Origin of the sequence: Microbacterium flavescens, assembly GCF_018588945.1 — a bacterium.
GTDB classification, from domain to species: Bacteria; Actinomycetota; Actinomycetes; order Actinomycetales; family Microbacteriaceae; genus Microbacterium; species Microbacterium flavescens.
Window position 1 is genome coordinate 1 of record NZ_JAFIWA010000005.1, and the last position, 229,869, is coordinate 229,869.

General features: G+C 69.9%; 200 protein-coding genes, 2 tRNA genes and 1 pseudogene (1 of these 203 only partly in view). 86 read left to right on the top strand and 117 right to left on the bottom strand.

Annotated features, from left to right (window positions below):
- Positions 1-148 precede the first annotated feature (148 nt).
- From JX005_RS10640 to JX005_RS10650, 3 genes and pseudogenes are all read right to left on the bottom strand, one after another.
- The gene (locus JX005_RS10640; RefSeq protein WP_214467475.1) at positions 149-367 is read right to left on the bottom strand and encodes a hypothetical protein; all 219 of its coding nucleotides are present in this window, start codon (positions 365-367) and stop codon (positions 149-151) included.
- Between the two features lie 48 nt (positions 368-415).
- On the bottom strand, positions 416-922 hold the full coding sequence (locus JX005_RS10645) for a gluconokinase (protein ID WP_214467476.1): 507 nt from the start codon (positions 920-922) through the stop codon (positions 416-418).
- Positions 923-1,052: 130 nt separating this feature from the next.
- Positions 1,053-1,580 (bottom strand): annotated as a pseudogene (locus tag JX005_RS10650) (substrate-binding domain-containing protein); the annotation flags it as partial.
- A gap of 182 nt (positions 1,581-1,762) precedes the next feature.
- On the opposite strand from JX005_RS10650, the gene JX005_RS10655 reads away from it, so the two are divergent.
- From JX005_RS10655 to helR, 8 genes are all read left to right on the top strand, one after another.
- Positions 1,763-2,134, top strand: coding sequence for a PadR family transcriptional regulator (locus JX005_RS10655; RefSeq protein WP_214467477.1), 372 nt, complete (start codon positions 1,763-1,765; stop codon positions 2,132-2,134).
- Complete coding sequence (locus JX005_RS10660) at positions 2,131-3,510, top strand: permease prefix domain 1-containing protein (protein ID WP_214467478.1); 1,380 nt, start codon at positions 2,131-2,133, stop codon at positions 3,508-3,510. Before JX005_RS10655 ends, JX005_RS10660 begins: the two co-directional genes overlap by 4 nt.
- A 29-nt stretch (positions 3,511-3,539) precedes the next feature.
- Positions 3,540-5,132, top strand: coding sequence for a radical SAM protein (locus JX005_RS10665; protein WP_246533865.1), 1,593 nt, complete (start codon positions 3,540-3,542; stop codon positions 5,130-5,132).
- Complete coding sequence (locus JX005_RS10670; protein WP_214467479.1) at positions 5,129-5,446, top strand: hypothetical protein; 318 nt, start codon at positions 5,129-5,131, stop codon at positions 5,444-5,446. The genes JX005_RS10665 and JX005_RS10670 overlap by 4 nt, the downstream gene beginning before the upstream one ends.
- Before the next feature lie 4 nt (positions 5,447-5,450).
- On the top strand, positions 5,451-6,257 hold the full coding sequence (locus JX005_RS10675) for a prolipoprotein diacylglyceryl transferase (RefSeq protein ID WP_214467480.1): 807 nt from the start codon (positions 5,451-5,453) through the stop codon (positions 6,255-6,257).
- Entirely contained in the window at positions 6,241-6,798 is a 558-nt protein-coding gene (locus JX005_RS10680; RefSeq protein WP_214467481.1) for a hypothetical protein, read from the top strand. The genes JX005_RS10675 and JX005_RS10680 overlap by 17 nt, the downstream gene beginning before the upstream one ends.
- Before the next feature lie 176 nt (positions 6,799-6,974).
- Positions 6,975-8,369 (top strand): glutamate decarboxylase, encoded by a 1,395-nt coding sequence (gad, locus tag JX005_RS10685; protein WP_214467482.1) that lies wholly within the window; start codon positions 6,975-6,977, stop codon positions 8,367-8,369.
- A 122-nt stretch (positions 8,370-8,491) separates the two neighbouring features.
- Positions 8,492-10,639 carry an RNA polymerase recycling motor ATPase HelR gene (gene helR, locus JX005_RS10690; protein ID WP_214467483.1) on the top strand — a complete coding sequence of 716 codons (2,148 nt, stop codon included), beginning with the start codon at positions 8,492-8,494 and terminating at the stop codon, positions 10,637-10,639.
- Between the two features lie 19 nt (positions 10,640-10,658).
- Here the strand turns inward: helR and JX005_RS10695 are convergent, their stop codons facing one another.
- Both JX005_RS10695 and JX005_RS16385 read right to left on the bottom strand, forming a co-directional pair.
- On the bottom strand, positions 10,659-11,459 hold the full coding sequence (locus JX005_RS10695; protein ID WP_214467484.1) for a DUF1206 domain-containing protein: 801 nt from the start codon (positions 11,457-11,459) through the stop codon (positions 10,659-10,661).
- On the bottom strand, positions 11,456-13,048 hold the full coding sequence (locus JX005_RS16385; RefSeq protein WP_214467485.1) for a glycosyltransferase: 1,593 nt from the start codon (positions 13,046-13,048) through the stop codon (positions 11,456-11,458). Before JX005_RS16385 ends, JX005_RS10695 begins: the two co-directional genes overlap by 4 nt.
- A 324-nt stretch (positions 13,049-13,372) precedes the next feature.
- Between JX005_RS16385 and JX005_RS10705 the strand changes: the two genes are divergently transcribed.
- The gene (locus tag JX005_RS10705; RefSeq protein WP_214467486.1) at positions 13,373-14,080 is read left to right on the top strand and encodes a hypothetical protein; all 708 of its coding nucleotides are present in this window, start codon (positions 13,373-13,375) and stop codon (positions 14,078-14,080) included.
- A gap of 4 nt (positions 14,081-14,084) precedes the next feature.
- The gene (locus JX005_RS10710) at positions 14,085-14,897 is read left to right on the top strand and encodes an alpha/beta fold hydrolase (RefSeq protein WP_307858562.1); all 813 of its coding nucleotides are present in this window, start codon (positions 14,085-14,087) and stop codon (positions 14,895-14,897) included.
- Here the strand turns inward: JX005_RS10710 and JX005_RS10715 are convergent.
- Positions 14,872-15,441, bottom strand: a complete 570-nt coding sequence (locus JX005_RS10715; protein WP_214467487.1) for an NADPH-dependent FMN reductase — start codon at positions 15,439-15,441, stop codon at positions 14,872-14,874. The two genes, JX005_RS10710 and JX005_RS10715, sit on opposite strands and share 26 nt — an antisense overlap.
- Positions 15,442-15,603: 162 nt before the next feature.
- On the opposite strand from JX005_RS10715, the gene dinB reads away from it, so the two are divergent.
- On the top strand, positions 15,604-16,800 hold the full coding sequence (dinB, locus tag JX005_RS10720; protein WP_214467488.1) for a DNA polymerase IV: 1,197 nt from the start codon (positions 15,604-15,606) through the stop codon (positions 16,798-16,800).
- Positions 16,801-16,868: 68 nt separating this feature from the next.
- Here dinB and JX005_RS10725 read toward each other — a convergent pair whose 3' ends face one another.
- The 5 genes from JX005_RS10725 to JX005_RS10745 all read right to left on the bottom strand — a co-directional run bounded on the left by JX005_RS10725 (position 16,869) and on the right by JX005_RS10745 (position 25,298).
- The gene (locus JX005_RS10725; protein WP_214467489.1) at positions 16,869-17,597 is read right to left on the bottom strand and encodes an alpha/beta fold hydrolase; all 729 of its coding nucleotides are present in this window, start codon (positions 17,595-17,597) and stop codon (positions 16,869-16,871) included.
- Positions 17,598-17,715: 118 nt separating this feature from the next.
- Positions 17,716-18,381 (bottom strand): GntR family transcriptional regulator, encoded by a 666-nt coding sequence (locus tag JX005_RS10730; RefSeq protein ID WP_214467490.1) that lies wholly within the window; start codon positions 18,379-18,381, stop codon positions 17,716-17,718.
- A 109-nt stretch (positions 18,382-18,490) separates the two neighbouring features.
- Entirely contained in the window at positions 18,491-21,388 is a 2,898-nt protein-coding gene (locus JX005_RS10735; protein ID WP_214467491.1) for a family 43 glycosylhydrolase, read from the bottom strand.
- A 237-nt stretch (positions 21,389-21,625) separates the two neighbouring features.
- Positions 21,626-24,055, bottom strand: a complete 2,430-nt coding sequence (locus JX005_RS10740) for a family 43 glycosylhydrolase (protein WP_214467492.1) — start codon at positions 24,053-24,055, stop codon at positions 21,626-21,628.
- A 229-nt stretch (positions 24,056-24,284) separates the two neighbouring features.
- Positions 24,285-25,298 carry a LacI family DNA-binding transcriptional regulator gene (locus JX005_RS10745; RefSeq protein WP_214467493.1) on the bottom strand — a complete coding sequence of 338 codons (1,014 nt, stop codon included), beginning with the start codon at positions 25,296-25,298 and terminating at the stop codon, positions 24,285-24,287.
- A gap of 123 nt (positions 25,299-25,421) precedes the next feature.
- Between JX005_RS10745 and JX005_RS10750 the strand changes: the two genes are divergently transcribed.
- Positions 25,422-26,459 carry a LacI family DNA-binding transcriptional regulator gene (locus JX005_RS10750; RefSeq protein WP_214467494.1) on the top strand — a complete coding sequence of 346 codons (1,038 nt, stop codon included), beginning with the start codon at positions 25,422-25,424 and terminating at the stop codon, positions 26,457-26,459.
- Between the two features lie 50 nt (positions 26,460-26,509).
- Here JX005_RS10750 and JX005_RS10755 read toward each other — a convergent pair whose 3' ends face one another.
- Complete coding sequence (locus JX005_RS10755; protein ID WP_214467495.1) at positions 26,510-29,437, bottom strand: immunoglobulin-like domain-containing protein; 2,928 nt, start codon at positions 29,435-29,437, stop codon at positions 26,510-26,512.
- Positions 29,438-29,575: 138 nt separating this feature from the next.
- On the bottom strand, positions 29,576-29,959 hold the full coding sequence (locus JX005_RS10760) for a hypothetical protein (protein ID WP_214467496.1): 384 nt from the start codon (positions 29,957-29,959) through the stop codon (positions 29,576-29,578).
- 193 nt (positions 29,960-30,152) lie between these two features.
- On the opposite strand from JX005_RS10760, the gene JX005_RS10765 reads away from it, so the two are divergent.
- A complete protein-coding gene (locus JX005_RS10765) occupies positions 30,153-30,647 on the top strand; it encodes a hypothetical protein (protein ID WP_214467497.1) in 495 nt (164 codons plus the stop codon).
- A 46-nt stretch (positions 30,648-30,693) separates the two neighbouring features.
- On the opposite strand, the gene JX005_RS10770 is transcribed toward JX005_RS10765, so the two are convergent.
- Together JX005_RS10770 and JX005_RS10775 are read right to left on the bottom strand one after the other, a co-directional pair.
- On the bottom strand, positions 30,694-31,884 hold the full coding sequence (locus JX005_RS10770; RefSeq protein ID WP_214467498.1) for a glycosyltransferase: 1,191 nt from the start codon (positions 31,882-31,884) through the stop codon (positions 30,694-30,696).
- Complete coding sequence (locus tag JX005_RS10775; RefSeq protein WP_214467499.1) at positions 31,881-32,456, bottom strand: TetR/AcrR family transcriptional regulator; 576 nt, start codon at positions 32,454-32,456, stop codon at positions 31,881-31,883. The genes JX005_RS10770 and JX005_RS10775 overlap by 4 nt, the downstream gene beginning before the upstream one ends.
- A 153-nt stretch (positions 32,457-32,609) precedes the next feature.
- Here JX005_RS10775 and JX005_RS10780 point away from each other — a divergent pair, with 153 nt between their 5' ends.
- From JX005_RS10780 to JX005_RS10790, 3 genes are all read left to right on the top strand, one after another.
- Entirely contained in the window at positions 32,610-33,485 is an 876-nt protein-coding gene (locus JX005_RS10780; protein WP_214467500.1) for an SMP-30/gluconolactonase/LRE family protein, read from the top strand.
- Between the two features lie 89 nt (positions 33,486-33,574).
- Positions 33,575-34,678 carry an FUSC family protein gene (locus JX005_RS10785; protein WP_214467501.1) on the top strand — a complete coding sequence of 368 codons (1,104 nt, stop codon included), beginning with the start codon at positions 33,575-33,577 and terminating at the stop codon, positions 34,676-34,678.
- A gap of 9 nt (positions 34,679-34,687) precedes the next feature.
- Positions 34,688-36,577 carry a BCCT family transporter gene (locus tag JX005_RS10790; protein ID WP_214467502.1) on the top strand — a complete coding sequence of 630 codons (1,890 nt, stop codon included), beginning with the start codon at positions 34,688-34,690 and terminating at the stop codon, positions 36,575-36,577.
- A gap of 18 nt (positions 36,578-36,595) precedes the next feature.
- On the opposite strand, the gene JX005_RS10795 is transcribed toward JX005_RS10790, so the two are convergent.
- Positions 36,596-37,165, bottom strand: a complete 570-nt coding sequence (locus JX005_RS10795) for a TetR/AcrR family transcriptional regulator (RefSeq protein ID WP_214467503.1) — start codon at positions 37,163-37,165, stop codon at positions 36,596-36,598.
- Between the two features lie 31 nt (positions 37,166-37,196).
- Positions 37,197-38,066: an SDR family NAD(P)-dependent oxidoreductase gene (locus tag JX005_RS10800; protein WP_214467504.1), complete on the bottom strand. Its 870-nt coding sequence runs from the start codon at positions 38,064-38,066 to the stop codon at positions 37,197-37,199.
- Between the two features lie 73 nt (positions 38,067-38,139).
- On the opposite strand from JX005_RS10800, the gene JX005_RS10805 reads away from it, so the two are divergent.
- The 7 genes from JX005_RS10805 to JX005_RS10835 all read left to right on the top strand — a co-directional run bounded on the left by JX005_RS10805 (position 38,140) and on the right by JX005_RS10835 (position 44,553).
- The gene (locus JX005_RS10805; protein ID WP_214467505.1) at positions 38,140-38,499 is read left to right on the top strand and encodes a DoxX family protein; all 360 of its coding nucleotides are present in this window, start codon (positions 38,140-38,142) and stop codon (positions 38,497-38,499) included.
- Between the two features lie 68 nt (positions 38,500-38,567).
- On the top strand, positions 38,568-39,146 hold the full coding sequence (locus tag JX005_RS10810) for an isochorismatase family protein (protein WP_214467506.1): 579 nt from the start codon (positions 38,568-38,570) through the stop codon (positions 39,144-39,146).
- A gap of 33 nt (positions 39,147-39,179) precedes the next feature.
- Positions 39,180-39,698 carry a hypothetical protein gene (locus JX005_RS10815; RefSeq protein ID WP_214467507.1) on the top strand — a complete coding sequence of 173 codons (519 nt, stop codon included), beginning with the start codon at positions 39,180-39,182 and terminating at the stop codon, positions 39,696-39,698.
- Between the two features lie 35 nt (positions 39,699-39,733).
- Positions 39,734-39,991 (top strand): DUF8691 family protein, encoded by a 258-nt coding sequence (locus tag JX005_RS10820; protein ID WP_214467508.1) that lies wholly within the window; start codon positions 39,734-39,736, stop codon positions 39,989-39,991.
- 47 nt (positions 39,992-40,038) lie between these two features.
- On the top strand, positions 40,039-42,693 hold the full coding sequence (locus tag JX005_RS16390) for a winged helix-turn-helix domain-containing protein (RefSeq protein ID WP_214467509.1): 2,655 nt from the start codon (positions 40,039-40,041) through the stop codon (positions 42,691-42,693).
- 52 nt (positions 42,694-42,745) lie between these two features.
- The gene (locus JX005_RS10830) at positions 42,746-43,540 is read left to right on the top strand and encodes a DUF2306 domain-containing protein (RefSeq protein WP_214467510.1); all 795 of its coding nucleotides are present in this window, start codon (positions 42,746-42,748) and stop codon (positions 43,538-43,540) included.
- Positions 43,537-44,553, top strand: a complete 1,017-nt coding sequence (locus JX005_RS10835; RefSeq protein ID WP_214467511.1) for an NAD(P)-dependent alcohol dehydrogenase — start codon at positions 43,537-43,539, stop codon at positions 44,551-44,553. Before JX005_RS10830 ends, JX005_RS10835 begins: the two co-directional genes overlap by 4 nt.
- A 23-nt stretch (positions 44,554-44,576) precedes the next feature.
- Here the strand turns inward: JX005_RS10835 and JX005_RS10840 are convergent, their stop codons facing one another.
- Positions 44,577-45,545 carry an NAD(P)-dependent alcohol dehydrogenase gene (locus JX005_RS10840; RefSeq protein WP_214467512.1) on the bottom strand — a complete coding sequence of 323 codons (969 nt, stop codon included), beginning with the start codon at positions 45,543-45,545 and terminating at the stop codon, positions 44,577-44,579.
- The gene (locus JX005_RS10845; protein WP_214467513.1) at positions 45,542-46,471 is read right to left on the bottom strand and encodes an oxidoreductase; all 930 of its coding nucleotides are present in this window, start codon (positions 46,469-46,471) and stop codon (positions 45,542-45,544) included. The genes JX005_RS10840 and JX005_RS10845 overlap by 4 nt, the downstream gene beginning before the upstream one ends.
- A 97-nt stretch (positions 46,472-46,568) precedes the next feature.
- Between JX005_RS10845 and JX005_RS10850 the strand changes: the two genes are divergently transcribed.
- Positions 46,569-47,255: a TetR/AcrR family transcriptional regulator gene (locus JX005_RS10850; RefSeq protein WP_214467514.1), complete on the top strand. Its 687-nt coding sequence runs from the start codon at positions 46,569-46,571 to the stop codon at positions 47,253-47,255.
- On the opposite strand, the gene JX005_RS10855 is transcribed toward JX005_RS10850, so the two are convergent.
- Positions 47,252-47,923, bottom strand: a complete 672-nt coding sequence (locus JX005_RS10855; protein ID WP_214467515.1) for a TetR/AcrR family transcriptional regulator — start codon at positions 47,921-47,923, stop codon at positions 47,252-47,254. The genes JX005_RS10850 and JX005_RS10855 overlap by 4 nt on opposite strands.
- Positions 47,924-48,013: 90 nt before the next feature.
- Here JX005_RS10855 and JX005_RS10860 point away from each other — a divergent pair, with 90 nt between their 5' ends.
- From JX005_RS10860 to JX005_RS10870, 3 genes are all read left to right on the top strand, one after another.
- Positions 48,014-48,586: a hypothetical protein gene (locus JX005_RS10860; protein WP_214467516.1), complete on the top strand. Its 573-nt coding sequence runs from the start codon at positions 48,014-48,016 to the stop codon at positions 48,584-48,586.
- A complete protein-coding gene (locus JX005_RS10865; RefSeq protein ID WP_214467517.1) occupies positions 48,586-49,278 on the top strand; it encodes a DUF4386 domain-containing protein in 693 nt (230 codons plus the stop codon). The genes JX005_RS10860 and JX005_RS10865 overlap by 1 nt, the downstream gene beginning before the upstream one ends.
- A gap of 93 nt (positions 49,279-49,371) precedes the next feature.
- Positions 49,372-50,706, top strand: a complete 1,335-nt coding sequence (locus JX005_RS10870) for a DUF5979 domain-containing protein (RefSeq protein WP_214467518.1) — start codon at positions 49,372-49,374, stop codon at positions 50,704-50,706.
- A gap of 42 nt (positions 50,707-50,748) precedes the next feature.
- Here the strand turns inward: JX005_RS10870 and JX005_RS10875 are convergent, their stop codons facing one another.
- The 4 genes from JX005_RS10875 to JX005_RS10890 all read right to left on the bottom strand — a co-directional run bounded on the left by JX005_RS10875 (position 50,749) and on the right by JX005_RS10890 (position 56,608).
- Positions 50,749-51,585, bottom strand: coding sequence for an alpha/beta hydrolase family protein (locus JX005_RS10875; RefSeq protein WP_214467519.1), 837 nt, complete (start codon positions 51,583-51,585; stop codon positions 50,749-50,751).
- 466 nt (positions 51,586-52,051) lie between these two features.
- On the bottom strand, positions 52,052-52,834 hold the full coding sequence (locus tag JX005_RS10880; RefSeq protein WP_214467520.1) for a glucosamine-6-phosphate deaminase: 783 nt from the start codon (positions 52,832-52,834) through the stop codon (positions 52,052-52,054).
- 626 nt (positions 52,835-53,460) lie between these two features.
- Positions 53,461-55,992 carry a hypothetical protein gene (locus tag JX005_RS10885; protein ID WP_214467521.1) on the bottom strand — a complete coding sequence of 844 codons (2,532 nt, stop codon included), beginning with the start codon at positions 55,990-55,992 and terminating at the stop codon, positions 53,461-53,463.
- A gap of 25 nt (positions 55,993-56,017) precedes the next feature.
- Complete coding sequence (locus tag JX005_RS10890; protein ID WP_214467522.1) at positions 56,018-56,608, bottom strand: hypothetical protein; 591 nt, start codon at positions 56,606-56,608, stop codon at positions 56,018-56,020.
- A gap of 559 nt (positions 56,609-57,167) precedes the next feature.
- On the opposite strand from JX005_RS10890, the gene JX005_RS10895 reads away from it, so the two are divergent.
- From JX005_RS10895 to JX005_RS10920, 6 genes are read left to right on the top strand one after another with little or no spacing between them, the layout of a single operon-like run.
- Positions 57,168-58,286: an ROK family transcriptional regulator gene (locus JX005_RS10895; RefSeq protein ID WP_214467523.1), complete on the top strand. Its 1,119-nt coding sequence runs from the start codon at positions 57,168-57,170 to the stop codon at positions 58,284-58,286.
- Positions 58,283-59,581 carry a family 4 glycosyl hydrolase gene (locus JX005_RS10900; RefSeq protein ID WP_246533866.1) on the top strand — a complete coding sequence of 433 codons (1,299 nt, stop codon included), beginning with the start codon at positions 58,283-58,285 and terminating at the stop codon, positions 59,579-59,581. The genes JX005_RS10895 and JX005_RS10900 overlap by 4 nt, the downstream gene beginning before the upstream one ends.
- Positions 59,578-60,585, top strand: coding sequence for an N-acetylglucosamine kinase (locus tag JX005_RS10905; RefSeq protein WP_214467524.1), 1,008 nt, complete (start codon positions 59,578-59,580; stop codon positions 60,583-60,585). The genes JX005_RS10900 and JX005_RS10905 overlap by 4 nt, the downstream gene beginning before the upstream one ends.
- On the top strand, positions 60,582-61,478 hold the full coding sequence (locus tag JX005_RS10910; protein WP_214467525.1) for a Gfo/Idh/MocA family protein: 897 nt from the start codon (positions 60,582-60,584) through the stop codon (positions 61,476-61,478). The genes JX005_RS10905 and JX005_RS10910 overlap by 4 nt, the downstream gene beginning before the upstream one ends.
- Positions 61,478-62,476: a zinc-dependent alcohol dehydrogenase gene (locus tag JX005_RS10915; RefSeq protein WP_214467526.1), complete on the top strand. Its 999-nt coding sequence runs from the start codon at positions 61,478-61,480 to the stop codon at positions 62,474-62,476. The genes JX005_RS10910 and JX005_RS10915 overlap by 1 nt, the downstream gene beginning before the upstream one ends.
- Complete coding sequence (locus JX005_RS10920) at positions 62,473-63,474, top strand: Gfo/Idh/MocA family protein (protein ID WP_214467527.1); 1,002 nt, start codon at positions 62,473-62,475, stop codon at positions 63,472-63,474. Before JX005_RS10915 ends, JX005_RS10920 begins: the two co-directional genes overlap by 4 nt.
- Here JX005_RS10920 and JX005_RS10925 read toward each other — a convergent pair.
- The 3 genes from JX005_RS10925 to JX005_RS10935 are packed head-to-tail and all read right to left on the bottom strand — an operon-like array spanning position 63,461 to position 66,488.
- The gene (locus JX005_RS10925) at positions 63,461-64,798 is read right to left on the bottom strand and encodes a protein O-GlcNAcase (RefSeq protein WP_214467528.1); all 1,338 of its coding nucleotides are present in this window, start codon (positions 64,796-64,798) and stop codon (positions 63,461-63,463) included. The two genes, JX005_RS10920 and JX005_RS10925, sit on opposite strands and share 14 nt — an antisense overlap.
- Entirely contained in the window at positions 64,795-65,556 is a 762-nt protein-coding gene (locus JX005_RS10930; RefSeq protein ID WP_214467530.1) for a sugar isomerase domain-containing protein, read from the bottom strand. Before JX005_RS10930 ends, JX005_RS10925 begins: the two co-directional genes overlap by 4 nt.
- Positions 65,553-66,488 carry an N-acetylglucosamine kinase gene (locus tag JX005_RS10935; protein ID WP_214467532.1) on the bottom strand — a complete coding sequence of 312 codons (936 nt, stop codon included), beginning with the start codon at positions 66,486-66,488 and terminating at the stop codon, positions 65,553-65,555. Before JX005_RS10935 ends, JX005_RS10930 begins: the two co-directional genes overlap by 4 nt.
- A gap of 50 nt (positions 66,489-66,538) precedes the next feature.
- Between JX005_RS10935 and JX005_RS10940 the strand changes: the two genes are divergently transcribed.
- Entirely contained in the window at positions 66,539-67,141 is a 603-nt protein-coding gene (locus tag JX005_RS10940) for a GNAT family N-acetyltransferase (RefSeq protein WP_214467533.1), read from the top strand.
- A 26-nt stretch (positions 67,142-67,167) separates the two neighbouring features.
- On the opposite strand, the gene JX005_RS10945 is transcribed toward JX005_RS10940, so the two are convergent.
- The 7 genes from JX005_RS10945 to JX005_RS10975 all read right to left on the bottom strand — a co-directional run bounded on the left by JX005_RS10945 (position 67,168) and on the right by JX005_RS10975 (position 74,202).
- Complete coding sequence (locus JX005_RS10945; protein WP_127473285.1) at positions 67,168-68,067, bottom strand: carbohydrate ABC transporter permease; 900 nt, start codon at positions 68,065-68,067, stop codon at positions 67,168-67,170.
- A complete protein-coding gene (locus JX005_RS10950; RefSeq protein WP_205791360.1) occupies positions 68,051-68,935 on the bottom strand; it encodes a carbohydrate ABC transporter permease in 885 nt (294 codons plus the stop codon). Before JX005_RS10950 ends, JX005_RS10945 begins: the two co-directional genes overlap by 17 nt.
- Positions 68,936-69,000: 65 nt before the next feature.
- On the bottom strand, positions 69,001-70,281 hold the full coding sequence (locus JX005_RS10955; RefSeq protein ID WP_214467536.1) for an ABC transporter substrate-binding protein: 1,281 nt from the start codon (positions 70,279-70,281) through the stop codon (positions 69,001-69,003).
- A gap of 1,253 nt (positions 70,282-71,534) precedes the next feature.
- Positions 71,535-72,497 carry an NAD(P)/FAD-dependent oxidoreductase gene (locus JX005_RS10960; protein ID WP_214467539.1) on the bottom strand — a complete coding sequence of 321 codons (963 nt, stop codon included), beginning with the start codon at positions 72,495-72,497 and terminating at the stop codon, positions 71,535-71,537.
- Between the two features lie 22 nt (positions 72,498-72,519).
- Positions 72,520-72,990, bottom strand: coding sequence for an SRPBCC family protein (locus JX005_RS10965; RefSeq protein WP_214467540.1), 471 nt, complete (start codon positions 72,988-72,990; stop codon positions 72,520-72,522).
- Positions 72,983-73,324 carry an ArsR/SmtB family transcription factor gene (locus tag JX005_RS10970; RefSeq protein WP_307858564.1) on the bottom strand — a complete coding sequence of 114 codons (342 nt, stop codon included), beginning with the start codon at positions 73,322-73,324 and terminating at the stop codon, positions 72,983-72,985. The genes JX005_RS10965 and JX005_RS10970 overlap by 8 nt, the downstream gene beginning before the upstream one ends.
- Positions 73,325-73,518: 194 nt before the next feature.
- Positions 73,519-74,202, bottom strand: a complete 684-nt coding sequence (locus tag JX005_RS10975; RefSeq protein ID WP_214467541.1) for a hypothetical protein — start codon at positions 74,200-74,202, stop codon at positions 73,519-73,521.
- A gap of 313 nt (positions 74,203-74,515) precedes the next feature.
- Between JX005_RS10975 and JX005_RS10980 the strand changes: the two genes are divergently transcribed.
- The 4 genes from JX005_RS10980 to JX005_RS10995 all read left to right on the top strand — a co-directional run bounded on the left by JX005_RS10980 (position 74,516) and on the right by JX005_RS10995 (position 77,767).
- Positions 74,516-75,664 carry a sensor histidine kinase gene (locus JX005_RS10980; protein WP_214467542.1) on the top strand — a complete coding sequence of 383 codons (1,149 nt, stop codon included), beginning with the start codon at positions 74,516-74,518 and terminating at the stop codon, positions 75,662-75,664.
- Positions 75,661-76,266, top strand: a complete 606-nt coding sequence (locus tag JX005_RS10985; RefSeq protein WP_214467544.1) for a response regulator transcription factor — start codon at positions 75,661-75,663, stop codon at positions 76,264-76,266. Before JX005_RS10980 ends, JX005_RS10985 begins: the two co-directional genes overlap by 4 nt.
- Positions 76,266-77,213, top strand: coding sequence for a phosphotransferase enzyme family protein (locus JX005_RS10990; protein ID WP_214467547.1), 948 nt, complete (start codon positions 76,266-76,268; stop codon positions 77,211-77,213). The genes JX005_RS10985 and JX005_RS10990 overlap by 1 nt, the downstream gene beginning before the upstream one ends.
- Positions 77,214-77,344: 131 nt before the next feature.
- Positions 77,345-77,767, top strand: coding sequence for a serine hydrolase domain-containing protein (locus tag JX005_RS10995; protein ID WP_214467549.1), 423 nt, complete (start codon positions 77,345-77,347; stop codon positions 77,765-77,767).
- Positions 77,768-77,820: 53 nt separating this feature from the next.
- Here the strand turns inward: JX005_RS10995 and JX005_RS11000 are convergent, their stop codons facing one another.
- The 11 genes from JX005_RS11000 to serS all read right to left on the bottom strand — a co-directional run bounded on the left by JX005_RS11000 (position 77,821) and on the right by serS (position 92,694).
- On the bottom strand, positions 77,821-78,120 hold the full coding sequence (locus tag JX005_RS11000) for a SemiSWEET family sugar transporter (RefSeq protein WP_214467551.1): 300 nt from the start codon (positions 78,118-78,120) through the stop codon (positions 77,821-77,823).
- 274 nt (positions 78,121-78,394) lie between these two features.
- Positions 78,395-79,222: a 23S ribosomal RNA methyltransferase Erm gene (erm, locus tag JX005_RS11005; RefSeq protein WP_214467552.1), complete on the bottom strand. Its 828-nt coding sequence runs from the start codon at positions 79,220-79,222 to the stop codon at positions 78,395-78,397.
- A gap of 539 nt (positions 79,223-79,761) precedes the next feature.
- Positions 79,762-79,850 (bottom strand) — tRNA-Ser (locus JX005_RS11010).
- A gap of 170 nt (positions 79,851-80,020) precedes the next feature.
- Complete coding sequence (locus tag JX005_RS11015) at positions 80,021-82,117, bottom strand: ABC transporter ATP-binding protein (protein WP_214467553.1); 2,097 nt, start codon at positions 82,115-82,117, stop codon at positions 80,021-80,023.
- Positions 82,114-83,841 (bottom strand): ABC transporter ATP-binding protein, encoded by a 1,728-nt coding sequence (locus JX005_RS11020; RefSeq protein ID WP_214467798.1) that lies wholly within the window; start codon positions 83,839-83,841, stop codon positions 82,114-82,116. Before JX005_RS11020 ends, JX005_RS11015 begins: the two co-directional genes overlap by 4 nt.
- Positions 83,842-84,027: 186 nt before the next feature.
- Complete coding sequence (locus JX005_RS11025; RefSeq protein WP_214467555.1) at positions 84,028-87,495, bottom strand: family 43 glycosylhydrolase; 3,468 nt, start codon at positions 87,493-87,495, stop codon at positions 84,028-84,030.
- A 106-nt stretch (positions 87,496-87,601) separates the two neighbouring features.
- Positions 87,602-88,879: an LCP family protein gene (locus JX005_RS11030; RefSeq protein ID WP_214467556.1), complete on the bottom strand. Its 1,278-nt coding sequence runs from the start codon at positions 88,877-88,879 to the stop codon at positions 87,602-87,604.
- Positions 88,879-90,156 (bottom strand): LCP family protein, encoded by a 1,278-nt coding sequence (locus JX005_RS11035; RefSeq protein WP_307858565.1) that lies wholly within the window; start codon positions 90,154-90,156, stop codon positions 88,879-88,881. Before JX005_RS11035 ends, JX005_RS11030 begins: the two co-directional genes overlap by 1 nt.
- Before the next feature lie 51 nt (positions 90,157-90,207).
- Positions 90,208-90,292 (bottom strand) — tRNA-Ser (locus JX005_RS11040).
- A gap of 213 nt (positions 90,293-90,505) precedes the next feature.
- Positions 90,506-91,414 carry an HAD family hydrolase gene (locus JX005_RS11045; protein WP_214467557.1) on the bottom strand — a complete coding sequence of 303 codons (909 nt, stop codon included), beginning with the start codon at positions 91,412-91,414 and terminating at the stop codon, positions 90,506-90,508.
- Positions 91,411-92,694, bottom strand: coding sequence for a serine--tRNA ligase (gene serS / locus JX005_RS11050; protein WP_214467558.1), 1,284 nt, complete (start codon positions 92,692-92,694; stop codon positions 91,411-91,413). The genes JX005_RS11045 and serS overlap by 4 nt, the downstream gene beginning before the upstream one ends.
- Before the next feature lie 65 nt (positions 92,695-92,759).
- Here serS and JX005_RS11055 point away from each other — a divergent pair, with 65 nt between their 5' ends.
- Together JX005_RS11055 and JX005_RS11060 are read left to right on the top strand one after the other, a co-directional pair.
- On the top strand, positions 92,760-94,100 hold the full coding sequence (locus tag JX005_RS11055; protein WP_214467559.1) for a diacylglycerol/lipid kinase family protein: 1,341 nt from the start codon (positions 92,760-92,762) through the stop codon (positions 94,098-94,100).
- A 275-nt stretch (positions 94,101-94,375) separates the two neighbouring features.
- On the top strand, positions 94,376-95,731 hold the full coding sequence (locus JX005_RS11060; protein WP_214467560.1) for a cryptochrome/photolyase family protein: 1,356 nt from the start codon (positions 94,376-94,378) through the stop codon (positions 95,729-95,731).
- 106 nt (positions 95,732-95,837) lie between these two features.
- On the opposite strand, the gene JX005_RS11065 is transcribed toward JX005_RS11060, so the two are convergent.
- Positions 95,838-97,361: a collagen-binding domain-containing protein gene (locus JX005_RS11065; RefSeq protein ID WP_214467562.1), complete on the bottom strand. Its 1,524-nt coding sequence runs from the start codon at positions 97,359-97,361 to the stop codon at positions 95,838-95,840.
- A gap of 247 nt (positions 97,362-97,608) precedes the next feature.
- Here JX005_RS11065 and JX005_RS11070 point away from each other — a divergent pair, with 247 nt between their 5' ends.
- A complete protein-coding gene (locus JX005_RS11070; protein WP_214467564.1) occupies positions 97,609-98,670 on the top strand; it encodes an LLM class flavin-dependent oxidoreductase in 1,062 nt (353 codons plus the stop codon).
- A 277-nt stretch (positions 98,671-98,947) separates the two neighbouring features.
- On the opposite strand, the gene JX005_RS11075 is transcribed toward JX005_RS11070, so the two are convergent.
- From JX005_RS11075 to pheA, 4 genes are read right to left on the bottom strand one after another with little or no spacing between them, the layout of a single operon-like run.
- Positions 98,948-100,039: a class I SAM-dependent methyltransferase gene (locus JX005_RS11075; RefSeq protein WP_214467566.1), complete on the bottom strand. Its 1,092-nt coding sequence runs from the start codon at positions 100,037-100,039 to the stop codon at positions 98,948-98,950.
- Between the two features lie 53 nt (positions 100,040-100,092).
- Complete coding sequence (locus tag JX005_RS11080; RefSeq protein WP_214467568.1) at positions 100,093-101,781, bottom strand: helix-turn-helix transcriptional regulator; 1,689 nt, start codon at positions 101,779-101,781, stop codon at positions 100,093-100,095.
- 51 nt (positions 101,782-101,832) lie between these two features.
- Positions 101,833-102,279, bottom strand: coding sequence for a pyridoxamine 5'-phosphate oxidase family protein (locus JX005_RS11085; protein WP_214467569.1), 447 nt, complete (start codon positions 102,277-102,279; stop codon positions 101,833-101,835).
- Complete coding sequence (gene pheA, locus JX005_RS11090) at positions 102,276-103,253, bottom strand: prephenate dehydratase (RefSeq protein WP_214467571.1); 978 nt, start codon at positions 103,251-103,253, stop codon at positions 102,276-102,278. Before pheA ends, JX005_RS11085 begins: the two co-directional genes overlap by 4 nt.
- Before the next feature lie 173 nt (positions 103,254-103,426).
- Here pheA and pgm point away from each other — a divergent pair, with 173 nt between their 5' ends.
- Both pgm and JX005_RS11100 read left to right on the top strand, forming a co-directional pair.
- Complete coding sequence (gene pgm / locus JX005_RS11095) at positions 103,427-105,070, top strand: phosphoglucomutase (alpha-D-glucose-1,6-bisphosphate-dependent) (RefSeq protein WP_214467573.1); 1,644 nt, start codon at positions 103,427-103,429, stop codon at positions 105,068-105,070.
- A gap of 229 nt (positions 105,071-105,299) precedes the next feature.
- Positions 105,300-106,331 (top strand): LacI family DNA-binding transcriptional regulator, encoded by a 1,032-nt coding sequence (locus JX005_RS11100; protein ID WP_214467800.1) that lies wholly within the window; start codon positions 105,300-105,302, stop codon positions 106,329-106,331.
- 24 nt (positions 106,332-106,355) lie between these two features.
- On the opposite strand, the gene JX005_RS11105 is transcribed toward JX005_RS11100, so the two are convergent.
- Positions 106,356-107,474, bottom strand: coding sequence for a glycerate kinase (locus JX005_RS11105; RefSeq protein ID WP_214467575.1), 1,119 nt, complete (start codon positions 107,472-107,474; stop codon positions 106,356-106,358).
- Positions 107,475-107,539: 65 nt separating this feature from the next.
- On the opposite strand from JX005_RS11105, the gene JX005_RS11110 reads away from it, so the two are divergent.
- Positions 107,540-108,244 carry a ThuA domain-containing protein gene (locus JX005_RS11110; protein WP_214467577.1) on the top strand — a complete coding sequence of 235 codons (705 nt, stop codon included), beginning with the start codon at positions 107,540-107,542 and terminating at the stop codon, positions 108,242-108,244.
- Between the two features lie 23 nt (positions 108,245-108,267).
- Here the strand turns inward: JX005_RS11110 and JX005_RS11115 are convergent, their stop codons facing one another.
- Entirely contained in the window at positions 108,268-109,245 is a 978-nt protein-coding gene (locus JX005_RS11115; RefSeq protein WP_214467801.1) for a LacI family DNA-binding transcriptional regulator, read from the bottom strand.
- 96 nt (positions 109,246-109,341) lie between these two features.
- Here JX005_RS11115 and galT point away from each other — a divergent pair, with 96 nt between their 5' ends.
- The 5 genes from galT to JX005_RS11140 all read left to right on the top strand — a co-directional run bounded on the left by galT (position 109,342) and on the right by JX005_RS11140 (position 113,636).
- Positions 109,342-110,520, top strand: a complete 1,179-nt coding sequence (gene galT / locus JX005_RS11120) for a galactose-1-phosphate uridylyltransferase (RefSeq protein ID WP_307858566.1) — start codon at positions 109,342-109,344, stop codon at positions 110,518-110,520.
- A complete protein-coding gene (gene galK / locus JX005_RS11125; protein ID WP_214467581.1) occupies positions 110,517-111,695 on the top strand; it encodes a galactokinase in 1,179 nt (392 codons plus the stop codon). The genes galT and galK overlap by 4 nt, the downstream gene beginning before the upstream one ends.
- A gap of 115 nt (positions 111,696-111,810) precedes the next feature.
- Positions 111,811-112,647, top strand: a complete 837-nt coding sequence (locus JX005_RS11130) for an alpha/beta fold hydrolase (protein ID WP_214467583.1) — start codon at positions 111,811-111,813, stop codon at positions 112,645-112,647.
- An 18-nt stretch (positions 112,648-112,665) separates the two neighbouring features.
- Positions 112,666-113,172 (top strand): DUF1990 domain-containing protein, encoded by a 507-nt coding sequence (locus JX005_RS11135; RefSeq protein ID WP_214467585.1) that lies wholly within the window; start codon positions 112,666-112,668, stop codon positions 113,170-113,172.
- 83 nt (positions 113,173-113,255) lie between these two features.
- Positions 113,256-113,636, top strand: a complete 381-nt coding sequence (locus tag JX005_RS11140; protein ID WP_214467587.1) for a hypothetical protein — start codon at positions 113,256-113,258, stop codon at positions 113,634-113,636.
- A 43-nt stretch (positions 113,637-113,679) separates the two neighbouring features.
- Here JX005_RS11140 and JX005_RS11145 read toward each other — a convergent pair whose 3' ends face one another.
- The 4 genes from JX005_RS11145 to JX005_RS11160 form a co-directional block, all read right to left on the bottom strand.
- Positions 113,680-113,847 (bottom strand): hypothetical protein, encoded by a 168-nt coding sequence (locus tag JX005_RS11145; protein ID WP_214467589.1) that lies wholly within the window; start codon positions 113,845-113,847, stop codon positions 113,680-113,682.
- A 102-nt stretch (positions 113,848-113,949) separates the two neighbouring features.
- Entirely contained in the window at positions 113,950-114,267 is a 318-nt protein-coding gene (locus tag JX005_RS11150; RefSeq protein WP_246533868.1) for a hypothetical protein, read from the bottom strand.
- 81 nt (positions 114,268-114,348) lie between these two features.
- Positions 114,349-116,670: a glycoside hydrolase family 3 C-terminal domain-containing protein gene (locus tag JX005_RS11155; protein ID WP_214467590.1), complete on the bottom strand. Its 2,322-nt coding sequence runs from the start codon at positions 116,668-116,670 to the stop codon at positions 114,349-114,351.
- 58 nt (positions 116,671-116,728) lie between these two features.
- Complete coding sequence (locus tag JX005_RS11160) at positions 116,729-118,051, bottom strand: MFS transporter (protein WP_214467591.1); 1,323 nt, start codon at positions 118,049-118,051, stop codon at positions 116,729-116,731.
- 104 nt (positions 118,052-118,155) lie between these two features.
- Here JX005_RS11160 and JX005_RS11165 point away from each other — a divergent pair, with 104 nt between their 5' ends.
- Positions 118,156-118,824 (top strand): TetR/AcrR family transcriptional regulator, encoded by a 669-nt coding sequence (locus JX005_RS11165; RefSeq protein ID WP_214467592.1) that lies wholly within the window; start codon positions 118,156-118,158, stop codon positions 118,822-118,824.
- The gene (locus JX005_RS11170) at positions 118,808-120,322 is read left to right on the top strand and encodes a carboxylesterase/lipase family protein (RefSeq protein ID WP_214467593.1); all 1,515 of its coding nucleotides are present in this window, start codon (positions 118,808-118,810) and stop codon (positions 120,320-120,322) included. The genes JX005_RS11165 and JX005_RS11170 overlap by 17 nt, the downstream gene beginning before the upstream one ends.
- Before the next feature lie 7 nt (positions 120,323-120,329).
- Here the strand turns inward: JX005_RS11170 and JX005_RS11175 are convergent, their stop codons facing one another.
- From JX005_RS11175 to JX005_RS11195, 5 genes are all read right to left on the bottom strand, one after another.
- Positions 120,330-121,316, bottom strand: coding sequence for an LLM class F420-dependent oxidoreductase (locus JX005_RS11175; RefSeq protein ID WP_214467594.1), 987 nt, complete (start codon positions 121,314-121,316; stop codon positions 120,330-120,332).
- A 9-nt stretch (positions 121,317-121,325) separates the two neighbouring features.
- Positions 121,326-122,219, bottom strand: a complete 894-nt coding sequence (locus JX005_RS11180; RefSeq protein ID WP_214467595.1) for a DNA-methyltransferase — start codon at positions 122,217-122,219, stop codon at positions 121,326-121,328.
- Positions 122,220-122,244: 25 nt separating this feature from the next.
- Positions 122,245-123,294: a lipoate-protein ligase LplAB gene (gene lplAB / locus JX005_RS11185; protein WP_214467596.1), complete on the bottom strand. Its 1,050-nt coding sequence runs from the start codon at positions 123,292-123,294 to the stop codon at positions 122,245-122,247.
- Positions 123,295-123,532: 238 nt separating this feature from the next.
- Entirely contained in the window at positions 123,533-125,131 is a 1,599-nt protein-coding gene (locus JX005_RS11190) for a glycoside hydrolase family 6 protein (protein WP_214467597.1), read from the bottom strand.
- Between the two features lie 157 nt (positions 125,132-125,288).
- On the bottom strand, positions 125,289-126,140 hold the full coding sequence (locus JX005_RS11195; RefSeq protein ID WP_214467598.1) for an alpha/beta fold hydrolase: 852 nt from the start codon (positions 126,138-126,140) through the stop codon (positions 125,289-125,291).
- 92 nt (positions 126,141-126,232) lie between these two features.
- On the opposite strand from JX005_RS11195, the gene JX005_RS11200 reads away from it, so the two are divergent.
- Together JX005_RS11200 and JX005_RS11205 are read left to right on the top strand one after the other, a co-directional pair.
- A complete protein-coding gene (locus tag JX005_RS11200; RefSeq protein ID WP_246533869.1) occupies positions 126,233-126,697 on the top strand; it encodes a MarR family winged helix-turn-helix transcriptional regulator in 465 nt (154 codons plus the stop codon).
- A gap of 5 nt (positions 126,698-126,702) precedes the next feature.
- Positions 126,703-128,049, top strand: a complete 1,347-nt coding sequence (locus JX005_RS11205) for an MFS transporter (protein ID WP_214467803.1) — start codon at positions 126,703-126,705, stop codon at positions 128,047-128,049.
- 16 nt (positions 128,050-128,065) lie between these two features.
- On the opposite strand, the gene JX005_RS11210 is transcribed toward JX005_RS11205, so the two are convergent.
- Positions 128,066-129,310 carry a D-arabinono-1,4-lactone oxidase gene (locus JX005_RS11210; protein ID WP_214467600.1) on the bottom strand — a complete coding sequence of 415 codons (1,245 nt, stop codon included), beginning with the start codon at positions 129,308-129,310 and terminating at the stop codon, positions 128,066-128,068.
- Entirely contained in the window at positions 129,307-130,314 is a 1,008-nt protein-coding gene (locus JX005_RS11215) for a LacI family DNA-binding transcriptional regulator (RefSeq protein WP_214467601.1), read from the bottom strand. Before JX005_RS11215 ends, JX005_RS11210 begins: the two co-directional genes overlap by 4 nt.
- Before the next feature lie 95 nt (positions 130,315-130,409).
- On the opposite strand from JX005_RS11215, the gene JX005_RS11220 reads away from it, so the two are divergent.
- From JX005_RS11220 to JX005_RS11250, 7 genes are all read left to right on the top strand, one after another.
- Entirely contained in the window at positions 130,410-130,793 is a 384-nt protein-coding gene (locus JX005_RS11220; RefSeq protein WP_214467602.1) for an L-rhamnose mutarotase, read from the top strand.
- Positions 130,790-131,956 carry an L-rhamnose isomerase gene (rhaI, locus tag JX005_RS11225; protein ID WP_214467604.1) on the top strand — a complete coding sequence of 389 codons (1,167 nt, stop codon included), beginning with the start codon at positions 130,790-130,792 and terminating at the stop codon, positions 131,954-131,956. Before JX005_RS11220 ends, rhaI begins: the two co-directional genes overlap by 4 nt.
- Positions 131,957-131,995: 39 nt before the next feature.
- Positions 131,996-132,919, top strand: a complete 924-nt coding sequence (locus tag JX005_RS11230) for an alpha/beta hydrolase fold domain-containing protein (protein WP_214467605.1) — start codon at positions 131,996-131,998, stop codon at positions 132,917-132,919.
- A gap of 19 nt (positions 132,920-132,938) precedes the next feature.
- The gene (locus JX005_RS11235) at positions 132,939-134,975 is read left to right on the top strand and encodes a bifunctional aldolase/short-chain dehydrogenase (protein WP_214467607.1); all 2,037 of its coding nucleotides are present in this window, start codon (positions 132,939-132,941) and stop codon (positions 134,973-134,975) included.
- 64 nt (positions 134,976-135,039) lie between these two features.
- Complete coding sequence (locus JX005_RS11240) at positions 135,040-136,458, top strand: rhamnulokinase (protein WP_214467609.1); 1,419 nt, start codon at positions 135,040-135,042, stop codon at positions 136,456-136,458.
- Positions 136,459-136,483: 25 nt separating this feature from the next.
- Positions 136,484-137,470 carry a serine hydrolase domain-containing protein gene (locus tag JX005_RS11245; RefSeq protein ID WP_214467611.1) on the top strand — a complete coding sequence of 329 codons (987 nt, stop codon included), beginning with the start codon at positions 136,484-136,486 and terminating at the stop codon, positions 137,468-137,470.
- 65 nt (positions 137,471-137,535) lie between these two features.
- On the top strand, positions 137,536-137,685 hold the full coding sequence (locus tag JX005_RS11250; protein WP_214467613.1) for a hypothetical protein: 150 nt from the start codon (positions 137,536-137,538) through the stop codon (positions 137,683-137,685).
- A gap of 99 nt (positions 137,686-137,784) precedes the next feature.
- Here the strand turns inward: JX005_RS11250 and JX005_RS11255 are convergent, their stop codons facing one another.
- Genes JX005_RS11255 through JX005_RS11265 form a run of 3 tightly spaced genes read right to left on the bottom strand, consistent with a single transcriptional unit; the run spans position 137,785 to position 141,456 of the window.
- Positions 137,785-138,630 (bottom strand): transglutaminase family protein, encoded by an 846-nt coding sequence (locus JX005_RS11255; protein WP_214467615.1) that lies wholly within the window; start codon positions 138,628-138,630, stop codon positions 137,785-137,787.
- 52 nt (positions 138,631-138,682) lie between these two features.
- Positions 138,683-139,615, bottom strand: coding sequence for an alpha-E domain-containing protein (locus JX005_RS11260; RefSeq protein ID WP_214467616.1), 933 nt, complete (start codon positions 139,613-139,615; stop codon positions 138,683-138,685).
- Positions 139,609-141,456 carry a circularly permuted type 2 ATP-grasp protein gene (locus tag JX005_RS11265; protein ID WP_246533870.1) on the bottom strand — a complete coding sequence of 616 codons (1,848 nt, stop codon included), beginning with the start codon at positions 141,454-141,456 and terminating at the stop codon, positions 139,609-139,611. Before JX005_RS11265 ends, JX005_RS11260 begins: the two co-directional genes overlap by 7 nt.
- Positions 141,457-141,539: 83 nt before the next feature.
- Here JX005_RS11265 and JX005_RS11270 point away from each other — a divergent pair, with 83 nt between their 5' ends.
- Together JX005_RS11270 and JX005_RS11275 are read left to right on the top strand one after the other, a co-directional pair.
- Complete coding sequence (locus JX005_RS11270; protein ID WP_307858567.1) at positions 141,540-143,117, top strand: molybdopterin-dependent oxidoreductase; 1,578 nt, start codon at positions 141,540-141,542, stop codon at positions 143,115-143,117.
- 62 nt (positions 143,118-143,179) lie between these two features.
- Positions 143,180-143,878, top strand: coding sequence for a FadR/GntR family transcriptional regulator (locus JX005_RS11275; RefSeq protein WP_214467618.1), 699 nt, complete (start codon positions 143,180-143,182; stop codon positions 143,876-143,878).
- On the opposite strand, the gene rocD is transcribed toward JX005_RS11275, so the two are convergent.
- From rocD to JX005_RS11295, 4 genes are all read right to left on the bottom strand, one after another.
- A complete protein-coding gene (gene rocD, locus JX005_RS11280; protein ID WP_281422065.1) occupies positions 143,875-145,101 on the bottom strand; it encodes an ornithine--oxo-acid transaminase in 1,227 nt (408 codons plus the stop codon). The two genes, JX005_RS11275 and rocD, sit on opposite strands and share 4 nt — an antisense overlap.
- 13 nt (positions 145,102-145,114) lie before the next feature.
- Complete coding sequence (gene ddaH, locus JX005_RS11285) at positions 145,115-145,999, bottom strand: dimethylargininase (RefSeq protein ID WP_214467619.1); 885 nt, start codon at positions 145,997-145,999, stop codon at positions 145,115-145,117.
- Between the two features lie 124 nt (positions 146,000-146,123).
- Positions 146,124-146,339, bottom strand: coding sequence for a helix-turn-helix transcriptional regulator (locus JX005_RS11290; protein WP_214467620.1), 216 nt, complete (start codon positions 146,337-146,339; stop codon positions 146,124-146,126).
- A complete protein-coding gene (locus JX005_RS11295) occupies positions 146,339-146,773 on the bottom strand; it encodes a hypothetical protein (protein WP_214467621.1) in 435 nt (144 codons plus the stop codon). The genes JX005_RS11290 and JX005_RS11295 overlap by 1 nt, the downstream gene beginning before the upstream one ends.
- A gap of 173 nt (positions 146,774-146,946) precedes the next feature.
- Between JX005_RS11295 and JX005_RS11300 the strand changes: the two genes are divergently transcribed.
- Positions 146,947-147,789: a PIG-L deacetylase family protein gene (locus tag JX005_RS11300; protein WP_214467622.1), complete on the top strand. Its 843-nt coding sequence runs from the start codon at positions 146,947-146,949 to the stop codon at positions 147,787-147,789.
- Between the two features lie 64 nt (positions 147,790-147,853).
- On the opposite strand, the gene JX005_RS11305 is transcribed toward JX005_RS11300, so the two are convergent.
- Positions 147,854-149,716 carry an alpha/beta hydrolase-fold protein gene (locus tag JX005_RS11305; RefSeq protein ID WP_307858575.1) on the bottom strand — a complete coding sequence of 621 codons (1,863 nt, stop codon included), beginning with the start codon at positions 149,714-149,716 and terminating at the stop codon, positions 147,854-147,856.
- Positions 149,717-149,722: 6 nt separating this feature from the next.
- Positions 149,723-150,052 carry a hypothetical protein gene (locus tag JX005_RS11310; RefSeq protein WP_214467624.1) on the bottom strand — a complete coding sequence of 110 codons (330 nt, stop codon included), beginning with the start codon at positions 150,050-150,052 and terminating at the stop codon, positions 149,723-149,725.
- Between the two features lie 357 nt (positions 150,053-150,409).
- On the opposite strand from JX005_RS11310, the gene JX005_RS11315 reads away from it, so the two are divergent.
- On the top strand, positions 150,410-151,861 hold the full coding sequence (locus JX005_RS11315) for an alpha/beta hydrolase-fold protein (protein WP_214467627.1): 1,452 nt from the start codon (positions 150,410-150,412) through the stop codon (positions 151,859-151,861).
- Between the two features lie 61 nt (positions 151,862-151,922).
- On the opposite strand, the gene JX005_RS11320 is transcribed toward JX005_RS11315, so the two are convergent.
- The 10 genes from JX005_RS11320 to JX005_RS11365 all read right to left on the bottom strand — a co-directional run bounded on the left by JX005_RS11320 (position 151,923) and on the right by JX005_RS11365 (position 163,557).
- Positions 151,923-152,942, bottom strand: a complete 1,020-nt coding sequence (locus tag JX005_RS11320) for a LacI family DNA-binding transcriptional regulator (protein ID WP_214467628.1) — start codon at positions 152,940-152,942, stop codon at positions 151,923-151,925.
- 11 nt (positions 152,943-152,953) lie between these two features.
- Entirely contained in the window at positions 152,954-154,333 is a 1,380-nt protein-coding gene (locus tag JX005_RS11325; RefSeq protein WP_214467630.1) for a glycoside hydrolase family 5 protein, read from the bottom strand.
- Positions 154,334-154,386: 53 nt separating this feature from the next.
- The gene (gene arfA, locus JX005_RS11330; RefSeq protein ID WP_214467632.1) at positions 154,387-155,898 is read right to left on the bottom strand and encodes an arabinosylfuranosidase ArfA; all 1,512 of its coding nucleotides are present in this window, start codon (positions 155,896-155,898) and stop codon (positions 154,387-154,389) included.
- A gap of 49 nt (positions 155,899-155,947) precedes the next feature.
- On the bottom strand, positions 155,948-156,874 hold the full coding sequence (locus tag JX005_RS11335; RefSeq protein ID WP_214467634.1) for a carbohydrate ABC transporter permease: 927 nt from the start codon (positions 156,872-156,874) through the stop codon (positions 155,948-155,950).
- Positions 156,871-157,797 (bottom strand): carbohydrate ABC transporter permease, encoded by a 927-nt coding sequence (locus JX005_RS11340; protein WP_214467635.1) that lies wholly within the window; start codon positions 157,795-157,797, stop codon positions 156,871-156,873. Before JX005_RS11340 ends, JX005_RS11335 begins: the two co-directional genes overlap by 4 nt.
- 71 nt (positions 157,798-157,868) lie before the next feature.
- A complete protein-coding gene (locus tag JX005_RS11345) occupies positions 157,869-159,227 on the bottom strand; it encodes an ABC transporter substrate-binding protein (protein WP_214467637.1) in 1,359 nt (452 codons plus the stop codon).
- A gap of 201 nt (positions 159,228-159,428) precedes the next feature.
- Positions 159,429-160,382, bottom strand: a complete 954-nt coding sequence (locus tag JX005_RS11350) for a 3-hydroxyacyl-CoA dehydrogenase family protein (RefSeq protein WP_214467639.1) — start codon at positions 160,380-160,382, stop codon at positions 159,429-159,431.
- Positions 160,379-160,837 carry a ribose-5-phosphate isomerase gene (locus JX005_RS11355; protein ID WP_214467640.1) on the bottom strand — a complete coding sequence of 153 codons (459 nt, stop codon included), beginning with the start codon at positions 160,835-160,837 and terminating at the stop codon, positions 160,379-160,381. Before JX005_RS11355 ends, JX005_RS11350 begins: the two co-directional genes overlap by 4 nt.
- A gap of 3 nt (positions 160,838-160,840) precedes the next feature.
- Positions 160,841-162,586 carry a dihydroxyacetone kinase family protein gene (locus JX005_RS11360; RefSeq protein WP_214467642.1) on the bottom strand — a complete coding sequence of 582 codons (1,746 nt, stop codon included), beginning with the start codon at positions 162,584-162,586 and terminating at the stop codon, positions 160,841-160,843.
- Complete coding sequence (locus JX005_RS11365) at positions 162,583-163,557, bottom strand: sugar phosphate isomerase/epimerase family protein (RefSeq protein ID WP_214467644.1); 975 nt, start codon at positions 163,555-163,557, stop codon at positions 162,583-162,585. Before JX005_RS11365 ends, JX005_RS11360 begins: the two co-directional genes overlap by 4 nt.
- A gap of 170 nt (positions 163,558-163,727) precedes the next feature.
- Between JX005_RS11365 and JX005_RS11370 the strand changes: the two genes are divergently transcribed.
- Positions 163,728-164,756, top strand: coding sequence for a LacI family DNA-binding transcriptional regulator (locus JX005_RS11370; RefSeq protein ID WP_246533871.1), 1,029 nt, complete (start codon positions 163,728-163,730; stop codon positions 164,754-164,756).
- A 31-nt stretch (positions 164,757-164,787) separates the two neighbouring features.
- Here the strand turns inward: JX005_RS11370 and JX005_RS11375 are convergent, their stop codons facing one another.
- Entirely contained in the window at positions 164,788-168,552 is a 3,765-nt protein-coding gene (locus tag JX005_RS11375; RefSeq protein ID WP_214467650.1) for a bifunctional proline dehydrogenase/L-glutamate gamma-semialdehyde dehydrogenase, read from the bottom strand.
- An 81-nt stretch (positions 168,553-168,633) separates the two neighbouring features.
- Positions 168,634-169,332 (bottom strand): hypothetical protein, encoded by a 699-nt coding sequence (locus JX005_RS11380; protein WP_214467652.1) that lies wholly within the window; start codon positions 169,330-169,332, stop codon positions 168,634-168,636.
- 178 nt (positions 169,333-169,510) lie between these two features.
- Here JX005_RS11380 and JX005_RS11385 point away from each other — a divergent pair, with 178 nt between their 5' ends.
- Positions 169,511-171,463, top strand: coding sequence for a bifunctional diguanylate cyclase/phosphodiesterase (locus JX005_RS11385; protein WP_246533872.1), 1,953 nt, complete (start codon positions 169,511-169,513; stop codon positions 171,461-171,463).
- Here the strand turns inward: JX005_RS11385 and JX005_RS11390 are convergent.
- Entirely contained in the window at positions 171,455-171,760 is a 306-nt protein-coding gene (locus tag JX005_RS11390; protein WP_214467655.1) for a DUF7882 family protein, read from the bottom strand. The genes JX005_RS11385 and JX005_RS11390 overlap by 9 nt on opposite strands.
- A 48-nt stretch (positions 171,761-171,808) precedes the next feature.
- On the opposite strand from JX005_RS11390, the gene JX005_RS11395 reads away from it, so the two are divergent.
- On the top strand, positions 171,809-172,066 hold the full coding sequence (locus tag JX005_RS11395; protein ID WP_214467656.1) for a hypothetical protein: 258 nt from the start codon (positions 171,809-171,811) through the stop codon (positions 172,064-172,066).
- On the opposite strand, the gene JX005_RS11400 is transcribed toward JX005_RS11395, so the two are convergent.
- Positions 172,056-172,841, bottom strand: a complete 786-nt coding sequence (locus JX005_RS11400) for an EAL domain-containing protein (RefSeq protein WP_214467657.1) — start codon at positions 172,839-172,841, stop codon at positions 172,056-172,058. The genes JX005_RS11395 and JX005_RS11400 overlap by 11 nt on opposite strands.
- 126 nt (positions 172,842-172,967) lie before the next feature.
- Here JX005_RS11400 and JX005_RS11405 point away from each other — a divergent pair, with 126 nt between their 5' ends.
- Together JX005_RS11405 and JX005_RS11410 are read left to right on the top strand one after the other, a co-directional pair.
- Positions 172,968-173,282: a DUF7882 family protein gene (locus JX005_RS11405; RefSeq protein ID WP_214467658.1), complete on the top strand. Its 315-nt coding sequence runs from the start codon at positions 172,968-172,970 to the stop codon at positions 173,280-173,282.
- Between the two features lie 83 nt (positions 173,283-173,365).
- Positions 173,366-173,680 carry a hypothetical protein gene (locus JX005_RS11410; RefSeq protein WP_214467659.1) on the top strand — a complete coding sequence of 105 codons (315 nt, stop codon included), beginning with the start codon at positions 173,366-173,368 and terminating at the stop codon, positions 173,678-173,680.
- Positions 173,681-173,684: 4 nt separating this feature from the next.
- Here JX005_RS11410 and JX005_RS11415 read toward each other — a convergent pair whose 3' ends face one another.
- On the bottom strand, positions 173,685-174,245 hold the full coding sequence (locus tag JX005_RS11415) for an acyl-CoA thioesterase (protein WP_214467660.1): 561 nt from the start codon (positions 174,243-174,245) through the stop codon (positions 173,685-173,687).
- A gap of 153 nt (positions 174,246-174,398) precedes the next feature.
- On the opposite strand from JX005_RS11415, the gene JX005_RS11420 reads away from it, so the two are divergent.
- Positions 174,399-174,905: a GNAT family N-acetyltransferase gene (locus JX005_RS11420; protein WP_214467661.1), complete on the top strand. Its 507-nt coding sequence runs from the start codon at positions 174,399-174,401 to the stop codon at positions 174,903-174,905.
- Positions 174,906-174,913: 8 nt separating this feature from the next.
- Positions 174,914-175,684, top strand: a complete 771-nt coding sequence (cofE, locus tag JX005_RS11425; protein ID WP_214467662.1) for a coenzyme F420-0:L-glutamate ligase — start codon at positions 174,914-174,916, stop codon at positions 175,682-175,684.
- A gap of 16 nt (positions 175,685-175,700) precedes the next feature.
- Here cofE and JX005_RS11430 read toward each other — a convergent pair whose 3' ends face one another.
- From JX005_RS11430 to JX005_RS11445, 4 genes are read right to left on the bottom strand one after another with little or no spacing between them, the layout of a single operon-like run.
- Positions 175,701-176,513, bottom strand: a complete 813-nt coding sequence (locus JX005_RS11430; protein WP_307858568.1) for an MBL fold metallo-hydrolase — start codon at positions 176,511-176,513, stop codon at positions 175,701-175,703.
- A gap of 1 nt (position 176,514) precedes the next feature.
- Positions 176,515-178,206, bottom strand: a complete 1,692-nt coding sequence (locus JX005_RS11435) for a cytochrome b/b6 domain-containing protein (RefSeq protein WP_214467663.1) — start codon at positions 178,204-178,206, stop codon at positions 176,515-176,517.
- 7 nt (positions 178,207-178,213) lie between these two features.
- Positions 178,214-179,179, bottom strand: coding sequence for an electron transfer flavoprotein subunit alpha/FixB family protein (locus tag JX005_RS11440; protein WP_214467664.1), 966 nt, complete (start codon positions 179,177-179,179; stop codon positions 178,214-178,216).
- A 13-nt stretch (positions 179,180-179,192) separates the two neighbouring features.
- Positions 179,193-179,969 (bottom strand): electron transfer flavoprotein subunit beta/FixA family protein, encoded by a 777-nt coding sequence (locus JX005_RS11445; protein WP_214467665.1) that lies wholly within the window; start codon positions 179,967-179,969, stop codon positions 179,193-179,195.
- A gap of 242 nt (positions 179,970-180,211) precedes the next feature.
- On the opposite strand from JX005_RS11445, the gene JX005_RS11450 reads away from it, so the two are divergent.
- Positions 180,212-180,748, top strand: a complete 537-nt coding sequence (locus tag JX005_RS11450) for a MarR family winged helix-turn-helix transcriptional regulator (RefSeq protein WP_214467666.1) — start codon at positions 180,212-180,214, stop codon at positions 180,746-180,748.
- 85 nt (positions 180,749-180,833) lie between these two features.
- Here the strand turns inward: JX005_RS11450 and JX005_RS11455 are convergent, their stop codons facing one another.
- From JX005_RS11455 to JX005_RS11465, 3 genes are all read right to left on the bottom strand, one after another.
- Entirely contained in the window at positions 180,834-181,610 is a 777-nt protein-coding gene (locus JX005_RS11455; protein ID WP_214467667.1) for an enoyl-CoA hydratase, read from the bottom strand.
- A gap of 141 nt (positions 181,611-181,751) precedes the next feature.
- Positions 181,752-182,657, bottom strand: a complete 906-nt coding sequence (gene mmsB, locus JX005_RS11460; RefSeq protein ID WP_214467668.1) for a 3-hydroxyisobutyrate dehydrogenase — start codon at positions 182,655-182,657, stop codon at positions 181,752-181,754.
- A gap of 1 nt (position 182,658) precedes the next feature.
- The gene (locus tag JX005_RS11465; protein WP_214467669.1) at positions 182,659-183,819 is read right to left on the bottom strand and encodes an acyl-CoA dehydrogenase family protein; all 1,161 of its coding nucleotides are present in this window, start codon (positions 183,817-183,819) and stop codon (positions 182,659-182,661) included.
- Between the two features lie 216 nt (positions 183,820-184,035).
- On the opposite strand from JX005_RS11465, the gene JX005_RS11470 reads away from it, so the two are divergent.
- Positions 184,036-185,043: a CorA family divalent cation transporter gene (locus JX005_RS11470; RefSeq protein WP_214467670.1), complete on the top strand. Its 1,008-nt coding sequence runs from the start codon at positions 184,036-184,038 to the stop codon at positions 185,041-185,043.
- Positions 185,044-185,064: 21 nt separating this feature from the next.
- On the opposite strand, the gene JX005_RS11475 is transcribed toward JX005_RS11470, so the two are convergent.
- The 3 genes from JX005_RS11475 to pulA all read right to left on the bottom strand — a co-directional run bounded on the left by JX005_RS11475 (position 185,065) and on the right by pulA (position 191,956).
- Complete coding sequence (locus JX005_RS11475; RefSeq protein ID WP_214467671.1) at positions 185,065-185,397, bottom strand: YciI family protein; 333 nt, start codon at positions 185,395-185,397, stop codon at positions 185,065-185,067.
- Between the two features lie 117 nt (positions 185,398-185,514).
- On the bottom strand, positions 185,515-185,688 hold the full coding sequence (locus JX005_RS11480) for a hypothetical protein (protein WP_214467672.1): 174 nt from the start codon (positions 185,686-185,688) through the stop codon (positions 185,515-185,517).
- A gap of 202 nt (positions 185,689-185,890) precedes the next feature.
- Positions 185,891-191,956, bottom strand: a complete 6,066-nt coding sequence (gene pulA, locus JX005_RS11485) for a pullulanase-type alpha-1,6-glucosidase (protein ID WP_214467673.1) — start codon at positions 191,954-191,956, stop codon at positions 185,891-185,893.
- Between the two features lie 289 nt (positions 191,957-192,245).
- On the opposite strand from pulA, the gene JX005_RS11490 reads away from it, so the two are divergent.
- Positions 192,246-193,025 carry a hypothetical protein gene (locus JX005_RS11490; protein ID WP_214467674.1) on the top strand — a complete coding sequence of 260 codons (780 nt, stop codon included), beginning with the start codon at positions 192,246-192,248 and terminating at the stop codon, positions 193,023-193,025.
- A gap of 72 nt (positions 193,026-193,097) precedes the next feature.
- Here JX005_RS11490 and JX005_RS11495 read toward each other — a convergent pair whose 3' ends face one another.
- The 7 genes from JX005_RS11495 to JX005_RS11525 all read right to left on the bottom strand — a co-directional run bounded on the left by JX005_RS11495 (position 193,098) and on the right by JX005_RS11525 (position 199,706).
- Positions 193,098-194,531, bottom strand: coding sequence for an HNH endonuclease signature motif containing protein (locus JX005_RS11495; protein WP_214467675.1), 1,434 nt, complete (start codon positions 194,529-194,531; stop codon positions 193,098-193,100).
- A 101-nt stretch (positions 194,532-194,632) separates the two neighbouring features.
- Complete coding sequence (locus JX005_RS11500; protein ID WP_214467807.1) at positions 194,633-194,824, bottom strand: hypothetical protein; 192 nt, start codon at positions 194,822-194,824, stop codon at positions 194,633-194,635.
- 51 nt (positions 194,825-194,875) lie between these two features.
- Positions 194,876-195,331 (bottom strand): hotdog fold thioesterase, encoded by a 456-nt coding sequence (locus JX005_RS11505; protein WP_214467676.1) that lies wholly within the window; start codon positions 195,329-195,331, stop codon positions 194,876-194,878.
- A complete protein-coding gene (locus JX005_RS11510) occupies positions 195,328-196,518 on the bottom strand; it encodes a bifunctional 2-methylcitrate synthase/citrate synthase (protein WP_214467677.1) in 1,191 nt (396 codons plus the stop codon). The genes JX005_RS11505 and JX005_RS11510 overlap by 4 nt, the downstream gene beginning before the upstream one ends.
- Positions 196,519-196,541: 23 nt before the next feature.
- Entirely contained in the window at positions 196,542-197,441 is a 900-nt protein-coding gene (gene prpB / locus JX005_RS11515) for a methylisocitrate lyase (protein ID WP_214467678.1), read from the bottom strand.
- Between the two features lie 103 nt (positions 197,442-197,544).
- Complete coding sequence (locus JX005_RS11520; protein WP_214467679.1) at positions 197,545-199,071, bottom strand: MmgE/PrpD family protein; 1,527 nt, start codon at positions 199,069-199,071, stop codon at positions 197,545-197,547.
- Positions 199,068-199,706, bottom strand: coding sequence for a GntR family transcriptional regulator (locus JX005_RS11525; RefSeq protein WP_214467680.1), 639 nt, complete (start codon positions 199,704-199,706; stop codon positions 199,068-199,070). Before JX005_RS11525 ends, JX005_RS11520 begins: the two co-directional genes overlap by 4 nt.
- Positions 199,707-199,871: 165 nt before the next feature.
- Between JX005_RS11525 and JX005_RS11530 the strand changes: the two genes are divergently transcribed.
- Genes JX005_RS11530 through JX005_RS11545 form a run of 4 tightly spaced genes read left to right on the top strand, consistent with a single transcriptional unit; the run spans position 199,872 to position 203,488 of the window.
- Positions 199,872-200,837, top strand: coding sequence for an ABC transporter ATP-binding protein (locus JX005_RS11530; RefSeq protein ID WP_214467681.1), 966 nt, complete (start codon positions 199,872-199,874; stop codon positions 200,835-200,837).
- Positions 200,834-202,453, top strand: a complete 1,620-nt coding sequence (locus JX005_RS11535; protein WP_214467682.1) for an ABC transporter permease — start codon at positions 200,834-200,836, stop codon at positions 202,451-202,453. Before JX005_RS11530 ends, JX005_RS11535 begins: the two co-directional genes overlap by 4 nt.
- 20 nt (positions 202,454-202,473) lie before the next feature.
- On the top strand, positions 202,474-202,947 hold the full coding sequence (locus JX005_RS11540) for a GbsR/MarR family transcriptional regulator (protein ID WP_214467683.1): 474 nt from the start codon (positions 202,474-202,476) through the stop codon (positions 202,945-202,947).
- Positions 202,948-202,957: 10 nt separating this feature from the next.
- Entirely contained in the window at positions 202,958-203,488 is a 531-nt protein-coding gene (locus JX005_RS11545) for a ribonuclease H family protein (protein WP_214467684.1), read from the top strand.
- Between the two features lie 24 nt (positions 203,489-203,512).
- Here the strand turns inward: JX005_RS11545 and JX005_RS11550 are convergent, their stop codons facing one another.
- Both JX005_RS11550 and JX005_RS11555 read right to left on the bottom strand, forming a co-directional pair.
- On the bottom strand, positions 203,513-203,989 hold the full coding sequence (locus JX005_RS11550; RefSeq protein WP_214467685.1) for an NUDIX hydrolase: 477 nt from the start codon (positions 203,987-203,989) through the stop codon (positions 203,513-203,515).
- A 31-nt stretch (positions 203,990-204,020) separates the two neighbouring features.
- Positions 204,021-205,034: an aldo/keto reductase family protein gene (locus JX005_RS11555; RefSeq protein ID WP_214467686.1), complete on the bottom strand. Its 1,014-nt coding sequence runs from the start codon at positions 205,032-205,034 to the stop codon at positions 204,021-204,023.
- A gap of 158 nt (positions 205,035-205,192) precedes the next feature.
- On the opposite strand from JX005_RS11555, the gene JX005_RS11560 reads away from it, so the two are divergent.
- From JX005_RS11560 to JX005_RS11570, 3 genes are read left to right on the top strand one after another with little or no spacing between them, the layout of a single operon-like run.
- Positions 205,193-208,948, top strand: a complete 3,756-nt coding sequence (locus tag JX005_RS11560; protein WP_214467687.1) for an AAA and adenylate/guanylate cyclase domain-containing protein — start codon at positions 205,193-205,195, stop codon at positions 208,946-208,948.
- The gene (locus JX005_RS11565; protein ID WP_214467688.1) at positions 208,945-215,982 is read left to right on the top strand and encodes a PD40 domain-containing protein; all 7,038 of its coding nucleotides are present in this window, start codon (positions 208,945-208,947) and stop codon (positions 215,980-215,982) included. Before JX005_RS11560 ends, JX005_RS11565 begins: the two co-directional genes overlap by 4 nt.
- Positions 215,982-216,500 (top strand): Pycsar system effector family protein, encoded by a 519-nt coding sequence (locus JX005_RS11570; protein ID WP_214467689.1) that lies wholly within the window; start codon positions 215,982-215,984, stop codon positions 216,498-216,500. The genes JX005_RS11565 and JX005_RS11570 overlap by 1 nt, the downstream gene beginning before the upstream one ends.
- Positions 216,501-216,512: 12 nt before the next feature.
- On the opposite strand, the gene rlmN is transcribed toward JX005_RS11570, so the two are convergent.
- Positions 216,513-217,757, bottom strand: coding sequence for a dual-specificity RNA methyltransferase RlmN (gene rlmN / locus JX005_RS11575; RefSeq protein ID WP_214467690.1), 1,245 nt, complete (start codon positions 217,755-217,757; stop codon positions 216,513-216,515).
- Positions 217,758-217,816: 59 nt separating this feature from the next.
- On the opposite strand from rlmN, the gene JX005_RS16130 reads away from it, so the two are divergent.
- On the top strand, positions 217,817-218,725 hold the full coding sequence (locus JX005_RS16130) for a hypothetical protein (RefSeq protein ID WP_246533932.1): 909 nt from the start codon (positions 217,817-217,819) through the stop codon (positions 218,723-218,725).
- 18 nt (positions 218,726-218,743) lie between these two features.
- Positions 218,744-219,382 carry a LysE family translocator gene (locus tag JX005_RS11585; protein WP_214467691.1) on the top strand — a complete coding sequence of 213 codons (639 nt, stop codon included), beginning with the start codon at positions 218,744-218,746 and terminating at the stop codon, positions 219,380-219,382.
- Positions 219,383-219,391: 9 nt separating this feature from the next.
- Here JX005_RS11585 and JX005_RS11590 read toward each other — a convergent pair whose 3' ends face one another.
- The 4 genes from JX005_RS11590 to JX005_RS11605 are packed head-to-tail and all read right to left on the bottom strand — an operon-like array spanning position 219,392 to position 222,213.
- Entirely contained in the window at positions 219,392-219,775 is a 384-nt protein-coding gene (locus tag JX005_RS11590; RefSeq protein ID WP_214467692.1) for a VOC family protein, read from the bottom strand.
- 23 nt (positions 219,776-219,798) lie between these two features.
- Positions 219,799-220,653: an SDR family oxidoreductase gene (locus JX005_RS11595; RefSeq protein WP_214467693.1), complete on the bottom strand. Its 855-nt coding sequence runs from the start codon at positions 220,651-220,653 to the stop codon at positions 219,799-219,801.
- A complete protein-coding gene (locus JX005_RS11600) occupies positions 220,650-221,438 on the bottom strand; it encodes an enoyl-CoA hydratase/isomerase family protein (protein WP_214467694.1) in 789 nt (262 codons plus the stop codon). Before JX005_RS11600 ends, JX005_RS11595 begins: the two co-directional genes overlap by 4 nt.
- A 13-nt stretch (positions 221,439-221,451) precedes the next feature.
- Positions 221,452-222,213: an SDR family NAD(P)-dependent oxidoreductase gene (locus tag JX005_RS11605; RefSeq protein WP_214467695.1), complete on the bottom strand. Its 762-nt coding sequence runs from the start codon at positions 222,211-222,213 to the stop codon at positions 221,452-221,454.
- Positions 222,214-222,321: 108 nt separating this feature from the next.
- On the opposite strand from JX005_RS11605, the gene JX005_RS11610 reads away from it, so the two are divergent.
- Together JX005_RS11610 and JX005_RS11615 are read left to right on the top strand one after the other, a co-directional pair.
- On the top strand, positions 222,322-222,666 hold the full coding sequence (locus JX005_RS11610; RefSeq protein ID WP_214467696.1) for a DUF488 domain-containing protein: 345 nt from the start codon (positions 222,322-222,324) through the stop codon (positions 222,664-222,666).
- A 4-nt stretch (positions 222,667-222,670) separates the two neighbouring features.
- The gene (locus tag JX005_RS11615; RefSeq protein WP_214467697.1) at positions 222,671-223,396 is read left to right on the top strand and encodes an aminoglycoside 3'-phosphotransferase; all 726 of its coding nucleotides are present in this window, start codon (positions 222,671-222,673) and stop codon (positions 223,394-223,396) included.
- A gap of 15 nt (positions 223,397-223,411) precedes the next feature.
- On the opposite strand, the gene JX005_RS11620 is transcribed toward JX005_RS11615, so the two are convergent.
- Genes JX005_RS11620 through JX005_RS11630 form a run of 3 tightly spaced genes read right to left on the bottom strand, consistent with a single transcriptional unit; the run spans position 223,412 to position 226,941 of the window.
- Positions 223,412-224,518: a nucleotidyl cyclase domain-containing protein gene (locus tag JX005_RS11620; protein ID WP_214467698.1), complete on the bottom strand. Its 1,107-nt coding sequence runs from the start codon at positions 224,516-224,518 to the stop codon at positions 223,412-223,414.
- A complete protein-coding gene (locus tag JX005_RS11625) occupies positions 224,515-226,173 on the bottom strand; it encodes a sensor histidine kinase (RefSeq protein ID WP_214467699.1) in 1,659 nt (552 codons plus the stop codon). Before JX005_RS11625 ends, JX005_RS11620 begins: the two co-directional genes overlap by 4 nt.
- A 9-nt stretch (positions 226,174-226,182) precedes the next feature.
- The gene (locus JX005_RS11630; protein ID WP_214467700.1) at positions 226,183-226,941 is read right to left on the bottom strand and encodes a response regulator transcription factor; all 759 of its coding nucleotides are present in this window, start codon (positions 226,939-226,941) and stop codon (positions 226,183-226,185) included.
- Positions 226,942-227,071: 130 nt separating this feature from the next.
- On the opposite strand from JX005_RS11630, the gene JX005_RS11635 reads away from it, so the two are divergent.
- Positions 227,072-227,584, top strand: a complete 513-nt coding sequence (locus JX005_RS11635; protein WP_214467701.1) for an SRPBCC domain-containing protein — start codon at positions 227,072-227,074, stop codon at positions 227,582-227,584.
- A 15-nt stretch (positions 227,585-227,599) separates the two neighbouring features.
- On the opposite strand, the gene JX005_RS11640 is transcribed toward JX005_RS11635, so the two are convergent.
- The 3 genes in view from JX005_RS11640 to JX005_RS11650 are tightly spaced (at most 12 nt apart) and all read right to left on the bottom strand, a layout consistent with a single transcriptional unit that may run on beyond the window.
- Entirely contained in the window at positions 227,600-228,391 is a 792-nt protein-coding gene (locus JX005_RS11640; RefSeq protein ID WP_214467702.1) for an energy-coupling factor transporter transmembrane component T family protein, read from the bottom strand.
- Positions 228,388-229,836, bottom strand: coding sequence for an ABC transporter ATP-binding protein (locus tag JX005_RS11645; protein ID WP_372447339.1), 1,449 nt, complete (start codon positions 229,834-229,836; stop codon positions 228,388-228,390). The genes JX005_RS11640 and JX005_RS11645 overlap by 4 nt, the downstream gene beginning before the upstream one ends.
- A 12-nt stretch (positions 229,837-229,848) precedes the next feature.
- Positions 229,849-229,869, bottom strand: partial view of an ECF transporter S component gene (locus tag JX005_RS11650; RefSeq protein WP_214467703.1) — the 3' end only. It continues 627 nt past the right edge of the window; the window shows 21 of its 648 coding nt (coding positions 628-648); the start codon falls outside the window, past its right edge; its stop codon occupies positions 229,849-229,851.

The window sequence follows — 229,869 nt, forward strand, 5'->3', positions numbered from 1 at the left end:
GCCGCCCCACCCCACCGCCCCACCCCACCGCGAGACGGCATCGGTGCACCGAAACCGCCGCCACTAGTCCCAGTCTCGGTGCACGGATGCCGTCTCGGCGAGAGTTCCGTGCGAGGGGGGCGAACCGGCCGTGACCCGCAGCCGGAGGTCAGAGCGCGGCGATGCGCGTCTTCAGCTGGTCGAGCGTGTCTGCGGGCAGCTGGTTGCCCGCCATCTGCAGCACCGTGGCCGCGGGCATGTTCTTCGCGAAGCCGATCATCGGGTGATCCGGAAGCTCCGGAACGAGCTCGACGATGATGCCGCGGGCCTCGGGATCGTTCAGGAGCTGACCGAGCGTCGTCGTCTCGAGGTCGTACTTGCCGGGCATGTGATCTCCTCGCGCCGTCCGGCACCTCCACCGGGTCGCTTCAGGATGTCAGACTCCGGTTCTCGCCGCCCAGTGCTTGCGCACGGCCGCCACGATGTGCTCCACCGACTGGTCCACCGACACCACCACGCCCTGCTCGTCGGGTTCGAGGGGCTCGAGCGTCTCGAGCTGGGACCGCAGCAGCGCCGGCGGCATGAAGTGGTCGGGCCGGGCGCCGATGCGCGCGGAGAGCAGCTCCGGCGAGCCGTCGAGCTGGACGAAGAAGAGCTCGCCGGCCGTCGCGCGCAGGGCGTCGCGATACCGGCGTCGCAGCGCCGAGCACGCCACCACCGGGAGTCTGCCGCGCGCGGCCTGGGCGACGATGGCCTCGCCGACGACCCGGAGCCACGGCATCCGATCCTCGTCCGTCAGCGGGATCCCGGCGACCATCTTGGTGACGTTCGCCGGCGGGTGGAAATCGTCGGCATCGAGGTAGATGCCGTCGAGCGCACCGGCCACGGCCGCCGCGACGGTCGACTTCCCCGATCCTGAGACCCCCATCACGACCAGCGGCATGGGACTCCTTCAGACGGGTGGAGACGGATGCCTCGTCCCCGCGTCCAGGCTACCCAAACGCCGCTCGCGCGGACGGCCGAGCGCCCGGCCCGCGGGGTGCGGACCGGGCGCTCGGAGGCGACGCTCCGGATCAGAAGTCGAAGTCGCCGATGTTCTCTGCGTCGAAGACGAACGGGTCGCCGAGCAGGACGCCGGCGTCAGGGCCGACCTCGAACTCGCCGAGCTTGCCGGCTTCGAACGTGTCGCCTTCCTCGCCGGTGATCTCACCGGTGATCAGGGCCTGAGCGGCGAACGCGGCGAGGTAGCCCAGGTCGGCCGGGTTCCACAGCGCGAAGGCGGTGACGGTGCCGTCCTCGACGTACTCGCGCATCTGGTTCGGCGTGCCGAGGCCGGTCAGCGCGACCTTGCCCTTGTACTCCGAGGTCGACAGGTAGCGGGCAGCTGCGGCGACACCGACGGTGGTGGGCGAGATGATGCCCTTCAGCTCCGGGTACGTCTGCAGCAGGGCCGCGGTCTTGTCGAACGAGGTCTGGTCGTCGTCGTCGCCGTAGACGACCTCGACGAGCTCGATGTCGGGGTGGCTGGCGGCCAGCTCCTCCTCCATCATCTCGATCCACGCGTTCTGGTTCGTGGCGTTGGCGGATGCCGAGAGGATCGACCTGCAACTGCTCAACCGCGCCGAAGTGCGGCATCCGCTCAACCGCGCCGAAGTGCCGCATCCGCTCGCCCGGAGGCGCCCATCGGCGCGGTTGAACCGGCGCTTCGTGCCATCTCCGGTCGCATCGTGTTACCTTGTAGCTCTATGTACCTTGCACCTCTAGGTATCGAAGAGAAGAGCTCATGAAGATCGGCAAGGACCTCGTCGCCGCCGCAGCGACGCCCATGGTGCTCGGCATCCTCGCCGAGGGCGAGTCGTACGGCTACGCGATCCTCCAGCGCGTGAGCGAGCTGTCCGACGGCGAGCTGGAATGGAGCGACGGGATGCTGTATCCGCTGCTGCACCGTCTGGAGCGGCTCGGCCACATCGAGGCCAGCTGGAGCGCGTCGCCGACCGGCCGCCCGCGCAAGCACTACCGCCTCAGCGCCACCGGAGCGGCGGTCTTCGCCGAGCAGCGCCGCCAGTGGAGCGTCGTCAGCACCGCGCTGCAGAAGGTGTGGGCCGACCGCGACGGCGGCCGCAGCCCGTTCGCTCTCGGGGGTGCCCCCGCATGACCGCCGACCTCGATCCGCAGCTCGAGCAGCAGATCGCCGCCTGGCGCGAGTACGTGGGCCGCCGGCAGGCGATCGACGGCCGCGACGTCGACGAGCTCGAGGACCACCTCCGCGGCCAGATCGACCGGCTCGAGGCATCCGGTCTCGCGCCCGACGAGGCCTTCCTCGTCGCCGTAAAGCGCATGGGCGGCCTCGATGACCTCTCGCGCGAGTTCGCTCGTGAGCACTCCGACCGGCTGTGGAAGCAGCTGGTCATGGCCGAACCCGGCTCAGCACCGCGCTCGCGCGCCCTGCCCCTCGCGATCGCGCTGGCATTCGGAGCCGCGATCGCGGTGAAGATTCCCGCTCTCTTCGGCATCGACTTCGAGTCGGACGGCGACTTCTACGCCCGCAACATCGCGGTGCTCGTGCTGCCGTTCCTCGCCGCGTACTTCCTGATCCGGCACCGCTCCTCGGCGATGACCGTCGTCGCCGTCGCCGCGCCGTTCGCCGTCGCCGCCCTGGTGCTCAACATCTATCCCTTCGGGACGGATGCCGCGACCCTCACGCTCGCCGCGATCCATGCGGTGGTGGCGCTGTGGATCGTCACCGGCATCGCCTACGCGAACGGCGACGTTCGCTCGAGCCGTGCGCGCATGGACTTCGTGCGATTCACCGGCGAGTGGTTCGTCTACTTCGTGCTCATCGCGCTGGGCGGCGCTGTGCTCATCGGCCTCACGATGGGCGTGTTCGGCGCGATCGGCCTGGATGCCGCCGACGTCGTCGAGAACTGGCTGCTCCCCTGCGGGATCGCGGGCGCGGTGGTCGTCGCCGGCTGGCTCGTGGAGGCCAAGCAGAGCGTCATCGAGAACATCGCTCCCGTGCTCACCAAGCTGTTCACGCCCCTGTTCACGGTGCTGCTCCTCGCGTTCTTCGTCGCCGGCCTCGTGCAGGGCAGCCTGGTCGATCCCGACGACGGGCTGGTGATGTTCGGCCAGCGCGACATGCTGATCATCTTCGACGTCGTCCTCGTCGTCGTGCTCGCCCTGCTGCTGTACGCCCTCTCGGCCCGGGACCCGCTGGTCGAGGCATCCTGGTTCGATCGTCTTCAGCTCGTCATGGTGGTCGCCGCCATCCTGGTCGACCTGCTGGTGCTGATCGCCATGGTCAGCCGCATCGCGGAGTACGGCGCGAGCCCGAACAAGCTGGCCTCGCTGGGGCTCAACCTGATCCTGCTCGCGAACCTCGCGGGGGCAGCGTGGCTGCAGCTGCGGTTCGTCATCGGGCGGACTCGGTTCGCGCGCCTCGAGCGCTGGCAGACCGGGTTCATCCCGGTGTACCTGGCGTGGTCGGCAGTCATCCTGGTCGTGTTCCCGCCTGTCTTCGGCTACCGCTGACGCCGTGCTCCCGGCACTATGTTGGGCGCATGAGCCAGAGCCCCGGTGCCGGCATGCCGCTGCGCGACTATCGCATCCATCGGTACGTCAACGCGTTCTGCCCCGCATGCCACGAAGAGCATCCTGATCGCGAGCTGTCGCAGGTGGCCCGGCTGTCGGGGTGGCTGGCGGTACGCGACGGGCGGGTCTGGCTGGAGCGCGGATGCCCCGAGCACGGCCTCGTGCGCACGCTGTACGACGAGTCGGCCGAGATCCTCTCCTACCTCGAGCAGTGGACGGCGCCGACGAAGGTGCATGGCCCCGACACCCTCGGCAACTTCAAGCCGGTGCCCTCCGCGTATGAGGACGGGCTGCCGCAGATGCAGACCCAGCACACGTGCATCCTCCTCGAGGATCTGACGGACCACTGCAACCTGCGCTGCCCGACGTGCTTCGCCGAATCGAGCCCGGCGGCCTCGGCGATCGCCCCCCTGGCGGAGGTGCTCGCCTCAGTGGACGCGCGTCTCGCCCGTGAGAACGACCGCATCGACGTGCTGATGCTGTCGGGCGGCGAGCCGACCCTCTACCCCTGGCTCGAGCAGCTCCTCGACCACCTGGTGACGCGCCCGATCGTGCGGATCCTCATCAACTCGAACGGTCTGCGGATCGCGCAGGACGATGCGTTCGTCGAGGTGCTCAAGAAGCACCGCGAGCGCGTCGAGATCTACCTGCAGTACGACGGCGAGAGCGCCGAGGCATCCGCATTCCACCGCGGGGCCGACATCCGCCGCTTCAAGGAGCGCGCGATCGCCCGGCTCTCGGAGGCCGGTGTCTTCACGACACTCACCATGACCGCGACGCTCGGGGTGAACGACGGCGAGATCGGCGCCGTCATCCGCCGCGCGATGGCGACGCCGTACGTGGGCGGAGTGACGATCCAGCCCGTCTTCGGCTCGGGCCGCTCGTCGGGCATCGACCCGAACGATCGGCTGACGCACACGGGCGTCCTCACCCGGCTCGGGCCGCAGACCGACGGCGAGGTGACCTGGCGCGACCTCACCGCGCTGCCGTGCAGCCATCCGCACTGCTGCTCGGTGGGGTATCTCCTGCGCGACGACTCCGGCGACTGGAAGTCGCTGACCGCCCTGATCGGCCACGAGCGCCTCAAGGAGTTCCTCGACCTCGAGCCCGATCTCCTCGCCAACCGCATCGCCGACAGCTCGATCAACCAGGCGCTCAAGGACGCGGTCAAGGGATCGCTGCTCGACCTCCTGAGCGAGCAGTCCTCGCTCTCGCACCCGTCCATGACCACGATCTGGCGCGACATCTGCCAGAACTGCGATCTGGGCATCGGCACGCTCACGGCGCTCGCGACCTCGGCGCTGCCGGGTCAGCACAAGCGGCTGCGCGCGATGCTCGGCGACCGGGTGCTGCGCATCACCGTGAAGCCCTTCATGGACATCAACACCATGATCGAGGAGCGCCTCACGCAGTGCTGCGTGCACGTCGCGACGGTCAACGAGACGACCGACGCCCATCAGTGCGCGCCGTTCTGCGCCGTGCAGGCGTGGGCGCCCCTGTCCCGGCGCCGCCTGTCCACCGCCACCGGCGGCCGCCGCGAGATCCCGGTGACCGTCTCATGACCGCGTTCGACGCCGGTGGGCTCAATCAGTACGACGAGTCGGTCGGCGACCCGGCTCCCCCGTTCGACCCGCTGCGACTGTGCGTGTTCACGACGGTCGCCGTCATCGCGTGCCTGCTCGGGCCGATCGCCGTGCTCGCGTTCGCCCTGGTCGCGATCGCCGGCTACGCTGCCGCCCGGCGGGCGGGGCTGCTGCGATCGAGGTGCAAGCTCGGCGACACCCGTCTCGTGCTCATCTACCTCTCGGCGATCGCCGTGCTCTCGGCCGTCGCGGTGCCCTTCTGGGTGATGCTCTGGGCCGGGATCTGGACCTGAGGCGATGTTCCCGACGCTGAAGGATCTGTTCGGCTGGGGCCTGCCGATCGACACGCACTCCGCGTTCGTCGCACTGGCGCTCGGCCTGGCCGGCGTCGTGTTCCTCGTCGAGTCGCGCCGGCGCGGTGTGACGGATCCTCGCATCCCCTACCTGGTCCTCGGCGCGCTCGCCGGCGCCGCCGTGTTCTCGCGGCTCGGCACGTGGGCGCAGCACCTCGATCCGTCGAAGAACCTCTCCCTCTTCGAGCAGCTCGCGTTCGGCCACGCGTCGATGCTCAGCGCCCTAGTCGGCGCCTGGCTCGGGGTGCACGTCGCCAAGCGGATCGTGAAGTACGGGCCGCGCACGGGCGACCTGTTCGCCCCCGCCGTCGCGCTCGCCCTGGCGGTCGGTCGCTTCGGATGCCTCTTCACCGAGATCCCCGGAACGCCCACGGGCTCCGACTGGGGCATCGTGCTGGATGCGGATGCCGCGGCCTACACCGGCGCGCCCGCGGGGGTGCCCCTCCACCCGAGCTTCGTCTACGAGATCGTCTTCCACCTCGTCGCTTTCGCGGCGCTGTGGTTCTGGCTGCGCCACCGCCCCATCGCGGCCGGGGAGCTGCTCACCCTGTACGTCGCCGCCTACGGGGTGTTCCGCTTCTCGGTCGAGTTCGTCCGCGGCAACGAGGTGGCCTGGATGGGGCTGACGCGACCGCAGCTCTTCCTCATCGTCACGATCCCGCTTCTCCTGGCCCGCATCGCGTACCAGGCAGCACGCGGCCGACTGGTGGTACCTGCAGAGAGGATGGCAACGCATGGACAGACCGCCTGACCTCCCCGACGACGGCGCGACACCGGACGAGGGACCGACGCCAGCCGAGGAACCGACGCCAGCCGAGGAGCCGACGCCAGCCGAGGAGCCGACGCCAGCCGAGGAGCCGACGCCAGCCGAGGAGCCGACGGCCGGCGACCCGCTGCACGGCGACGTTCCCCCGCCGGACGCCGACCCGCCGGCCGTCTACGCGCCGCCGCCCGGCTACGCGCCGCCCCCCGGCTACGCTCCGCCCCCGGCGTTCACGCCGTCGGCCGAGCCCGCACCGCAGCCCGACAAGCGGCCGAGCGTCGGCGTCGGGATCGGAACCGGATGCGGTCTGCAGATCCTCGCCCTGGTGCTGTTCTTCCTGACCACGGGAATCGTCACCTCGATCTGGGGCCTGCTGTGGCCGTTCATCCTGGTGCCGGTCCTCGCCGGCCTGCTCATGTTCTCGCAGCGCTGGCGGCGCTTCGCGACGGGCGTGCTCATCGTCTCGGCGGCGACCTGGCTCATCGTCATCGGGCCCTGCCTCGGCCTCCTGGGCGGCCTCTGGGTCTGACCCGGCGCGCGGTCACCCGGTCCGGGTGACCTTTGCCGACGCCTTCTGCGCGCCGTTGACAGTGGCTGCGGCATCCGGAATTCTTGCCCCGTACTCGTCGACGACCCTCCTGGTCCACCGGTCCCGACGGCATCCGGAACCGCCCCACGGCGTGCGACGCACGGAGGAGCAGGCACATGCTGCACAGGAAAGACGACGTCAGAGACGAGCTGCTCGACGAGGTGTTCGCCTCGAACGACCTGTCGGTCTCACTGCCGAAGTACCGGATGCCGCAGAACGAGCACCTCGCGCGGCACGCTTATCAGGTCGTGATCGACGAGCTCATGCTCGACGGGAATTCGCGTCAGAATCTCGCGACCTTCTGCCAGACGTGGCTCGAGCCCGAGGTGCGCTCGATCATGGCCGAGACGCTCGACAAGAACATGATCGACAAGGACGAGTACCCGCAGACGGCCGAGCTCGAGGCGCGCTGCGTGCACATCCTCGCCGATCTGTGGAACTCCCCCGAGGCGCAGAACACCCTCGGCACGTCCACGACGGGCTCCAGCGAGGCGGCGATGCTCGGCGGTATGGCGCTGCTGTGGAAGTGGCGGGCGCGACAGAGGGAGGCCGGCAAGCCCACCGACAAGCCGAACCTCATCACGGGCCCGGTGCAGGTGTGCTGGCACAAGTTCGCCCGCTATTGGGACGTCGAGCTGCGCGAGATCCCGATGGAGGGTGAGCGCTTCATCATGAACGCCGATGAGGTGATCAAGCGGGTCGACGAGAACACGATCGGCGTGGTCCCCACCCTCGGCGTGACGTTCACGGGACAGTACGAGCCGGTCCACGCGGTGAGCAACGCACTGGACAAGCTGCAGGAGGACACCGGCCTCGACATCCCGATCCACGTCGACGGCGCGAGCGGCGGCTTCATCGCGCCGTTCACGGTTCCCGAGCTGGTGTGGGACTTCCGCCTTCCTCGCGTGAAGTCGATCAACACCTCAGGACACAAGTTCGGGCTGGCTCCGCTCGGGGTCGGCTGGGTGGTGTGGCGGGATGCCGCCGACCTGCCCGAGGACCTGGTCTTCAACGTGAACTACCTGGGCGGCAACATGCCCACGTTCGCGCTCAACTTCTCCCGGCCCGGCGGGCAGATCGTCGCGCAGTACTACAACTTCGTCCGGCTCGGGCACGAGGGATATCGCAAGGTCCACATGTCGTGCCACGACACGGCGATGTACCTCGCCGAGGAGATCTCGAAGTTCGGACACTTCGAGATCATCAACGACGGCAGCGCGTCGGCAGGCATCCCGGCGGTCTCGTGGAAGCTGACCGACGGGGTGGAGCATCCGTTCAACTTGTTCGACCTGGCCGACCGGCTGCGCACGCGGGGCTGGCAGGTGCCGGCCTACACGATGCCGAAGGACCGCCAGGACCTCCCGGTGCAGCGCATCCTCGTGCGGCAGGGATTCGACCGCGATGCCGCGTCACTGCTGATGAGCGACTACCGGGCGGCGATCGAGCACTTCGACAGGCATCCGATCGTCAGCTCGATGACGGAGGAGGAAGCGGGCACTTTCCACCACTGAACGCATTTCCAGGATACCGACCGAGGGGGGCCTTGCCGCAAGGCCCCCCTCGGGGCGCATACTGGTCGGCCGTGATCCTCCGAGCGGAGCGGAGATCGCGAGCGAGAGTTGGAGCGCCCCACGTGAATCCCCTGGCCACAAGTGTTTTCCACCTGCCCGGACGGCTGTCGGCCAAGGCCGGCCCCGAGCTGATCAGCGCGGACGAGCGGCACTTCGCCGCCATCGCCCGCACCCTCGCGGACTCGATCCGCGATCTGTCCGCACGCCGTGATGCGGTGCGACGCGAAGCGGGAGGCAGCGGACAGCACGCGCTCGACCGCGATCTCGAGATCCACCGGCTGACGGCGCGGCTGACCGCGCTCGGTCGCTTCGGTCTCGACATCTGCCTCGGACGGATGGTGGGGACGGATGCCTCGGCCCCCGTGTATATCGGACGCCTGGGGCTCACCGACGACGAAGGCCGCCAGCTGCTCGTCGATTGGCGCTCACCCGCGGCCGAGCCGTTCTTCGGCGCCACCCATGCGAATCCGATGGGACTCGCCAGCCGTAGGCGGTACCGGTGGAGCGGCGGTCGGATCACGGACTACTGGGATGAGGTCTTCACGGCGGAAGGGCTCGAGGGCCCCGTCGCCCTCGATGACCAGTCTGCGTTCATCGCCAGCCTCGGTGGCAGCCGAGAGGGCCGGATGCGCGACGTGCTCGCCACGATCCAGGCCGACCAGGACGCCGTCATCCGCGCCGACTCGCGCGGTGCGCTCGTCGTCGACGGCGGGCCCGGCACCGGCAAGACGGTCGTCGCCCTGCACCGCGCGGCGTACCTGCTCTACGCCGATCCCCGCGTGAGCCGCGCCCGCGGCGGAGTCCTCGTCGTGGGTCCGCACCAGCCCTACCTCGCGTACGTGGCCGACGTGCTTCCGGGGCTGGGCGAAGAGGGCGTTCTGACGTGCACGCTGCGTGATCTCGTGCCGGAGGGGGCCGAGGCATCCGTCGAATCCGACCCGCGCGTCGCGGCCCTCAAGGCGACCGGCAGACTCGTCTCGGCTGTCGAGCCCGCCGTGCGCCACTACGAGCAGCCGCCGTCGCGCGGCATGAACGTCGGCACGCCCTGGGCCGACGTGCGGCTCGAACCCGAGGACTGGGCGGACGCCTTCGCCGCCGCAGACCCCGCGACGCCGCACAACGAGGCGCGCGAGCAGGTGCTCGAAGAGCTGCTCACCATCGTCGTCGACCAGCACCCCGAGGACGCGCCTCCCCACCTGGTGCGCCGGGCGCTGGTGCAGGACGAAGGACTGATGACAGCCTTCAGCCGGGCGTGGCCGCTCCTCGACCCGGTGAACGTGGTCGCGGATCTGTGGTCGGCGCCCGCGTATCTGCGTCACTGCGCTCCCTGGCTCGCCCCGGACGACGTGGCGCTGCTTCAGCGCGACGACGGGCATGTGTGGACCGTCTCGGATCTTCCTCTCCTCGACGCGGCGCGCCAGCGGATCGGCGACCCGCACGCGGTCCGGCGCAGGCGTCGGCGCGACGCGGCCCTCGCTGCCGCGCGCGAGCTGCGCGATCGGGTGATCGACGATCTGATCGCGTCGGACGACTCCGAGATGGGCGTCATGTCGATGCTGCGCGGCCAGGACTTCCAGAACACCCTGGTGGACGAATCGGGCCTTCCCGACGCCGACCCCGATCAGCTGGCGGGGCCGTTCGCGCACATCGTGATCGACGAGGCGCAGGAGCTGACCGACGCGGAATGGCGGATGCTCCTGCTGCGCTGCCCCTCGCGGAGCTTCACGATCGTCGGCGACCGCGCTCAGGCGCGCCACGGCTTCACCGAGACGTGGGAGGAACGGCTGACGCGGATCGGGATGAGCAGGGTCGAGCTGGCCTCGCTCACCGTCAACTACCGCACGCCGGAGGAGATCATGGCCGAAGCCGAGCCGGTGATCCGCGCAGCCCTGCCCGACGCGAACGTGCCCACCTCGATCAGGCGCACCGGCGACGCGGTGCGGCGCGGCGCGCGCAGCGAGCGCGACGCCATCCTCGAGGAGTGGCTCGCGGCCCACGCGGAGGGGGTGGCGTGCGTGATCGGCGACCCGGCGTTCGCACCGACCGACCGTGTGCAGTCGCTGTCGCCCGAACTGGCGAAGGGCCTCGAGTTCGATCTCGTCGTGCTGGTGGACCCCGGATCGTTCGGGGGCGGCATCGAGGGAGCCGTCGACCGCTATGTCGCGATGACCCGCGCGACGCAGCAGCTGGTGATCCTCGAGGGTCGCTGAGCCGGCCCCGCGGGCTGATTCACATCCGGGCGTACCGGGCCCGGGCGAAGCAGAAGAGGCCGTAGACGATGAGCCCGATGCCGACCACCCAGAGGATGACAGCGCCGAACGGCAGCTGGGCGAGCGTGTGGATGGCCGCATCCATTCCCCCGGCCGCCTCCGCGTCGTGCGTGAGGGCGGCCACGACGAAGAGCAGACCGGTCACGCCGACGGCGACGCCCTTGGCGATGTAGCCGACCACACCGAAGGTCACGATGCCCTTGCGCGCCGCCCCGCTCGGCACGTCGAGGTTCTTCTCGAACGCGCGGGTGACGCCGCGCACGACGAAGGCGGCGCCGATGGCGAACACGACCAGCCCGACGAGCACGAGCAGCACCACTCCACCGGGTGTCGACAGCAGGCGTGCACTCAGCGATTGCGACGACTGGGAGGAGTCGGAACTGCCCCCGAAGGCGTAGACGACGGCGGTGAACGCGATCGCCAGGTACGCCACGGCGGTTCCCACGAACTTGAGGCGGTGTCCCCACTTCTTCTTGCCGTCGGGGTCGGACTCGACGACGGCCTCGGCGATCTGCCACACCGCGAGCGCGGTAAGCCCGAGGGCGATGGCCCAGAGGAGGGCCACGCCGGCCGGCGAGCTGCGGATCTGCTCCATCGCGCCGCCCTGGTCCGCCTCACCGCCGCCGCCGGTCGCCACCGAGATGGAGATCCCCCCGATGACGAGGTGGACGATGCCGAGGACGACGTAGCCGATGCGCGCGGCGACACGGAAGAAGGTCGAGTCCTGCGCGACATGGGCGGCGGATTTGGCGGTGCTCACCGGGGAAGCGTATCGGCGCCGGGAGTCGCGAAGGGGGGCTTGACGCCGAGGCGCCTCGCGTGGTCGGGCGACGCATCGCCTGCCCGGTGAAGCCGGGCCAGGACGCGGATGACGGGAGCTCCTGCCGAGCGCACCTGCGGCCAGCGCGCCAGCGCCGCCCGCACGGCGGGTCGACGGCGAAGGGTCCGCCGCACCAGTGCCAGCTCGAAGGCCTCCGCCCACTGCGCGCAGACGGCCTGGTCGGTGAACGCCCGCGCCGCGCGGACGGCCCTCGCCCGCATCCGCTGACGATCCCGCTCGGGAAGGTCGGCTACGCGGCAGACGGCGTCCGCGAGCGCGGTGACGTCGCCCGCCGTCACGAGGCAGCCGTTGCGGCCGTCGCGGATGATGTCGGCCGGGCCGTAGTCGATGTCGTAGGCGATGGGGATGCAGCCCGCCGCCATCGCCTCGACGAGGGCCAGCGGGAAGCCTTCGGAGTGCGCCGTGAACAGCGCGAACGACGCGGACGAGAGCGTGTCGCGGGCACCCGGCTCGTAGCCGTGGAATCGGATGCCGGCATCCCCCGCCGCCCGCCGCTCGAGCGCATCGCGACTCTCGCCGTCGCCGTAGACGTCGAGAGTGAGGGGCGATCGGCGCCCTTCGTTCGCGCGCTGGATTGCGTCGATCGCATGCGAGACGCGCTTGCGCCTGGTGAGCGACGCGACCACGACTCCCCGCGTCGGCGAGCGCGGATCGGTGGGCGGAGCGGTGCCGCACTGCGCTCGGGGGTTCGAGACCACGGCGACGCGCGGCATCCGGTCGACGTCGTGGCGGAGATCGCGGGCCTGCGAGCGACTCAGCACGGCGACCACGTCGAATCGGTGCGCCGAGGCGAGGGCGGCCCGGCGCGAAGCCCGCAGGTCACCGGCCGCATCACGGTGCGAGCCGTGGATCAGGTGCGCGGTGACCACGTGCGGCCGCCGATACGTCTGCATGAACGGAGCCATCGTCTTGCTGTCCACGATCATGTAGCTGCGGGCGCCGCCGGTCAGCGCGTCCAGCCACTCCGCGTACAGGGCCCACGCGCTGCGCCACGCCCGCACCGGGCGTCCGCTCCGGTCATGGAGCACCAGCCGGCGCGCACCGCGCGTCCCGCGCACGTCGCGGCGGTCGGTAAGCAGGAGCGTCCCGTCGGCGCGGAAGTGGTCGGTGTGCAGCATCCCGCCGTCCGTGTCGCGGACCACCCGCGAGAGGACGCGACCGTCCCGACGGCGCTCGGAGCCGGGCACCCCGGAGGGAAGGGGCGGGTCGTCCGTCAGTGGCGCGGCCGAGGCGTCCGACTCGGGCAGTTCATGGTCGCGCAGCCAGTCGTAGAGATTGAGGACACGGATGCCGTCGGCCAGCGAGCCGGCGGCGCGCAGACGCCGCTCGAGCTCCGGATAGTCGGGCCGCGCATCGAAGGTGAGGACGTCGACCGGGGTGCCCGCGACCTCGCGGAACGCACGCGATCGGCGGAGGATCGCCTCGGTCATGCCGCCGAAGTCGTCGGGGATCGACCACGTGACGGCGAAGTGCCGACCGTTCGGCAGGCGTGCAGTACGGGCTCTCACGCGGTCCAGTGTGACCTCGCCGCGCGGGGGCGGAGCCCGGGTTGACGAACCCGCGGTCTTCGGTTAACCGTCTGGATTTGAGACTTGAGACTCCGAGTCCCTAGAGTGGCGGAGGTGCCGGATCTGGGGTTCTGCACCACGCTTCGCCGAAGGCCTGCGCAGCCCTGCGGAGCGGGCCGGTGCCGGGTTGTGGGGACCCGGCACCGCTACCGGCGCGCCGATGATCGCACACCTCTCGAACCGGACGGGCACGCGGGCGATAATCAGACCGTGCCGCAATCAGAACCACGGTCGCGGAAGCCAGCCGGTGAGACTCGCACGCTCATGCTGCAGGTCGCCGTCGAACGAGTGAAGTCCGAGGGACTTCTGCTCGACTACGCCAACATCGAGCTCGAGAACCTCATCCGCGCCGCAGGGGTGCCCCGTTCCACGGTGTTCCGTATCTGGCCCGACCGGATGGCGTTCATCGCCGATCTCGTGCGCGCTCTGTTCGAGGCCGATCCGGGTTTCGAGGCGGGTTTCGACGGCGAGACGCTCGAGATGCTCCAGCACGCGACCTCGTCCCCTGCGGGCGCGGGGCACTCCGCCGAAGAGAAGCAGGTCGCCCTGCGCGCCGCCGTGCGGGTCGCGGTCGCGCACAACATCGTGGCCGTTGAGAACTCGATGGCGTGGCGCGCCTACAAGACGATGTCGGCGGCGCTCGCGAGCGGCGACGCCGTGCCGGGCGGCGATGAGATCCGGACGCTGCTCGGGGAGATCGAAGACCGCTATGTCGACCGCATGTCCGTGCTCTACGAGAAGCTGAACGCGGCAGTCGGCATCCGGATGCGCGCCGGCGTCACCGAGCGCGACCTCGCGCTCGCGATCATGTCCGTGATCGACGGCATGGCCGATCACCGTCGCATCAACCCGCCGCTGGTCGACCGGCCGCGGGTGGTCGCGATGGGTCCGGAGGGCGCGACCGAGTGGCACCTCGCGGGTCTGGCGGTGTACGGCGTGTACGCCGCCTTCACTGAGACGCGCGAGGGCTAGATCCGTGCGTGCACCCGGATGCAGACGTGTGGACGTCGGCCCGCTCGCCTTCAGCGTCGTCATGTCGTCCGACGCGCCCGCGGCAGCGGCGGCACCGGACCCCCCGGCCATCGTGCTCGTCCACGGGATCGGGGTGTCGCACCGCTACCTCAGGCGCCTCCACGAGGTGCTCGCCGAGACACGGGAGGTCGTGTCCGTTGACCTGCCCGGCTTCGGCGGGCTGCCGAAGCCGCCCGGCGACCTGGACGTCCCGGCGATGGCCACGGCCCTCGCGACCGTCATCGAGTCGCTGGGGCGCGGACCGGTCGCGCTGGTGGGCCACTCGATGGGCACCCAGTGGGTCGTCGAGGTCGGTCTGCAGCGCCCCGATCTGGTCACCGACGTGGTCATCATGGGCCCCGTGACCGACTCGGCGCACCGGTCGGTCGTGGCGCAGACGGCGGCGCTCGCCGTCGACACGCTCGGTGAGACGCCCCGGATCAACGCCATCGTCTTCTCCGACTACCTCCGGTGCGGTCCGCGCTGGTACCTGGCGCAGCTGCGCCACATGCTGACCTATCCGATCGAGGAGCGCGTCGCGCAGCTGAAGGTGCCCCTCGTCATCATCCGCGGCGCACGCGACCCGATCGCCGGTCTGGAGTGGTGCCGCCACCTCCGGGATCGGGCGGCACGGGCGACGGTCGTGCAGATCCCCGGCGGGCACCACGTCGTGCAGGAGTCGAGACCTCGGGCCGCGGCATCCGCGATTCTCAGTCTTGTCACGCCGACGTCGGACCTGACGCCCTCGTCCGTCACTGCTGGCGCGGAAGAACCGTGAGCACGCGCTGGATGTGGTCGCGGAACTCCACCATGTAGCCGCGGAGGAAGTCCTCGGTTTCGGCCTTGTGCACCGTGCCGTCGTCGCCGAACACGTCGGGTGAGAACTGGATGTACGCCTCCGGAGCGGTCATCTGGCGCGCGTTGCAGAAGCTGAGGACACCGCGCAGGCTCTGCTGGGCGACAGCGGTTCCGATCGATCCCACCGAGGCACCGATGACGGCGGCCGGGATGTGATCGAACGAGTTCTGCCCCCACGGCCGGGAGGCCCAGTCGATCGCGTTCTTCAGCGCTCCGGGAATCGAGCGGTTGTACTCGGGAGTGACGAAGAGGACGGCGTCCGATGCCTCGATCGCTCGCTTGAGCGCCAGCGCCTCGGGCGGATAGTCCTCGTCGTAGTCCTGGCTGTACAGGGGCAGGTCGCGGATGGGGATCTCGGTGAACTCCAGGTCCTCGGGCGCGAGGGCGATGAGAGCCTTCGCGAGAGTCCTGTTGATCGATGTCGAGGAGAGGCTCCCGACGAAGTATCCGACCTTGTACGACATATCCAGCCCTCGATTCGCTCTGTTGCCTGGTCTCGCCAGCCTCCGCCCCGCCCGCCGCGCAGGCCACCCCCTTGCGGTTATGCGCACGGGCAGTCCTGCTCACTGCGATGTCTCCGGTGCGTGGGACGATCCGCACGACGGGCGATCGGGCGGGAGGGCGAGATGCGGGGCGAAGCGACCGTGCTGCACGCCGATCTCGACGCCTTCTACGCCTCGGTCGAACAGCGGGATGCGCCCGCGCTCCGGGGCCGCCCGGTCATCGTCGGCGGCGGTGTCGTGCTGGCGGCGAGCTACGAGGCGAAGGCCCGGGGAGTGCGGACCGCGATGGGCGGCAGGCAGGCGCGGGAGCTGTGTCCGGATGCCGTGATCGTGCCGCCGCGGATGGAGGCGTACTCCACAGCCAGCCGTGACGTCTTCGCGATCTTCCGCGACACCACTCCGCTCGTCGAGGGTCTGTCCATCGACGAGGCGTTCCTCGAGGTCGGGGGCCTCCGACGCATCGCGGGCACGCCCGAGCAGATCGCCGTGCGATTGAGGCAGCGCGTCCGCTCCGAGGTCGGGCTCGCGATCTCGGTCGGGGTCGCCCGCACCAAGTTCCTCGCCAAGGTCGCCAGCGCGGTCAGCAAGCCCGACGGGCTGCTCGTGGTCGAGCCCGACCGCGAGCAGGAGTTCCTGCTCCCGCTCCCCGTCGAACGGCTCTGGGGTGTCGGCGCGGTGACGGCCGGCAAGCTTCATCGGCTCGGCATCCACACCGTCGGCGAGCTGGCCGAGCTCGAAGCCGCGACGGCGGAGAGGCTGCTGGGCAGGGCGACGGGAGCGCACCTTCACGCGCTGGCGCGCCTGCGCGATCCGCGCCCGGTCGACACCACGCGACGTCGCGGATCCATCGGGTCTCAGCGCGCGCTGGGCAGTCGCCCGCGCACGGCGGACGAGATCGACCTGATCCTCACCCAGATCGTCGATCGGCTCGCCGGCCGCCTGCGTGATCGCGACCGCGTGTGCCGGACCGTCGTGCTGCGACTGCGCTACGGCGACTTCACGAAGGCGACCCGCTCGCAGACCGTCCGCTTCGCGACCGACCGCACGGCGGTGCTGCTCACCGTCGCCCGGCGGCTGCTCGCCGCCGCCGAGCCGCAGATCACCGAGCGTGGCCTCACCCTGATCGGCGTGTCCCTCTCACAGCTCGGGCGTGCCGACAGCATCCAGCCGGAGCTTCCCATCGACTGGGACGACGGCGCGCGTCTCGACACCGTGCTCGACGCCGTGCGGGATCGCTTCGGCGCGACGTCGGTTGCGCGTGCCGCGCAGCTGGGGCGCGACCCGGGCTGGTCGACGCCGCTGCTGCCGGAGCACGAGTGAGGGCGGGAGCGCCTGGCGACCGCGGGTGGTGCCGTCGCGTGACGACACCGCCCGCGACCGCCGCCGGCTCACGACCGCGGGCTCAGAACGGAGTCGGCGGCCCGCTCGATCGTCTCGGCGACGATGTCGGACTGGGTCAGGAACACCGCGTGGCTCGCGCGCACCTCCGTGACGGTGGCGCCGATCCGCTCGGCCATGTGGCGCAGCATCGCCCCGTCGAAGGCGCGGTCCTCGGTGGGGATGACGGCCCAGCTGGGCGTCGTCCGCCACGCGGCGTGCTCCAGCTTCTCGCCGAAGGCCGCCATGTTGATCGGAATCTGGCTGTCGCGGAGGAACGCGGCATCCGCCTCACTCGCGTCGTGCGCGAAACCGGTCATGAAGCGGTCGTGGTCGAGGAAGCCGAAGCCGTCCTCCCCCACGTTGATGACGAAGTCGGGCGTCGCCGCGAAGCCCTCGTACTGCTGCGAGGTCGTCTCGCCGACGTCGGGCGCGATCGCTGAGACATAGACCAGCCCGGCGACGTTGGGGTGATCCCCCGCCTCGGTGATGACGGTGCCGCCCCACGAGTGGGCCACGAGGATGGTCGGCCCCTCCTGGAGGTCGAGCACCCGGCGGGTGGCGGCGACGTCGTCGGCGAGCGAGGTCAGCGGATTCTGGACGATCGTGACCCGGTGACCGCGAGCGGTGAGGCGGTCGTACACGGCCCGCCATCCGGACCCGTCTGCGAACGCGCCGTGCACGAGCACGACGTTGGGGAGGGAGCCGGGCGTGTGTGTGGTGGTGTCTGCGACAGACATTTCTGCGCCTTTCGTAATCGAGGTGGGCGGCCGAGGCCGTCGGTTGTGGGATGCAACACCGGCAGTACGCAATATATTGCATGCGTCGAAAGACCACCAGGCCTGTCCCCTCCTGCGCCTAGCTCGACGACTGACCCGGCACGGCCACGGGGAGGCTGTGCCACGTCTCGAATGCCAGCCGGGCGGCGCCCTCCGCGTCGCCGGCGGCGCACATGTCGATCAGCGCCTCGTGGCGCTCGCGCGAGGCGAACCGGTCGACCGACACGAATCGCAGGAACTCCGCCCGGCGGACCACGGGCTCGAACTGCTGGAGCACCGTCGCGATCGAGGAGTTGCCGGATGCCTGCACCACGGCTCCGTGGAAGTCGTCGTCGGCCTCGATCGCGCCGGCCGGGTCGCCCGACTCGACCGCCGCGGCGAACCTGCTGTTGGCTCGGCGCATGCGCTCGAGGACCGACGCCGGAAGGGAGGGCACTGCGAGGCGCGCGGCGAGCCCGTGCATCGCTGCGACGATGTCCCGCGCGTGGCGCACGTCATCCTCCTCCATCTCGGCGACCACGGTGGAGCGTCCCGGACGGGCGACGATCAGGCCGCTGGCGGCGAGGCGCAGCAGCGCCTCCCGCACGGGGGTGCGGCTCACGCCGAGCCACTCCGCGAGCTCGCCGTCGCGGAGAACCTCACCGGGCGCGAAGGTCCCGTCGACGATGGCGTCGCGCAGGCGCGCGTAGACGTCGTCGCGAAGCAGCGAGCGCCCGACCTTGGGTGATGATCGCGGAATGGGCATGCGATGTATTGCACACAGGATTCTCGGCTGCGTCAAGCCGCACGCTCCCGGGCCGCCGACTCGAACCGAGAAGAGGTGGCCCGATCCCTCGACGGGCCACCCCCTCAGGTCAGCCGCAGCTGCGCGCGGCGTACTCCGCCTGGACGGGGAACGTCACGGTCTCGCCGTCGACCGTCGCCGATGCCTCGACGTCGATCTCCCCGACGGGCACCGAGGCCTGCCGCGTGCTGAAGAGCTGCGACACCGTCCTGCCCGGCGCGAGGGGCGCGAGCGCCTTCGTGCCGAACGCCGAGGACAGCGACAGCGAGACCGGCACGTCCTCGCCGTTGGTGGCCTGCGCGGTGAGCACCACCTTGCCGGAGACGCAGCGCGTCACGGCGAGCACCGTGACATCGAGTTCGGGCTGCGCCTCCTTCACGACGCCGAGCCGGGCCAGCTGAAGGCTCAGCGCACGCTCGGGCGCGTCGATCTGGTTCTGCGTGCCGAGCGCGGCTGCGGACGCAGCCTCCGCGTCCGCGAGCAGGTCTTCCAGCTCGGCCCACTCGTCCGCCGGGTAGTCGCCCTCGTCCAGCGCATGGGCGTACGAGATCGCAGCATCCAACCCGCTCCTGTCCAGCGGGAGATTCTGCGACGTCAGCGTGTCACTCAGCAGGTAGTGGTCGAAGTCGACGTGTCCGCCGGCCTGCTGCGTGGCGTAGTTGAAGAGGCCGACGCGGTGACCCATGAAGTGCGTCAGGCTCCCGTCGAGCGTCTGCGGGCCCACCCGGTTGCCCAGCTGGTTCCACGTGACGCCGTCGAGACTGTAGGAGAACGTCGTCCACAGCTGGCCGACGGGGTTCGCGAAATCGAGGTCCGCCTTGAGGTGCACCTCGGTCGCCGACCCGAGCGCCGCGGTCGTCCCCGGCAGGAACGACTCGATCGTCGTCTGATCGATGCTCGTCGCGAACGGCTGCGTCCTGTTGACGACGCCGACCGTGTTCACCCCGCCCACGCGCTTGACCGCCACATAGGAGAAGCCGCGGTTGTAGGCAGCGAGTCCTGCCACGTCGCCGTTGTTCATGCCCGAGATGTCGAGCTTGGTCTCGGCCGACTGCCGGGGACCGAACGTGCGCTGCGACAGCGTGTTGCGCGCCTCCTCGAGGTACGTCGCCTCGTCGTCGTTCGCGAGCTTCAGGTGCTTCATGGCGCCGGTGAGGACCTTGCCCGTGGTAAGTCGCAGCCAGCCGTCGCGGTCGGTGAGCGACCAGTAGCGGTTGTCGGGAGCGTGGTTCCACTGCCACGGCAGCGCGAGCCGCGAGCCGTTGGGTGCGACCTCGTCGGGATGCGGCATCTCGACGGAGACCGGGCGCCCCTTGAGCGACACGTCATCGACCTTGAAGTCCATCAGGTGCGTGTCCGGCGCCGTCGACGGCGTGCTGGTCCACGGCGTCTCGATGAAGATGCGCATCGACGACAGGCTCTGCGAGGCGGGAACCGTGAAGCTGCCGGTGATCGTCGCCCACTGTCCTCGCGTCGCCGTTACCGACGCGAGGTTCGTGAACGTGCTGCTGCCGTACCGCGCGGTCGCGAAGAACTGCTTTGTCGCGGGACTGTTCGGGTTCTCGTACTTGATCTTTGCGGAGATGTCGTAGGTGACGTTGTGCTGCACCTTGCCCGAGACATCCTGCGCCGGACCCGATCCTGTGGTCGTGCGCCCGGTGACCTGCACGGAGCTCGCACCGGACGCGGCATCCGCCGACGAAGAGAGGGTCGCTGTGTCGTTCACGATCCAGCCGGCCGTGCCGTCTTCGAATCCCGGGTTGGTGAAGAGCTCCACACCCACAAGCGACTCGTCGATGTCCGGCGCCGCCGGGAGCTCCCAGTCCTCGTCCATGTACGCGCGGTGAGGTGCGTCGTTGTCGAAGTCGTCCGACACGACGATGCTCTTCTGCCGCTCGTAGAGCTCCTCTTCAGGCGAGAGCTCGATCGGCTTGGCGAACGGACCGTTGACGGGAACGGAGCCGTTGTTGCCGAACGTGGGCCAGCCGTCGGACCACGTGGCCGGGATCAGGGCCGGGATGCGACCGATCGGGAACGTGTCGCGGAAGAACATCCCCGACCAGTCGGTGGTTCCGTCCTCGCCGGCGATGGGGACGAGGCTGCCCTGGGCGAATCCGTTCGAGTTGAGCACGCCCTTCGCCTCGTAGGGGTTGCTGCCGTCCGCCGTGGCATAGCGCCCGAGGAGTTCATCCGACCGGAAGAGTGCGACCTGCCGGCCCTGGCCCGACGGCCACGTGATGATCACGATGTAGTACTTGCCGTCGATGTACTGCACCTGAGCGCCCTCGAAGAGGCCGCCGATGAACGAGGCGCCCGGGTAGTCCGAGGTCCGCAGGATCTGCGGGTACTCCGCCACCACGGTCTTCATGTCGCTGCTCAGCTTGACCGCACTCGTCGACCCGGAGCCGTAGAAGATGTACGGCGTTCCGTCCACGTCGAAGAAGAGAGAGGGGTCGTGATAGGCCCGGCCGAGCGCGATCCGCTCCCACGAGCCGTTGTCGATGTCCTCGGTGACGTAGAGGTACGAGCCGCCGAGGTTGTTGGTGTTGAACGCGACGTACCACTTGCCGTCGTGGTAGCGGATGGACGACGCCCACTGCCCCTGCCCGTAGGACGACTGACCGTTGCGAAGCGAGAACGAGTCGCTGATGTCGGCGCGATCGAAGACGTAGTTGACGATCTCCCAGTTGACGAGATCGTAGGACTTCATGATCGGCGCACCGGGACTGAGGTGCATCGTGGTGCTGATCATGTAATAGATGTCACGGCCCTCGTCGTTCTCGGCCGCGGGGATCCGCTCGACCGACACGTCGGGCACGTCTGCGTTGAAGAGCGGGACCGTGTACGTGCCGTCGCCCTTGTCGGTGGAGGTGTATCCGGAGTCCGGGTTCCACGGCTCGGCCGCGTTCGCGGGAAGTGCCGCCGGGGCGAGCAGCAGCCCGGCGGCGATGGCCGCAGCGCCGGTCATCGCGATCGATCGCAGCGGACGTCGCAGCGCGGGGCGGGTGGCGTCTGGGTCGGGACTCGTTCGGCGCGCGAAACGCAGCGAGCGAAGAATGGATGCGTGGGACAACGGTTCTCTCCTTCATCGAGGAAGTCGTGCGGCGCCTGTCACGTTCCGACGGCGCTGTCGAGCGGGCCCGTCGGAGCATGGGTCCGCGGGCGGAGGGGGTGGCGGCCCGTTCGGGCCGCCACCCCTGTTGCGTCAGCCGCAGCTGTGGGCTGCGTGGGCCGCTTCGACGGAGCCCGTGAGGGCCTCGCCGCCGACCGTCGCAGTCACGGACACCGCCGCGACCCCGCCGGGCACAGCGGCGAGACGCGTCGAGAACGCGTGCGAGACCGACTTGCCGGCCGCGATCGTGACCGAGGACTTCGATCCGAACGCCGTGGTCACCGAAGCGACGACGGGAACGTCGTCGGCGTTGGTCACCTTGACCGTCAGCACCGACTTGCCCGAGACGCAGCGCGAGGCCGTCTCAGCCGTGACGTCGAGACTGCGCGCGTCCGCCTCGGCGAACGACCACGTGTCGAGCTCGAACAGGTCACCGCTTCCGCCCCGGTAGGTGAAGAACACGTCCTGCGTGCCCGTCGCCCCCGAGAGGTCCGCCGTGAGCTCGGTCCACTCGCCTGCCGCACCGGTCACCGGGATCGTTCCGATGACGGCTCCGGTCTCGCTGCCCGTGCGGACGTCGATGGATCCACCGGCCTGCAGCGGCTTCACCTTGACGGTGACCTCCGCCGCGCCCGCGTCGCCGAAGGCGACGGAGGACAGCGCCGTCCAGTCCCCGTTGTCGATGTCCTTGACGACGAGGTTCGGAGCCGTCGACCCGAACTGGGCCGAGGCGCCGGTCACCTTCTGGGTCGCGATGCCCTTGCTCCAGCCGAACGTCTCGGCCTCGAAGGTGCGGAACGGATCGAAATCGTGCACCTGCTCCACGCCGGCGTAGTCGCCCACGACCTGCTGGATGGTGCCGTCCTCGTTGAAGACCAGCTCCTGGATGTGCGGGCTGCGGTACCCCTGCGTCGTGTTGCCGTTGATCCGCTTGTTGAGCGTCGGAGCGTGGTACGTGAAGTAGTACTTGCCCTCGAACTCGAACACCGACTGGTGGTTGTTTCCACCGGTGCCGGCACCGAAGAACTGCGACTGGTTCGGGAAGAGCAGGCCGACGTACTTCTCCTTCGGGAAGTTGGTCGGGCTGTCCGACATCATGTACGGGATCTGGCCCCCGCCCGGGTACCCAGGCAGCGGGGTCTGGTTGCCGCCGAAGTCGTTGCCGCCGAAGTGCGACGAGTACGTCAGGTAGTACGTGCCCTCGCGCTCGAACACGTGCGCCGCCTCGAAGGAGACAGGCGTGTCGACGACCATCGCGGAGCCCTTGGTCGTGACCATGTCGTCCTCGAGCTCGATGACCCGGATGTTCTTCGGGTTGTTGTACCGCTCGGCGGCGGGCATGCTCGTCGACGCGGGACCGCCGCCGAAGTACAGGTAGTTCTTCCCGTCCTTGTCGACGAGCGGGGCCGGGTCGAACTTCCAGGCCACGTCCTCCGCGCCGGGCGTCGAGCCGTTGATCAGCGTGCTGCTGCGCTCGCTGATCCACGGGCCGAGCGGGCTGGCGCCCGTGATGACGTTGCTCGAGCCGCCGCCGTTGGCGTAGTAGAGGAAGTACTTCTCCTCACCGTCGACGACCTTCTTCGCGAACCCGGGGGCCCACGAGTTGCCGGTGAACGGAGCCACGCCCTGGGGTCCTGCCACCTGGATCTCTCCGTGGTCGGTCCAGTTCACGAGGTCTTCGGACGAGATCAGCGTGATCTGGTTGATGTTCCCGTAGTTGATCGCGGGAGAGATGCCCGTGACCGGGTCGGGTGCATAGCCCTGCGTGTCGTTCGTCATGAACATGTACACGCGGCCGTCCTCGGCGTAGCCGAAGCCGTCGGCGCCGAACTTGTGTCCGATGAGCGGGTTGTGCTCGCCTGGGACCTTCCCGACGACCTCGATCGTCTTCGAGGGCGGGGGCGGCGGCGGCGTGCCGATCAGCGAGACGTCGTCCACGATGAAGTCCATGAGATGCGTGTCCGGGGCGGTCGAGGGATCGCTGGTCCACGGCGTCTCGATGAACAGCCGCGCGGTCGACACGCTCTGCCCGGCCGGGATGGTGAAGGTGGAGTTGATGTACCCCCACTGGCCGCGTGCCGGAGTCGTGCTCGCGAGGTTCGTGTAGGTGCCGCCGCCGTAGTGCATCGTCGCGAAGAACTGCTTGGTCGCGGGACTGCTCGGGTTGTCGTACTTCACCCGCGCCTTGATGCTGTAGGTCTGGCCGGCCTGCACCTTGCCGCTCAGATCCTGCATCGGACCCGAGCCGGTCGTGGTGCGGCCGCTCACCTTCACGGCGGACTCGCCCGAGAACGCGTCGTCGACGATGGACAGCGTGCCGCCGTCGGTGGCGTTGCCGTTGTTGACGAACCAGCCCTCCACCCCGCTCTCGAATCCGCCGTTCACGATGAGCTCCTCGTCGGCGGCGGTGGCCGGAGCGGCGAGCCCGCTGACGATGAGCGCCGTCGCGGCGACAGCCGCGCCTAGGACGCCTGCCATCCTGCGGCGCACGGCCGCACGATGTGTCATCTCCCTGGTGGTCAAGGTTTCCTCCTCATTGATCGATCAACCTTGGTCCGCCTGCACCGCTTCGTCAGCGGGGGGAAATGGGGGCTGGGCACTGGTCTCCCCTTGCCTCAGGTCTGCTGGGCACTGCTGCGTGCGTCCCGACCCCCTTGGCGGATGCTTCGCATGTTAGCGGTCACAGCAGGCGGTCACAAGACCCAATTGTTCGCGCTATCAAACTGGTAGACGGTCAGAGGTGCCTCGGATATCAGCTCGCGCCGAGCGGAGCGGCGGTGCTCTGCCGCACGACCAGATGCGCACGCACGGGCGGCGACACAGACGGTGGGATGCCGCGGCCGGCGTCGATGAGAGCGGCGACCGCCCACGTCGCGAGGTCGTCGACCGGCGCCGAGATCGCCGTGATCGGCGGCGCGGCGTGCGCGGCGTCGAGGTGATCCTCCAGGCTGATGACGCTGACGTCGTGCGGCACTCGGAGCCCACGCTGCCGGATCCCTCGAACGGCCCCGAGCGCGAATGAAAACGTCGGTGCGACCAGCGCCGTGCACCCGGACAGGGCGGTGATATCAGCGCCGATCCGGAAGCCCGCCTCGGCGGTCGTGTCGGCGGGGATCGACCGGATCGTGACTCCGCCCGTCGCCGACCCGAGGGTGGAGTGGCCCGCGTGCTCCGAAGCGCCGAGAGCGATCGTCCGGTGGCCGAGCTGCACGACGTATCTCAGCGCAGCGTCCATCCGTTCGCCCGGGTCGGCGCCGAGCGCCAGCACCGGCCCGACCCCGCCTGCGGTCGAGTCGCGGGACGGCGAGGCGTGAAGCAGGGCGAGCAGCCGCTCGTGGATGAGCTGGTCGCCCCCGAGGAGGACGGTGCCGGCGGCTCCCGGTTCGGAGGCTCGTGTCGCCGCGTGAGACAGGGACCCTTCGTCGGACGGGTCCACGCCGACGAGGGTGACCGCGAACCCTGCTCTGCGCGCCTCCCGGGCGAGGGCTTCGACGAGCCGTGCCGGCTCGCGCCAGTCGTGTCCGGCTGACGCCACCAGCGCGACGAGCCGAGGGCGCGGGCCGCACGACAGGACGCGCGCCGACACGTTGGGCTCGTAGCCCACCCGCGCGGCGATGCCGAGCACGCGGCGGCGGGTCTCGTCCGTCATGCCGTCCAGGCCGTTGAGGGCTCGGGAGACCGTGGTGTGCGATACGCCCGCCGCCTGGGCGATGTCGTAGATGGTGGGACGAGAGGCCCGCTCCGGGGCATGCGCGACCGGACTCATCCGTCACCCCGAGCAAGCAGGTTCCGGCCCCGACGCGGGACACGGGCGGCCATCGGACAGCGGCATGCGGCGCGTCGGGGATAGAGTCGCCGTATCCCCCGGCGCCGACCCGAACAGACTCGGATGGAACCACCTCCCACCTCGCACCCGAACCCGCATGTGACGATGCAGGATGTCGCGGACCGAGCCGGTGTCTCGGCGCAGACGGTGTCGAACGTCGTCAACGGCCGCACCGCGCGTGTCGGGCCCGAGACGATCGAGCGCGTCTCCCGTGTGATCGACGAACTGGGCTATCGGCTCAACCAGAGCGCGCGGTCGCTGCGGAAGGGCCGCACGGGCATCATCGGCCTCGGCGTGCCCGTCCTCGCGTCGGAGTACTACGGTGAGCTCGCCGAACGCCTTTCGCGCAGATTCGCCGAGCGCGGCATCCGTCTCGTCACGGAGAACACCGGTGGAGCGATGCCGGCCGAGGTGGAGTCGCTCGCCGCGTCGCACCTCGAGACGTACGACGGATACATCCTGGCGATCGCGGCCAGCGAGTCGGCCGACCTCAACCGCATCCTGCCCACGAAGCCCATCGTGCTGCTCGGCGAGCGCGCGTTGTCGAGCCGGTTCGACCATGTGCTGATGGACAACGTCGGCGGCGCGCGATCGGCGACCGGCCACCTTCTCGACCGCGGGGCACGGTCGGTGGTCGCTCTCGGCGGAGTCCGCTCCGGACCGGAGTCCGTCCAGACTCTGCGCACCCGGGGCTACGACGACGCGCACCGGGAGCGGGGCCTCGAGGCTCGCCCCGAACTGATCCTCGACGCCGGTCTCCACATCGCGGACGGCTACCGGGCGATCACCGAGCTGATCAACCAGGGCGTCGAGTTCGACGGCGTCTTCGCGCTGACGGATTCCAGCGCGCACGGCGCTCTGCGGGCGCTCGCGGACCGGGGCGTCGGGGTTCCCTCGCAGGTGCAGATCGTCGGCTTCGACAATGTTCAGGCCGGCGCCTACACAATCCCCCGCCTCACGACCATCGAGCCCGGCAACGATGAGATGGCCGACGAGATCGTCAGCGTCATGCTCACCCGGTTGCAGTCCGGCCCGCCGTCCGGCGACCGGCGGCGCATCATGGTGCCGACGCGACTGGTCGTGCGCGAGAGCACGCGCTGAGGGGGTGCCCCGGTGGGGAGCCGCATGACGCGGCCCCCCACCGGAACCGATCACCGTGTGCAGGACGCCGCCTCGTACGCGACGTCGTACACCGACTCGACGCTGTCGCCGCCGCTGCCCGCCGAAACGGTCGCCGTGACCGACCCGGCCGGCACGGTCGCAGCGCGCGTCGTGAACACCGACGCGTGGCTCTTGCCCGACACCAGCGCACCGACCTGCTTCACGCCGTAGTCGGTGTCGATGCGCAGCGCGATCCGGCGGTCGTCGTCGTTGGCCACGACGACCGCGAGCACGACCTTGCCGCCGACGCAGCGGCTGGTCACGTCGACCGATGCCGCCACGGCAGGCAGCACCTCGAACGACGTCGTCGCCTCGGAGCCGAGCAGGATGTCGAACCCGAGGAACTCGGCCATGACCTCCCGCGATCCCTCGGCGAGCCCCGCGGGGATGGTCGCCGATGCTTCGCCGCCATCGAGGTAGACCGTCTCGGACCAGTCGCCGAGACTGAACCGCACCTGGCCGCCGGTCTCGAAGCCGTCCGCAGCGGTGACGGACGCCGTCACCGCAGCGTCCTCGTCGGCCCGGATGTCCTCCGCCGAGACCTCGACGGTGGTGGCGACGTCCTCGTTCGGGATGCCGCGGATGCTGTTCCACTCGCGCAGCGTGATCGGGATCACGGTGCCGTGACGCGGACGCGGAACACCGGCATTGGTCATCGTGATGGTCTTCGGCTGCCAGGTCTGCGCCTCGATGTCCGCCTCGCACGCGGCCTGGTACCCGCCGCCGTTGGTGTAGCGGTCACCCCACAGGTAGAACTGCCCGGGGCAGGAGGTGTCTCCAGGGTTGGCCTCGAAGATCACCGGACCCTCGTACCCCGCGTTCGCCTGCCACGTCGTGCGACCCAGCGCGGGTGCGATGAGCTCCCACGCATTGATGTCACTGTCGAGGAAGTCGGTGTGCTTCTCGGAGAAGATGTCCGACCCGGCGTTGCCCGCCTCGTTCTTCGTGACGCGGTAGTACTCGTCGCCGACCTTGATCGCCGTGGTGTCGATCCGGGACTGCGGTGCGGGGTTCTGCCACACCTTCGGCTCCGAGAACGTCTGGAAGTCGCGCGTGATGTTGTACCACATCTGAGCGTTGCCCTGACCGGTCCGGTTCAGCGGGTCGTTCCACAGCGACTGCGCCCAGAAGACCGCGTAGGCACCGATCTCGTCGACCCACAGCGACTCCGGAGCGAACGCGTTGCCCGCGTTGTCGGGAGCCACCTTGACGTGACGCTGCGGCGTCCAGTTGACGAGGTCGTTCGACTCGAACACCTCGATGTACTGCGTGTCGTTGATCGCGTAGCCGCCCTGGTCGTACCAGTTGAGGTCCGTCGCGATCATGTAGAACGTGTCGCCGTCGGGCGACCGCACGATGTGCGGGTCGCGCAGGCCCTGGTCACCGAGCTGCGAGACGAGCGACGGCATGCCGCCGGTGAGTCCCGTCCAGTCGAGCGCCGTGTTGCCGTTGGACGTCGCGAACATGATCTGCTCGCCGTCGGCCATGCCCTCGCCCTTGAAGTAGCCGAGGAAGTACCGCTCGTTCTCCTCTTCGCGCGGAAGCGGCTTCACGACGACGTCGAAGGACTTCTCGACGAATGCCTCGCCGTTGGTGACCGTGGCGGTGAGCGTGCCCTCGACATCGGCGTTGCCGTAGGCAGGGCGCGTCACCTCGCCGGTGGGCGAGATGAGCTCGGTGCTGGACTCCCACGTGATGGTCGACCCCCAGCGGCCTTCACTGGGCAGCTCGATGTTGCCGCGGACGTCATCGGTCGCGTAGAGCTCCAGATCCATCGCGTCCCGGTCGGCGGAGTGCGATGCATCGAACTCGGCGAGCACCGTGATCGGGATCTCGCGCACCGCGACGGACTCGCTCCCCTTGCGCAGGGTCGCGGTGAGCACCGCGCTCGCGTCGGGAGCACCGAGTGCGGGGCGTGTGATGACGCCGCGGATCGGCACCTTGCGCGCACTGTTGGCGGTGGGCGGGTTCACCACCTCGATGACGGACGGGTCAGAGGACTCCCACGTGATGGAGGATCCGGCCTCGTCGCCGAGCTTGGGCAGCTCGAGGTCTTCGACGATCGCGCTCGTGAGTCCGAGGTCGAGGGCCGCGGCATCCGCTTCCACTCCCTCGTCATTGCCCTGCGCCGCGCGCAGCGCCACCTCTGCGGCACTCAGTCCGCGGTCGTAGACGCGGAAGTCGGCCAGCGTGCCGCGGAACGAGTAGTTGCCGGGCACCTGCGAACGCGCGAGGAAGTTGCAGTTGGTGCCGGCGGCGTTCACCGACGGCGGCGTGGTGATGGTCGCGGACTGCGCGTGCTGCACGCCGTCCACGAAGAGGGTGCCGGTCCACGACGTTCCGTTGGCGTTGGGCGTCTGCGTGTAGGTGACGTGCTTCCACACTCCCTCGGGCAGACGCACGCGGTTCTGCTGCACGTTGACCGACCCCGCAGCGACGCGGAGGCGCTGCGTGTTCGACGAGAACAGCTGGCCCTGCTGGCCGGTGGCGGCGTCGCACGACGCCTTGTTGCCGAGGCTCCAGATCTGATGCTCGCCGACGTTGGCCGGGTCGATCCAGATGTCGTAGTCGACGGTGATCGCCTGCATGCCGGCCGTCAGGTCGTTCGGCAGCTGGACATACGCGCCCGTGAGCGCATCGGCGTACTCGTCGGGATTGAAGCGGATGCCGCGCCCCGCCGGCTCCGCCCTGTCGGCGTTCACCAGCGTGGCGTCGGCTGCCGCGCCGGCACTGCCGGTGTTGGCGACGCGGGTGCCCGTCGTCTCTTCGAGCAGGAACTGGTGAACGAGGCCGTCGACGACGTCCTCGTACACGGGATCGGCCGCGGCCGGCGTGGCGACTGTGACGCCGACGCAGAGAGCCGCCGTCGTCATCAGTGCGGTCAGCCGACCTCGTCGAGCGGTGATGGGGTGGGGCATGTGAGGGACACTCCTTCGTGCCGTTGTCGAGTGGTGTTCGATCGTGCCGTGCCGATGAGGTTTATCCATCAACCTTGGGCTTGATGGGAATGTTAGCGATCACAACGGCGCTTTGCCAAGAGGCAGTTCCGTGCCCGCTCAGTCCGCGGCGGTCACGGCGGCGCGATCCCGCAGCGATTTCTCGGCCGAACCCGACCCCCCGCCGGCGCCCCAGAGCGGGTAGATCACGAGCGTCAGCGCCATCACAGCGGCACCGGCGGCGAGCGTCACAGCCGTCCATGGCGAGTCCGGCCGACGCGCCATAGTGCGGCGGATCAGCGCCACGATGGTCACCACGCCGACGATGATTCCCCAGACGAACAGCACCCACCCGGCGATGAAGGCGATGCTCGCCAGGGCCTCCCCCGCGAAATGGGAACGCCACAGCAGGTCGGCGACGGCGAGGCACGACATCGCGGCGACCGCGAGCACGAGCGCAGCGGCCGCACCGACGGCGGTGGCGGATCTCTCGCGCACGTCCACGACGCGAGTCTAGGTCTGGGGCGGGCACCTGCCCCGGAAAGGGCGGCTGAGTATGGCCTCAGGATTGGCGCGCCGCGGCCCATCCTGTCCCTGGACGGGCGTATGGTCAGTCGGGTCCACGGAGATACCGTCGGGCAGGTGAGCCGGGAAGTCTGGTCGGCACTGTGTCAGCGACACGACGGAAAGGTGCATCATGACTGCGGATCTCATCGTCCGGGGTGACCAGCTCCCCGTTCTGCTCCCGCTCGCCGTCGTTCAGGCATCGGGCGCCGACTCGCCGCGCGCCCTCGTCTGGGGACTCGACCTCCGCGATGAACGGTCACGCCACGCCGCGCAGAAGCGCCTGCGCCAGGTCTGCCAGGAAGTCGAGCGTGTCGCAGCGATCTACCCGCGGCTGACGCATGTGCTCGTCGCCTATACCCACGGCGGATCGCTGCCCGAAGGATCGTGCCTCGGCAGCGCTGCCCAGGCAGCGACCCGGATGCACTCCACGCTCGAGCGCACCCGCGGCCACTCGATCGACGTGGTCACCCTCGACGTGACCGGCTGGGAGGACGGCGAGCTCCTGCGCGACCGCGTCCTCGAGACGGTGACGACGGCTCGGGATGCCGCGGGCGACGTCGCGCTCGGCTGGCACGACATCGTCGACACCTCCATTCACGCGGCTGCGCTGCGGCAGTTCTACTGATCCCCGCTCGCGCCCCGGATTCACCGGGCTTCGCAGGCTCCGAGCGTCAGCGCACACCCTCGAGGATGGCGAGCGCCGCACCGGTTCCGTCTTCGCCGGCCATGGCCTCCGCCGCGGACGCTACCGCCGCGCGGTGATTCGCGACCGCGGCCAATGCCGCGGCGAGCCTGCTCGCACTCAGTTTCCGCTGCGGAATCGGGGCAGGTGCCAGCCCGCTCGCGTGCAGCTGCTCTCCCCAGAACGGCTGGTCCGCGATGAACGGGACCACCACCGAGGCCGCCCCCGCGCGCGTCGCGGCGTGGACGGTGCCGATCCCACCGTGATGCACGGCCGCGTCCGCGAGGGGCAGCACTGCGTCGTGGTCCACCGAGCGCACCGCGAGGGTGTCGTCGCCGCGCAGGTCGGCGGGGAGCTCGAGCCCACCCAGCCCCGTCACGAGCAGGGCTCGCGCCCCGTGCTCCCGGATGCCTCGAACGACCTCGCGTGCACGCGCTATCGGGTCACCGGTGGCCATCGACCCGAAGCCGGCGTAGACGTAGCCGCCACCCCGGATGAACTCGGCCACGTCCGGCGAGAGTGCCGCATCGGCCGGCGGCGAGCGCCACGGACCGGTGAGATGCACGCTGGACGGCCAGTCCGCCGGCCGATGGAGGATCGCCGGGCTGATCGGCATCAGCGTCGCCACAGGCGGGCCGGCGTCGCGGATCTTGACTCCCGTCAGGGCGGAGACCTCCTTCAGGTCCGCACGGAACATGGCGGAGCTCGCTGCTGCCGCCCGGTACGTGAGCCGGTTGAGGAAGCCCAGGTCACGCGTCGTGGTGCCCGCTGCGGGGAAAGCTCGGGTCGGCGTCATCGCCGGGACGATCTCGACCATGACGTGCGGGATGCTCAGCGCGTGCGCGACGAGCGGCGCCGAGAGGATCTTGGGATGGGTGACGAGTACGTCGGGCCGGTACTCCAGCGCCGCGCGAGCCGACTCTACGATCACCGCATGCATCACCGGGCGCACCACGTTGCGGTACGAACGCAGGGCGGCGGCGATCGAGACGCCCTGGTCCTCGATCATCCGGCTGTAGTCGACTCCCATGCTGACTGTGTCGACACCGGTGAGATCCGCTCCGGAGTTGTCCGGCGCGACAAGACGGACCTCGTGCCCGCGTGTCGCGGCCCGGCGCGCCAGGGCGGCGAACGGCTCGACATCTCCGCGTGAACCCGCGGTCGCCAGCAGAAGTCTCACGACCGGCTCCCGTCTGCTGCGACGAACAGCCCTCGTGCATAGATGTCTGCCAGCGGCTGCGCGACGCGACCGATGCCGCTCCGTGCGTCGCCGTCGGCCCAGCGGGCCAGTTGGTGGGCGAGGAAGAACGGGGCGACGCCGAGCATGACCACGGCGGCCGCCTGCGCCTCCGGGTCGGCGGATCCCCGCATCGTGCCGGAACGCACACCCTCCGCCACGGCATCGCGCGCAGCGTCGAGCAGCTGATCGAACAGCGCATCGGCGGCCGCGCCGGGTTCGCTGAGCATCCGCGCGAGATAAGGTCCGAACCGATCGGTCGCCTCCGCCAGGACGCCGCCGACGGCACCCGCCTCCCGTTTCGTCTTCACGAAGCGGATGACGCGGCCATCGCACTCCCGCCGGAGCCCGTCCTTCCCACCGAAGTGGTGGACGACCAGCGCCGGACTCACTCCGGCCGCCTCAGCGATCGCCCGAACCGTCGAGGCGCGGAAGCCCTGCGCTGAGAACAGCGTCATCGCGGCGCCCACGATGCGGCCGCGAGCAGTGATGTCTTCGGTCAGGGCTGAACTCATGTTCAGTATCCTGATCGATTGTTCATTCGCCCGCAAGACGGCGAGGCTGCGAGATCCGCCTGCGGGAACCCGTGCGAAACTACAGCGCGGCGCATCACCAGCCTCATGTAACCCGCACCACGATGCAGCGCCGAGCCGAGGAGGGCGCAACGAATGAGCCCAGGAGCGCAGCTGCTGCCTGATGGACCGGTGGTCGAGCGACTCGCGACCGGGGCTACGTGGAGCGAAGGGCCGCTCTGGATTCCGGACGAACGCGCCGTTCGCTGGAGCGACATCCCCGGAAATCGAATCCTTCGGTGGGATGCCGCGACCGGCGTCGCCGGCGTTCACCGCACTGACGTCGAGTTCACCAACGGCCGGCTCCTCGACCCCGACGGGACCGTCGTGCAGTGCTCCCACGGTCTGCGACGGCTCGAGCGCGAGCACCCGGACGGCACCACCACCGAGCTCGTCGCCGACTGGAACGGCCACCGTCTGAACTCCCCCAACGACGTCGCCCGCGCTCCGGACGGGTCGTACTGGTTCACCGATCCCGACTACGGCATCGTGCAGCCGAACGAAGGACACCCCGGCGAGCACGAATACGGCGACTGCCGCGTCTTCCGCTGGTCGCCCGTCGACGGGCTCACTTCCGTCATCGACGACATCGACCGCCCGAACGGCATCGCGTTCTCGCCGGACGGGCTCACCGTGTACGTCACGGACACGGCTTCCGGTCTCGGTGACGGTCCCGGACACTGGATCCGCGCGTACGACGTGACGGGCCCCCGAGCGAGCAACGGGCGGCACTTCGCGACCATCGACGCCGGTCTGCCCGACGGCATCGCCGTGGACGTCGAAGGCCGCGTCTGGTCGTCGGCCGGCGACGGCATCCACGTCTTCGACGAGGAGGGGACCGAGCTTCTCTTCGTCCCTGTCCCGGAAGTCGTCGCCAACGTGTGCTTCGGCGGCGACGACGGCACGGATCTGTTCATCGCCGCGACCACGAGCCTCTACCGCCTTCGCACGTCGACTCGATCGCCCGGTTAGGTCCAGCGCGGCCGCGTACTCGGTCACCCGCGTCCGGCAAGATCTTGCCGACCCTCGGCGTGCACAGCCGCGCAGGCGAGAATCGACTCATGACTCCCCCAGTGATGACGGCGCCGGCGCGGTGGCTGCGGGCCATGACCGAACCGGGCCGGCTCCTGCTGGCACTGAAGACAGGGATTGCTGCCGCACTGGCCTGGTACCTCGCTCCGCTGCTGCCGATCACCGACGACCAGTACTCGTACTATGCGCCGCTCGGAGTTCTCGTCAGCATGTACCCGACGGTCGCGGCATCCGCTCGCTCCGGCCTGCAGGCGATCATCGGCCTGGCGATGGGAATCGGCCTGGGGCTGCTCGGCGTCGCGGCGCTCTTCGCAGGAGTGCCGGGCGTGCTCGCGCTTGCCGCCGTGGTCGGCGTGGGCGTGCTGTTCGGCGGAGTCCAGGCCCTGGGTCTCGGTCGCGACTGGGTGGCGGTCGCCGCGCTGTTCGTCCTCCTCCTCAGTGGTGGTGACACCGAGGACTTCACTCTGTCGTACCTCGTGACCATGGCGTTCGGCGTCGTCATCGGCGTGCTGGCGAACTTCATCATCGTGCCGCCGCTCTATCTCGAGCGGGCGAGCAGGCGGCTGTCCGAGCTGCGCGACACCCTGAGTGCGCTGCTGGAAGCCATCGCCGATCACGTGGCGGCGGGAACGGTGGACGCCGAGGCGTTCGATGAGGCTCTGGCGGAGCTCGACCAGACGGCGACTGACGTGCGCGTCGAGGTCTACGAGGCTGACGAGAGCCGGAAGGTGAACCCACGCGGCCGACGTCACCGCTCGAAGCCGGAGGAGAATCTCGCCCGCCTCCGTGCACTGGAGCGCACGGTGTTCTACGCACGCGAGTTCGCAGATGTCCTGGAGACGCTCGCCCATGCGAACGATGTGAATCTCGGGCGTGATGTACGCCCTGCCCTGGCCGAGGCGATCCGGACCTGCGCCGCTCTGGTGGCCACCCCGGTACACGCCGATGACTCGCCGACGCGTCTGGAGGAGGCCAACGCGGCACTGGAGCAGTACCTCGTCGCACTGACCCAGGCGAGCGACGGAGAGGCGGCGATCGCGGCACACGAACTCACCCCCGCGGCGTTCCTGCGTCGGACCATTGACGCGTCGGCACCGTTCGTCCGCACTGACAGCGCGGAGGCGCCTGATTAGGGTGGAGTGATGACCACGCAACGGCCGGCGCGTGCGCCATCCGGCGGACGAACGTCCACGATCAAGCGATGGGTGTTCTGGCCGGCCGCGGTCGTCACGCTCGCCTTCAGCGGGTTCGCGCTGGTCGCGCCGCATCTCGCCGAGGAGTTCTTCGGCGCCGTGCAGTCGACGATCGTCAACGCCTTCAACTGGTACTACGTGCTGATCGCGGCATTCTTCGTCGTCTTCGCACTCGTCATCGGGCTGAGCAGGTTCGGCGACATCCGCCTGGGTGCCGACGACGACAAGCCCGAGTTCTCGCTCGGCGCGTGGTTCTCGCTGCTGTTCGCGGCGGGAATGGGAATCGGACTCGTGTTCTACGGCGTCAGCGAACCGCTGAGCCACTTCGTCCAACCACGGCCCGGCGTCAGCGGAACGCCCGAGCAGTTGGCGCAGTCGGCACTCAGCCAGACGTACCTGCACTGGGGCGTGCACGCGTGGTCGATCTACGTCGTGGTCGGTCTGGGGCTCGCGTACGCGATCCACCGGCGGAAGCGGCCCATCTCGATCCGCTGGTCGCTCGAACCGCTTCTGGGCAAGCGCGTCGAGGGGGCATGGGGCAATGCGATCGACGTCGTCGCGCTCGTGGGCACGCTTTTCGGCGTCGCGACGTCCCTCGGGCTGGGCGTGCTGCAGATCAGTGCGGGCCTGGACGCCGCTGGCCTGTTCGAGCCGACGGTCCCCGTTCAGATCGGCATCATCGCCGTGATCACGGTGCTGGTGCTCGCGTCGGTGCTGTCGGGCGTGACCAAGGGCATGAAGTGGCTGTCGTCGTTCAACCTCATGCTCGCCGGCCTGCTCGTGGTCTATCTGCTGGTGTTCGGCCAGACGGAGTTCCTGCTGCGCGAGTGGGTGCAGTCGATCGGGAACTACATCCAGAACTTCATCGGCCTCTCCTTCAACGTCAGCGCCTTCCAAGGCGCCGCCGGTGAAGCCTGGCAGGCGGCCTGGACGTCGTTCTACTGGGGATGGTGGATCTCGTGGGCGCCGTTCGTCGGCATCTTCATCGCCCGCATCTCGCGCGGGCGCACGGTGCGTCAGTTCGTGGTCGGCGTCATCGTGGTGCCGACGCTCATCACGATTCTGTGGTTCAGCGTGCTGGGCGGATCGGCGCTGTTCATCGAACTGACCACGCCGGGCGCCCTCACGCAGCCGGACGGCACCGTCAACCTCAACACGGCGCTGTTCCAGATGCTCGAGTACATCCCCGGCACCCCGGTGCTCACGATCGGGGTCATCGTGCTGATCACCGTCTTCTTCGTGACGTCGTCGGACTCGGGTGCGCTCGTGATGGCGATGCTCGCGACCGGCGGTCAGATCAGCCCTCGCCGGTGGGTGCGGGCCTTCTTCGCGCTGACCAGCGCCGTCCTCGCCATCGCCCTGCTGCTCTCCGGCGGCCTGCAGGCGCTTCAGACAGCCGCGATCATCATCGCGCTGCCGTTCAGCGTCGTGATGCTGCTGATCTGCTGGTCCACGGTCGTCGCCTTCAGCCGCGAGCGCCGCGCCTACGACCGGGCCGCCCGCGCGCAGTTCGTCGACCACATCGGCGAGTACTACGGCCTCGAGGTGGAGGAGCCGACCGCTCGGGGCGCGCTGCACGAGCCGTCCTGGATGCGGCGGATCGCCCGCCGCATCGGCCGGCTTCCCGACCCGCTGCCGCCGAGCCCCGGCATGGGGTACGCCTCCGACGGACCATCGCGTCACCCATCGATGCGAGCTCTCGAGGCAGAGAACGCGGAGCCCCCGGGCGTCCCCACGTCGGATGTGGACCGCGTGGTCGATCACGACCCTCGCGCCCTCGGCGACGTGGACGAGGTCCCCGACCGCGAGATCGACCACGGCGGCGACCCCCTGCGATAGCCGCGGTGGGGCGGCAGATCACACGGCCGGTGGATGCTCGGGCACGAGGGGAAGCAGAACCTCGAACACCCCTCTGAGCTCGTCCGCGTCGACGGGAGGCGACACCATCGACGCCCCGACCGCCACGAGGTACGGCAGCAGCGCGGCCGTTCGCGCTTCCTCGTCGCTCCCGACATACGGCCGCCAGACCTGCTGGAGCGCCGACAGCCGCGCGGCGTCGATCCGGCCCTGGACGGCTCGCACCTCCGCGTCCGAATTCGACCAGGCGCGCACCGCGACGTCCAGCTCCGGTCGATACAGGCCTCCGGGGGCGGGTTGGATGAGCTCCGTCAGGTGGCGGAGCACGCCTCGGGCGTCGGATTGAGCGGATGCCTCGGCGATCGCCCTCTCGAGCGCCTCGACAGACAGGCGCTCGAAGTACGCCAGCAGATCGCGCTTGTAGCCCTCCGCCCCGGCGAAGTGATGGTGGAACGAGCCCTTGGACAATCCCAGCCGCGCCGCGATCCGATCGATGCGCACGCCGGCGGCACCTTCCTCCACCAAGACGTGCAGTCCCTCATCGAGCCAGCGGTCCCGTGCCTTGCTCACCGTCGGACCATACCATTTCGTATGGAGACGCTCACGACGCCGTGCTCCGACCGCGCGAGCGGGGTTCCGCCCCGAGCTTCGCGACGAGCCCTGCCCTCCAACGCGCGGGGAGCAGAGCCAGCGCCGCGACCACCCAGGCCTCACGGCCGATGAGGTAGCGCGGTCTGGGGGTTCGCGCCCGCGAGATCGTCAGGACCAGCTCGGCGACGCGCTCGGGGGGCATGGCGTTCGCGAAGGCCCGGCCCGCCGCATCGAGGCTGCGGGCGAGCGGCACGGAGTAGCGCTCGCGCGCCTCGTCCGAGGCATCCGTCATGAGAACTCGAGCGCGATCGCGGCTCGCGTCGAGGATGCCGGTCCGAACGGCCCCGGGCTCGATCAGGCTGACCGTGATGCCGTCATGGCGCACCTCCGCGCGGAGGGCATCCGCGATCGCGACGAGCCCCGCCTTGCTGGCCGCATATCCGGCGCCGAACGGAAGGGCGACGCGCCCCTGGCCCGCCCCGATCAGCACCACCCGCCCGCGTGTGCGGCGCAGCTGCGGGAGGAGCGCCGCGACGATGCGCGCCGGGGCCGCGGTGTTCACCGCGAACTCGGTCGCGAGGTCGTCGGCCCGCAGCTCGACGGGGCCGGGGAGCGAGATCCCCGCGGAGCTGACGAAGAGCGCCGCTCCGCCGGCTTCCTCCGCAGCCGCAGCAACGCGCGCCGGCGCATCGGCCGTGCGGAGGTCGGCCTCCACGAACCGCGCGCGCTCCATACCCTCTTGCGCGGGTTGACCGGGCAGGCGGGTGGCAACCACCGTCCAGCCCGCCGCGAGGAGCGCGCGAACGGTTGCCGACCCCAGACCCGTCGCGGCGCCGGTGACGACAGCCACGCGGCTCGACGGGTGCGATCCGGTATTCATCTCACTTCTCCCTCGCTGCTCGGTTCGAAGGACTTCCGAACAACCATACCATTCCGTATGGTATGGTTTCGCCATGACATCGTTGCCTGACCCGGTCTGGCCCGTCGTCGTACTCGCTCTCATCCAAGTCGTCGACGGAGTTCTCTGCATCAAGCCCGCCTCGTTCATCGCCGCCTGCTTCGAGGGAGTGAACTGGCCGCGCCGGTACTGGTGGATGATGCCGCCGATCAAGTTCGCAGCCGCGGCAGGGCTGATCGCCGGGATCTGGATCCCGTACCTCGGCGCGCTCACCTGCGGTGCGCTCGTGCTGTACTTCCTGGTCGCGATGTCGATGCATATCGCCGCGCGGGACTTCGGGCGGAACTTCTACCTGAACGCGGCAGGGATGCTCGTCATCTGCGTCGCCACGACCCTGTTCTGCTTCGTGCTGTGACCGGATCGCTACGGTGTGTGGCACCTCTGCGCGTTGCACGGCGATGAGGACCTGACGAAGGTGAAGGCATGACCAACACAACCGGCTCAGCGCTGCTCGTCGTGGACGCGCAGGAGTCCTTCCGCCAGAGACCTGCGGACTGGGCGGCGACGGCCAATCCGCAGGTGCTCGACAACATCGCCCGCCTCGTGGATCACGCGCGCACCGTGGGCGACGATGTCGCGTGGATCACGCATGCCGAACCCGGTACGGCCGGGGTGTTCGACCCGGCTCTCGGCTTCGTTCACGTCGTTGCGGAGCTCGACCCGCGAGAGCATGAATTGCAGGTGACGAAGACGTCGATCAACGCGTTCACCACGACGAACCTCCACCAGCAGCTGACGCTCCGCGGGATCCGCCGAGTGGTCATCTGCGGAATCCGCACGGAGCAGTGCTGCGAGACGACCGCGCGCGTGGCGAGCGATCTCGGCTATCAGGTCGATTTCGTCTCCGACGCCACCACGACCTCCGGCATCGGCGCCGGGCCGGGGTATGAGGCGGTGACCGGCGAGCAGCTGATGCGGCGTACCGAGAGCATCCTCGGCGCTCGCGGTTTCGCGACGATCCTCACGACAGCCGACCGAGTGAGCAGCTCGGTGACTGCGTGACCTGCGCAGCGACACGCGAACCGAGGTGTCGACATGAGCCCTACGGACAGGTTGCCGGCACCCGGCGGCCCTACCACCGAGCCGCCGTTCATCGACGAGCACGCACGGCTCATCGAGGCATCGGCGGAGGAGGTCTGGCGCGCGCTCACCGCTCATCTCGCGGCATCCGACAAGCTGCCCGTCAGGGCTTACGTCGGGTTCGTCGGCGCTGACTCACGACGGGCGGTCGGCGAGTTCCCGCGGCTCGGCGGCACTCTTCCCGGGTTCGCCGTCACCGCGGTCGAGCCTCTCCGCGCGCTGACGCTGTCGGGTGAGCACCGGTTCTCTCGGTACACGCTGACATTCCTGCTGGAGCGACGGGATGCCGCAACCCTGCTTCGGGCGCGATCCCACGCCGCCTTCCCCGGCCTGCACGGACGCGCCTACCGCGCCGCCGTCATCGGCTCGCGCGCCCATCGGGTGCTGATGCGTGCGATGCTGCGATCCGTCGCGCGCCGCGCTCGCGCCGGAAGCCCGACGGTCAAGGCAGAGCGAGATCACCCGATGTGGTGATGCGCGCTCACCAGCCCGCGCTCTAGCGTGCGCCTATGAGTTCATCCGGCGGCCTCCGCAACCAGTACGCGATCCGCGTCGGCGTCCATCTCGACTCCCGCTGGGCGGCACGGTTCGACGGCATGACGCTCGCCGTCCAGAGCGACGGCACGACCGTGCTCAGCGGGATCATCCCGGATCAGGCCGCGCTCTACGGCGTCCTCCAGAAGCTGCGCGACGCCGGCGCTCCCCTGGTCTCCGTCGTGCCGCTCGATGGCGGGGCGCGCTCCGCCGACCGATCCCACCGAGCGTGACCACCTGCGCGGCACGCCGCCCGGCGTGAAGTCGGTATTGTGCTCATGTGTCCGGCCCGCTGCTCGCGACCAAGCTCCACGTCCCGCGACGCCGGGCGAACAGCGTGTCGCGGGAGCACTTGACGCAGCGGCTGGCCGAGCCGGCCCGGCTGGCGCTGGTCGCCGCCCCCGCGGGGTTCGGCAAGACCAGCGTCGTGGTCGAATGGCTGTCGACGCTCGGCCCCGATACGCACGTGGCTTGGCTGTCGTTGGACGAGCGGGATGATGAGACGACGGTCTTCTGGAGATACGTCCTCACCGCCCTCGACCGGGCCGCGCCCGGCATCGCCGCGGAGGCACTCGAACTTCTTACGGCGGGGGCGGCGGCTGACGAGGTCGTGGCCGCACTCGTGAACAGCCTCCACGCGAGCTCCGTGGACATCGTGCTCGTCCTCGACGACTTCCACGTCATCGAAAGCACCGCAGTCCACTCGAGCGTCGCGTATCTGGTGGACCATCTGCCGTCGAACGTCCGACCGGTGATCGTGACGCGCTCCGATCCTGCGCTCCCCCTCGCCCGGATGCGTGCCCATCGCGAGCTGACCGAGCTCCGCGCCGTCGACCTGCGGTTCACGCCGCACGAGGCCACGACGTACCTGAACGAGATGATGGGCCTCGCCGTCGGCGCCGACGACGTCGCCACGCTCGGCGAGCGCACGGAGGGCTGGATCGCGGCTCTGCAGCTCGCCGCGCTCTCGCTCCAGGGGCGAGATGACCCGACCTCCTTCATCGCCGGGTTCGCCGGAGACGACCGCTACGTCGTCGACTACCTCGTCGAAGAGGTGCTCCAGAGGCAGACGGAGGCGATGCGGTCGTTCCTCCTCCAGACGTCGCTGCTCGGGCGCCTCAACGGAGACCTCTGCGACGCGGTCACCGCGACGCCGGGCGGCGCTGGGCGGCTCGACACGCTCGAGAGGGCCAACGTCTTCGTGGTGCCGCTCGACGATCACCGCGAGTGGTTCCGCTACCACCACCTGTTCGCGGAGATGCTCCGTGCCAGGCTCCACGACGAGATGCCCGGACGAGTCCGCGACCTCCACCTGCGCGCGAGCGACTGGTTCAATCGCAACGGTCACCCCGCGGACGCGATCGACCACGCGCTCGCGGCCGAAGCGTTCGAGCGCGCGGCCGATCTGATCAAGGCGGCGATGCCCTCGATGCAGCAGCAGCGTCAGGAGGTCGCGCTCGTGAGATGGCTGGACGCATTGCCGCGCGACGTCGTGCGCGACCACCCGGAACTCGGCATCGGCTACGCCGGAGCTCTTCTGTCAGCGGGACGGACCGACGGTGTCGACCGCCTGCTGGCCGATGCCGAGGCCGCGGCCGGCAGCGCGACCGATGGGATCCTGGCCCTGCGCAGCGCCATCGCGCTGTACCGGGCTGCGCGGGCTCTCACGGGAGGCGACCTCCGTGCTGCGGATGAGCACTCCGCCGCAGCCGTCCAGCTGTCGGCGAGCGGAAGCCACATCAGCCGCGGTTCGTCCGCGGGGCTTCGGGGCCTCGTGCTGTGGGCGTCGGGCGATCTCGAGCGCGCGCGCATCAGTTGGGCTGTTTCGCTCGCCGAGCTGGAGCAGGCGGGGCACCTGTCCGACATGCTCGGCGGATCGATCGCCCTGGGCGAGATCCTGACCGCACAGGGACGACTCGCCGACGCGCACGAGGTGTACCGGCGGGCGCTCGAGCTCGGCTCCCGCGGGGACCCGCCGCTGCGCGGCACCGCCGACATGCACGTGGGCATGGCCGACCTGCTCCGCGAGCGCGGAGACCTCGAGGGCGCACACCGCCACCTCAGCGCTGCCGAGTCCTTGGGCGAGTACGCCGGGCTGCCGCAGAACCGCCACCGACGGCGCATCGTGAGGGCGCGGCTGCTGCAGGCGGAAGGCGATCCGGCAGCCGGCATCCCACTGCTCGACGAAGCCGAGCGGCTTTACACAGCCGACTTCTTCCCGGAAGTCCGCCCGATCGCGGCGATGCGGGCGCGCGCCCAGCTCGCCGCCGGAATGGCAGACGAAGCGCGCGGGTGGGCGCGTTCTCGCCGGATCACTGCCGACGACGAGCTGCACTACCTTGCGGAGTTCGATCACATCACGCTCGCTCGACTGCTGCTCGCCGAGCCGGCGGAGCCGGACGATGCGGGGACCGCACATCGCCTGCTCGAGCGGCTCCTGCTGGCAGCGGGCGGCGGCGGTCGCAACGGGGTCGTGATCGAGCTTTTGGTGCTGCAGGCACTCGCCCTCCAGCGACAGGCGCGAGGTGCCGACGCGCTGGCCACGCTTCGGAGGGCCGTCGATCTGGCTCGGCCGGAGGGCCACGTCCGTGTCTTCGCCGACGAGGGCGAGGGAATGACCAGGATGCTTGCAGAACTCGCGAAGCGCGACGGTGCGGACGCCTACCTGCAGCGCCTCCAGCGCGCCGGGAGAGGTGGGTCCACGCCGCCACGGCCCGCTCAGGAGATACTCGACCCGCTCAGCGAGCGCGAGCTCGAGGTGCTCCGCCTGCTCGCGAGCGATCTGTCGGGACCGGAGATCTCACGCCACCTCTTCATCTCGCTCAACACGGTCCGCACGCACACGAAGAACATCTACGTGAAGCTCGGCGTGACATCCCGGCGCGCGGCCGTTCACCGCGCGGGCGAACTGGGTCTGCTGAGACCGCCGCGATAGATCACCACATGTGGTGATGACCGGTCACCACATCCGTTCCTAGCGTTCGGGTATGAGCAGTTCCGCAAACACCCGCACACCGCCGACGAAGAGCATGCGCTGGCTGGTCCCGACCGGGCTCATCCTGCTGAGCCTCATTCCGATCATCTCCGGCTCGCTGCGGGTCACGGAGCTCGCGGGCGGTCCGGAGGTACTCCCCCACGCAGAGCGCTTCTCGGTGTTCCCCCTCCCCGTGATCACGCACATCGTGACCGCCGCACTGTTCAGCATCCTCGGCGCGTTCCAGTTCCTCCCCGGTCTTCGACGCGGCCGTCGCAGCTGGCATATGCTGGCCGGCCGCGTCCTCATCCCCGCCGGCCTGCTCGTGGCCCTCAGCGGGCTCTGGATGGCGGCGTTCTCCGACCTGCCCGCGGGCGACGGTCCCCTGCTCTTGGTGCTGCGGATCGTCTTCGGCACTTACATGGTCGTGAGCATCGTGCTCGGTGTGCGTGCGATCATCGGCCGCCGGTTCGCCGAGCACGGCGCCTGGATGACGCGCGCCTACGCACTCGGCGTTGCTGCGGGCACGCAGGCGATCCTGCTCATCCCCGTGTCGATCATCGCCGGGTCGATCCCCGCGTCGGCACACGAAGTCGTCCGCGCACTCGTGATGGGTCTCGCCTGGCTGGTCAATCTGACCGTCGCGGAGTTCGCGATCAGACGGCGCGCCCGTCAGACGCCCCGAAAGCGCCGCGCCGCCGCACCCGTTCGCACCTCCGTCCCCCGTCCATCAGCGTCACACCCCCACACACCCAAGGAGCACATCGTGACCAGTTCACACTTCACACCCGCCGAGGACGCGTCATGAGGGCCGCCGTGTACCGCCGCTTCGGCGGACCCGACGTCGTCCAGATCGACGAGGTCGCCACGCCCGAACCGGGACCGGACGAGATCCTCATCCGGGTCCACGCGACGACGGTCTCCGCCGCCGACCATCGCTCCCGTGCCCGCGACATCCCTCGCGGACTGACACTCCCCAGCTCGCTGGTCCTCGGATTCCGTCGCCCGAAGCGCCCTGTGCTGGGGATGGATGCGGCGGGCGTCGTCGCTGCGGTCGGAAGCGAGATCGACGAGTTCTCCGTCGGCGACGAGGTCGTGGCGATGCTCGGCAGTCGATTCGGCGGACACGCTGAGTACGCCATCGCGGCGAAGGGCGACGCGATCGTACACAAGCCGCGCGCCCTCGACTTCGCGGCCGCAGCGAGTATCGTCTTCGGCGGCATCACTGCCCAGGCGTTCCTCAACCAGGTCGACGTCCGGAAGGGAACCCGGGTTCTCGTCAACGGGGCATCGGGTGCTGTCGGTGCGAGCGTCGTGCAGCTGGCCGCCGCGGTCGGAGCTCACGTGACCGGGGTGACCAGCGCCGCGAACAGCGAAATGGTGCGCAGTCTCGGCGCCCAGCGGACGATCGACTACGCCGAGCACGACTTCAGTGCGGATGGGTGCGTCTACGACGTCGTCGTCGACTGCGTCGGGAACGCACCGGTTCGACGAATCCGCGCGAGCGTCGCGCGAGGCGGTGCGGTGCTGCTCATCGCCGGCGATCTCCGCTCGCTGCTCTTGGCGCGGCGCGACGCACGGCGGTACGGGATCACCGTCGTCACCGCTCCCGGCCGGTACCGGGCGGAGGATCTGAAGCACGTCTTCCAGCTCGCGGAAGAGGGAGTGCTGCGACCCACCATCGACCGCGTGTACTCGTTCGACGACATCGCCGAGGCCCACCGGTACGTCGACACCGGTCGCAAGCGCGGCAGCGTCGTCGTGCAGGTCTGCGAGGCGCTGGCGGCCGGCCCCTCTAGGTGCTCCACTAAGCGGGCTTAGCGGGGTGCCGGTCGGGTGCGACGTCAGAGCAAGATCGCGATCTTGCCGCGGGCGTGCTGTTCGACGAAGTATCGGACGGCCGCCGGCACGTCGGCGAGCGGGAACGTGCGGTCGATGGCCGGGGTGATGAGTCCCGCCTCTGCCAGCTCGCGCAGTTCGTCCAGCGCCTGGGAGCTGCCGTGCTGCGAGAACAGGCTGAGGGTCTGACCGACGAACGGCGAGATTGCGACTGCACGGAGAAGGCGTCCCATCGGTCCGAACACCGGATGCCCGGTCCCGCTGGAAAGCACCAGCTTGCCCTTGGGCGTGAGCACCGACCGGAGCCTGGCGAGAGGGTGGTTGCCGATCAGGTCGAGGATCACGTCGTATCGAGTCGTGCCGCGCGTGAAATCGTCACGAACGTAGTCGATGGCATGATCTGCTCCGAGCTGGCGCACAAGCGTCGCGTTGCGCGAGCTCGCCACCGCGGTGACCTCTGCGCCGAGCGCTTTGGCGATCTGCACGGCGAAAGTGCCGACGCCGCCGGAGGCGCCGTTGATCAGCACGCGCTGTCCGGTCGTGACAGCGCCCGCGTCGCGAAGACCGAGGTACGCCGTCATTCCCGCAAGCGGCACAGTGCCCGCCTGCTCGAAGGTCAGATTGGCCGGCTTTCGCGCGATCATCGCGACCGGCGCGGCGACGTACTCCGCGAATGCTCCGCCGTCGAACTCACCGTAGACCTCGTCACCGACCGCGAACGCGGTGACCCCCGGCCCGGTTGCTTCGACGACTCCGGCGACATCCTTGCCGCGCACCGGACTCTTCGGCGCCTTCAAGCCGAACGCCAACCGGGAGATGCTCGGCCGACCGGAGATGTAGACCCAGTCGGCATGATTGATGCTCGACGCCCGAACACGGACCAGCACCTCGCCGGCGCCGATCCCCGGGCGCTCGACATCCTCCAGGCCCAGCACGCTCGGCTCGCCGTAGGCGCGCTGCACGATGGCCTTCACGGGGTGCTCGCCACGCGGGCGTCGGGGTAGCGCACACCGGTGAGATCCTCCGACGCCGCCCACAGCCGAGCGGCGATGAGCGGGTCGGCCGCCGCCCGCGAGCGGCCGACCAAGACCGGCGCGCCCGACATCTCGCGCTTGCCGGCGGGTCCGGCATAGCTGCCCCCGGGGATGTCCGCCGTGGCGGCGAAGAGCGTCGGGAGGGCGCCGGCCGCGGCATCCTGCGCGAACAGGCGCACGACTACCTTCGCGAAGACCGTCATGATGGCGCTCTCGGAGCTCGACATGAGGTTGGTCGATGCCATGCCCGGATGGGCCGCCGTCGAGATGACCGAGGAGCCGGATGCCGCCAGTCGGCGCTGCAGCTCGACGGAGAACAGGAGGTTGGCGAGCTTCGACTGCTCGTATCCGCCCGCGCCCCCGCCGTACCTCCGCGTCGCCCAGTTCAAGTCGTCGAAGTCGATCGCGCCCGAGCGATGTGCGTTGCTGGCCACCGTGACGATCCTGCCCGTGATGTGCGGAAGCAGGAGGTTCGTGAGCGCGAAGTGGCCGAGGTGGTTGATGCCGAACTGCAGCTCGAAGCCGTCCTTCGTGTGCCCGAGGGGCGGGACCATCACCCCTGCGTTGTTCACGAGCACGTGGATGCCGCCGGTCCATCCCGCGGCGAAGGCGCGGACGGAGTCGAGGTCGGCCAGCTCGAGGTGGCGCACCTCGGTGGACCCGTAGACGGCGGCCGCGGCATCCCGACCCTTCTTCACGTCGCGCACGGCGAACACCACGTGCGCGCCTTTGGCGGCGAACACCCGCGCGGCTTCGAGGCCGATGCCGCTGTTCGCGCCGGTCACGACGATCGTCGCCCCCTGGAGCCTGGGCATGCGCTCGGTGGTCCAGTCCGACGTTGCATTCTGCGTGCGGTGGCCGTTCATGGCTTCTCCTCGCGATTGCGACCTTACGATGTAAGGTACGATCCGGACGCTACCATACGCTGTAAGGTACGTCCAGAGCGAAGGATGGAGAACACGGATGCCGCGACCCGAACCGCGTGAACCGGTCACGCGCGATCGCGCCATCCGTGTCGCGATGAGGCTGGCCGACGCCGGCGGGCTGGAGTCGCTCAGTATGCGAAAGCTCGCCGCCGAGTTGGGCATCGAGGCGATGTCGCTCTACTACCACGTCAGGAGCAAGAGCGACCTGCTCGACGGCATGCTCGACGTCGTCTACACCGAGTACTCGACGCCGCGTGCGGGCGACGAGTGGCGGCAGGCGATGCACGATCGCGCGCATTCGACCCGTGCTGTGCTGGCGAGGCATCCCTGGGCGATCACGATCAAGGCGCGTACCACGCCCGGGCCCGCGACCCTCGGTCACCTGGATGCGGTGATCGGGTGCCTCAGGGAAGCCGGCTTCTCGATGCCCCTCATCGGTCATGCGATGTCGCTTCTCGACAGCTACGTGCAGGGATTCGCCCAGCAGGAGGTCTCGCTGCCGCTCGACCCATCCGGCGACATCGGCATCGCGACGGAGGAGATCATGGCGCAGCAGGCTCAGATGGCGCAGGCGTTCCCTCACCTCGCCGACATGGCCGCAGAACTCATCCTCGCGCCGGGCTACGCCTACGGGAATGAGTTCGACTACGGGCTCGAGCTGCTGCTCGACGGCCTCGCCGCCGCTCACGCGCAGGATCGTCGCACGGCAGATCGTCAGGACTAGGTTCGGGGGCTGTTTGCACCGGCGGCGATCCCCGCGACGAACTGGCCCAGGACGATGTCGTAGTGGGCGTCACTGCCGTAGCGGCTCATCGACTCAGCCGCCGCGACGGTGAGGGGAAACTCCGACGTCGCCTGAGCGAGTGGCGCATCGACCGCGTGGTGATCCGCTTCACGCCCCCGCTGCCTGCCCGCGACGAATGATGCCCAGCCGTAGTTCAGCGCGATGAGCCCGCTGAAGGTCGCTACCGCCTCGTCGCCGTCGATTCCCGCCCGATGGAGGATGCGCAGTGCCGCCTCGCCGATGGGCAGAGCGTTCGACCCCGGGTTCGGGTTCACTGTGAGCGGCGTGATCGCCCACCGGTGGTCGCTCAGCAGCCTGCGGTGGTCCAGTGCGAACGCCCGCAGGTCTGCGATCCAGTCGCCGGTGGGCGGCGAGGCAGTGAAGCGTCCGAGCATCCGGTTCAAGAGGGCGTCGATCAGTTCATCCTTGGTGGTGAAGTACCGGTAGAGCGCCATCGGAGAGGACCCGAGTTCGGCCGCAACCGCTCGGATGGTGACCGATTCGAATCCACGCGCGGCCACGATCTCGGCTGCGTCGAGGATCGCCTCGACGGTGAGCGAGCTTCGTCGTCGCCGCGTGCGCGGCGGGGTGGCCTCGGTCTCCGGCATCTGGAACTCCTTCACGTTTGGTCTTGTGTACATCGTACGTTATAGATTAGCGTACGCAGTACACAAGCTTGGACTTCGAAGGAGCTCCTCATGTCATGGATTCGCTGGGCAATCACGATCATCGCCTTCCCGATCGGCGGCTGGATCGCCTTCCAGCTCGTCGGCCCGGTCAGCGACGCTCGCACCGCAGCGGCAGCGGCCGCCATCGCAGGCGCAGTCATCGGCCTGGCACAGGGTCTGGCGCTGGGAGGCCGTCGAGGGGTGCGCTGGGGACTCGCCACACTCGTCAGCATGACCGCCGGAGTCACCCTCTCCACAGCCCTGACCGGTGCCTCCGTTGAGATTCCCGCCCTAGGCCTCACGGGACTGATCACGGGATCGCTCGTCGGCGCCCTCCAAGCCCTCACGCTTCACCGCGGCCGACGAGTCTCCGCGGCCTGGACAGCGACGGTCGCCGGCACGTGGGCTCTCGCCTGGATGATCAGCGCGAACGTCATCGCGGTGAACATCGATTCGGGCTTCGTGACGTTCGGCCTGAGTGGCGCTCTGCTCGTCACCGTCGTCACGACGATCGTCCTCCGCCGTATCCTCGGTCCGGTCCCGACGCGGCAGACAGCGGAGATCGGCACTTCCTCCGAGGCCGTCGGCGTGGACGGCACCTGATGATCGCCTCCGTGGCGACGGGCTGGGTGCTGATCGGGCTGCCCGTGGCTTTCAACGCCGCCTTCGCGGCCCTTGCTGTGACGTTCGGCTACCCCGACATCCTCCGGAGGCCGACCGACGAGGTGCTCGCGCGCTTTCGAGCCGGAGGCCCCAGCCTCATCCTCTTGTGGTGGGGGTTCGCGATGACGGCCGTGGTCCTGGCGCCGGTCGCCGTGATGCTCTCCGCCGTCATCGTCGGAGCGGACCCGATCCTGCTGATGGTCGCGGCGACCGTGGGAGTCCTCGCCGCTGTCGTCCAGTTCCTGGGACTCGTGCGCTGGCCGTTCCTCGTCCCCTATCTGGCGCGGGCATCCGCCGCTCCCGACCTCAGCCCCGCGCGCAGAGATGCGATCGACATCGTGTTCCAATCCTTCAACCGGTTCCTCGGCGTCGCCATCGGTGAGCACCTGGGGTTCTTGCTGACCGGCACGTGGACCATCCTCGTCGGAGCCGCCATCACCCAGAGCTCCCACCTGCCCACGTGGCTGGGCGTCGCGGGGATCGTCGTCGGCGCCGTCCTCGTTCTCTGCTCGCTCGAGTTCGTCGGGCCGTTCGAGAGCAGCGGCTGGAAGCTCGCCGCGGCCCTCACCCCGTTCACCTACATCGTGTGGTCACTGTGGCTCGTCGCGACGGGAGTCCTTCTCCTGCTCTGACCCTGGCGTCCCAGCCCCTCTAGAGAGCAGTCGACTCGGGGAGTAGGTTATGCGATCGAGCGGTCACCTTTCCCCGACAGTGAGGAGCCGGCGATGCGCACGCTGGTCGAGGACGAGCGGAAGAGCCGCCTGGGCGGCACCTGGAGAGCGGCCGGGGCGCTGTTCGCGTCGCTTGCGCTGACGCTGATGTTCGCGGTGCCCGCGGCGGCGGTCCCCGCGCCTGTTGCTGCTCCGTCTGATCCACGGGCCGAGTTCGTCGAGGGCAACGCGACCACCTGTGCGCAGGTCGGACTGGACGTCGCCATCCGAGTCGGAGGAGTGGGAGCCTCCGAAGGTGGCGACGCATATGTGTCCGTCACAACTCGGGACGAACGGTACGTCGATGTGGCCATCACCGCGCCCGGGACGGCCGCGGGTGTGGTGATCGATGCCGTCGTCGTGAAGGGTGGGGACGGGTTCAACCTCTACACGAACCCGCAGGTGCTTCCGCCGATCGCAGCTCCGCCGCAGGGCTACATCTCCCCCTTGGTCGGTGCCGGCAACATCCCTCGCATCAGCCATTGGTTCGTCTGCTATCACTTCGATGACCTGCCCACGGGGTCACTCGTGGTCAGCAAGCAGGTCATTCCACCGCTGAGCCTTCCGGCGCAGTCGCTGCCCACGTCGTTCAGTGTCCTGGTGAGCTGCGACTCGCCTGGCTTCGAGCCGATCACCGTCACCTTCGGTCTGCTCGGTGGTGTGGCACTGGATGCCGGGACCGTGCTGCTCGATGGCCTGCCGATCGGCACCACCTGCACGCTCGCGGAGCTGGGAACGAACGCGTTCCCGCCTGGGACCGTCGTGTCGTTCTCACCAGGCTCGACCGTGCAGATCGGTGACGCTGCCGGTGTGCACGTGGGGGTGGTCAACGACTTCTCCGGGGTCGCCGTTCTCCAGGGCAGCCTCACCGTCACCAAGGTCATCGAGGCCGCGGCGGGCGCGGACGTGCCGAGCGAGTTCGCGATCGAGTACGCCTGCACCGACGGCACCGCCGGCACGCTCACTCTGCCGAGCGACGGTGGCACCTCGGCTCCGATCGTGACGACCGCCGGAACGTACTGTGCGATCGCTGAGGCGCCCGGTTCGCTGCCGCCCGGATGGACCGTGGTCTATGAGCACGGCGAGGAGACCTCCACGACCGGCCTCATCGTCCCCGTCTTCGAAACCCCCGTCAGCGTCACCATCACCAACACCGCGCCCACGCCGACACCCACGCCAACTCCGACTCCGACGTCCGCTCCGGCTCCTCCGACAGGCGCCGACTCGGCGGACCCTGAACTCGCCCCGACCGGCGTGGAGGCGCCGGTCGCAGGGATGGCGCTCGCCGCAGCGCTTCTCATCGGAGGACTGGCTGGCCTGCTGACCCGCCGCCCCGCGCGTCGACGGTGAGGCGTCCCGCTCGGGTGGGTCCAGGCGCGGAGCGAGTGCAGGTCACGCAGCCACAGCGGTGACGAAGTCGATGATGACGTCCGGGTAGCCGAGCGCGAACTCGGTGCTGTCAGCCGACTGCAGGCGGTGGTTGCCGTCGGGGATCACGGCGATCTGCAGCCGGTGAGCTGCGACGTGAGCCGTGAACGCCGCCACGCTGGGTTCTACGGGGGTGACGGTGTCGCGTGAGCCGAAAACGGCGAGCAGAGGTACGTCGATCGCCTCCAGTGCGGGAATCGGATCGAACCCGGCAAGCCGCACCAGGTGGTCCCACATCCGTACGTCCAGCAGATCGTCGCCGTAGAGGCGCTTGACGAGTTCGAGGTCATCCGTGTTGCCGGGCTCGTTCGCCCACGCCATCAGCTCCGGGTGAGCTCGACCGGCTTCGAACATTCCGATGACGGTCCACGCTGCACCGAGCGCGCGTTCTCGATCGGCGCGGTCGGCAGTGATGCCGGTCACTGAATTCACAGCCGCGAACCGCTCCTGGTCCGCCATGGTGACTCCGGGTCCGGAACTGGTCACTCCGAACGCGGGACTGCCGGCGAAGGATGCTGCATCCCGCGACATTCGCAGGGCTTCCAGCACCACCCAACCGCCTTGACTGTGCCCGAAGACGCCTCCCGGCACGCCCGGGACCAATGCGGCAGCGGCGGCGTGTCCGGCGAGCAGATCTGCCGCCTGCTCCTCGATTCCGATCTCCAGCCACGAGCCGCCCGAATTGCCCACCCCGCGTTTGTCGAACGATACGACGGCTATTCCGGCGTCCAGAAGGCGCCGCCGAATAGGTGGGAAGAAGATGTCGTTGTCTCGGTCGCTGGGACCGGATCCGGGATACATCGTGAGCAGGGCCCTTGGCCGACCTCGCCGCCCATCCGGCAACCAAAGCGTGCCTTCCAAATGCACAGCGCCGCTCCGGACGGTGATGACCTTCTCCGCGGGCGTCCTCACGAAGCCAGCGTAGCCACGCGGATCGCGGCGTGACTGACGCGTCCGTGCATGAGAAAAGCCCCGGCTGGCCGGGGCTTATTCTGCGGAGACGGAGGGATTTGAACTCCGCTGAGGAAGCTACTCCCCACAGGCGATGAGGGCGATTCGCGCGATTTCCCGCGCTTCGCGTGAGGATTGAAGTGAACTCGGAGCTATCAATAGCTACCGAGGTTTTCTCAAATTTTTCTCACGCTCGCTGGGGCTCGTCTGAGCCGCCCGGGCCGTTCTTCGAGACGAGCGCACCCACGCGGCGGCATGGACGCGTGCCATGCGGTCTCGGCCGACGATCCCGATCGCTCCCTGAACGGGCTATGCCTCACGACCGTGCCGAGGGGTGCGGTTCCGTCTCGCCGGCCGAGGCAAACCGACGGGACGGAACATTGTGGGCAAGGTTTGCCGTGCGCCGAGCAGCCGATGCGTCGAGGAGCACTGTGACCTCGTCGTGCTCGTGCAGGATCGATGCCGGGAACGAAGGGTCGGTGCCACCGGACAGGAGTCTCTCGACGGCGTCGGCTTTGGACTCTCCGCGTGCGATGAGCAGTATTCGTCGCGCGGACATGATCGTTGCGATCCCCTGAGTCACGGCGAGCGTGGGGACAGTATCGACCGACGAGAAGAACCTCGCGTTGTCGTGCCGAGTCTGGTCGGCCAGTTCCACCACGCGAGTCCGGGAGTCGACGCTTGACCCGGGTTCGTTGAATCCGATGTGTCCATTTCGGCCAATTCCCAGCACCTGCAGGTCGACTCCCCCGGCGCGACCGATGGCCGTCTCGAACTCCGCGGCTGCGAGCTCAAGGTCCGGTGCATTCCCGTCCGGGACGTGCACGCGTGCAGGATCCAGACCCAGAGGAATGGTCACGGTCGCATCGACGACTGCGCGATAGCCCGCTGGGTGCCCTGGCGGAAGTCCGACGTACTCATCCAGGGCGAACACGGCGCGGGGGGCGAGTCCTCCGGTATCCGCGGCGAGGGCAGTCCAGAGCGGCGCCGGGGAGGACCCGGTCGCCACGCCGAGCACACGCAAGCCCGAAATTCTCCGGACGAGTTCGGCCGAGAGGGCGCCAAGGTCCTGCGCCGTTGTGGTGAGATGAACCCTCATCACGCTACTTCAGCGCTCACTGAGGGATGCCGCCGTCCAAGCGCTGCGGTGCACGGCCTCCGGACCAGTATCGCCGAACCCGCTCGGGCCCCCGAGACCGCTTTCTCTTCCAGCCGCTGGAGCAGCAACGACCCAGTGCGCTTCGAGAGCCCTGTGAGCGTGCGCACGTCACTGCGGCTCAACGTGTCGTGCTCGATCAGAAGGTCGAGCACGACACGGCTATTCAGATTGCGTAGCAGGCCTGGCTGTGCGGGTGCCGGGCCGCGGCTGTCGCCTGGTACCGATGGGTTCATCGCGATCCTCCCGGACGTTAGGAAACTTTACTATCTAGACCATAGTGGTCGGGGTGACCGTGTCAACGCCCGTGCCCGCTGCAGTTCGCGGCTCACGGCTCCCGGAGTTCGGATAGACGTCGCACGCGGGAACTCGTGGGATGGCGGCGGACCTACTCGGGGCTCAAGGGTTCACGCGTCGTCGGTGAGCTGATGAAGAGGTCCCGACGCGAGTTCTCTCAGGACCTGTTTGTTGATCGAGCAGATTCGTGCTCTTCCTATAAGACTGAGAAGACCACCACACGACGTTGTCACACGCCAGTGTGGTGGTCTTCTCATGCGGTTCGCGCCGCGCTACTCCTTGATGATGCCGTGGTACCGGCCCATCCAGTAGGGCAACGTGAACGTGAATCCGACGACAAACTCCCCGCTACTGTAATCGTAATTGGGATATACCCCAGTAGCCGAGTTCTGAGCTTCGAATGGATTCCCGTTGTTCTTCATTGCAGGTCGCTCGTCAGGCGGCAGAGCGTAGTTCGTCTGCTTGTAATCGTCACGATCTCCCGGTTCGATGTAGAAGACGTCCTGACGGTTCATCTGCATCGGGAATTCGATCTGATATTCGTACTGCCGAGACAAGTATCGAACGGCCGACTGCAGATCGATGTCCTTGCTCTTCGGGTGTGCCAGCTGATATAGGAACGTATAGTACGGGTTCTCCTCCCGCACCTCATTCGCGTACCACTGATCGAATGCCGCGACGATCTGCGGACGCTTGGTCGGATCGCTCTCCTGCAGAATGAGCGGGTAAAGCGCGAACCAAGCCAACTCCTCGTCGGAGTAGTTGATGTACTGCGTCCAATCATTGTGCACAGTGGCGTTGATGTTGGAACGGGCTTGGATGTCGTCACCGGCTTCGGAATAGGCGGCTTCGTAGTTGTCCCGGGTCACCAATTCGTTGTTGTTGATCCCGTACGCATTCGTCGCCTGCCTGATGAGACGGCGGTCGATGTACTCGTTCGCCATGCCGATATATCCCTTGCCGTTGATATATGGCTCTTCCTTGCTGTATCCCGAAGCGTCGAACAGCGCGTCGTAGGCGTCCTTGTACTCCTGCTTGCCGATGATGTTGCCGGCTGTCTTGAGCATGGACATCACTTCGAGCGCATTCAGCGGCGCATCCTCGAAGCCGTATGAAAGCGAATCTTCGCCGTCTGCGTCGACGCCGACGTGGGAGGCCCATTCCGGACGCTGCTCCATCGCACCGGTCGTGTCGTTGAAGTACTTCGCGAACCACTTCGACCACAGGGTCGACTTGCCTGTCGCATCTTCGATGTAGAAGTGGTCATCCTTCAGGATCAGATCGGTCATCCGCTCGGTTGCCTGCTCGATGATGCCCTTCAGGGCGAGCATTTCCGGATCCTGGCTGTCGCCCACCAGGTACTCGCTGGCTGCAAAGAACAGCGAATAGTGGCCGATGACCTCATCCGACGACGTGTCCGCCTTGTAGACGATCTGACTCATGTCGATGTTGCCGTCCTTGATCGCCGACTCGGGGAACAAGTCGTTGAAGAACGTCGGGATCTGCTCGTAAACCGGCACGGTGAGCTGGAACAGGGCCGGATTCGCAGCGCTCGTGGTGGTGTCAGCGCCCGGCTTCTTCTTTGTGTTGGTAGCCGAGCTGATAACAGGAAGCACCTGCTGCACGGAATCGTTCACTTCCACATAGATGTCAGTGCCCAGTTGCGCATCGGCAGGTCGTGAAGCGTTCAGCTTCGCTACCGCATCCGCCGTCAGCGTAAGGCCGTTGTAGTTCATCTCGCCGTCTCCCCCTGAAGGGAACAGCTTGCCGCCGATTTTGGTCATCGCATCTTTGGTCACACGGACGATCGAGTAACCGATCGGCTCGATGGGGTGATTGTCCTCATCGAAACGTTCCATGCTCGGAATGACGCCATTCGGATTCGGCGAGCCGTCCATCACAGGATGGAACCAGAAGCCGTTCTGGCTCTGGTAGCCGAAGTCCGTGCCGTCAGATGTCTGCGCTCCCGCTTCACTCGTCAGCATGTATGAGCGTGCCGGAAAGCCATTGCCACGGCCGGACACGTAATCGAGCAGCAGCACCGCTTTCGTGGCGCGAAGCGCGGCACTCTTCGCTGCAGCGACTTCCGCTTGCGAACCGCCTTGCTCGAGCAGCGTCCGGTAACGGTAGATCTCACCGATGGCGTACATCGCCGTCCACAGTCCGTCGTTGTCGGACGTTTCTGCAAGCGATTCGAACGCGCCGTCGTTGTAGTTGATCCCGCGAGTTGCGTCGGTGGGGGTGAAGGTGAACCGCGCATCCGAGGTCATCCCTCGGCGATCATGGACCGCCTGAATGATGTCTTCATAGGCGGTGGCCTTCTCCGCCAGCGTCTTGAACGGCATCGCGATATGCGTGATACCTCGCGCATTCTTAACCCACACGCCGCCCTGCCCGTCACTGGCCAGCGCAGTCACATGATCGTCACCGTCGAACAGGTAGCGTGGTCCGGCAAAATACTGCACGATGTCACGCTCATCCTCTTCTTCGAAGTTGACGCGCTGCAGTCCGTTCAGGGTACCGATCCAGTAGACGCCCTCTGCGTCCTTCACCACGCTCGTGACATCATCGGTCACTGCGACCGGCAGGAATGTCGGCGCCTTCTTGTCGGTCACCCAGTGAATCTCTGGGGTGGTCGTACCGGGCTTGTAGTAGGTGACCTCTTTCGTTCGAACGGGTTCGAGCTTGACTGCCGAGAACGAGGATGCCTGCGGCTTAGCCGCGAGTGCCGGCATAGCAGGCAACGAGACCAACAAAGCGGCGGCTGTGGCACTGCCGATCAGCATTTTGAGCTTCTTGTTCATGATTGACATGGAGTCGCTCCCCTTCCTACTGGTTAATCCGTGCAACGCCGGATTCCGTGATCGCGAACACGCCCTTGCCGCCATCGGAGATGAGCAGCAGCACTTTGTCGTCGACGAGTTGCTTGTCGGCTGTCGTGTACTCCGTCATCTTGTTGCTCTTCAAGTTGATTTTCGTGACGCCCTCATCCGTGCCGATCCAAAGGTTCTTGCGGTTGTGGTCGAGAACCGAGGTGTCTACACCGCGGAGCGCCGGGAAGAGCGACGGCTTGACATCAAATTCGTGGTTGACGAAGGTGCCGGCGTTGGAGAGGTCTGCGGGCATATCGACGCCCGGGTTCGCGGTCGCGGGATGATACGTCGCATCCCGAACAAAGCCGATGTACTCCTTCACGGAGGCCTCCGCATCGGATGAACCGAGCTTGCTCAGCGCCTCATCGTAGGTGTAGAGAACTGTCGCCTTCCCTGCGTGCGCGGGCGGGGCGGCGAAGACGGGCGACGCTCCCATGAGGCAGGCGAGTAGGGCGAGGATGAGAATCGCTGGTTTCCATTTGATGCGCATGTTTTTTCCTTCCTGGTTGTGATGTTGCAATGACGCCGTATTCGATTCGACGTTCACTTCGAGCTTTCGTCAGTCCGCTGCACTGCGACTCTCCCGTCAAGTTAGGAAACTTTACTATCTGGAAGCTAGCCGCCGCGGATCGCGGTGTCAACGGTCGGCTCCGCGCCAACAGGGCCCCCGGTGGCGGCCGGCGTTCGCGGCGCGCAGTGAGCGGGACGGTCGCCATCGAGTCGTCGCCGGGATTGCGGATCTCGACGAGAACGGGTCCTGAACCCGACGCCACCAGCGTCGATCCCGGCCTTTGTCATCCGCTTGCCGCGCTGCTCGCGCGCTCCGCAAGATTGTCAGCGCGTCATGCTGGGTCTCAGTACGGGCACGTGGTGACGCCCGCCCGATATCCTCCATGTGGATGACGGCCGAGATGCCCCGGATCGAGGAGTACCGCGCGGCCAGAGGAGCATCCGTGCGCGGCTAGGCCCGGCGCATTGACAGTGGCCGCGACTCGCCGCTAACGTGAGATAGTAAAGTTTCCTAACCACGCGGAGGCGTTGTGACTTTCAGCTCACGGGGTGACAGCCGAGCCCCAGCTCCGGCTCAACCCGGACTGCTTCGCAGCATGAACAACCGGGTCGTCCTCGACCTTCTCATAGAACGCGGCACCCTGAGCCGCGGCGACGTACGCGACCTCACTGGACTGTCGAAGCCGACCGCGTCACAGCTGCTCACCCGTCTCGAGGAAAGCGGGCTGGTCCTTCCGAGCGGCTACGGCGAGACCGGCCCCGGCGGCCGGGCGCCGCAGCTCTACGCGATCAATCCGGGCGCCGGGCACGCCGCCGCCGTGGATGTTCGTCCCGAGTCGATCTCGGCGCGCATCGCCGACATCAGTGGCGTCGTGGTCGCGGAATTCGAGATCACGCAGCTCCCCGACCCACGCGGACCCGAGAACGTCGCACAGGTCCTCGCCGGCGCCTGCGGCATCGCGGGGATCGCCGTCGATGAGCTCGACGCCATCGTGGTGGCGGTCCCTGGCTCGTACGATGTCGCAGAGGATCTGCTCCGCTACGCGGAGCATCTCCCCGGCTGGCAGCAGCCCGGCATCGGCGAGGAACTGCGTCGCCATCTCGGGAAGGCCGCGGTGTCTCTCGAGAACGACGTGAACCTGGTCGCACTCGCCGAGCACCGAGCCTCCGACGTCGCTGGAGAGAGCTTCTTCCTCCTGTGGCTCGATGAAGGCATCGGCGGCGCGCTCATGATGGACGGCTCGCTGTTCCGCGGCAGCCGAGGCGCCGCGGGCGAAGCGGCGTTCCTGCTCCCCCCTGGCTCGCGCCTCGATGGCGAGCATCGGTCAAAGGGCGCGTTCGAGGGTCTCGTCGGCTCGGACGCCTTGCGCGAGTTCGCCGCCGATGCCGGCCACCCCGTGGGCTCCACTGCTGATGCCATCGCCGCCCTGCTCGCAGATGCCGGTGCGGCCGAGACGATCCAGGAGATCGCCCAGCGCTACGCGTTCGGCCTCGCATCAGTCATCGCGCTCGTCGACCCCTCACGCCTCATCCTTGCGGGCGAAGTGGCCCGTATCGGCGGCAGCCGACTGGGTGACGCCGTGGCGGCGCACCTGGACCGGCTGGTCATCAGCGCCCCTCCGCTGGGCCTGGCCGCCGTCGCAGACGCGCCGATCCTCGAAGGCGCGATGCTGTTGAGTCTCGACCTCGCGAGGGAATCGGTGTTCACCACATGAGCAACGCGACACCGCGCGCCCTGCGGATCGTGGTCGTGGGCGGCGGATCCACCTACACGCCCGAACTCGCGGACGGGATCGCTCGGCTCCGAGAGTCCCTCCCTGTCAAGGAGCTGATCCTCGTGGACCCCGACCTCGCGCGGGCACGCGTGGTCGCCGGCCTGTCTGCGCGCATCCTCGCCGCTGCGGGCAGTGACTGCACCGTCGAAGCCACCACGAGCCTCGAAGATGCCGCCGTGGGCGCCGACGCGGTGCTCCTGCAGCTGCGCGTCGGCGGTCAGACGGCGCGCGCCCGAGACGAGGCGTGGCCCTTGGAGTGCGGCTGCATCGGCCAGGAGACGACAGGGGCAGGCGGCCTCGCGAAGGCGCTGCGCACCATCCCCGTCGTGCTCGACATCGCCGCGCGGGTTCGCGATGTCAACCCTGACGCCTGGATCGTGAACTTCACCAACCCGGTCGGCATGGTGACCCGTGCACTGCTGGATGCCGGGCACCGCGCGGTCGGACTGTGCAACGTCGCGATCGGCTTCGAGCGACTGTTCGCGGCCGAGCTCGGGGTTGCGCCCGAGGCCGTTGAACTCGACCACGTTGGACTCAACCACCTCAGCTGGGAGTTGGGCGCGCGAGTGCGCCATGAGGACGGCACTGCGACCGAGGTCCTCGATCGTCTCCTCGACGAGCATGGCGAGGCTCTCGTCCGCGAGACCGAACTCCCGCTCGCCCTCCTCAGGACCGAGCGCTTCATTCCCTCCTATTACCTGCGGTACTACCTTGCGCACGACGCGCTCGTCGAGCACGCGCGCACCGCGCCGTCGCGCGCCGTGGAGGTGGCCGCGATCGAGAGTGAGCTGCTGGCCCGCTATGCGGATCCTGAACTCGCCGAGAAGCCGGCGCAGCTGGCTCAGCGGGGTGGTGCGTATTACTCCGAAGCCGCGATCGGGCTCCTCTCGAGCCTTCTGGGCACAGGAGCGGTCCGCGACCACATCGTGAATGTGCGCAATCGGGGAACGCTTCCGTTCCTGGACGCCGACGCGATCATCGAGACGAGGGTGGAGGTGGGGCCCGGCACGCTGCGCGTGCGCGCCGCACCCCCGGTCCCGGCGCTCGCCTCCGGGCTGATCGCGCACGTCGCCCGCTACGAGGAGCTCGGCGTCGATGCAGCGATCCAGGGCGGCCGTGACCGCGTCGTGCGCGCCCTGCTGGCACACCCGCTCATCGGGCAGTACGAGACCGCTCAGGCGCTCGCCGACACGCTCATCACCGAGAACCTGGAGTGGCTGCCGTGGGCCCGTTGAACGAACCTTGCCTGCTCGCCCTGGACGGCGGCAACAGCAAGACCGACGTCCTCCTCGTCGCCGAGGACGGTACCGTCATCACCCGCGCGCGAGCGGGCGCCTTCGTGCCGCACATCGTCGGAGCCCCGGCCGCCGTCGCCTCGCTGGCCGGTGCCGTGACCGAGGTGCTCGCGTCGGTGCCGGGCGGGCGCGCGTCGGTCGTCGCGGGCTACCTCGCCAACGCGGATCTCCCCGAGGAGGAGGAGGCGATCGCCGAAGCGATCGCTGCGCATGGCTGGGCTGATCACGTCGTCGTGGGCAACGACACCCTCGCCATGCTGCGGGCCGGTACGGATGCCGCAACCGCCGTCGCCGTGGTGTGCGGCGCCGGGATCAACTGCGTCGGCAGAGCGCCGGGCCGCGCCGACGTGCGCTACCCGGCTCTGGGCAGGATCACCGGCGACTGGGGCGGCGGGTTCGGCATCGGCAAAGAGGTTCTCTGGCACGCGACGCGCGCCGAGGACGGGCGCGGTCCCGCGACGGGACTGGCTGCTCTGGTCGCCCGCCACTTCGAGCGGGACACCGCGGTCGGCGTTGCGACCGGCATGCATCTCGGAACGGTGGATCGCGACCGTCTGCACGAGGTGGTCCCCCTTCTCTTCCAGGCCGTCGACGCGGGCGATGCGATCGCCGAGGCGATCGCTCGCCAGCAGGCAGACGAGATCAGCCTCCTCGTGACCACCACGCTCACCCGCCTCGATCTGGGCGACGAGCCTGTGGACGTCGTCCTGGGCGGCGGCATGCTGACCAGCCGGCATCCCGCTCTCCTCGGCCCGGTGATCGCGACCATCGCCACCGCTGCTCCCCGCGCCTCCGTCGAGATCGTGGACGCGGAGCCCGTGCTCGGCTCCGCGCTGCTCGGGCTCGACCACCTGGACGCCCTCACCGGACGCCCAGGCGATGTCGCCGAGCGGCGCCGGAACCTGCGCGTCAGCCTCGCCACGCGACAGGAAGCGCGGGTGTGACCGAATCGCTCCGGCTGGGTCTTGTCGGCACCGGGTACTGGGCCGACGTGACGCACGCCACAGCCGCCGCCGCCGCCCCCTCCTGGGACCTGGCGGCGGTGTGGGGTCGCGACGCCGGACGGGCGGCCGCTCTCGCTGAGCGCCACGGCGCCCTGCATGCGGGCACCGACTTCGACGCCTTCCTCGCGCAGGTGGATGCCGTCACCTTCGCCGTTCCGCCGCAGCTGCAGTCAGAGCTCGCCGTGCGCGCCATCCGGGCCGGCAAGCATGTCGCGCTCGAGAAGCCGATCGCGACGAGCCTGGGGGACGCCGATCGCCTGGTGGCGTCGGCGGACGCTCACGGCGTCGCGGCGATCGTGATGTTCACGATGCTCTACGACCCGCGAGTGCGGCGGCTCATCGATGAGGTGCGCGTCGGACGGCGATGGACGGGCGGCGCCGGGCTGTGGCTCGGGTCGGCCCTCAATGACGAGAACCCCTTCAACACGCCGTGGCGCCACGACAAGGGCGGCCTCTGGGACCTCGGACCGCACGCCATCTCGGTGCTGTGGAAGACGATCGGTCCCATCAGCGCGGTCCGCGCCGAGGCCGGCGAGGGCGACCTGGTGCACCTGGTCCTCTCGCACGACGACGGGCGCACCTCGACGGTGACGATGACGCTCCGGGCGCCCGACGCCGCCGACGGCTTCTCGACGTTGCTGTGGGGCCCGGCCGGCCGTGCGTCGGTGACGGTCGACGATGTAGACCCCGTCGCCGCCTTTGTGACTGCGTACGAAGACCTGGGCCGCCTGATCGAGTCCGGTGATCGCTCGCACGAGTGCGATGTGCGGTTCGGACGCGACGTCGTCCGCGTCCTCGCCGACGCCGAGGCGCAGCTGACAGGCGTGTTCTGATGCACGCACGCAGTCTGAGCTTCCCTGCGCCGGGCGAGATCGAGATCCTCGCCGCGGAGGTCGACCCGCCCGGTTCCGGCGAGCTCCGCTGCGCCGCGGAGGTCTCGCTCGTGAGCGTGGGAACGGAGCTGACCTGCTTGCGCGGGCAGTTCGATCCGCGGACGTTCTGGGAGGAATGGGTGCAGTATCCGTTCGCTCCCGGCTACTCGATGGTCTCGCGTATCGAGTCGGTCGGGCCGGACGTGACGGCCTTCCGCCCCGGAGACCGTGTGTTCTCCTTCACGCCGCACGCGGAGGCGTTCCTCACTGCCGCGCGTGACGTGGTCCCGATACCCGACGGCGTCCCGGCCGATCATGCGGCGTGGGCATCGCTCGCCGTCACGACGCAATGGGCCCTGCGGCGCGCGGGCTTCGCCTTGGGCGAGACGGCGGCGGTCATCGGCCTCGGCCTGCTCGGGCAGCTGCTCGTGCGCTATCTGCGCATCGCCGGCGCCCGCCGGATCGTCGCGATCGACACCGACGCCGACCGGCTTGCTCTCGCGGTCGCCGGGGGCGCCGATGAAGTCCTGTCGATGACCGCAGCCGACGCCGTCGAAACCCTCCGAGGCTCCTTCGACGTCGTGCTCGATGTGACGGGGCACCCCGCTGCCTTGGCCGGCGCATCCGAGCTGGTGCGGCCGCTGGGCAGGCTGGTGCTCGTGGGCGACGCTCCGCGTCCGAGCCTGCAGCACCTCGGCCCACGCATCGTCGCCGACGGCATCTCGATCATCGGCGTGCACGCCGGGACCGCGGCGGAGATCCCGACCCCCGCCGATCCCTGGAGCACGGCCGCGATGCTCGCGGTCTTCTTCCAGTACGTCGTGGACGGGCGGATGGATCTGTCCACGCTCATGACCCACCGCGTGACGCTGGAGGGCGCACCCGAGCTGTATCGGGCGCTGGAGCACGACCGCACCGCCCACCTCGGGGTGCTCATCGATTGGGGAGACCGGAGATGACCGACGTCATTCGATGGGGTGTGCTGGGCGTGGCGGGCATCAACGCAGCCATGGTCCCGGCGATCCGCGCCTGCCCTGGCGCAGAGCTCCTGGGCGTCGCCAGTCGCGACGAGGGACGGGCTCGAGAGGTCGCCGCGACCGAGCGCCTCGACCCGTACGTCGGGTACGACGCTCTGCTGACGGACCCCAAGGTCGACGCCATCTACCTGCCCATTCCGAACGCACAGCACGCTCTGTGGACGCTGCGGGCCGTCGCCGCGGGCAAGCACGTCCTGTGCGAGAAGCCCCTCGCCGTCACCGCGAGCGAGGCCAGGGAGATGGCGGATGCCGCGGCCGCGGCCGGTGTGCACCTCGCCGAGGCGTTCATGTACGCGCATCATCCGCGCTACCACCTCGTTCGGCGCTTGATCGCGGACGGCGCCATCGGCGACATCCGCTCGATCCACGTGACGTTCACCTTCGATGCGTCCGGCGAGCTCGGCCACTCCGGATTCCAGGGAGCTCCCGGCAGCGGGGCGATCTACGACGTCGGGTGCTACGCGGTGCACGTGGCCCGTACCTTGATCGGCGCCGAGCCGGAGGCAGTCACCGCCCATGCGATGAGCTCCGCCGTCCATGGCGACATCGACATGAGCACCTCGCTGCTCCTCGAGTTCCCCGGCGGCGTCGGCGCAACCGCGCAGCTGGGAATGTGGAACGGCGATCGTGACACGGTCACCGTCATCGGGTCCCGAGGCTGGATCGAGATCCCCCGCGCGTTCCTCTGCTCTGCCACGGATGACGCCGGCATCGTCCTCGGCGAAGGGGACGACTCACGGGTGATCGCGGTGCCCCCGGCCGATCACTACGCCCTCCAGGTCGCGTGCTTCGACGCCGCGGTGCGTGGCGACGGCGAGCTGCTGTTCCCCATCGACGATGCGATCCACCAGGCGGTCGTCCTCGAGGCGGCCACCCGCTCGTGGCGAGAGCGCGTGAGGGTGCCGATCAGCGGGAGCTGAACTCGCCGACGATGTCGGAGAGGAACATGTCGACCCGATCGCCGAAGGCGCGAAGACCCGTCGACCGCAGTCCCTGCAGCCGTGCGAAGACGGCGTCCCGCTCGGCGCCGATCACCTCGGGCGGCCCGCCCGAGCCGGAAGCATCGAGACTGTCGACGGCGACGATGAGGGCGTCGATCCCCCGCGAGTACTGCTCGATCCAGGGCGCGATCTCCGCGCCGAGCGCCGCGTTGTCGAGCCGCCTCATCCGGTCCGCCACACCGGCCAGCCGCTGAAGCTCCGCTCGCAGCTCGGAGACGGCGGCCGCCCGGTCGTCGAATTCGTACCGGAACGCGAAACGGTCGAGCGCGTCGCCCAGCCGTGGTGCGTCGTCCGTGCACAGCGCCGACCCGCGGAAGGCATCCGCGAACTCGCGGAAGTCCGCTGCATCCCGGGCGCCGCTGACTCGACCGAGCGCGGCATCCCAGCTCTTCTCGGGATCGAAGCCCTCCGGGTCTCGGCAGAAGTCGGCGACGCCGGCGAGCGCGATCTTGGACGCCTCGGCGAGCGGCATGGGGTTGGCGATGATTCCGGCCGCAGCCTCGCTGAGGCGAGGATCCCGCCCGAGATAGGGCCCGATGTGGAGTTCGCCGGTCATCGCCACATCGTTCACCGGGAAGTTGTCCCAATAGAGGGGTCGGCGACCGGTCGCGCGGGCGAAGACGTCGGCGTCGGCGGCATCCAGCTCCGGCGAGCAGATCGCACGGCCCGTCCAGAACAGGTGCGTGTCGGGGTGCAGGCCAGAACCCAGCGCCGCGATGTACGGCTCATCCCCGCGGCCGCAGTACAGCGTCGGGCAGACCGTCAGCCTGCTTCCGCCGGCGCTGTCGAGCGCGCGCTCGAGCGAGCGGACCAGGGAGAGCTGAGCCGCCACGAGGTCGGGGAAAGCCGCCACGTCGCCGGGGTGCTGGAGGCGCCAGGGGATGTCGTCGAGGAACAGCGCGACATCGGTGATGCCGAGTTCGCGGACGGAGTCGAGCTTCGCGTGGACCGCCGCGGTATCGTCCGGCTCTGCGTACCGCATCGACAGGCCCGGGGACAGCCCGTAGGAGAGGGAGATCTTTGCCGCCCGCGCGCGATCGGTGAGGATCTGCAGTTCGTCGGCCGCCGCGCGGTCATAGGGCTCGCGCCAGCGACGACGTGTGAAGGGATCGTCCTTCGGCGAGTACACATAGGTGTTCATGCCGATCTCGGCGATGAAATCGACCATGTCCAGGCGCTGGTCGGTGGTCCACGGACGGCCATAGAAGCCTTCGACGATGCCCTTGGTCTCGATCCCGCTCACAGCGATCGCACCCGGGAGCGATAGCGTGCGACGGCCTCGACGTTGAGCGCGTCGCCGCCGGGGATGTTGCTCGAGGTGAACACGGCGGGGACGCTGCCCGAGGCCACCGCGATGGCAGACGCTTCGATGGCGATCGCGTGGAGGATCGCGGCCCCCGTGACGGTCGAGGTCGGCCCCATCGGCGCTGGGATACTGGGCACCGTCGTGGCGGCGTCGCCCGCCGTCCCGAGGTTGTCGATGACGATGTCGGCGAGCTCGAGCAGACCCGGCGAGTGTGCCACGGCGGCCGTGGACTCCGCGTGAGCGCGACTGAGGATGCCGATGACGGTCAGCCCCCGAGCCTGCGCGGCGCGCGCCAGTTCGATCGCGACCTGATTGCGGCTCGAGTTGGAGACGAGGATGAACGTGTCATCGGGCCCGGGATCGATGTCGGCGAAGACGGCGTCGCCGATCCCGGCAGTCCGCTCCAGCGCGGTGGACAGGACGGCGTTCCCGTGCAGCATCAACGATTCGACGAGCACCGGGTCGACAGCGGCCAGGCCGCCGGCACGGTAGAAGGCCTCCAGCGCCAGCATGTGCGAATGCCCCGACCCGAAGATGTGCACGAGCCCGTCACGCATCAGGGTGCGCGCGACCGCACGACCAGCCACGGCCAGAGACTCGTGCTGCTCGTCCGCCAGTCGCGCGAGGAGCGATGCGGCGTGGGCGAGATAGCTCGCAGCCGGCGCCGAGAGCGCCTCGGCGTTCTGATCGATCATGGGGCTCTCCATCCGGTCATGTGGTGATCGTAGGCGTCCCCCAGCGTCTCGGTCACGAGCGCCCACGCGCCGTCGAGGGGATCGCCCGCGGCAGGGGCGATCTCACGCTCACCATCGTGCGCGAACCGCGCCTCCAGCTGCGCGCGCAGCGGCGTGCCCGGCGCCACCAGCCTGCCGCTCATCGCGATCCGCACCGGCCGGGTCGACACCACTGCAGAAGCGGCGCGCGCCGTGCGAGCAAGCTCGTCCGCGGCCTCGTCCACGATGGCCAGGGCGACGGCATCGCCGCCCCGCGCGGCATCCAGCACGTCGACGGCGAACGCTGCAATCGAGGCCACAGGGCGCGGAAGCGAATGCAGGCGCGCAGCCAGTCCGGCCTCGACGCCGAACCGCGCCCTGCAGGCCTCGGAGAGCGAGGTCGGTCCCGACCTGCCGTCCGCTGCCCGCAGGGCCGCCTCCACTCCGCGGCTCCCGATCCAGAAGCCGCTGCCGGCATCCCCGAGGAGGAATCCGTCGCCATCCACGAGGCGGAACCCGTCGACGCCGGGATCGAAGCCGATGCAGGCGATGCCCGTTCCGACGGTGAGAACCACACCGGCGGCGCCGGAGAAGGCGCCCGCGTGCGCCGTCAAGGCGTCCCCGGCAACCGACACCCGCTCGGCGCCGAGCGCAAGGCCGACGCGAGCGGCCAGCTCTTCGCGCTCGCTCGAAGAAGCCGGCAGGGTCGTCAGGCCGAGCACCATGTGGCGGATCGCCGGGATACCGCCGGGGAGGTGGGTGAGGCAGCGGCGGATGCGGTCGATCAGGCCCTCTCCGAGGTCGCCCTCGAGTCGCCCCAGGCCCTCCACGACGACGGGTTCCGCAGCTCCGGTGACGCGCACCCGGATCCCCGTCTGACCGCCGTCGACGGCGACATCCACCGCGACCGTCATGCCGCTCTCACTACTGTGGAGAGCGCATCGACGAGATGGGATGAGGGCCGATGGGAATCCGCCGGGCGCGCAAGGCCGACACCGACGACCTCTACGCCGTGTGTCTGGGCACCGGCGCCGATGGGACTGACGCGAGCGATCTCTACGACGATCCCCGCCTGCTCGGAGAGGTGTTCGTCGGCCCCTACTTGCGCCACTCCCCCGACTTCGCCTGGGCGTACGCCGACGCGGACGACCGCGCACGAGGGTACGTGCTCGGCGTCCTCGACACGACTTCGTTCGAGAACGTGCTGGCCACCGCATGGTGGCCGGTGCTGCGGGCGCGGCATCCTCTCGTGCCTGAGACGGCGAATCCGCACGATCGGGAGATGGTCGAGTACCTCCACCACCCGCAGCGGCGGCCCGCCTCGCTTCTGGAGGCCTACCCCTCGCACCTGCACATCGACATGCTCCCCGATGTCCAGGGGGGCGGCCGAGGCGGCAGGATGCTGGGCACCCTGCTGGACGCCCTCGCCGAGGCCGGGTCGCCCGGCGTCCATCTCGGGGTCTCGCCCGCGAACCTCCGCGCCATCGGCTTCTATGAGCATTTCCGGTTCGAGGTGGAGCCCTCCGCCTCGAGCGCTGATGAGCTCATCATGATCCGCGCGTTGTGACCCGCACGAGCCACGAGCCGGGAGGATCACTGCACCGAGCCCTCGGTGACGCCGGCGATGACCTGCTTGTGGAAGATCGTGTAGACGACGATCACCGGCAGCGTGATCATCGAGAGCGCGGCGAACAGCATCGGATAGTCGGTGGCGTGACGTCCCGTGAAGGCGAGCAGCCCGGCAGGGATGGTGCGCAGGTCATCGTCCTGCACGTAGAGCATCGCGAGGAGGAACTCGTTCCACGCTGAGAGTATCGAGAACACGGCGACCGTCGAGATGCCGGGAGCCATCAGCGGCAGGACGATCTGAACGAGCGTGCGGAAGTCGCCGGCCCCGTCGACGCGCGCCGCCTCGAAGATCTCCTTCGGCATCGAATCGAGGTAGGCCTTCAGCAAGAACACCGCGAGCGAGAGCCCGAGGCCCGCGTACGCGACCATCAGCACCCACCGCGTGTTGAGAAGGTACACCGAGTCGAAGATCCGCGACTGCGCGGTGATGTAGGACTGCACGGGGAGCAGCAGACCCAGGATGAACGGAGCGAGCAGGAGCGTCTTGCCGCGGAACTCGAACCGGCTGAATGCGTAGGCCGCGGCGAGCGCGCACAGCAGGATGATCGTCACGGCCGAGGCGGTGACGATGACGCTGTTGAGGACGTAGCCGCCGAGGTTGCCGCGCTCCCATGCCTCCGCCCACGTGCTGAAGTCCGGGACGGCCGGCGGTGAGAACGGCGCATCGAAGATCTCGCGCTTGCTCTTGAACGACGACATCACCATCCAGCCGAGCGGGACGATGTAGATCAGCGACAGCACGATCATCACGGTGTGGTACAGCGTCCTGCTGCCCGCGACGGCGATCGTCCGCCTCGCGCGGCGGCGCTGCAAGGGGCGCTGCTGCGCGAGGGGAGGCGCGGGACGTTCAGTACTCAATGTCATTGCTTCCACCCTTCGTGCGCATCCTGACGAGAATGAGCGCGATGCCCACCACGACGACCGTCATGATCGTCGACAGCGCGGCACCGTAGCCGAGGTCGCGATACCGGAACACGACCTCCACGAGATACGTGGTGATGATCTCCGTCGAGTGGTCGGGCCCGCCGTTGGTCATCACGTAGAACAGATCGAAGCTCTGGAACGCGCCGGTGATGCACAGCAGCACGGCGACCTCGATCATCGGCCGGATCAGCGGCACCTTGACGCTCCAGAACACCCGCCACTGGCTGGCTCCATCCAGCGTCGCGGCCTCGAGGAGATGCTTCGGGATCCGCTGCAGCGCGGCGTAGAAGATCGCCATGTAGAAGCCGGCGTAGATCCAGCCCGAGACGACGGAGATGGCGAGCAGGGCTGTGTCGGGATCCCCCAGCCACACCCGGGTCAGTCCGTCGAGCCCGGATGCGCGCAACCCGGAGTTGATGAGCCCGATGTCATCGCTGTAGACGAAGCTCCACAGGATCGCGATCACGATCATCGGCAGGGTGACCGGCACGAAGAACGCGACGCGGTAGAACGTGGTCCGCCGCCCTTGCATCGTCACGAGGCCCGCCAGCAGCAGCCCGACGACGACCTCGAGCGCGAGTGTCAGCAGGATGTAGACGAAGGTGTTCCGGTAGGCGACCAGGTAGATCTCGTCCCGGAAGGCGCGGAAGTAGTTGTCGAGACCGACGAACTGGATGGCGTCAGTGCCCGACCAGTTGGCGAAGCTCAGCGCCGTGTTCGCGAGGGCGGGGATGAGCACGACGAACGCGAACACGAGTATCGCGGGCGCCACGAACAGGTACGGCGACCAGGCGCGGGTGGGTTTCACAGCAGGACTCCTCGAAACAGTGCGGGACGCGACGGGATGTCACCCGTCCCGTCCCGCACCCATGATCAGTTGGCGGCGTCGATCCGCGACTGCGCGGTGTCGGCGGCTTCCTGCGGTGTCGCCGTGCCTCCGATCACCGACGCCGCGGCGTCGTAGAACGCGGCAGCGATCTCGATGTCGTGGCCGCTGTCCGCCGGTGCCACGAGTGCGCTCGCGGTGCCCATCATCTCGGCGAGGGCGACCGTGCGCGGGTCGGCGTCGACGCCCTTGAACGGGTCGATCGTCATGGGGGCGAGACCTGCCTCGGCCCACATCTTCGTGCCGTCCTCATCGGCCAGCATCGCGAGGAACTCCAGCGTCTCCTCCTGGTGCGCCGACTTCTCGTTCACCATGAACCCGGTCGAGATGCCCAGCACACTGCCCTGGTCGCCGGCGCCATCGGAGAAGGCCGGGAGGTTGAAGTAGTCGAAGTTGAGGTCTCCGGCATTCTCGGCAGCATCCGCCATCAGCCAGCTGCCGATCTGGTGCGTCGCAGCCTTCTGCAGGAAGAACTGCGTCATGGCCTCGTCGTCCGCGAGCGCGTTGATGCTCGGGTTCACGAACGGGGCGAGGTCGGCGAGCTTCTCGAAGGCCTCGACCATCTCAGGCGAGTTCATCGGCGCCTCACCGTCCATGACCGCGGAGTACTGCTCCTCGCCGACCATGCGCGAGACGATGTGCGAGGCAACGCTGCCCACCGGCCACTGGTCCTTGTTCCCCTCGACCAAGGGCAGAAGGCCCTCGTCGAGCATAGCCTGGTTGGCGTCGAGGTACTCATCCCACGTCGTCGGGACGCTGAGGCCGAGATCATCGAAGACATCGGCGTCGTACCAGATGACGTTGGTGACGTCACCGGTCCACGGCACCATGTAGATGCCCGATCCGTCGACATCCATGTTGTTGAACGCGTTGGCATCGAAGCGTCCTGCGAACAGGTCGCCCTCGAGCGCTTCGCTGAGGTCGGCACCGTCGCCATCGCTGACGTGCCCGCGCATGCGGGGGCCGGACCACTCGAAGTAGGCGTCCGGAGCCTCTCTGCTCGAGAGCAGAGTCGCGAGGCCGGTGGTCTGGTAGACGTCATCCTCCTGGATGATGATCTCCACCGTTCGTCCGGGGTACTTCGCTTCGTACTCTTCCTTGAGCACCTCGAAGCCCTGGTCGACAGCATCCCCCGAGGAACCCATGGCGACCCTGATCGTCACGGCATCCGGGTCGCTGCTGGCTGAGCAGCCGGCGAGAGTTGTCGTGCCGGCGATGGCCACAGCCACGAGCATTGCACCGGACGCGCGATGAGAGTTGAAGCGCATGGGCTCCTCCAAGTTAGTAAAGTTTCCTATCCCAAAGTAGATCAACTCCTGGCCCGCCTGTCAATGTTTTCCGCTCACTGAGGCCGAAGCGGAATCAACGCGAGGAAACGGAAGGGCCTACCTTGAGATCTGAACCCGTACTCGCTGGGCGGCAGCTCCGGCAGCCTGGGCGCCGACGGCGACGGCGGGCATGCGCGGACTCCGGCCAAAACGAGAGGCCGAGTTGTGGCTGACGAGACCGAGGGTAACTACCCCTCCGTCTCTTCTTTCTCAGATCTTTCTCAATACAGTGGACTGCTGCGAATCATCGGCATCGATGAGCAGATCGCTAGGCGCGGTCCGCCAGCAGCTCTCACTTCGCTGACGCTTCAGAGCTCCGATCAGTAAGCGGCTTCTGATCTGGGAAGGATTTGAGAAAGAACCCATCCGCCGCGTACTAACGTGACTGGGCTGGATCGTCCCGGAAATGCATCTCAAGCGGTTCTGCACGACCGCGAAACACCTTGAAAACTGCGGAGACGGAGGGATTTGAACCCTCGGTCCCCTTGCGAGGACTCCACCTTAGCAGGGTCAATTCGTGTCCCGGAGGTGGCACCAGCCCCGTCGGTTGTCGCGCGGTTTCTCGCGGGTTTTGAGGGTTTACCAGGTAGTTGCCCGTAATCGCGCACGCTCTCTATGCACTCCCGACACTCCTCACATTGCGAGGCTCGCGCGCCTCACGAAGCGCGGGGACACCTGGGGGACACCCGCGTCATCGTCGTAGTTCGCCGCGATCGGTTGGCCGATCTGGGCCAAAACGACGTTCAGTCGTGTCAAAGCGCCCTCAATCCGTACGGGGAGTTCGAGTAGATCCTATGCGTTGGACGTGGGTGACATACGTCAGTCCTGCGCCTTCGAATGACTCCGGCGCCGGCCAAGAACCATGACCCGAGATGACGCCGATCGTCAGGACCGTCAGGAATGGGTGGGCGACCTCACGAGCCACCGCAACGGCGACTTAGACAGCGACGGGCAGGACGACAGAATCCAAGACAACGAGTTCGCCGAGTCGATTGACCAGCCGGCAACGACGCGCCAAACTACGGCGGATCGGGCATGGTACCCGCGCACATCGGCTGAGTCATGTCCTGTTCGGCGTGGAATCGGGATCGCTGAGCGACGTCCGTAAACGGAGTCGATTTCCGTTGGCGGGCACATGACGACGACGCCTGACCACTGGGTGGCCTGGAACGAGTGGTGCCTGACGAGGATGTTCATCGCGCGGCGGCCGTTTCCGGCGGCGGTGCCGGCGTAGCCGAAGCTTCACATCGGGCGATGTCAGCTGCGGTGAGATCGGCGTTGACGGCGCCGGCAAGGAGGGACCCTGCGCCGAGCGAGACGGAAACGTTCGATCGCGGATCGATCACGTTGCCCACTGCCCAGAGCCTTGTGACGCTTGTGCGTCCATCCGCGTCCACCGCGATCCAGGATTGGCCGCGATGTTCGCGAGTGCGCGCGCCCAAAAGGCGAAGCAACTCGTCTCTGGGTTTCATCGTCGTCGACGTGAAAATCGTGTCCACCGGTACGACACGATCGAGCAACTCGACGGCTTCGACCCGTCCATCACGTGTGCGCACCGCTCGCACGCGCCCCCGCTCGACTCGGATGTCGCGCAGCTCGAGCGAGCACAGGTCTTTTGTCGAGGGCTCGCCGAGATCGTTGGGGAAATAGACGATGCTCGACGACCATTGGCGCAGCTGCTGAGCCTGGTCCACACCCTGCGGTCCGGTGGCGAGGATGCCGATCGTATCGTTGCGTCGTTCCCAGCCGTCGCAGTAAGGGCAGACGAGGACGCCACGTCCCCACTGCTCGCTCAGGCCGAGGACTGCCGGCAGCTCGTCCCGGAGCCCGGTGGCGACAACGAGTTGCCGCGCCGTCACCGCCGTCCGGGATCCGAAGATCTCGAATCCCGAGGGGACGACTCGTGCGGACACGACCGGCTCGTCGATGAATCCTCCGCCGTAGCTGCTGATCTCCGCGCGCCCTCGCTGGCGCAGGTCACCCGGTGGAAGCCCATCGTGACCGAGGACGCCGTGCATGTGCGCGGCCCGCGCGTTCCGCGGATCGCCGGCGTCGAAGACGAGCACGCGGCGGCGGGCGCGGGTGAGAGAGAGCGCCGCGCTCAATCCCGCCGGCCCGCCGCCCACGATGACGACGTCGAAGAGCCCAGCGGCCATCAGCCCGCCGCCGTGGATGTGGTCATAGGTGTCCCCGGTGGTCCGCCAGGTGCTCGGCGAGCATGTCGAACGCGGATGCCCACCCGTCGTAGACGTTGCCGTCGCCTGGTTCCCCGACCCATCCGATCATGTGGAAGCGCATCCCCGTCCGATCGTCGGGGAGTTCGCTCAGCTCGACGGTGATGACGGGAGCTTCGTCGTCGGCGTCGTTGGGCGATGCCCAGGTGAACACGAGCCGCTCAGGCGGCGAGACCTCGCGGTAGACGCCGGCCGTCGGATACTCCTGCCCATCGAGCGGGTTGACCATCGTGTACGCGTAGCGGCCTCCGACGCGTACGTCGGTGACGGTGCTGCCGGCCTTGACCTCTATGCCGCGCGGGTGCCACCAGGTCGCAACCTCCGTATCGGCGGTCCATGCACGCCACACGACGTCGCGCGGGGCCTCGAAGACCCGGGTGATCGTGAACTCCTTGGTGTCGGTCTGCTCAGGCATCAGCCTCTCCTCTCAGTTCTCGAAGTCGCTCATCGAGCAGGTCGAACCGCTCGTTCCACTCATCGCGATGCCGATCGACCCAGACCGACGCCTCGTCCAGGGGCTCGGTGCGCAGAGTGCACCGACGCCACTGGGCGTCGGCGGTCCGGTCGATGAGGCCCGCGCGCTCGAGCACCTTGAGGTGCTGTGAGATCGCCGGGCGGCTCATGGCGAACGGCTCGGCGAGCTCCCCTACCGTGGTCGGCCCTGCGCGCAGGCGCGAGATGATCGCACGCCTCGTCGGGTCGGCCAGCGCCTGGAACACGAGGTTGAGCTCGTCGGCCACGGAATCCACGTAAGCAACTCCTTAATTAATGGATCGCTTAACCGTAGAAGGTTTCTCTGAGATTGTCAACGGGAGCTCTTCGCAACGACCAGCCTGCCCACCGGGGTCTGTTCATGCGCTGACTCGACAGCCGCCACCGATCTCGAGCATCGCTGTGTCCCTAGCCGCGGTCGCGGCGAGCCTGACGAGTCGTCGACGCGCATTCAGGCGGTCGCGATGACGACCGCCGCGATCGCGCTCACGCCCACGACGATGTCGAAGACGGCGCATGCCTCGGCGAACCACCGCCAGACAACGACGTTGGCGCGATAGAGCAGTCCGTCCCAGACGGCGTGGAGGATCCAACCGACTCCGATCAGGACGCCGGCTACACCCGGCTCGGTGAAAGTGGACGCCAATGCCAGGGCGGCATATGCGACGGCACCGGCCACATACACGACCAGCAGGCGCCTGTTGCGGAACTGCTTCCGTGCCGCGCCGATGATCAAGTACTCCGACCCGAGAATGACCAGCACCCACGCCGGTGCGATGTCGGGGTCGACGATCTTGCCGAATGTGAGCAGCAGCGCCAGCAGGGTCGGCCATCGCAGCGCGATCCGTTCCAGGGCCGCGCGCACTGGGGCTACCTTCTGTTCGCGAGGCGTCCACGCGGCGCGTCCGGTCGAGAGCTCGCAAGGGATCAGTGCCACCACGACCGCCAGAGCCGGGATAACGAATACGTGGCCGAGGAGGACCGCCATCGGACCGGTGATCAGTCCAGTCCAGAATGCAGGAAGCGGCACAGCGAAGCCGACGGCGACCGCGAACATGACAGCCGCGATGGCACGCGTCGTGCGGCGTCGGTGCAGCATCCAGAGCACCGTGCCGGAGGCCACGTTGATGGTCATGATCGCCGCGATACCCAGCGGGTCGCCGAATACAGCAAGGGCGCCCAACCATCCCAGGGCAGTGACTGTGACCTGGTCAACGAGAACCATCGAGAGGAGCGCGACACCGAAGAGCTCGAGGAAACCGAGTATCTGAGCGACAGGTCGCGGCCCCGTCCGTCGATTCGAGGAGGAGAGGGCGTTGTGTCCGAGTGATGTTGACATGACCCCAGGGTGCTGGTCCCCGCTGCGCCCGATCCCGTGGATCGTTCACGGTTTTCCGTGCGACTTTCACACCTCAGTAGTGACCGCCCGGACCGTAAACTCCCTACCTGTGAGCACCGCGGCCAATCCGATTCTCGACGCCGGCAGAGTGCGACGTGCGCGGACTCTCACCCTGGTCTGGCTCGCCACGGCCGTCTTCACGAGCGTCTTGATGCCGGGGATCGGTGTGCTGCGAGAAGGCCAGCCACTCTGGGCGGTACTCGGCTCGATCGGAATCGTTCTGTTCGCGGCCACCCAAGCGGGGGTCCTGTACGGCGCGGTCACGCCGGAAGCCGGCGGGTGGCGTTGGCGGCTCGCGTTCGCTGCTGCCAGCGTGCTGTCGATCCCTCTGGTCGGTCCGGTGGCGGCCGGAAGTTGGCAGACCTGGGCGTGGATCGGCGCGGGGATCGTCGGTGTTCTCCCACTGGTGCTGCGCCCGTCGCCGGCGATCGCCTGTGCCGCGTTGGTGTGCGGCGTGGGCGTCGGCGTCGCGCTTGTCACCGGTAGCGCGCCAATACAGGCCCTGCTGATCATCATTGTGATCGGCTGCTCCATCGCGATCATCAACGTGGGCCCGATCTGGCTGTGGAGAGTCATCGCCGACGCCCAGTCAGCCCGTGGCGCGGTGGCGGCGCTGGCCATCAGCGAAGAACGGCTGCGTTTCGCTCGGGAGGTGCACGACGTCCTCGGGCACCGTCTGACCGTGATCGCCCTGAAAGCTGAACTGCTCGAGAGAAGCACCGACCCGCCACAGCGCCAGGTGCAGGACGAAGCCGCCGAGATTCGGCGCCTGGCCGCGTCTGCACTGGAGGAGGTCCGCAGTACGGTGGCGGATTCCCGCCGGATCGTGCTCACCGAAGAGCTTGCAGCGCTAGGTCAGGTTCTCGAAGCCTCCGGCGTCCGCAGTGAGATCCGACTCTCTACCGGGGTGCCCGACACTTGTGACGCCGTCCTGGCTCGCGTGCTCCGCGAGGCCGTCACCAACGTGCTGCGACACAGCAGGGCTGAGTGGTGCGAGATCACCGTGGAGCGCGTTGGCGGCGAGATTGTCCTGTCCGTGCGGAACGATGGCGTGATGCACAGGAGCGACAGCGAACAGCCCCGTGGCAGCGGCCTCGACGGGATTCGAGAGCGGCTTCGCGAACATGGTGGAAGTCTGACTGTCATCCGCATCGACGAGCGATTCGAGCTGCACGCCACGATGAATGCGCCGTCGTGATTCGGGTGCTCCTTGCCGACGATGAGGACCTCATTCGAGTTGCCCTCTCACATCTGCTCGACCTGGAACAGGACATCGAGGTCGTCGCGCATGCGGCCGACGGCCGTGCCGCGGTCGAGCAGGCTCGGCGCCATCGTCCTGACGTCGCAGTGGTGGATCTCGAGATGCCCGCCCTCGACGGTATCGAAACCGCAGCTGAGTTGAGGCGCGCACACCCGGGCTGCATCGTCGTGATACTCACCGGTCGCGGCCGCCCAGTGCATATGTCGGCGGCGTTGCGCGCCGGGGCACAGGCCTTCGTGGTCAAGGGCGCTCCTGCGTCAACGCTCGCGGATGTGATCCGACGAGCACACGACGGGCAGCGCTATGTGGACCCCGCGCTGGCCGCCGAAGCGCTCGCTCTGCCGCCGTCCCCGTTGACTGATCGCGAGCTGGAGGTTCTTCGGCTCACGGCGGACGGTCTCGACGCAGCCGCGGTCGCTGGCCGCCTGCATCTCGCCCGCGGCACCGTCCGCAACTTGCTCACGGCGATTCGCATCAAGCTCAACGCGAACAGCTCTTCCGACGCCGTCCGACTTGCCCGCGACTCAGGATGGATCTGATGCGCTCGAATCAACAAGCGGATCCCAGCATCGACGAGAATGACGACTTCGTCGCGCACGTGTTGACCAAGTTCGCGATCTCACATCCCCGAGCGACCCGTGCAGCGGAGTCGTTCAACACGGTGTACCGGGTGCGTGCCGACGAGGGCGACTTCATGTTGCGAGTGAGCAGGTCGCCGATCATCCACAAGCCGAACGCGCCAGAAGCCGAAGAATCGTGGACCGCACGCTTCGCGGAGGCTGGCCTCGCTGTTCCCCGAATCATCCGGACCGCTGAGGGCGACCTCAGGGTGACAGATACCGCGAGTCACCGTCGACGGGCGATGCTGCTGACCTGGGTACACGGCTCCCCGCCCAGACATCCAATGAGTCGCGACCAAGTCATCGCTCTGGGAGGCCTCAGCGCTCGCCTGCATCTGGCATCTCCGCAGATTCCGGAACCCCCTAAGGGCGTTCTCGATGGCCGCCGGACCACCCTCTTCGAGGTTCCCGACGCGATTGCCACCGCGCCGTCACCGTACCGAGAAATCCTCGCGAAACGCAGCCAGCAATCCGGCGAGTGGATCCGCGATCTTTGGGAAGACGCCGATGAGAGCCCGCGAGTTCTCCACTTCGATCTCACCCCACGGAATGTCGTGATCACCGCGGACGGCACCTCGGCGGCAATCGACTTCGAAGACCTGACATGGGGTCACCGTGCTCAGGACCTGGCGAACTCGCTCTACGGCGTCACCGGTGGGAATGTCCAGAGCGGCCTCGCCACCGACTTCCGGCGCGGCTATGAGCGTCACGCGAACTGGCCGCAGAACCTCAATTCTCATCTGCTGCACCGACTCTTCGTCGCACGTCGAATCGCGATGATAAATCTCACGCTCACGCAGCGCCCGCATGGGCTCGACGAATATCTCCGCAGGCACGCAGACGCGCTCGCCGAGGTACCGGTATGACCATCTCGTGACGCAGGGTGTAACGGCGCGGACTCGCCGGAACGCGGCCTCGCTGATCGAGATGTGGGCATTCGGTGCGTGTATCCCGGAATCGACCTGTCTGCCCACAGCTGCGGGCACGATGTGGGCAGATGCCGACCTGCAACGATCTCGTCCGACTGGGCCAGCTCATCATCGACGACGGCGTCGGTCCCGACGGAGATCGTGTCGTCTCGGCGGACTACATCAGTAATGCGACCGAGGCACCGAGCACCGACCTGAACGCGGCATACGGCCTGCTCTGGTGGCTCAACCATCCGGGGCCCGCCGTGACACCCGAAGTAGCAACGACCGGCCAAGGAGGGGCGATCGACGGACCGATCGTTCCGGTCGCACCCCAAGACGCCGTGTGGGCGCTCGGGTTCCATAGTCAAATTCTGGCGTTCCTCCCATCGCACGACGCAGTGGCCGTTCGCCTCGGCGAGAAACCACCGGGGTCCGCCGAACTATCGGTGCGACCGTTCAGCGAACACGTTCTCGCTGTGCTGGACGCAGACGGCTCGGCACAGCCCTGACACGACCGCTCATCGGATCCAGGTCGGAGGCTCGGCGACCGGCTCGACTCTTCTCAACGCGAAGCGTCCGCCGCAGATCGCCGGTACGCCACGGACCGCCTCAGCCAGACCGCGTAGCCCGTGGTAACAGAGGCAACCAAGAGCGCGACGGAATTGGGCACGATCAAAGCCAGATTGGCGGCGGAGATCCCGTATGCAATCCAGAGACCGAACCCGGGAAGCAGGATGAGCAGGTAGCCAATCGACACGTCATCGGCTGAACCTGTGTGAACCATTCGCCGCAGTTGCAGTAGCGGGGCCAGCCCCATAATTACCGCCCACGATGCGGCGAGTACTGCCAGCACCTCTGTCATGACGACACCCTTCGTTCGCGCACGAACGCAGGGATCGCGCCCTCAACACAGAGGAGGCGCAAGCGCGATCGATGCGACCATACCAGCCCGCAACGGGCGATCGTTGTCCGATGCCTGATCCCCCTGGACTCGGACCCGAACCCGGCCGATCATCGGGGCCACGCAAGCACAGACCGCCCCCACGCATCGAAGAGTGCGCAACCGGATACAAACGGGGCGCGACGATCGAAGAAGACCGGGACTGCAGCACCATGCACCCTGGCATGCGAAGACGTCATCTTCCACGACTGACGCGCTCCCCACCGCGGCTGGAGACTTCTCGCCACAACGCCGCCCATTGGACCGGGCGCAGGTCACGCGGCAACGCGTTGTCGGCCACGCCAAGATCCTTCAGCATCATGCGCGCGCTGCGGCGGCTGAGGCCGGTGCTCCGCTGGAGGATCGCGGCCAGGTCGCCGCCCGCTCCGGTGAACATGTCGCGCACGAACCCGTCATACCGCCCCCGGTCGCGTGGGTCGACCAGAGGCGACCCGCGACGGGTGATCGTCAGGATGCCGCCGTCCACGCTGGGCATGGGACGGAAGTGCCGGGCGGGCACGCGGCCGTGCAGTTCGAACTCGAACCACGGCGCCGACTGTGCCGTCATCATGGTGGCACCGCCGACGCTGGCGCGCTTCCGCGCCACCTCCCACTGCGTCAGCAGAATGGCGTGGCGCCAGCCCCGCCGGGTCAGCAGTCGTCGAAGAATTGGCGTGGTCAAGTGGTATGGCACGTTGCCGACCACCACGGGGCTATCCAGGGGATGCCCCAGTGCGTCGGCGTGCTCCACGCGAACGTTGGGCAGCCGCTGTCGCAGCAGGCGGATGCGCTGCTCGTCGATGTCGATCGCGGTGAGGTCGCGCCCGAGGCCCGCAAGCGGCGCAGTCAGGGCGCCGTCGCCGGCGCCGATCTCGAGGATCGGACCGCCCGTTGCTGCGACGAGGTCGACGATGCTCCGGATCGTGGGCCGGTGGATGAGGAAGTTCTGGCCGAGTTCGTGCTGGCCGCCGTTCGTCGAACGGCGTTCGGAACGGAGAGTGGGGTGTGTGGATCGGTTTCGCATGAGCGCTCCAAAGAAAGAAGTGGAGCACCCCGCCACAGGCGTCGAGGAGAAAGCCGTCTCACGGCTGAAGAGGACGCGCGGCCGGGGTGCGAGGACTCCCGGACGACGGCGCGCTTACGCAGAAACCAGCGATCGCGCCGTCAGGCGCGGCGGTCGCGAATGTAGAAAGCGCACGCCGTCACCAGCGCGCTGCAGATCGTTCCCATAGTTCGAGGGTAGACCGCCAAGGATTGATGTCGCCACTCCGAGCACCCCTTGTCTGCCGGCTGCGAACGAGGGAAGACCCTCGCGCGCGTCCGCTCCAGCCACCACTGGATGCGAGGGCACATCGCGCCGCCTCTGGACCGACCAGCGGCCTCGCCCCTAACGAACGCGGATCGGAGACGGGCAGCTGCATCAAGGGCACCACCTGTGCGGGGTGCAACACCTTGCAGGGTTGGGGACACTCCGGGGGACACGTGTCGTCGACGGCATGCGAAACCGCAGATTCCATCATTCGCATGCTTCGCGAGAAACAGCGACTGACCGGGGATTTTCTGCGGAGACGGAGGGATTTGAACCCTCGGTCCCCGTGAGGGGACTCCACCTTAGCAGGGTGGTGCACTAGGCCTGACTATGCGACGTCTCCAGGCATCCGCTCGCACAAACGCGCGGATGCACCCGGCAATCATACCCTGTGCGATCCGGCCCAACGCACGCCTCCGCAGCTGGCCACAGCCCAGCCGTGAGCCGCCCACGACACCACCGAGAACAGGCCGCACCGTCGCGGGTACGGCCTGTTCTCGTGCGTGCAGCCGGCTACGACTGAGCCGGTGACTCAGCCTTCGCCGGGTCCGCCTCCACCGCTTCCCAGGCCGCACTGGACTGCGGGTCCGCGTCCGGCTCGAGCAGCGCTGCTTCGGCGTCGAGGTCGGTCGCCGCCTGCTCGAACTGCGACTGGTACAGGCGCCAGTACGCGCCCTGCGCCGCGATGAGCTCGTCGTGCGAACCCTTCTCGACGATGTCGCCGTGCTCCATGACGAGGATCAGGTCGGCATCGCGGATCGTCGAGAGGCGGTGCGCGATCACGAACGACGTGCGTCCCTCCCGAAGCGCCGCCATCGCGTGCTGCAGCAGCAGCTCGGTGCGCGTGTCGACCGAAGATGTGGCCTCGTCGAGGATGAGCACCGACGGCTGCGCCACGAACGCCCGGGCGATGGTGATGAGCTGCTTCTCGCCCGCCGAGACGTTCGAGGCGTCCTCGTCGAGGACGGTGTCGTAGCCGTCGGGCAGCGAGTGGACGAACCGGTCCACGCGCGTCGCCCGGGCCGCCTCGACGATCTCATCGTCGGTCGCCGACTCACGCCCGTACCGGATGTTGTCGCGGATCGTGCCGGCGAACAGCCACGGATCCTGCAGCACCATGCCCGTGCGCGAGCGCACGTCGTCGCGGGTGAGCTGGGCGATGTCCTGCCCGTCGAGCATTATCTGTCCGTCGTCGAGCTCGTAGAACCGCATGATGAGGTTCACCAGCGTCGTCTTCCCGGCGCCCGTCGGGCCCACGATCGCGACAGTCTGGCCCGGCTCGACCCGGAACGACAGGTCGGTGATGAGCGGGCGCTCGGGCGTGTAGGAGAACTTCACGTTCTTGAACTCGATGACGCCGCGGCCCTCGGCGAGCTCCGGGGCGTCCTCGTCGTCGGGCTCCTGCTCGTCGGCGTCGAGCAGCTCGAACACCCGCTCCGCCGACGCCGTGCCCGACTGGATGACCGCAGCCATGCCGCCGAGCTCCGACAGCGGCTGGGTGAACTGCTGCGAGTACTGGATGAACGCCTGCACATCGCCGAGCCGCAGCTGCCCGTTCGCGACCATGATGCCGCCGAGCACCGCGATGCCGACGTAGGTGAGGTTTCCGATGAACATCATGCCCGGCATGATGATTCCCGACAGGAACTGCGCCTTGAACGCGGCCTCGTAGAGCTCCTCGTTCTCGGTCGCGAACTTCTCGGCCGAGTCCGCCTCACGGCCGAACACCTTCACCAGCGCGTGTCCGGAGAACGACTCCTCGACACGGGCGTTGAGGCGCCCGACCTTGCGCCACTGGATGCCGAAGGCCTTCTGCGAGCGCGGGCCGATCACTCCGAAGATGACCGCCATGAGCGGAAGCGAGACGAGCGCGACCAGAGCCAGCTGCCACGAGATCGAGAACATCATGAAGAGCACGCCGATGACCGTGAGCACCGAGGTGACCACCGTCGACAGCGACTGCTGCATCGTCTGCGTGATGTTGTCGATGTCGTTCGTCACCCGCGAGATGAGCTCGCCGCGCTGGACCTTGTCGAAGTACGACAGCGGAAGCCGGTTGATCTTCGCCTCGACCGACTCGCGCAGCCGCCACATCGTGCGCACCATGATGACGTTGATCACGTAGCCCTGGGCCCACGTCAGCAGGGCCGAGACCACGTAGATCGCCATGACGGCGACGATCACCATCCGCAGCGCGTCGAAGTCGACGCCCGCGCCGACGGTGAAGTCGCGCATCGCCGAGATCATGTTCGCCATGTCGGTCTGGCCGGCGGCACGCAGGCTCTCGACGACGACCTCCTGCGGGGTGCCCGCCGGGAACTGCGCGGCGAGCCCCGACGAGACGACGCCCTCGAAGATGATGTTGGTCGCCTCGCCCAGCACCTTGGGCGCGATCACGGCGAGCACGACCCCGATCGCGCCGAGGATCGACACGAGGGTGAAGGCGACGGCGTGGGGCTTGAGCAGCCCGATCAGACGCCCGAAGCTCTTGCCGAAGTTCGCGGCCTTGCCGGGCGCGACGCTGCTCCAATCGTCTGCGCCGAGGCGGGCCTGCTCGGCCAGCTCGAGCTCGAGACGCTCTTCCTCGGTCAGCAGGTCGGGGGCGCTCATGCCTCCACCCCCAGCTGCGAGTCGACGATCTCTCTATAGGTCGGACTGGTGCTCAAGAGTTCCTCATGGGTTCCGATGCCGACCATCTGGCCGTCCTCGAGGACGACGATCCGGTCGGCCTCGGTGATGGTCGAGACGCGCTGGGCGACGACGATCTTCGTGACGTCGGGCAGCTCGCGCCAGAGCGCCTGCCGCAGCCTCGCGTCGGTGGTCAGGTCGAGTGCGGAGAAGGAGTCGTCGAAGACGAGGACGTCGGGCTGGTGCACGATCGCTCGGGCGATCGCCAGACGCTGTCGCTGGCCGCCCGAGACGTTGGTGCCGCCCTGCGCGATGCGCGCGTTCAGCTGCCCGTCCATCTCCTCGACGAAGTCGCGGCCCTGGGCGATCTCGAGAGCGTGCCACAGCTCGTCGTCGGTGGCCTCCTCGCGCCCGAAACGGAGGTTGGAGGCGACCGTTCCGGTGAAGAGGAACGGGCGCTGCGGCACCAGGCCGATGCCCTTCCACAGCACGTCGAGATCGGCCTCGCGCACATCGACGCCGCCGACCTGCACGGATCCGCCCGTCACGTCGAACAGGCGCGGGATGAGCGACACCAGCGTGGTCTTGCCGGCACCGGTCGAACCGACCACGGCGATGGTCTCGCCGCGGGATGCCTCGAAGCTGATGCCCTGCAGCACCGGCGCCTCGGCGCCGGGGTAGGTGAACTCGACGTCGGCGAAGCGCACCGACCCGGGGGCCGGGAAGTCGCTGACGGGGTTCTCGGCGCGCGTGAGCGTCGACTCGCTCGCCAGCACCTCGCTGATGCGCTCGGCCGACACGGCCGCGCGCGGGATCATGATCGTCATGAACGTCGCCATGAGCACGCCCATGAGGATCTGACCGACGTACTGCATGAAGGCGAAGAGCGTGCCGATCTCGACCGTGCCCGCATCCACCTGGATGCCGCCGAACCAGATCACGCCGACGACGGTCACGTTCAGGATGAGCATCGCGAGCGGGAACATCAGCACGAACAGCGAGCCGACCTTGCGCCCGACGACCATGATGTCGGTGTTCGCCCCGCGGAAGCGCTCCTCCTCGATGCCCTCGCGCACGAAGGCGCGGACGACGCGGACGCCGGTGAGCTGCTCCCGCATGATCCGGTTCACGGCGTCGAGCTTCGTCTGGAAGCTGCGAAACAGCGGCACCATGCGGCTGATGATGATCGCGACGATCACGAGCAGCAGCGGCACCGACACCGCGATCAGCCAGCTGAGGCCGACATCCTGCTGCAGCGCCATGATGATGCCGCCGATGGCGAGCAGCGGCGCGGTGACCAGCATGGTCGCGCCCATCATCGCGAGCATCTGAACCTGCTGCACGTCGTTGGTGTTGCGGGTGATGAGCGAGCCGGGGCCGAACTTCGACACCTCCCGCTCGGAGAACGCGCTCACCTTGCCGTAGACGTCGCGGCGGATGTCGCGGCCGGCGGCCATCGCGGCGCGCGCCGCGAAGTAGGTCGCGATGATCGACGCCGTGATCTGCCCGAGCGAGATCGTCAGCATGGCGACGCCTGTCGACCAGATGTACGCGACGTCGCCGGTCGCCACCCCGTTGTCGATGATGTCGGCATTGAGGCGAGGCAGGGTGAGGGATGCCATCGCCGAGGCGAACTGGAAGACGAGCACGCCGAGCAGCAGCCAGCGATACTCCTTCAGATAGCGGATGAGGAGTTTTCCGAGCACGGGGAGGTCTCCGATGGTGAGGGAACGCTCGACGAGGGGGAGCCGGAGTGCCGGCATCCGGAAATGAGCGAGTCTCAGGGTACGCCGAACCCCGGACAGATCGTGACCTCGGATCTACGCCCTGAGCGGACGCGAGCCCGGGACGCCGACTGCGCGCCCCGGGCTCGGACCCGTCCTGCTCGGGTGTCAGCAGGTGAGTGCGCCGTACTGGGCGCTCACCTCGGACTCCACCGTCTCGCCGTCCACCACGCCGGTGACGACGGCCGTCACCTCATCGCCCGGCACCGACGTCTGACGCGTCGAGAACGCCTGCGTGCTGCGCTTCGCCGGGGCGACGGCGATCGTCTTCGCGCCGTAGGGCGTCGCGAGCGCGACTTCGACCGGCACGTCGTCGCCGTTCGCGGCCGTGACCGCGAGCGTCGCCTTGCCCGCCGTGCAGCGGCCCGTGACGGTGAGCTCGACGTCCAGCGTCGGCTCCGCCGTCGTCGCGGCCCAGGCCTCGAACTCCAGGATGCCGCTGGATCCGCCCGCGCTCGCCGTGCCCCACGCCTGCATGAGCGCGCGGAGCTTCGTGGTCGTGACCGGCGCGAAGCCGACCTCGTTCACCGCTGTCGATGAGCGGCCGTACGCGCCCGTGGCCGCGACATCCTTCCACTCGCCTGTTGCCAGGTCGACGTACTGCAGCTTCCACTCGCGCGGCGGGATCATGCCCACGTTCGACGCGTCGGCGGAGTCGCGGAAGAACAGCACCCCTGCCTTGTCGACCGTGACGACGCGATCCCACTCGAGCTGGACCCACTGCTCGCCGACGTTCGGCCAGGTGCCCCACGACGCTCCGCTCAGTGCGCCGTCGTTCACCGCCGTGACCGAGTTCCAGCTCGACGTGTACGACGCCGTGGCCGTCGCGATCGGCGCGATGTTGCCCTCCAGCGGAGCATTCGGCGACAGCGGCACGGTGACCGTGGCCAGCGTCGAGAGGTTGCCCGCGGCATCCCTCGATCGCAGGTACACGACGTGCCGTTGGTCGTCGACCGGCACCGCCGCGCCGTAGGCCTGCCAGCCGGTCGGCGCGTCGATCGCGTACTCGATCCCCGCGATGCCCGATCCGGCATCGGCGGCCGTCGCGCTCACCGTACGCGCAGCGATGTCGAGCGTTCCGGTGACGGTGGGCCTCGTCGCATCGATCCGGACGGTGACGGAAGCCTCGGCCGACGTGTTGCCGGCGGCATCGGTCGCGCGCGCCTTCACCGAGTGCTCACCGTCGCCCGACACCGTCGCCTCGGCGAAGCGCACGTTCTCGCTCGCCTGCCACGCGCCGCCGTCGACCGAGAGCTCGATGCGCGTGCGCACGTCGCGGTCGTCCGTGGCCGTCGCACGCACGGTGGCCGGGGAGAGGAACCAGCCGTTCGCGCCCTCGACGCCGGTCACCGCGAGCGTCACCTCGGGGGCCTCGGCATCGAGCGTCTCGCCGAAGACCTCCAGTTCGCCGAGGCCGACACCCGCGTAGGTCTCTCCGTCGGACTGCGCCGCGAGCACCGCGCGGACGCCGGTGGTCGTGACCGGGTCGAACGTCACGGCGTTCGGGGCGTCACCGGTGGTGCCGTACTCATCCGCACCGGAGACGTCCTGCCACTCGTCGTCGACGAGCACCTGCACCACCCACGACTCGGGCACCGCCACACCGTCGCCGGCGCCGGGTCCGGCCTGGTCGCTCCAGAAGTGCGCGGTCACGGCGTCGATGCGCACCGGCTCCGCCCACGTGTAGCCCGCCCAGCGGGTCGCGGCGTCGCCGGGGGCCGTCATCCACGCGGGATGCGTCGAGCCCGAGTAGACGATCTCCCCGTCGTTGAGGGCGGCGAGCGACGATCCGCTCGCGGTCGCCTCCGCGTCGGGCGCACCGGTGAGTGCGAGGTTGGCACGCCACGGGTCCTCGCCGAGGACCGTCACGGTCGCGTTCACGCGGCCCGCGGCATAGCCCTCGACGAAGCCGCTGACGGTGAACTGGCCCGCCGCGGCGATGTCGGCCGGGTCGACCTCGTCCCACCGCACCGGTGCCGGAAGCGCCTCGTCGCCGAACGACAGCGCCACGGTCTCGGGCAGTTCGGGCGCGGTGCCGACGACCGTCTGCACGGCGACGGGCTCGACGCCGTCGGGCTGCGCGGCATGCACCTCCCACTCCTCGACGGCGAGCGCCGAGTACTGCGGCGGGTTGGCGGCGTTCGGCGAGGCGTTGAGCACCGCGCGCAGCCGCGAGGTGGTCACCGCATCGAAGGTCACCTGGTGCACTGCCGTGGTGGTCGTCGGGTACCCGCTGGGGTTCGGGACGTCCTTCCACTCGCCGGCGTCCCAGTACTGCAGCACCCACGAAGAGGGGTCGGAGACGCCGTTGCCGGTGCCCGGAGCAGCGTCGCGCCAGAACTTGATGCGCGCGCTGTCGACCCGGACCGGGGTGTCCCAGTCGTACTGGATCCACTGCTGCGCGGGCCGGGTGCCCGTCCAGCTGCCCCACATGTCCGGCGGAAGCGGGTTGGGGCGGATGAGCTCGTCGTTGAGCGACTTGATCCAGTACTGCGTCGGGATCGGCTCATTGGAAGCGGATGCCGTCGCCCAGGGCGCCACGTTCGACCGGGGCGTCAGGTTCGGGCCCTTCACGGGCGTGGTGGTCACGGGGAGGATGCGAGCCGGGGTCTGCGAGTCGTCCCACTCAAGGTGATCGATGGCGACCGAGCGGCGGAAGTGGTTTCCGCCCACGGCGTCGGCCGTGTGGTATGCCATGTACCACTCGCCGTCGAACTCGGCGATGGCCGGGTGGCTCGTGGTCGACGACACGGGGGCGAGGATGCGGCCACGGAAGGTCCACGGACCGAGCGGGGTCGACGCCGTCGAGTATGCGATACAGGCGTGGTAGTTCGCCGGGGTGCACGTGCTCGTCGGACCGGCGTTGTTCGCGGCGTACGCGAGGTAGTAGGTCTCGCCGCGCTTGAACAGCCAGGCCGCCTCGAAGAAGCCCGTGACTCCGCTCGAGACGGTGGTCGGCGTTCCGATGCGGGTCTTCATGTCGGACTGCAGCTCGGTCGCCATCAGCCGGCCGAAGCTGCCCCAGTACATCCAGACCCGGCCGTCGTCGACGAGCACGGTCGGATCGATGTTGTGCGCGTCGTTGCCGAGGATCGTCTGCGACACGATCGGCCCGCCGGCGTGGTCGGTCCACGGACCCAGCGGGGTGTCGGACACCGCGACGCCGATGCCGAACTTGTCGGAAGCGGTGCTGGCAGCCTCGTTCACGGGGACGTACCAGTAGTACCGGCTGTCGACGCCCTTCACGACCTGGCCGGCGTAGGCGCGTCCGGGGGTCGCCCAGTCGAACACCGTCTCCGGGCGCATGATCGACGGGTGGTGCTCCCAGTCGCCGCTGTCGACGTCGGTCGTGGAGAACGCCTGCCACTCGTTCATGATGAAGTCGTTGGTGGTGGTGCCGGCCTGGTCGCGGCCCGCATGGATGTACAGGGTGTCGCCGTCGGCGAGCAGGCTGGGGTCGGCGGAGTACACCGAGCCGTCGCCGATGATCGGGTTCTCCGTCGCCGCCACCGCGGGTGACAGGGGCGCAAGCGTGACGACGAGCGCACCCACCGCCGCGGCCGCCAGCGCAGCCATCGTCCTCTTCGATCTCAAGACCACGTTGTCCTCATTCCTCGATGAGGGGGACGTTATCGGTAACAGGATCAGGCCCGCAAGCCTTTTCGGAGTTTTCGAAACCCGACTACTCCTGCGGCTTGGTGCAGGTCGTCTGCGCTGCGGTCTGCCCGGCGATGTCGGAGGGCAGGTCGACCCGCTCCCCCGCGACGGGTGTACCGCTCGGATCGGGCGACGGGGTCGCGGACGGGGTCGGCGCCGAAGAGACGGCTTCGCCCGTGACCTCGATGGCGAGGCCCTGGCTCGCCTCGCCGGTCAGATTGAGGGGCTTGTTCTCCTGGAGCGCGGTGAAGAGCACGGCCGCCGCCTCCGAGACGGGGTACACCCGCATGCCGTCCTGCGAGTAGGCGGTCGGATACTGCACGAAGACGATGTCCTCGTAGGGCACGTCCTTGACCGCCATCGCGATCTGCACCATGAGCGTGGGGTTCGTGAGCGACTGGCTGAGCACGAGATGCTTCTGCTGCACCTGGTTGATCGCGGTGGTGGCCAGGGTGAAGAGCACGCCCGGGTCGGCCAGGACGGCGTCGGACTGGAGCCTGCGCACCATCGACGACATGAACTGCTGCTGATTGGAGATGCGGCCGAGGTCTGACCCGTCGCCGATGCCGTGCCGCATCCGCAGGAACTGGAGCGCCTCCCGGCCCTCGAGCGTGTGCGTTCCGGCGGCGAGAGTGAGGCCCGTGTGCGGGTCGTGGACGTCGCCGGTCACGCACACATCGACGCCGCCGATCGCGTCGGACATGTTGATGACGCCGGCCCACCGGATGGCCCCCGCGAAGTCGATCTCGTCGCCGATGAGCGCTTCGATCGTCAGCGCCGTGCACGCCAGCCCGCCGTACGCGTACGAGGCGTTGAGCGGCTGCGCGCTCATCGCCGGGAAGGCGCTCGTCCCGTCCGGGCTCGGGCACTCGGGGATCGGCACGATCATGTCGCGTGGGAACGACACCACCGTCACGCGGCGCGGCTCATCGGAGATGTGCACGAGCAGGGTGACATCGTTCCGCTCGCCCTCGACGTCGCCGTTCTGGCAGGCGGCGGAGAGGGCGGCGTTGTCGCCCTCGCACGAGTCGGTGCCCACCATCAGCAGGTTGACGCCGCCCTCGATCGCGCCGAGCGACGGCGGAATGGGCTTGTCCTCGCCGAGCACGACGGCGTTGGCGGAGAGCGAGTTCGCGGCATCCCACACGTTGAAGGCTGTGACGCCCGCCGCGCTCACGCCGACGACGGACAGCGCGACGGCGAAGATCGCGAGAAACGAGACGAGCGGATGCCGGTCGCGATGCACCGCGTGGCGCGCGAGGGGAGGGCGGCCCTCCCGCGAGGGCCGAGCGCCGGCCGGCATCAGCCGTCGGCCCGCACGTTGCCTGCGGAGCAGGTGCGGTCGGCGGCGGAGGTGCCGGGGATCGAGTCCGGAAGTTCGACCGGGGTGTCGGTGGGATCGGGCGTCGTTCCGGGGGTCGGCGTCGTGGTCGGCGTCGCCGGCTCTTCGGAGTCGGGCTCGACGGTGATCACACCGCCGCCCAGGTTCGCGTCGTGCGTGACATTGATCGGCTCATTCGCCTCGAGCGCCGCCCACAGGGCGTCGGCGGCCGCACGGTTGGGAACCACGCGATCCTCGTCGAACGGGTCCTGCTCGACGGGGTACTGCACGAACACGATCTCCTCGAACGGCACGTTCTTCACCGCGAGCGCGATCTGCACGAGGGTCATCGGATTGGCCAGCGACTCGCTCGGGGTGATGTTGTCGACCGCGGTCGTCGCGAGCTTGTACAGCGTCGCGGGATCGGACAGCACCTCCTCGCTCACGAGCTTGCGGGCGAGGCTCGACATGTACTGCTGCTGGTTGCTGATGCGCGCCAGGTCGCTGCCGTTCTCGAGGCCGTAGCGCGTGCGCAGGAACTGCAGGGCCTCGAGCCCCTGGACGTTCCGCTCGCCGGCTGGCCAGTCGATGCCCGTGTAGCGATCGCGGATGCCGCCGTTGCCGATGCAGACGTCGACGCCGCCGATGGCGTCGGTGATGTTGATGACGTTGCCGAAGCTCACCTTCGCCGCGAACGGGATGCTCTGGCCGCTGAGCTCGGAGATCGTCTTGTTGACGCACGACAGCCCGCCGTACGACCACGCCGTGTTGATCTGCTCCTTGGAGATCTCACCCGTGACGGATCCGTCCTCGGCCGTGCACGAGGGAATCGGGATCATGAGGTCGCGCGGGAATGAGACCACCGTCACCCGTCGCGGGTCGTCGGAGATGTGCACCAGCATGTTCACGTCATTCAGCTGACCCTCGGAGTCGGCTCCGGTGCACCGCTCGCCGAAGTACTTCGCGTACTGCGGTTCGCACTCGTCGGTGCCGACGAGGAGCAGGTTCACCCCGCCCTCGATCGCGCCGATGTCGGGCGGAACCTCTTCCTGTCCCTCGAGCGCGACCGCGTTCTCGGCGACGCTGCCCGTCAGATCGGTCAGCGCATACGCGGCGATGCCCGCGGTCGAGACGAGGACGACAGCCACGACTACGCCGACCAGCTTCATGATCAGCGCGAGGGGGTGGGGCGAGGTCAGCTCACCGTGCCGTGCGACGGTGCGACGGCCGCGCTTTGCGGGCTTGGTCGTCTCGGCCACTCGTGTCCTCTCGGGGAAGCTGACTCTCACTCGTACGCCCCCGGCGTTCTGCGGAGGGTGTGGGATTCGAACCCACGGGACATTGCTGCCCACTGGTTTTCAAGACCAGGTCCATCGGCCGCTCGGACAACCCTCCCGACGACGCCTCATCGAGGCATCCGTCGAACAGGCGTCGAGTCTAACCGACCAGACCATCCCCGATTCTTCCAGGGACGGCTGTGGATGCTCTGAAAGGCACTCCGCGTCCCGCCGGGAACCCCCCGGGTCGTTGAACGAGCGAACCCCACGGGTCGTTGAGCGAGCGCACCCCCCGGGTCGTTGAGCGAGCGGAGCGAGACGAAACGCGCCGTCAGAGCTTCCGCAGCACCGCCGCGACCCCGCCGGCGTGCACCGACGTCGTGGTCTCGCCCGCGGCATCCCGCACCTCCTGCGGGCCCTGCTCCATCGCCACCGCACGCCCGCCGTTCTCGAGCGCCCAGCGGAACATGCCGACGTCGTTGCGGCCGTCGCCGATCACCAGCACATGCGCCGGGTCGATGTCCAGCTCGGTGCGCACGAGCTCGAGCCCGGTGCTCTTGTCGACGCCCTCCGGCGCGATGTCGAGCCACGCCGTCCAGCCGACGGAGTACGTGACCTGGTGGAGGCCGATCCGCCCGACGAGGTCGAGGAAGTCCTCCTGCCCCCGCTCGGGGGCGACGACAACGATGCGGCACACGCGCTGGTTGCCGAGCTCGTCGAATCCGACGCGGCGCGCGTGCACCAGGTTCCAGTCCTCGAGGTATTCGGTGTACAGCCGCTGCCCATCGGGCAGCTCGACGAGGTAGCGCGCGTCGGGAAGGTGCTCGCGCAGCAGCGTGAGCACCTCGGCGGGGTCGAACGTCTCGACGTGGTCGCGCTCGTAGCGCACCTCGTCGCCGTCGACGCGCTTCAGCACCACGGCACCGTTGGAGCACACGACGTACTCGGGCGACAGCCCCAGCACCCGCATGATTCCGCGCGTGCCCTCCCAGCTGCGACCGGTCGCGATCATGACCTCGTGGCCCGCGCGTCGCGCATGCTCGACCGCCTCGACGACGCCAGGGCTGAGCGATTCGTCCTCGAGGATCAGCGTGCCGTCGATGTCGAGGACGATGAGCAGGCGCTCGGTGACGACCGACGGGTCTTCGGTGTCGCGCGCGACCTGCTCGACGAGCTTCGCCGCCTTCTTCGGCTTGACGACCTTGATGGAGCCTGTCGCGGGCAGGTGAGCTTCTGTCATGCGACAGGTTCCATGACCTCGAGCCCGCCGAGGAACGGGCGGAGCACCTCGGGCACCGTCACCGACCCGTCTTCGCGCTGATGCGTCTCGAGCAGCGCGACGATCCAGCGGGTCGTGGCGAGCGTGCCGTTGAGGGTCGCCACGTGCTCCGTCTTGCCGCTGCCCTTTCCGGGTTCGGCCGGGAGACGGTGGCGGATGTCGAGCCGGCGCGCCTGGTAGGTGGTGCAGTTCGACGTGGAGGTCAGCTCGCGGTAGGCGTTCTGCGTGGGCACCCATGCCTCGATGTCGTACTTCCGCGCGGCGCTCGAGCCGAGGTCGCCGGCGGCGACGTCGATGACGCGGTAGCTCAGGCCGAGGTCCTGCAGCATGCGCTCCTGCAGCTCGACCAGACGCAGGTGCTCGGCCTCGGCATCCGCTGCTGTCGTGTAGACGAACATCTCGAGCTTATTGAACTGGTGCACGCGGATGATGCCGCGCGTGTCCTTGCCGTACGAGCCGGCCTCGCGCCGGTAGCACGTCGACCAGCCGGCGTAGCGCTTGGCGCCTTTGCCGAGGTCGAGGATCTCGTCCATGTGGTAGCCCGCGAGCGGCACCTCGCTCGTGCCGACGAGGAAGAGGTCATCGTCTTCGAGGTGGTAGACCTCGGCGGCGTGCTGGCCCAGGAATCCGGTGCCCCGCATGACCTCCGGACGCACGAGCGTCGGCGGGATGAGCGGCACGAACCCTGCCTGCAGCGCGCGGTCGAGTGCAAGGTTCATGAGCGCCAGCTCGAGACGCGCGCCGATGCCCTTCAGGAAGTAGAACCGGCTGCCCGAGACCTTCGTGCCGCGCTCCATGTCGATCGCGTCGAGAATCTCGCCGAGCTCGAGGTGGTCGCGCGGCTCGAAGCCGAACGCGGGCACCTCGCCGTGCGTGCGCAGGGTGACGAAGTCTTCTTCGCCGCCGGCGGGCACGCCGTCGATGACGATGTTCTCGATCTTGGAGAGGGCGAGAGCGGATGCCTCTTCCGCCGCCGCGACGGCGTGCTGGGCCTGCTTCACCCGCTCGCTCAGCTCTTTGGCCTCGGCGACCAGGGCGGCCTTCTCCTCTTTCGGCGCCTGCGCGACGCGCTTGCCGTGGGCGTTCTGCGCGGCGCGGAGCTCTTCGAAGGCGGTGATGGCGGCGCGGCGGACGCGGTCGGCCTCGAGCGCGTCGTCGACGGTGTCGGCCGACTCCCCCCGGGCCTCCTGCGACCGCTTGACCAGCACGGGATTCTCGCGAAGCAGGACGGGATCGATCACCCTACAACCTTAGTCGCCGGTCGGGACGCGGCATCCGGCCCCTCATCTGGCCATAACCTGTACGCATGGTGACCGCCCCCGACTCCGACCGCGCGGCTGAGCCGGGCGGTGACGACGCTTCCGACCCCGTCCACCCTGCTGACGAGATCTACGCCGACGGACCGGCCCCCGAGGAGGTCGAGGCGGACGCTGAGCGCGTGGCCGAAGCCGCGGCGGAGGCGGCCGATGAAGGCGACGCACCCGACGGTCCCGCCGAATCGCACGGCGACGACGACGCGCCCCGCCCCGCGGAGGCAGCCGCACCGGACGACGTGATCCGCGAGCCGGAGGACGTCGCACCCGATACCCAGGACGGCGAGGGCGGCGAGGCCCGGCGCGTGGGCCCCGAGGGCGAGACGAAGCCCATGGCCGGAGGCGAGGAGCGCCCCAGCCCCAAGGCCGCGCTCGTCTACAACCCCATCAAGGCCGACGGCGACGCGCTGCGAGAGACGCTCACGCGCCTCTCCTCCGAGGCGGGGTGGTCGGAGCCGCTCTTCTACGAGACGACGGTCGACGACCTCGGCGACGACGTCACCCGCCAGGCGCTCGAGGCGGGCGCCGACGCCGTGCTCGTAGCGGGCGGCGACGGCACGGTGCGAGCGGTGTCCGAGGCCATGAGCGGGTCGGGGGTGCGGCTGTCGATCGTGCCGAGCGGCACCGGCAACCTGCTGGCGCGCAATCTCAGGCTTCCGCTGACCGAGCCCGAGGCCATGATGCGCGCGGTGTTCGACGGCGACACGCTCGCCATGGACGTCGGGTGGAGCACGCTCAAGCGCGGCGACGGCAAGACCGAGGAGCGCGCGTTCGTCGTGATGGGTGGGATCGGGCTCGACGCCGCGATGATCGCCAACACCAGCGCGCAGCTCAAGAAGACGATGGGATGGGTCGCCTACGTCGACGGCGCTGCGCGCTCGCTGCCGAGCGCCAAGCCGTTCCGTGTGATGTATCAGCTGCCCGAGGCGCGGCTGCACTCGGCGCGCGTGCAGAGCATCCTCTTCGCGAACTGCGGATCGCTGCCCGCGGGACTCGAGCTCATCCCCGAGGCATCCGTCGCCGACGGCGCACTCGACATCGTGATCTTCCAGCCCAAGGGCCCCCTCGGCTGGATCTTCGTGTGGCGCCGCGTCGCGTGGGACAACAGCTTCCTCCGGCGCTTCCGCACCGGCCGTCGAGTGCTCGCCCTGCGCACGAAGGACAACGCGGTGCGGTACTCGCGCGGCTCCGGCATCGAGATCGCCACCCAGGAGCCCCGGCCGGTGCAGCTCGACGGCGACGAGTTCGGCGAGGCCGTCTCGGTCCGCACGCGGGTCGACCCGGGGGCGCTGCACGTCGTGGTTCCGAAGGACCACGTGCTCGAAGGCCTGTAGCCCGGGGGAAGCGGCTCCTCACACACCCGCGGCTTCGCGGTGTGTCGCAGAATCTGCGGGATGCCACGACCCTGCCCGCAGTAGGTGAGACACGCGCGCATCCCGAGTCGCTGAACTCGCGGCTTCCCGGGGCGCGAGGCCACTGGTTGTGCGACGCGGCGGTGGCGGCCCGGGGCTGCCCGAGGTGGCACCTTGGCGCGGGTGAGCCCGAAGGAGACGCGAAGGCGCTGTGTCAAGACCACCCGGCGGGGCACGCGCCCGGGGAGGATGGGGCCATGCCGAGCCCGTCGATCGTGTGGTTCCGCGACGACCTGCGTCTCGCCGACAACCCGGCGCTTCGCGCTGCGGTCGACCGAGGCGAGCCGATCATCGGGCTGTACGTCCTCGACGAGGCGTCCCCGGGCATCCGCCCGCTGGGCGGGGCCGCGCGCTGGTGGCTGCACGGCTCGCTGGCGTCGCTGGCCGAGCGGCTCGCCGAGCGCGGCGGCACCCTGGTGCTCCGGCGGGGTCCGGCTGCGCGCGTAGTGCGGGAGGCGGTGACGGATGCCTCGGCCGGCGCCGTCTTCTGGAACCGGCGGTACGGCGGACCCGAGCGCGAGGTCGACGGTGCGCTGAAGGCCGGGCTTCGCGACGACGGCGTCGAGGTGGCGTCGTTCGCGGCATCCGTCCTCTTCGAGCCCTGGACCGTGCGGACCGGAGCCGGCACGCCGTACGCAGTGTTCTCTCCCTTCTGGCGCGCCTGCCTGGCCCTTCCCGCGCCGCGCGCTCCGCTGCCCGAGCCGCGGGAGCTCGCGGGGGCGCGGCATCCGATCGACTCCGACCGGCTCGCGGACTGGGAACTCCTCTCGTCCGCACCGGACTGGGCCGGCGGGCTGCGCGAGACCTGGGAGCCGGGCGAGCCCGCCGCGCGCCGGCGCCTGCGTGAGTTCCTGCACGACGACATCGACCACTACGACCGGGCACGCGACGAACCCGCCGCGGGCGCGACCTCGCTGCTCTCACCGCGGCTGCGCTGGGGTGAGCTGAGCCCGCACCAGGTCTGGCACGAGGGGGTCGCGTCGGGGCGGGCGGGGAAGTTCCTGTCGGAGCTCGGCTGGCGGGAGTTCGCCTGGCACACGCTGTTCCGCTCCCCCGATCTCGCGACGACGAACCTCCGCCGGGAGTTCGACGCGTTCCCCTGGCCACCGCTGCGGGTGGCCGAGCTCGAGGCGTGGCAGCGCGGCCGCACCGGCATCGCGCTCGTCGACGCCGGCATGCGCGAGCTGTGGCAGACCGGCTACATGCACAACCGCGTGCGGATGGTCGCGGCATCCTTCCTCATCAAGAACCTGCTCATCGACTGGCGGCTCGGCGAGCAGTGGTTCTGGGACACCCTGGTCGACGCGGATGCCGCGAACAACGCGTTCAACTGGCAGTGGGTCGCAGGATCGGGGGCCGATGCCGCGCCCTACTTCCGGATCTTCAACCCCGATCTCCAGGCGAAGAAGTTCGACCCGGACGGGCACTACGTGCGGGAGTGGGCGCCCGAGCACCTCTCGGACGCCCCTCCGGAGCCGATGGTCGACCTGCGCGAGACGCGGCGCGCGGCGCTCGAGGCCTACGACGTAGTGAAGCGGTCTGCGCGGGCCTGAGCGCCGCGCGGACCTCGGCGGGAAGAAAAGGTCCCCGACCCGCGCCGGCTTCGGCCGCGGGTCGGGGCGTCCGGCGATGGGGGGTCCGCCGGACGGTTCGGGAAATCTAGGCGCGCCGTCGGGCAGCGCGCAGCGAGAAGGCTCCGCCAGCGATCGCGAGGGCGGCCGCGCCGACCAGCGCGCCGATCACGAGGCCGTTCTGGCCGGTCACCGCGAGCTCGGCCTCCGGTCCGTCGCCGAGCACGACGCCGCTCTCAGACTCGTCGCCGTCGCCGGGAGTCTCGGGTGACACCGGGGTACCGGGGTCGATCGGGTCCGTGGGATCGGTCGGGTCCGTCGGGTCCGTCGGATCGGTCGGGTCCGTCGGATCGGTCGGGTCCGTCGGGTCCGTCGGGTCGGTCGGGTCCGTGGGATCGGTCGGGTCCGTCGGGTCGGTCGGGTCCGTCGGGTCGGTCGGGTCCGTCGGGTCCGTCGGGTCCGTCGGGTCCGTCGGGTCCGTCGGGTCCGTGGGATCGGTCGGGTCGACCGGCACCTGGCCCTCGAAGCCGTAGTGGTGCAGCTCGCCGCCGCCGCGCGACGTGAACGACTTCACAAGCCACTGGCCGTTGTGCGAGACGCCCGAGTCGAAGACGACGTCCGCGTACGGTGCGAAGACCGCGCCCAGCTCGAGTCCGCTGACGGTGAGCGAGCCGGTGACCGCCGACGCGTCGATCATGATGTGACGCGCGTATCCCTGCTGGGCGCCGTGCTGAGCGCTCCAGCCTTCGACGTTGATCCGGCCGATCGTCGTGGTGCCGGGGGCGACGCGGATGATCAAGGGCGCCTCGGCCGTCGGCACGTAGCCGCCCGAGCGCTCGAGCTTGATCGTGCGGTCGGCGACGTCCCCGTAGTCGATCACGTTCGGACGGTCGGCAGCGAACGAGAGCGGGAAGACCAGGCCGCCCTCGATCGCGAGCGGCACTTCGTTCACCCCGTCGGTGCCGTAGACGGCCGCGAGGGCCTCGGCCGCGGCATCCGCTCGTGCCGTGTCGATGTAGGACGACACCGGCGACGCCGAGCGCACGGTGTCGAGCGCGTCGGCCGTGTAGCGCACGGCGAGGAGGTCCATCCATCCGCCGGCGGCGTTGGTGAGCCGCGCGAAGTCCGCTCCGGCCGCCGGCCCCACACCGCCGCTGCGGGCGCTGAGGGCGATGCCGGTCAGGTTCTCGAGCTTGACCGAGGCCGCGGCATCCGCTTCGCTCGCGTTGCCGCTGCCGCTCGCGTTCGTGATCTGGAAGTTGCCGGTGCCGGCGAAGGATGCCGCGAGCACGCGCACCGGGACGCCGTCGACGACGGGCACACTGTACGACCCGTCGCTGGCGACGTCGTGCCGGATCGGGTAGTTGTCCGCGGTGCTGGAGACCGCCCCGAGCGCGGCGACGGAGCCTTCGAGCTCGCCGTTGCCGAGCGACGCGTCCCCCAGCGAGACGACGGTGAAGCCGCCGTTCGCATCGAACGGGTTGATGGTCGAATCCGCCGCAACGGCTGCCGGCGCGGCGCCGAAGACGGCGCCCAGTGCGAGAAGACCGGCGAGCGTCGTCGCCGTGGCCGCCAGGCCGCTTCGGCGCGCGCGAACGTGCTTCACAGACATCGATTCCCCATTCCCCGGGCACGACGAACGTGCCCTCGTTTGCGATGCGCCGCGAAATGCTCCACTCCTGTGGAGCGGCGGCGCTTCCCCCGATGCGGGCGGCGCGTTCACGCTCACACCCTGGGCTCCCCAGCCCGGCATCTTCTTCCATTCGATCACATGGACTGCTTGTCCCCCAAATGGGGGACACCGTTCACGGGGAACACCCAGGGAATAGCTCGCGCCGTTCCGGCTGTTGCCTTCAGGGATGACTTCTGCACCGGCCCTCTCCGTCCTCGACCTCGTGCCGGTGCGCTCCGGCCAGACCAGCGCACAGGCGGTCGCGGCATCCCTCGCCCTCGTCTCTCGCGCCGACGAGCTGGGCTTCCGGCGCTACTGGTTCGCAGAGCACCACAACATGCCGGCCGTCGCCTCGACCACCCCGCCCGTGCTGGCGGCCGCTGCCGCCGTTCGCACCTCGCGGATCCGGCTGGGCTCGGGCGGCGTGATGCTGCCGAATCACTCGCCGCTCGTGGTGGCAGAGCAGTTCGCCGCTCTCGAGGCGCTCGCTCCCGGGCGCATCGACCTCGGCCTCGGCCGGGCGCCGGGATCCGACCCGGTGATCACCCAGCTGCTGCGGCAGAGCGGCACGACGAGCGACGTCGAGCGGTTCCCCGACCACGTGCGCGACATCGTGTCGCTCGTCTCACCCGACGGCGCGTCCGTGCGATTCACGTCGGGAGGCACGTACGACGTGCACGCCACCCCCGCTGCCTCCACGGTGCCGGAGGTGTGGCTGCTCGGCTCCAGCGACTACTCGGCCCAGCTCGCGGCGGCGGTCGGGCTGCCGTACGTCTTCGCCAACCACTTCTCGGGACAGGGCCTCGAGCGCGCGCTCGAGCTCTATCGCACCGGGTACCAGCCGAGTGAGGCGCACCCCGAGCCCCGCACGTTCCTGACGGCCAACGTGCTCGCCGCCCCCACTACCGAGGAGGCCGAGGCGCGCGCCCTTCCCAACCTGCGCATGACCGCGCGACTGCGGACGAACCGTCCGCTCGTGCCGCTCGAGACCGTCGAACAGTCGATCGCCGGCGCCGCCGACTTCGACGGCCTGGGCGACTCGTTCATGACCTCGGCACGCGCGAACTGGTTCGTGGGCACCCCCGCTGCGGTGGCGAGCGAGCTGACGGCCTTCGCCGCCACGCACGGGGTGGACGAGATCATGATCTCGCCGATCGCCGGCTCGTATGACGGTGAGCCGATGGATGCCTCGCCCGGCCGCGAGCAGACGCTCGAGCTGCTCGCCGCCGAGCTTCCCCTCGCCGGCTGACCGCGTTTCGTCTCGGTCGCTCCGCTCCCTCGCTCAACGACCCGGGGGTTGCGGACCCGGGGTCGTTGAGCGAGCGAAGCGAGACGAAACGCGCCTCACCCCCGGTCGTTGAGCGAGCGAAGCGAGACGAAACGCGCCTCACCCCCGGGTCGTTGAGCGAGCGAAGCGAGACGAAACGAGCCCTCACCCCCGGGTCGTTGAGCGAGCGAAGCGAGACGAAACGCGCTCACCCCCGGGTCGTTGAGCGAGCGAAGCGAGACGAAACGCGCCTGACCCCTCAGCGCTTCAGCGAGTAGAACCGGAAGGGCCCGAAGTCCTCGATCGGGAGGATCTCGAGGTCGGCGAAGCCGGCCGCCTGCGCATAGTCGCGGAGGGTGTCGGGGCGCATCACCGTTCCCGTCCCGACGCTGGGCTGGTGCGACAGTCCGTCGGGCAGGCAGCAGAAGATGCTGTACCCGTACATGAGGCGCTCGAGGTCGTCGCCCGGCGCGATCAGGCGCTCGCCGACGGCCTCGTCCATGATGACGACCGGTCCGTCGGCCACGGCCTGCCGAACAGCCGCCAGCACGTCGACGGGCCGGGCCATGTCGTGGATGCACTCGAAGGCGAACGCCGCGTCGAACGGCCCGTGTGCGGCGAGCCCGTCGCCGTCGGCGTTGTGGAACCGCACTCGGTCGGCGACGCCGGCGGCGGCCGCATTGGCCCTCGCCAACTCGATCGACGGCTCGTCGATGTCGAATCCGTCGACCTCGAGTCCGGGGTAGGCCTGGGCGAGGGCGATCGACGACCAGCCGCCTCCCATGCCGATGTCCGCGACGCGTGCGCCCGGCCGGGTGAGCACCGACTGGACGTCGCCCACCCCGGCGAACGCGGTCGGAAGCTCGGCGAGCAGGGGTCGATTGAGCTCGGACTGCGCCTCGCGCGCGTCGGCGCCGAGTCGTTCCCAGCTGACGCCTCCGCCGTGCCGGTAGGCGTCGAGCAGTTCGGGCATGGTGCGGCTCACGGCGGCGAAGAGGCGGGGCAGCGGCCCGAGGTAATTGAGGCTGTCGGCGTCGAGGAGCACCTCGGCCGCGGCATCCGGAAGCGTGTATCGATGTGTGCCGTCCTCACTCTCCTCCAGCAGGAGCACACCGCTCACGGCCTGCTGCTCCAGCCACTCCCGCGCGTAGCGCGGCTGGGTGCCAGTGCGCTCGGCGAGCTCCTGTGCGGTCGACGCACCGTGCTCGGCGAGGCTGCGGTACCAGCCGAGCCGATCGCCGAGGTAGGCCGACATGACGTCGATCCAGCCGAGCGCGGACGTCATCATCCGCTCGGCGTACTCCTCCGCCGTCGATGTCGACGCCGCGGTGTCGGGGGTTGCAATGGTCATGCGATGGTCCTTCCGGCGAGAACGAGGCGCCCAGCGGCCTCGCACCACCGACGTTAGGACGGGCGCGATCCGGCCGAATCGGGAGAATCATGCAGATCCGCGCGGCCCGCGTCTGCATGACCGCCGCCGGGGCCGGCTGCCCGCTGCGCGTGCCACCATGCCGCCGCCGCCGTGCGCGTGCCGACCCCGATCTTCAGATAGACGTTCGCGAGGTGCCGGCCGACGGTCTTCTCGCTGATGTAGAGGCCCTGCGCGACCTCCCGGTTGCCCGCTCCCTCGGCGACCAGTGCCAGCACCTCGCGCTCGCGTGGGGTGAGTGGCCCCTCTGCCGGAGCCCGCGCGACGCCCTCCTCCACTCGTGCGCCGAGCCGGTCCAGGATGCCGCGGGCATGGTCGCGCGCCGCGCCGGCGGCCGCGGCATCCCCCGCCTTCTCGTGTGCCCGCGCCTCGAGGAGGAGCACCCGCGCGAGCTCGTACAGCTGCCGGTCGCCGCGGAAGGATGCCTCGGCCCGTCGCAGCGCGGCGAGCGCCGACGCGTGATCGCCCGCAGCCAGCGCGACCATGCCGTCGGCATGCGCCGACCACGTCGCGAAGCCGGCGCTCGCGAAACGATCCGCGGCCTGTCGGAGTTCGTTCGCCGCGGATGCCGCACCCGCGCTGTCGCCGCAGGCGAGTGCGACTTCGACCGCGGCGCGCAGCAGACGGACGCGCGCCAGCGCATCCCGCTCGGCGAGCGACAGGGTGAGCAGGGTCCGCGCGCCGATCGCATCGCCCTCCTCGAGGAGCAGCAGCGCCTCCCCCGGCTGCGGGTCGATGCCCGACGCGCGGGCGAGAGCGTACGCCTCGCGTGCGCCCGCACGGTCGCCGCGGCGCCTACGCAGCTCGCCGAGCTGGTAGAATCCCTCGCCGGCGACCCACGGGTTGCCGCCGGCCAAGTCGGCGCACTCCCGCACGATGGAGTCCTCGGCGTCCGTCCACTCCCCGCGGTCGCTGCGCAGCTCCATGCGATGCACCCGGCAGATGCCGGTGTAGATCGACTCGCTGCCGAACTGCTCGCACCATCGCTCGGTCGCACGGGTCCACTCCTCCATGCGGCGGAACTCGGCGAGCTCGTGGCTCACGTGGATCACCGTGCAGTAGATGTCTCCGGCCCATTCCGCGGGGAGCCGCCCCGCGAGCACGGGCAGCATCGCCTCGTCGAGGAGGGCGAACCCCCGCGCGGAGTCGTCGCTGCGCAGGGCCGCGAGGCCTCGCCCCGCCAGCGCGAGCGCCTCCACCGCCGGATCCGGGAACCGGCGCGCGAGGTCGGCCAGCCGATCCACATGCTCGTCCCAGTCGACGGTGGCCTGGAACATCAGCGCGAGCGAAGCGTCGAGGTAGGCGAGGTAGGCGTGGGCGGGGCCATCCGGTTCGTCGGCGAGGAGCCGCCGCGCGCGGTGCACCCAGGCGTTGCCGATCGTGAGGTCGCCGCGCGTGATCCACAGGAGCCCGAGCTGGAGCGCCGTCATCGCGGCGTCCACATTCCGATCGGTCTCGAGGAAGCCGCGGAACGCCTCCTCGGCGAACGCGAGCGAGTCGGGCATCCGCCCGAGCCACCACGCGGCACGCGCCATGGCGGCGACATCGTCCGCGTCGAGAGGCGCGTCTTCCCGGGCGGCACTCAGCCCGGCGAGGGCGCCGGACCAGTCGGACGCGGCGTAGGCCTGTCGGCCGGCGGCGAGGGAGCTCGCGGGATCGAGCATGGTCCAGGGTACTGCCGGGGCCCGGGCGGCCGCAGGGTGCGGGCGCCGGCGCTACCAGGCGATCAGCGTGTGCGGCGTGACCTCGATCACGACGGAATAGCGCTCGGCCATCGTCTCGGTCGTGAGATTCAGGCGCTGCAGCCAGGCGTCGTACTTCGCCGTGTACTCGTCCGCGATGCGCGGGAGCCACGCCGTCGACGGTTCGGGCGAGAGCGTCGCGATGCCGCGGAGCACGCTGAGCTGCTCGCCGTCGGCCCCCGCCTCGAGGTGCAGCAGCACGCGGTCGTTCGCGCGGATGTTGCGCACCTTCGCCGTCGCCGGCTCGCTCATGATCAGCGCGCGGCCGTCGCGCCACAGGAACCAGATGGGCACGGCGTGCGGGAAGCCGTCTCGGCCGATCGTGCCGAGCCAGGCGACCTGCTCGCCCTGGAGTCGCGCGAGCGTGCGCGCGTGGGTCTCGTTCGCGGGGTCGAACTCGAACCGCTCCGCCGCCGTCATGCCAGGTCCGGCTCACCGCTGAGGAGGCCGCGCAGCCAGTCGCGCGCCTCGACGAACACATCGTCGGAGTAGCGGTCGGGATAGTGCACCACGGCGCGGTCCGCGCGCGGGTACGAGCCGAGGAAGACGACCTTCGGGCTGAACCGCCGCAGGCCGAGGAGCGCGTCGGCCATGCGCTCGTCCTGGATGTGCCCATCCGCGTCGATGACGAACCGGTACCGGCCGAGCGCATCGCCCACCGGGCGCGACGCCAGCAGCGAGAGGTTGATGCCGCGCGTCGCGAACTGCTCGAGCATCTCGAGGAGGGCGCCGGGGTGGTCGTCGGGGAGCTCGGCGATGAGCGACGTCTTGTCGGCGCCGGTGGGCGGCGGCGGCGCGACCGTCCTGCTGACGAGCACGAACCGCGTGACCGCGTTGGGGTTGTCGCCGATCGCCGACGCCAGCAGCTCGAGTTCGTGGTGCTCGAGGATTCCCGGCGGCGCGATCGCGGCATCCGCATCACTCGATCCGTCGATCAGGCTCATGGCGCTGGCCACGTTGCTCGCGGCCGGGATGTGGGCGTGGGCGGGCAGCGTGCGCGAGAGCCACTGCAGGCACTGCGCGTAGGCCACGGGGTGCGCGGCTACGAGCGAGACATCGTCGAGCGCGGCGCCGGGGCGTCCGACGAGCACGAATTCGACTGGAACCAGGTACTCGCCGACGATGCGGAGTCCGGGGACGGTGGCCAGAGCATCCTGAGCCGTCGACACCCCGCCGTCGACGGAGTTCTCGATCGCGATCATCGCCGCGTCGGACCGCCCCTCGACGACGTCGGCCAGCGCCTCGCCGACGTTGCGCACCGGCCGCCAGTTCTGCGCGCGGGCTTCGGGCACCTGGGCGAGCGCCGCCTCGGTGAACGTGCCCGCGGGCCCGAGATAGCTGTAGGTGCGTCGGACGGCGGCGGGTGCCTCGGCGGAGCCGACCTCGGAAGTCACGCGTGCCAGCCTAGCCGGGCGCACAACTCCGCCGCGGTGGAACAGCCGGCCGCGGAAACACGCGGGGTCGGACTGCCCGCGGTCCGCTCAGGAGCAGCTGTGTCACACATCCGCCCGCCGACGCCCGGCGTCAAGACGGTGCGCCCCTCCGCTGAGACAGGCAGACTGGAACCATGAGTCGCGCAGGACAGCCCGCCGAAGCATCCGACCTCATCGACATCGATGACCTGATCTCCGCCTACTACGACATCAAGCCCGATCCGTCGGTGCCCGAGCAGCGCGTCGCCTTCGGCACGAGCGGCCACCGCGGCTCGTCGCTGTCGGGGAGCTTCAACGAGGTGCACATCCTCGCGACGACGCAGGCGATCGTCGACTACCGCCGCGAGCAGGGCATCGAGGGTCCGCTGTTCCTCGGCCGCGACACGCACGGCCTGTCGCTCCCGGCCGAGCGCAGCGCCATCGAGGTGCTCGTCGCGAACGGCGTCGACGTGCGCGTCGACTCCCGCGACTCGTGGGTTCCGACACCGGCGCTCAGTCACGCGATCCTGCAGTACAACAAGGGGCGGGATGCCGCGGACCCGGGCCGCGCCGACGGCATCGTCGTGACGCCCAGCCACAATCCGCCGCGAGACGGTGGCTTCAAGTACAACCCGCCGAACGGCGGTCCTGCCGACACCGATGCCACCGGTTGGATCGCGAACCGCGCGAACGAGCTCATCGCCGCGGGTCTCGAGGGCGTCGCGCGCACGCCGTTCAAAGACCTCGACGGCGATGCCCTCGGCGACTACGACTTCCGCGATGCGTATGTGCGCGACCTCGCGAGCATCATCGACGTCGACGCGATCCGCTCCGCTGGCGTGCGCATCGGCGCCGATCCTCTGGGCGGCGCGTCGGTCGAGTACTGGGCGCTGATCGCCGAAGTGCACGGACTGGATTTGACCGTCGTGAACCCCGACGTCGATCCGACGTGGAAGTTCATGACGCTCGACTGGGACGAGAAGATCCGCATGGATCCGTCGTCGCCGTCGGCGATGGCCGCGCTCGTCGCCCGCCGCGACGAGTACGACATCCTGACGGGCAACGACGCCGACGCCGATCGCCACGGCATCGTCACGCCCGACGCCGGGCTGATGAACCCCAACCACTTCCTAGCCGTCGCGATCGACTACCTCTATTCGCACCGTCCGGACTGGCCGACGGATGCCGCGATCGGCAAGACCCTCGTCTCGTCGATGATCATCGACCGCGTCGCCGAGTCGCTCGGCCGGCCGCTGCTCGAGGTCCCGGTCGGATTCAAGTGGTTCGTACCCGGACTGCTCGACGGATCGGTGGCGTTCGGGGGCGAGGAGTCGGCCGGCGCCTCGTTCCTGCGCAAGGACGGCACGGTGTGGACCACCGACAAGGACGGCCTCCTGCTGTGCCTGCTGGCGGCCGAGATCCTCGCGGTGACGGGGAAGACGCCGTCGCAGCGGTACGCCGAGCTGGAAGCGGAGTTCGGTGCGTCGGCCTACCAGCGCGTGGACGCGCCGGCGACGCCGGCGCAGAAGGCCGCGCTCGGAAAGCTCGCCCCGGAGGCCGTCACGGCGACCGAGCTCGCCGGTGAGACGATCACCGCGAAGCTGTCGCACGCGCCGGGCAACGGCGCCGCGATCGGCGGGCTGAAGGTGCAGACCGAGCACGCCTGGTTCGCCGCGCGGCCGTCGGGCACCGAGGACGTCTACAAGCTCTACGCGGAGTCGCTGCGCGGACCCGAGCACCTCGCCGAAGTGCAGGCCGAGGCCCGTGCGGTCGTGACCGAGGCCCTCGGCGGGGCTTAAGTCGCGGCGGGCTGCGTTTCGTCTCGCTTCGCTCGCTCAACGACCCGGGGGTGGGTGCCCGCATTTCGTCTCGCTTCGCTCGCTCAACGACCTGGGGCTCGGGACGGGCGGGTGCTGACCACGGACGGCTAGAGGACGCTGCCCTTGTTCGCGAAGGCGCCTGATGGAGAGGTTCGCCTGACCAGACCGCGATCCGGACAAAGGTCCTAGACTCAGCCTCGTGAGCGAGATGCACGCGCCTGCCCGAGGCGCCGCAACATTGCACGACGTCGCACGCGAGGCGGGTGTGTCGCTGGCGACCGCCTCCCGCGTGCTCAACGGATCGACCCGCAAGGTGGCCGAGAGCTACCGCGAGCGGGTGGATGCCGCAGCCGAGAAGCTCGGCTACACCGCGAATCTGTCTGCCCAGGCGACGGCCCGCGGAACTTCGGCCATCGTCGCCCTGCTCGTCGCAGACATCGGCGACGTCTCGTTCGGCCAGCTGGCTTCCGGGGTCGTCCGCGGCGCCGAGGAAGCCGGCTTCGTCGTCACAATCGCCGACACCGACCGGGATCCAGAGCGCGAGCTGCGGCTCGTGCGGACCATGCGCGGGCAGCGGCCCCGCGGGCTCATCCTCGGCGTCGCGCGCAACGCGGGCTCGGACTCCGCTGGTCTCCAGAACGAGCTCACCGCGCTCGCCGCCGTGGGCTGCCACATCGTGGTGCTCGGCGAGGGAGAGCCGGGGCAGCGGTCGATCAGCCTCGGCAACCGTGTCGGCGCGGAGTCGCTCGGCACCGAGCTCGCGCAACTGGGCTACCGCGACGCCGTGGTTGTCGGCGGACTCGAAGGTCTCCGTGCGTCAGACGACCGCATCGACGGCTTCACGGCCGGCTTCACCGCGGGCGGCGGAACCGTCGCCGCCGTGCGCCACGGCGCGACCACCCGCGAGGCCGGTTACGCGGCGGCGCGGCAGCTGCTCGCCGACGGATTGCCGGAGGGCACATTGCTGTTCGGCATCAGCGACGTGGTGGCAGCCGGGATCGCGTCGGCTGTGCGTGATGCCGGCCGCGAGGTCGGCGCCGACATCGCGGTCGCTGGGTTCGACGACATCCCCACCAGCCGCGACATCGGCCCGGGGCTGACGACGGTGCGCGCACCGTTCGCCGCGCTCGGCCACCGCGCACTGCGCGCGGCCGTTGAGACGGACTGGCAGCCTGACGCGGACCCGCCGCTCACGCTCGACGTGGTCGTGCGTGGGAGCACTCCGCGGCGCAGCACCTGACCGGGGCGGCGTTTCGCTCGCGGGTCAGCCCAGCGACCGCGCCAGCGCCGCTCCCGCCTCGACCAGCCAGTGCGCCGGTGACGCCATCGCCGATTCGGCAGAGCCGGCGAGGTCGGTGAGCGAGACTGCCGCCGCGAATCCCGACGTGTCGGCGTCGCCGGCGATGCGCCCCGCAACCAGCGCGACCGCGACCTGCGACGCTGCCGCGACGGCGGCGACGTGGGCCGGCACCTTGCCCGCGGCGGACTGGCCGTCGTACGACCCCTCGCCGGTGATGACGACGGATGCCTCGGCCACCGCCGAGGCGAGCCCCACGAGGTCGGCGACCGCGGCCGACCCGGGCACGAGCGTCGCGCCCCAGGCGAGCAGTCCGAAGCCGGTGCCGCCGGCGGCGCCCGCGCCGGGCGTCTCGGGATCGGCCGGAAGCAGCTCCGCGTAACGGCCCAGTTCGGCGTCGAGGGCGAGCACATCCTCTCCCGACGTCCCCTTCTGCGGACCGAACACCGCGGCTGCGCCCCACGCCCCGACGAGCGGGTTCGTGACGTCGCTGAGCACGGTGACACCGCCCGGCGGCAGCGCCGGGAGTCCCGACAGGTCGACGGTGACGACCTGGGCGAGTCCGCGTCCACCGTCGGCGATCGGCCGGCCCGAGGCATCCGCGAATCTCGCTCCGAGCGCGGAGAGCATCCCCGTTCCGCCGTCGGTCGACGCGCTCGAACCGATGCCGAGCACGAGTCGCGAGACGCCGTGCCCCAGCGCCGCGGCGATCGCCTCGCCGAATCCGCGCGTGCTCGCGTCGAGCGGGCGCAGCCGGGCGGGGGTGCCGAGCAGCTCGATGCCACTGGTCGACGCGAGTTCCACGACCCCGGTTCCGCCGGGTGCGTCGGCGGTGACGGGGAGGAGGAGCCAGGACGCCTCGACCGGCGTGCCCTCGGGTCCGGTCACCGTGATCGGCATCCGCTGCGCGTCCGGGATCGCCGTCGCGAAGGCGTCGATCGTGCCCTCGCCGCCGTCGGCCATGGGAAGGAGCCGCACGCGGTCGTGCGGGCGGACACGGGCCCACCCCTCACCCAAGCAGGCGGCGGCCTCGGCGGCCGCGACCGTGCCCTTGTACGAATCAGGGGCGATCACGACAGTATGCATGCGGCCATTCTCCACCGGTGGGGAGGGGGATGCGGGCACACGCTCTCTTGCCGCAACATGGTTCGATGCGCACCCCCGAGATCGACGCCGGCACGGCACCGGCACATCCGCCCCGGGCAGTCATCGCGAGCGGGGCGGCTCGCTACGCAGACCCGTGGCACCCGTTCGCCGAGACGAGCGGGCACCTGGCCGCCGTCCTCCGTGCCGACGGGTGGTCTGTCGAGGTCGTCGAGGATCCGGACGTCGCGCTGACGCGGCTCGAGGGCGCCGCGCTGCTCGTCGTGAACGCCGGCGATCCGTGGCTCGACCCCGGCGCCCGCCGATTCGTGTCGCCGTCCGCGCGCGAGGGTCTCGACGCGGCGATCGCACGGGGCATCGGACTGCTGGCGATCCACTCCGCACTGTCCAGCCTGCGGGACTACCCGGCCTGGCGCGCGGCCATCGGCGGGTCGTGGGAGGACGGCACGTCGCGGCATCCGGAGATCGGCGAGGCCCGCGTCCGGATCGTCGACGCGACGCACCCGATCACCGCGGGGATGGACGACGTGGAGCTGTTCGACGAGCGCTACACCGATCTGGTGCTCGACGACGGGCTGGAGGTGCTGGCCGCGCACGAGCAGGACGGCACGCGGCATCCGCTCGTCTGGGTGCGCGAGCAGCCCACCCGCGCCTGCGTGTGCGCGCTCGGACACGATGCCCGGGCGTACGCCTCCCCCGCGCTGCGCACGATCATCGCGCGCGCCGCGCGCTGGACCGCGCGGCTGGACTGAGCGACGCGGCCGGCGGCTTCCGGTCAGCGGGCCGGAGCCGTGCTCTCCCGCACCTGCAGAGTCGTCGGCACCAGCTCGAAGCCGGCCACGCCGTCCTCGATTGCGGCCACGAGCGCCGCGACGGCGAGCTCACCCAGCCCGTCGAAGTGCTGGCGCACCGTGGTGAGCGGCGGACGGTAGTCGGCGGCATCCGCGATGTCGTCGAAGCCGACCACGCTCACGTCGCCGGGCACCTCGCGTCCCGCGTCGGCGAACGCGCGGATCGCCCCCAGCGCGAGCTGGTCGTTGGCGGCGAACACCGCGGTCGCGGCGTCGCCCAGGAGTCCGGGCGCGGCGGCGTGGCCGGACGCCGCGGTCCAGTCGCCGCGCACGACCGGCGGCTGCGGTGCATCGGCGGCCGCGAGCGCCTCGCGCCAGCCGCGTTCCCGCTCGGATGCCGCGAACGACGTCGACGGACCTCCGAGGTGGTGGACGGTGCGATGCCCGAGTGACAGGAGGTGCTCGGTCGCGGCGCGGGCGCCGCCGGCGTGGTCGGACTGGACGATGCCGAAACGCCGCTCCCCCTCGGGCTCGGGCAGCGTGTCGACCACGACGACGCGGAGTCCGGCGGGCGCGGGCGCGTCCCGTGCGGCTGCGGTCGCCTCGTTGAGCACCATGACTCCGTCGACGCCCTGGTCGCTCAGACGCTCGAAGGCGGACGACACGTCGGGGTGGGCGCCGAGCGTCACGACGGTGAGGGCGTAGCCACGGGTGGCCGCGGCATCCGCCACCGCCTGCAGCATGCGCGAGTTGCCCACCGTCGCCAGCGTCGAGACCAGGAGGCCGAGCGTCTGGGTGCGGCCGGTGCGCAGCGCACGAGCGGCTCGGTGAGGCCGGTAGCCGAGCTGCGCCATCGCCGACTCCACGCGGGCGCGCGTCGCCGGGTCGACGCGCGGGCTGTCGTTCACCACGCGCGAGACCGTCTGCCCCGAGACGCCGGCGACCGCCGCGACGTCCGCCATCGACACGCGTGGTCGCACGAGACCTCCTGATGCGGCGGTGGCCCGGGACGTGGGCCGATGTTGACGTTATCACGGTCGGCTTGTTACCGTGTTGACGTGAACACGGCTCAGGACGGTCCCGTCGAGACGCTCGGCGCCGGCGTCGTCAAACGCACCACGCGTCTCGCCGACGCGCGCGAGCTGATCTACTACGACGACCCCGGCACGTCACTCGGCCCCGAGCGCTCCGTCGATGCGCGGCAGCTCGGGCCGCGCCCGGAGACCGCCACCATGCGTCGCGACGTGCTGACCGGCGACTGGGTGTCGATCGCCGCCTCCCGCCAGAACCGGGCTTTCCTGCCGCCTGCGGAACTCGATCCACTCGCGCCGCAGTCAGCCGCCAACCCGTCCGAGATCCCGTCGCTGTACGACGTCGCGGTCTTCGAGAACAGGTCGCCGTCCTTCGGCCCCGCCCTCGCAGCGGCTCTGGGCGACGCTCCCGCCGGCATCGACGCCCCCGGCGGCCTCGCCGACCTGGACGCCCCCGGCCTCGGCCGCACCCGCACGTCGGTCGGACGCTGCGAGGTCGTGTGCTTCAGCCCCGAGCACTCCGGCTCGTTCGGCACGCAGACGGTCACGCGCGCCCGCACCGTGATCGAGGCCTGGGCCGACCGCACCGCCGCCCTCTCCGCCCTGCCCGGGATCGAGCAGGTGTTCCCGTTCGAGAACCGCGGCGAGGCGATCGGCGTCACGCTGCCCCACCCGCATGGGCAGATCTACGCCTACCCCTACGTCACGCCCCGCACGACGACCCTGCTCGCGTCGATCGATCGCGAGGGCGCCGATCTGTTCGCCCGCATCCTCGAGACCGAGCGCGCCTCGGAGCGCGTCATCCTGCAGGGCGAGCACTGGACGGCATTCGTGCCGTTCGCGGCCCGCTGGCCCCTCGAGGTGCATCTGCTGCCGCACCGCCACGTCGCCGACCTCGCCGAGACGACGGATGCCGAGCGCGACGAGCTCGCCCCGCTCTACCTGCGACTGCTGCGCGGTGTCGACGCGCTCTACGACACCCCCACTCCGTACATCGCGGCGTGGCACCAGGCCCCGGTGCACCGCGGACGCGACACCGCCCGCCTGCACCTGCAGCTGACGTCCCCCCGCCGGGCGGCCGACAAGCTCAAGTTTCTCGCCGGGTCGGAGGCGGCGATGGGCGCCTGGATCGGCGACGTGCCGCCCGAGTCGGCCGCGGAGCGCCTCCGCGCCGCCGTCAGGTCCATCCCCGAGGAGACCCTGTGACCCCGCCTTCCGCCGCCGCCGAGGCGCGGCGGCACTTCGCCGAGCGCTTCGATGCGCAGCCCGTCGGGACGTGGTCGGCGCCGGGGCGCGCCAATCTCATCGGCGAACACACCGACTACAACGACGGATTCGTGCTGCCCTTCGCGATCCAGCACCGCACGCACGTCGCGCTCGGAACCCGCGACGACGGCGTGATCCGCGTCGCCTCGACGTTCGCGGACGACGCCGTCGAGGTGCCGCTGGCAGACCTCGACGCCGTGTTCCCCGACCGTCGCGAGGAGATCGCCGAGTGGGCGCGCTACCCGCTCGGCGTCGCCTGGGCGCTGGTCCCCGCGGCCGGACCGGCCGCTCGCGGCCTCGACCTCGCCTTCGCGTCGAACGTGCCCGTGGGCGCGGGGCTCTCGTCCTCTGCCGCGATCGAGGGGGCCGCGGCCTCGGCCATCGCCGACACGTGGGGCCTCGACCTCGACCGCGTCGCCCTCGCCCGGGCCGGCCGCCGCGCCGAGAACGAGGCTGTCGGCGCGCCGACGGGGATCATGGACCAGATGGCGTCGATGCTCGGCCGTGCCGACGCGGCGATCTTCCTCGACTGCCGCTCGCTCGAAGCTCAGGTGGTCGACCTCGGCTTCCGCGCCGCAGGGCTGGAGCTGGTCGTCATCGACACCGGCGTCTCCCACTCGCACGCGACGGGAGGCTACGGCGAGCGCCGGGCGGCGTGCGAGCGCGGGGCCGCCATCCTGGCCGTGCCCGCCCTGCGCGACGTGTCGGTCGACGACCTCGCGCGCGCCGAGACGCTCATGGACGACGTCACATTCCGCCGCGTCCGCCACGTCGTCACCGAGAACCAGCGCGTGCGCGACACCGTGCGCATCCTGGCGGAGCAGGGTCCGCGCGCCATCGGCGACCTGCTCCTCGCCTCGCACGCGTCGATGCGCGACGACTTCGAGATCTCGGTCCCCGAGCTCGACACCGCCGTCGACGCGGCGCGGGAGGCGGGTGCCCTCGGCGCGCGCATGACGGGCGGCGGTTTCGGCGGCGCCGCCATCGCGCTCGTCCCGCACGACGGGGTGCAGCGCGTGACGGACGCCGTGACCGCCGCGTTCGAGGCATCCGGGTTCGCCGTCCCCACGATCTTCACGGTGACGCCGTCCGACGGAGCCGCGCGCGACGCCTGAGACCGCCCGTCTCCGGGAGTCGGCCGTCAACCCCTGGCGGTGGAGGGATGCCTCGCCCTAGCGTCGAACGTGGGCCACGGCATCCGCTCGCCTTCGGCCCGGAAGGAGCGACCACGTGGGATACATCACCGTCGGGACCGAGAACTCGGCCGACATCGAGCTCTACTACACCGATCAGGGCGACGGTCAGCCCATCGTGCTGATCCATGGCTTTCCGCTGAACGGAGAGTCGTGGGGGAAGCAGCAGGCGGCACTGCTGGATGCCGGCTATCGCGTGATCGCGTATGACCGGCGGGGTTTCGGGGCCTCCTCGAAGGCCGGCTCCGGATACGACTACGACACGTTCGCCGCCGACCTGCACGCCCTCATCGAAGACCTCGACCTGAACGATGTCGTGCTCGTCGGGTTCTCGATGGGCACGGGCGAGGTGGCCCGCTACCTTTCGCGGTACGGGAGCTCGCGCGTGGCCAAGGCCGCCTTCCTGGGATCGCTCGAACCGTTCCTGCTCGTCACCGACGACAATCCCGACGGGGCCGGGCCGCAGGACTTCTTCGACGGCATCGCCGCCGCCGTGCGCGAGGACCGCTACGCCTTCCTCACCGGGTTCTTCAAGGACTTCTACAACCTGGACGACAACCTCGGCTCGCGCATCTCGCAGGAGGCGGTCGACGCCAGCATGCAGGTCGCGAACCTGGCGGGCAACGCGGGCATCTCGGCGGCGCCGTTGACCTGGCCCACCGACTTCCGCGCCGACATCGGCGCCGTCGACGTGCCGACGCTGATCCTCCACGGGACGGCCGACAACATCCTGCCCATCGACGCGACGGCCCGGCAGTTCCGCACGATGCTGCCGGACGCGAGGTACATCGAGCTCGAAGGCGCCCCCCACGGCCTGCTCTGGACGCACGCCGCCGAGGTCAACGAGGCGCTCCTGGCGTTCCTCAAGTCCTGAGCCGCGCACGATCGGGCCATGCCCTCCACTCCCACCCTGACCGCCCCCGCTGACGAGACGTGGGGATCCACCCCGGCGTCCTACCGCCGCTGGGAGAAGTCCGCGGTGCTCGGCCACGGCGACGACGTCTGGCGCTGGGTGAGCGCCGAGCTGCTGCGGTGGGGCGTCAAGACCCGGAGCGGGTTCGCGGTCGCGCCCGAGGGTCCGGCCGAGACGGGCGCGCGGCCGGTCATCGTCGCGCACGCGTTCGGGCTGTCCGTGCGCGAGCCGGTCGAGGTGGTCGCCGTGGTGCAGACGCCGGATCGCGTCGGGTTCGCGTACCGCACGCTGGCGGGCCACCCGGTCTCCGGAGAAGAGGCGTTCATCGCGCACCGGCGCGACGACGACGTCATGCTCACGATCCGCTCGCTGACCCGGCCCGGCGACCGCGCGGGATGGCGGGCGGCGTACCCTGCGCTGCTCGTGGCGCAGCAGGTCGCCCGGCGCCGCTACTTCCGAGCGCTCCGGCTGCGGGCGGGCGGCTGAGGGCCCGACCGCCCGGCGGTTGTCAAGCCCCCCGACCGTCGCCGCGGTTACGACCAGGCTGGATTCGACGCAGAGGAGGCGAAATGTCCGATCCACGCCAGGATGTCCACGGTCCCGAGAAGCTCCCCGACGAACAGCCCGTTCCGTCGCCGACCGACGTCACGGCGCAGCCTGCCCTGCGCTACGGCGCGACCTCTCGCTGGCTCGTCCCCGCCGGCGTGCTCGCCGCGGTCGCGATCGTGCTGTACTGCTTCGCGTTCCAGATCCAGATCGTGCTGCCGGTCATCGGCATCGTCTTCGTCATCGTGATGTGGGTCGTGATGTTCATCACCTCTCGCGGGGGCGGTGACCGCGCCGCGATCAACCGGCGGCTCGCCTGGCTGATGGGCACGATGGCACTCGGCGCCCTTCTCGTGGCGATCGGGATCTACATCGTCGAGTCGACGCGACTGCCCTGGACCTGAGGCGGGCCGGCTGCCCGTCCCGTCGGGTGAGGGATGCCGCGGCTCAGGCCTGCTCGTCCTCTTCGGGCTCGAAGGTCGACGCCGTACCGGTGTGACCCGCGGCGACGCCGTCGGGGTCATCGGGGATCGTGCCGTCCTGGCCGAGTCCGCCGGGCTTCTCGGTGCCCTCCGGGTCGTTGCTGCGTGCCTCGTCTGGCGCATTGCGGTTCATGGCTCGTCCTCTCTTCCCCCACCCGCGAACCTACGCGGCGGCCGGGAGAGGCGAACCAGGGTTGACAAGGTCGACCGGGGCGTTCCGCTGCCGGCGGTCGTCTCAGGTCGCCTGCCGGTAGTGGCGCACGCGGTCGTCCCGTTCCAGCAGGAACCGATCGTCCTCCGGGTAGAACACCGCGCGTTCGACGTCGGCTCCGGCGAATCGCGTGATCGCCTCGAAGGACTCCCACCTCGAGACGGTGGTGATCTCGGTTCGGTCGTCGCCGAGGTCGCGCGTCAGGAGCCACGCGTCGAGATTTCCCGGCGTGATGCGATACTCCGCCATGCCGGTGCGCTCGACGTAGTCGACGTACGCGTCCCGGTCCGCCGTGCGGACCACGCCGCTCCACATGCGCACGATTGCTCGCTGTTCCGTCATCCCCCCAGGATGCTCCGTTCGCCCGTTCGACGGAACAGCGGATGCCCCGCCCCGCGCTGGGGCGAGGCATCCGCTCGTCCGTCAGCCCTGCTGCTGCGGGGCGTTGGCCATCGCGATGAGACCGTCGATCATCTCGGGGTTGACGGCGCCGTTCGAATCGCCGGCGGCGAACATGCCGGCGCGGCCGATCGGGAAGGACTCCATCATCTTCGACGCGTCGACGCCCTCGGGCATGATCGCCTCGACGCCCTCCATGCCGCTCATCATCTGGGCGATCGCCGCCTGCACCATCGCACCGACGACCGGGTGGGCCATGACCTCGCCGATGGACGAGCTGCGGGTCAGCGGCAGCACGATCGGGTCGCCCTCGACCGTCACCTCGACGGTGGAGCGGATGTCGCGACTCGACGCCGCCACGTCGATGACGTAGTCACCGCCCTCGACCGCCCAGCCGTCCAGCCGGATGTCCCAGTAGGCCAGGTCCTTGCGCCGCACGGTCAGCGTGACCTCGGCGACCTCGCCCGCTTCGAGCGCCACCGAGGCGAACGTCTTCAGCTCGCGCTTCGGCCGCTGCACCCTGCCGCCGGGGAGAGACGTGTAGACCTGCACGACCTCGCGCCCGGCCCGGTCGCCGGTGTTCGCGACCGTCAGCGTCACGTCGATATCGCCCCGCGCGTTGACGGAGGCCGAGGCGTCGCCGTACGAGAACGTCGTGTACGACAGGCCGTGACCGAACGGGAAGGCGACGTCCATGCGGCGCGCGTCGTACCAGCGGTAGCCGACGAACAGGCCCTCGCCGTAGCGAACGTGCGAGAACTCGCCCGGGAAGTCGAGGAACGCCGGGATGTCCTCCAGGCGGAGCGGGATCGTCTCGGTGAGCTTCGCCGACGGGTTGACGGCGCCGAAGAGCACGTCGGCGACCGCGCCGCCGCCGGCCTGGCCGAGCAGCCAGCCCTCGAGGATCGCCGGCACCCGGTCGGCGAAGGGCAGCGCCACGACGCCGCCGTTGGACAGCACCACGACGACGTTCTGATTGACGGCGACGACTGCGTCGAGAAGCGCGACCTGATCCGCGGGGAGGTCGATGTCGGTGCGGTCGTAGCCCTCCGACTCGAGGCGCGCGGGCAGGCCCAGGAACAGCACGACGACATCGGCAGCGGATGCCGCAGCCACCGCCTCCGTGCGCAGGGATGCCGTCTCCTCCAGCGAGACGTTCGGCTTGACGCTGAAGCCCTGGGCATACGAAACGTCGCCCGTGGCGGTCGCGCGGATCTCGTCGAGCGCCGTGTCGAGGCGCGTCGGGTTGATCATCGACGACCCCGCGCCCTGGTAGCGCGGCTTCTCGGCGAACTCGCCGATGAGGGCGAGGCGCGCGTCCTTGGACAGCGGAAGGAGCGGTGCGCCGGCCTCCGCGACCGCGTCGTTCTTCAGCAGCACGATCGAGCGACTCGCGGCCTCGCGAGCGAGGGCATGGTGGGCGTCGACGTCGAGCGGCCCCTGCGCCGACCCGGCGCCGGCCTGCGCCTTGCGGACCAGGTCGAGCACGCGGCCGGCGGCCGTGTCGACGACGCTCTCGTCGAGCGAGCCCTCGTGCACGGCGGCGACGATCTGGGCGTCGGTGACGCCGTTCGACGTCGGCATCTCGAGGTCCATCCCTGCGGCGAGCCCGGGCACGCGCTCGTTCACCGCGCCCCAGTCCGAGACCACGAGTCCCTCGAAGCCCCACTCGTCGCGCAGCACCTGGGTGAGCAGCCACGGGTCCTCCGACGCGTAGACGCCGTTGATCCTGTTGTACGAGCACATGACCGTCCACGGCTGCGCGTCCTCGACCACGCGCTGGAAGCCGCGCAGATAGATCTCGCGCAGCGGACGCGCGTCGACGTCGGACGACGAGCGCATGCGGTCGTCCTCCTGGTTGTTCGCGGCGAAGTGCTTGAGCGAGGTGCCCACGCCCTTCGACTGAATGCCCTTCACGATCGCGGCGCCCAGCACGCCCGAGACGATCGGGTCCTCCGACAGGTACTCGAAGTTGCGGCCGCACAGAGGCGAGCGCTTGATGTTGATGCCGGGACCGAGCAGCACCGCGACGTTCTCGATCGAGGTCTCGGTGCCGAGCGCCTCGCCGACCCGGTGCACGAGGTCGACGTCCCATGACGAGCCGAGGCCGACGGCGGGCGGGAAGCACGTCGCGGGAACGCTGTCGCCGAGGCCCAGGTGATCCCCGCCCTCGCGCTGCTTGCGCAGGCCATGCGGTCCGTCGGTGACCATGATGCTCGGGATGCCGAGCCTGTCGACGGGCTTGGTGTACCAGAAGCTCGCGCCGCTGGTGAGCGACGCCTTCTCCTCGAGGGTGAGGTCGGAGACGGATGCCGCGGACTGGGCAGCGGTCGTGGTGTCGGTCATGGGGCCATCCTTTCGTGGATGAGGGTGTCTGGGGTCGGGTGGTCTGCGCGGCCCGGCGTCAGCGGGTCGCCTTGATCGGCCACACGGCGAAGGCGCCGACGACGCTCAGCACGATGCCGACCGGGAAGAGGCCGACGTAGCCGAACGAGAGGACGATCACGCCGGCGACCGCCGGAGCGAGGGTCTGCGGCAGCGTGGCGGCGATGTTGACCACGCCGAGGTCCTTGGCGAACGACTTCGCCGACGGGAGCACCTCGCTCATCAGGGCCGTGTCGACGGCCTGGAACATGCCGAAGCCGAAGCCCGAGATGAACGTCATGAGCATCCAGCCCTCGAGCGTCGGAGAGACGATCGGGATGAGCATCGCGAGGCCGACGAAGACCGAGGAGCCGAAGACGAACGGCTTGCGCCGGCCGACCTTGTCGGAGAGCGGACCCGAGACGATGGTCGAGATGAGGATGCCGACCAAACTGAGCAGGCCGAGGATCGGGATGACGGTCTCGGGCTTCGCGACGCCGATGTAGTCGGTGAGGATGAACAGCTGGTAGCCGGTGACCGCGAAGTAGCCGGTGTACAGCAGCAGGCGACCGGTGAACGCCCAGAAGAAGTCGGGGTGCTGGACCGGGTTCACCCAGAACGTCCGGAGGAAGTCGCCGAGCCGGAAGGGCTCGGGCTGGAGCTTCGTGCTCGAGTAGTCGGGGTTCATCACGACGAAGAGCGTCAGGACGACCAGCGAGATCACGGCGAACGTCACGTAGCCGACCGCGATGCTGTTGAAGAAGAGCGATCCGACGATCTGACCGCCGAGGGCGCCAACCATCAGGCCGATCCCCGAGAGCGCGGCGAAGGTGCCGCGGCGCTTCAGCGGCACGCGGTCGGGCAGCACCGCGCTGAGCGGCCCCTGGGCGAAGTTGTAGGCGATCTGCACGAGCGTCCAGGCGATGGCGATGCCGATGAGGCTGTTCGCGAACGCGAGCCCGACGAGCGAGAGCCCGCCGGCGAGCGAGCCGATCACGATCCACGGCGCGCGGCGGCCGAACCGCGAGCGCGTGCGGTCGGAGATCTGCCCGGCGATGGGCTGCGCGAGCATCGCGGCGAACGCGCCGATCGTCGCGATGATCGCGAGGTTCGCGACCTTGTTCTCCTCGCCGAGAGCGAGTGTCACCTGCTGCGGGAGAAGGATTCCGGGCACCGCGCCCCAGATGAGGAAGATGCCCAGGTTGGCCGGGATGATCCAGCCCAGGAGGCGTCCGAGGCCCTTGATCGGCGCGGGCGGATCGTCGTTGCCGGCGGCGGTGGCGACGAAGGTGTTCTCGGTCATGGGTGCGGTCGGCGGGAGTGCCGGCTCGGGAGCGAGCGCGGAGTCAGACGGCGTTGTCATGGACGGTCCAATCGGGAATGGAGAGACGCTCCGCGTCGAGCATCAGCAAAACCATATGACATTTGGTTTTGAGAAATCAAGCATGATTCGGGTTTACTGTCCCCATGGCAGAAAGCCGGAGGGAACGTCGGGGCTCGTACGCGAAGGGCGTCGCGAAGCGCGAGGAGATCCTCGAGCGCGCACTCGAGGTGATCGCGCGCGAGGGATACCGGGGCGCGTCCATCAAGGAGCTCGCCGACGCAGTCGGCCTCAGCCAGGCCGGCCTCCTCCACTACTTCGACAGCAAGGAGGAGCTGTTCACGGCGATCCTCCGCAAGCGCGACGAAGTGGACACGGCCGACTTCGTCCCCGGCGACGACGGCCGGTTCGCCGGTGCCGACCTGCGCGAGGGGTACCTCAGCGTGATCCGCCACAACGCCGACGTGCCGGGTCTGGTCCAGCTGTTCGCGCGACTGTCCGTCGAGGCGACCGACCCCGACCACTCCGCGCACGACTACTTCGTGTCGCGCGGCGAAACCCTGCGGGACGCCTTCGCGTCGGCCATCGCCGCGCAGCAGGCGGCCGGCGCGCTGAGCGATCGCGTCGATCCGCAGACGCTCGCCCGGATCTTCCAGGCCGTCGCCGACGGCCTCCAGGTGCAATGGATGCTCGAGCCCGAGGTCGACATGGCCGGGACGATCGACGCTCTCTTCACCGCGCTCGAGCCGCGCACCGAATCAGGGACGGGCTCGGGCACCGCAGCGAAGGAGGACCGCCGTGGCGCAGCATCCTGACCACCCCATCGTCTCGATCGCCCCGGGCGACGTCCGCGGGTTCTGGCGCGGCGAGCCCGGCGAGCCAGGCGCGTCGGCGGCGTTCCTCGGCATCCCGTTCGCCCAGGCGCCCGTCGGCGAGCTGCGGTTCGCCGCGCCGGTGCCGCCCGAACCGTGGCAGGGCGTGCGCGACGCGCTCGAGTACGGCGCCACCGCACATCGCGTGGATCCCGGCGACACCCTCATCCCCGAGCCGGCGATCCCCGGCGACTCGACGCTGAACGTGAACGTCTTCACGCCCGCGCCAGGCGACACCGCCGCGCGGCTGCCGGTGCTCGTCTACATCCACGGCGGCGGCTACGTCGCCGGGTCACCCGCCAGCCCCTGGTACGACGGCCGCTCGTTCAACCGCGACGGCGTCGTCACCGTCACGATCTCGTACCGCCTCGGCTTCGACGGCTTCGGGCACATCCCCGGCGCTCCGTCCAACCGCGGTGTGCGCGACTGGCTGGCATCGCTCGAGTGGGTGCGCGACAACATCGCCTCCTTCGGGGGCGACCCGGCGCGCGTCACGATCGCCGGACAGTCCGCGGGCGGCGGGGCAGTGCTGGCACTGCTCGGGATGCCGGCAGCCCAGCACCTCTTCCATTCGGCGTGGGCGATGTCGGCGGCCCTCGCCGACGTCGCGCCCGAGCGGGCGCGCACCCTGTCGGCGAAGCTCGCCCACCTGGCCGGCGTCCAGCCGAGCCGCGACGGGTTCGCATCCGTGCCGGAGGAGACCCTGCACGAGCTGCAGCAGAAGGCCGCCACCCCCGACTCGCGCGACCCGCTGGCCAGCGTGCACGTGCTGCTCGAGGACGGACTCTCCTGGGGTCCGATGGTGGACGGCGACCTTCTGACGCAGCCGACCGTCGCCTCGCTGGCGTCGGGCGTCGGCGCCGACAAGCCGCTCGTGATCGGCACGATGGACGACGAGTTCACGATGGTCACCGACTCCGCGCGGGCGAAGCTCCGGCTGGTCCCCGCCTCGTTCGCACTCAGCAAGCTCAAGATGCCGCGCGGCGCGCGGCGCGCCTACCTCGCCGCCAACCTCGCGCAGCGGCGCAAGGGGACGGCGGCCGTGCTCGGCCGCTACGTCACCGACGTGGTGTTCCGCTCCGACGTCGTGCGCGTCGCCGAGGCGCGGGGCGACGCCCGCACGTGGGCGTACCGCTTCACGTGGGTCTCGCCCGTGCGCGGTTGGGCACTGCACTGCCTCGACGTGCCGTTCTGGTTCGACTGCCTCGACGCGGTCGGTGTGCCGGCGATCGCCGGTGACGCCCCGCCCCGCCGCCTGGCCGACGCCGTCCACGGATCCGCCGTCGCGCTCATCCGCGACGGCGACCCGGGATGGCCGACGTGGGCCGACCAGCCCGGGACGACCCGGATGTTCGGGGGCGAGGCATCCCGCCCCGACGTCGATCCCGACGGCTACCGCAGCGTCCGCTCGCTCGTCGCGGGCCCGACCGCCTGGGCCTGACCCGGGGTCAGGCCAGCGCGCCCACGACCTCGCGCTCGAACAGCTGCACGCCCGAGCGGTCGTACGCCGCCTCGGGGAAGTAGTGGATCGCGTACCCGAGGCCGTGCCGCTCACGCTCGGCCAGCCGTTCGGCGACCTGCTCGACCGTGCCGAACGCCGGCGAGGAGCGGTACTCGGCCTCGATGGCGTCGGCGCGCTCCTGACCCACGTGCGGAAGCAGACGCGCCTTCACCGCCGCGAGGCGATCGGATGCCTCGGCCTCGGTCTCGCCCACGATCGTGTTGAAGTTGGCCGATCGGGTGATGGTGCCGAAGTCGCGGCCGAGCGCCTCGCAGTGGCCGCGCAGAACCTCGCTCTTGTGGTCCCAGACCTCGAGAGTGCCGTTGAAGTTCGTGTACGCCGCGTACTTCGCCGCGATCTTGAGGGTGACCTTCTCGCCGCCGCCGGCGACCCACAGCGGGATCCCGCCGTCCTGCAGCGGGAGCGGCCGCACGATCGCGCCGTCGACCTGGTAGTGCTTGCCGTCGAGCGTGGCGCTGCCGGTGGTCCACGCCTGGGTCATGATGTCGACGCCCTCGCGCAGCATCCCGAGCCGGTCCTTCACCTCGGGGAAGCCGTAGCCGTAGGCGCGCCACTCGTGCTCGTACCAGCCGCCGCCGATGCCCATCTCGGTGCGGCCGCCCGAGACGGAGTCGACGGTCGCGGCGACCTTCGCGAGGTAGGCCGGGTTGCGGTAGGCCATGCACGTGCACATCTGCCCGAGGCGGATGCGGCTGGTCGCGGCGGCGAAGGCGGCCATGAGCGTCCACGCCTCGTGGGTCGCCTCCTCGGAGGCGACGGGCGTGGTGTGGAAGTGGTCGTAGGCCCACAGCGACTCCCACGGGCCCTCGTCGGCGAGCTGGGCGAGGGTCGCCATGACCCGCCACTGGTCTGCGGGCTCGATGCCGACGAGGTCGAATCGCCAGCCCTGGGGGATGAAGGTTCCGAAGCGCATTGCTCCAGCCTAGGAGGGCGACGTGGCGTGGCGCACGACCGTGGCCCGCGGCATCCGCTCGCTCATCACCGCGATCGCCTCGGGGTTGTCGTCGACGAGCACCGCCTGGCGCCCGAGCACCGAGGCGACCGCGCCCGTCGTGCCGCTGCCTGCGAAGAAGTCGAGCACGCGGTCGCCCGGGCGCGACGACGCCTGCACGATGCGGCGCAGGATGCCCTCGGGCTTCTGCGTCGGGTAGCCGGTCTTCTCGCGTCCGGTCGTGGGAACGATCGTGTGCCACCACACGTCGGTCGGCAGCTTGCCGCGCGCCGCCTTCTCGGGGGTCACGAGCCCGGGCGCCATGTAGGGCTCGCGGTCGACGGCCTCGGAGTCGAACCAGTACCGGTCGGGATCCTTCACGTAAACGAGGATCGTGTCGTGCTTGGTCGGCCAGCGCTTGCGGGTCTTCGCTCCGTAGTCGTAGGCCCAGATCAGCTCGTTGAGGAACTTGTCGCGGCCGACGAGGGCGTCGAGCAGCACCTTCGCGTAGTGCGCCTCGCGATAGTCGAGGTGCAGGTACAGCGTGCCGTCGTCGGCGAGGAGCCGCCATGCCTCGATGAGACGCGGCTCGAGGAAGCCCCAGTAGTCGTCGAAGCGGTCGCCGTACGCGCGCAGGTCTCCGCGCAGCCGCTCGTACTCGCGGCCGTGGAAGCCTCTGCGGATGACGGCGTCGGCGGCGCGGTCCTCCTGAGGGGCGCGCGCGGTCTCCATCGCCCTCTCCTGCGTGCGGCCGGTGTTGAACGGCGGGTCGAGATAGACGAGCGTGAACGACCCGTCGGCGAACCCGCGGATCACCTCGAGGTTGTCCCCCTCGTGGATCTCGACGGCTCCGGATGCCTCCGCCCCGGCAGGGGGCGAGCTCACGGTCGCCCCGCCTCGGTCAGCGGCGTCACGGCACCCGGCGCAGCCAGGCGTCGGTGGCGAACTTCGACTCGACGAGCGCCTCGGCCTCGGCGTATTCCTCTTCGGTGATACTTCCGGGGACCGCGCCGTAGAGCTTCGCGAACGTCTCCTTGAACCGCTCGATGATCGCCTCGCGGGGCAGCCCGGTCTGGCGTCGCAGCGGGTCGACGCGCTTCGCGGCCGAGGTCGTGCCCTTGTCGCTGAGCTTCTCACGACCGATGCGCAGCACCTCGGTCATCATCTGGCCGTCCATGTCGTAGCTGAGCGTCGCGTGGTGGAGCACGCCGCCGTTGGCGAGCCGCTTCTGCGCCGCCCCGCCGATCTTGCCCTGCGGCGACGCGATGTCGTTGAGCGGCTGGTAGGTCGCCTCGATCCCCAGCGACCGCAGCGCCTGCAGCACCCAGTCGTCGAGGAACGCGTACGAGTCGGCGAAGGTCAGGCCCGCGACGAGGGATGCCGGCACGTAGAGCGAGTACGTGACGATCGAATTCGCCGCCATCAGCATCGCCCCGCCGCCCGAGATGCGGCGCACGACGTCGAAGCCGTGGCGCTGCGCGCCCTCCGGGTCGACCTCGTTGCGCAGGGACTGGAACGATCCGATGACGACGGCGGACTCGTCCCACTCCCACAGACGCAGGGTCGGCCGGCGGCGGCCGTCGCCGACCCGGCTGGTGAGCACCTCGTCGAGCGCCAGGTTCATGCGGGGCGAGACCGGCTTGTCGTGGACGATCTCCCAGTCGAAGTCGCGCCACCCCGGCGCCGTGACCAGGGCACGGCGGACCGCCGTGCCCACGGCCTCGGGCGTGAACCCGAGCAGCTGAGCGCCTTCGGGCAGAGCCGCGCGGACCGCCGCGGCGATCGCCGTGACGTCGGCCTCGATCGGCAGGCCGTTCACCGCGGCGTCGATGTCGTCGAGCGCGGAGTCGGGCTCGAGGAAGAAGTCGCCGGCGAGATGGAAGTCGGCGATGCGGCCGTCGCGCTCCTCGAGGTCGACGACGACCAGCTTCCCCCCGGGCACCTTGTATTCGCCGTGCATGGGTTCAGCCTATTGGCCACGCCGTCTCCGGGGCGTCGCACCCTGGGGCGTGGTCCCCCGGGTCGTTGAGCGAGGGAGCGAAGCGACCCACCCCCAGGTCGTAGGCCGACCCCCGGGTCGTTGAGCGAGGGAGCGAAGCGACCGAGACGAAACGCGTCTGCGCGTACGAGCGCGTTTCGTCTCGCTTCGCTCGCTCAACGACCCGGGACGGGGGCCCTCTGTCGCCAGCCTTCTGTCGTCAGGAGGTGCAGGCCCTCCCGTTCAGGTGGAACTGCCACGGCTCCACGGCGGCGCCGACGCCGGTCACCGCGAGGGCGGCCGTCTTGCCGGGGCGCAGCGCTCGCGCACCCTCGACCGTGACCGTGGCTCCGTCCTGCGCGAACGAGCCGCCGACGACCTTGACGACCTTCTGGGTGCCGTCGAACGTCCACGTGAGCGTCCACGGAGCGAGCGTCGCCGCCCCGTTGTTGCGCACGGTCAGCGCGGCGAGGAAGCCCTTGCCGATCTTCGTGCCCACGACCTTGACCTGGCAGTCGAGGGGCGCGAGCGGCGGGTTCGCCAGCGCGATGAGCTCGCGCGCCTGCTCGGCGAACCACTGCCCCGCGGCGGGATCCTCCATGCCGCGCTCGGGGTCGAGCGGACCGCCGGTCCCGCGGAAGCACTTGCCGTCGGACTCGCCCGGCACCTTGATCCACAGGTAGGCGTCGACCAGCGCGGCGCCGGTCTCCGTCGTGGGGCGCAGACCGAGGCCCCGGTCGGGCGGGTTGCACCAGTCCTCGTGCTCCGGGTAGACACCCTCGGGGTAGTCCCACGGCCCGAGGCCGTTGCGGCTGGTGTCGACGACGAATCGCGTGGTGGGCTCGACTCCGCCGAGGATCGACTCGTAGCGCGAGTCCACGCCGTCGGTGTTGAGCGTGAGGTCGGGGTTGCCCGGCCCCCACTCCCCGTACGGAGACATCGCGGTGCCGTTCCAGTCGGTCGCCGGGCCGCCGTTCCAGTACTGGTTTCCGCACGAGCCGTAATCACCCGGGTTCACCTGGGTGACGTACGCGATGCACGACGACACCCACGTGCCGAAGAAGGTCGAGTTCGTCGTGAACTGGTAGTTCGACGCGTTCAGGAAGAACCCGTCGGCGCGCTCGACACCGCCCCTGAGGAGGCGGTCCGAGATCTCGCCCACGTTGAGCCAGCTCGATCCCGTTCCGTCGAGGTAGACCGAGGTGCTCGCGAGTGCGCCGAGCGCGTCGACCGCGTAGTTCAGCTGCGTGTAGCGTTCGGCGGAAGCCGTCTCGGCGGGCACCTCCGCCGGCTGGCACCACTCCGTGACTCCGTCGAGGGTGGTGTAGTGGGGGATGATGCCGAGTCCGTCGGGCTCGAGGATCACGGTGGCCGCTCGGTCGCCGATGCCCGCGGCGAAGCCGTCGATCCACGCCTGGTAAGCGGCGGTGTCGAGGGCGCCGCCGGCGGAGTACTGGGCGCAGTCGCGGAACGGCAGGTTGTACGCCACCAGCACGGGCATCTGACCCTTGGCCGCTGCAGCGCTCACGACGTCGTCGACGGCAACCTGCACCTCCGCGGGCGTGCCCTCGGTGAACCAGTCGGCGGAGGGGATCGAGCCGAGGAGCTGCGCATCCGCGCGTGCCTGGCCCTTGAGCGACTGCGCGGCCTCGAGCGTGGTGCTCCAGGGATTCAGGAACAGCTCGGAGCCGGCCAGTCCTCCCTCGGCGGCGCCGGCGGGGGCTGCGGCCAGGGGGATCGCGAGCCCTGCGGCGAGGGCGGCGATCGCGCCGACCGCGGCCGCCCTGCGTCGCACCGAGTGGGGGGATGAGTGGGACATGGGGGTATTCCTCTCCGGGGTCATCGTCGACCACGGCTCACGGCGTCGGTGTCGCGAACCGGCCGTCGCGAAGCGTGGGAGCGCTCCCACGACGGTCATTGGTCACAGGATGACGCACCCTGCGCCGGGCGTCAACGGGTAAGACGCGGAACCGAGGTCAGACCCGAACGGGGAACCGCTGGTCGAGCCACGCCAGCAGGTCTCCGCGCACGTCGGCCTGCATCACCTCGTTGAAGATCTCGTGTCGTGCGCCGGGATACACCAGCGTGGTGACGTCGGTGAAACCGGACCGCGTCCGGTAGGCGTCGGCGAGGCGGTGCACGCTGCGGGGTCCGCCCACGGTGTCGTCGCGACCGACCATCAGGAGCGTCGGGATGTCGCGGCCCAGGTTGCGACGGGGCCGGCCGTACATGCGGAGGGAGTCGACCACGCCGATCAGCTTGATGGGGTCCTCCGAGGTCGTCAGGGGATCGTCGAGGAAGGCGCGCCCGACCGTCAGGTCGCTCGAGAGCCACTCCGTGCCCGTCGCGTCCGGTCCGTCCCAGGGTCTGTTCAGACCGCTGGTGCGGATCGAACCCGGCATCCGCAGCGCCGAGCCGGTCAGGACGAGTCCGTCGTACGCGTCGGGATGGAGGTTCACGAGCATCTGCGCGAGCACCGACCCTCCCGAGTGGCCCAGCAGCACGAGCGGCAGCGTCGAGTGCTCGGCTCGGAGCTGCTCGCTGAACTGCCACATCGTGGCGAGGGCCGCTCGGAGGCCACCGGGGCCGAGATGGCCGAGACGCGAGACGTCGCCGCGATGCTGGCCCATTCCGGTGCGACCGTGGCCGCGGTGGTCGGCCGCATACACGGTGTAGCCGTCCGCGGTGAGGGCGGCGATCAACGCGCTGTAGCGGCCGGCGTGCTCTCCGACTCCGTGCAGCAGCTGCACGACCGCCCGAGGCTCGGTCTTCGCGGGATGGACGTCGTAGACGATCGCGATGCCGTGTGCATCGATGAACTCGGGCATGCGCAGAGTCTAGGAGAAGTGGGATGCCGCGACCCCGCGCCGAGCATCCCGAATTCCCTTAGCAAGACTAATGAGCTATGCTAACTAATCGGATGAGAAGCGATACGACGACCCACACGACCACGACAGACCACCTCGACGACCATTCCGCGGCGGCCTCGGCCCTGCGCATCGCGACCTTCCGGCTCGCCCGCCGCATGCGCACGCAGCGCGCAGTCGACTCGATGAGCGACGGGCAGTTCGCCGTCCTCGCAGCGCTGTGGGTGCACGGCTCGCACACGCTCGGCGAGCTGGCCGACCGCGAGCGGGTGTCCGCCCCCTCGATGAACCGCACCGTGAACTGCCTGCAGGAGTTGGGCTACGTCGTGCGGTCCGCCGACGAGAACGACGGCCGCAAGGTCGTGATCTCGCTGACCGACGAGGGTCGGGCTGTCGTCGACGAGACCGCACGCCGACGCGATGCGTGGGTGGAGGCGGCGCTGGCCGAGCTGTCGCCCGACGAGCGCAGGACGCTCGAACAGGCGGCTGATCTGATGCAGCGGATGGTGGCCCTGTGACCGCGATGTTCCGGTCGTTCTCGATCTTCAACTACCGGGTCTGGTTCATCGGCGCGCTTGTCTCGAACGTCGGCGCCTGGATGCAGGCGACCGCACTCAGCTGGGTGGTGCTGACCGAGCTCACCGACAACGACGCCGCGGCGATGGGCGTCACGATGGCGCTGCAGTTCGCGCCGCCGCTCCTGCTGGTGGGCGTCACCGGGTTCGTGGCCGACAAGTTCGACCGGCGCAAGCTGCTCGTGGTGACGCAGAGTCTCCTGCTGGTGGTCGGCGTCGTGATCGGCATCCTGCTCCTGCTCGGCGTCATGACGCTGCCGCTCATGTACGCGTTCGCGCTGGGTCTGGGCGTCATCGCGGCCTTCGACAACCCCGCCCGCCAGGCGTTCGTCTCCGACCTGGTGTCGCGCGAGATCGCGTCCAACGCCGTGGCCTTGAACGCGGCCTCCTTCAACGGTGCGCGCATGATCGGACCCGCGGTCGCGGGCGTCGTGATCGTCGCGATCGGAACCGGGTGGGTGTTCCTCGTCAACGGCGTCACGTTCCTCGCCATGATCGTCGCGCTGCTGCTCATCCGCACGAACGAGCTCATCCCGCGGGTGAAGGCCCCCGGCGCGTCCCGGCTGGCCGACGGGTTCCGCTACGTGGCACGCCGCCCCGATCTCATCGTGACGTTCGCGATGGTGTTCATCGTCGGCGCGTTCGGCATGAACTTCCCGATCTTCGCCTCGACGATGGCGCTCGAGTTCGGCCAGCAGGCCGACGGCTACGGCCTGCTCAGCTCGATCCTGGCGATCGGCTCGCTCGCGGGCGCACTGATGGCCGCACGACGCGACCGCGCGCGCATCCGGGTCGTCATCGGCGGCACCCTCCTCTTCGCCGGCGCCGCCGCGGTGTCGGCGTTCATGCCCACCTACTGGGCATATGCCATCACGCTCATGTTCACGGGGTTCGCGGTCGTGACGATGCTGACGACGGCCAACGGCTACGTCCAGACGACGACCGACCCGGCCCTGCGCGGTCGCGTGCTGGCCCTCTACATGGCCATCCTCATGGGCGGAACGCCCATCGGCGCTCCGATCGTCGGCTGGGTGGCCGCAGAGTTCGGACCCCGTCAGGCGATCCTGCTCGGTGCCGGAGCGGCGCTGGTGGCGTTCGCGATCGGCGCGACGTGGCTGATCGTCTCCGGACGCCTCCACCGTCACGAGGAGCGCCGGTTCCTGCTCACGATCGACGAGACCCGGCCGCTGTCGGTCGTGCAGCCCGCGCCGGAGGAGTTCAGCGACGAGGTCGCCTCCACCACGCCGGTGCGCGTGCCCGACGCCGACCGGATGCACCAGCGCCGCGCGAGCTGACCCGGCGCGCGGAGCGTCAGCGCGGTTCGCGCACGCCCATGAGCTCCAGGTGCGCGTTGGAGAATCGCCCGCGCGGATCGAGCCGTTCGAAGACGCCTCGTGCGTCCGCGAGCCGCGGGTGCACGCGCTCGATCGCCGCGCGATCGAAGTCGTGGCGCTTGCCCCAGTGCGGGCGCGCCCCGAACGGCCGGAGCGCCGCTTCGATGCGAGGGATCACGGCGTCCACCCCGGCCGGGTCGTTGCGCCACGTGAAGTGGATCGCGACGACGTCGTGCCCCGACGCCGGACTCAGCCAGAGGTCGTCGGCAGGAGCGGTGCGAAGCTCGCTCACGAACAGCAGGGGACGGATGACATCGCCGAGCGCGAGCATCGCCCGCAGCGCGTCCGGCGCATGCTCGCGCGGGACGAAGTACTCGCTCTGGATCTCGTCACCGAACGAGGGGGTGCCGTCGAGGCGGAAGTGCGGCAGCCGCAGCATCCACGGCCCGGCGACGCCGCGCAGCTCGGTGACGTCGGCGAGCCCGCCGAGCGGTTCGGCGTCGATGTCGAGCACGCCGTCGAGGAGCTTGTCCGGCACCGGCTGGTCGTCGGCGTCGATCCGCGATTTCACCCAGACCCAGCCGACCGACGGCCGCTCCCACCGCGTGAACACCGAGACGCTGTACCCCGCGCCGGTCACGGCGTCGAGGGCGCCGAGGGCGGCATCCCACGACACTCCCCGGTAGACGTCCTGCCGCATGCGGTAGGACGGCCGCGTCTCGATGTCGAGAGACAGCACGACGCCGTAGGCGCCGAGGCCCACCGCAAGGGCGTCGAAGTCGGGGTCGCCCCGTCGGACCTCGTGCACCGCACCATCGGCATCGGCGAAGCGGATGCCGCGCACCGCGGTCGTCAGCACGCCGTTGTCGTCGCCCGAGCCGTGGGTGCCCGTGGCCGTCGCGCCCGCGACCGAGATGTGCGGCAGGGACCCCAGGTTGTGCAGCGCGAGACCGCGTTCGTCGAGCCACGCCGCCAGCACGCCGTACCGGGTGCCCGCGGCCACGCGTACCGTGCCGTCGCCGAGCGCGAGCCCGCCCTCGAGACCGGCGAGGTCGAGCAGCGTGCCCGCCGTGTCGGGCAGGTCGGTGAACGAGTGCCGGGTGCCGAGGGCGTGGACGGGTCCGCTGTCGCCGGCGAGCTCGCGCAGCACGTCGGCCTCGCTCCACACCGGCACGATGCGCGGTGCGGCGTAGTCGTAGGTTCCCGCCCAGTTGCGCGTCATGATCGGCCCGCCGTCGACTCGCGCACGACGAGCTCGGGCTGGAAGACGACCTGCTCATGCTCGTCGGCCCCCTCGACCTCGGCCAGGAGCAGCTCGACGGCGCGCCGGCCGATCAGCCCGCTGGGCTGGCGGATCGACGACAGGGGCACCACGGTCGCCGCCGAGAAGTCGATGTCGTCGTACCCGATGATCGCGATCTCACCGGGGACCGCCACCGACCCCAGCATGACGAGGGCCTGCATCACGCCGACGGCCAGGAGGTCGTTCGCCGCGAAGACCGCATCGGGCCGCTCGTCCGGGCGGCGATCCCGCAGCAGCTCGCCCGCGGCGCGCCCTTCCAGCACGGTGAGCGCCGAGGTCTCGACGACCTCGAGCGAGGCGTCCGGATGCTGCGCCACCGCGCGGCGCGCGCCTTCGAGGCGATCGGCGACCTGGCGCACCGTCGCGGGTCCGCCCACGAAGGCGATCCGCCGGCGACCGGTCTCGATGAGGTGGGACACCGCCAGCCGACCGCCGTGGACGTCGTCGACCGAGACGGAGGAGAAGTCGGCGCCGTCGCTCAGCCGGTCGACGAGCACCGCGGGGATGCCCCGAGCGCGAAGCCGGTCGAGGCGTGCGGAGACGTCGTCGACAGGGGTGATGAGAACGCCGTGCACCCGCTGCTGCTCGAAGAGGTCGAGGTACCCCGACTCGCGCCCGGGATCGTCGTCGCTGTTGCCGAGGAGGATCGACAGATCATCGGCGGCGGCGCGCAGCTCTGCACCTCGGGCGACGTCGGTGAAGAACGGGTTGCGCACGTCGAGGACGATCAGCCCGATGCTGCGGCTGCGGCCGGCACGCAGCTGTCGCGCGGCGTCGTTGCGCACGAACCCGAGTTCGTCGATGGCTCCCTGCACGCGTTCGACGGTCGCGGGCGCCACCTTCTCAGGGCGATTCAGCACGTTCGAGACGGTGCCCACGGAGACGCCCGCCAGCGCGGCGACGTCCTTCACGCTGATCGTCATCGTCTCACTCTCGCCTCGGCCCATGGGTTGCGTGAAACGATACATGCGGGTTAGAGTTTGAAACGATTCACACCGCAATCGATGAGGAGTCCTCGATGACGAGACCGACCGCGCCGACGCGCGTCGCGTTCGAGCTGCAGGTGAAGCCCGGGCTGCTCGACGAGTACCTCCGCCGCCACTCTCCGGTCTGGCCCGAGATGCTGGCGGAGATCGCCGCAGCCGGACGCCGCAACTACTCCCTCTTCCTGGCCGACGGCGGACGGCTTCTCGGCTACTACGAGACCGACGACGACGCCGCTGCGCAGGCCTACCTGGCGACCTCCGAGGTGGCCGCGCGCTGGGAAGCCGAGATGAGCCGCTTCTTCGTCGGCCTCGACGGGCGTCCCGACCAGGCGGCCACCCCCTTGACCGAGATCTTCCACCTCGAAGACCAGCTCGCGGATGCCGAGGCATCCGGGGCGGAAAGCGAACCATCGTGACCGTACTCTCCCCCGACATCCTGACCGAGCTGGAAGGCCAGGGCATCGAACTGCCGTCCTGGGCCTTCGGCAACTCGGGAACCCGCTTCCGCGTGTTCACCACGCCGGGCACCCCGCGCGACCCGTTCGAGAAGATCGCCGACGCGGCCAAGGTCAACGAGTTCACCGCGCTCGCCCCGAGCGTCGCGCTGCACATCCCGTGGGACAAGGTCGACTCGTACGACGATCTGCGCCGCCACGCGGAGGATCTGGGAGTCCAGCTCGGCACGATCAACTCGAACACGTTCCAGGACGAGGAGTACAAGTTCGGCGCCCTGACGCACGCCGACGAGGCGATCCGCCGGAAGGCCATCGACCATCACCTCGAGTGCATCGACATCATGCACGCGACCGGGTCGCGCGACCTGAAGATCTGGCTCGCCGAGGGGTCGAACTACCCCGGCCAGAACGACATGCGCGCCCGCCAGGACCGCCTCGCCGACTCGCTGCAGCAGATCTACGCGCGCCTCGGCGACGAGCAGCGCCTCGTGCTCGAGTACAAGTTCTTCGAGCCGGCGTTCTACCACACCGACGTTCCGGACTGGGGTACCTCCTACGCGCAGGTGGCTGCTCTCGGCGAGCGCGCGATGGTCTGCCTCGACACCGGACACCACGCGCCCGGCACCAACATCGAGTTCATCGTCATGCAGCTTCTCCGCCTCGGAAAGCTCGGCTCGTTCGACTTCAACTCGCGCTTCTACGCCGACGACGACCTCATCGTGGGCGCCGCCGATCCGTTCCAGCTGTTCCGCATCATCTTCGAGGTCATCCGCGGCGGAGGGCTCAACAACCCCGACGTGGCGTTCATGCTCGACCAGTGCCACAACATCGAGGACAAGATCCCCGGCCAGATCCGCTCGGTGCTCAACGTGCAGGAGATGACCGCGCGCGCGCTGCTCGTCGACCGCGACGCCCTCGCGGCAGCTCAGGCGGCGAACGACGTGCTCGCGGCGAACGCCGTGCTCATGGACGCGTTCTACACGGACGTGCGTCCGGCGCTCGCCGAATGGCGCGAGTCGCGCGGACTCCCGGCCGACCCCATGGCCGCGTACGCCGCCTCGGGTCACCAGCAGCGGATCGCCTCCGATCGCGTCGGCGGCACCCAGGCGGGCTGGGGAGCCTGACCTCCAGGTGACGGCGGAGCAGCGAGAGGATCGACCCAGATGACCGAACCGTACGCCGACGCCGACGGGCTCGTGCGCGTCTACCCGGCGCCCGCCCCGCACGGCGCGGGGCTCGTGTGGGCGCACGGCGGCGGGTTCGCGTTCGGTGAGCTCGACATGCCGGAAGCCGACTGGGTCGCCCGCTCGCTCGCCGCCCGCGGAACCATGGTCGTCTCCGTCGACTACCGCCTCGCGCCGGTCTCGGGGCTCTGGGCCGAGCGCGGGGGCACCGCGCCGCGCGCCGGGACGGTCTACCCCGGTCCTTCCGATGACGTCCTCGCGGCGTGGGAGTGGACGGTCACGCACGCCGACCGCCTGCGCATCGACCCCGCTCGCCTGGCCCTGGGCGGTGCCAGCGCGGGCGGCAACCTCGCCGCCGGCGCGACGATGCGACTGCTCGAGGCGGGGTCGCCGACCCTGCCCGCCCTTGTGGTCCTCGCGTACCCGACGCTCCTCGCCGTCCAGCCCGCGCCCGACGCCGCTCTGCGTGCCGCGCTCGACGCCGACCCGGAGGCCGACCGCTTCGGACCGGACGCCGTGCGCGACATGTACGAGAACTACCTCGGCGGTCGCGTCGACGATGCTCCGCTTCCGGCCGTTCCCGGCCGCGCCGCACCTGCCGACCTGGCCGGCTTCCCGCCCACCCTCATGATCAACGGCGAGGTCGACGAGCTCCGCGTCTCGGGCGAGGTCTTCGCGTCCACCCTCGCCGCCGCCGGCCGCGAGATCGAGGTCGTGATCGAGCCCGGCACCGATCACGGACATCTGAATCGACCGGACGCCGGGGGCGCGGCATCCGCTTCTCTCGACCGCATCGCGACCCGCCTCGCCGCTCTCTCCCTCACCTCTTCTTCGCCGAGTGTCCAGGACACGCCGCGCACCCCCAGCCGGGGGCGGCGCGTCGTGGACACTCGACCCCGATGACTCACTCAAGGAACAGAACATGACGAACGAGACTGCACAGCAACTCATCGAGCGGTCGAACCGCCTCGGCGCCGATCCCCAGAACACCAACTACGCCGGCGGCAACACGTCCGCCAAGGGCACGGAGATCGATCCCGTGACGGGCGAGCCGGTCGAGCTGCTGTGGGTCAAGGGCTCGGGCGGCGACCTCGGCACACTCACCGAGTCCGGCCTGGCCGTCCTTCGCCTCGACCGCATGCGCGCCCTCGTTAACGTCTACCCCGGCGTCGAGCGCGAAGACGAGATGGTCGCGGCGTTCGACTTCTGCCTGCACGGCAAGGGCGGCGCGGCGCCGTCGATCGACACCGCGATGCACGGGCTCGTGGACGCCGCGCACGTCGACCACCTGCACCCGGACTCGGGCATCGCGATCGCCACGGCAGCCGACGGCGAGGCGCTGACGCCGGAGATCTTCGGCGAGAAGGTGGTGTGGGTGCCGTGGCGGCGGCCCGGCTTCCAGCTCGGCCTCGACATCGCCGAGATCAAGGCGAAGAACCCCGCCGCGATCGGCTGCATCCTCGGCGGGCACGGCATCACGGCGTGGGGCGACACGTCGGACGAGGCCGAGGCGAACTCGCTGTGGATCATCGAGACCGCACAGGCCTACCTCGACGAGCACGGCGAGTCCGAGCCGTTCGGCGGCGTGCGCGCCGGCTTCGAGGCGCTTCCCGAGGCGGAGCGGCGCGCGAAGGCCGCCGCGCTGGCTCCGACGATCCGCGGGCTCGCGTCGACCGACAAGCCGATGGTCGGCCACTTCACTGACTCCGACGTCGTGCTCGACTTCCTCGCCTCCGAGAACGCACCGCGCCTGGCCGGGCTCGGCACGAGCTGCCCCGACCACTTCCTGCGCACGAAGGTCAAGCCGATGCTGCTCGATCTTCCCGCCGACGCGGGCGTCGAGGCATCCCTCGCCCGCCTCGCCGAGCTGCACGAGGCCTACCGTGCGGACTACCAGGCGTACTACGACGCCCACGCAACGGCCGATGCGCCGGCCATCCGCGGCTCCGACCCGCTGATCGTGCTGGTGCCCGGTGTCGGCATGTTCTCGTTCGGCGCCAACAAGCAGACGGCGCGCGTCGCCGGCGAGTTCTACGTCAACGCGATCAACGTGATGCGCGGGGCCGAGTCGGTCTCGACGTACAGTCCGATCTCCGACGCCGAGAAGTTCCGCATCGAGTACTGGGCGCTCGAAGAGGCGAAACTGCAGCGGATGCCGAAGCCGAAGACCCATCAGGGGCGCATCGCCTTCGTCACCGGCGCCGCCTCCGGCATCGGCAAGGCGATCGCGACCCGCCTCGCGGCGGAGGGCGCGTGCGTCGTCGTCGCCGACCTCGACCTCGAGAAGGCGCGGGCCGCCGCGGCAGAGCTCGGCAACGCGGACGTCGCGATCGGCGTCGCCGCGAACGTCGCCGACGCCGACGGCGTGCAGGCGGCGATCGACGCGACCGTGCTCGCGTTCGGCGGCGTCGACCTCGTCGTCAACAACGCCGGGCTGTCGCTGTCGAAGCCGCTGCTCGAGACCACCGAGAAGGACTGGGACCTCCAGCACGACGTCATGGCGAAGGGCTCGTTCCTCGTCGCGAAGGCGGCGGCGAAGGCGCTCATCGAGCAGAGGATGGGCGGCGACGTGATCTACATCTCGTCGAAGAACTCCGTCTTCGCCGGCCCGAACAACATCGCCTACTCGGCGACGAAGGCCGACCAGGCCCACCAGGTGCGACTGCTCGCGGTCGAGCTCGGCGAGCACGGCGTGCGCGTCAACGGCATCAACCCCGACGGCGTCGTGCGGGGCTCGGGCATCTTCGCCGCGGGCTGGGGCGCCAACCGCGCCGCGACCTATGGCGTCAAGGAAGAGGATCTCGGCCAGTTCTACGCGAACCGCACCATTCTCAAGCGCGAGGTCGTGCCCGAGAACGTCGCGGACGCCGTCTACGTGCTGACCGGTCCCGAGCTCTCGCGCACGACGGGTCTGCACATCCCCGTCGACTCCGGCGTCGCCGCCGCGTTCCTCCGATGACCTCGCGTTCCGAGGTTCGGGTCGTTGAGCGAGCGCAGCGAGACGAAACGCGAGGGGCCGGGCGATGACCGGCGGCGTCGTCGCGGCCGTCGACCTCGGCGCCACGAGCGGTCGCGTGATGCTCGGCTACGTGGACGACGGGATGCTGCGCCTCGAGGCCGTCGCGCGATTCCCGAACGGCCCCGTGCCCGGCCCCGACGGCCTGCACTGGGACTTCACCCGGCTGTACGCGCACATCCTCGACGGCCTCCGCGACGCCGTCGCGCGCGAGCCCGGCCTGGCGAGCGTGGGGATCGACTCCTGGGCAGTCGACTACGGTCTCGTGCACAGCGGGGAACTCGTCGGCGAGCCGTTCCACTACCGCGACGAGCGAACGCAGCAGGGCGTGGAGCGGGTGCACGCGATCGAGCCGTTCGCCGACCTGTACCGCCGCAACGGCCTGCAGTTCCTGCCCTTCAACACGCTGTACCAGTACGCCACCGAGAGCGGGCTCACCGATGCCGAGGCTGCGCTGCTCATCCCCGACCTCGTCGCCTTCCTGCTCACCGGCGCGCGCGTGGCGGAGCGCACGAACGCGTCCACGACCGGCCTCGTCGACGTGCGCACCGGCCAGTGGGACCTCGAACTGGCCGAGCGCCTCGGGGTCCCGGCATCCATCCTCCCCTCGCTCGTCGACCCCGGCACCCGGATCGGCGCGCTGTCGCGTGGGGCCTGCGAGCACGTCGGCGCACCGCTCGAGGTCGTGGCGGTCGGGTCTCACGACACCGCCTCGGCGATCGTCGCCGTGCCGCTGAGCTCACCGAACGCCGCCTACATCTCGTGCGGCACGTGGGGACTGGTCGGCGTCGAGCTCGACGAGCCCGTCGTCACCGACGAGGCCCGCGAGGCGAACTTCACGAACGAGGGCGGCGTCGACGGGCGCGTGCGCTTTCTGCACAACGTCACGGGGCTCTGGCTGCTCAGCGAGTCGGTGCGTGCGTGGGAGGCCGCGGATGGAGCGGCGATCGATCTTCCGCAGCTGCTCGAGGCCGCGGCATCCGTCGACGGTGAGATCCCCCTCTTCGACGCCGACGATCCGCGCCTGTCCGCACCGGGTGACATGCCCGCCCGCATCGCGGCGGTGCTCGGCGAAGCCGGCGTACCGGTGCCCGCGACGCGCGCCGCGTTCGCTCGCACCATCGTCGAGAGCATCGCGGCGGCGTTCGCCCGGACGGTGCATACGGCCGGCCGGCTCACCGGCCGCGACATCGACGTCGTGCATCTCGTCGGCGGCGGAGCGCTCAACCGCCTGCTGTGCCAGGCGGCCGCCGATCGGTCCGGACTGCCCGTGCTCGCCGGACCCGTGGAGGCGACGGCGCTGGGCAACGTGCTCGTGCAGGCGCGCGCGCACGGCTGGTTCGGAGCGGATGCCTCGCTCGAGACCCTGCGGGAGGCCGTCGCGGCCGCGTTCCCTCCCGTGCGGTACGAACCGCGGGCAGGATAGAAGTCCCGCTCGCGAGAGGAACCGAATGACCGCCTACGCCGCCGCCTTCGATTGGGCCCGCCGCCACGTGGACGCCGGCCGCCTGCCGACCGCCGTGCTCGGTGTCGCGACCGCCTCCGGCATCGCGGCGCTCGACGCATTTGGCTCGACCCACGGCCGGACGGCCCAGGTCGACGACCACTACCGGCTGTTCTCCGTCACCAAGCCGCTCGTCGGCCTCGTCGCGGCGCGGGCGATCGAGCGGGGGCTGCTGACGCCCGAGACGCCGCTCACCGACGCCCTGCCGGACTTCGGCGCCGACCGCGACGACATCGTGCGGCTGCGGCATCTGGCGAGCCACACGTCGGGCATCACGGAGCCGGCGATGGATGCCCCGAACCTGCGCTCGACGCTGATCTCGGCCGGACGGGACTTCACCGCGGGCACGATGTCGCGCTACTCGACCCTCGCGTTCGAGGGCATCGCGGCGATGACCGAGCACGCCACCGGTGTGCCGTGGCACGAGGACGTGGCCGAGTGGGCGTCCTCGCTCGGCGCCGACGGACTGACCTTCGACGAGGCCTGCGACCCGCATGAGGTGACGGATGCCGCGGCCACAGGCCTCGACTTCGACGCGTTCATCGGGCTGAGGCATCCCGGAGCCGGTCTTCTCGGACGGGCGACCGATCTGCTCGCGATCGGCTCGGCGCTGCTGCGCATCGGCGACGGCGAGACGGGCGGCGTCGTCCAGCCGGCGACGCTCGGCATGATGCTGCGTCCGCTGACCGGCGACATCCCGCGCCTGGAGCCGTACCGCGCGGAGCGCGGGCAGGACTGGGGGTTCACGTGGAACCTCCGCGCCCGGGCGCCCGGCCTCATCGACACCGACGCCTACGGACACGGCGGCTGGGCCGGAACGGAGCTGTGGGTCCACCCATCCGCGGGGGTCGCGTGGGTGCTGATGACGAATCGCACCGAGCGGCCGGGCGTCGAGATCGACGAGGTCGACAACGCGGTGATCGCGGGGCTGTGATCCCTCCCGGTGGCCGGTTCGTCAACCCCTGTGCCCTTCCGCGTCGCGGGGCCTAGCGTGAGGCCATGACCGACGAACGACGCGCCGAAGACGAGCCCATCGAGCAGGACGCCCCGACGGGCGGCGACGAGACCACCGAAGACCAGCTCGAGGCCGACAACCCGGCCGAGGAGGACACCCTCAAGATGCTGGACCCCGACTCCCCGCCCGCCTGACCTCTTGCTCTTCCCGGTCCCGGTTGAGTGTCCAGGACCCGCCGCGAGACCCGCCGAGGGAACGGCGTGTCCTGGACACTCAACCGGCGGTGGGGCGGGCTACGCCTCCCGCGTGATGGTCACCTTCACGTGGAGGTGGCTCTTGAACGGCCCGGCGTACACCCCGCGCAGCGGCGGCACGTCGCCGTAGTCACGGCCACGGCCCACGAGCACGTGGCGGTCGCCGATCTCGATGTTGTTCGTCGGATCGAAGCCCTGCCACTCGCCCGCGAACCACTCGATCCAGGCGTGCGACTCGCCGGTGACGGCGACGCCGACCTCGGCGGACGGGCGCGGGTGCAGGTAGCCCGAGACGTAGCGCGCCGGGATGCCCACCTCCCGCAGAGCGCCGAGGGTGACGTGCGCGATGTCCTGGCAGACGCCCTTTCGCGCCTCCCACGCCTCGTGCGCCGTGGAGTGCACGCCGGTGATGCCGTGCATGTACTCGACGGCGTCGCCGATCCCCGTCGCGATCGCGTGCGCCGCGCGGCCCGGGTGGTCGTGCTTCGCCGCGATCTCCCGCGCGAGCTCGGCCACCTCGGGGTGCGGTCGAGTGCGGCCTGTCTGCGTCATCTGCTCGACGGTGTCAATCGAGCGCCCGACCTCGCGCGCCAGACCGTGCCACGTCACGTCGACGTGCTCGAGCGGCCGCGGACGCACCTCGACCAGCGACTTGGCGGTGATCGTCAGTGCCGCGTGAGGTGACAGCACGTCGAACGCGGCGACGCGGGTGCCGAAGTAGTCGACGTACTGGTTGACCGACGTCGACGGCTCGATGTCGAGCGACGAGTTCAGCACGAACTGGCTGTCAGTCGAGCCCGGCAGCATGCGGGCCTCGTTGTACGAGGCCGATACGTCGCCCTGGTAGCTGAAGCCCGTCTGGTGCTCGATGCGCAGTCTTTTCATGTGTCGTGCCTCCGCTCGCGCAGGCACAGCACCGGTTGTCGAGCCTGTCGAATCACGAGATCTCCCCGATCCAGCTCGGCTCGGCCTGCGTCGGGAAGAACCGGCTGCGAATGGCCTCGGATGCTTCGCGGCTCACGGTCTGCACGCGCTGCATGTGCTGCGGCAGCTCGCTGAGGATCTCGCCGATGGGGCGGTACTCCAGGTCGTTGCGGATCTGACCGAGCGCGCGCAGCACCGTGTTCGAGTGGCCGACCCGGTCGGCACGGGGGTCGATGGCGCTCATGCACTCCTCGGCACGCTGGATGGAGTAGATGATCGACCGCGGGAACAGCCGGTCGAGCAGCAGGAACTCCGCGGCATTGCGGGCACTGGGCATGCCGCGGTAGGTGCGCAGGTACGCCTCGTACGCGCCGCACGATCGCAGGATGGTGGTCCAGGAAGGGCCGGATGCCTCGGTCAGCGACCTCGTCGCGAGCAGACGCGCCGTCATATCCGTGCGCTCGATGCTGCGGCCCAGGGTGAAGAACTGCCAGGCCTCGTCGCGACTCGTCGAGGAGTCGACGATGCCCACGGCGAGCGCGGCGCGCTCGCGCACCCACTGGAAGAACTCGTGCACCTTGTCGGTCTGCAGGCGCCGGGGCATGCGGGCGTTGGTCGTGTTGAGCGTCTCCCACAGCTCGGTCGACACGATCTCGCGCGCGCGGCGGGCGTTCTCGCGCGACGCGGTCAGCGCGTAGGCGATGCTCGACGGGTTCATGCGGTCGACGGCGAGCCGGGCGAGCACGTCCTCACGTCGCACGTGGTCGACGCCCTCCGGAGGGAACGAGCCCATGACGCTGAGCAGCGACCGGCACGCGGTGTCCTCATCGATCCACGGGTCCTCGAGCAGCAGCTGGAGGTGCACGTCGAGGATGCGGGCGGTCCCGTCGCTGCGCTCGATGTAGCGCCCGATCCAGAACAGCGACTCCGCGATGCGGCTCAGCATCCCCCCTCACCCCCGCTCTCCGGTCGGCCCGACCGCCCCACTTCCTCGCGAGACGGCATCGGTGCACCCAGACTGCAGGTACCGCCTGCTGTCTCGGTGCGCGGATGCAGTCTCGCGGGGAATGGGGGGACGGGTGCGGCGGCCGCGGCGGGCGCCGCGGCGGCGGCGGGCGCGGCGGCAGCCCGGGACTGCTGCTGCTGCTCCTGCTGCTCGGTGCGGGATCGCGGGCGGTCCTGTGGCGAGTGCGTGGGCTCGGGCTGGCCGTCGTAGATGATCGGGATGGCCGCCGTGATGGTCGCGGCCTGATCGGCTACAAGGCCCGGGACACCGTGACCCTGCCCGTACTCCACGTGCGAGGGGGCGGAGCCGCCGATGACCCACGTGTCCTTCGACCCGCCGCCCTGACTCGAGTTGACGACGAGCTGGCCCTCGGGAAGCGCGACGCGCGTCAGGCCGCCCGGCAGGACCCAGACATCCTCGCCGTCGTTCACCGCGAACGGCCGGAGGTCGGCGTGGCGCGGGCGCATCCCGTCCTCGACCAGCGTCGGGATCGTCGAGAGCATGACGACGGGCTGGGCGATCCACCCGCGGGGGTCGGCGAGCAGTCGCTGCCGGAGCTTCTCGAGCTCTGCGGGCGAGGCATCCGGACCCACTACCAGGCCCTTGCCGCCCGACCCGTCGACCGGCTTGACCACGAGCTCGTCGAGGCGGTCGAGCACCTCTTCGAGGGCGTTCGGGTCTTCGAGCCGCCACGTGTCGACGTTCTTGAGGATGGGCTCCTCGGCGAGGTAGTAACGGATGAGGTCGGGAACGTACGTGTAGAGCAGCTTGTCGTCGGCGACACCGTTGCCGACCGCGTTGGCGATCGTCACGTTGCCGAGCCGCGCCGCCAGCATGAGCCCGGGGGCGCCGAGCATGGAGTCGGCGCGGAACTGCAGCGGATCGAGGAACTCGTCGTCGACCCGGCGGTAGATCACGTCCACGCGCTTGGGTCCGCGGGTCGTGCGCATGAACACCTTGCCGCCCACGCACAGGAGGTCGCGGCCCTCGACGAGCTCGACGCCCATGAGCCGGGCGAGCAGGGTGTGCTCGAAGTACGCGGAGTTGTAGACGCCGGGGGTGAGCACGACGACGTTGGGGTCTTCGATGCCCGCAGGAGCCGAGGCGCGCAGCGCGGCCAGCAGCTTGTTCGGGTAGTCGCCGACGGGCCGCACGCGCATCGAGACGAAGAGCTCGGGGAGCGTCTGCGCCATCACCCGGCGGTTCGAGATGACGTAGGAGACGCCCGAGGGGACGCGCACGTTGTCTTCGAGCACCCGCATCTCGCCGTGCTCGTCGCGGATGAGGTCGATGCCCGAGACCTGGATGCGCACCCCGTTGGCCGAGCGGATGCCGGCTGCCTGACGGTAGAAGTACTGCGACGAGGCGATGAGCCCTGCGGGCAGGACCTCGTCGCGCACGCAGTGCTGACGACCGTACGCGTCGTCGAGGAACGCCTCGAGCGCCTTCACCCGCTGCTTGACGCCGGACTCGACGTGCGACCACTCGTCGTACGTGATGACGCGGGGGACGGCGTCGAGCGGGAAGGGCCGCTCCTCACCGGCGAAGTCGAACGTGACGCCCTGCGCGAGATAGGACCGCTCGAGCGAGTCGGTGCGCCCGCGCAGCTCCTCCTGGGTCATCTGCGCCAGCGCCTGGTACAGCTCGCGATAGGCCTCGCGCGACTCCGCGAGCGCACCCGGATGCGCCGGGCTGCCGAACATCTCGTCGTACGCGGGGACTCCGGAGGCGGTCTTGCGCGGCGCCAGAGTGGAGCCGTAGCCGTCGAAGAGATCTCCCATGCGACGAGCCTAGTTGTACCCGTGTTGCCGCAGTGTTTCGCTCCGCCCGCCCTGCGGGACCCCCGCGGTCGTACGCTGGCATCGTGACGAGGTCGCGCGGGGAACGCGGCATCCCACCTCCCCTGACGTGGGCGGCGGGTGTGGGTGCCGTCGCGCTCGGCGCCGGGCTGGGCGAGCTGCTGGCGGCGATCTTCGCGCCGGCGTCCGGACCCTTCGTCGCGGTCGGCGGGACGCTCATCGACCTGGCTCCGCCGTGGGCCAAGGACACCGCGATCGCTCTGTTCGGCACGGCGGACAAGGTGGCGCTGGTCGCGGGCATCGCCCTGGTGGTGCTCCTCCTCGCCGCCTTCGCCGGATGGCTGGAGGCGAGGTACCCGCCCTGGGGCCGCGTGGTGGTCCTGGCCTTCGGGGCTGTCGGCGCGGCGGTCGCGATGACGCGCCCCGATGCGGGCGCCCTGTCGTGGCTGCCGTCGGCGTTCGCCGGCGTCGTCGGCGCCCTCGCCCTGTGGGGATTGATCCGGATGCTGCGACCCGGCGACGTGCCGTCTCGCTTCGCCGCCTCGACGACCGAGAACGCGGCAGCCGGGAACGCCCCGAGCCGCCGTTCCTTCCTCGCCTGGTCGGCCGGTGCCGCCGCCGCCGGCATCCTCGCCGCCCTCGCGGCGAGCGCGATGCGTGCGGGCGACGCGGCGCTCACCGCGATCAAGGCCGTCGTGCTTCCCAAGCCCGCGGAGGCCGCTCCGCCTGTTCCTGCCACCGCCGAGCTCGGCCTCCCCGGACTCGCCCCCGTCATCACCCCGAACGACGAGTTCTATCGCATCGACACGGCCCTCGTCGTGCCGCGCGTCGACCCGGCGGAGTGGTCGCTGCGCATCCACGGGATGGTCTCCGAGGAAGTGACCTTGACCTGGGATGAGCTCCTCGATCTGCCGCTCGAGGAGAGCCACACGACCCTGGCATGCGTCTCGAACGAGGTCGGGGGCACGCTCATCGGGAACGCCCTGTGGCTCGGCTATCCCGTACGCGAGCTGCTGGCCCGCGCACGGCCGCTGCCGGAGGCCGACATGGTGCTGTCGCGGTCGATCGACGGGTTCACGGCATCCACTCCCCTCGAAGCGCTCACCGACGATCGCAATGCGATCCTCGCCGTCGGCATGAACGGCGAGCCCCTGCCGTCCGAGCACGGCTTCCCGGTGCGGATGGTCGTCCCGGGCCTGTACGGCTACGTCTCGGCGACCAAGTGGCTGACCGAGCTCAAGGTGACCACCTTCGCCGCCGACGAGGCGTACTGGACCCCCCGCGGCTGGTCGGAGCGCGGGCCCATCAAGCTGCAGTCCCGCATCGACGTGCCCCGTAAGAGCCAGGGGCTGAAGGCGGGCGAGACGGTGATCGCCGGCGTCGCGTGGCAGCAGGGCGTCGGGATCGAGGCCGTCGAGGTGCAGATCGACGACGGCAGGTGGCGGCAGGCCGAACTCGCCACGGCCATCTCCGACGACACGTGGGTGCAGTGGAGCCTCCCGTGGACGGCGGAGGCGGGCGATCACCTCCTCCGGTGTCGAGCGACCAACCGCGCCGGAGAGGTTCAGACGTCCGAGCGGGCGCATCCGGCGCCCGATGGGGCGAGCGGCTGGCACGAGCGGTTCATCACCGTCTTCGAGTGAGAACGTCGGGTGATCGGCGGCGATGACGGTAGCATGCCCGGGAACGCATTCTCGGAGGTCCGGTGCAGGAACCGCTCGCCCGCTTCGTGGCCCGTCTGCTGGAACTCGCGACGGTCGACGAGGAGACCGGTGCGCGCCGGCTTCCTCCCGAGCGTGAGCTCGGCGACGCGCTCGGCATGAGTCGCGGCGCCCTGCGCGAGCAGCTCTCGGTGCTCGAGAGCCTCGGATTCCTCCACCGCACACAGGGACGCGGGACCTATCTCGACACCCCGTCGTACGGATTCGTGCGCACGTACTTCGCGATCGCGCGCTCGCTCGGCTACATCACCGACCCGCACGTCTCCGAGGCGCGCATGCTGATCGAGGAGGCCGTCGCGGAGGCCGCAGCCCGCAAGGTCACTCCCCCGCAGCTGAACGAACTGCGCGACTCCCTCGATCGCATGAACGCCGCCGAGGAGGCCGGCGACATCGAGCTCGCGCACGAGGCCGACGCCGACTTCCACCGGCGCCTGCTCGACGTCGTCGACAACCCCGTCCTCCAGCTGCTTCGCGAAGGCCTGCAGCGCGCGCTCAGCGATGACATGCGCGCTCGGCGCGAGGCGGTCGCGCGCGACGGCTCGGGCGGCGAGTTCGACCTGTCGCACGAGGACATCTTCGCGGCGATCGCGGCGGGCGATCCCGAGGGGGCGCGGATGGCGATGCGACGCCACTTCGGCATCGCGACCACCGCGGAGACCGGCGTCGCGGCGCGGCGGTCCTAGCCCGCGAGCACGACCCGCAGCTGCTCGACCGCCCAGTCCAGCTCGGTGGCGCGGACCACCAGCGGCGGAGCGATGCGGATCGTCTGCCCGTGGGTGTCCTTCGCGAGCACGCCGCGCGCGATCAGCCGCTCGGCCACCTCGCGGCCGGTGCCGATCGCCGGGTCGATGTCGACGCCGGCCCACAGCCCGGCGACGCGCACGGCGGTGACGCCCTGCCCGACCAGCGACTGCAGACGCGCCTCGAGGTGCTCGCCGAGTGCCTTGGCGCGCGTTTGGAACTCGCCGGTCTGCAGCATCTCGACCACGCGCAGCCCGACGGCCGCGGCCAGCGGGTTGCCGCCGAAGGTCGAGCCGTGCTCTCCGGGACGGATCACCCCGAGGACGTCGCGGTCCGCCGCCACGGCGGAGAGGGGGAGGATGCCGCCGCCCAGCGCCTTGCCGAGCAGGTAGACGTCGGGCACCACGCCCTCGCGATCGCATGCGAAGGTCTCGCCCACGCGGCCGAGGCCCGACTGGATCTCGTCGGCGATGAAGAGCACGTTGTGCTTCGTGCAGATCTCGCGGACCGCCCGGAGGTAGCCCTCGGGCGGCACGACGATGCCCGCTTCGCCCTGGATCGGCTCGATCAGCACCGCAGCGGTCGACGGCGTGATGGCCGCCTCGATCGCGGCTGCATCGCCGTAGGCCACGTTCACGAATCCCGGGGCGAACGGGCCGAAGCCGTCGCGCGCCTGGGGGTCGTCGCTGAACCCGACGATCGTGGTGGTGCGGCCGTGGAAGTTCCCGTGCGCGACGACGACGGTCGCGGCATCCGTCTCGATGCCCTTCACTCGGTAGCCCCACGCTCGCGCGACCTTGATGCCGGTCTCGACGGCCTCGGCGCCGGTGTTCATCGGCAGCACGAGGTCTTTGCCGCACAGCTCCGCCAGGGCGGCCGCGAAGGGTCCGAGGCGGTCGTTGTGGTACGCGCGGCTGGTGAGCGTCAGGCGGTTCAGCTGCTCCTGCGCGGCGGCGAGGATGGCCGGATGCCCGTGCCCGAAGTTGAGGGCCGAGTAGGCCGAGAGCAGGTCGAGGTAGCGCCTGCCCTCGACGTCCGTCACCCACGCACCCTCGCCGCGCGAGATCACGACCGGCAGCGGGTGGTAGTTGTGGGCGACGTGCTCGTTCTCATCGGCGATGACGCGCGCCATCGCGGTGTCGACGTCCGGCGAGGTGGAAGTCATGTCGGGTCTCCTGTCAGCGCCGCAGCTCGAGCGTGCAGCACTTGATGCCGCCGCCGCCGAGCAGCAGCTCGGAGAGGTCGACGAGCACCGGATTGTAGCCCCGCTCGCGCAGCTGGGCCTCGAAGCCCTTGGCGCGCGGCGAGATGATCACGTTCAGGCCGTCGCTGGCCGAGTTCAGCCCGAACACGGCGCCGTCCTCGTCGTCGACGAGGATCGCGTCGGGGTAGCGCTCCTCGAGGATGCGGCGGCTCTCGTCGTCGAACGCACCGGGGAGGTAGGCGATGTTCGCCTTCTCGACGCCGCCCTCTCCCTGCACGGGGTCGAGCACCGAGATCGCGGTGTCGAGGTGGTAGAAGCGCGGGTCGACGAGGTTCAGGCTCACGACCTCCTTGCCGAAGACCTCGCCGAGCTCGCGGTGGCTGTCACCCGTCGAGCGGAAGCCGGTGCCGGCCAGGATGGTGTCGCCCACGAGCAGGAAGTCACCCTCGCCCTCGTTGACCTCGACCGGCGCGGCCACCTCGAAGCCGTTCGCGGCGAACCACTCCATGAACGCCGGGCCCTCGGGCACACGCTCCTGGAAGCGGAACTTCGCCCCGTAGGCCACGCCTCCGATGACGAACCCGCCGTTGGCCGTGTAGACCATGTCGGGCAGACCCTCGATCGGATCGATGAGCTGCACGTCGTGGCCGAGGGCGACGTACGTGTCGTACAGCACCTGCCACTGCGCGACCGCCTTGGCGGTATCGGTCGGGTTGGCCGGCTCCATCCACGGGTTGATCGTGTAGCTGACCGTGAAGTGCTCGGGGCGGCACATCAGGTAGCTGCGGTGCTGCTGGATGCGGGTGACGGATGCCTCGGCCGAGGGGGCGGTGGCGGGCGCGGTGTTCTGCGTGGACATCTTGCTCCTAGCGAAGGGGCGGCGGACGCTGTCCATTGGCCCGGCGGGGCTGCGGAAGCCGGCAACCGGGCACGCCGGACCCATTGTCTCATGACACCTGGGAGCAGGCTGGGATCGCCGGCGGTCATGCCTCCGGGTAGTCGAAGAGGTCGTCGAGGCCCACGTCGAAGGCGCGCGCGAGCTGGAACGCGAGCTCGAGGGTCGGCGAGTACCGCCCCTGCTCGATCGCGATGAGCGTCTGACGGGTGACCCCGACCCTGCGCGCGAGCTCGGCCTGGGTGATGCCGGCCGCCTCGCGGGCGGCGCGGATCGAGTTGGTGACCTTCGTCGGCTTGACCATCAGACGAGCCCGCGACGGTAGGCGATCACGCTGGCGACGCCGCCGCCGATCGACGACAGGGCGAACCCGTAGAACATCGTGTTCGCGATCCAGAACCAGTCGAGCTGCACGGCGCACTCGACGATGACGCCGAGGCCCGCGATCACGAGGAAAGCCTGGCCGACGCGCGCGCTCATGTGGCTGATGTCGCGGTCACGCTGGTCGGACCTGCCGACCCCATCGGGGTCGCGCATGCCCGCGAACATGCCCCACAGGATGCTCAGCACGATCGCCGCGACGATGCTGCCGCCGATCGTCCACAGCATGATCGGCACCCAGTCGATCTCGGTGACGGGACGCTCCACGGCCTGCTGCAGCACGATGACGGTGTAGATCGCCATGCCGACCGCGCTGACGATCAGACTCGTCCAGATGTTGCGCTCCTGGTAGACCATGGCTCGGCTCCTCATTCGTCTGTAAAAGATTCTTGACATCCACGGTACGTCGGCCGCGGCATCCATGTCAAGAATTTTTTACACTCCGCTCACAGGCGGTCACCGGCGCTCCCGACGCCGACTTAGGATGCAGGGGCCGTCGCAGCAGACGGCCTGACCTACCCGGAGTTCCCATGCGCAAGCGCTGGATCGCGCTCATCGTCGTCGCGTCCGTCCTCGTCGTCCTGCTCGTCGGCCTGTACTGGGCGGGGCGGAGCCTGTTCCACATGCCCACCGCGAAGGGCGTCGACTCGGTGATCGGCGAGATCGGCGGCGAGCGCGTGCTCGGGGTCTTCGCCCACCCCGACGACGAGCAGACCGTGAACGGCTTGTTCTGGCGGGCGAAGCAGCAGGACGGCGCGTACACGGCGATGATCACCGCGACCGCCGGCGAGGCCGGACACCAGGTGCCCGTCGTCGCACGCCAGGAGGACCTCGGCGTCGTACGCACCGCCGAAGCGCTCAAGAACAGCTTCAACCTCGGCGTCGACGAGCACGACGTGTGGGACTACCCCGACGGCGGCGTGCCGGAGGCGGACGAGGACGAGCTCGTGGAGCGCCTCGTCGAGGCCATGAAGCGCGTCGAGCCCGATGTGGTCGTGGGCTTCTGGCCCGAGAGCGGCGCGACCGGGCACAAGGACCACATGGAGATGGGACGCGTGACCGAGCTCGCCATCGCTCAGCTGAAGGACGCGGGCGGGGCGTACGACGGCCCCGACCACCTCGTCTACACGATCAGCCCGACCACCGCGCTGTCGCTGTTCGGCGGCGAGCAGGGGAAGCTCGTCGTCGAGAACCAGCCCGACCCCGAGTACGCGATGTCGGCCGAGACGGGCAAGAAGCACGAGGGCTGGGCGATCCACGCGTCGCAGGCGAACTATCTGCAGTCGGCCTACTATCTCCCCGCCTGGCTGGTCTACCTCCTCTGGGACGAGGAGTTCTACCATGTGAGGGATCTGGCCGCCGATCCGGTCTGATCTGTAGACGGCAGCGCACCGGCGCCCCACATCGGGGAGCGCCGGCGCGTCGTCCTCCTGCCTGCTACTCGCCGCCCTCCTGGAACAGACGCGGGGCGAAGTCGATCAGGTTCTTCTGCCACACGTCCCACCCGTGAGGGCCGATCGTCACGCCGTCGAACTCGTACTCGATTCCCAGCTGGTCCAGCACCGGGAGCGAGCTCATCACCGACCCGTAGGTGAAGTCCGTGATGTCGCCGGTGTAGATCCGGTACAGCTCGGTCCCCGCGTTGATGGCCTCGGCGTCGACGCCCGCCGTGCCGCCGAAGCCGGCCGCGAACGTGCCGATCCAGGCGAACTCACCGGGATGCGCCTTGAGCACGGACACCGTCCGCGCGCCACCGGCCGAGAGACCCGCCAGTGCGCGGTCGGCGGGATCGCTGCTGACGTTGTAGCGCTCCTCCGTCACGGGCACGACGTTCTCGAGCAGCTCCCGCGGATAGTTGCCGACGTTGCCGTTGGGCATCACGACCACCATCGGCTCGATCGCGCCGTCGAGCGACAGGTTGTCGAGGATCTGGCGCGCACGCCCGACCTCCACCCAGTCGGTCCAGCTCTGCCCGCCGCCGTGGTTCAGCACGAAGAGCGGATACGGCTCCGCGCGATCGGCGTCGTATCCCGGCGGAGTCCAGACATAGGCGCTGCGCTCCTGACCGGCCACGGTGCTCTGGTAGGTCATGACGTCGAGGTTCCCGCCCTGGCCGGCGGGGACGTCCGCGAGGAGGCGCGACCCTTCTCCCGGCACGAGGAATGTGCTCCACGCCGGTTCCGAGGTGACCTTCGTCGGGTTGGACGTGTCCTTGACGGACTGGCGGTCGACGATGAGCCGGTAGTGGTAGAACTTCTCCTCGAGCGGGCCGACGGTCGCCCTCCAGCGATCCCCGACCTTGTTCATCTCCACCCGCAGCCAGCTTCCGCCGGGCGCCCAGTTGGCCCAGACCGAGACGTACTCCGCGTCGGCGAAGTCGGTCGTGGTCTCGAAGGTCACGAACCCGTCCTCGCTGAGCCACGGGGTGGGCGTCGTGCCCACCACAGGAGGCTCGAAGCGTTCCGTGAGGGCGGTGTGCCCCTCGCTCATCGCGGGGTCGGACGCCGCACCGGTGAACAGCCGCGGCGCGAAGTCGATGAGGTTCTCCTGCCACGCGTTCCAGTTGTGACCGGCGTCGGGGTTCACCCCGTCGAACTGGTACTCCAGGCCCAGGGCGTCGAACTTCTGGAACGAGTCGTACACGTCGTTGTAGGCGATGTCGGTCTTGTTGCCGACGTAGACGCGGAACAGCTCGGTGCGGTCGTTCATCCGGTCGACGGTTCTGGAATCGACGTTGCCGAAGCGGCCCGCTCCGAACGTGCCGACCGCGCCGAAGGCGCCGGGGTGCTCGCTGAAGACCTCGAACGCCTGACCGCCGCCCATCGACAGGCCGGCAAGCGCCCGCTTGTTCTTCGACGGGGAGACGTTGTAGCTCTCCTCGACCGCCGGGACGATGTTGTCCAGCAGTTCAGCGGGGAAGTCCGGGACGTTGCCGTTGCCCATCACCACGAGCATGTCGGCGAGCTGTCCGCGGAGCCACAGGTTGTCGAGGATCTGCTCGGCTCGACCCACTTCGACCCAGTCGCGGTAGCTCTGCCCTCCTCCGTGCTGGAGGTACAGCACCGGCGACTTCTTCCCCTGGGGGCGGTAGGTCGGCGGCACCCAGACGAGGGCCTCACGCTCCTCTCCGGCGACGGAGCTCGTGTAGGAGAGCGTCTGGATGACACCGGCCTCCTCGGGCGCGTCCGCCAGCAGGGCGGCCGACTCCCCGGGGATGAAGAACGTGCTCCACTCCGGTTCGGAGGCGACGCTCGTGGGGTTGTTCCCGTCCTTCAGGACTTTGCTGTCGTCTCCCGTGATCTGGTACTAGTACAGGCCGGGCTCGAAGGGCCCGTAGGTCGCCGTCCAGTTCGCGCCGCTGCGCGAGAGGCCGATCTGCGCCCAGTTGTGCGAGGGCCCGAAATTGCCCTCGACGACCACCTGCGACACCGGTCCGACGGCGGCCTCGACCGCCGCGTTGGGGACGGCGATCCGCAGGTAGCCGTCTTCCACCGGGAGCACCCAGGGGTCGGCCGCAGCCGCAGGTGACGCGACGGTCAGGCCGGTGACGGCCAGGAGCGCGGCCGTGACGACGGCGACGATTCGTCTCGCTCTCCCGAGCCGGCGGGGGGACCGGCTCTCGGATGTGATCTCCATCGATTCCTCATCTCGTGTGACTCGACAGGCTCCGGAGCGCGGTGTGGCCCGGGGCCGGCTGGCGAAGACGGGACGCACGGCGACGTGCATTTACAACGTAGTAACTCCCGCCGTCGCCCACTCTTACAGAGCCACTCGCGTCGGGTCAAGAGAAAAGTACAACGTGGTAAAGATTAACTTTACAACGTGGTAAACCGGTTGTAGCGTGTCCCCCGCCGGGCCCCTTTCCGGCGCTCAACAGCCATTCAAGGAGGAACGGTGACGAGTATCGCGCTACAGCGCCGAGGTGACGCAGGAGATCCGCACGAGGTCCCCCAGGACCGGATCTTCGGCAGCCGGCGATGGAGGATGTTCGCCGTGACGGTCGTCGCGTGGGCCATGCTGCTCACGATGGCGCCCGGGACGGCCCAGGCGGATGTGAACCTGACGCCCGGCCCGACGGTCGTCGCAGACCCGGATTCCCCGACCGGCTACACCGGTCATTTCGTCTACTACGACCCCGATGCCACCAGCGTGCGCTTCGTCGCCGACATCATGCTGCGCAACTGGGCGGACACCACCGACACGAAGGTCTACCTGCCCACCGAGTACGAGCCGGGCCTCATGCGGGGCGGCGGCGCGTACGACGTCGAGATGACGAACGCCGGAGACGGCTATTGGGTGACCGACGTGCCGCTTGCGGCAGGCGTGAACCAGTACTGGTTCTACGTGGACGGCAACACCAACCTGTGGGTCGCCGACCCGGCGAACTCGCCGATCTTCGCCCCCGATGGCCTCACGGGCACCGCGCGCCGCGCGTTCAACGCGGTGTACGTCCCGTACGACGCGGCCAAGCAGGACTTCGCGCCGCTCGCCGCACGTCAGATCGAACTCCCCCGGGCAGACTCCCCGAAGGGCACCTGGAGCTACGTGCCGTTCGAGGTCAACGGCACGACGCGCACCGTGGGCGTCTACCTTCCGCCGGGCTACGACGCCGACCGAGCGGAGCCGTACAAGACGATCTACATGCAGCACGGCGGCGGCCAGGACCAGTCCGACTGGATGAACATCGGCGATGTGCCCTTCATCATGGACAACCTCATCCAGGACGGCGACACCGAACCGGCGGTCGTCATCACGACGAACACGAACTACCTCGGCGCCGCCAACCAGGGCTACCCGAACCTGCGGAACGTCGTGATCCCGTTCGTCGAGTCGAACTACAACGTCTCCACGCAGCCGATCGACCGCGCATTCGCAGGGCTGTCGGCCGGCAGCTTCGTGACGCAGAACCTGATCAACTACGACGCCGACGCGTTCGGGTACTACGGACCGTGGAGCGGCGGGGTGAGCGTTCGGGCGACGACGCCCGACCTGGCTGCGCCGTACATCCTCTACGGCGGCGGGCTCTGGGACTTCGGTCTGCCCAATGCGAACGCGGTGGCGGGGCTCGACGAGATCGGGTTCGTCGAGAACGTCGTCGTGGCCGGTGCGCACGACTTCAACGCCTGGAACCAGCTGTTCACGACGTTCGCACGCGACTACCTCTGGCAGCCCGAGGCGTTCATCCAGGACGAGATCGACACGCTCAAGGCAGCGGTCGCGGCGACGGGCCTGAACAAGGGCAACAAGAACGCCCTGACGGTCAAGCTCGACCAGGCGCTGCGCCTCGTCGCCAAGGGTGACAGCGCCGGTGCCCTCGAGATCCTGAACGGCTTCGTCGCCCAGGTCGACGGGTTCGCGGCATCCGGGAAGCTCACTGCCGAGCAGTCGGCTTCGCTCCTCCCCGTGGCTCAGAAGATCCTCACGAACGTGGGCCACTGGCAGTAGTCCCTCGCCACGCGGGTTGCCGGCAGATCTCCTCGGCCGGCAACCCGCGTTTCCCGTGCCGTCAGCCCGTCGGCGTGCGCGGAGGCGGCGCGGTGGAGTCCCGGACCACCAGCCGCGTCGCGAGCTCGATGCGGGTGATCTCCGGACGGGGATGGTCCAGCAGCTGGAGGACGAGCTCAGTGGCCTGCTCGGCCATCTCCCGGAGAGGCTGGTGCACGGTCGTCAGCCGCGGATGGGCGAGCTCGGCGACGGCGAGGTCGTCGAATCCCACGACCGAGAGGTCGCGCGGCACCGCCATCCCGAGAGACGCGGCCGCGTGCAGCACGCCGAGGGCCTGCACGTCGTTCCCGGCGAAGATGGCCGTGGGCGGATCGGGCATCCGCAGCAGCTCCAGCGCGTGCCGCTCTCCCGCGTCGCGCTGGAAGTCGCCGAAGCGGATCCAATCCGGTGCGACCGGCACCCGCGCCGTCGACATGGCGGCGCGATAGCCGTCCAGCCGGGCCAGTGCGCACATCACCGTCTCCGGACCGGTGATCGCGGCGACACGACGGTGGCCCAGCTCGAGCAGGTGCCGCGTGGCCGCGAGACCACCCGACCAGTTCGCCGATCCGACGGAGGGGATGTCCTCCGCGGGATCGCCTGCGGGATCGATGATCACGTACGGGATGCCTCGTGCCTTCAGCCGCTCCCGACCCTCCGTCGGAATGTCGGCGAAGAGGAGGATGATGCCCGTCGGCGCGCGTCGCACGACCGAGTCCAGCCACTCCGGGCCGGGAGCGCGACGATCGCCGCTCACAGAGAGCGAGACCGCGAGGCCCTCCTCGGCGGCGCTCTCGCGGACGCCCTCGAGGACCGCCAGAGCCCACTCCCCCTCGAGCTCGTGGAGGACCACCTCGATGTACTCGCGCCGCTGCCTGCTTCTCCTGCGCCGGTACCCGCTCCGGCGGAGCTGCTCCTCGACGAGGTCGCGGGTCGCGGAGGACACATCCTCGCCGCCGTTGAGCACCTTCGAGATGGTCGTGAGCGACAACCCGGTCTGGGTGGCGATCTCCTTGAGCGTCACCCGCTGGGCTCGTGACATCTCACACCCGGCTAGTTCGCCGCGCGTCGGAGGATCGTCGCCAGGTCCTCCCGGACTCGGCACTGCGAGAACGAGAACGCGTCGGCGAGGGACTCCGCCTCGTCCGGCCCGACGCCCTCGAACGCCCGAGCGAACTCGTCCACCATGGCCTCGGCGAGCATGACGTGGCGGACGTGTCCGTGGATCCACCTGCGGGCGCCCCACGGATAGGGCTGGAAGTCGGGGAACTCCTCCTCGAACAGCCGCTCGATCGGCTCCAGGATTTCGCGCACCCCGGCGTCGGTCGAGCCCCACGAGTCCACTCCGAAACGGGCCTTCCGCTCGAGCACCGGGGCGATGCGCCGCAGGTACGCCGAGTCCGGATCCACCGTGACCACGCCCTGCAGGCCGATGTCCTTGTAGGTCCACAGCGCCCAGTTGGCGTCGTGCCGATCGAAGATCGCCAGCTGATCCTCGAGGAGGCGATAGCGCTGCTCGTCCCGCGCGGGATCTCCCGTGTACACCGGCCCGAACTCCCCGACCCAGATCGGCGTGCCGGTCTCGCGCATGTAGGCGGTTCGCTGCAGGAACGTCTCTTCGACGCGGTCCGCGTCGACGTACTGACCGCGTGACTCACCCGGATAGGGTCCGCCGTCGACGAACCCGGGCAGCGCGTAATCGTGCGCCGTGTACACGCAGTTCGGCAGCGGGTCGCCGAGCTGGTCGAACTGCGTCGAGTAGCGGTTTCCGTCCAGGAACAGGATGTGGTCGGGGTCGACGGCCCGGATGGCCGCCTCGAGTCTGCGGTAGAACGGCCCGATCGCGGCCCCTTCCGCATCGGCGGGCTCATTGACCGGGTTGTAGCCGGCCACCCACGGGTTGCCACGGTAGTGTTCGGCGATCGCCTCCCACAGATGGACGACGCGGTCCTGGAACTGCCGCTGCGACCAGAAGCTCGCCCACTGGGTCGGATTGTCGCTGTGCCAGTGCTGATTCTGGGCACCGGGCAGCGCGTGGAGGTCGAGGATCGTGTAGATCCCCTGACTCGCGCAGGCGTCCACGACCTGGTCCAGCAGGCGGAACCCCTCCGGGCGGATGACGAAGGGCTCGTCGTCGCTTTCGAAGTGCCGGTAGTTGATCGGGACGCGGAGCGAGTTGAGCCCGAGCGACCGGAGGAAGGCGGCGTCCTCCGCTCCGAAGAACGCGGTCATGAACCGCGCGAAGAAGCGCTCGTAGGCTTCATCTCCGAGCACGCGACGCAGCGCGCGGCGCTGCTGCGACTCGGCACCGGCGTAGCCGGTGATGAAGTTCTCCATGTTCATCCACCCGCCGAGCCCGAAGCCCTTCAGGGTCACGGGCTGCTCGCCCGACATGATGCGGGTTCCCGACACGCGGAGCACGTGCTGCGGCATCCTGTTTCCTTCCTGCTTGCTGGTGCGGCCGTCGTCGGCTCGACGCGTGCGGCTCAGTCGAATGTCAGAACGGTCCACGACACGGGCGGAAGCGTGATCGTCACGGTCCCGTCTCCGACCTGAACCGAGGAGTTCGTCCTGGGCGCGACCCGCTCCGGATCGTGGAGCGTGTTCGCCGCGTGGATGTCGTCATCGAACAGCGACTGGGCGGCGGCGTCGCCGATGCGACCGAGCGCCATCACGTCGATCTCGAGCGAGACCTCGTCGGCCAGACTGCGGTTGACGATGAACACCGTCGTGCCGCCGCCGTTCTCATCGCGGGTCGCCACGGCGTCCACGAGGGGCACCTCGCCGTAGAGCTCGGTCCGGTACATGGGGCTGTCGAGCTTGAGCTCGAGGGCAACGCCACGCGCCAGCCGCGACGTGAGCGAGAACGGGTAGAAGGTCGTCTGCCGCCAGGCCGGGCCGCCGGGCTCGGTCATGATCGGAGCGATCACGTTGACGAGCTGGGCGAGGCTGGCGGCCGTGACGCGGTCGGCGTGGCGGATGAGCGAGATCAGCAGACTGCCGAACACCACGGCGTCGAGGACCGAGTACGAGTCCTCCAGCAGGCGGGGCGCCACCGGCCAGTCCGCGACATCGGTGATCTTCTCGACCTCGTTGTAGCGCGACTGGTACCAGACGTTCCACTCGTCGAACGAGATGTCGATGGTCTTGTCGCTGTGGCGGATGGCCTTCACGTGATCCGCCGTCGCCACGACGGCATCGATGAACCGGTCCATGTTGACCCCGGACGCCAGGAAGCTGCCGTAGTCGTCGCCCCGAGGCTCGTAGTACGCGTGGCACGAGATGTAGTCGACGTGCTCGTACGTGTGGTTGAGCACCACGCGCTCCCAGTCGCCGAACGTGGGCATCTGCGCACTCGAGCTGCCGCACACGACCAGCTCGAGGTCGGGGTCGATCTGCCTCATGGCGCTGGCCGTCTTCGCTGCGAGCTGCCCGTACTCCTCCGCCGTGCTGTGGCCGAGCTGCCAGGGGCCGTCCATCTCGTTGCCCAGGCACCACATCCGGATGTCGTGCGGCTCGGGGTGGCCGTTCGCGACCCGTCGGTCGGACCAGTGCGTGCCCGAGCGCAGATTGGCGTACTCGAGCACGTCCAGCGCCTCGAGGATGCCTCGGGTGCCGAGGTTGACGGCGTACATGAGCTCGCTGTCCACCTTCCTCAGCCAGCCGGCGAACTCGTCCAGGCCGATCTGGTTGGTCTCGGTCGAGTGCCACGCCAGATCCAGCCGCCGCGGCCGCGCGTCGCGCGGCCCGACGCCGTCTTCCCACCGATAACCCGACACGAAGTTGCCGCCGGGGTAGCGGATCGTCGAGACGCCCAGCTCGCGGACCAGCTCGATGACGTCGGTGCGGAAGCCGTCCTCGTCTGCGCGCTCGTGGCCGGGCTCGTAGATCCCGTCGTAGACGCAGCGGCCGAGGTGCTCCACGAAGGAGCCGAAGAGTCTCCGGTTGATCTGCCCGATCGTGAAATGCGGGTCGATGGTGAGATGTGCGCGGATCATGCTGCTCTCCGAGGACGCGTGAGGAGGGTGGTTCGAGGCGGGCGCCGGCTCACTTCAGGCTCCCGATGGAGAGCCCGCCCTGCCAGTACTTCTGAAGCCCGAGGAAGGCGATGATGAGCGGGATGACGGAGACGAGCGCTCCCAGAATGATGATGCTCCACAGGCTCTGCCCGCCCGCAGCCCCGTACGTCGACGCGGTGGACTGCCAGAGTCCGATGCCGACGGTCACCGGGAAGAGCCGGTTGTCCGACAGCATCACGAGCGGCAGGAAGTAGTTGTTCCACGACGCCACGACCGACAGCAGGAGCACGGTGACGATGGCCGGCCGCATGAGCGGCAGCGCGACCTGCAGGAACGTCCGGAAGTCTCCTGCGCCGTCCACCCGTGCGGCGTCCAGCAGCTCGTCCGGGACGGCGTCTCGGGCATAGACGTTCATGAGGTAGACGCCGAACGGATTGAGCAGGCTCGGGAAGATGACCGCCCAGGCGGTGTTCGTCCAGCCGATCTGGGCGAAGAGCACGAAGGTGGGGATCACGAGCGCCGTCGTGGGCACCATGACCGCGCCGAGCAGGATCGCGAACGCGACGCGTCGCCCGGCGAAGCGGTACTTCGCGAAGCCGTACCCGGCGAGCACCGCGAGCACCGTCGCCCCGACGCCGCCGACGATGGCGTACATGGCCGAGTTGGCCAGCCACCGCGCGTAGATGCCGCCGCTGTAGGTGAACAGGTCGGTGAGGTTGCTCAGGTAATTCACGTCGTCGGCGAACCAGAGCGAGCTCCCGCCTCCGAACAGGCCCGCCGCGCTCTTCGAGCTGTTGACGATGAGCCACCAGAACGGCACCAGGAAGTAGATCATCAGGAGCGCCAGCACGAGGTTCATGGGGATCCGGCCCCGCGTGCGGGGAGTGGATCGGCGCTCGATGCGTCGCCGCGGAGTCGGGCTCGTGCCCGTGAGCTCCATGGGGGTGACGGTCATGAGAAGAAGCTCCCTCGCTTGCGAGTGGCGAACAGGAAGATGTACACGCAGATGAACACGACCGCCCCCAGCGCGAACGAGATCGCCGACCCGTAGTTGTAGTTGGCGAGCGAGAACGCCTGCTGGTACGCGTACATGTTGGGGGTGAAGTCGTTGGGGATGGCTCCCGCCGCGAGCTGCTGCAGGATCTGCGGCTCGTTGAAGAACTGGAGGGTGCCGATGAGGGCGAACACCAGGATCAGCAGGAGAGCGGGTGCGAGCAGGGGGATCTTGATCCGCAGCACGATCTGCCACTGGGACGCGCCGTCGATGCGCGCCGCCTCGTACAGCGTCGGGTCGATTCCCTGCAGCGCCGCGTAGAGGATGATCATGTAGTAGCCGGCCCACTGCCACGTGACGATGTTGAGCAGGCCGTAGAAGATCAGGCCGCTGCTCAGGAAGTCCGGGGCCTCAGCGCCGAAACTTCCGAAGATCTCCGCGAGCGGGCCGAAGTTGTCGCTGTAGAGGAACCCCCACATCAGCGCGCCGATCACCGTTGGAATCGCGTACGGCATGAAGATCATGAGCCGCGAGAACCGGGCGAACCGGGTGATCAGGATGTCGAGCATCAGTGCGATCGCCAGCGAGACCGCCATCTGCAGCGGGATGAGGACGAGCGAGAACCGGATGACGAACCAGACGCCGTCGAGGAAGGACGGGTCGCTGAAGGCCTTGATGTAGTTCCCGAAGAGAACGAATCTCGTTCCGCCGATCAGCGACTTCTGGAACATGCTCAAATACAGGGCGAACCCGATGGGCAGCACGAGCAGGGCGAGGAAGATGATCCCGAACGGTCCGACGAAGAGCCAGCCCAGCAGGGTCTGACGGCGTGTGGTCGACCGCCGGTGCTTCGTCTTGAGGGGACTTGCGAGTGACGCAGTCATGATTTCTCCAGGTCTTGGCAGAGATGCCCGAGGGCCGGTCCGCATGAGCACGGACCGGCCCTGCGGTCACGTCACTTGACGGTGAACCCCTGCTCCTCCGCGTACGCCACGACAGCTTGCTGCAGGGCGTCCGCGGCCTCGGAGCCCGTCGCGGCCCCCTCGTTGATGCGGGCGACCTGCTCCGTCAGCTGCGAGTAGTAGAACTGCCCGATCGGCGTGTAGGTCATGCCCTCGTAGGCGTTGGCCGCCGGCACGTACACCTCCTTGTTGGCCTGCTGGCCGCTGAAGAAGGGCACCTCGTAGTTGAGGAAGTCGTCCGACTCGAGCACGTTGACGTTCAGCGGGAAGATGATCTGGTTCTGCCAGCCGTCATCCAGCGAGGCCTGATCGGCATAGACGCCGAACGCCACCTTCGCCGCGAGCTCGGCGTTCTGCGCCTGGCTCGACACGGAGAAGGCGGAGCCGCCCCAGTTGATCGCGATCGGGTTGTCCGGGTCCCACTGCGGCATCGGGGCGGTGGCCCAGACACCCGCGTCCGCGCCCTCGCCGACGCCCGCGCCCTGCAGGTAGCCGGGAGCCCAGGCGGCCGAGAGGTACGTCGCGTAGTCTCCGCCGATGACCCCGGCGATGTACTCCGGAGTGAACTGGTCCTCGGTGCCGACCAGACCCTTCTCGACGAGGCCGCTCCAGTAGTCGAGGACCTCCTTGATCTCAGGGCTGTTCAGGTTGATGCCGATCTCACCCTCGTTGGCCGGGTCGTACTCGAACGGCTGGGCGCCGTTCTGATACATGAGAGCCGTGGTCGCAGCGGGCTGGTTGGCCGCGAAGCTCGCGAACACCGGCCCACCGGCGTCCTTCACCTTCTGTGCGGTGGCCTCGAGCTCCTCCCACGTCGTGGGCGGCGTGATGCCGTACTCGTCGAAAATGTCGGTGCGGTAGATCATCCCCATCGGGCCGCCGTCGACCGGTGCGCCGTACACGCCGTCGCCGACCGAGACGTCCTTCCACGCGCCCTCGCTGAAGTTGTCCTTCACGTCCTCGTAGCCGAGGTCGTTGAGCTCGACGAGGGCGTCCTGGGCCTGGAAGGTCGCGATGCGGTCGGCCTCCACCATCATGACGTCGGGAGCGCCGCTGCCGGCCGAGATGGCGGTCTGGAACTTGTCGTAGGCGTCACCGCCGGCCCCGGCATTGGTCCAGCAGACCTGAACCTCGTCGTTCTCTTCGTTGAAGTTGTCGACGACGAGCTCCATGTTGGGGTACCAGGCCCACATGGTGACGATGGGCAGGTCCTCCTTGGGGATGGAGTTCGTGCAGTTCGCGTCTTCGTTGCCGGTACCGGTATTGTCGCCGCCGTCTCCGGCGCTGCACGCGGAAAGAGCGCCGACCAAGGCGAGCGCTGTGACCGCAGCAAGGACATGCTTCGTCTTCACTGGAGTTTCCTTTCGGTATTGCTGACTTCTTCGTCGGTGCACGACCGTGTCCGATATCGGGCTCGTGAAGGCTGGGTGCGCGCGATTCGGGTGTGGTCTACAACGTTGTAGAGCAACGTTGTAGACACTTTTCCACCGCCGCCCGATCACTGTCAAGAGCGAGGCGAAATTTTCTCGGCGTCCCGCGAAAGTTCTGCGGGATCAGTAGTCGATCGGGGGCTCGCCGAGCCGGGTGACGAGGTCCCGCAGGGCCGCATAGGCCTCGTCGCGGTACGCCGCGAGCTCGGGTGCCCGCTCGGCGGGCGTCGCGAGGAAGCCGCGGCCGGACTTGACGCCCTTCTCGCCCCGAGCCACACGCTCCTCGAGGATCGCCGGCTCGGCGAAGCGGTCGGGGTACGCGCTGTGGAGCGATGCGTAGCAGAACTGGTAGACGTCCAGCCCGGCGATGTCGGCGATCGCGAACGGGCCGAAGAACGGCAGGCGGAACCCGAACGTCGTCCGGGCGATGAGGTCGACGGATTCGGCCGTCGCGACCCCCTCTTCCACGAGCCGTGCGGCCTCGCTGAAGAGCGCGTACTGCAGGCGGTTGAGCACGAAGCCGGTGACGTCGGCGATGGGGACGCCCACCTTGCCGCATTCACCCAGGAGCGCGACCACCGCATCCACGGCGTCCGCCCGGGTACCGGCATGGGGGATCACCTCGACGCCGGGAACGAACGGCGCCGGATTGCTGAAGTGCACGCCCAGGAAGCGCTCCGGTGCCGTGACGGCCTCGGCGAGGGTGGAGATGGAGATCGTGGACGTGTTGCTGCCGATGAGCGCCTCCGGAGGCGCATTCTCGCTGATGCGCCGCAGCGTCTCGTGCTTGACGGCGAGCACCTCCGGCACGGCCTCCTCGACGAAGTCGACCGCGCCGACGGCCTCTTCGATGGATCCGGCGGCCGTGACCCGGCTCGCGATCGTGTCGCCGGCGTCGACGGGGAAGATCCCTCGCTCGGCGTAGTCGGCCGCCTCGCGGACGATCCGCTCCCGGTTCGCGCGGGCGAGCTCAGCGCTCACGTCCGCGAGGACGACATCCCTTCCGGCGAGGGCGAGCACCTGCGCGATGCCGCCTCCCATGTACCCCGATCCGACGACCGCGACCTTCGCGATCATCGCTCGTCCTCGAGTCGCTCGATCAGCTCCACCTTCTCGGCGGAGGGCGACGCCGGATCGAAGCGGTGACCGAGCCACTCTTCGACGAGCTTCTTCGCCAGCTCGAGCCCGATCACGCGGGCCCCGAGCGTCAGCACCTGCGCATTGTTGCTCTTGACCGACCGCTCGACGGAGTAGCTGTCGTGCGCGGTCACCGCCCGGATGCCGCGCACCTTGTTCGCCGTGATCGCGACACCGAGGCCGGTGCCGCAGACGAGCAGCGCTCGGTCGGCCTCCCCCCGAGCGACACGACGTGCGGCTTCGATCGCCACGCGCGGATACGGCGTCGCGTCCGCGCTGGCGACGCCGATGTCGACGACATCGCTCACACGCGGGTCGTCGGCGAGCAGCTGACGCAGCGCCTCCTTGTACTCATAGCCGGCGTCATCGGCGCCGATCACGATCCTCAGGCCCATCTCTCACTCCCCTTCTCGGCGGCCGGCGACGTCGTGGGCGACGGCGTCGGCGATGATCCAGAACGACGTCGCTCCGGGATCGGGATGCCCGATGCTGCGCTCCGCCAGCGGACGCGCCCGCCCGAGGCGCGGAGTCATCGCCGCGGTGGCATCCGCCCCCTCCCGTGCGGCGGAGGCTGCGGCGATCAGGCAGGCGGCGAGGTCCTCTCCCGTCTGCACGCGGGCGGCGAGAGCCTTGCGGAACGGCTCCATCGCGTCGAGCATCGTCTTATCGCCGGGGTGTGCGCCGCCGATCTCGGCGATCCGCGCGCAGGCGGCGGCGACGGCCGCCACCACATCCTCCGGCGTGAAGCGATCGGCGTTGCCGAGCGACTGCCCGAGCTGCGTGAGGGCCGCGCCCCACAGGGCTCCGGACGTGCCTCCCGCGGTCTCCGACCACGCATCGCCCGCCGTGCCGAGCAGCTCGCGCACGCCCGTCGCCTCGTCCGCCGCCTCGACCGCCTCCGCGGCGGCGTTCAGTCCCCGCACCATGCCGATGCCGTGGTCGCCGTCTCCGGCGACCGCGTCGAGCTCTCCGAGGTGGTCGGCCTGGGCCGCCACCGCGTCGCGCGCCCGCCGCGTCAGTCTGCGGGCGATCCGCGCCGCGTCGCGGGAGGCATCGGTGACGGATGCCGCGGCCGGGGTCGCCGCGGCCGGTTCGGTGCTCGCGCGCGGCGCCGGGGGTTCGCGATGCGCGATGGGCGCAGTCCGCCCGCCGACGGCGCCCTTGCGGAATCCCGGCGAGGAGGCCGGCGCCGTCCACAGCTCCTCGAGCTCATCGTCGAGCCAGAGGACGGTGAGCGACACCCCCGCCATGTCGAGACTCGTGACGAACTCACCGCACTCGGGCTCGACGATCTCGATCCCGTGGCCCTGCAGATGCTCGGCGACATGGCCGAAGAGGACGTACAGCTCCTCGTACTTCACCGAGCCGAGCCCGTTGAGGATCACCGCTGCCCGGGTGCAGCCCTCGGGTCGCTCCGCCAGCAGCGGCTCGGCCAGCGTCACCGCCAGCTCTGGTGCGCGCTGAAGGGGCACGTCTCTCACGCCGGGCTCGCCGTGGATCCCGAGCCCGATCGACATCACGCCGTCCGGGACCTCGAACAGCGGGTGTCCCGCGCCCGGCAGCGTGCAGCCGGCGAACGCGACGCCGTGGCTGCGCGTCCTGCTGTTGGCGTGCGCCGCGAGGCGCTCGACTTCGTCGATCGAGTCGCCGCGTTCGGCAGCCGCGCCGGCGACATGGAAGACGCACAGGATGCCGGCGATGCCGCGCCGCTCGTCGCGGGCGTCGGGCGCGGCGCTCGCCACGTCGTCCGTGATGAGGACGGTGCGGGCGTCGACCCCCTCGGCGCGCAGCCGCCGTTCGGCCTCGCCGAAGTGGATCACGTCACCCGCGTACCGGCCGTAGGTGAAGAGCACGCCGCCGCCCGCGTCCGCCGCGTGGGCGACGCGGAGCGCCTGCGCCGTCGACGGCGACGTGAAGATGTTGCCGCAGATCGCACCGGCGGCGAGACCGGGCCCGACGAAGCCCGCGAACGCCGGGTAGTGTCCCGAGCCGCCGCCGATGAGGACGGCCACGCGGCCGGGCTCGAGCGGCTGCGCACGCACCACCCCACCGTCGACGAGCGCCACCTCGCCGGCGTGCGCGGCGGCGAAGCCGCGCAGCGCGTCGGCGACGAAGGCATCCGGGTCCGCGAAGATCCTCGTCATCCCACGTCCTCTCCGTGTGTCTGTCGGACGCGACTGACGCCCGGGGAGTACTCCCGGCGGGGCAGCACCCGGCCGCGGAGGTAGTCGCGGTTCGTCGCGCTCACGCTGAGCCCGTCTCCGCCGTAGTGCTCGACGCAGATGACCCCTTGGAAACCGCTGCGCAGCGCGATCTTGACGGCTTCGCGGTAGTTGATCACGCCCAGTTCGAGAGAAGTGGGCACGGTCGAGAACAAGCCGGCTGCGGCATCCTCATCGCGTGTGTAGTTCTTCACGTGCCAGAAGTTGGCGTACGGCATCGTCGCCTCGGCGACCGCCCGCCAACCCTCGACGGGCTCGTGCAGGCGGATGAGGTTGCCGATGTCGGGGTTGAGCCCGACCACGTCGAGGCCGATGTCCTCGACGAGGCGCACCGCCGAGGCGGCCGTACCGAGGTAGGTGTGCTCGTAGAGCTCGAGCGAGAGCAGCAGGCCGACCTCGCCGGCGTGGCGTCCGAGTTCACGCAGCCGCGTCACGGCCAGCGACCAGGTGTCGTCGTCGTCCACGGGATCACGGTGGCCCTCGACGGTCCAGAACCACAGCTGCCTGCGCTGCTCGGGGGTCAGCGCACGATGCAGGCCGACCGACACGACGCCGACGCCGAGGCCGGCGGCGACGTCGAGCGTGCGGTGGGCATACGCGAGGTGCTCGGCCCCGTGCCTCTCGTCGATGACGCTGCGGCGGATGGCGGAGAGCGACGCCGGCGCCAGTCCGGTCGCGGCGAGGCACTCTCCGAGGTCAGTCGCCTGCCGGGGCGTGAGGTCGCCGTACCTCACCCAGGAATCGGTGAGGTCCACGTCGCTGAAGCCCGCGTCGGCGATCTCGAGCAGGTCGACGCGCCATCGCTCGACCGGCGAGCCGGCTTCGCCGGTGGGATGGGCGTCGCCCTGGGAGAGCAGCGCGGCCGCGATCGGCCAGTCGTTCGCCGTCAGCATCGTCGGTCCTCCCTGACTCGCACATCGGGCACGTTACACTATCTTTACAACGTTGCACTGCCCCGAGGCATCCTGTCCTCGCCTGGCCTTTTCGGGGGACGGCCGGGTCGGCGGAACCAGTAGAGTGCAATGATCGGACAGGGAGACGGGGGCCACCGATGGGACCGACGATGCACGATGTCGCTCGGGTCGCCGGCGTCTCGATCAAGACCGTCTCGAACGTCATCAACGACTATCCGCACGTGCGCCCCGGCACGCGGGATCGGGTCAACGATGCGATCCGCCAGCTCGCCTACCGCCCGAACCTCTCCGCCCGCGGTCTCCGCTCCGGGCGGACCGGGGTCATCGGGCTCGCGGTGCCCTCGCTTCGCGAGAACTACTTCGCCGAGCTCGCCGACGAGGTGATCCGCGCGGCGGAGAAGCGCGGACTCGGCGTCATGGTCGAGCAGACCAGCGGCGACCGCGATTCCGAGCTTCGCGCGGTGACGGGCAACCGGCCGCGGTTCCTCGACGGCATGCTCTTCAGCCCGGTCAGCCTCGGTCAGGAGGACGCGGAAGCGCTCAACGTCGAGCTGCCGCTCGTCCTGCTCGGAGAGCGCATCTTCGGCGGGCCGACCGACCACGTCACGATGCACAACACCTCGTCGTCCCAGGCCGCCGTCGAGCATCTCGTGGGGATCGGCCGCCGGCGGATCGCCCTGATCGGCGCAGACCTCGAGCACGGCGACGAGACGAGCTCGGCCAGCCTGCGCCTGAAGGGCTATGTGCGCGCTCTCGAGGAGGCGGGCATCCAGTTCGACCGGGCCCTCGTCCGCCCCACCTCCATGCACCGGTGGAACCGAGGAGGCGGCGCCGAGGCCACGCACCGCATGGTCCAGGAGGGCGTGGACTTCGACGCGGTGTTCGCCCTCAACGACACGCTGGGCCTCGGTGTTCTGCGCGCCCTGCGCGAAGAGGGCCTGCGTGTTCCCGATGACGTCGCGGTGATCGGCTTCGACAACATCGACGAGAGCAAGTACTCCGTCCCGTCGATGTCGACGGTCGACACGGGCCGCGCCGAGATCGCCGCGATCGCGGTCGATCGGCTCATCGAGCGCATCAGCGAGAAGGGCGAGCGGCGGGAGCCCGAGACGATCAAGCCCGCGTTCCGCATCGTGGCGCGCGAGTCGACCGGCTTCGCCGACACCGACGCCGACTAGGCTCGCGCACCGCCCGCCCCGGACGACTCCGTCAGATCACGTCCTCCGACCACGGGTCGGGGTTGCCGAACCGGTGCGCGGTGATCGTGATCGACTGCTCATGCAGGAACGGCAGCAGCTCGAGGCGGCCGGCCGTCGTCACCTCGTTGTCGTAGACGGCGAGGTCGGGGTCACCGCCGATCGCGGTCGAGAGCGCCCGGTGGAGCTCAGCCACCGACTGGCGCGGGCCGATGAGCCGGACACGCGGAGGACGGGCAGCGGATGCCTCGCCCGCCACTGCCCCCGTGAGCCCGGGCTCGGGTGCGGCCATGCGCTGCAGCCACTGCTCGTCGGTCTCGACGAACACGGCGACGTCGAGCTCGCTCAGCGCGCGACGCACGCCGGCCGGCAGGCCGACCGGTGCGCTGAGCGTGAGGGCGGACCCCGCCCGGATGCCCGCGATCGCGACACGCAGCACCGACTGCCACGACGCATCTCCGGTCGCGCGCAGCGCCACCTCGGCGATCGGGCGGTAGCGGAAGAGGTTGCGCTCGATCCCTAGCCCCGAGACGTCCTTCACCTGGCCGAACTCGCGGTCCCACGCGATCGCGTCGGACAGCGCCGCACGGCGCAGCCACTCGAAGGAGTCGTAGTCCAGCGACGGCTGGGCCGCCTCTATGACCGACGTGATGCGCGAGTCGAGGCCGCGGAGGTGGAGCGTCGTCGACGCGGCGCCGCCGGACGTGCTCCGCCACGACCCGAGGCCGATCAGGTAGTTCGGGCCTCCGGCCTTCGTGCCGGCGCCCACCGACGACCGCTTCCAGCCGCCGAAGGGCTGACGCTGCACGATGGCCCCGGTGATGCCGCGGTTCACGTACAGGTTGCCCGCCTCGACGCGATCGAGCCACAGCGCGAGGTCATCGGGGTTCTGCGTGTAGAGACCCGCCGTGAGTCCGTATGCGACGGCGTTCTGCAGCTCGATCGCCTGGGCGAGCGAGCTCGCATGCATGACGCCGAGAACCGGGCCGAAGAACTCCTCGTGGTGGAAGCGCGAACCGGGCTTCACGCCGGTGCGGATGCCGGGGGTCCACATGCGGCCGGTGAACTCCGGACCGGCGTCGACGGGCTTCGGCTCGACGAGCCACTGCTCCCCGTCGGCGAGCGTGGTCAGCGCCCACTCGAGCTTTCCGCGCGGCGGCTCGACGACAGGACCGACCTCCGACAGCGGATCGGTGGGCGAGCCGACGCGCAGCGACTGCGCCGCGTCGACCAGCTGGCGCGCGAACCGCTGCGAGTGGCCGACCGGACCGACGAGGATCGCGAGCGACGCGGCCGAGCACTTCTGGCCGGCGTGGCCGAACGCGCTCTTGACGAGATCGGATGCCGCGAGGTCGAGGTCGGCCGACGGCATGACGATCATGGCGTTCTTGCCGCTGGTCTCGGCGAGCAGCGGCAGGTCGGGCCGCCACGAGCGGAACAGCGCCGCCGTCTCGAAGGAGCCGGTGAGGATGACGCGGTCGACGGCGGAGTGCGAGATGAGCGCCTGCCCGAGGCCGCCCTCGTCGATGTCGACGAGCGCGAGCACGTCGCGCGGAACGCCGGCTTCCCACAGCGCCTCGGCTAGGACGGCCGCGCAGCGGCGTGCTTGCGGCGCGGGCTTGAAGACGACGCCCGACCCGGCCGCGAGCGCCGCGAGCACGCCGCCGGCGGGGATGGCGACGGGGAAGTTCCACGGCGGCGTGACGACGGTCAGCTTCGCGGGCTCGAACACCGCTCCGCTCACCCGATCGAGCTCGCGCGCCGTCGCGGCGTAGTAGTTCGCGAAGTCGACGGCCTCGCTGACCTCGACGTCGGCCTCGGCGAAGATCTTGCCGGTCTCGGAGGCGGCGACCTCGATCAGCTCGCCGCGCCGCGCCTCGAGTGCGCGCCCCGCTTCCGCGAGCACCGCGGCGCGGTCCGCCGCCGGGGTCGCGCCCCATCGGGCCGCGGCATCCGTCACCGTCTTCACGACGGCCTCCAGGGCCTCGGCGTCGTCGATGCGCGCCGCCGCGATCGTGTCGTCCCCTGCGCGCGACGTGTGGATGCGGCGCAGGATGTCGCGAGCCCAGGCGCGGTTGGCGGGGAGCGCCGGGTCGGTGTCGGCGGCGTTGCGGAACCCGGGAGCCCCGAGCGCACGCTCGCCGCTCTCGCGCGGTGCGAAGACGGCGGTCTCGACGAACGCCTCGCCGGCGAACAGCTGCTCTTCGGCCGACGGCGCGATCGGCGTGGTCTCGGCGGGGTCGACGGCGGCGGGATCGACCGCGGCGGAGCGCGCGATTCCGATCACGGCCTGCGTGAGACCGTCGTCGTCGGCGATCGGTCCGCTGCCACGGAGACGAGCTCGGGTGCCGGGCTCTTCGGACAGCGCGGCGGTGCGGTCCTGGGTGCGGTTCGGACCGATCCCGAGGGCGGGCTCAGCCGCCCGGCCGAGCGAGGCCAGGAACCGGTCGCGCTCGCGCTCGAACATCGCGGGGACGTCGGCGAGCTCGAACGCGGCGGAGAGGAAGTTGTCGCTCGACGCGTTCTCCTCGAGACGGCGCACGAGGTAGCTGATGGCGACGTCGAACTCGTCGGGTCGCACGACCGGCACGTAGAGCAGCACGTGGCCCACTTCGCGGGCGACCGCGTCGACCTGGCCCTGCGCCATGCCGAGGAGCATCTCGAACTCGAGGTGGTCGCGCACGCCGGTCTCCCCGGCCAGCAGCCAGGCGTAGGCGATGTCGAACAGGTTGTGCCCGGCCACGCCGACGCGGACTGCGGCGGCGTTCTCCGGACGCAGCGCGTGGTCGAGGCAGCGCACGTAGTTGGCGTCCGAGTCGACCTTGGCGTCGTAGGTGGCGAGCGACCAGCCGTGCATGACGGCGTCCACCCGCTCCATCGCGAGGTTGGCGCCCTTGACGAGCCGCACCTTGATCCGTGCGCCACCCGCCGCGACGCGCTGCTGCGCCCACGCGGTGAGCTGCTGCAGCGCCGGGAGTGCGTCGGGGAGGTACGCCTGGAGCACGATGCCGGCCTCGAGATCGCGCAGGCGCGGGTCTTCGAGGATCTTCGTGAAGACCGCGATCGTGAGGTCGAGGTCGCGGTACTCCTCCATGTCGAGGTTGATGAAGGTGCGGTCGGTGGCTGCCGTGAGGTAGAGCGGCATCAGGCGATCGACGACCTTGGCGACCACCTCGTCGAACGCCCACATCGAGATGTGACTGGCGATCGCCGAGACCTTCACCGAGACGTAGTCCACGTCGTCGCGGCGGATGAGCTCGTGGATGCCCTCGAGCCGCCGCAGCGCCTCCTGCTCGCCGAGCACCGCTTCACCGAGAAGGTTGAGGTTCAGGCGCGCACCGGACTCGCGGGTGCCGGCGATGGCGGGGCCGAGCTTCTCGGGCCGGGCGTCCACCACGAGGTGGCCGACCATCTCGCGCAGCACGCGCCGCGCGATGGGGACGACGGGCGACGGCAGCACAGGAGCGACCGCGCCGCCGACACGCACCGCTCCTCGCAGGTACCACGGCAGGAAGCCGGGCACGAGCGGGGCGACACGACGGAGATTGGATGCCGCGGCCGTGAGGCTCTCCGGCCGCATCACGCCGTCGACGAAGCCGATCGTGAACGGCAGTCCGTTGGGGTCTTTCAGCACGCCGGCGAGTCGCTCGGCTGCGGGGTCCACGTCGACCTCGGCGCTCTCGGTGATCCACCGCTGCGCCAGCACCACGGCGCGCTCGGCGAGGTCGTCGCCGGATGCCGTGAGGTCGGTGTCCCCCCGATAAGGGTCGGTCACCATGCCGACAAGCCTAAAGCCGCCCGCCCGGCGCGACGCCCATGCGCGTGCACGGTTGTCTCGCCGGGCAGACGGCCACGGTGCTCAGGCGCGATCGCGGCGGGTGGCCGGCGGCACGCCGTCGTCGCCGTCGTCGACCCGGGCGTCGGCCGCCGTCGAGGGCGGGCGCGTGATCGCGGGGTCCTGCCCGGTCGTGTCGTGGGTCGAGGCATCCCGCCCCACCACTCCGTCGGGAGCCGGCGGCACGCCGTCGTGGACGTCGCTCCGGTCGCTGCGCGTCGCCGCCGGCGAGACGGCGGCGTCACGGTCGTCGCGCACGACCGTGCGCTCCTCGCGGACATCGCTGCCGTCGCGGTTGCGGTCCACCCGGCCGTCGCCGTCGCGGTCGTCGCCGTCGGTCGTCACGTAGGGGTCGACGTCGTCGGCCTTGCGCAGCCGCTCCTCCTGCTCGGCACGGTGCTTCGCGGCTTCGGCGTCGTGCTCGCTGACGGTGTCGGCGAGACGGCGGGCGTCGACGTCGGCCTGGGCGGCCTGAGCCTGCGCCTGCTGTGCCGCGGCCGCGGCGGAAGCGGCATCCGCTCGGCTCTTCGCGGCGCGCGCCTCGCTCTCGCGAGCGGCCAGCTCGGTCTCCCGGGCCTCCGCCCGGATCTTCTCCGCCTTCTCGTGCTCGGCCTGGCGCTTCTTCTCGGCACGGCCTCGCGCGGTGAGCGCGAGCGCCACGACCACGATGATCGCCACGACGATCACGCCGACGATGATCCAGATGAGGGTCGCAGTATCCATGGCTCGTTCCTCCTCCCTGCGCGGGCGGGGGGCGTCCGCGCATGTCTGCACCAAACCGGAACGCGGCGCCGCCCGCAACGCCCTTGCGCGCGCACTCGCCGTCCGGTACGGCCGGAACATAGGATGGTTTCTCCTCGGCGAACCGACCGATCGATCGAGGAGCGTCCGAGGAGGCACGTTGACCGATCTCACCGCCGTGCCCTTCGAGAGCGCCCGCGAGAGAGGTGACGCCGAAGCCCGCCGTCTGCAGGAGTGCGCCACCGAGCCCCTCCGCACCATCGGGCGCATCCAGTCGCACGGCATCCTGCTCGCCGTCGACGAGGCAACCGGCGAGATCGTCGCCGCGAGCGACAACGCTGCGGGCTGGCTCGGGCGCAGCCTGCGCGACACCGGCAGCGAGACCCTCACCTGGGCGGCATCGCACGCGGAAGCCGTCGACCCGGTGCGTGCCGAGTTCGAGGGTTCGAGCTACGACGTGATCGTGCACCGCGGGCACTCGCCGGTGGTGATCGAGCTGGAGCCCGTGATCCCCGAGCTCGAGTACGCCCGCTCCGGGGTCGTGAGCGCCATCCAGCGCCTGGCGGGCATCACCGATCCTGACGAGCTGCGCACGCGCGCCGCCGCGGAGATCAAGCAGATCACGGGCTTCGACCGCGTGATGTGCTACCACTTCCACGAGGACGGGCACGGTCAGATCGTCGCCGACGAGCGCGAGCCCGACATGGAGCCGTACCTCGGCCTGCACTTCCCGGCCTCCGACATCCCGTCGCAGGCCCGCGCCCTCTACCTGGAGAAGCGCTCGCGCGTCATCGTCGACACGGGCGACGCCGGCGTCGGGATCTCCACGATCCTCGCCCACGGAGAGCCGCTCGACATCGGGGCGGCGGAGCTGCGGGCGGTGTCACCGCACCACCTGCAGTTCATGCGCAACATGGGCCAGGCGTCGACCCTGACGCTCGCGCTCGTGTCGGGCGACCGGCTCGTGGGCATGTTCACATGCGCCCACCGGCGCCCTCGGCGCCTCCCTGTCCTGCTGCGGCGCGCGCTGGAGGTGCTCGCCGCCCAGGTGACGATGCAGCTGACGGCCGCGCACGAGATCCGCAGCCTGCGGCGGCGGCTCGAAGCGCGGCAGCGCCGGATCGCCATCGTGGCACCGCTCTACGGCCGGCGCGACGTGGCCGGCGTGCTCCTGGGCGGCGAGCGGACGGTCCTCGATGTCGTCCCGGCCGACGGCGTGGTTCTCCGGATCGGCGACTCGGTGCACGCCCTGGGCACCGTCCCGGCCCACGACGCGCTGCTCGACATCGTGGACGAGCTGGCAGCAGAGCGCTCGGTCTGGGAGGCGCTGCCCCTCGAGCGTCCCGAGCTCGCGGTGGAGCTGCCCGGCGTCGCGGGATTGCTCGACGTTCCGCTCGGCACGAACGGCGACCGGCTGGTCTTCCTGCGCGGCGAGGTGGCACGCACCGTCGACTGGCTGGGCGATCAGGGCGCCGCCAACCGCGACGACGACCTGTCGCCGCGCCGGTCGTTCTCCGCCTGGCGCGAGAGCGTCACCGGGCGGAGCCTGCCGTGGGGAGAGCTCGCCGAAGACGCACGCGAGCTGGGCGACGAGATCGAGGCGGCCCTTGCGGCGCGGTCGCAGGCCGAGCTCGCGGAGCTCGCGCTGCGCGACGCGCTGACCGGCCTGCACAACCGGCGATTCCTCGACGACCGCCTCGACGCGCTTTTGGCGAGCCCGGGTCCGCGCCTCGCGCTCATCTTCCTCGACATCGACGACTTCAAGCTCATCAACGACGGCCGCGGCCACGAGGTGGGCGACGCGGTGCTCGCGGCGGTCGGCAAGCGCCTTGCGGGCGTCTCCCGCGCGTCCGACATGGTGGTCCGCCTCGGGGGCGACGAGTTCGTGATCGTCTGTGTCGGCGCCGATGAAGCAGATGCACGCCACGCCGCGCAGCGGGCGATCAGGGCGATCGGAAAGCCCATCGCCGTGTCGGACGCGGTGATCGACGTGACCGCCAGCGCGGGAATCGTCGCAGCGCGACCCGGCATGGCGGCCGCGGAGCTGCTGGATGCCGCGGATGCCGCGATGTACCGCTCGAAGCGGGCGGGCGGCGACCGCGTCTCAGCGTGATGCGGTCGGATCCGGCTCGGGGACGATGCGGAGGCCGCCGGACGAGTTGGCGGTGTCGACGAGTTCCTGCAGCCACAGCCGGTTGATCTCGGGCATCGGCGCTTCGTATTCGAAGCGCAGTGCGGTGACCGGGGAGATCCAGACGGCCTGACGCACCTGCGTCTTCTCGTCGGTGATCGCGAAGGCGAAGCTCTCCTGCCGGCGCAGCTTCGCCATCATCACGAGCTCGACGTGGGCGAGCGTGCGGTCGTCGAGTGCGAAGCCGGTGGCCGGCGAGCCGTAGTGAAGTGTGCCCACGCGTCAATCCTAATCTCGGCATGCCGGTTGGCAGGTACGCTGGGGCGCATGGCCATCGTGAACCGACTCACCGTCGACGGACGTGACTATTTCCTTCCCGACCCGGTGACGGGGCTCAAGACCCAGATCCTCGAGGCGATCAAGGCGGGCGGCGGCTACGTCAACATCCCGCCGCTGCGGGGCGGACCGGGGATCGATATCCTCTTCTCCCCGGGCATGCCCGTGACGTGGTCGCAGATCGACGTCGGCGAGGCGAGCCCCGCCGACGAGCCGGTCGCCGACGGGCCGGACGAGTTCAGCCTCTGAGCGTCGGGGCGTCCCAGAGGCGCTCGATGCCCTCGGCGCTCATCGGCATTCCGAGGAGATAGCCCTGCCCGCGGTGGCAGCCGCGGCGCACCGACCGGGCGAGGTCGTCGGACGTCTCGATGCCCTCCGCGACGACGCGCCAGCCCTGGCTGCGCGCGCGCGAAACCACGTCGGCGACGATCGCGTCGGCCGCGGCATCCGCTCGCTGCGTCAGTGACCTGTCGATCTTGACCTCGTCGATCGGCAGGGACTCGACCATCTCGATCGGTGTGTCACCCGCCCCGAAGTCGTCGATCGAGATCGCCACGCCGAACGACCGGAGACGTGCGAGCGCTCCCCTCATCTCGGGAAGCAGCTGCGGCGACGGCGCTTCGGTGATCTCGATGGCGACAAGTGCGGGGTCGAGCCCCGTGCCCTCGAGGCGCGCGATGACCTCCTCGGCATACTCCATGGTGATGTGCGAGGGCGACGCGTTGGACGCGAGGCCGATGCGTCGGCCGGAGAGGCTCCAGTCGAGGATCTGCGCAGCGCCGCGCTCGAGGACCTGGATGTCGATCTCCTCGACCAGCCGGGCGTCCTCCGCCAGCGGGATGAACGTCGCCGGCGGGATCTCGCCGTACGGCGCGTGCGTCCACCGGCAGAGGGCTTCGACGGCGACGGGACGCCCGCCGGGCGGTCCCTCGTCGAGTGCGAACTGAGGCTGGTAGGCGACCGTCAGACCCCCCGACGACACCGCCTCACGCAGGTCCCGTACGAGCGTCTCCGAAGTGGTCACCGTGACAGCCTGGATGCACATGCGCATTTCGTGCAACACCAGACACGAAAGCCGGAAGGGCGTATACTCCCGCCACGCGCCGGCTGACCGCGTCCTCCAGGCCCCACTCCGCGCTAATCTGGCGAGATGGGCACGCTCACCTACGACTCGAAGATCGCCGTCTCGATCGATGACCGCGTGCTGGCGCACCTGCAGGCCGTCGTCTGGGCCAAGCTCCGTCGCGGCGAGCAGTTCCCGTTCACGTGGACAGACCCGATGCGCAGCGGAATGGGGCGCACGTCGGTGTGGCTCAGCCCGCACGTGCCGCTCTCGTTCGAGTACTTCGGCAGCCGCCAGCCCCGCCTCAACCCCGCGTGGATCGAGGCGCTGACCAAGGCGGCGAACTCCCCTGCCGGCCTGTCTCTGGTGCCCGAGCCCGACGACCCCACAGCCCCGCGGTAGAACATCTGCTCGCGCGAATACCCCGCGCCGTCGGATTAGTCAAGGCCCCACTGCTGGAGAGCGGCCCGCATAGCGTTGCCGACATGACCTTTCCCACTCTGACAGCCCCGGCGTCCTGGCGTGTGCAGTGGCGCAGCCTCGAGCGCGGCGGCTGGGAGGCCGGTCGCGGTGGCCGCAAGGTCGGCTCCGTCCGCCGCGAGCGCGGCGTCTACGTCGCCAGCACGCCCCGTGGCCGCACCGTCGGCGAGTTCGACTCACTGCCCGAAGCCCTCGAGGCCGTCGGGCGAGGACCCTTGGCGCCGATGGAACCGACCCGAGTCTGGACGGCGCTCCTGCTGTCCGTGAACGTCGCCATGGTCGCCTCCCTGGCCGCCATCGCCACCGCACTGTTCACCTGAGCCGTCAGCCCCAGACGCTCGGCGCCGGCCCTCGCGACGGCGGGAGAGCGGATGCCGCGGCCCAGTCGTGCACCCACGTGTCGATCTCGGGGATGCCGTCCGGATAGCCGACGGCCGCGAACAGCTCTTCGTGCGAGAGCGTGCCGCCGCTGCGCTTCATCATGCGGGCGCGGACGATCACGCGGGCGTACACCTCGCCCTCGACCACCGCACGGTGCTCCAGGTAGACGGCCTTGTCGTCGTGGCCGATCATGCGCGACTCGATGTCGAACCGCTGCCACAGCTCGAGCGACTTCCGGAAGGTGACCGTCTCGCTCGACACGACCGCGTACCAGCCGCGGCGCTTCATGACGTCGAAGAGCCCTGTCCTGATCAGCAGATCCCAGCGCCCGAGGTCGAACAGGGACAGGTAACGCCCGTTGTTCATGTGCATCAGGATGTCGAGGTCGGTCGGCAGAGTCGTCAGGCGCACGCGGCCGATGCCGGTCGGCGGCAGGCGCCCTTCGCGCCGCACCCGACGCCGAGCAGCGAGCATCACGAGCAGGGTCCGCCAGATCACGTTCACGGGGAGTGATGGTAGCGATCCACGACCGCCGTCGACATTCGGTTGTGGGTTTCCGACACACCGGGGCGCGGCATCCCACTCCCCTGCCCGACCCCGAGACGGGCCCCGTCCGGTCGATTTCGCGTCGTGCGAGGCCCGGCGTAGAGTCGGCCCATGGAAGCCGAACTCCAGACCGACATCGTCGTCCGTCCGGTGCGCGACGTGGACGCAGAGGCCCTCGGCCGCGTCCACGCGACCTGCTGGCACGAGACCTACGACCACCTCATCAGCAAGGCCGCCCTCGAGGCCGTCTCGCCGAAGCGGCTCGCCGAGCTGTGGACCCACTGGGCCGTCCAGGGCCCTGAGTTCAAGATGTTCGCGGCGCTCGTCGGCGGAGAGATCGTCGGCTTCGCCGGCTCGGGCCCGGCACGCGACAAGGATGCCCCGCGCTTCCGCGAGCTCTACTTCATCTACCTGCTCGACGAGTACCACGGCACCGGGATCGGCCAGAAGCTGTTCGACGCCGTGGTCGGTTCCGATGAAGAGCTGTACCTCTGGGTCGCCGACGACAACCCGCGCGCGCACCGCTTCTACACGCGCAACGGGTTCACGCTCGACGGCGCATCGCACACCGAGCCGTTCCTGGGTGAGACGCTCACCGAGGTCCGCTTCGTCCGCTGATCGCTGACGTGCTGCAGGTCTGGGCTCTCGACGGGATCCCCGAGATCGCGCCGGGCGATGACCTGGTGTCGATGATCGCGGATGCCGCGGCCGGCGCCCTGTCCGACGGCGACATCGTCGTGGTGACGTCGAAGATCGTGTCCAAGGCCGAGGGACGCATCCTGGCGGCCGACGACCGCGAGGATGCGATCACCGCCGAGACGGTGCGGGTGGTGGCATCGCGGCCGACGCCGAACGGCGGGATGACGCGCATCGTGCAGAACCGGCTCGGCATGGTGTCGGCCGCCGCCGGCGTCGACGCGTCGAACACCCCCGAGGGCACCATCCTGCTGCTCCCGGAGGATCCCGACGCTTCGGCACGGCTCATCGCCGCCGGGCTGCGCGAGCGCCTGGGCGTGCAGGTCGGCGTGCTGGTCTCCGACACGCTCGGCCGCGCCTGGCGCGACGGGCAGACCGACCACGCCATCGGCGCGGGCGGAGTGCACGTCTTCGAGGATCTCCGCGGCGGGACCGACGCCGAGGGCCGGCCGCTCGTCGTCACGATGCCGTGCGTCGCCGACGAGCTCGCCGCGGCGGCCGACCTGGTCAAGGGCAAGGCGGCTCGGCGTCCGGTGGCCGTGGTGCGCGGGCGCGCCGACCTCGTCGGCTCCCTCGATCTTCCCGGCGCCCGCACGATCGTGCGCCCCCTCGAGCGCGATATGTTCCGCCTCGGCGCCGACGAGGCGTATGCCGAGGGGTACGCCGCTGGCGCGGCATCCGCAGCTCCATCCACCCCGTAGGCGTACCGGTGTGCGGTCAGGGAGCCGAGCCCGCGAGATGGTCCAGCTGGGCGCGCGTCGAGGCCACCGCGGCGAAGCGGACGCGCGGGTCGATCTCGCCGTAGACGCGGTCGACGATCGCCTCGACCAGCGCGGGATCGTCGGATGCCTCGGCCCCGAGCTCCGCGAGAACGCCGCGCACCTGATCCAGGCGCTGGCTGCGGTGGGCCCGGTACTCGCGGCAGGTCGCCGCGAGGTCGGGGAGCATCGCTCCGTGCGCGGGCAGCACGGGGATCGATCCGAATGCCTCGAGCGTGTCCAACGATGCGAGGTAGGGGCCGATGGCACCGTCGGGGTGCGCGATCACGGTGGTTCCGCGGCCGAGGATGGTGTCGCCCGTCAGCATCGTGCCGCCTGCAGCGGAACCGCCCGGCGCCGTGTCCTCCGGAAGATGGAAGCTGACCGAATCCGTGGTGTGCCCGGGCGTGGCCACCACCCGGATGCGCGTGCCAGAAGCCTCGATCTCCTCGTCCGCTGAGAGGGGCGCCGCCTCCCGGCACAGGTCGGACCGCCACGCCCGGACAGGGGCGCCAGTGAGCGCGACGAGCGAATCGACCCCCTCGACGTGGTCCGGATGGTGGTGCGTGATGAGGATCAGCTCGACCCGCCCGAACCCGGCGATCCGCTCCAGATGCGCGGCATCCTCCGGACCCGGATCGACCACGACGACCCCGTCGGCGCCGGGCGACGAGATGAGGAAGGAGTTCGTGCCGTCCAGCGTCATCGGCCCGGGATTGGGCGCGAGCACCCGTGTGACCAGCCGCGTCCAGCGATCCGGAGACGGCGTCACGTCAGCGACTCGAGACGCTGCCGAACAGCCGGGCGATGGGCGCGAGGACGAGGGGCCGAGCCGCGATCCAGGCAGCCGCGATGACGAGCATCGAGACGGCGAAGATCCAGAATCCTGCCCAGTTGTCGGCGTAGGCGTTCGGGTCGACGGAGCCCTGCGCGGCGTACATGTGGTTCAGGTTGCGCAGCGCCCCGGTGGCGAACACCAGGACGACGTGCACGAAGATGAACAGCACGAAGTAGATCATCACCGGGAAGTGCACCGCACGGGCCCACTCCACGGGATACGCCTTGCTCAGGCCTGTGGCGTTCTTCGGCCAGATCCCCGACATCCGCACGCCGGTGATGACGGCGAGCGGAGCCGCTACGAACACCGTGGCGAAGTACGCGATCTGCTGGAGCGCGTTGTAGTTCACCCAGCCGTTCTCGGTCGGCCAGTCGAGCGACACGTACTGCAGCGCCGCAGAGATCGCGTTCGGGAAAACCTCCCACGACGTGGGGACGATCCGCATCCACTGCCCGGTGAGGAACAGCAGCACCACGAAGATGACGCCGTTGACGAGCCACAGGATGTCCAGCGACTGGTGGAACCAGATCGTCAGGCTGATCTTGCGCTTGCTGTTCCACTTCGGCGTCCAGAACGCCGTCGGTCGCTTCTCGCCGCGGATTCTGATGCCCGAGCGGATGACGAGCACCATCAGGAACACGTTGAAGAAGTGCTGCCAGCCGAGCCACGCCGGGAACCCGACCGGGGCTCCTTCGGGCAGGTGGTACTCGCCCGGGTACGCCGCCAGGAAGTCGGTGCCCCACTGCGTCGAGAGCAGCCACCGCACCGCGAACACCGCCATGCCCGCGGCGAACAGCAGACCGCCGCCGGCGACGATGGCCGCGCCGGCCCACTGCGTCTTGGTGAACGGTCCGATCCGCGCCGGCTCGGGCTTGGCTGCCGGGCGGGCCGACGCCGCGGCCCCGGGCCACACGGTCCGGGTGAACGGCAGCGGCCGATCCAGGGGAACCCCCGACGGCGTGCGGGCAGGCTCAGGTGCGACCGCGACGGCAGCGGCCGCCGGAGCGGCGGGAGCGGTGACGGATGCCGCGACCTCCGGCACCTCGGGCGCTTCGGGCGCGGGCACGGGCGCGGCGGGCGCGAACCCGGCCGGCGGCCACGGCTCGCCGCCGGGCGTTCGCGGCAGTCCGCGGCGAAGCTTCGGGCCCTCGACGCCGGCCGCGGTCGTTGAGCGAGCGGAGCGAGACGAAACGTCGCCCGCCGGAGTCTCGGGCTGCTCCGCGCGTTTCGTCTCGTCGCTTCGCTCCTCGCTCAACGACCCGGAAGGAGCAGGCGCGGATGCCGCGGCAACGGCCGGCGCGGCAACGACACCCGCGGGCGGCCACGGCTCGCCGCCGGGCGTGCGCGGCAGCCCGCGACGGATCGCGCGGCCCTCGACGCCGCTGGTCACGGTCGTTGAGCGAGCGGGGCGAGACGAGACGTCCTCGACGGGCGTCCCTGGCTGCGCAGCGCGTTTCGTCTCGTCGCTGCGCTCCTCGCTCGACGACCCCGAAACCTCGGGAGCGGCAGCGGGAGCCGCAGCGGGCGAAGCAGCGACGCCGTCCGGCGCCTCACCGCTCGGAGGCCAGGGCTCGCCGCCGGTCATGCGCGGCAGGCCGCGACGCAGGGTCGTGCCGTAGGTCGCCATGACTCCGCTACGCCTTCTTCGCCTCGAGTGCCGCGATCAGCTGCGGAACGACCGTGAAGAGGTCGCCCACGACGCCGAAGTCGGCGACCTCGAAGATCGGCGCGTCGGCGTCCTTGTTGATCGCGACGATCGTCTTGGCTGTCTGCATGCCGGCCTTGTGCTGGATCGCCCCCGAGATCCCGAGTGCGACGTACAGCTGCGGTGCCACCGACACACCGGTCTGCCCGACCTGCGCCGCCTGCGGCACGTATCCGGCATCGACCGCGGCACGCGATGCGCCCACGGCTGCGCCGAGTGCGTCGGCGAGCTGCTCGACGAGCACGAACTGGTCCTTCGAGCCGAGACCGCGACCGCCGGAGACGACCTTCGTCGCACCACGCAGCTCCGGACGCGACGACGACACGACCGCGGCATCCACCGACTCGACCGTCGCCGTCTTGCGGCCCGACGGCGTCACCTGCAGCGCCTCCACCGCGGGAGAGGCGACCGCGTCCGCCCGCGCGTCGACCGAGCCCTGCCGGATCGTGATCACCGGCGCACCCCACGTGACCGCGGACTGCACGTTGTACGCGCCGCCGTACACGGAGTGCTGCGCGAGCACGCCTTCGTCGTCGCGCGAGACGCCGACGGCATCGACCGCGATCGCCGACCGCGTGCGCGCCGCGAATCGTCCCGCCGCCTCCCGGCCGGTCACCGAGTGCGACACCAGGATGGCGTCCGGGCGCACCAGCGTCGCAGCGGCGTCGAGGGCGTCCGCGATCGGCACCACCAGACCGTCGCCGGCGGGTGCGACCAGCACGGATCCGGCGCCGAGGGCCGCGGCATCCGTCGCCAGCTTCTCGTAGCCGACCACGAGGGCGACCGGCGTGCCGACCTGCGCGGCTGCACCGAGCACCTCTGCGGCCGACTTCGCCAGCTCGCCGCCGGGGGTCACGTCGAGCAGGACCAGGATCGAATCTTCAGCAAACGTCATCACACACGCACCCTTACGCCAGCCGGTTCTGAATCAGGAACTCGGCGAGCTTCTCGCCGGCATCGCCCTCATCGACGATCTTCGTGCCCGCCTCACGCGGCGGTTTCTCCGACAGACCGATCACGATGGACCGCGACGCGTTCGGATCGTGCGGGTCGATCCCGAGGTCGTCCAGCGACAGCGTCTCGAACGGCTTCTTCTTCGCCGCCATGATGCCCTTGAAGTTCGGGAAGCGCGCATCGGGCAGGGCCTCGGTGATCGAGATCACCGCCGGCAGGGTCGCCGACAGGTTCATCGACGCGCCCTCGACCGCGCGCGTGCCCGAAACGGTGCCCTCGCCGATCTCCACCGACGTCAGATACGTCGCGGCGGGCACATCCAGGATCTCCGCCACCATGACGGGGACCACGCCACCCGAGCCGTCCGTCGACTGGTTCCCGGCGATCACCAGATCGAAGCCGGTGCGCTGCACCGCCGCCGCCAGCACCTCCGCGGTCAGCCCCATGTCGGCACCGAGCAGCGCCTCATCGACGACCTGCACCGCCGACGCGGCACCCATCGCCAAGCCCTTGCGCACGGTGGACGTCGCCGACTCCGGCGTCATCGACAGCACCACGACCTCGGTGCCGGGATTCTTGTCGGCATACGACAGCGCGACCTCGATCGCGCGCTCGCCGATCTCGTCCATGACCGCTTCCGATGCCCCGCGATCGGCCAGACCGGTCTCCAGAGACAGCTTGCGATCCCCGTAGGTATCCGGGACTTCCTTGACCAGGACGACGATCCTCATATCGATCTCCTCACGCTGGGCACGAGTCTAAGACGCAGCGAAGAATGTACCCAATCGAGCGTTGCGGGCAGGTAACGGGTCGCGCAGATCCCGGACAATGTATACACAGAGAGCGGATCCGGGCGACCCGAAGAACGCACATCCACCTTGGCAACGCGATTCGCCCGGGAGCAACCCGTCGTCGCACTGAGTGAGCGGAGGACGGGAGTTCTTCCACGCTACGGTGGATCGAGGAGGTCGACATGGCAGCACCCAAGCGTCTTCCGGTCGATCCGATCGCCGAGGCCAAGAGGCAGTGGATCGAGCACGGATGGGAGCCGGCCGCGGCCGGCATGACCGCCGTCACCTCGATCATCCGCGCACAGCAGCTGCTGTTCGCCCGCATCGACGCGACCCTCAAGCCGTTCGGCCTCTCTTTCGCCCGGTACGAGATGCTTCGCCTCCTCGCTTTCACGAGAGCGGGACGGATGCCGATGGCCAGCGCCATCGCGAGACTCCAGGTGCATCCGACCAGCGTCACCAACACGGTCGACCGCCTCGCTCGTGACGGCCTCGTCACCCGCGAGCCGCACCCCATCGACGGGCGCGCCGCGATGCTCGTCATCACGCCCGCCGGGCTAGATCTCGTCGAGGACGCGACGGTCGCCCTCAACGAGGGCGTGTTCGAAGACGTCGGCCTCACCGAGGACGACACGGCCGAGCTGGTGCGCATCATCGCGCGGTTCCGCAAGGACTCCGGCGACTTCACCGACCCGCGGCCGCAGCCCGACCCTCTGTAACGCTGCGCGAGCGAAGCGAGACGAAACGCGCCCTGACCGCCCCACCCCCCGGTCGTTGAGCGAGCGAAGCGAGACGAAACGCGCCTCACCGCCCCTGGAAGTCAGGCGACCGCTTCTCGCGGAAGGCCGCCATGCCCTCCTTCTGGTCGGCGGTGTCGAACAGGCTCGCGAAGATGTGGCGCTCGAGACGCAGCCCCTCGGCGAGCGGCACCTCCATGGCCGCGTCGAGCGTCGCCTTCGCCGCGTACAGCGAGGGCAGCGATTTCGAGGCGATCGCCTCCGCCGTCTTCGCTGCCTCGTCGAGAAGATCGGCGGCCGGCACGACGCGCGAGACGAGTCCCGAGCGCTCGGCTTCCGCGGCATCCATCATCCGGCCCGACAGGATCAGGTCGGCCGCCTTGTAGTACCCGATCGCGCGGATCAGGCGCTGCGAGCCGCCCATGCCCGGGATGACCCCGAGGTTGATCTCGGGCTGCCCGAACTTCGCGTTGTCGGCGGCGAGGATGATGTCGCACATCATCGCCAGCTCGCAGCCGCCGCCGAGCGCGTAGCCCGAAACCGCCGCGATGACCGGCGTGCGCACCGCGGCGAACTGCGCCCATCCGCCGAAGTGGTCGCCCATCAGCATCTCGAGTCCGTTCTTGGACTCCATCTCCTTGATGTCGGCACCGGCGGCGAACGCCCGCTCGGTCCCGGTGAGCACGATGGCGCCGATGCCCTGGTCGAGATCGAAAGCGGATGCCGCGGCCACGACATCCCGCATCGTCTGCGTGTTGAGGGCGTTGAGCGCCTCGGGGCGGTTGAGGGTGATCCAGCCGACGCGTCCACGCGTCTCGACCAGGATCGTCTCGTACTCGGCCATCGTTGCCCGCTTTCGTCTCAGGGTCGTGAACATTTCACCAGAACAGGTGATCTGGCGGCGACAGGCCGATCCGGCCGCAATCGTCCTGCCTGCGCCAGAACAGGAGATCTCGGCAAGCGGAGACCGCTCGGCGACGCCGGGTCAGTCGGTGTCCGCGCGGATGGTGTTGATGATCCCCGAGAAGTCCTGGCCGGCACCGGGGCCGTCGGCGAACTCCTGGTAGATCCGCCGGGCGAGCATGCCCATCTGCGCATCGACCCCCGTCGAGAGGATCGCGTGCTCGGCGAGCCCGAGGTCCTTCGACATGAGGGCGCCCGCGAAGCCGGGCTGGTAGTCGCGGTTGGCGGGGCTCGTCGGCACAGGTCCGGGCACGGGGCAGTTCGTGGTGAGCGCCCAGCACTGGCCGGAGGCGTTCGAGGCGACGTCGAAGAGCGCCTGGTGTGAGAGCCCGAGCCGCTCCCCCAGCACGAACGCCTCGGCGACCGCGATCTGCGAGACCGCGAGGATCATGTTGTTGCAGACCTTAGCCGCCTGGCCGAGCCCTGCTCCGCCGCAGTGCACGACGCGACGCCCCATCGCCTCGAGGACGGGCCGCGCCGCCTCGAAGTCGTCGTCGCCACCGCCGACCATGAAGGCGAGCGTCGCGTTCTCGGCGCCGACGACCCCGCCCGACACGGGCGCGTCGAGCGAGCGGTGTCCTGCGGCCTCGGCCAGCTCGTGGGCGGCGCGCGCCTCGTCGACGGCGATGGTGGACGAGTCGATGAACAGCGTGCCCGGCTCCGCGACGGCGAGCAGCCCGTCGGCGCCGTCGACGCCGCGGTAGGCGTCGAGCACCTGGGTTCCCGACTGGAACATCGTGATCACGATCTCGGCACGGGACGCCGCCACCGCGGCCGAGCCCGACTCGGCGACCGCGAGTCCGCCCTGGGCCGCGGCATCCATCGCTCCCTGGAAGACGTCGAAGCCGACGACCTCGTGACCCGCGGCGGCGAGGTTGCGGGCCATCGGGAGGCCCATGTGTCCGAGTCCGAGGAAGGCGATGCGCATGTCAGGCTCCCAGCAGCTCGCGGCCGATGATGACGCGCATGATTTCGTTCGTGCCCTCGAGGATCTGGTGCACCCGCAGGTCGCGGACCACCTTCTCGATGCCGTAGTCGTGGAGGTAGCCGTAGCCGCCGTGCAGCTGCAGCGCCTCGTTCGCGATGCGGAAGCCCGCGTCGGTCGCGTAGCGCTTGGCCATGGCGCACTGCATCGACGCGTCGGCGGCCTTCGCGTCGACCGCGGCCGCGGCATCCCTCACCAGCGCACGCGCCGCGCGCAGCTCGGTCGCCAGATCGGCGAGCGTGAACACGACCGACTGCTTCTCGGCCAGCGGCTCGCCGAACGTGAAGCGCTCGTGCACGTAGGCGACCGCCCGGTCGAGCGCCCACTGCGCTCCGCCGAGCGAGCATGCGGCGATGTTGATACGGCCGCCGTCGAGTGCCGACATGGCGATCTTGAACCCCTGGCCGTCGCTGCCGAGCATGTTCGCGGCGGAGACGCGCACCTCGTCGAGGATGACCTGGCGCGTCGGCTGCGCGTTCCAGCCCATCTTCTTCTCGTTCGCACCGAACGAGAGCCCGGCGGTGTCGGCCGGCACGAGGAACGCGGTGATTCCTCGCGCGCCCGGGTCGCCCGTGCGTGCCATGACGATGTAGACGGATGCCTCGCCCGCGCCGGAGATGAACTGCTTGACGCCGGTCAGCACGAACTCGTCGCCGTCGCGGATGGCGCTCGTGGTGATGGCGGCGGCGTCGGATCCTGCACCGGGCTCGGTCAGGCAGTAGCTGCCGAAGCCCTCCATCGAGGTGAGGAGGGGGAGCCACTCCTGGCGCTGCGCGTCGGTGCCGTACGTGTCGATCATCCACGCGACCATGTTGTGGATGCTGATGTACGCCGCGATCGCGGGGTCGCCGACGGCGAGCTCCTCGAAGATGGCCGCCGAGTCGGAGCGGGAGAGTCCGGTTCCGCCGACGTCCTCGCGCACGTAGATGCCGCCGAGCCCGAGCTCACCGGCGCGGTGCAGTGTGTCGCGCGGGAAGTGCTTCTGCTCGTCCCACTCCAGTGCGTGCGGCGCCAGCTCGGCAGCGGCGAACTCACGGACCGCTTCGATGACGGCGGCGCGCTCGTCCGGCGAGAGGGCAGTCGGTGGGGTGATCGTCATGGACATCGTTGCTCCTTCAGCCTCACCGGAACGCCTTCGTGAGGCATCCTGATGAAAGTCACCGTGCCTTCGTTGGCACCTTGCCGATTTTACATGGACTTCCATGTATTTGCGAGGGAGTCAGAGATTGCGCGGCCGCTACGCCGCTTCGACCGAGATCACAAGGCCTTCTTCCGCGGGCTGCCGACGCCTACCGTTGAGCCCGCCACGGGAGGGGTTCACATGTCTCAGACCACGCAGGCCGATTCGAACGGCGCCGTCTTCCAGGTGCTGGACGGGATCGAAAGGCTCGACGACGCGGACGTCTCCGATGTCCCCGCGGCGATCAAGAGGGCATCACGGCGCGACGGCTTCGTCTGGGTGTCGCTCGTGAACCCCGATGAGGACCTCGTCACCGAAGCGCGGGAGCGGCTGGGCATCCATCCCGTCGCCGCCGCGGATGTCGTGTCGGGGCGACAGCAGCCGAAGGTGCAGAAGTTCGCAGAGCACCTCTTCGTGCTGCTCTGGCAGATCCTCCCCCAGGACGGCTCGAGCGACATCGACCTGGGCCAGACCTTCCTCTACATCGGAGAGGGCTGGCTGCTCACCGTCCAGCGCACCGACGGCGAGGCCACCGACCTCCACGAGCTCGTCTCGGAGTCGCCCGTGGAGCTGCGGAACAGTCCGATGGCGGCCGCGTACGTGATCATGGCCCACATCGTCGACGGTTATGCCAAGGCAGCGGCCGACGTCGAGTCCGATCTCGAGGAGCTCGAGGAGCAGGTCTTCACGGACTCGACGACGGAGGACCACCGGCGCATCTACCGGGTGCGGAAGAACATCGGCCGCATCGACCGCGCGGTCTCGAGCATCGCGGCTGCGCTCCGGGAGAGCACCGACCACCTCGACGCCATGACGGTGCGCAACGAGCACGTGGTGCCGTACCTGCACGACCTGCTGGACGATGCTGCGGGGACGGCCGCCCTGATCAACAATCAGAGCCGCGCGCTGGACGCGATCCTGTCGAGCCACGAGAACAACGTCGCCGCACGTCAGAACAAGGACATGCGCACCATCTCGGCGTTCGCGGCGCTCCTCGCTCTGCCGACCCTCATCGCCGGGCTATACGGGATGAACTTCAAGAACATCCCGCTGGTGCAGTGGCAGTACGGGTGGCTGGCGATCGGCGTGGCGATGGTCGTGGTCGACATCGTCATCTACGTCATGTTCAAGCGCCGCAACTGGCTGTGAGCCGCCCCGCAGTCCCGACGGCTATTCGTCCCAGGGCGCGAACGCGCGAAGCTCGATCTGCCCGTTGCGGGCCATCGGATGCCGCGCCGCGATCTCGATCGCCTCATCGAGGTCTTCCACCTCGAGGATGTCGAAGCCCAGGATCACCTCGCTCGTCTCGGCGAACGGTCCTCGCGTCGTGAGCACCTTGCCGCCGCGCACCCGCACGACGGTCGAGTCGGCCGGCGGCGCGAGCACCTCCCCGATCACCCGCTTGCCGCTCGCATCGAGCGGCTCGACCCACAGGTCGATGTCGGACTGGTCCTCCGGCGCATCGGGCTGCGGGTCGCTGACGACGAACATCATGAACTTCATGGTCTGATCCTTTCGTGGCGGGGCGGCCTGACACCACCCTCGTGTGGGGCGTCGGACGTCACGGCGCTCGATCGACACTTCGCGCGAACTTCTCTCGGCGGCGGAGGCCGATCTCGTTCAGAGGCCCTCGAGGACGGCCGCGCCGAACACGAACGCGCCGGCGGCTGCCACCGCCGCGAGCGCCACCGCGACGATGATCACGACGAGGATGTTCCCCGCCACCGTCAGCAGCAGGGCGCCGGCGTTCGAGAGCCCCCGGCGGGTGGTCTGGATCGGAGAGGTCGCTGTCACCCCAACGACGCTACGGAGCGTCGTACCGCCGCGCGTCCGTCGCAGGTCTCATCGGCGTCCACCCCGAGGATGACTTCCGGCATCCCTCGAGGCGTTTCGTCTCGTCGCTCCGCTCCTCGCTCAACGACCCGGAGGAACGGCCTCTCCCCGGGGTCGTTGAGCGAGCGAAGCGAGACGAAACGCGCCGAACCCTCGGCCGAGCTCAGAGGATCAGCAGCGGCACCGGCACGACGGCGCGCGAATCCTGGAACCCGGCCGCGCCGTCGAACGACGTGCGCAGCAGGTGCAGGCCGCGGCCCAGCGCCGGAAGGGCGATGCTGACCTTGCCCTTGTCGGACGCCGTGAGCTGCGCCGTCGCGATGACCTTCGCCCCGTCGGTGACGGTCACCGTGCCGACCGGCGCGGAGCCATCGGCGGCGACGACCTTGCCGACCACCTTGACGGCCGCGCCCTTCTTGGCGACGACCTTGTCGGGAGCCGCGAGCACCGCCGTGCGCACGTCCTCCTTGTCGACCAGCACCGCGACGGACCGTGCCGGCACGGTGAGCGTCGCGGCCGCGGCATCCCACGTCGTCGTCTTCACCACCGCGTCGGAACCGTTCGCCTGCGCGGCGGTGAGGGCGAACCCGCGCCCCGCGAGGTCGGGCAGCGCCTGAGTCGTCGCCTCGGGCGAGGCGTTGAACACCACCAGCGCACCCTCGAGCTCGCGGTCGACGTCGTCACCGACGAGGTCGTCGATGAGCATCACGACCACGCCGGGCGTGGCATCCGGTCCGCTGTTCGGGAACGACACCTTCTGATTGATCAGGTCGGCCGAGCCGAGACGCAGGAGACCCACCTCCTCGCGGATGCGCAGCAGATCCATAGCGGATGCCTCGGCCGCCGCGATGTCGGATGCTCCGGGCTTGAGCGCCGGGTTCTCGAGCAGCGGCTTCATGAACGACCACTTGTCCTCGTTGTCGGCCTTGCGCGGCAGGCCCGACCCGAAGGTCGACTCCTGACCGGTCCAGTCGATCCGGTTGAACCAGTCGCCCGAGTTGTAGCTGTTGCGGTCGAGCGACTTGGAGCGCAGCAGCTCGGTGCCCGCGTGCCAGAACGACGGCGTCTGCGAGAACGTCGTGGTCGCGAGCGACAGCGTGTTCATGCGCACGCGGTCGGCCATCGAGGTGTCGACCGGCAGCTTGAACACCTGGTGGTCGTACAGCGTCTCGTTGTCGTGCGCGTCGACGTACGTGATGACCTCGTCGGGCTGGTCGGCGTACCCCGCCGGCGAGCCGTTGTAGTCCAGCTCGTCGCCCGCCTTCACGGTGCCGTCCGACGCGGTCATCTCGAAGTCGCGGAGATTGCCCGCGAGGCCGAGCTTCACCAGGTCGGTCTTGTGCGAGAGATCGCCCGCCGGGTCTCCGGGAACATCGGGCCGGCCGTTCGGGTCGGTGAACAGGCCGGTGCCGAAGCCCTGGTAGAAGATCGATGCGCCGTCGACCGGGCTGCCGCCGTGCACGGCGTCACGCAGCCGGTCGCTGAACGTGCCGATGCCGGTTCCGCCGAGCTGTCCCTGCGTGGCCTGTTCGAAGAGCGCGTTGTCCGCAACCTCGCCGAAGTTCCAGCCCTCGCCGTACAGATAGATCGCCTCGCCATCCACTCCATCCGCCGTGAGCGTGAGCTCGTCGAGCGCCGCACGGATCGCGAGCATGTTCTCCTTCGAGTGGTGGCCCATCAGGTCGAAGCGGAAGCCGTCGACCTTGTAGTCGCGCGCCCACGTCACGACCGAGTCGACCATGAGCTTCTGCGCTACCGCGTGCTCGGTGGCCACGTTCTGGCAGCACGTCGACGTCTCGACGTTGCCGGCGAGATTCAGGCGGTGGTAGTAGCCGGGCACCACCTGGTCGAGCACGGACTTCGCGTCCTGACCCGACTGCGCGGTGTGGTTGTAGACCTCGTCGAGTACGACCTGGAGGTCCATGTCGTGCAGCGCGCCCACCATCTCGCGGAACTCGTGCACGCGCGCCCCTCCCTCGGGGTCGACGGCATACGAGCCCTCGGGCGTCGTGTAGTGGTACGGGTCGTAGCCCCAGTTGAAGCCGTCGGCGTCGATCACCTCGGCGATGCAGGCCTGCTGCTCCTCGCTGCCCGGACCCATCGACGCCAGGTCGCAGTCGGGTTCGGCCTGCGCGGCGCGGTCCTCCTCGATCGACGCGATGTCGAACGACGGCAGCAGGTGCACGGTGTTGATGCCGGCGTCGGCCAGCTGGCGCAGCTGCTTCGTGCCCGCGCTGTCACGGGTGAAGGCGCGGTACGTGCCCCGCTCCTCGGCCGGCACGGTCTCGTCGGTGATCGAGAAGTCGCGGATGTGCAGCTCGTAGATCGCACGGTCGACCGGCCGGTCGATGACCGGGGCCTTCGCCTTCTCCCACTGCTTGGGCTTCCACGACTTGTCGTTCAGGTCGATCGCGACCGAGCGCTCGGAGTTGAGCGTCAGCCCGACGGAGTACGGATCGGTCACGACGTTCGTCACGACCTCGCCCGCCGACGGAGCGTAGACCACGAGCTCCCACAGGTACTCGTCGCCCTTGAGCGCCTTCGCGCCCTGGACCGTCCAGACACCGGATGCCGCGTCCCACGCCGCCTCGTGACGGGTCGGGTCGCCGGCGGTTCCGGCATCCCACGTCAGCAGCGTCGCCTGCTGCGCGGTCGGCGCCCACAGCCGGAAGGTCGGCTTGCCGGCCTTGAACGAGACGCCGAGAGGCGTGTCTGCCACCGCGTCGGCGTAGAGGTCGTCGAGGACGCCCGGGATCTGCACGCCGGTGTAGGCCTTGAGCACCCCGCCGGCGTCGCGCTGCGACACCATGAGCTGACCCTTGAGCAGCGTCGCCGCCGCCGCTCCGTCGATGTGAAGCGCGACGAAGCCTGCGAGTGCCGGGAACTGCTCCTTGTGCTCGGCGGTCAGGCCGCCGTCGACACGGGTGAGGTCGATCGCGTCGCCGCCGGTGATCTCGCCGTCGGTGAGGACCAGGGATGCGTCGTCCGACGCGTGCAGCTGCCACGAGGCATCCGCGGCCGTCGTACCCAGATCGGCGGGCCAGGCGATGGTCTCGGCATCGATCCAGTGGGCGCGGAGCTCACCGGTGCCCGCGAGCGGCGGGTCGCTCGCCTTGACCGTGAGGATGTGCGTCTCGAGGTTGTACCGGAAGGTCACGACCTTGCCCGCGGTGGCGCTGAACGTGATGTTGGCGCCGCCGGGCGCGCCACCCGCCCCGTAGTTCTCGTCCCAGCTGAGGTTGTGCGCGACCTTGACCTCGTACGAGCCGGTCGGCAGGTCGTCGGTCGTGTACTGGAAGATGCCGTCCCTGTTGCGGTCGAACATCATGGTCGCCAGGCACTCGGGCTGCCAGTCGCCCGGGCAGCCGAGCTCGCTCTGCAGCGAGCCGGGCAGGGTGAGGACGGGTCCGTCGGCCGTCGACCAGATGTTCTTCGTGCGGGAGTCGAAGTAGAAGGTGATCGCGCCGCCGTCGTGGGCCAGCACGATGTCGGAGCCGCCGGGCGCCCCGCCGGCACCGTAGTTCTCGCCCCACGACTTCTCGACAGCCACCTTGTAGGCGTAGTCGCCGGCAGGCAGATCGAGGGTGAGGTGCCAGATGCCCTGGGCCTCGGTCATCTGCACGGCCTCGCACTCGGGCTGCCAGTCGCCGGGGCATCCCGCTTCGCTGTTGAAGCTGCCGGGGACGCTGACGAAGCCGTAGTCGGTCGGCTCCTGCGGCTCGGGCTCTTCCGGCGTCTCGGGTTCCTCGGGCTCGTCGGGAGCGGCAAGCGTCACGCGGTTGCCCACGGAGGCGTACGTCGATGCGGCCGAACGGTGGCCCGCGGCATCCGTCGACACCGACCGGTACTCGACGAGCGTGCCCGCCGCGAGGCCGGCGACGTCGTGGAAGACCCGGGGCGAGGTGTCTTCCGCGGTGCCGAGCACGTGCCACTCGTCGTCGCCGACGACGCGCCACGCGAAGCTCGTCTCTGCCCAGACGCTGTCGGCGATGTCGGCGCCGACCGGGGTGACGCCGCTCAGGCCCGCGCCCGCTGAGGGGACGGTGACGGCGATGTCCCCGGCCTGCTCGGGAGCGGTGACGGCCTTGCCGGCGGTGTAGACCACGGCCGAGAGCGCCGGCACGGTGACCGACGCGACGCCGGCGGAGTCTGTGGTGAAGCCGCTGCCGCCGCCGTAGAGGGGAGTGAACGAGGCGTCCGTCGTCAGAGTCGGGATCGACACGGTCTTGTCGGCGGTCGCGTTGTTGGTCGCCACGAGGTACTCGATCTTCTCGTCGCGGTCGACGCGGCTGAACGCGTAGACGCCGGATGCGGCGTCGTCGAAGTAGCGCTCGATCTGCGCGCCGGACTCGAGCGCGGGGTGGCTGGAGCGCAGGTCGGCCAGCGCGGCGATGTGCTCGTACAGCGGGGCGTCGGTGTCGTAGCGGTCGACGCTGCCGAGCTGCTCGCCGGTGACGAGCGGCTGGTTCGCGTAGTCGGCGGTCTGGGTCGCGAACAGCGTCTGACGCGCGTCCTTGTCGCCGCCGGTGCCCGCGAAGCCCTGCTCGTCGCCGTAGTAGACGACCGGCTGGCCGCGTGTGAGGTACATCAGCTCATGGGCGAGCTCGTCCCGCTGGAGCGCGTCGGCGCCGGCGAGGAAGTGGCCGATGCGGCCCATGTCGTGGTTGCCGAGGAACGTCGGCAGCGCCGTCGCCGACGAGTCGGGCGTCGTGTACATGTCGTCGCCCGCGAAGAGGGTGCGCAGGCCGGTCGGCGTGGCGGCGGCCCCAGTGCCCTTGGCGTACGCGGTGGCGGCGCTCTGGAACGTGAAGTCGAGCACCGAGTTCATGTCGCTCTTGCGCACGTACGGCGAGAGCTTGGCGGGGTCGGCGTCGTACACCTCGCCGAACATGAAGAAGTCGGGCTTGCCCGCCGCGTGCGCGTAGTCGAGCACCTCGGTCGACCAGGTCTCCCAGAACTCGAAGTTCACGTGCTTCGCGGTGTCGATGCGGAAGCCGTCGATGCCCAGGTCGATCCAGTCCTGGTAGACGTCGACGAACCCGTCGACGACCGTCGGGTGCTCCGTCATGAGGTCGTCGAGCCCGACGAAGTCGCCGAACGTCACCGACTCGCCCGCCCAGGTCGAGTCGCCGCGGTTGTGGTACAGCGTCGGGTCGTTGAGCCACGCCGGAACCTTGACGTCGGCGTCAGCCGGGGCGATGACGGGCGTGTAGGGGAAGCTCGTCGCCGGGTCGAGTGCGGGAAAGGTGTCCGTTCCGGCGTACGTGGCGGGGTCGAAGGCGGTGCCGGAGGCGTCGCGATACGGCTCGGCCTCCTGCGTGATGTAGGTCTGCGAGCCCTCCGCGTACGAGATCACGTCGGCGGTGTGGTTCGTGATGATGTCGAAGTACACCTTGATGCCGCGGTCGTGCGCGTCGTCGATCAGCGCCTCGAGCTCGGCGTTCGTGCCGAGGTGCGGGTCGATCTGCGTGAAATCGGTGATCCAGTACCCGTGGTAGCCGGCGCTCGCATCCGCGCCGGCGCCCTGCACCGGGCGGTTCTTGAAGCTCGGGGTCAGCCAGATCGCCGTCGTTCCGAGGCCCTCGATGTAGTCGAGCTTCGAGTGCAGGCCGGCGAGGTCGCCGCCCTGGTAGAAGCCCTTGTCGGCCGGGTCGAAGCCGTGCGCGAGGCGGTCTCCGTCGATCCCGCCGGTGTCGTTCGACGCGTCGCCGTTGGCGAAGCGGTCGGTCATGACGAAGTAGAACTGCTCGGCGCTGCCCGGCTGACGCACCGGCGCGGCGACGAGGGCGTCGTCGGCGTCGGTGTACCCGGCCGCGACCGACAGCACCTCGATGCCGATGCGGTGGGTCGTGTCGTCGTAGCTGAAGCGCAGCGTCGACGGACCGGCGACCGTGAGCGGGATGTTGGCCCCGCCCTGCACGCCGTCGGCACCGTAGCTCTCGGTCCACGCGTCGTCGACGGCGACCTTGTACTCGTACGACCCGGCCGGCACTTCGAACTCCGCCGCATAGATGCCCGCGGTGTCGGTCGGGGCGAGCTCGGACGCGGCGCAGGCCGGATCCCAGTCGCCGGCGCAGCCGACCTCGTTCTGGAGGTCGCCGACGAGCGCGAAGGTGCGTTCGGCGGCAGCCGCGGGGGCGATGGCGACCAGTCCCCCCGTGAGGATCAGGGCCGCGGCGGTGAGGATCGCAGCGGAACGGCGGACACGTGCGGATGTCGGCTTCGACACGGAAAACTCCTGGGGGAGGCAGGGCACGACGACGTACCTGTTGGTGCAGTGTGCGGCCGACGCTAGCAGGGGCGGAGTCGAAACTGCAAGCGCTTACATTATGAGAAGTCGCTCATTTGCGGATGCCTCGCCCGGCGCGCTCGGCTCGCGCAACCGGTCCGCGCAATCGCTTGCAGCGTGGATGAGGTCTGCGGGACGGGTTGCAATCGGGGTGGACGCTGACCGCTCGAGTTTGTGGACATGCCACAGCGATCCGCGGAATCAACGGTGACACGGGCAGAATCTGGCGATGCCCCTCGTCACCGGTCCCCTGCGGGGCATGGCAGCCGCCGCCCTCGCACTTGCACTCGCCGTCACGGTCGCGGGGTGCTCGGGACTGCCGTCAGCGGACGGCGACTGGCAGGCCGCGCGCGCTGCGGAGCGCATCGCCGACGACATCGCCGCGCACTCCGAGAACGTCCCGCGCATCACCGTCCCGGAAATGATCGCGTGGTGGATACCCCAGAGCCCGACGCCGGCCGAACCCGGCATGGCGATCGTCGAACCCCTCGCCTGGTCAGGAGAGTCCGCCGGCAGTCAGGCGACGATCGACATCAGGGTGGATGTCGACGTCGAGGCGCACTCGTCGGCGCAGATCTTCGGGAAATCGTGGAGTGCCGGCTCGGCGACGCGCTGCTTCCGACTCGAGTGGGTCCGGTACGAACCGGCCCGCCGGTCGGAGATCGCGTGTCCCGAAGGGCCCGCACCCGCCCGGCCGCAGCCCGCTGCCCGGCCTGACCTCACGCAGGCCGACCAGGACCGCGTGGCGGCGATCCTCGTGGGGCACACGACGGCCGCAGATGCGGCCGGGGCTCTGCGCGAGGCATTCCCCGAGGAGTACGTGACCGTCGAGACGGACGAGGCCGACGACGGAGTGGTCGCGGCGGTCGGGATCCCCGCGGAGCTCGAGTGCATCCTGGCGCTCCGCGACTCCACGGGCGCGGTCACCTTCCCCAGCTTCCGCCGCGTCTCGCTGGAACCCGGCGAGATCGGCTGCTCCACCGAGCTCTACACCGATCCGCCGTTCTGATCGCCGCGAGGCCACGGCCGTGCTGCGGTGCTGCGGCCCGGCGGCGCACTCGATCAGCGAAACCGCGTCCGATCACGTGCGCATGGCGATCTGATCCCGCCGCCGGGTCGGAGACTTCGTGACCGGGCGCCACCTCACCTCGGCGTCCCACCAATACGGGCCCTTCACGTACGGCGCGCCGTCGACCATGCACACCTGCCATCCGCCGGTGTCGATGGTGCGATGGTGAAACCAGCACAAGAGGACGCCGTTGTCGATGTCGGTCGGCCCGCCTCGCGAGTATTCCTGCACGTGATGCACCTCGCACCACTGCGGAGGAACGCCGCACCCGGGAACGAGGCATCCGCCGTCGCGGAGTGTGATCGCGCGCCGCTGATGGTGGTTGAACACGCGGTCCAGCGTCACGAGCGACACGATCCGGCCGTTGTCGGCGAGCACGACCCGCTGCACCGCACCCGCGCACGCGACGTGCCGAGCCGCGGCGAGCGGGATCGGCTCGTCGTCACCGGGCAGGTGCGCATTCCCGCGCCCCGATGCGAGGTCGTCCTCACGCACGTGCACGACCAGGGTGGGAGCCGCCCCGCCGAGCATGGGCAGTTCACCGGATGCCGCAGCCGCTGTCACGAGCACCGCCAGGGCGTCATGCCGTCGCTGTGCCGGGGTGCGGGGGTCGGCGGCGTCCTCGCGTGGGCCATTCGCGTGTGAGTCGGCGTCCGTCTCGATGAAGCACGGACCAGGCGCCGGAGCGCCGTCGACGCGCGGGTTCAGAACGCTGTCGATTCCGAGTTGCAGTTGCGCGGCGACCTCGGGCAGCAAGCCGCCCCGCACCGGAATCAGCCCGTCACCGTCACGCCTCCCGAAGGTCAGCCCACGCTTGCGCATCGCCCGCGTCTCGGCCGGCTCCGCCCCATCGGGATCGAGGTAGGCCGCCCACACCTGCGCGAGGGCACCCAGCTCGTCGGCCGACGCCGGCCCTGCAGCATCCGCACCCCGTCCGCAGGCTGCGGCGGCGAGCTCTTCATCGGCGGCAAGCAGCCCCGCACGCCCTGCGCTTGCACGCCGGAACGCGCATGCGACAGCGACGACCCCGTCCACGCCCACGGAGGCCTCCGCGAGCGCCGCTCGCAGTCGCGGGAACTCAGCGGGCAGCAGCTCCCCCGTCGCCCACGCCGTGCTCCGTCGCACGGCCCCCGCGGCAGCGGCGAGAGCGGTCGCGCCTCGGCCCGACACGCGGGTCGCCCGCTGGACCAGTTCACTGAGGTTGCGGCAGCCGTAGCGGGTCGTGACACGGTCGGAGTGCGGGCGCTGCTCGTCACGCTCACGGACCAGCGCCACCGCCTCGATCATGACCGCCTCGACACCGCGCTGCACACGACCCGCCGCCGCCAGAACGGACAGCACCTCGTTGTCATCTCGGGTGCGCAATCCGTCGTCGGCGAGAGCCGCGGACGACAAGGCAGCAAGCGCATCGCCGACCGCCGCGAGGGCCTCGGCGAAGTTCGTCATACCCCCATTCTGGCGAGGGGTTCCGACATTCAAAGGCCCAGATCAGAGGATGTTTTGAGCCTGTGGATAACCCCGATCTCCCAGCCGTGTGGAGGAGGCGGTCAGCGGCTGCGCGACCGTCGCGCGATGCCGATCACGATGAGCACCAGCCCCACCCCCACGACGATCGGTCCGATGACCGCCCACGTCGTCGAGCCGGTCATCGCGGAACCGCCGAGCATGCCGATTCCCTGCAGCGCCCACACGGCCCCGACGACGACGAGGAGGATCCCGGGAATGACGAACACCCACATCCGCTTCACCCGCGACACCCTAGTGGAGTATCCGGCCGAGCGCGGCCCTTATCAGCCCCGCTCGCCCGGGGTCCCGTAGGTCGAGCGCTGCTCGATCACCGCGAGCGTGCAGCGCGAGATGCAGACGAGCTTCCCCGCGTCGTCGGCGATGCGCACCTCCCAGACGTGCGAGCGCCGGCCGATCGCGGCAGGAGTCGCGGTCGCCGTGACCCAGCCGGAGAACATCGGCCGGATGTGGTTCGCGTTGATCTCCTGACCGACGACGTGGAACCGCTCGCGATCCACGGCGAGGAAGCCGGCCCACGACGCGAGGGTCTCGGCCAGTGCCACCGACGCTCCCCCGTGCAGCACGCCGGCGGGCTGGACGGTGCGGCGGTCCACCGGCATCCGTCCGACGAGCGCATCGTCGCGCAGCTCGACGATCTCGATGCCGAGGTTCTCGATGAGCGTGCCCGAAGCCATCGCCGACAGGTCGATGCCGGCGACGTCCCCGAACCACAGGCTCACTCGGCCGCCTCCTCCGCGCGCTCCGCGGCCTCGAGCACCGCGGCGTCGGGGACGTATCCCTCGATGTGACGCTCGTCGGGGCCGTTGTAGGCCGACAGCGGGCGGATGAGCGCATTGGACGCGAGCTGCTCCATGATGTGCGCGGTCCAGCCGGTCACGCGCGCCGCGACGAACAGCGGGGTGAAGGTGAGCGTGTCGAAGCCGATCAGGTTGTACGCCGGCCCGGACGGGTAGTCGAGGTTGGGGTAGATGCCCTTGCGGCTGACGAACTCCGACTCGAGGGCGTCGTAGAGCGCGGCCACCTCGGGCCGGTCGTAGTGCTCGACAAGCGTGTCGAGCGCCGCCTTCATCGTCGGCACGCGCGAGTCGCCGCGCTTGTACACGCGGTGCCCGAAGCCCATGATCTTGCGCTTCTCGGCGAGCGCCTCGTCGAGCCACGGCCCCACGTTCTCGGCGGTGCCGATCTCGTCGAAGATGTGCAGGACGGCCTCATTGGCACCGCCGTGCAGGGGGCCCTTCAGCGCGCCGATCGCGCCGACGACCGCCGAGTAGAGGTCGCTGAGCGTGGAGGCGATGACACGGCCGGTGAATGTCGAGGCGTTGAACGAGTGCTCGGCGTAGAGGATCATCGACCGGTTGAACGCGTCGACGACGACGTCCTCGGCCTCCTCCCCGAACGTCATCCACAGGAAGTTGGCGGCGTAGTCGAGGTCGTCGCGCGGCGCCACCGGCTGCAGGCCGCGACGGCGGCGCTGGCCGTACGCGACGATGGCGGGCAGCACCGCGAACAGGCGCACGCTGCGGGCGAGGTTCTCGTCGGCGCTGCCGCTGGCGTCGAGCACCGAGCCCATGCCGGCGAGGTCGCGGGCGCCGATCAGGCTGACCGCCGTGCGCACCTCGTCCATCGGATGCGCGTCGATCGGCACCAGGTCGATCGCGGCGCGCACGTCGGCGGGCAGCGGGCGATACGCGCGCTCGGTGGCGCGCAGCTGCGCGAGCTGCACGTCGTTCGGCAGCTCGCCGTGCCACAGCAGGTAGGCGACGGACTCGAACGACTGGGTCGCCGCGAGCTCCTGCACCGGGTAGCCGCGGTACAGCAGCGAGTTCGTGTCGGGGTTGACCTTCGAGACCGCCGTGTAGTCGACGACGACGCCGGCAAGGCCCTTCTTGATGTCGGGTTCAGTCATGACTGCTCCTTCGGGTCAGTGACTCAGCGGGCGATCTGGAAGTTGAAGACGTCCTGGTCGAAGTGGTTGTACTGCTCGTAGTCGATGAGGTCGTACAGGTCGGCGCGGTGCTGCATCTCGCCCAGTCTGGACGTGAGCTGCCCGTCCTCGTTCAGCGTGTCGAGAGCACGGGATGCCGCGCCCATCGCGATCCGCAGAAGTGAGACCGGCCAGATCACGATGTTGACGCCGGCGCTGCGCAGCTGCTCGGTCGAGAAGAGGTCGCTCTTCCCGAACTCCGTCATGTTGGCGAGGATCGGCACATCCAGAGCCTGGCGCATCGCCTCGAACTCGGCCAGGTCGCGCATCGCCTCCGGGAAGATCGCGTCGGCTCCGGCATCCACCAGCGCCTTCGCCCGGTCGATCGCGGCATCCATTCCGTCCACCGCGCGGATGTCGGTGCGGGCCATGATCAGGAAGTTCGGGTCGCGGCGCGCATCGACGGCCGCCCGGATGCGCTTCACCGCGGTGTCCTCGTCGACGACGACCTTGCCGTCGAGGTGCCCGCAGCGCTTCGGGTTGATCTGGTCCTCGATGTGCGTGCCCGCCAGCCCCGCGTCCTCGAGCGTCTGGATGGTGCGCGCGACGTTCATGGGCTCGCCGAAGCCGGTGTCGGCGTCGATGATGGCCGGGAGGTCGGTCATGCGGGCGATCTGCTGCCCGCGGCCGGCCACCTCGGTGAGCGTCGTCAGGCCGATGTCCGGCAGCCCGAGATCGGCCGACAGCACCGCGCCCGAGATGTAGACGCCCTCGAAGCCCTTGCGCTCGATCAGTCGAGCGGACAGGGGGTTGAACGCGCCGGGGAGCCGGAGCAGCTCGCCCGAGGCGAGCCGCTCGCGGAACAGGCGCCGCTTCTCGTGCGCCGGGACGGTGGAGTACAGCATCAGAGGCTCCCCGTCGGCTCGGGGCGTTTCGTCTCGCTTCGCTCGCTCAACGACCGGAGATTCTGCTCGCTCAACGACCGGAGATTCACCGACCCGACGCGCATCAGAACAGCCCCTTGGGCGCGGGCGCCGCGGCCAGCACGCCGAACTCGGCGACGATCGAGAGCTGCTGCACCTCGTCGGGCGTGAGCTCCGGCAGGCGCTCGGCGAGCTCGAGGAAGCGGTCGATCTCGGCGGCGGACAGCACCGGCTCCGCGAGGATGCGGAACTTGCGGACGTAGTCCTCGCGGGCGAACGGACGCGCGCCCAGGGGATGCGCGTCGGCGACGGCGATCTCCTCCTCGATGGTCTCGCCGTTGGTCAGGCGGATCTCGACACGACCGCCGAACGCCTTCTCGTTCGGGTCCTCCGAGTGGTAGCGGCGGGTCCACTCGGCGTCCTCGGCGGTGGTGATCTTCTGCCACAGCGCGACGGTGTCCTCGCGTCCCGCACGCTCGGGGGCGTACGAGTCGACGTGGTGCCAGCCGCCGTCCTGCAGCGCGACCGCGAAGATGTACGGGATCGAGTGGTCGAGCGTCTCGCGCGACGCCTTCGGGTCGTACTTCTGCGGGTCGTTGGCCCCCGAGCCGATCACGTAGTGCGTGTGGTGCGACGTGTGCAGCACGATCGACTCGATGTTGGCCGGGTCGACGAGTTCCGGACGCTCGCCGTGGAGGCGACGGGCCAGGTCGATCCAGGCCTGCGCCTGGTACTCGGCCGAGTGCTCCTTGGTGTAGGAGTCGAGGATGCCGCGCTTCGGCTCGCCGGCGGCCGGGAGCGGCACGTCGTACGAGGCGTCCGGCCCATCGAGCATCCATGCGACGACGCCGTCCTCGCCTTCGTAGATGGGGCTCGGCGAGGTCTCGCCGCGCATCGCGCGGTCGACGGCCTCGACCGCCATCTTCCCGGCGAACGCGGGGGCGTGCGCCTTCCACGTCGAGATCTCGCCCTTGCGGGACTGGCGCGTGGCCGTGGTCGTGTGCAGAGCCTGGCCGACGGCCTGGTAGATCGTCTCGACGTCGAGGCCGAGGAGCGTGCCGATGCCGGCCGCCGCGGACGGTCCGAGGTGGGCGACGTGGTCGATCTTGTGCTTGTGGAGGCAGATGGCGCGCACGAGGTCGATCTGGATCTCGTAGCCCGTCGCGAGGCCGCGCACGAGCGCTGCCCCGTCGGCGCCGACGTGCTGCGCGACGGCGAGGATCGGCGGGATGTTGTCACCCGGGTGCGAGTAGTCCGCCGCCAGGAAGGTGTCGTGGTAGTCGAGCTCGCGCACCGCGACCCCGTTGGCCCACGCCGCCCACTCCGGGCTGGTGCGGCGGTCGAGCGCGCAGCCGAACACGGTCGCGCCGTTGCCGCCGACCGACACGGCGTGGTCGAGCGCCTGCTGGCGTGCGGCGCTGACGGGCGCACGGGTGAGGGATGCCGCGGCCACGGCGGCGTTGTCGATCACGCGGTTGATGATCATGTCGACGACATCGGGCTCGACCTCGACGGGATCGGCGGCGACCTCGGCGATGTGCCAGGCCAGCTGACCCTCGCGCGCGAGGTTCTCGTCGCTCCGGTGGACGCGGAGGTGGTGGGTGACGGTCATGATCGTCCTAACTTCAGTGACTCGAGGATGTTCGTGAGCGCGTTGTGCAGGTGCACGTGCGTCGCGTGCGCCGCCAGGTCGGCGTCGCGCGCGGCGATCGCCGAGGCGATCAGGCGGTGCTCGGCGGCGGAGGCCGCGAGACGGTCGGGGTTGTCGCGGGCGAGACGCCGCACCCGCACGAGGTGGGTGCGGACGGTGCGCAGGGCCGCGGTGAGGTAGTCGTTCGCGACCGATTCGTCGAGGCGTCGATCGAACCGCCCGATGAGTGCGTAGTACGCGTCGAGACCGGCCGGGCCGGCGACGTCGGTGCGCGCGAACTCGAGCGCCAGATCGGCGAAGGCCGCGGCATCCCCCCGCTCCGCAGCGAGCCGGGCGGCGGACTCCTCGAGTGCGCGACGCACCTCGAAGATCTCGCGGATGTCGCCGGCGTCGATGGCTGTGACCACCGTCACGCGCGGGGACTGCTGGACGACGAGCCCGTCGGCGGCCAGACGCCCGAGGGCTTCGCGCAGCGGGGTGCGGCTGACGCCCAGCCGGGCGGCCTGCTCGACCTCCCCGAGCACGGTCCCGGGCGGCAGCGCGCCGTCCTGGATCTCGTCGAGGAGCGTCGCGTAGGCCCGATCACTGGCTCGCATCGATCGCACCTCCTCGTTGACAACGCGACCCAGTGTATACATAAACCGATCGAAGGGCGAACGGATGCCGCATCCCTGCCCTATTCGTATACATAGAGCACCCCGCGTCTCGACGCAGTCGCACCAAGATTCACAAAATCATGAAATGGGTGTAGCTTTCCCGGCATGGCCAATGTCATCCGCACGAGCGGTCTCACCAAGCACTACGGTCGCGTCCACGCCCTCGACGGCCTCGATCTCCACGTCGACGAGGGACAGGTCCACGGCTTCCTCGGCCCCAACGGCGCCGGCAAGTCCACCACGATCCGAATCCTGCTCGGACTCGCCCGGGCGACGGGCGGAGAAGCGACGGTGTTCGGTGCCGACCCGTGGCGCGACGCCGTGCGTCTGCATCGACGCATCGCCTACGTGCCGGGCGACGTGAGCGTGTGGCCCAACCTCTCCGGGGGCGAGGCGATCGACCTCATGGCCCGGCTGCGCGGCGCGACACGGCGCGACGCGGCGTACCGCGCGGAGCGCGAGCGCCTGGTCGAGGCCTTCCAGTTCGACCCGCGCAAGAAGGGCCGCGCCTACTCGAAGGGCAACCGGCAGAAGGTCGCCCTCATCGCCGCCTTCGCCGTGCCGGCCGAGCTCTACATCTTCGACGAGCCCACGAGCGGGCTCGATCCGCTCATGGACGTGATGTTCCGCCGCGAGGTCGCCCGCGTGCGCGCCGCCGGGGCGACCGTGCTCCTGTCGAGCCACATCCTGTCCGAGGTCGAGCAGCTGTGCGATCGCGTCTCGATCATCCGCGCGGGGCGGATCGTCGAGTCCGGCACCCTCGCCGAGCTCCGCCACCTCACGCGCACCGAGATCTCGTTCGAGGGAGCGGATGCCTCGGCCGCGGCCGGCATCGCCGGTGCGAACGACATCTCGGCCGAGGACGGGCGGGTTCGATTCACGATCGAGAGTGCGGCCGTGGCATCCGCTCTTCCCGAACTGGGCCGGCGAAACGCTGCGGGTCTGCGCATCGCGCCGCCGTCCCTCGAGGAGCTGTTCCTCCGCCACTACGGCGACGAGCTCGGAACCGTCGCGCGTCCGGGGTTTGCAAGCGAGCAGGTCTCCGGCGGCGAGCTCGAGGACGCCAGGTGAGCGGTTTCGGCGCGCTCCTCCGGCTGCGGGCGCGGCGCGACGCGGTGCAGGTGTCCATCTGGACCCTGGCCGTGCTGCTGCTGGCCTACGGCTCGAGCGTGGGCGTCACCGAGAACTTCGGCAGCCTCGAGGAGCGCACATCGCTGCTCTCGCTGGCCGTGGCGAACCCCGTCATCCTGCTGTTCCGCGGACTGCCGTCGGGCCCGGACGAAGGCGCGTTCATCGTGTTCCTGGTGCTGCCCTTCCTGGCGATGCTCGCGGCGCTCATGGCGGCATTCCTCGCCGTCCGCCATACGCGGGCCGACGAGGAGTCGGGCCGAGCCGACCTGGTGGCCGCCACGCCCGCGGGGCGTGGGGTGCCCTTCGCCGCCACCCTCGTGCACGGCATCATCGCCTGCATCCTCGTGGGCGTCGCTGGAGCACTCGGGCTGACGCTCAGCGGCCTCGGGGTCACGGGCAGCCTGGTCACCGGCGCGGCGATCGCCGCCACCGGACTCGTCTTCCTCACGGTGGGTCTCGTCGCCGCCCAGCTCTTCTACAGCGCTCGGGCAGCCAACTCGCTCACCGTCTCGCTGCTGGTGGCGACCTTCATCGTCGGGGGCGTCGGGAACGCGCTGGGCTCGCCCGACGACACGCTCACGCGCATGACGAGCAGCGGTCTGGCGTGGGTCTCACCTTTCGTGTGGGCCGAGAACAGCCGGCCCTTCGCCGACGACGACGTCCGCCCGCTGCTGCTCGCAGTGGCCGTCAGCCTCGTTCTGGCCGGCATCGCGCTCGCCTTGCAGGCCGCACGGGACGTCGGGTCGGGGGTGCTCGCTGCGCGCCGCGCCGCGCCGCACGCCGGACCGCTGCTGTCAGGCCCCGTCGGGCTGGTGTGGAAGCTGAGCGCGGGATCACTGGTCGCCTGGGCGCTCGGCGCCGCCGTGGTGGGCGCCCTCTCCACCTCGCTGTCCGCCGTCGTCGAGGAGGTCGGCACCGGCAATGCGGCGGTGCAGGCGATCCTCGAGCGACTGGCCGCCGAGGGATCGATGGACCAGGGGCTGCTCGTGACGCTCTTCGTCATGGTGGGTGTGCTGGCGGCGTGCTTCGGGGTGCAGACGGTGCAGCGCGCGCGTCAAGAGGAGACGCACGGCACGGCCGAGCCGGTGCTCGCAGCCCCCCTGGCCCGCGGGCGGTGGCTCGGCGCGTTCCTGCTCGTCGCCCTCGTCGGCATCGTGGTCATCACCGCCGCCGCAGTGGCGGGGGCGGGCATCGCCCTGGTCGCGACCGAGGGGGACGGCTCGCTGCTCGGGGACGCCGTGGTGGTGGGCGCCGGCCAAGCCCTGGCCGCCGCCGTCTTCACCGTGCTCACCGCCCTGGTCTTCGCCCTCGTGCCGAGGCTGACGATCCCGCTGAGCTGGGGGATCGTCCTCGTGGCGGCGTGCCTCGCGCTGTTCGGCACGATCTTCGGCGTCGACGAGGACATCGTGGCTCTCTCGCCGTTCGCGGCTGTGCCGCTGCCCGACGGCGACGGCATCGACCCGAACGGCGCTGTGTGGCTGACGGTCGCCGCGCTGGCCGGGGCCGCGGCATCCGTCCTGCTGATGCGCAACAGGGAGCTCGCGCCGGGAGGATAGGTTCGAGACGGGAGGATCCGATGGGGGACGCACACGCCAGCGCAGCGCATCCGGGTGTCGAGGCGGCCGAGCAGGCTGCCGCCATGCTCGCCGCCGCGGGGATGGCGCGCATGCCGGCCCGGGTCATGATGGCCCTGGTCGGCTCGCCCGACGAGGGGTACACCGCCGCCGAGCTGGCCGATCGCCTCGGGGTGTCGGCCGCCGCTGTCTCGGGTGCCGTCCGCTATCTCATCTCGATGCGACTGATCCAGCGCATCTCCCGCCCGGGAGACCGTCGCGACCGCTACGACCTCGTGGACGACGCGTGGGGCGGCATGATCACGTCGAGCTCTCCTCTCTATGCGGCGCTGGCGACGCAGCTGGACCGCATCGCCGACGAGAACGCCGGCGCCCCGATCTCGGTCGCGCGGGCGCGGGAGATCGCCGACTTCCTGCGCTATCTCACCGAGCGGATGCCTCGGCTCGTGGACGAGTGGCGCGCCGACCGCGGGTAGCCTTGCCCGAGTGACCGACTCCCCCCGCTACATCGTGGCCACCGACGGAGCCTGCAAGGGCAATCCCGGACCGGCGGGCTGGGCCTGGGTCGGTGAGGACGGCCAGTGGGCGGCCGGATCGATTCCCGTGGGCACCAACAACATCGGCGAGCTGATGGGGCTGCTCAAGGCCATCGAAGACCACCCCGACGTGGAGAACCTCGTCGTGCAGGCCGACTCGAAGTACGCCATCGACACCTACACCAAGTGGATGGACGGCCACCGGCGCCGCGGATGGAAGACGTCGACGGGAGCGCCGACGAAGAACATCGACCTGCTCGAGCAGCTCATCACCGCCCGTGACGCCCGCCGGGCGGCCGGCCTTCCCGACGTGGTCCTCGAGCATGTGCGCGGCCACTCCGGGCACGTGCTCAACGCCTGGGCCGACGAGCGCGCCGTGCGCGCGTCCGAGCACGCGGCGAAGGGCGTCGCGAGCGCGTGGTCGTCGCTCGGAGCACACGACCCCATCGACGTCTCCGCCGCCCCGAAGAACGGCCGCTGACCCTTCCCACGGGGTCCGTTCAGCTCAGGCGCCGGCTTCGGCGAGGTGCTCCTCGAGCGCGTCGAGTGCGGGGCGCTGGCCCTTCACGAGCTTCTCGCGCGCCTCGGGCAGCGGCATCCACTCCACTCTGTCGACCTCCGGGAACGACACCGTCTTCCCCGACCGGGGCGGCCACTCGAGGTCGAACTCGCCGAAGTCCAGCTCGTCCAGCGACAGCCCCTCGCCGTCGGCGACGAACACCGTCACGCGCTTGCCCGACGAATACGGGAACGTGCCGAGCTCGGCGAACGGCCCCTCCGGCGGGTCGATGCCCAGCTCTTCGCGGAACTCGCGCCGCGCGGCGTCGAGCGCGGGCTCGTCGCCCTCGTCGAACTCGCCCTTCGGGATCGACCAGGCGCCGGCGTCCTTCGCCGCCCAGTACGGCCCTCCCATGTGCGCGATGAGCACCTCGGGATCGGCGCCGAGCCGGTAGAGGAGGATGCCGGCGCTCGTGGTCACCATGGCGTTTCGTTCGCTTCGCTCGCTCGCTCGCCTAGACGATGCGCGTCTTGGGGGAGAGCGTGTAGGTGTCCTCCGGGTCGTCATACACGGCGCCGCGCAGGGCGGTGTCGATCGCGGCCATCGCGTCGGCGTCGAGCACGACGCCGGAGGCCTTCACGGTGTCGGCGAGCTGCTCGGGACGCGATGCCCCGACCAACGCTGCGGCGACGTTCTTGTTCTGCAGCACCCAGGCGATCGCGAGCTGCGGCATCGTGAGCCCGGCCTCGGCGGCGATCGGCTTGAGCCGCTGCACGGCCTCGAGCACCTCCGCGCGGAGGAAGCTCTTGATGAAGTTCGCGCCGCTCTTCTCGTCGGTGGCCCGCGACCCCTCGGGCACCGGCTGCCCGGGCAGGTACTTGCCCGAGAGCACGCCCTGGGCCATCGGCGACCAGACGATCTGCGAGATGCCCAGTTCCTCCGACGTCGGCACGATCTTGCCCTCGATCACACGCCAGAGCATCGAGTACTGCGGCTGGTTGGAGATGAGCTGGATGCCGTGGCTCTGGGCGAGCGCGTGACCCGCGCGCAGCTGCTCCGCGGTCCACTCCGAGACGCCGATGTACAGCGCCTTGCCCTGGCGCACGATGTCGGCGAACGCCTGGAACGTCTCCTCGAGGGGCGTCTCGTAGTCATAGCGATGCGCCTGGTAGAGGTCGACGTAGTCGGTGCCGAGGCGCGTGAGCGATCCGTTGATCGACTCCATCATGTGCTTGCGGCTGAGCCCGGTGTCATTGGCGCCGCGCGGGCCGGTCGGGAAGTAGACCTTCGTGAAGATCTCGAGCGACTCCCGGCGCTGACCGGCCAGGGCCTTGCCGAGCACCGTCTCCGCCGCGGTGTTGGCGTACACGTCGGCGGTGTCGAACGTCGTGATCCCGGCGTCGAGTGCGGCGTGCACCGTCTCGATCGCCGCGGAGTCGTCGACCTGCGAGCCGTGCGTCACCCAGTTGCCGTAGGTGATCTCCGAGACCTTGAGACCGCTGTTGCCGAGATACCGATAGTTGACCATCCCTCAACGCTAGCGGCGGTGGGATGCCTCGGCTCTCGGTCTGCCGCGTCCGGCGGCCCCATAGCGCTGACCCCGTGTGCAGTGAGATAGTGACACCAGTACGACACCCGTCCATTGGGGGGCTCGTGTCGCTTGGGGTTCTCTGGGGAGCGGGTCGCATGGCAGCTCGCGTGGCGGCGTCTGACCTCGTGCCCCGTCTGCTCGTAGAGCACGGCGGGCCGACGGGCCGTCGACTGAGCGTGGACGGCACCGCCGTGCTCATCGACATCTCGGGCTTCACGACCCTGTCCGAGCAGCTCGCCGCCGCGGGGCGCGAGGGGACCGAGCAGCTCATCGCGACGCTGTCGCGCATCTTCACCGTGCTCCTCCCCTCGACCGACGACGGCGGTGACATCCTCAAGTTCGCGGGCGACGCGCTGTTCGTCCTCTTCCGCGGCGACGACCACGCCAAGCACGCCGCGCACGCCGCCTGGAACATGAATCGCGTGCTCGCCGCGATCGGCGACGTCCATCTGCCCGCCGCCCGCGCGCGACTGCGGATGTCGGTGGGCGTGCACTCCGGAGTGTTCGAGCTCCTCCTCACGGGCGCCGACTCCGTGAGCGTGGTGCTGGCCGGCGCGGCGACCGATCGCGTCCTCGAGCTTCAAGGTGCGGCGCCGGCGGGTCGCATCCTCGTCAGCGGCGAGACGGCGGCGGCGCTCCCCCCGAAGCAGACCGCGCCCGATGAAGAGGTCGAGGGGGCGTTCCGCCTGCTGCGGGCGGGCACGGTCCCGTCCCACTCGCTGCTCGCGCTCACCTCCTCCGGAGGCGCCGGCGGCGAGCGCTTCCTGCCCAGGGTCTTCCGCCAGCGCCCCGACCTCCTCAGCGCCGAGCCCGATCACCGCTGGGCCGCCATCGGCTTCGTGCAGGTCGGCGGGCTCCCGCCCGAGCTCGACGACGCCGACCTGGACCGCGTCGACGCCGTTACCGCCACGGTGGAGGCCGCGCTCGCCGACACCGGTGCGACGCTCCTCGACGTGGACCCGGCCATCGGCGGCTACCGCTACTTCCTCACCGCCGGCTCCCCCACTTCCATCGAAGATCCCGAGGGCCGCCTGCTGACCGCCGTGCAGCGGATCGTCGCATCCGGGAGCGGCCTGACCCTGCGCGCGGGCGTGACCTCGGGCAGGGTGTTCTCCGGCTTCGTGGGCGCCATGAACCGCCAGACGTTCACCGTGATGGGCGACTCCACCAATCTCGCCGCACGACTGACGTCTCGCGCCGAACCGGGCACGGTGCTCGTGACCCGCTCGGCACTCGAGCGCTCGGCCGTCGCCTTCGATGCCGCGGACGGCGGCGAGATCACCGTCAAGGGCAAGTCGGACCCGATCCCCGTGGCCGTCGTGACCTCGGCCGGCCGGAGCGCCGACGGCGTGATCGGCGACGTGCCGTTCCTGGGACGTGACGCCGAGCTCGCACAGCTGCTGACGCTGCGGGATGCCGCGGCCACGGGCTTCGGCGGATCCCTCACGGTCACCGGCGGTGCCGGGGTCGGCAAGTCACGCCTGCTGGCCGCGGCGGCCGAGGGCAGTCCGCTGCCCGTCCTGCGGCTGAGCGGCGACCGGTTCGCGGGAGCGGCGTACCGAACGCTGCAGTCGCTGCTGCGTCCGCTGCTCGGCATCGCGCCCGAGGCGCCCGCCGACGTCGCCGGAGCAGAGCTCGCCGACGCGGTCGCGCGACTGCGTCCCGCGATGTCGATGTGGGTGCCCCTGCTCGCCCCGCTCGCCGGCGCCGAGGTCGCGTCGACGCCCGCCGTCGACGCGCTCGACGACGCGTTCCGCCAGGAGCGGGCGCACGCCGTGCTCGGCCGCCTCCTCGAAGACCTCCTGCCGGCGCCCGCCCTGGTGCTGATCGACGACGCCCACTGGGTCGACGAGGCGTCCGCCGCCGCGCTCGCCCACGTGTTCTCGGGCGACATCGGCCACGCGGTGATCGTCGCCCGTCGCGAGGCCGAGGGCGGCCTGCAGCTCTCCGGGCGCACGATCGAGCTCAGCGGGCTCGCGCAGGACGCGGCATCCGATCTCGTCGAATCCCTCGTGGGGCGCACGCTCCTGCCCGCCGACCTCGCGCCGATCGTGTCGCGCGCCGAGGGTAACCCGCTCTACCTGACCGAGCTCGCGGCTGCCTTCGCCTCTGGCAGCGACACGCTCGGCATCGAGCAGCTCGTCGGCGAGCGCATCGACGCCCTCGCCGAGCAGGAGCGCGCCGTGGTGCGGCGGTCGGCGGTGCTGGGGTGGGGCGTGCCCCTCGGCCTCTTCGTGCGCTGGGTCGGTCCGGCCGAGCTCGCCGAATCGGAGGGGGTCTCGGGGTTCCTCGAGCGTCTCGAGGACTCGGTGCGCTTCCGCAGCCCGCTGTTCCGCGAGGTCGCGTACGAGCAGCTCAACTTCCAGACCCGGCGGGAGCTGCACCGGGCGATCGCCGCCGCACTCGAGATCGAGCCCGAGCTGGCAGCCGGGCCGGTCGAGCCCATGCTCGCCATGCACTACGAGGCAGCGGGCGACCTCGCACGCGCCTGGCGCGCGGCGTGGGCCACGGCCCAGGCCGCCGAGACGGCGTTCGCGGTCGAGGATGCCGTCGCGGCCTATCGCGTGGCCGTCGGGGCCGCCGCACGCACGCGGCCGCATCCGCCCGAGCTCGCCGCCCTGTGGCGAGGCCTCGCACGCACCGCCGTCGCGAGCGGTCGCGCCGGTGAGGGTCTCGAGGCGCTCGACCGCGCCCGCGCCTTGGCGAAGGACGCCCTCGAGCGGGCCCGCATCGATCAGGACCGCGCGTACGCGCTCAACATCCTCGGGCGCGCGGCCGACGCCGCAACGGCCGTCCGCACCGCCCGCCGCAGCGCCACGCGTGCGGGAGACGACGGGCGCGCACTGCTCGCGAGCCTGTCGGTGACGGAGGCCGGCCTCCGGCTGCGGCAGGCGAGATGGGCCGACGCGCAGCTGCTCGCCCGCGAGGCGATGGACCTCCTCGACGGCGCGGCGGCCACCGACGACGAGCGACGCGTGCTCGCCGACGCGTTCCGCTATCACGACATCGCCGCGGGCGAGCTCGACGGCGACGCCGCCATGACGCACCTGCAGCGGGCGCTCGACCTCTACGACCGGATCGGCGACGAACTCTCGCGGTCGAAGGTGCTCAACATCCTGGGTGCGCGCGCCTACTATCGGGGCGCCTGGACGACCGCGGCCGGCCTGTATGCCCAGGCACAGGACGCGGCCGAGCGCGGCGGCGACGTCGTGGGCGCCGCCATCGAGGCCGCCAACGCCGCCGAGATCCTCATCGACCAGGGCCGTGTCGACGATGCGCTGCCGCTGCTCAAGGCCTCCCGGCGCGTCTTCGAGGGCTCCGACAACCCGTACCTGGTGGCGTTCGCGACCGGCTTCCAAGGACGCGCGCTGCTGCGCTCCGGACAGCCGGATGCCGCGGCCGAGGCCTTCGAGACGGCAGCGCGCGGGTTCGCGGCGCTCGACGAGACCGACGCCGCGCTCGACGCCCGTGCACGCCGGATCCACGCCCTGCTCGACGCCGGCGACACCGTGCGCGCCCGTGAACTCGTGGCGGAGCTCGAGTCGCTTCCACTCGCCGGCCGCGCCGCGAGCCTCGTGCTGCGGGCGCGTGCTCGTCTCGCGGCGTCCGACGGCGATGAGGGCGGCGCGCGCGAGCTCGCGCGGGCGGCGGCCGACGCGGCCGGCCCGATGATGTACGACCGGGCCCTCAGCCTCGCCGAACTGGCCGGGTGGAGCGGCCCCGAGGGTGCGCTTCTCCGCGCGGAGGCGGATACTATCCTCGGCGAGCTCGGTGTCACCGACGTCACCGGTCTCGTCGCCTCCGGCGACGCGACGACCCCTCAGCCCGCACACGAATCCGAGCAGTCATGACCGTCGTCCCGTCGCCGCGTCGCACCCCGCGCAGGTCCGTCGGGGTGCTGGCTGCGGCCGGGCTCGTGGCGGCCGGCCTGGTGAGCCTCCCCGCGGCCCCCGCCGCGGCGGACGTGACGCCGCTTCCGGCGCAGGCCGACGTGTACCTCGTCTCGCGCACCGACCAGGGCGTCTCGGGCTCGCCGTACATCACGCCCGACGGGCAGAAAGTCGCCTATGCCTCGACGGCGAGCGATCTCGCCGAAGGCACCCGGCCGGCGACGTCGAACATCTTCCTCGCGACCGCGATCCAGGGCTCCAGCGATCCGTTCTCCGGCTCGCCGCAGCTCGTGAGCCGGCCGGACGCATCGCTGCCGGATGAACCCGCAGACGACACCAGCTTCGACCCCGTGGCGAGCGCGGACGGGCGCTACGTCGCGTTCGTCAGCCGCGCGACCAACCTGGTACCCGGCGGCGGCGCGCCGGGGCGGTCGAACGTCTACGTCCACGATGTGGTCACGGGAAGCACCCTGCGCGTGGATGCCGGCGTCGAACCGGACGGCAACTCGTACGAGCCCGACATGTCGGACGACGGCCGGTACGTCGTGTTCGAGTCGGAGGCCACCAACCTGTGGGCCGAGGACACCAACGCCGCTCCCGACGTCTTCGTCGCGGATTTCGACCCCGACGGCGACGGCGTCCACCAAGCGCCGTCGGTGCGCCGGCTGTTCCCTGGGACGAGCGTCCCCGGCGGCATGAGCGAGCCCGCCATCAGCGGAAACGGCGAGTACATCGTCGTCACCGCTTTCGTGGACGATCCCGGCTCGAGTCAGCAGGCCACCGACACGCCGCGCCTCTTCCGCTTCCCGCGCGCGGCGGACTTCCGCTACATCACCCTCCTCGAGGGCGCTCACGACGGCGACCTCGGTTCGACCGGCAAGGAGTTCGCGGCGATCGCCGACGACTGCGGCGGGGCACCGGCGGCGGTGGCCGGCACCCTCGACCCGTTCAGCCGGGTCTACGTGACCGGGCTGGGCACGCTCGCGGTCAAGCGCACCGTGGGCGATGTGCGGGCGCCGGCGATCTCGGCCGACGGGTCGGCGGTCGCCTACGCGACGACTCAGCCCCTCCAGCCGAACGACACCGACCCGGACGCCCTGACCCAGCCGGTGATCCGGCTCTCGACCGTCGGCTGGCTCGACGCGGATCCTGACGACCTCGACTGCGTCGGAGAGCACGGCAGCACGTCGGCCGTCGAGATCGGCCCAGGAGACGCGCCGAGCATCTCCGCGAGCGGGCGCACCGTCGCGCTCGGCGGCCCGAGCCAGATGAGCGCCGCCCAAGCGGAGGTCACCGCCGTCGACACGCACGAGCACGACGGTCTGTCGGTGTCGGAGACGATGGGCCAGCTCTCGACGATGGGGTTCATCACGAGCGTCGAGGTCTCGGACATACCCGCGTCGGCGGTCTCCGACTACGCCGCCGCCCTGGCGAACGCACCGATCTACCGGCTGCCCATCTACCGGCTACCCATCTACCGGCTGCCGATCTACCGTCTCCCGATCTACCGGCTGATGATCGGCGACTCCCCCATCTACCGCCTCGAGGTGGCCGACGCCCCCATCTACCGGCTGCCGATCTATCGCCTCCCGATCTACCGGCTCCCGATCTACCGACTCGACATCCCGGGCGGCTGGAGCGAGCTCCTCGCCGCCACGGATTTCGCCGGCGATCTGAGTCAGAGCATCCTTCTGTCCGATGTGCTCACGTGGGCGAACGAGCTGCTCGCCGGCGCGGGCGGAACCGCGGAGGAGCGACGCGCCGCCGAGCGCATCCAGAGCCTCACGCTGAGTGACGTGGGACTCGAGGGAAGCGGCATCGAGTCGCTGTCGCTGGCCTCCATGGTGCTGGGCGGCGCGCGGCTGGCCCACGTCGAGATCGCCGGGGATGCCGCAGACCCGCTGCAGCGGTGGCAGGCGGTCGCCGATGCGCAGGGGCTCGCTGTCACCCTCGACGACGAGACGACGCTGGCCGAACTCGACGCCGGCGGTCTGGCGATCGACAGCTCGGGCGTCGATGCCGTCATCGCGAACACGCTCCCGATCGAAGACACGCTGCTGGACAGCATCCCGCTCACTCCCGCATCCGACGGCACCCCCGGCCTGCAGTTCGCGGGCACGCCCCTCGGAGACCTCGATGTCTCCGAGCTGAGCACCTCGGCTCAGGTGGCCATCTTCGGCGGCGTCCGGACGGGCACCCTCGCCGAGAACGCGGGAGACATCCGGCCGTCCGCGACGACCGCCGACCTCGCCGCCGGGGCGCCCGATCAGGTGACGCTCGGGACGATCCTGCTGTCGCTGCTCGAGAGCGCCGACTACCCGTGGGAGCAGATCGATCCGGCGGTCATCCCGGCCGGCGCCACGACGGAGCAGTCGCAGCCGAGATGGTGCAACGGCACCGAGCGGTGCGGATCCTTCCTGCAGTATCAGTTCACCTTCGACCCCGGTCCCGGTGAGCCCACCACGTTCACGGCTCCGACCGCGACGATCGAGCTCCCCGGGGCGACCCGGGCGCGGGCGATCAGAAGCGGCGGATCCGGACCCTCGTTCAGCCAGTTCGAGGAAACTCCCTACACAGGCCCGGTGCTCGAAGACGGGTCGATGCTCACCTTCCCCCTGCCCGACACGGTCGGAGGCACCGTACGGGAGATCACGGTCGACTTCACGGAGGTGCGCCGACCCGGCTCGTGGCAATCGCGAGCGACGCTGACGAGCGGCGAGGCCGGCGCCGAGGCGTTCCTGTTCATGCCGGCCGCCGACGACTACACCTACTACGACTCGGAGGTGAACAACCGCACCCCCGAGGGCGAGTGGACGATGACCACGGAGGCAGGCGGCGGGATCGTCCTGAGCCCCGGAAGCGTGTACTACGAGTGGGTCGCGCCATTCAACATCGAGTACGACGAGGAGAGCAACGAGCGCGTGTTCGGCCCGGCCGACGACGAGGACTGGTTCCTCGTCGATCCGCCTCCGGCAGGCAAGCGGCTGGTGGTCTCCACGAACGCCGCTGACGGCCAGCTCGCGCTCGCCCTGTTCAAGCCGACCCCGACGACCACCCCGCTCGGCGTCGAGGGCCCGGGCCGACCACAGGGGACCGTCGTCGTCGAGCAGAACTCGGGCGCCGCCTCGTCCCCTGCGGAATCGGGCGCCGACGCGTCAGCCGCGGCGGCCGACCATGTGCTCGTCGACCAGGCTTCGGTCGGCGGCGACGGCACCGCGACGGTCGAGGCGGGCTCGGCGGCCGTCGACGGCGGCGAGCGCTGGCTCGTCCGCGTGACGAGCGGAACCGGTGAGGCGGGGCGCCAGCTCTACTCGCTGCGGGCCGCGTACGAAGACGAGGCACCCGAGCAGTCCTGCCTCCCCTTCGAGCCGGCGGTCCCCCTCGATCCCGAATGGCCGCCGCCGCTGATCGACGACGTGATGGGCGTCAGCGCCGAGACGAACACCCTCTACCTGACCGACGTCACCCGCATGCGCCAGCTGTACGGCAAGGAGGGCGCCGATGCCGTCGAGAACGAGCTGCGTCTGGTCGACGCCTGGAGCGACCTGAACGAGATCGGCGTGGACGGCGCTCTCGTCACGGTCGATGCCGACCCGGCCGTGCAGGAGGCGCGCGCGATCGCCGACCAGAACCCCTGCTCGATGCCCGCCCGTCGAGCCCTCGCGGCCGCGATCAACCGCTACGTGCAGTCGGTGGTCGACTCGAGCGGCGCGGAGGTGCGCAGCGTCGTGGTGGTCGGCGGCGACGACGTCATCCCGTTCGCGCCGGTCGCCCAGAACACCGCCCAGTTCAACGAGAGCGGACACGCCGCCGACCTGCGCCTCGACGAGCTGCCCGACGGTTCGCCGTGCCCCGAGGTCTCGGGCGGACTCCCCGATCCGTGCGCGACGCCCCTGTCGGCGGCGGCCGCGGGCGACTACATCCTCACGGACGACCCCTACGGGCTGGCCGATGCGTACCAGTCGCTCGGCGGCTATCTGTACGTGCCGACGGTCGCCCTCGGGCGGCTCGTCGACACGCCCGAGCAGATCGTGGCGCAGCTCGACCGCTACCGTGGATCGCTCACCGGCCTGCTCGAGGCGGACACGTCGCTGACGGGCGGCTATGGCGCCTGGGCCGAGCTTCCCGAGCTGGTCGAAGCCAACCTGACGTGGCGGCTGTCCGGCCAGGGTGCGCCGCTGCAGGAGCCCTGGACCGAGGCCGACGCGCTGGACCGCCTGCTCCCCCCTTCGGACGACGCTCCGCGGATCGTGTCGCTCAACACGCATGCCGATGAGCGGAACCTGCTCCCGGGCGTGGAGGATGCGGCGCAAGGGGCGCCGGAGGGCACCGACCTCATGTCGGCCGACGAGCTGCTGCCTGAGGCATCCCGGCTCGAGGATTCACTCGTGTTCATGATCGGATGCCACGCGGGCACCAACCTGCCGACGTCGTACTACGGCGACGTGACGGACTGGGCGGACGTCTTCGCCGAGTCGGCCGGATACGTCGGGAACACCGGGTTCGGTCTGGCGAACAGCGTCACCACCGCCTTGAGCGAGCGTCTGCTCGCCGCGTACGCCGACTGGATCGGCGTGGAGACCGACGACCGGCGCGTGACGGCGGGCGAGGCGCTCATGTACGCCAAGCAGTCGTATCTCGGCCAGGTCGGGACGTACTCGGGCTACGACGAGAAGGTCCTCATGCAGGCCGTCTACTATGGCGTGCCGATGTACGGGTTCGCCGGCGACGAGACCGCCAAGAAGGCTCCGCCGCTGCCGGCCGTCGCCGAGGGCCTGACGATCGTCGACGAGGGTGACGGACTCGCCAGCGCCTCGCTGACACTCACCCCCGCCCTGACCGCACGCTCCGTCGACCCGGACGGCAGCGACGGCTCGGAGCCCGCTCGGACGTACTTCACCGTGGGGGACGAAGCGCCCCTCACCGTCGCCGGCCAGCCGGCCCTGCCCAAGACCGTGATGCAGGTTCCACTGTCGGACGAGGGCGGCAAGGTCGCCAAGGGCGCGCTGATCACCGGCCTCGCGTCGGAGTACACGTCGGACGTCCATCCGCTCGTAGCCGACCCGCTGATCGGCGTCGAGGCCGCCTCGATGACGAAGCAGGATGTCGCGTTCCCGTCGACCTTCGCGAACGTCACCTCGCAGGACACGCCGTCAGGGCCTGTAGGCCTCCTGGTGGTGACCCCCGCGAGCGTGCAGGCTCCTGCCAACGGCGCCGGACGGATCGAGACCTTCACCTCGATGGATGTGGCGGTGCTCTACAGCCAGGACACGACCGACGTCACCGGCCCCGTGATCACGACCCGCGACGTCGGCTGGCCGTTCTCGGTCTCGGCGTACGACCCGGGCGGAGGCGCGATCTCGCGCGTCGTGCTGCTCGTCCAGGATGCGCAGGACGACGGCGGAGACGGCACGGCGCAGGAGTGGATCCCGGTCGAGCTCACGCCGTCCGGCGAGGAATGGCGCGCTCAGCGCCCCGCGGGGATCGACGGGCCGTTCCGGTGGATCCTGCAGGTCGTCGACTCCGCGGGCAACGTGACCACCGACAGCGATCGCGGCCGGCTCCCGGCTGCGGACGCGGCGAGCCCGACGCTGGCGGAGGGCGGCGACGACCTCGCCGTCACCGCGGGCGAGCGCGTGGTGCGCAGCCTCGTCGTCGAGGACGTCGAACCCGGCGACGCGCTCACCGGGCGCTACCGCCTGCTCCGCCCGAACGGCGACATGATCCGCTCCGGTCCTCTCACGCTCGCGACCGGTTCCGACGGCGTGCAGCGTGCCACGCTCGACGTCGTCGCGGATACTCCGGGAGCCTTCACCGCCGAGCTGCGGGTGTGCCGCGCCGGCGGAGTCGTGTGCAGCGAGCCGTCCGCATTCGGCCTGACCGTGACCCCGGAGAACACCGCGCCCACCGCGACGGTCCGCTTCCTCGAGAAGGACGCGTCGCCCTCGTCGACCCTGCATGCCGAGGCGACCGGTGCCGACGCCGACGGTGACGTCGTGAGCCTCAGTTACCGGTGGTACCGCAACGGCATCCTGATCGAGGGCGCGGTCACCTCCTCTCTCCCCCTCGGCGGCGTCGCGGTGACGGGCGACCTGATCCGGGTGGAGGCCATCCCGAACGACGGCAGCACCGACGGTCATGCGGCCGTCGGCGAGATCCGCGTCGGCGAGGACGTCGCTCTCCCGACCATCGCGGTCTGGGCGACGACGGACGGCGAGACCTACGACGAGGGCACCTGGGCGCGAGCGGACGTCGTCGTGTCGTTCACGTGCACCGGCATCGGCGTGGTGTGCCCTGGCCCCGTCACCGTCTCGGCCGACACCGACGGCACGGTGGTCGAGCGCAGCGTCACCGACGAGCTGGGCCGTGAGGCGACCGCCGGCATCACGGTCCGGCGCGATGCGACCGCGCCGTCGCTCGCACCGTCGGTCTCTCCTGACCCCGTCGCCGTCGGCGGCACCGCCACCGCCGTCCCGGTCGCCACCGACACCGGATCGGGGATCTCGACCCAGTCGTGCGATCAGCCCGCGACCGCCACGGCCGGTGCGAAGACGCTGACCTGCCGGGCGACGGACGTCGCCGGCAACAGCACCGCCGTCACGGTCGCGTATACGGTGATCGCGCCGTCGCCCTCCTGCCGCCTGGGCAGCCGCGTGGTCATGCAGCCCGTGAACCCCGACGGATCGAGCGTGTTCGCCCGCATCTCGGCCGTTCCGGTGATGTTCCGGCTGTGCGACACGGTCGGGCGCCTCGTGACCGCCAAGGGATCCGTCACGAGCGTCACGCAGGTCTCGGCGACGGCGATGCCGAACAAGGGCACCCGGGTCAACGAGCTGCCGCTGCTGCTGCCGACCGTGAAGCCGGTGTACGTGAAGCTCACGGGACTGTGGGTCGGCACGATCGGGTCGGCGACGCTGAAGGGCGGCCAGAAGTACACCTACCGGGTGAACCTGGCCGACGGCACGTCGTTCACGTTCACCTTCGGGATCAAGTGATGGCGGGCGCCGAGACGGGATCGACGGATGCCGCGGCCGACGCCCTCGCGGCGAGGATGCTCGACGAGGTGACCTCCGAGATCGCCCACGCCGACGAGAAGGCGTCGCTCCTGATCGGCAGCCTGGGAATCGCGTTCACGATCGTCCTCAGCGGGCTGCTGGGCGGCGACTGGACGACCGAGACGCTCTCCTCAGCCGGGCTCGTCATGTGGATCGCGGGCGCCGTGGCCGCCATCGCGTCGGTGGCCGCGGCGGCGCTGGCCGTCTGGCCGCGGCTCACTCCTGCGCCGGCCGACGGCGTCATCGCCTTCTGGGCACACGTGCGCGGCTACCGGTCGCACCGTGCGCTCATGGCGGCGATGGCCGAACACGCGATTCCCGAGCCGGAGCGAACCTACCAGCAGCTGTTCGTGCTCTCGGCGGTCGTGCAGCGCAAGTACCGCTGCATCCGGTGGGCCATGGCGCTGGCCGGCGTCGCGGCCGTGCTCGTCGCGATCGCCTCCCTGCTCGTGGTGTGACGCACGGCCGGATCAGTCCTCGAGCGGCGTGACGGCGGCGACCGCCTGGTCGTCCTCCGTGGCGACGAGCTGACCGCAGGCGCCGTCGATCTCCTTGCCTCGGGTGTCGCGCAGGGTCGTCGGGATGCCGGCCTCGTTGAGGCGACGCACGAACTCGTTCTGCACCGGCACCTCGGAGGCCGTCCAGATGGAGCCGGGCGTGGGATTCAGCGGGATGGGGTTGACGTGCACCCAGCCGCGACCGCGGGCGTTGAGCTTCTCGGCGAGGAGGTCGGCGCGCCAGGCGTGGTCGTTCATGTCCTTGATGAGCGCGTACTCGATCGAGACGCGGCGGCCGGTCTTGTCGAAGTACGCGCGGGCCGCGTCGAGCGCCTCGTCGACCTTCCAGCGCGAGTTCACCGGGATGAGCTCGTCGCGCAGCCGATCGTCGGGCGCGTGGAGCGACAGGGCGAACGTCACGGGGATGTCCTCGCTCGCCAGCTTCGTGATCGCCGGCACCAGGCCGACCGTCGAGACCGTCACACCGCGGGCGCTCATGCCCAGTCCGTGGGTCTTGTCGGTCATGACGCGCACCGCCTGCATCACCCGGGCGTAGTTGGCGAGGGGCTCCCCCATGCCCATGAAGACGATGTTCGACACGCGCTCGGCCGAGTGGTCGTCCTTCTTCTTGCCGCCCAGTCCGCCCTCGGCGATGAGGCGGTTCGCGCGCACGATCTGCTCGACGATCTCGGCCGCCGACATGTTGCGGGTCAGGCCGGCCTGGCCGGTCGCGCAGAACGGGCAGTTCATGCCGCAGCCTGCCTGCGACGAGACGCACAGCGTGATGCGACCGGGATAGCGCATGAGGACCGATTCGACGAGGGCGCCGTCGTGCAGCTTCCACAGGAACTTGATCGTGTCGCCGCGGTCGGTCTCGAGCCTCCGCACCTCGGTGAGCAGCGGCGGCAGCATGCCGTGCACGAACTCCTCGCGCCCTTCGGCGGGGAGGTCGGTCATGTCGGCGGGGTCGTGGGTCCAGTGCGTGAAGTAGTGCTTCTCGAGCTGCTTCGCACGGAATCCCGGCATGCCGAGCTCCTTGACCTTCTCGACGCGCTGCTCGGGCGTGAGGTCGGCGAGGTGCACGGGGGGCTTGCCGCGCTTGGGGCTCGCGAACTGGAGGAGCGGCCGCCCTTCGGCATCCTTCTTCTGCGACCAGCCCTCCGTGGCGGGACGCACCTGACGGGGCTTCGTGGTGCGCACGGGAGGCTCGGTTGTCATGATTCGAGGGTAGGGGACGCACCTGAACGCTCGCCCGAATCAGGACTACCGTGGTACCCGTGGACGCCGCGATCCGCGTCGAGCTGGCCGGTCTGCGTCGCCGCGCCTATGGCCCGACGGCCGACATCGACGGCGACGCGGAAGCGCTCGTGCGCCTGGCCGAGCTCGAGGATCTCGTGCTGCGCGACCGCGCCGTGCCGCCGCCTGTCCCTCCACGCATCCCGGCCCCCGCCCCCGCGCCCGCTCGAGCCGCACCCGTGCAAGGCGCACCCCCGCGGGCCGCATCCGTCGCTGGGCCGGCGTCGCCGCCTGAGCCCTCGCTCGCTCCGGCACCCGCCGAGCCCCGGCCGGGGCATCCGGAACCTCCCCCGGCGCCCCGCCCGGCAGCTGGTCGCCGCGGGAGACCCACGCTCGCCATCGTCGGCGCAGCCCTCGCTCTCGCGCTCACCGTGATCGTGGGCATCCGGCTGATCAGCGCCCCGCCGGAGACGCCGGAGGTGCGCTCGACGCTGTCACCCGCGTTCCAGGCCTCGCGCGCGGCGTACTCGTTCGCACGCGACGGCGACGCGACCACCCTGCTCAACATCCCGCTGGACGGATCGTTCGGCGGCTTCATCGACCTCCCCTCCGACGGACACGTGCCCGAATTCCCGACCGCCGGCGAAGTCGAATGGGCGGTGCACATCGGGGAGTACTTCGGATGGGAGGTCTGGATCGCCGGTGCCATGGTCGACACCGCGGGTCTCCGGCGCGACCACTGCCTGCTCGTCGAGCGCGGCCAGGTCACGCGGGGCCGCTGCGTGCCGGCCTCCATCCGCTCGCAGAGCGCGCTGCTGGTGGACGTCCCCTTCACCTTCATCACCGACGCGGATCGGCCCGTCGGGATGGAGGAAGGCGAGCGCCTCGGATTCTGGTGGCGTCGTGACCAGGCGGTCACCGTCCTGCTCGGCGATGACCCCCTGCGCTGACAGGACTATCGTTTGCTCGTGGTCCCTCCCGAGAACCTCCTCGCCTTCACCCTCGCCGCCGTCGTCCTCATCGTCATCCCCGGACCGAGCGTGCTCTTCACCATCGGCCGTGCGCTCGCCCTCGGCCGCATGGGCGGCCTGCTGAGCGTGCTCGGCAACGCGCTCGGGCTCCTTCCCGTGGTGGGCCTCGTCGCCCTGGGCGTAGGCGGCGTCGTCGCGCAGTCGGTCGTTCTCTTCACGATCGTCAAGGTCGCCGGCGCCGCCTACCTCGTGTACCTCGGCATCCAGGCGATCCGGCATCGCGACCGGGCGGCCGATCAGGCCAACGGTGCGATCGCCCCGAGGTCGGCCTGGCGCCAGCTCGGCGAAGGCTTCGTGGTCGGCATCACCAACCCGAAGACCATCGCTTTCTTCGTGGCCGTGCTGCCTCAGTTCGTCGACCTCGCCGCCGGCTCGGTGCCGCTGCAGATGATCCAGCTCGGACTGGTGTTCTTCGGGATCGCCCTGATCTCCGACGCCGTCTGGGCGCTCATCGCCGCGTCCGCGCGCACCTGGTTCGGCAGGTCGCCGAAGCGCATCGCGCGGCTGTCCGCGACGGGCGGCGGGCTGATGATCGGGCTGGGCGGCATCCTGCTGTTCACTGGCGGCGACCACTGAGCCGCGGAATCAATCCGACGAAGCGGATGCCGCGAGCCCGAGGTTGACGAGATTCCCGTCGGGGTCGCGCACCTGTGCCACCCTCTCGCCCCACGGCATGTCGGCGGGCTCGGCCACGATGTCGCCGCCCGCGGCCCGCCAGCGCACGAAGGCCGTGTCGACGTCGTCCACGTAGAACCACAGCGCGATGCGGTCGCCGCTGCCCCGGCCCGGGACGCCGGGGTCGCGCCCGATCCCGAGGGACGCCTCGCCGATCGTGAGCGACACGTAGTCGTCCTCGTCGGGACTCCCGAAGCGGTAGCCGACCCGTGCCTGCAGCGCGTGCTCGTAGAAGCTCACGAGCCGCGGCAGATCGCGCGTCAGCAGGATGGGGAACAGGCTCCGCACGGCCATGCCCCCACCCTACGCAGGCGGGCTCAGTCGAGGAAGATATCGGGGAAGAGCTGGTCGTCCGGAGTTCCGGGCGTCGCCGCGTAGCCCGAGAAGTCGGTGACACCCGACTCACGCAGGACGTCCTCGACGATGAGCGTCTGGCCGGTGTACTCGGCCGCCGGCCTCAGGAACACCTCGTACGCGGCATCCGCGTACACCTCGGGCGTGCGGCTGACCTTCATCATCGCGTCGCCGCCGAGAGCGAACTTCACGGCGGCCGTCGCGATGGTGGTCGCCGGCCACAAAGTGTTCGCCGCGATCCCGTCCTTGGCGAACTCCGCCGCGAGGCCGAGGGTCGCCATCGTCATGCCGTACTTCGCGAGCGTGTAGCCGGTGTGCGCGCCGAGCCACTTGGGCGACAGGTTGAGGGGCGGCGACAGCGACAGGATGTGGGGGTTCGCGGCATCCTTCAGGATCGGCACCGCGGCGCGACTGAGCATGAACGTGCCGCGCACGTTGACGTCCTGCATCAGGTCGTACTTCTTCGCCGAGAGGTCGAGCGAGCGCGACAGGTCGATGACACTGGCGTTGTTCAGCACGATGTCGATGCCGCCGAACTCACCCTGCGTCTTGAGCACGGCCTCGGTCACGTCGTCGTCGTTGCGCACGTCGCCGACGATCGGCAGCGCCTGACCGCCGGCCGCGCGGATCTGCTCGGCGGCGGTGTGCACGGTGCCCTCGAGCTTCGGGTGCGGGCTGTCCGTCTTGGCCAGCATCGCGATGTTCGCGCCGTCGCGGGCCGCACGCAGCGCGATAGCGAGCCCGATGCCGCGGCTTCCGCCCGACATCAGGATGGTCTTGCCGGCGAGGTTCGGCGCCGAGCCTGTCGAAGGGGTCACGCGTTCTCCTTGGTTGAGGCCTTGCGCGATGCGGCGGCGAAGGCCGCGACCCGCATCTGCGACTCGGGGGTGTCGAAGCGGGCCCCGATGGAGGCGGCCTCGTCGTCGAGGTTGTCGGCGAACGACCGGTCCGCGCCGACGCGCACCAGTCGTTTGGCGTTGCCGAACGCGGCCGTCGCGTTGGCGAGCCAGAACTGGGCGATCTCGGCGGCGCGCACGGCGACCTCGGCACCCGGGAGCACTTCGGCGACGAGCCCCCAGTCGAGGGCCTCGGCCGCGCTGAGCGTGCGGTCCTGCAGCAGCAGCTGCAGCGCGCGGCGCTGGCCGATCGCCGCCGGAAGGAGCGTCGAGACGCCGAGGTCGGGCGTGAGGCCGATGTTGGCGTACTTGCTGACGAACTTCGCCGTGTCGGCGGCGACGACGTAGTCCGCGGTCAGCATGAGGCCGAGCCCGCCGCCGGCGACCGCTCCCTGCACTGCGGCGACGATCGGCTTGTCCGACAGCGCGAACGTGCGGATCCCCTCGTGGATGACGTGGGCGGTCGCGGTCACGGCCTCGCCGCCCGCGCCCGACGTCGCCATGGCCACGACGTCGCCGCCCGCGCAGAACGCCGGACCGGCGGCATCCAGGATCACCGCCCCGATGGAGGGATCGGACGTGACCTGGCGGGCGAGGTCGCGCCAGCGCCCGCCCATCTCGAAGTCCATCGCGTTCAGCGACGCCGGCCGGTTGAACGTCACGCGGGCGAGCCCGCCCTCGACGTGGAGGAGGATCGAATCGCTCATTGTCGTCCTGGTTCTACTTGGGTGCCATGCGGATGGCGCCGTCGAGGCGGATGGTCTCGCCGTTCAGGTAGCCGTTGTCGACGATCGACTCGACGAGTCGTGCGTACTCGTCGGGCCGGCCGAGACGCTGAGGGTAGGGGACCTGCTGACCGAGCGAGTCCTGCGCCGCCTGGGGCAGGCCCATCAGCATCGGCGTCTCCATGATGCCCGGGGCGATGGTGACGACGCGGATGCCGTAGCGGGCGAGCTCACGGGCGACCGGGAGCGTCATCGCGTGGACGCCGCCCTTGCTCGCGGCGTACGCCGGCTGGCCGATCTGGCCGTCGAACGCCGCGACGCTCGCGGTGTTGACGATGACGCCGCGGCCGCCGTCGGCGGCGGGCTCGGTGCGGGCCATCGCCGCCGCGGCCTGCGAGAGCACGTTGTAGGTGCCGATGAGGTTCACCCGCACGATGCGCTCGAACCCGTCGAGCGGGGTCGGAGCGCCGTCGCGGTCGAGGACCTTCGCGGGCGGTGCGATCCCGGCGCAGTTCACGACCACGCGCAGCGGGCCCGCAGCGGCGGCGGTCTCGACGGCGGCGGCGACCTGCGCAGGGTCGGTCACATCGGCCGGGCCGAACGATCCGCCCAGTTCCGCGGCGACGTCGGCTCCGGCCGAGCCGGGAAGATCGACGATCGTGACGGTCGCGCCGGCGGCGGCCAGGCGGCGCGCGGTGGCCAGGCCCAGCCCGCTCGCTCCACCGGTGACGAGGGCGGAGGTGCCCGTGAGATCCATGCGTTCTCCTTCGAACAGCCGAGACATTGCATCCCACCCTACGCGGGACTGAGTCTCATGACCGACGGGATGCCACGTCCAGGCTAGTGGGCGGGGCATCATGGTGGCATGGCGGTGATGCTGAAGCGGGTCTATGACGACCCTTCCCCCGACGACGGGTTCCGCGTGCTCGTCGACCGGCTGTGGCCGCGCGGCCTGACCAAGGAGCGTGCGTCCGTGGACAGCTGGGCGAAGGACGTGGCGCCTTCCACCGAGCTGCGCCGGGCGTTCCATCAGGGAGACCTCCCCTGGCAGGAGTTCGAGTCCGCGTACCGCGAGGAGCTGGCCGACAACCCCGCGGTCGGGATGCTGCGGGCCGAGCTCGCCGAGCACGAGACGTCCACCCTGCTTTACGGCGTGAACGACGCCGAGCGCAATCACGCCGTGATTCTGCTCGACGTGCTCGGGCTCTGACCCGGTGTCCATCCCGGAGGAAGAGCTGCCCGTGCCCGCGCGTGTGCGCGAGGTCGCCCGAGGCGCGGAGCTCGTGCCGGTGTGGCGGAACGACTACGGCGGGGTGACCTTCCGCACCGACGACGGCCGCTACATCAAGCACGGTCCGCTCAACGCGGAGTCGTCGCTCGCCGGCGAGACCGAACGACTCGAATGGGCGGGCCGCTGGATCCGCGTGCCGCATGTGCTCGACGCCGGAGCCGACGAGACCGAGGAGTGGCTCGTGACCCGGGCGATCCCCGGAGAGAGCGCGGTGGCGGCGCGCTGGGTTGCCGAGCCGGCGACGGCCGTCCGCGCGGTCGGCGAGGGTCTGCGAGCCCTCCACGACGCGCTCCCGGTCGACGAGTGTCCGTTCGACTGGTCGGTGCCGTCGCGCATCGCGAATGCGGCGGGTCGCGGCATCCGAGTCCCCCGCTCTCTGCAGGAGCCGCCGCCGATCGATCGCCTCGTGGTGTGCCACGCGGATGCCTGCTGCCCGAACACGCTCATCGCGGACGACGGCCGGTGGCTCGCGCACGTCGACCTGGGGCTGATGGGCGTCGGCGATCGGTGGGGCGACATCGCCGTGGCATCGATGAGCACGGAGTGGAACTACGGTCCGGGGTGGGAGGACGCCCTTATCGAGGCCTACGGCGTGGCTCCCGACCGCGAGCGGCTCGCGTACTACCGGGACCTCTGGAACGCGACCTGAGCCGGGCGGGCAGGCTCAGCCGTCCACGCGCTCCCAGCGATTGCCGCCGGCCTCCCGTGCGCTCGTCATGGCGGCATGGGCGGCGTCGATCAGGTCCACCGCGTCGAAGCCGACCACGCGGGTGGGCGCCCACCCCACGCTCGCCGACAGTTCGGTCTCGATGGGCTGGTCGGGGGTCACCGTGCCGATGCGCTCCAGCAGGACGCGGATGCACTCCCTCACCACACCGTCGGGTCGCGACATGAGCACCAGGAACCCGTACGGCGAGTCCGGGCCGATGTCGGCCTCCACCGGGAACGATGCCCGCACGTCCGCCGCGAAGCGGGCCATGATGCGCTGCAGTCCCGGCTCGCCCACCGCGACCCGGAGAGGCCCGGTGTCATCGAGCGACAGAGCGAGCATCACCCAGTTGCGGTCCTCGGCGGCGGCCGCGCGGGTCAGCCGGTCGCTCACGATATGCGCAAACTCCGTCTGGCCCTTGACGTGAGCCACCGAATCCGCGAACCGCGTCAGGAACAGCAGGGTCACCAGCGCACAGGTGAGGTACACGACCTGCCCGACCACCTTGATGTCCGGGAGGACGGTGTGCTGCGTGTTGCCGTCCGCCAGCAGGGCGGCGGAAACGCTGGCGACGCCGATGACGGGGAGCACGAGCGACACCACGGTCAGCGGAAGAAGCATCCCACCGCCGCGCTCAGGCCGCCGCAGCAGCTCGACGGCCGACAATGCGGCCATCACGGTGGATCCGAAGTACGCGGCCGAGTAGGCCAGTGAGTGGATCGGCGCCCCCGCCGTGGCGAGCAGGAGCAGGGCTCCGGCGACCCCCTGGGCCAGCGCGATCCACGATCGTGCGGGGGCAGCGCGCTCCGCCCGCAGCCCGGACCAGACCAGCGCCGGGGCTCCGAGCATGAGCCCCACTGCGATGTCGTCGATCCAGTCGAGCGTCGTCGCGCCGGCGACGATGACACCGAACGTGCCGATGGTCACGAGGAAGAACACCATCGACCAGAGCAGAGTCGACCACGTCGGGCGGTAGAGGAAGCCCAGGCCGAACATGAGCAGCGCGGCGAGGATGGCGAAGACCGCCAGCAGGACCTCGCCTTCGAGTGCGGACGACGTCATCCGGCCTCCCTCGGAATTCTGGTGGTGACGGTGGTGCCGACTCCCGGTGCGCTCTCGACCTGGATGGAGCCGCCGTGCTGATCGACGATGTGGCGCACGATGCGCATACCGAGCCCGGTGCCTGGAATTCCGCTGTCGACGGCGGCGCGCGACCGGAAGAAGTCATCGTAGATGTGCGGCAGGTCGGCGGGAAGGATCCCGATTCCGCCGTCCGCCACTACGAACTCCGCATCGGCATCGACCGTCCGCGCGGTGACGGTCACCCTGCCGCCTGCGGGCGAGTACTTCACGGCGTTGCTGAGGAGGTTGTCGACGAGCTGGCGCAGGCGGAAGGCATCCGCCCACACCTCGAGCGGGTCACCGGGGGCGATCTCCAGTGTGATGTCGCGCTCCGCCGCGAGCGTCTCGAACGAGTCCACCGAGGCATCGAGGATCTTCCGCAGGTCGGTCACGGCCCATGCATCGCGGCCAGGGTCGGCCACCTGCTCGAGAGGTGCGGTGAGAATCGCGGATACGAGCTGCCTCATGCGCTCGCCGGACTCCTCGATGATGCGGATGCGGCGCTGGGCGTCGGCATCGAGGTCGTCGCGCTCGAGCAGACGGTCCACCTGCCCCAGGATCGCCGTGAGCGGATTGCGCAGCTCGTGCGACACCACCGCGGCGAGCGCGTCGCGGCGCCGTTGCGCCTGCAGCACATCGGTGAGGTCGCGCACGATCAGCACCGTGCTCGGCTCCTCCTCTCCCTGTGCGGCCTGAGAGCGCGTGGTGACCGCCAGCGCGTGCCAACGGCCTTCCGGGTCGTACAGCCAGACCTTCTCCTCGTCGAGCGTCTCGCCGCGGGCGGCCCGTGCGAACGTGCGGTCTCGCGTTCGCACGGCGCTTCCGCGCAGCGAGTCGTACTCGACGGAGTGGGCGGGCTGGGCGGGATCGGCGACGTCGAGCGCATAAAGCTCGCGATAGGCGGCATTCGCAGAGAGGAGCTCGCCGTCCGGGGAGACCCTCGCGATGCCTATGCTGACGCCGTCCAGCGTGTCGCTGACCCTGCGCTTCTCGATCGAGACCTGGTCGAGCGACGTCGTCGACCGCCGCGCCTGCCGTCGGAGGAGGGTGCGGTACGCCCCCGCCTGGCGCGCGGCGTTGTTCACAGTGACGCCGATGAAGGCGAGCGCGAGCAGCGCGATGAGCACGCGCAGAGCGCTCGCGCGGGACATGTCGTTCACCAGCACCTCGACCAGCGTGACGATGGCCACGACCGCCAGCCCTCCGGCGAGCCGCAGCAGCCCGAACTGCGTCGCGAGCCACGCGATCGGGAAGACCCAGAGATGCGAGAGCCGCAGTTCGGTGCTGAACGTGAGGAGGCCCACCCACACGATGTCGAGGTACGGCAGGGCCGACGGGACGGCCTCCGGCAGGCGTCGCCACGGAACGATGAGCGCGACGACGGTGGTGAGGAAGATGCCGGTCATGCCGATCGCCACCGGCACGATGGCCAGGACGCTGGGGTCCAGAACGGCCACGACGACGACGACGATCCCCGTGACGGCGCACAGCGCCAGCTGCCAGATCCAGATCGAACGCACACGGGCGTCCGCCTCGGCGAGGTCGAGCGCGGGAGAGCTCAGCCTGACCGGACCGGTCGTTTCCCAGGCCCCCATGGCCGCAGTCTAAGCCGAGTCTACCTCGGTGAGCCGATATCCCACTCCCCGCACGGTCTCGATGTAGCGCGGAGCCAGCGAGTCCTCGGCGAGCTTGCGCCGGAGGTTGGCGATGTGCGTCTCCATGGTCCGCAGATCCACGTCGGTGATCGGCGCGGCGTCCTGACGGTCGCCCCGCACCACCATCACCAGGTCGCTCTTCGCCCGCACCCGTCGCCCGGTCTGGAGAAGGGCCACGAGGATGTCGAACTCGGTCCGCGTGAGGCCCACTTCGACTCCGGCGCGCCGGACCACGCGGGTCGAGCGGTCGACGACGAGGTCGTGATGCTGCAGCACCGCGTCGGCATCGTCTTCGGTCCGTGCCGCAGAGGCCGATGGGGCTTCGGTTTCGCGGACGCGCCGGAGCACCGAGTCGATGCGGGCCCGGAACTCGCGGGCGCGGAACGGCTTGGCGACGAAGTCGTCTGCTCCCGCCGAAAGCGCCAGGACCGCGTCGGCCTCATCGGTGAGCGCGGACACGACGATGATGTGCGTCGAGCTGCGCGCGCGGATGCGGCGTGTGGCTTCCAGCCCGTCGATCCCCGGCATGTTGATGTCGACGGTCGTGATCAGGGGATTGTGCTCGACGACCGCCCGCACCCCGTCCGCGCCGTTGTCGACGGCGATCGTGTGCAGCCCCGCCCCATCCAGGATGTCGACCAGCAGCTCGCGGACGATCTCATCGTCCTCGATGACCACCGCGGTGGACGGCGTGACGCCGACGTTCATCGTGACTCCTCAACGCTCGCCTCGATTCCGTTATACACCGCCGAAAGGAGCCCGTAGCGCGCACGGCCGGTCGATGCCAGCATGGATCGGGGCGGGGACGCCCCGATCGATCGGAGCTCTGAAACGCGACATGTCCGACCGCAGCGACATCACGGGGACCGTCACCGACATCGACGGCGATCCGAACCTCGTTCTCACCCGCACTTTCCCGATGCGCGCCGCCGAGTTGTGGCGCGAGCTCACCGAGTCCGCCCGCCTCGAGAAGTGGATCGGCCGCTGGGAGGGCGACCCGAAGACCGGGCGCATCGCGTTCTTCATGACCGCCGAGGACGAGGATGTGCCGCCCGAGGAGTACACGATCCTCGAGTGCGATCCTCCGCGCCGCTTCGCCGGCGACACCTCGGCTGAGACAGGATCGTGGCACCTGTGGTTCGAGCTCGTCGAGAAGGGGGAGGCGACCCTCCTGGTGTTCGGCCAGCGTCTCAATCCCGGCGAGGTCGTCGGGTCGATCGGGCCCGGCTGGGAGTACTACCTCGACCGGCTGGTGGCGGTGACGAAGGGGCGGGATGCCTCGACCGTGCCGTGGAACGCCTATTTCCCGGCCATGCAGCCGGCGTACCGCTCGCTGGTCGCCGCCGGCTGACCGCGGGCAGACGCGTCAGACGCCCGGACCGAGGATGAAGTTCCAGGTGCCGGCCGCGAGCGCCGCCGCCGTCGCCACCGCGGCGATCGCGAGGCCGGCTCCCATGAGCGCCCACTCGGCGCCGCCGAACGGCGAGTCGCGGGCCCACGTGCGCTGCCCGGGTGCTCCGAACCCACGCGCCTCCATGGCCGTCGCGAGCTTCGAGCCCCGCCGGATCGACAGCACGAGGAGAGCGAACGCCATCCCCACGAACCGCCGCAGGCGCCCGCGGTCTGCGACGCCGCGCGCGCGGCGGGCGAGCTCGAGCGCGCGCCAGTCGTCGAGGAAGAGGCCGACCATGCGCAGGCCCGCGAGCGCGCCGAGCACGAAGCGCGCCGGCAGCCGCAGCACCTGACCCAGGCCGTCCGCGAGATCGGTGGGATCCACGGTTGCGAACAGCACGACCGAGGGCAGCGCGATGGCGAGCACGCGGATCGTCGTGGCGAGTGCGAGCACGAGCGAGCCCTCGCTCACGGTGACGAACAGCCAGTCCGCGTAGACCTCGCCGCTCGTGCGTCCATAGAGGGCGATGGTCACGCCGGTGAGCGGCGCGAGAGCCCACACGATCCAGGTGCGCGCCCAGAACTCGCGCCTGCCGAGCCCCGCGAGCGGCATCAGCAGCAGCTCGAGGACGAGCGCGACGCTCGCCGACACCACGTCGAGGGTGAGCACCAGCGGGATGGTGATCAGTGCCGCGGCGCCGAGCTTCGCGACGGGATTGACGCGCGACATCCGTCCCATCCGCGCGTGCGCGTCGAGGAGCGTCATCGCGGCGCTCCGAGCTCGAGCCGCTCCGCATGCAGCGCCTGCACGACGTCGAGGTCATGGGTGATGGCGACGATGGCCGAGCCCTCGTCGCGCAGCCGGGCCAGCAGGGCGACGAGCTCGGCCCACGTGCGCGCGTCCTGCCCGAACGTCGGCTCGTCGAGGACGAGCACACGCGGCGCCGTGGCCAGGGCGGCGGCGACCGTGAGGCGCCGCTTCTCGCCACCCGAGAGCGTGTACGGGTTCGCGAGCGCGAGAGGAGCGAGCCGCAGCCGCTCCAGCAGCTCGTCCACCCGGCGAGCCGTCTCCGCCGGCGGCAGCCCGAGGGCATGCGGCCCGATCTCGAGCTCGCCTCGGACGGTCTTGGCGAGCAACTGGTGCTCCGGATCCTGGAACACCGTCCCGATGCGCGTGAGGAGCTGACGCGAGCTCCAGCGAATGGGGGTCTCCCCCGCGCCGGCGGCGAGCGCGGGCGTGGCGAGGAGGGTGCCGGATGCCGGGGCCAGCAGTCCCGCGAGCGTCAGGCCGAGCGTCGACTTGCCCGCGCCGTTCGGCCCCGTTACGGCCAGCGCCGCACCGGCGCGGACGACTGCCGAGACGCCGGAGGCGACCGGATGCCCCGAAACGCGTTCCACCGCGAGGTCGGCCGCCCTCAGCAGCGTCTCGCCCGGCGCGGACGCCGGAGCAGGCGGATGGGCCGGCGGCAGTCCCGGCACCCAGACGCCGCGTGCGGCGAGCGACGTACCCTCGCGTCCGAGCACGTCGTGCGGTGCGCCGTCGGCGATGACGCCGCCGTCGCCGAGCACGATCACCCGGGAGACGACCGGCAGCCACACCTCGACCCGGTGCTCGACGACGACGAGCGTCGCCGGGTGGCGTTCGAGGAGTCCGGTGACGGCGTCGCGCACCTCCGCCACCCCGGCGGGGTCGAGGTTCGCGGTCGGCTCGTCGAGCAGGAGCAGTCCGGGCTGCATCGCCAGCAGCCCGGCCAGCGCCAGCCGCTGCTTCTGACCACCCGACAGCGCTTTCGTGGGGCGGTCGAGGGGGACGTCCAGGCCGACGGCATCGAGAGCCTCACGCACCCGCGGCCAGATCCGGTCTCGGGGCACGCCGAGGTTCTCGCAGCCGAACGCGACGTCGTCGCCCACCCGGGAGAGGATCACCTGGGCGTCGGGGTCCTGCAGCACGAGTCCCGCACGGCCGCGCGCCTGGCCCGCGGGCGCGCCGTCGATCAGGAGGCTCCCCTCCTGCTCGCCCTCCTCGTCGCCGCCCAGCACGCCGGCGAGCCCGTGCAGCAGGGTCGACTTGCCCGAGCCGGAAGCCCCCAGCAGCAGGACGCGCTCACCGGGCTCGATGCGGAACGAGGCATCCCGCACCGCCCACGCGTTGCGCGACGCGTGACGCCAGCCCCAGCCGCGCGCCTCGACCGCAGCGGGCGCGGGCGCCACCTCCGTCACGGGTCAGACGCGAGCGCGCGCTTC

Bases quoted from the DNA above. Each gene is read 5' to 3' on its own strand.
- JX005_RS10640 (WP_214467475.1), bottom strand. From the start codon at position 367: ATGCCCGGCAAGTACGACCTCGAGACGACGACGCTCGGTCAGCTCCTG.
- JX005_RS10645 (WP_214467476.1), bottom strand. From the start codon at position 922: ATGCCGCTGGTCGTGATGGGGGTCTCAGGATCGGGGAAGTCGACCGTC.
- JX005_RS10655 (WP_214467477.1), top strand. From the start codon at position 1,763: ATGAAGATCGGCAAGGACCTCGTCGCCGCCGCAGCGACGCCCATGGTG.
- JX005_RS10660 (WP_214467478.1), top strand. From the start codon at position 2,131: ATGACCGCCGACCTCGATCCGCAGCTCGAGCAGCAGATCGCCGCCTGG.
- JX005_RS10665 (WP_246533865.1), top strand. From the start codon at position 3,540: ATGAGCCAGAGCCCCGGTGCCGGCATGCCGCTGCGCGACTATCGCATC.
- JX005_RS10670 (WP_214467479.1), top strand. From the start codon at position 5,129: ATGACCGCGTTCGACGCCGGTGGGCTCAATCAGTACGACGAGTCGGTC.
- JX005_RS10675 (WP_214467480.1), top strand. From the start codon at position 5,451: ATGTTCCCGACGCTGAAGGATCTGTTCGGCTGGGGCCTGCCGATCGAC.
- JX005_RS10680 (WP_214467481.1), top strand. From the start codon at position 6,241: ATGGACAGACCGCCTGACCTCCCCGACGACGGCGCGACACCGGACGAG.
- gad (WP_214467482.1), top strand. From the start codon at position 6,975: ATGCTGCACAGGAAAGACGACGTCAGAGACGAGCTGCTCGACGAGGTG.
- JX005_RS10705 (WP_214467486.1), top strand. From the start codon at position 13,373: ATGCTGCAGGTCGCCGTCGAACGAGTGAAGTCCGAGGGACTTCTGCTC.
- JX005_RS10715 (WP_214467487.1), bottom strand. From the start codon at position 15,441: ATGTCGTACAAGGTCGGATACTTCGTCGGGAGCCTCTCCTCGACATCG.
- dinB (WP_214467488.1), top strand. From the start codon at position 15,604: ATGCGGGGCGAAGCGACCGTGCTGCACGCCGATCTCGACGCCTTCTAC.
- JX005_RS10725 (WP_214467489.1), bottom strand. From the start codon at position 17,597: ATGTCTGTCGCAGACACCACCACACACACGCCCGGCTCCCTCCCCAAC.
- JX005_RS10730 (WP_214467490.1), bottom strand. From the start codon at position 18,381: ATGCCCATTCCGCGATCATCACCCAAGGTCGGGCGCTCGCTGCTTCGC.
- JX005_RS10735 (WP_214467491.1), bottom strand. From the start codon at position 21,388: ATGACCGGCGCTGCGGCCATCGCCGCCGGGCTGCTGCTCGCCCCGGCG.
- JX005_RS10745 (WP_214467493.1), bottom strand. From the start codon at position 25,298: ATGAGTCCGGTCGCGCATGCCCCGGAGCGGGCCTCTCGTCCCACCATC.
- JX005_RS10750 (WP_214467494.1), top strand. From the start codon at position 25,422: ATGGAACCACCTCCCACCTCGCACCCGAACCCGCATGTGACGATGCAG.
- JX005_RS10755 (WP_214467495.1), bottom strand. From the start codon at position 29,437: ATGCCCCACCCCATCACCGCTCGACGAGGTCGGCTGACCGCACTGATG.
- JX005_RS10765 (WP_214467497.1), top strand. From the start codon at position 30,153: ATGACTGCGGATCTCATCGTCCGGGGTGACCAGCTCCCCGTTCTGCTC.
- JX005_RS10775 (WP_214467499.1), bottom strand. From the start codon at position 32,456: ATGAGTTCAGCCCTGACCGAAGACATCACTGCTCGCGGCCGCATCGTG.
- JX005_RS10780 (WP_214467500.1), top strand. From the start codon at position 32,610: ATGAGCCCAGGAGCGCAGCTGCTGCCTGATGGACCGGTGGTCGAGCGA.
- JX005_RS10785 (WP_214467501.1), top strand. From the start codon at position 33,575: ATGACTCCCCCAGTGATGACGGCGCCGGCGCGGTGGCTGCGGGCCATG.
- JX005_RS10790 (WP_214467502.1), top strand. From the start codon at position 34,688: ATGACCACGCAACGGCCGGCGCGTGCGCCATCCGGCGGACGAACGTCC.
- JX005_RS10800 (WP_214467504.1), bottom strand. From the start codon at position 38,066: ATGAATACCGGATCGCACCCGTCGAGCCGCGTGGCTGTCGTCACCGGC.
- JX005_RS10805 (WP_214467505.1), top strand. From the start codon at position 38,140: ATGACATCGTTGCCTGACCCGGTCTGGCCCGTCGTCGTACTCGCTCTC.
- JX005_RS10810 (WP_214467506.1), top strand. From the start codon at position 38,568: ATGACCAACACAACCGGCTCAGCGCTGCTCGTCGTGGACGCGCAGGAG.
- JX005_RS10815 (WP_214467507.1), top strand. From the start codon at position 39,180: ATGAGCCCTACGGACAGGTTGCCGGCACCCGGCGGCCCTACCACCGAG.
- JX005_RS10820 (WP_214467508.1), top strand. From the start codon at position 39,734: ATGAGTTCATCCGGCGGCCTCCGCAACCAGTACGCGATCCGCGTCGGC.
- JX005_RS10830 (WP_214467510.1), top strand. From the start codon at position 42,746: ATGAGCAGTTCCGCAAACACCCGCACACCGCCGACGAAGAGCATGCGC.
- JX005_RS10835 (WP_214467511.1), top strand. From the start codon at position 43,537: ATGAGGGCCGCCGTGTACCGCCGCTTCGGCGGACCCGACGTCGTCCAG.
- JX005_RS10845 (WP_214467513.1), bottom strand. From the start codon at position 46,471: ATGAACGGCCACCGCACGCAGAATGCAACGTCGGACTGGACCACCGAG.
- JX005_RS10850 (WP_214467514.1), top strand. From the start codon at position 46,569: ATGCCGCGACCCGAACCGCGTGAACCGGTCACGCGCGATCGCGCCATC.
- JX005_RS10855 (WP_214467515.1), bottom strand. From the start codon at position 47,923: ATGCCGGAGACCGAGGCCACCCCGCCGCGCACGCGGCGACGACGAAGC.
- JX005_RS10860 (WP_214467516.1), top strand. From the start codon at position 48,014: ATGTCATGGATTCGCTGGGCAATCACGATCATCGCCTTCCCGATCGGC.
- JX005_RS10865 (WP_214467517.1), top strand. From the start codon at position 48,586: ATGATCGCCTCCGTGGCGACGGGCTGGGTGCTGATCGGGCTGCCCGTG.
- JX005_RS10870 (WP_214467518.1), top strand. From the start codon at position 49,372: ATGCGCACGCTGGTCGAGGACGAGCGGAAGAGCCGCCTGGGCGGCACC.
- JX005_RS10875 (WP_214467519.1), bottom strand. From the start codon at position 51,585: ATGTATCCCGGATCCGGTCCCAGCGACCGAGACAACGACATCTTCTTC.
- JX005_RS10880 (WP_214467520.1), bottom strand. From the start codon at position 52,834: ATGAGGGTTCATCTCACCACAACGGCGCAGGACCTTGGCGCCCTCTCG.
- JX005_RS10885 (WP_214467521.1), bottom strand. From the start codon at position 55,992: ATGAACAAGAAGCTCAAAATGCTGATCGGCAGTGCCACAGCCGCCGCT.
- JX005_RS10895 (WP_214467523.1), top strand. From the start codon at position 57,168: ATGAACAACCGGGTCGTCCTCGACCTTCTCATAGAACGCGGCACCCTG.
- JX005_RS10900 (WP_246533866.1), top strand. From the start codon at position 58,283: ATGAGCAACGCGACACCGCGCGCCCTGCGGATCGTGGTCGTGGGCGGC.
- JX005_RS10915 (WP_214467526.1), top strand. From the start codon at position 61,478: ATGCACGCACGCAGTCTGAGCTTCCCTGCGCCGGGCGAGATCGAGATC.
- JX005_RS10920 (WP_214467527.1), top strand. From the start codon at position 62,473: ATGACCGACGTCATTCGATGGGGTGTGCTGGGCGTGGCGGGCATCAAC.
- JX005_RS10930 (WP_214467530.1), bottom strand. From the start codon at position 65,556: ATGATCGATCAGAACGCCGAGGCGCTCTCGGCGCCGGCTGCGAGCTAT.
- JX005_RS10935 (WP_214467532.1), bottom strand. From the start codon at position 66,488: ATGACGGTCGCGGTGGATGTCGCCGTCGACGGCGGTCAGACGGGGATC.
- JX005_RS10940 (WP_214467533.1), top strand. From the start codon at position 66,539: ATGGGAATCCGCCGGGCGCGCAAGGCCGACACCGACGACCTCTACGCC.
- JX005_RS10945 (WP_127473285.1), bottom strand. From the start codon at position 68,067: ATGACATTGAGTACTGAACGTCCCGCGCCTCCCCTCGCGCAGCAGCGC.
- JX005_RS10955 (WP_214467536.1), bottom strand. From the start codon at position 70,281: ATGCGCTTCAACTCTCATCGCGCGTCCGGTGCAATGCTCGTGGCTGTG.
- JX005_RS10960 (WP_214467539.1), bottom strand. From the start codon at position 72,497: ATGGCCGCTGGGCTCTTCGACGTCGTCATCGTGGGCGGCGGGCCGGCG.
- JX005_RS10965 (WP_214467540.1), bottom strand. From the start codon at position 72,990: ATGCCTGAGCAGACCGACACCAAGGAGTTCACGATCACCCGGGTCTTC.
- JX005_RS10975 (WP_214467541.1), bottom strand. From the start codon at position 74,202: ATGACCATCAACGTGGCCTCCGGCACGGTGCTCTGGATGCTGCACCGA.
- JX005_RS10990 (WP_214467547.1), top strand. From the start codon at position 76,266: ATGCGCTCGAATCAACAAGCGGATCCCAGCATCGACGAGAATGACGAC.
- JX005_RS10995 (WP_214467549.1), top strand. From the start codon at position 77,345: ATGCCGACCTGCAACGATCTCGTCCGACTGGGCCAGCTCATCATCGAC.
- JX005_RS11000 (WP_214467551.1), bottom strand. From the start codon at position 78,120: ATGACAGAGGTGCTGGCAGTACTCGCCGCATCGTGGGCGGTAATTATG.
- erm (WP_214467552.1), bottom strand. From the start codon at position 79,222: ATGCGAAACCGATCCACACACCCCACTCTCCGTTCCGAACGCCGTTCG.
- JX005_RS11015 (WP_214467553.1), bottom strand. From the start codon at position 82,117: ATGAGCGCCCCCGACCTGCTGACCGAGGAAGAGCGTCTCGAGCTCGAG.
- JX005_RS11025 (WP_214467555.1), bottom strand. From the start codon at position 87,495: ATGGCTGCGCTGGCGGCCGCGGCGGTGGGTGCGCTCGTCGTCACGCTT.
- JX005_RS11030 (WP_214467556.1), bottom strand. From the start codon at position 88,879: ATGCCGGCCGGCGCTCGGCCCTCGCGGGAGGGCCGCCCTCCCCTCGCG.
- JX005_RS11045 (WP_214467557.1), bottom strand. From the start codon at position 91,414: ATGACAGAAGCTCACCTGCCCGCGACAGGCTCCATCAAGGTCGTCAAG.
- JX005_RS11055 (WP_214467559.1), top strand. From the start codon at position 92,760: ATGGTGACCGCCCCCGACTCCGACCGCGCGGCTGAGCCGGGCGGTGAC.
- JX005_RS11060 (WP_214467560.1), top strand. From the start codon at position 94,376: ATGCCGAGCCCGTCGATCGTGTGGTTCCGCGACGACCTGCGTCTCGCC.
- JX005_RS11065 (WP_214467562.1), bottom strand. From the start codon at position 97,361: ATGTCTGTGAAGCACGTTCGCGCGCGCCGAAGCGGCCTGGCGGCCACG.
- JX005_RS11070 (WP_214467564.1), top strand. From the start codon at position 97,609: ATGACTTCTGCACCGGCCCTCTCCGTCCTCGACCTCGTGCCGGTGCGC.
- JX005_RS11075 (WP_214467566.1), bottom strand. From the start codon at position 100,039: ATGACCATTGCAACCCCCGACACCGCGGCGTCGACATCGACGGCGGAG.
- JX005_RS11080 (WP_214467568.1), bottom strand. From the start codon at position 101,781: ATGCTCGATCCCGCGAGCTCCCTCGCCGCCGGCCGACAGGCCTACGCC.
- JX005_RS11085 (WP_214467569.1), bottom strand. From the start codon at position 102,279: ATGACGGCGGCGGAGCGGTTCGAGTTCGACCCCGCGAACGAGACCCAC.
- pgm (WP_214467573.1), top strand. From the start codon at position 103,427: ATGAGTCGCGCAGGACAGCCCGCCGAAGCATCCGACCTCATCGACATC.
- JX005_RS11100 (WP_214467800.1), top strand. From the start codon at position 105,300: ATGCACGCGCCTGCCCGAGGCGCCGCAACATTGCACGACGTCGCACGC.
- JX005_RS11105 (WP_214467575.1), bottom strand. From the start codon at position 107,474: ATGCATACTGTCGTGATCGCCCCTGATTCGTACAAGGGCACGGTCGCG.
- JX005_RS11110 (WP_214467577.1), top strand. From the start codon at position 107,540: ATGCGCACCCCCGAGATCGACGCCGGCACGGCACCGGCACATCCGCCC.
- JX005_RS11115 (WP_214467801.1), bottom strand. From the start codon at position 109,245: ATGGCGGACGTCGCGGCGGTCGCCGGCGTCTCGGGGCAGACGGTCTCG.
- JX005_RS11135 (WP_214467585.1), top strand. From the start codon at position 112,666: ATGCCCTCCACTCCCACCCTGACCGCCCCCGCTGACGAGACGTGGGGA.
- JX005_RS11140 (WP_214467587.1), top strand. From the start codon at position 113,256: ATGTCCGATCCACGCCAGGATGTCCACGGTCCCGAGAAGCTCCCCGAC.
- JX005_RS11145 (WP_214467589.1), bottom strand. From the start codon at position 113,847: ATGAACCGCAATGCGCCAGACGAGGCACGCAGCAACGACCCGGAGGGC.
- JX005_RS11150 (WP_246533868.1), bottom strand. From the start codon at position 114,267: ATGACGGAACAGCGAGCAATCGTGCGCATGTGGAGCGGCGTGGTCCGC.
- JX005_RS11155 (WP_214467590.1), bottom strand. From the start codon at position 116,670: ATGACCGACACCACGACCGCTGCCCAGTCCGCGGCATCCGTCTCCGAC.
- JX005_RS11160 (WP_214467591.1), bottom strand. From the start codon at position 118,051: ATGACAACGCCGTCTGACTCCGCGCTCGCTCCCGAGCCGGCACTCCCG.
- JX005_RS11165 (WP_214467592.1), top strand. From the start codon at position 118,156: ATGGCAGAAAGCCGGAGGGAACGTCGGGGCTCGTACGCGAAGGGCGTC.
- JX005_RS11175 (WP_214467594.1), bottom strand. From the start codon at position 121,316: ATGCGCTTCGGAACCTTCATCCCCCAGGGCTGGCGATTCGACCTCGTC.
- lplAB (WP_214467596.1), bottom strand. From the start codon at position 123,294: ATGCACGGCGAATACAAGGTGCCCGGGGGGAAGCTGGTCGTCGTCGAC.
- JX005_RS11190 (WP_214467597.1), bottom strand. From the start codon at position 125,131: ATGTCCCACTCATCCCCCCACTCGGTGCGACGCAGGGCGGCCGCGGTC.
- JX005_RS11195 (WP_214467598.1), bottom strand. From the start codon at position 126,140: ATGCCCGAGTTCATCGATGCACACGGCATCGCGATCGTCTACGACGTC.
- JX005_RS11200 (WP_246533869.1), top strand. From the start codon at position 126,233: ATGAGAAGCGATACGACGACCCACACGACCACGACAGACCACCTCGAC.
- JX005_RS11205 (WP_214467803.1), top strand. From the start codon at position 126,703: ATGTTCCGGTCGTTCTCGATCTTCAACTACCGGGTCTGGTTCATCGGC.
- JX005_RS11210 (WP_214467600.1), bottom strand. From the start codon at position 129,310: ATGACGCGCAACTGGGCGGGAACCTACGACTACGCCGCACCGCGCATC.
- JX005_RS11215 (WP_214467601.1), bottom strand. From the start codon at position 130,314: ATGACGATCAGCGTGAAGGACGTCGCCGCGCTGGCGGGCGTCTCCGTG.
- JX005_RS11220 (WP_214467602.1), top strand. From the start codon at position 130,410: ATGACGAGACCGACCGCGCCGACGCGCGTCGCGTTCGAGCTGCAGGTG.
- JX005_RS11230 (WP_214467605.1), top strand. From the start codon at position 131,996: ATGACCGAACCGTACGCCGACGCCGACGGGCTCGTGCGCGTCTACCCG.
- JX005_RS11235 (WP_214467607.1), top strand. From the start codon at position 132,939: ATGACGAACGAGACTGCACAGCAACTCATCGAGCGGTCGAACCGCCTC.
- JX005_RS11240 (WP_214467609.1), top strand. From the start codon at position 135,040: ATGACCGGCGGCGTCGTCGCGGCCGTCGACCTCGGCGCCACGAGCGGT.
- JX005_RS11245 (WP_214467611.1), top strand. From the start codon at position 136,484: ATGACCGCCTACGCCGCCGCCTTCGATTGGGCCCGCCGCCACGTGGAC.
- JX005_RS11250 (WP_214467613.1), top strand. From the start codon at position 137,536: ATGACCGACGAACGACGCGCCGAAGACGAGCCCATCGAGCAGGACGCC.
- JX005_RS11255 (WP_214467615.1), bottom strand. From the start codon at position 138,630: ATGAAAAGACTGCGCATCGAGCACCAGACGGGCTTCAGCTACCAGGGC.
- JX005_RS11260 (WP_214467616.1), bottom strand. From the start codon at position 139,615: ATGCTGAGCCGCATCGCGGAGTCGCTGTTCTGGATCGGGCGCTACATC.
- JX005_RS11265 (WP_246533870.1), bottom strand. From the start codon at position 141,456: ATGGGAGATCTCTTCGACGGCTACGGCTCCACTCTGGCGCCGCGCAAG.
- rocD (WP_281422065.1), bottom strand. From the start codon at position 145,101: ATGACTTCCACCTCGCCGGACGTCGACACCGCGATGGCGCGCGTCATC.
- ddaH (WP_214467619.1), bottom strand. From the start codon at position 145,999: ATGTCCACGCAGAACACCGCGCCCGCCACCGCCCCCTCGGCCGAGGCA.
- JX005_RS11290 (WP_214467620.1), bottom strand. From the start codon at position 146,339: ATGGTCAAGCCGACGAAGGTCACCAACTCGATCCGCGCCGCCCGCGAG.
- JX005_RS11295 (WP_214467621.1), bottom strand. From the start codon at position 146,773: ATGGTCTACCAGGAGCGCAACATCTGGACGAGTCTGATCGTCAGCGCG.
- JX005_RS11300 (WP_214467622.1), top strand. From the start codon at position 146,947: ATGCGCAAGCGCTGGATCGCGCTCATCGTCGTCGCGTCCGTCCTCGTC.
- JX005_RS11310 (WP_214467624.1), bottom strand. From the start codon at position 150,052: ATGGAGATCACATCCGAGAGCCGGTCCCCCCGCCGGCTCGGGAGAGCG.
- JX005_RS11320 (WP_214467628.1), bottom strand. From the start codon at position 152,942: ATGTCACGAGCCCAGCGGGTGACGCTCAAGGAGATCGCCACCCAGACC.
- JX005_RS11325 (WP_214467630.1), bottom strand. From the start codon at position 154,333: ATGCCGCAGCACGTGCTCCGCGTGTCGGGAACCCGCATCATGTCGGGC.
- arfA (WP_214467632.1), bottom strand. From the start codon at position 155,898: ATGATCCGCGCACATCTCACCATCGACCCGCATTTCACGATCGGGCAG.
- JX005_RS11335 (WP_214467634.1), bottom strand. From the start codon at position 156,874: ATGACCGTCACCCCCATGGAGCTCACGGGCACGAGCCCGACTCCGCGG.
- JX005_RS11340 (WP_214467635.1), bottom strand. From the start codon at position 157,797: ATGACTGCGTCACTCGCAAGTCCCCTCAAGACGAAGCACCGGCGGTCG.
- JX005_RS11350 (WP_214467639.1), bottom strand. From the start codon at position 160,382: ATGATCGCGAAGGTCGCGGTCGTCGGATCGGGGTACATGGGAGGCGGC.
- JX005_RS11355 (WP_214467640.1), bottom strand. From the start codon at position 160,837: ATGGGCCTGAGGATCGTGATCGGCGCCGATGACGCCGGCTATGAGTAC.
- JX005_RS11360 (WP_214467642.1), bottom strand. From the start codon at position 162,586: ATGACGAGGATCTTCGCGGACCCGGATGCCTTCGTCGCCGACGCGCTG.
- JX005_RS11365 (WP_214467644.1), bottom strand. From the start codon at position 163,557: ATGCTGACGGCGAACGACTGGCCGATCGCGGCCGCGCTGCTCTCCCAG.
- JX005_RS11370 (WP_246533871.1), top strand. From the start codon at position 163,728: ATGCACGATGTCGCTCGGGTCGCCGGCGTCTCGATCAAGACCGTCTCG.
- JX005_RS11375 (WP_214467650.1), bottom strand. From the start codon at position 168,552: ATGGTGACCGACCCTTATCGGGGGGACACCGACCTCACGGCATCCGGC.
- JX005_RS11380 (WP_214467652.1), bottom strand. From the start codon at position 169,332: ATGGATACTGCGACCCTCATCTGGATCATCGTCGGCGTGATCGTCGTG.
- JX005_RS11395 (WP_214467656.1), top strand. From the start codon at position 171,809: ATGGCCATCGTGAACCGACTCACCGTCGACGGACGTGACTATTTCCTT.
- JX005_RS11405 (WP_214467658.1), top strand. From the start codon at position 172,968: ATGGGCACGCTCACCTACGACTCGAAGATCGCCGTCTCGATCGATGAC.
- JX005_RS11410 (WP_214467659.1), top strand. From the start codon at position 173,366: ATGACCTTTCCCACTCTGACAGCCCCGGCGTCCTGGCGTGTGCAGTGG.
- JX005_RS11420 (WP_214467661.1), top strand. From the start codon at position 174,399: ATGGAAGCCGAACTCCAGACCGACATCGTCGTCCGTCCGGTGCGCGAC.
- JX005_RS11435 (WP_214467663.1), bottom strand. From the start codon at position 178,206: ATGGCGACCTACGGCACGACCCTGCGTCGCGGCCTGCCGCGCATGACC.
- JX005_RS11440 (WP_214467664.1), bottom strand. From the start codon at position 179,179: ATGACGTTTGCTGAAGATTCGATCCTGGTCCTGCTCGACGTGACCCCC.
- JX005_RS11445 (WP_214467665.1), bottom strand. From the start codon at position 179,969: ATGAGGATCGTCGTCCTGGTCAAGGAAGTCCCGGATACCTACGGGGAT.
- JX005_RS11450 (WP_214467666.1), top strand. From the start codon at position 180,212: ATGGCAGCACCCAAGCGTCTTCCGGTCGATCCGATCGCCGAGGCCAAG.
- JX005_RS11455 (WP_214467667.1), bottom strand. From the start codon at position 181,610: ATGGCCGAGTACGAGACGATCCTGGTCGAGACGCGTGGACGCGTCGGC.
- mmsB (WP_214467668.1), bottom strand. From the start codon at position 182,657: ATGCGCATCGCCTTCCTCGGACTCGGACACATGGGCCTCCCGATGGCC.
- JX005_RS11465 (WP_214467669.1), bottom strand. From the start codon at position 183,819: ATGTCCATGACGATCACCCCACCGACTGCCCTCTCGCCGGACGAGCGC.
- JX005_RS11470 (WP_214467670.1), top strand. From the start codon at position 184,036: ATGTCTCAGACCACGCAGGCCGATTCGAACGGCGCCGTCTTCCAGGTG.
- JX005_RS11475 (WP_214467671.1), bottom strand. From the start codon at position 185,397: ATGAAGTTCATGATGTTCGTCGTCAGCGACCCGCAGCCCGATGCGCCG.
- JX005_RS11490 (WP_214467674.1), top strand. From the start codon at position 192,246: ATGCCCCTCGTCACCGGTCCCCTGCGGGGCATGGCAGCCGCCGCCCTC.
- JX005_RS11495 (WP_214467675.1), bottom strand. From the start codon at position 194,531: ATGACGAACTTCGCCGAGGCCCTCGCGGCGGTCGGCGATGCGCTTGCT.
- JX005_RS11500 (WP_214467807.1), bottom strand. From the start codon at position 194,824: ATGTGGGTGTTCGTCATTCCCGGGATCCTCCTCGTCGTCGTCGGGGCC.
- JX005_RS11510 (WP_214467677.1), bottom strand. From the start codon at position 196,518: ATGACTGAACCCGACATCAAGAAGGGCCTTGCCGGCGTCGTCGTCGAC.
- prpB (WP_214467678.1), bottom strand. From the start codon at position 197,441: ATGCTGTACTCCACCGTCCCGGCGCACGAGAAGCGGCGCCTGTTCCGC.
- JX005_RS11520 (WP_214467679.1), bottom strand. From the start codon at position 199,071: ATGACCGTCACCCACCACCTCCGCGTCCACCGGAGCGACGAGAACCTC.
- JX005_RS11525 (WP_214467680.1), bottom strand. From the start codon at position 199,706: ATGCGAGCCAGTGATCGGGCCTACGCGACGCTCCTCGACGAGATCCAG.
- JX005_RS11530 (WP_214467681.1), top strand. From the start codon at position 199,872: ATGGCCAATGTCATCCGCACGAGCGGTCTCACCAAGCACTACGGTCGC.
- JX005_RS11540 (WP_214467683.1), top strand. From the start codon at position 202,474: ATGGGGGACGCACACGCCAGCGCAGCGCATCCGGGTGTCGAGGCGGCC.
- JX005_RS11550 (WP_214467685.1), bottom strand. From the start codon at position 203,989: ATGGTGACCACGAGCGCCGGCATCCTCCTCTACCGGCTCGGCGCCGAT.
- JX005_RS11555 (WP_214467686.1), bottom strand. From the start codon at position 205,034: ATGGTCAACTATCGGTATCTCGGCAACAGCGGTCTCAAGGTCTCGGAG.
- JX005_RS11560 (WP_214467687.1), top strand. From the start codon at position 205,193: ATGGCAGCTCGCGTGGCGGCGTCTGACCTCGTGCCCCGTCTGCTCGTA.
- JX005_RS11565 (WP_214467688.1), top strand. From the start codon at position 208,945: ATGACCGTCGTCCCGTCGCCGCGTCGCACCCCGCGCAGGTCCGTCGGG.
- JX005_RS11570 (WP_214467689.1), top strand. From the start codon at position 215,982: ATGGCGGGCGCCGAGACGGGATCGACGGATGCCGCGGCCGACGCCCTC.
- rlmN (WP_214467690.1), bottom strand. From the start codon at position 217,757: ATGACAACCGAGCCTCCCGTGCGCACCACGAAGCCCCGTCAGGTGCGT.
- JX005_RS11590 (WP_214467692.1), bottom strand. From the start codon at position 219,775: ATGGCCGTGCGGAGCCTGTTCCCCATCCTGCTGACGCGCGATCTGCCG.
- JX005_RS11600 (WP_214467694.1), bottom strand. From the start codon at position 221,438: ATGAGCGATTCGATCCTCCTCCACGTCGAGGGCGGGCTCGCCCGCGTG.
- JX005_RS11605 (WP_214467695.1), bottom strand. From the start codon at position 222,213: ATGGATCTCACGGGCACCTCCGCCCTCGTCACCGGTGGAGCGAGCGGG.
- JX005_RS11610 (WP_214467696.1), top strand. From the start codon at position 222,322: ATGGCGGTGATGCTGAAGCGGGTCTATGACGACCCTTCCCCCGACGAC.
- JX005_RS11620 (WP_214467698.1), bottom strand. From the start codon at position 224,518: ATGACGTCGTCCGCACTCGAAGGCGAGGTCCTGCTGGCGGTCTTCGCC.
- JX005_RS11625 (WP_214467699.1), bottom strand. From the start codon at position 226,173: ATGGGGGCCTGGGAAACGACCGGTCCGGTCAGGCTGAGCTCTCCCGCG.
- JX005_RS11630 (WP_214467700.1), bottom strand. From the start codon at position 226,941: ATGAACGTCGGCGTCACGCCGTCCACCGCGGTGGTCATCGAGGACGAT.
- JX005_RS11635 (WP_214467701.1), top strand. From the start codon at position 227,072: ATGTCCGACCGCAGCGACATCACGGGGACCGTCACCGACATCGACGGC.
- JX005_RS11640 (WP_214467702.1), bottom strand. From the start codon at position 228,391: ATGACGCTCCTCGACGCGCACGCGCGGATGGGACGGATGTCGCGCGTC.